Origin of the sequence: Amycolatopsis sp. CB00013 (assembly GCF_001905755.1) — a bacterium.
GTDB classification, from domain to species: Bacteria; Actinomycetota; Actinomycetes; order Mycobacteriales; family Pseudonocardiaceae; genus Amycolatopsis; species Amycolatopsis japonica.
Window position 1 is genome coordinate 514,960 of sequence record NZ_LIWC01000001.1, and the last position, 230,686, is coordinate 745,645.

The window sequence follows — 230,686 nt, forward strand, 5'->3', positions numbered from 1 at the left end:
GCACAACTTCCCGCTCAGCTCACCCGGTCTGCTCGGCGCGCTGCACGCGGGCGCGGCCACGGTGTTCGCGCCGCGCCCCGACGCCGACACCGCGTTCCGGCTCATCGAGGCCGAAGGTGTGACGATCACCGGGCTCGTGCCGCCGCTGGCCGCCGCGTGGGCGCAAGCGGCCGGGCGGACCACCCGCGATCTGTCCTCTTTGGACGTCCTGCTGGTCGGCGGCGCGAAATGCGCCCGTGAACTGGCCGAGAAGATCGGGCCCGCGCTCGGTTGTCGTCTGCAGCAGGTGTTCGGCATGGCCGAGGGACTGGTCTGCTACACCCGGCTCGACGACCCGGACGAGTACGTCCTCGCAACGCAGGGAAGGCCGATCTCGCCGGACGACGAGATCCGCGTCGTGAACCCGGACGACCCACTGTCCACTTCGGACGATGTGGTCGCGCAGGGGGAGATCGGTGCCCTGCTGACCCGGGGGCCGTACACGATCCGCGGCTATTACCGCGCCGAGGAGCACAACAAGACCGCGTTCACCGAGGACGGTTTCTACCGCACCGGTGATCTCGTGCGGCGGCATCCGTCGGGACATCTGGAAGTGGTCGGCCGGGCCAAGGAACAGATCAACCGCGGCGGCGAGAAGGTGGCCGCGGAAGAGGTCGAGAACCACCTGATGGCCCACCCCGGCGTGCTCGACGCCGCCGTCGTCGCGGTGCCGGACCCGTACCTGGGCGAGCGCACCTGCGCCTACGTCGTCCCCGCGGCCGGCGCCGAACCCGCCGCGGCGGAGCTGCGCCGGTTCGTCCGCGAGCGCGGGGTCGCGGCGTTCAAGGTGCCCGATCTGGTCCAGGTGGTGCCGGAGTTCCCGGTGACCGGCGTCGGCAAGACCAGCAAACGCGAGCTGCGGGCGGCGCTGGCCGCCCTGGCGAAGGAGAAGTGAACGTGTCGCTGCCCAAGATCGAGCCCTACGCCCTGCCGACGGAGGCCGAGCTGCCCGCCGGACGGGTCGGCTGGAAACCCGACGCCGCCCGTGCCGCGCTGCTGGTCCACGACGCGCAGCGGTACTTCCTCGCGCCGTACGCGGGATCCCCGGTCCCGGAGATGGTCGCGAACATCGCCGCGCTGGCCGACGCCGCCCGTGCCGCGGGCGTCCCGGTGTTCTACACCGCGCAGCCCGGTCACCAGGCCGCCGAGGACCGCGGCCTGCTCACCGAGTTCTGGGGCGACGGGATCGGCGCGGTCATCGACGACGATCCGGCCGCGGCCGACGTGGTGGCCGAGCTCGCCCCGAAACCGGGGGACAAGGTCCTGACGAAGTGGCGCTACAGCGCGTTCCAGCGCAGCACGTTCACCGAGCAGCTCGCCGAAGCGGGCCGGGACCAGTTGCTGATCACCGGTGTCTACGCGCATATCGGCTGCCAGGCCACCGCCGTCGAGGCGTTCATGCGCGACATCCAGCCGTTCCTGGTCGGCGACGCGGTCGCGGACTTCTCCCGCGAACGCCACGACCAGGCCTGCGAGTACGTCGCCCAGCGCTGCGGCGCACTGACCACCACGGCCGCCGCGCTCGCCGCGCTGGCCCCCATCCACGCGGGAGCACAGCGATGAGCTTGACCGTCCAGAAGATCCACGCCGACGTCGCCGAACTGCTCGGCTGCGACCCGGCCGAGCTGAAGCCGGAGACCGACCTCACCGATCTCGGCCTCGACTCGATGCGGATCATGGGCCTGGTCGAGCAGTGGCGCACCGAGGGTGCCGACACGCTCGAATTCGCCGACCTCGCCGAGCAGCCGACCCTCGGCCACTGGACGCGGGTCCTCACCGGGAGCGCGACGTGAGCCGCGCCGACCATCGCCACCGGCACTTGGAGCGCATCGCCGAGGTCCGTGCGGGACGGCATGCGGAGAAGGTTCCGTATCCGATCCGCATCCGGCAGGCCGAGGTCGTGCGTACCGAGATGATCGGTTCCGGGCTCCTCCGGGTCACGCTCGGCGGACCGGGGACGGCGGGTTTCGAGGCGCATTCGCCCGACGAACACGTGAAGATCCTGTTCCCCGAACTGGACCCCGAGCCGCGGCTCCCGGTGCAGGACGGTGACATGCTGCGCTGGCCGAAGCCGTCGCCGACGTCGCGCGAGTACACGGTGCGCCGGTACGACCCGGCTTCCGGGGAGCTCGACCTCGACGTCGCGCTGCACGAAGGCGGGCTCGGCTCCGGCTGGGCCGAGAAGGTCACGCCCGGCACGCCGGTGCACGTCGCCGGTCCGCCCGGCGGGCTGATCGTGCCGCACACCTACGACCGCTACCTGCTCGCCGGTGACGTCACCGCGCTGCCCGCGATCGCGCGCTGGCTCGAAGAACTGCCGCGTACCGCCGCGGGCTGGGCGTTCATCGAGGTCACCGGCGCGAGCGAGGAGATCGAGCTCTCCGCGCCCGAAGACGTCGAGGTGCACTGGCTGCATCGAGGCGACATCGCGCCGGGCGCCTCCGATGTCCTCGCCCGTGCGGTCCAGACGATCGAGGTCCCCGCAGGGGAACGGCTCTACGCCTGGGTCGCCGGCGAAGCGGGGCAGATCAAACCGCTGCGCCGCTGGCTCAAGAACGACCTCGGGCTCGGCAAGGACGACCACGACGTGACCGGCTACTGGAAACGCGGCGTCGCGGACTTCGACGACGAGCACGACCACTGATCCCCACCAAGAAGAACGAGGAAATCCATGCGCACCACTAGAACCCGACGCCTCGCCGGAGCGATCGCGCTCGCGCTGACGGTCGCGACCGCGGCCACCGCCTGCGGTGCGGGCGAAGACGGCAAGGCCGCCGACGGCGGTCAGACCCGGGTGTTCGCCGCCGACAACGGCCAGATCACCATCCCGGTCTCGCCGAAGCGGGTCATCGCCACCGGCTACGCCGTGCCCGCCCTGCTCGAAGCGGGCGCGCCGCTGGTCGGGGTGTCCAGCTGGAAGCGCGGGATCCCGCTGTTCAACGAGCAGGAGCGCAAGAAGTACGACGAGCTGGCGAAGGTCGCGGGCGAGTCGGCGTCGGAGACGAACTACGAGGCGATCGCGCAGGCGGATCCGGATCTCATCGTGATCGGCGTGCCGAAGCCGGTGCTCGCCGACATCGACATCAAGCGCCTCGAAGCGATCGCGCCGGTCGTGGCGATCGGCCCGTCGGTTCCGTCGATGTGGCGTGAGCTGTCGCGCAAGCAGGCCGACGCCGCCGGCGCGGCCGCCGGATTCGACGCCCTGAAGACCGCGTACGACACCAAGGCCAAGGCGCTGGCCGAGAAGTACAAGGCCGTGGTGCCGCAGCTGAAGCTGGGCCACGTCGGTGCCTACGGCGAGGTCGCCAAGGGCAACTTCCAGCGTGAGTTCAACGGTTCCTGGGGTACCAACATCGCGCAGGACATCGGTGCCACCTACTACGGCCAGGTCAAGGTCAAGGGCGGCGGCTCGAAGGACGTCAGCGAGTACCCGTCGATCGAGGAACTGTCGACCGCGTTCGCCCAGGCCGACGCGATCACCTACTCGGTCGCCGCCGACGGTTCCGTGCCCGCGCCGGTCAAGTACGTCCTCGATTCGCCGCTGTGGAAGGAACTCCCCGCGGTGAAGGCGGGCAAGGTCTACCCGTTCCGCTTCACCGAGGCCGCCACCTACCGGGCCGCGACGTCCACTTTGGACGCCGTCGACCAGGCGTTCGCGCCGCTGCTCAAGCAGTGACCACCACCGGGCGGTCCGCGCTGCTCGGCGCCGCACTGCTCGGGCTCGTCGTGGTCGCCGTGCTGAGCGTCGGCATCGGCGCGCACGCCATCGCCCCCGGCGAGGTCGTGCGCGCCCTGCTGGGCGAGGGGAATCCGAGTGACCGGGCGGTGGTCCTGGACATCAGGATGCCGAGGGCGGTGCTGGCGATCGGGGTCGGCGCGGCGCTCGCCGTCGGCGGCGTGCTCGTACAAGCCCTGTCGCGCAACGCTTTGGCCGAACCCGGCGTGCTCGGCGTGACCGCCGGGGCCGGGTTCGCCATCGCGGTGGGCTCTTCGTTCGGCCTGGCCGCGTCGGCACCCGCCGAACTGGGTCTGGCGGTGCTGGGCGCGGTCGGCGCTTCGGCGCTGGTGTACGCGGTCGGCAGCAAGTCGCCGTTGCGGCTGGTGCTCGCCGGGACCGCGTTGAGCGCCGTGCTGCTGGGGCTCACCCTCGGCCTGCGGCTGCTGTTCCCGGACACCTTCGACGTCTACCGGTTCTGGTCGGTGGGTTCGCTGGCCGGTCGCGAACAGGCGCCGACGACGGTCCCGCTGATCGTCATCGGCCTGTCCCTGCTGGGTGCGTTCGCGGTGAGCCGTCAGCTGAACGCGATCGCGCTCGGCGAGACGGTCGCGCATACGCTCGGCGCGAACGTCGCGCGCGTCCGGACGGTCACCCTGCTGCTGATCACGCTGATGGCGGGGGCGGCGACCGCGCTGGCCGGGCCGATCCTGTTCGTCGGGCTGATCGTGCCGCATCTGGCCCGGCGGGTGGCGGGCGCGTCGATCCCGTGGCTGATCGCGTTCGCCGCGCTGCTCGGCCCGGTCCTGATGCTGGCCGCGGACGTCGGCTCCCGGGTCCTGCTGCCGACCGGTGAGGTACCGGTGGCGATCGTGACCGCGTTCCTCGGCGGCCCGGTGCTGATCTGGGCCGTCCGCAAATACGGGGCGGCGCCGCTGTGAGCACACTCGTCCTGCGGCGCGGGCGGTTCTCCGCCCGGATGGAACGCCGCACCCTCGTCTTCCTCGTGGTGATGCTGGTGGTCATCGCCGGCCTGACGCTGCTCGGCCTCTGCTACGGCGCGGCGTGGGCGAGCCCCGCCCGCGTGTTCGCCGCGCTCACCGGATCCGGTGGCGGGCCGGGCGTGGTCATCCGCGAATGGCGGTTGCCCCGGGTACTGGCCGGGCTGGTGTTCGGTGCCGCGCTCGGCCTGGCGGGCGCGATCTTCCAGAACGTCACCCGCAACCCGCTCGGCAGCCCGGACGTGATCGGTCTCGACGCCGGTGCGTACACCGGCGCGCTGTTCGCGATCACCGTGCTCTCGGGCACGTCGACGCAGCTGACCATCGGTTCGGTGCTCGGCGGCGTGATCACGGCGGCCATCGTCTACGCGTTGTCGCTCGGTGGCGGGTTGTCCGGGCTGCGGCTGATCGTCATCGGGATCGCGATCAACGCGATGCTGACCGCGTTCAACTCGTGGATCGTGCTGCGCGCGGAACTCGAGATCGCGATCGCGGCCGTCGGCTGGAACGCCGGTTCCCTCAACGGGGTCGGCTGGGACGACGTCGCCATCCCGTTCGCGGTGCTCGCGGTGCTGTTCGTCGTGCTGTTCACCAGGGCGCCGGCGCTGCATCAGGCCGCGCTCGGTGGTGCGCTGGCGGTCACGACCGGGGTCCGCTGGGACCGGCTGCGGCTGGTCCTGGTGCTGATCGGGGTCGGCTGCACGGCCACCGTCACCGCCGTGGCGGGCCCGATCGCGTTCATCGCGCTGGCCGCACCGCAGATCGGACGGCGGCTGGCCCGCACGCCCGGTATCGCCCTGCTGCCCGCCGCCCTCACCGGCGCCGTGCTGCTCACCAGTGCCGACCTGGCCGCTCAGATGTTGCTCGCGCCGGAATCGCTGCCGGTCGGTGTGGTCAGCACCGTGATCGGCGGCGGCTACCTGATCTGGCTGCTCACCAAGGAGGTTCGGCGCACATGAGTGCCCGCTTGACCGCTCGGGACCTGACCCTGCGCTACGGCGACCGGGTCGTGTCGACCCGGCTGAGCCTCGACGTGCCCGACCGCGCGTTCACCGCCGTCGTCGGACCGAACGCGTGCGGCAAGTCCACCCTGCTGCGCGCGTTCGTCCGGCTGCTGCGCCCGTCGGACGGCGAGGTCCTTCTCGACGGCAAGGACGTGGGTTCCTTTCCCGGCAAGGGTTTGGCGCGGGAGCTCGGGTTCCTGCCGCAGGATCCGGTCGCGCCGGAGGACGTCCGCGTCCGCCAGCTGATCGCGCGTGGCCGGTTCCCGCATCAGTCGCTGTTCGCCACCTGGTCCGAAGAGGACGAACGCGCGGTGCTCGACGCGATGACCGCGGCCGGGGTGGCGGGACTGGCCGACCGGCCGGTGCAGGAGCTCTCCGGCGGGCAGCGTCAACGCGTGTGGGTGGCGCTGGTGCTGGCGCAGAAGACGCCGTACCTGTTGCTCGACGAACCGACGTCCTTTTTGGACATCGCGCACCAGTACCAGTTGCTGAGCCTGCTGGCACGCCTGCGCGACGAGGGCCGCACGGTGATCGCCGTCCTGCACGACATCAACCAGGCCTGCCGGTACGCCGATCACCTCGTCGCCCTGCGGGACGGCCGGATCGTCGCCGAGGGCGCGCCGTCCGACATCGTCGACGCGGAGCTGATGAAGGAGGTCTTCGATCTCCCCAGCGTCGTCGTGCCCGACCCGGTGACCGGAACCCCGATGGTGGTGCCTTCATGCTGAATCTGACCGGTGCCCAGCTGGGGATCTGGACCGCGCAGCGCCTCGAACCCGACTCGCCGTATTACGTCGTCGGCGATGTCATCGAAATCGTCGGCGACAAGGCGGTCGACGTCGTCGCGCTGACCGGAGCGATCCGGGCGACCGCCGAGGAGGCGGACAGCCTGCGGCTGCGGGTTTTCGAGACGCCGGACGGTCCGCGCCAGGTCGTGTCGGAAGACGTGCAGCCACTGCCGGACGTGGTGGATCTGCGCGGTGAGGCCGATCCGGTCGCCGCCGCGCACGAGCGGGTGGACGCCGAACGCCGCCGGGTAGCCGAAGCGTGCCGCGGGATGGTGGACCGGCCGCTGTTCGCCCATCTCGTGCTGCGGCTGTCCGACTCGCACGTGTGGTTCACCCAACTCGGGCACCACCTGGTGTTCGACGGCTACACCGCGGCGATGCTCGCCCGCCGGACGGCGGCCCGGTACACCGCTTCGGTGCAGGGCAAGGACGTCCCGGCTTCGACGTTCGCCCGGTTCGCCGACCTCGTCGAGGCCGATCGCGCTTACCGCGAGAGCGAACGGTTCGTCCAGGACCGCGAGTACTGGCGGGAGCGGTTCACGCCGTTGCCGGATCTCGACGACGCGGACAGCGCGTCCGGCCCGCCCGAGCATACGGTCACCGCCCGGTCGGTCCTGCCGCATTCGGATGTCGCCCGGCTTCGTGAACTGGGCAAACGCGCCGGGACGACGTGGGGTGACGCGCTGATCGCCTGCTACGCCGCGTTCCTGCACCGCGTGCTCGGCTGGACCGACGTCGTGTTCGCGATGCCGTTGATGTGCCGTGAGGGCGCGGCGCTGCGGACCCCGGCGATGGCGGTCAACGTGCTGCCGCTGCGGGTCGGCGTGCTGCCGCAGGACACGGGAACCGAGCTGACCGCACGGGTCGCGGGCGCGCTGAAGGAAATGCGCACGCATCAGCGGTATCGCGGGGAAGACCTGCCGCAGGATCTCGCGGTGCCCGGCGCCGGGGCGCTGCTGCACGGCCGCGGCATCAACCTCAAGGCGTTCGACCTGAAGCTCGACTTCGCGGGCTCGCACGGCACGATGCGCAACGTCGCGGGCGGGCCGCCGGAGGACATGGGACTGTCGGTGCTGCCGACCGCGGACGGCGGGCTGCTGCTCGGGTTCGAGGTCGACGCGCGGACACACGACCAGGCCGCCGTCGACGCCAAGCTGACCGCGTTGCGCTGCCTGATCACCGCGCTGACCGAGCCGGACGGCCCGGCGGTCGCGGGTGCGGACCTGATCCCGGCGGGGGAGCGGGACACGGTGCTGGAGGCGTGGTCGACGCCCGCGCCCGAGAGTGAACTCCTTGGCGTACCTGAACTTCTCGACCGGCTGGATCCCGAACACACCGCACTGGTCTTCGGTGACGAACGGCTGACCGCGGGCGAACTCGTCACGCGGGTCCACCGCCTTGCCCGGGCGCTGCGGGCTCGCGGCGTCGGAGCGGACGACGTCGTCGCGCTGGCCCTGCCGCGGTCCGCGGATCTCGTCGTCGCCCTGCTGGCGGTGCTCGACGCCGGAGCCGCCTTCCTCCCGTTGGACCTGGCGCATCCCGTCGAACGCCTGCGGGAACTCGCCGCCGAAGCCGGCGCGGTGCTCACGGTGGCCCACGACCCGGGAATCGTGCCAGGGCCTCAACTCCTGCTCGGCGAAACCGATCTGTCCACTCTAGACTCTTCACCGCTGGGGATTCCGCGCCATCCGGAACATCTTGCGTACGTCATCTTCACCTCCGGCTCGACCGGACGGCCCAAGGGCGTCCTCGGCCGGGTCGGCGGACTCGCGACGCTGCTGCGCCACCACCGCGCGACCACGGTCGCCGAGACCGAACGCGCCGCGGGCAGGCGGCTGCGCGTCGCACACACCTACTCGTTCGCCTTCGACTCCGCGCTCGACCAGCTGATGTGGCTGCTGTTCGGACACGAACTCCATGTCTACGGCACCGATGTCGCGCGGGACGCCGACGAACTGCTGGCCGCGTTCGCCCGCGACCGGATCGACGTCGTCGACACCACGCCCTCGATGGCCGCGCCGCTGGTCGACGCCGGACTGCTCGATGGCCCCGACGCACCCGCACTGCTCGTCCTCGGCGGCGAGGCGACTCCGCCCGCGCTGTGGCGACGCGTCGCCGAGTCCGGTGTCCGCGCCCGCAACATGTACGGCCCGACCGAGGCCACTGTGGACGGTGCCGGATCCTGGCTGGACGACGGGGAACCGACCATCGGTACCGCGGTTCCGGGCACGGCGGTCCGGGTGCTCGATGCCGCGTTGCGTCCCTCTCCCGTCGGAACGCCGGGAGAGCTGTACCTGGCGGGACCTCATCTGGCGCGTGGTTATCTCGGACGTCCCGGCGCGACCGCCGAACGATTCGTCGCCGATCCGTTCGGCGCGCCCGGCGATCGGATGTACCGCACCGGGGACCTCGTCCGCTGGGTGCCCGGCCGTGGACTGGAGTATCTGGGCCGTCGCGACGGCCAAGTGAAGGTGCGCGGTCACCGCGTCGAACTCGGTGAGGTCGAGGCCGCACTCGCTGCGGTTCCCGGAGTGCGTGCGGCCGCCGCGGCGGTGCGCGGGCCCAGGCTCGTCGGTTACGTCGTCGGCGTGGTCGTGCCGGACGAGGTCCGCGCGGCGCTCGCCGGGCGGGTGCCGGAACACCTCGTGCCCGCCGCGGTCGTCGTGCTCGACACGCTTCCGTTGACCCCCAACGGGAAGATCGATCGTCCGGCGCTGCCCGCCCCACGCGCGGCGGCCGGACGCGTCGCGGCCACCGACCGCGAACGGCTGCTGTGCGCCGCCATCGCCGAAGTGATCGGTGTCGACGAGGTCGCCGTCGACGACGACTTCTTCGCGCTGGGCGGCGACAGCATCACCGCGATCAGCGTCAGCAGCAGGCTGCGCGCGCACGGTCTCGATCTGCGTCCGCGTGACCTGCTGGCCCGCCGCAGCTTCGAGGCGCTGGCGGCGGCGAGCGCGGAGATCGGCGCCCCGGCCGGCCCGCCGGACGAGCCGGTCGGCGTGGTGCCCGCACCGCCGATCGTCCGCGCGCTGCTCGATTCGCATCCAGACGTCACGACGATCGCCGGGTACACCCAGTGGACCGCCGTCCGGCTCGACGAGGACCTTCCACCCGCCCTGCTGACCGAAGGCGTGCAAACACTCCTGGACCACCACGACGTCCTCCGTCTGCATTCAGAGGACGAAATGCGGGTCCGGGAACGCGGGGCGGTGAAGGCGTCGGACGTGGTCATCGAGACGACCGGCGAACCGGCCGAGGTCGCGGCGCGACTCGCGGAGTCCCTGGACCTCCGGGCCGGGGTGCTCAAGGTGGCGTTGCTGCCGGATCACCTCGTCATCGTGCTGCACCATTTGGCGGTCGACGGTGTCTCGTGGCGGGTTTTGCTGCCGGATCTGCGTTCGGCCTGTGCCGGTGAACCGCTCGACCCGGTGGGGACGTCGTGGCGGCGGCACGCGCTTCTCCTTGCCGAGCAAGGCACTTCCGGTGCCCGGCGAGGCGAACTCGACCACTGGCGTGGCGCGCTCGACGGTCCGCGCCTCGGCCACCGTCCGCTCGACCGCGGCGTCGACACGGTCGCGACCGCGCGGCGATCGGTCACCCTCGCCACCCCGGAGCAGACCGAAGCGGTGCTCACCGCGCTGCCCGCGGCTTATCGCGCCGGACCGGACGACGTCCTGCTCGCCGCGCTCGTGCTGGCTCTGCGGTCTTGGCGCGATGCCCCGGTCGAGGCCGAGACGGTGTCGCTCGAAGGGCACGGCCGCGACCATGACGGCCTGGACCTTTCGCGCACCGTCGGCTGGTTCACCGCCGAGTATCCCGTGCGCGTTCCCGCCGGTGTGGCGGCGGCCGGAGAGCTGCTGCGGGCCGCCAAAGAGGCCAAACGCGCGGTTCCCGACAACGGTGTCGGCTTCGGGGTCCTGCGGTACCTCGACCCGCTCACCCGGGACGAACTCGCCGCCGTCCCGCCGCCGGACGTCGTCCTCAACTACCTCGGCCGGTTCGCGGCCCTGCCCGGTACCGGCTGGCACCTGCCGGAGGAGGACCCGTTCGCGGTCACCGAACCGGACGCCAAGTCGCTGGAACAGGTGCTGGCGCTGAACTGTTTCGTCCGTGAGGACGGCCGTCCGCACCTCGCCGTCGAATGGACCGCGGCCGGTGCCGTTCTTTCTGAGGAAAGCGTTGCCGCGCTTCAAGAAGCGTGGTCACTCGCGCTGGAAGCGATGGCCGCGCACGCCGCCCGGATCGGTCCGGACGGCGGTGGGCTCACCCCGTCCGATCTCCCGCTGGTCGGCCTCGACCAGGCCGACATCGACGCGCTCGAACGCCTCGGCCGCGTCGAGGACGTCCTGCCCGCGACCCCGCTGCAGACCGGGCTTTCGTTCCACACCCTGGCGCGGGGCACCGAGGACACCGACGTCTACGTGGTCCAGGCCGTCACCCTGCTCAGCGGGGCGCTCGACGCGGACCGCATGCGCGAGGCCGCGACGGAAGTGCTGCGGCGACACCCGGCGCTGCGTGTCCACCTGCACACCACCGACGCGGGCGAGGTCGTCCAGGTGGTGCCCGCCGACGTCATACTGGACTGGCGGTTCGCGCACGCCTCGCCGGACCAGGTCGACGCCGAATGCCGCACCGAACTCGCCCGCCCCTTCGACCCGGCGACCCCGCCGCTGATCCGGTTCCTGCTGCTGACGCTCGGCCCGGACGAGCACCGCCTGGTGCTCACGAATCACCACGCGCTGCTCGACGGCTGGTCGATGCCGCTGGTCGGCCGCACCCTGCTGGCCACCTACGCCGAACTCGGCGGCGGCCCGGCGGCCCCGGTCGCGCCCCCGCTTTCGGAGTACCACCGGGTGCTCGGCGAACGCGACTCGGACGCCGCGCTGGAAGCATGGCGCGAGGCACTGTCCGGATTGGACGAAGGAACACGGCTCGCTCCGGCGAGCGTCGAGTCCACTGTGGAGCGTCCGGAACGCGTCACCGTGGAACTGGGCGGCGAGTTCAGCGAGCGGCTGCGCGCCTTCGCTCGCGAACGCGGCATCACCCCGACGACGGTGTTCCAGACCGCCTGGGGAGTGCTGCTCGCCAGGCTGACCGGCCGTCGCGACGTGGTCTTCGGCTGCCCGGTCTCCGGCCGCCCGGCCGACGTCCCGGGCGTCGAGTGCATGATCGGTCAGCTGGGCAGCACGATCCCGGTGCGCGTGCGGTTCGACGCCGCCGACACCGCGGCCGCCGTGCTGGAACGCGTGCACACCGAAAGCATCCGGCTCACCGATCACCATCACGCCGGGCTGCCGGGCATCCAGCGCGCGGCCGGCGTCGGCGACCTGTTCGACACGATGCTGGTGATGGAGAACTTCCCGCTCTCCAGCCGCGCCCGCACCACGCTGGCACCCGGGCTCGACCTCGTCGGCGTCGACATCACCGACGCGACGCACTACCCGCTCACGGTGATCGTGCTGCCCGGCGACGAGTTCACCGTCGGCCTCGGGTACCAGCCCCAGGCGTTCACCCGCGAGGAGGCCGAGTCCTACGGCCGCTGGCTGCGGGTGATGCTGCACGAGATCGTCGCGGACCCGGCGCGGCCGGTCTCCCGGCTGCGCGCACTCGACGCGGAGGAAGAACGCGCGATGCTGCGTCTCGGTGAGGGACCGGCACCGAAGCGCGAACGCGGCGGCATGCTGGAGGAGTTCGGCCGCTGGGTCCGGGAGACGCCGGACGCCGAAGCCGTCGTGTGCCGCGACAAGAGCCTGACCTACGCCGAACTGGACCGCCGCGCCAACCGGCTCGCGAACACCCTGATCGACGCCGGGGTGAAACCGCAGGACCCGGTCGCGGTCCTGTTGCGCCGCGACGTCGACCTCGTGGTCGCGCTGTTCGGCGTGATCAAGGCCGGTGCGGTGCATGTGCCGATGGACCCGGACTACCCGGCCGACCGGCTCGCCTACATGCTGGGCGACATCCGGCCCGCCGCCGTCGTGTCCACTTCGGACGTCGAAGGTCTTCCGGTGATCGACCCGGCCGAACTGTCCACTGAGGACTCGGATCCGGCCGTGCCCTCGAGTGCGGACGCGATCGCCTACGTCATTTACACCTCGGGCACCACCGGCAAACCCAAGGGTGTGGCGGTGCCGCATCGCGGTGTGCCGAGCCTGATCGCGTTGCAGGAGGACATCGTCGGGATCGGGACCGCCGAGCGGTATCTGCATTTCGCCTCGACGAGTTTCGACGTCGCGTTCTGGCAGTTCATGCTGCCGCTGCTGTCCGGCGGCACGTCGGTGATCGCGCCGGAGGAGGTGCGGGTCTCCGGCGACGACCTCCTTGCGTACGCCGCCGAACATCACGTCACCGGGCTCAACCTGTTGCCGTCGTTCCTGTCGGCGATGCCCGACGACGCGACCGTCGACCCGGACGTGTTCTTCGTCGTCGGCGCCGAGCGGCTCGACCCGGAACTGGCGCGGCGCTGGGGGAACCGGCGGGCGCTGTTCAACGCCTACGGGCCGACCGAGGTCACCATCAACTCGGTCACCTGGCACTACGACCCGGCCGACCCCGGCCCGCTGCCGATCGGCCGTCCGGACCCGGAGGTCCGCGCGTACGTGCTGGACGGTGGTCTGCTCCCGGTCGGCACGAACGTCACCGGCGAGTTGTACCTGGCGGGGCCGAAGCTCGCGCAGGGCTACGTCGGCCGGGCGGCGCTGACCGCGGAACGGTTCGTCGCCGATCCGTTCGGGCCGCCGGGGGAGCGGATGTACCGCACCGGCGACCTGGTCCGCTGGCGCCCGGACGGGCAGATCGTGTTCCTCGGCCGCGCCGACCACCAGGTCAAACTGCGCGGGTTCCGGATCGAACTCGGCGAGATCGAGACCGCGCTGACCGCGCACGACGACGTGCGGGCGGCCGCGGTGATCGTCCGCGAGGACCGGCTGGTCGCCTACGTCGTCCCCGTGGACGGCGCCGAACCCGATCCCGCCGCACTGCGCGAATACCTCGCCGCCGAACTGCCCGCGTACATGGTGCCGACCGCGTTCGTGTCGCTGGACCGGCTCCCGCTCGGCCCGAGCGGCAAACTGGACCGGGCTGCGCTGCCCGCGCCGGAAGCCCGCTCCGACGGCGGCCGGGAACCCGCGACCCCGGCGGAAGCCGTGCTGCTGCGGGTGGTCCGCGAGCTGCTCGGCTCCGACGTCGGCCTCGACGACGGATTCCTCGACGCGGGCGGCGACAGTATCGCCTCGCTGCGGGTGGTCTCCCGCGCCCGCCGTGAAGGGCTGCACTTGACCGCGCGCGACGTCCTCGAAGGCGGCACGGTCGCCGGGATCGCCGCACGCTGCGGTGAACCCGAACGGGCCGAGGAAGCCCCCGCGGTCGGCGACGCCCCGCTCACGCCGATCATGCGGGATCTGCTGCGGCGCGCGGGAAAGGCGGCCGACGGGTTCTGCCAGTGGGTCGAGATCTGCGTGCCTTCGGCGGACGACGTCCCTCGCTGGACCGCGGTGCTCGACGCCGTTCTCGCCCGCCACGACGTCCTGCGCGCACATCTGGTCGAGGACGCGCTTCGCGTCCCGGACGTCGGGGCCGTGACCGGTGCCGACGTGCTCACCACCGTCCGCGTCTCCGGTGATCCTCGCGCGGCGCTGGACGCGGAGGTCGAGCAGATCGTCGCGCGGATGGACCCGCGCACCGGACCGCTGGTGCGGGCGGTGCTGGCGGACGCCGGGGACCGGCCCGGACGGTTGCTGCTGGTGGCGCACCACCTGGTCGCCGACGCGGTGACCTGGCGCGTCCTGCTCGACGACGTCGAACAGGCCTTCCACGGCAACACCCTGCACCGGCGCGGCCAGTCGTTCCTGGGCTGGGCGCGGTCGCTGCGAGCGGCCGCGCCGCATCGAGAGGACGAAATGCGGCATTGGCAGGAGGTCGCCGCCGCGCCGGTGAGCACGCTCGGCAGGACCAGACTCGATCCGATGCGGGATACCGTGGCGACCGCGCGGCATCACCGGATCGACGTCGGCGAGGTGACGACCCACGCCGTACTCACCGCGCTGCCGACGGCCTATCGCACCGGGCCGGACACTGTGCTGCTGACGGCGCTCGCCCGCGCCGTCGCAGCCTGGCGGGGGACCGGCGCCGATCTGCTCGTCGCCGTCGAAAGCCACGGACGTCCGGGACACACCCCGGATTTCGCGGGCACGGTCGACCTGGCGCAGACCGCCGGCTGGTTCACCGCCGTGCATCCGGCGCGGATCGCACCGCCGTCCGGACCGGTGCCGGACGCGCTGCGCGCGGTGCGTGATCACCTGCGCGCGGCGGGGGACGGGCTCGGGCACGGGATTCTCGAGGTGGACGGCCCGCGTCCCGAGGTGGCCTGGAACTACCTCGGCCGCTTCCCCGCGCCGCCGAGCGAGGAGACCTTGTGGCAGCGTCCGCCGGACGCGGATCCGCTCGGTTCGGGTGGCGGCGCGGAGATGCCGGTGCCGTACGCGCTGACGGTGAACGCGATGGTCCCCGACGGCGGCACGCTCGGCGTCCGCTTCACCTGGCCGTCCGCGCTGTTCACCGAAGACGAGATCGTCGTGCTGGGCGAGCACTTCCGGCGTGAGCTGGACGCTCTCGCCGCCGACGTGCCGGGGCCCGGCGAGATCCTGCCGCTGACTCCGTTGCAGGAGGTGATCCTGCGCGAATCCCGGGCGGCGGACGAAGATCCGTATCGAGTGCAGGCGGCGTTCACACTGTCCGGCGAACTGGACGTCGAGGCACTGCGGTCGGCGGCGGACGCGCTGGTGCGACGGCAGCCGAACCTGGGCGCGGTGTTCCCGCCGTCGCACGAGGTCCAGGTGATCCCCGCCGAGCCGCGGGTCGGTTTCCGTGTGCGTGAAGTGTCCGAAGTGGACGCTGCGTTGGAGGAGGAGCTCGCGGAACCGTTCGACCTGGCGCACGGTCCGCTGTGGCGGGTCACCGTCCTGAGGCACGGCGCTCAGACGCTCGTGCTGACCAGCCACCATTTGCTGTCCGACGGCTGGTCCGCGCCGCGCATCCTCGGCGAACTGTTCGCGTTGTACGCGGGGAAGCCGTTGCCGGAGCCGGTGCCGCCGACGCGGTACACGCGCCTGCTCGCCGCGGCCGATCACTCGGCCGATGTCCGGGCCTGGCGTAAGGAACTCGACGGCCTGCCGGAAGGCGTCCACCTGCCGCGTTCCGGTGGTTCCGCCGATCCTGCTCTGTTCACTGTGGACGGTCGGCTGATCGCGGAACTGACCAAGCTGGGTGCGGCACGGGGGCTCACCGTCAACACCCTGCTGCAGGGTGCGTGGGCGGCCGTGCTCGCGACCCATGCCGGACGTCCCGACGTCAGTTTCGGGGTGATGACCTCGAACCGGACGTCCGATGTGGACGGTGTCGAAGACATCATCGGCCTGCTGGCGAACAGTGTCCCGGTCCGGGCCCGGTTCACCGGAACCGTCGCCGAGGCACTCGCCGATCTGCAGGCACGGCAGCAGGCGATGACCGCGCACCACCGGATGGGACTGCCGGAACTCGCGTCACTGGCCGGGCGCGAGCGGCTGTTCGACAGCCTGCTCGTCTTCGAGAACTACCCGGTCGACCCGGCCAAGCTGCGCGAACCCGTGCCCGGCCTGACCGTCACCGGGACGAGGTTCCGCGAACGCACGCACTACCCGGTGAGCGTCACGGTCGTTCCCGGCGAGCAAGGCTGGGAGGGTGTTCTGTACGCGAGGGAGGCCGACGCCCGGTCGCTCGCCGACGACCTGGTCGGGTATCTCCGGAAGCTGCCGTCCTGGCTCGACGGCGACGCCGCCGGGTTCGTGGGGGAGCGGTGACCGCGCGTCCGATCGACGCCGCGCTGTGGCGCACGGCGGCCGTGCTGGTGCTCGGCACCTTCATGGCCACTTTGGACAGCACGATCGTCTCAGTGGGCGTCGACACCCTTGCCGACGAGTTCGGTGCGCCGGTCACGGGTGTCCACTGGGTGACGACGGCGTATCTGCTGGCCGTGGTCACCGCCGTGCCGGCGTCCGGCTGGCTCGCCGACCGATTCGGCGGCCGTCGCGTCTGGCTCACCGCCGTCGTCGTGTTCCTGCTGGCGTCCCTGCTGTGCGCGCTGGCGACGACACTGCCCGCGCTCATCGCGTTCCGTGTCCTGCAAGGACTCGCGGGCGGTCTGCTCCCGCCGACCGGCCAGGCGCTGCTGGCGCGGGCCGCCGGACGGGACCGCATCGGCCGCGTGATCGCCGTCGTCGGCCTCGTGCCGCTCTTGTCGCCGGTGCTCGGCCCGCTGGCGAGCGGCACGATCCTCGCGGTCGCCGACTGGCCGTGGCTGTTCTACGTCAACCTCCCGATCGGTGTGGTCGCGGTTTTCCTGGCCCGGCGTTGGGTTCCCGAGAGCGAACCCGGGGGCAAGGGCGAGCGTTTCGACTTCCGGGGTGCGCTGCTGCTCTCGCCGGGGCTGGCCGTCCTGGTCTTCGGGCTCACCTGGTTCGACCAGGGGACACCGCTGGTCGCCGGGATCGCCGTCGTGCTCGGCGTCGTGATGCTGGCGGCGTTCGTGCGGCACGGTCTGCGGGTCGAAGCGCCTCTGCTGGATCCGCGGTTGTTCACCAAGCCGCCGTTCGGAGTGGCCGCGCTGGCGCTGGTGCTGCTCGGCGCGTCGGTGTTCGGCACGATGTTCCTGCTCCCGCTCTATCTCCAGCGCGGTCCTGGACTGTCCACTTGGGACACCGGGCTGCTGCTGGTGCCCCAGGGCATCGGCGCGGCGGCCGGTTCGGTACTGGTGAACCGGCTCGTCGACCGGATCGCGCCGCGCACCTTGGTGCTCGGCGGGATCGGGCTGGTCGCCCTCGGCACCGCCCCGTTCACCCAGCTCGGCCCGGGTCTCCCGGACTGGGTGATCGTGGTTTCCTTGCTGCTGCGTGGTTTCGGCGCGGCGCTGATCGGCGCGCCGGTGATGACGATCGTCTACCGCCGGGTCGAACCCGCCCGGCTGCCCCGCGCGGCCGGGGCGCTGAATCTGCTCAACACGCTCGGCGGTTCGATCGGCACCGCGGTGCTGGCCGTGGTGCTGCAGGCCCGGCTCGCCGCGCGCGGCCCGGATGTCGCCGCCGCCTTCGCCGACGCGTTCTGGTGTGTTCTCGGCCTCGCCGTCGTGGCGGTGGCCGGTGCGACGCGGCTGCCCCGGGCCGGGGAAGCCGCCCCCGACAAGGAGAAAGGTCATGCGGATGCTTGACCAGCTGCCCAGCCCGGCCGAGGTGGCCACGAGCGGCTTCGTGCCGGAGGAGATCATCCGGCACCGCGAGACCGTCGCCGACGTCCTCGCGCGGCGCGACTCGCGGCTGCTCGTCGTCGTGGGCCCGTGTTCGGTGCACGACACCGACGGCGCGCTCGAGTACGCGCACCGGCTCGCGGAGGCGTCGCGCCGGTTCGCCGACGACCTCGTCGTGGTCCTGCGTGCCTACCTGGAGAAACCGCGGACGATCGCGGGCTGGACCGGCCTGGTGCCCGACCCCACCCTCGACGGCAAGGGCGATCTCGCGTCCGGCGTCCGGATCGGACGGCGATTCCTGGACGACGCCGCCGCGACCGGGCTGCCGCTGGCGTACGAGTTCGTCGATCCGTTCCTGGCGCCGTACTTCGCGGACACCGTCAGCTGGGGCGCGATCGGCGCGCGGACCGTCGCCAGCCAGCCGCACCGGCAGCTGGCGTCGTGGCTGCCGATGCCGGTGGGTATGAAGAACTGCGTGTCCGGGCGGCTGGACACCGCCGTGGCCGCGGTCCGGTCGGCCGCGCTGCCGCACGTCTTCCCGGGCGCCGCCGCCGACGGACGGCCGCGGATCCAGCGCAGCGCAGGGAACCCGGACGCGCACCTCGTCCTGCGCGGTGGCCCGAAACCCAATCACCACGCGCACGCGGTCGCGGACGCCCTCGACGCGCTGACCGCCGCCGGGCTGCCGCACCGGCTCGTCGTCGACGCCTCGCACGGCAACAGCGGCAAGGACCACAACCGGCAGCCCGTCGTCGTCGCCGACCTGGCGGACCAGATCTCGGCGGGCAACGACGCCCTGGCCGGCGTGATGATCGAGTCGTACCTGTCCGACGGCAGGCAAGACGTCGGCTCCGCCCGCCCCCGGCCCGACCTGAGCATCACGGACGCCTGCCTGGGCTGGGAACGGACGGTCCCGCTCCTGGAGTCCCTCGCCTGTGCGAACGCGGTGCGGCGCCTGAGCGGCCCCGTCGGGTCACCCCGCGCCTAGCCGTTCCGGCGATCACGCGTGCTTGGACGGCGATCACACGTGATTGAAGGCGGAACTCGCGTGATTGAAGGCGGTCCGGCTCCAAACACGCGAGTTACGGCTTCAATCACGAGAGTTTCGGCAATGGACACGGGTCAAAGCGCTTCGAGGGTCGCCTTCATCGCCGGAACCAGGTCGTCGCCCATCTTCTCGAACTGCCGTTTGAGGAAGGGGTCCGCGAGTTTCGCCAGGCCGTGGAACTCGATGGTGGCGTGGTAGCTGACGGTCGTCGTGCCGTCCGCTTCGGAGATCGTCAGGTCGTCGGTGGACGTCGCGGTCTTGTTGCTGCCGACGAAGACGATCCGGTCCGGCTCCAGCCGGTCGAGCCGGTAGGTCAGCTCTGTCTTCTTGCCGCGGAACTCCGACACGTTGTGCCATTGCGAGCCGACGGCGATCGGGCCGGTGTCGGCGCGAGTGCAGGACACGGTGCCGGGGTCCCACGACTCGGCGTGCGCGAAGTCCCGCAGATAGCCGACGACGGTCTGGGCGGGGGTTCGGACGGTGATCGTCCGGTGCACGTGGACCATCACGACAACGCTACGCAGGAGGACCGGCTCCCGCAGCCTCAGCGAAACGCGTGAAGGCCTCCTTCTCTCGGCTCAGCAGAGGGAAGGAGGCCTTCACGCGCGTTGCGGGCTACTTCTTCCAGATGATCGGGTCGTCCTTGTACCCGTCGCCATCGTTGAATTCCGCGCCGCCGACCTCGCCGCCGTCCCTGATGGCCTGGAGCTCACAGGTCTCGTAGGTCGCGCCGGCGGTCTTGAAGTCCTTCTTCGCCGACTCGGACTGGCAAGCGGTGGTCTCACCGGTGATGATCACGCCGGTGCTCTTGTTGTCCGGACCGACCGCGCGCATCCGCACCGTGCTGTAGGTGAGGTCCGTGCCCCCGACGTTCTCCACCGTCATCCGGATGTAGACCGGCGTCATGCCCTTGGCCTTCTCGCCGTAGGAGGCGAGGTCTTCCTTCGGGCCGAGTTCGATCGCCTTGACGGTGATCGCGATCGTGCCGCTCTTGTCCTTGCCGTACTTGAACGGGACGACGGCGCGTTCGCCGACCTTGAGCGCCGTGCCGGGCGCGGTGGCGTCCGCGTTCGAGACCGGGACGGTGCCGCTGGTCGCGGGCGAGGACGCGGGGGCCGACGTCGGCGCGGGCGACGGGGCGGGGGCCGGGCTAGCGCCCTTCTCCTCACCGCCACAGGCGGAAAGCAGCAGCGCGGCGGCGCAGCCGGTGGCGGACAGAGCGATACGGTCGAACTTCATGGATCTCCTCGGACTCCCCGCCGAACCCTGCTCCGGCGTTCTCGCCACGCACCGTAGTTGATGACGGAGTACATCGGTGTGGTCCATTCGCACCAGAGCAGGTAACGAATCGATTACGCTATTCGGCTCAATGGGGGACGCGGTCACTTCTTCCAGGTGATGGGGTCGTCCTGGTAGTCGCCTTCCCGGAAGATCACGCCGCCGACCTCGCCGCCGTCCTTGACGCCTTCGGTCTTGCAGGTTTCGTAGGTCGCGCCCGCGGTGGTGAAGTTCTCCGGCGCCGACTCGCCTTTGCAGGCCGCGGTGCTGTTGGCGAGGATCACCTTGGTGCTCTTGCCGTTCGGGTCCACCGCGCGTACCGACACCGAGGTGTCGGTGAGGTCCGTGCCGCCGACGTTCTCGATCACCATCCGGACGTAGACCGGGAGCATGCCTTCGCCCTTGTTCTTGAACTCGGCGAGGTCTTCCTTCGGGCCGAGGTCGACCGACTTCACAGTGATCGCGATCGTGCCGGACTTGTCCGCGTCCTTGAACGGGACGACGGCGCGTTCGCCGACCTTCAACGTGCTGCCGGGCGCCAGGGTGCCGTCGGCCCTGACGGTCTTGTCACCCTTCTCTTCCCCGCCGCAGGCGGAAAGCAGGAGCGCGGCGGCGCAGCAGGTGGCGATCAGGGCGGACTTCATGGATCTCCTCGGACTCGTGGCTCGTCACGCAACGTAGTCGGTAAAGGAGGAGGCGGGGGTGGTCCGTTCGCACCACAACCGGTCACAAATCGCTTACGCCGATCAGCCCGTCTTGGATCGCCCGCGCGACGAGCGCGGCCTTCGTCGGGGCCTCCCTGCCCATCTGGGCGTACTTGACCCGGATCCGCTCGAGATGCGAGTTGACCGTGTTCGGCGAGATCCCCAGCCGGTGCGCCACGAAGTCCTTCGACTCGGACTGGAACCACTCGATGAGCACCTCGGTCTCGCGCGCCGAGAGGGCGGGGCGCCGTTCGGAGCGGTCCCCGGCCATCGCGCCCGCCATCGACGGCGGCGTGTACGACCGGTCGGCCGCCGCGGTGCGCACGGCTTCGAGGAGATGTTCCGCGCCCTCGGCCTTGGTGAGATAGCTGAGCGCGCCGAGTTCGAGGCACTGCAGCACGGTCTCGTCGTCGGCCCGCATCGAGTAGACGACGACGCGACGGCCCGCCTCGGTGAGCCGCCGCAGATCGCCCATCACCGGGGTGGTGCTGTTGAGGTGCAGGTCGAGGATGACGACGTCGGCCTGTGCGCCCTCGCCGATCCACGCGGCCCGCACGTCCTCGCCTTCGGCCACGACGGTCACCGGCGGGGTGCCGCAGGACAGCCAGTGCACGACCCCGGCCCGTACGGCCGGATGATCGTCGACGACCACCGCGGTCAGTTCGGTCGCGAACGCCATTTCGCCTCCATCCACGATCGTTCTCCCAGTGCGTGCCATTCGACGTCGACGGCGCCCGATCCGTTCGCCGTCACGCCCGTTTCACCGTCCGTGATCACCGCGACACGGATCTCGTCGTCGGCGCGCAGGACGCTGACCCTGGCGTGCGACCGGGCGGCGACCAGCGCGGTCATCAGCGGACCGGTCAGTTCGCGGCGGACGGCGGTCGGGACCGGGGCCGGTTCGCCGCTGACCGCCAGCGTCACCGTCAGTCCCCGCCGCTCGGCGAGATCGACGCAGGCCGAGACCTCGTGCAGCAGCGGGTCGGGGACGTCGTCGTTCTCGGCGAACAGCCGCCGCAATTGCGTGGCCGCGAGCGCGCACCGCCGCCGGACCTCGTCGTCACGCGGATCGAGGGTGCGGTCGGCCAGCCCGGCCAGCAGCGGCAAGGTTGCCCCGAGCTGCCCGGCGAACCGGTTCCGCTGGTCGGCCTCCCGTTCCTCGGCGAGCGCCTTGCGGTGGGCCTGGCGGTCCCGTTCGGCGGAGGCCTCCGCGGCCTCACCCGCCCGCCGGTTGACCACCCTGATCAGCGCCAGCGTCGCGGCCTGGAAGGTGAGCACGCTGAGCGCGACGATCACCACGCTGCCGATCTCGCCGCGATCCGTGAGCTCCACGCCGAACTGCCGGACGACGGCGAGCGTCATCTGGAGGACGAGCGCGGCCATCGCGATCGCGGGGCGGTCCATCAGCAGCACCAGCAGATGCCAGCCGGCGAGACCGGACGCCCAGTTCTCGTCGCCGAAAAGCCGCTCCGGGGGCAGCGTCCAGACCGCGACCGTCGCCGCGGCGAGCACCACCACCGCCCCCGTGAACGCGACCGGCCAGGGGACCGGCTTCCAGCGCAGCACCCACCACGCCGCCACGACGAGCACACCGGCGAGCGCCGCGTAGGCGATCCGGCCGGGGGTGTCGGTCAGCCGGGCCAGGCTCAGCCCGACCTGGATCGCCGCCGTCGCGAGCAGGACCGCGATCCGGCAGCCGCCGAGGACGCGGTCCGCGGTCTCATTCATGCGGCCACACCAGTTCCACCGTGGTCCCCGCGCCGGGCGCGGAGGTCACTTCGGCCCGGCCGCCCGCCGCGGCCATGCGTTCGACGAGCGATTCCCGGACACCTCGCCGCTGCGCCGGGGTCTTCGCCGGATCGAAACCGCGCCCTTCGTCCCGGACGGTCACGCGGACGCCGTCTTCGACCGTCAGCCTGGCCTCGCGGACACCCGCGTGCCGGTCGACGTTCACCAGCGCCTCGCGTACGGCGCGGACCAGCGCGAGCGCCGCCGACGCCGGGATCGGCGCGACCGGCGACCAGTGCGTCTCGACCTTCACCGGGCTTTGCGCGAGCACGCCGCGCAACGACGTTTCGAGGTCGACCACACTGCCGGGACCGGATTCGCCGGTGAGGATCGCGAGATCGCGGCGGGCGTAGCCGGCGACCTCGGCCGGATCCGTCGTTTCCCCGCGCTGGGCGACGGTGAGAAAAGTGGCCGCGGCCGTGTCGTGCAGCACGGCCAGATACTCCCGTTCCTGCAATCGTCGTTCCACGGCAAGGGATTCCTCACGCGTCAGCCGGGCTTGGCGCTCGCGGAGGTGGTCGATCCGGCGCGTGGTCCGCGACAGCAGGAGGAAGGCGCCGCGGGCGAGGGTGGCTTCGATGAGCACTCGCAGGACCACCGAGAAGCCGTCCTCGAAGCCGAGCGGCACCACTTCGATCGCCAGCAGGCAGGCGATGGCGGGCACGGTGATCTTCGGCGGCCATTCCCATTGGAGGGTGATGGCGGTGAGGGTCAGCACGTTCAGCGCCCACTGGTTCAGCTCGCCCGCTTCGGGCGCGGTCAGGAACTGGGTACCGCAGATCGCCCCGGCGCGCACCAAGGTCAGCGCGAACGCCAGCGGCCTGCCCCGGCCCGTCTTCCCCACGACGTACTCGGCAACGGCGGTGACCAAGGCCAGCGCGAGCAGACCGAAGGCCAGTGGGAGCGCGCCCGACGGCGTGGCGAGCACGCCGAAAACGCTGATCACGAGCAGTCCGACGCCCCTGGCCGGACCGGCGAACCGGCCGACCACCCGTGAGAACTCCGCTTCGACGGAGGTCTCACGATCGGACGGCACGGCAGCAGTCAAACAGATGCCTCGAGCGTGCGCAGGTCCAGTACCCGCCAGGTGAGCGCCTCGTTCCCGCCCACCGACCACCACACGTACGGCCCCCGCGCCAGCACGGTGCCGAACTCCGCGGCCAGGTCGGCCATCCGGCCGGTGGCGGTGTCGTAGAGGGCGAGCACACCGCGATCGTCGTCGACCACGACCGCGTACCGGTCGAGCACGACGACGTCGCCGAACGCGGGCCGGATCCCCTTCCCGCCGACCCGTCTCCGGTCGGAGCCGTCGGGTTTCATCAGGTCGAACCGCGCCGTCCCGCTCTGGCGCAGGACCTGGATCCGGCACCAGGACGGCGTGCAGTCGACCAGTTCGACGTTCTGCCCGCCGACCCGCGAGACCCGGCCGTCGCGCAGGTCCACCAGCTCCGACGGTCCCGCCTGCTCGACGGCGGCCGACGTCGCGAACGGCCAGGCGGTGAGCGCGAAGTCGCCGGGCAGCGGGGCGGTGGTCACCGGGCCGCCGGACAACGCGACCGTCCGCACTTCGGTGGCGTCGCCCCGCACGGCGGCCCAGGACGCTCGGCCTTCGTGCACGACGAGGTCGTACTGGGAGTCCAGAAGGACCACCCGCCCGGTGTCGGCGGTGACCAGGACGGGGCTCTCCCCGCGTGGCCCGGAGCGCCACAAGGCGCCCGTCCCGGTGATGTCGGACAGTTCCAGCCACACCAGCGAGTCCGGGGAAGTGGCGAGAACGAAGCGGGGCGAGCCCGATAACGGGACTTCGCGGAGTACCCGTTCTCCCAGCGTCAGCCTGAGCGAATCGCTCGCGCGGGTGATACCGGCGGAGGACCCGGGATCCAGGTACGCCAGGGGCGTGTAGGGCGAACCTGTGACGGTGTTCGCGGCGATCCACGCGCCCGGCCACACATCGGTGACCGACGCGGAGACCGGAGCCTTGACGGCCGGGACCGGTGCGGGCAGGACCACGACCACGACGGCCGCCACCGCCGCCAGCGCCAGGCCGATCGGGGTGCAGTCACGGGGGATCACCGCACCACCGCGGGGGAGGAGGCGTTCGCGCGGAGGAGCGTGGGCGCGCCGGTGCCGTCGGCGGGGACGGAGTAGATCGCCTTGTCCCGCCCGTAGGCCACGGTCTTGTCGTCCAGCCACTGCGCCTGATCGTCGAGATGCGCCGGGTCCGCGAGCGGGACGTCACGTCCGTCCACAAGGGACAGCACGTGCAGCCGCCAGCGGTCGCCGTCACGGAACTTGTAGGCGACGCGCGTGCCGTCCGGCGAGAGGGAGGGGCATTCGACGTTCTGCCGCACCGTGGTCAGCGTGCGGCCGCGGAGGTCGCCGCGGACCAGCCAGGTGCCGCCCGCGGACCGGGCCGTGGCGTAGAAGGTCAGATCGTCGCGGGCGAAGGTCACGCCCCAGTAGTTCAGATCCTTGGCGGGGTAAGGCTTTCCGTCGACGGTGAGCGCGAAGTCCTCCAGTGAGCCGTAATGATTCCCGGTGTCGAGGTCGTAGATCCCGGCGGTGGTGGAGAACGTGCCCACTCCGCCCAGATACGAGTCCCCGGCGCGGAACACAGTCCAGCCCACCAGCCGCCCGGACGGCGACACCCTGACCCGCGACGGCGTTCCCCAGTCGGAGATCCGCCGCGGCTCCGCACCCGGTTTCGTGACGACCAGTTCGGCTTGGTCGGGCACCGCCGTCGCGCGCAGGCACGCCAGGGTGCTCGCGGCGACGTCCACCCGCTGACAGGACGGGCCGACGCGCTCGTCCTGCCGGACGCGGCCCGACTCGTCGACGTACAGCAGCCCGCCGTGCGCGAGGTCCAGCCGCTGTTCCGCCACCGCGTCGCCGGTGCGCAGCCCGACGAACACCGCCCCGGCCACCACCGTGACCACGAGCGCCGCGACGCCAGCCCAGATCCGCCTCATGCCATCCTCGATCCGGCCAGTACCGACACCAGCAGCGCCACGGCGAACACCGCGAACGCGGGCCCCAGCGCCATTCCTGCCGCGAGCACGCCGAACAGCACCGCGCCGGCGGCCCTGGCCAGCGCCTGTCCGGTTTGGACGAACGCGAGACCGGTGGCCCGCAACGATTCCGGCACGTGCGGCGCCGCGTGCGCCATCAGCACGCCGTCCGTGCACGCGTAGAACACGCCGTGTGCCGCCAGGACGACCACCGCGACGAGCCAGCCGGTCGCCGAAGCGGCCAGGACGACATACGCGGCGAGCAACACGACGTGCCCGGCCAGGAACACCTTCCACCGGCCGAGCCGGTCCGCGAGCCGTCCGATCGGCGACGCCAGCGCCATGAACGTCAGCGCCGTCGCCAGCGGCAGCAGGGGCAGCGCCCCGGGCGGCAGCCCCGCGGACCGCTGCACGCCGACGAACAGGAACATGTCGCCGACCGTGCACACACCGAGAAGCGCCGCGGCCAGACAGGTTCCGCGGAGTCCCGGCTCGCCAAGCAGGGCGAACCCGGCGCGCAACCGGACCCGCGACCGCTCGACGGCCCCGGCGGGAGCACGGACGAACACCGCCAGCACGATCACCGCGATCACGGCGAAGCAGAAGCTCACCCCGAACACCGCCGGGTAATCGCCGACGAGCACGGTCAGCAGGCCGAAGGCGGCGAGCGGCCCGAGCAGCGCGCCGGCGGTGTCCATGGCGCGATGGACACCGAACGCGCGGCCCAGGCCGTCGGCAGGGGTGGCGAGGGTGATCATCGCGTCCCGCGGCGCGGTGCGGATACCCTTGCCCGCCCGGTCCGCGCCGATCACCAGGCCGATCGCGCCGAGCGACGACCCGGCGGCAGGGAAGGCGAGTTTGGTCGCCGCCGAGAGGCCGTAACCCACCAGGGCCACGGCCTTCGGACGGCCGAGACGGTCGGCGAAATAGCCGCCCGCCAGCCGCAGCAACGCCGTCGCCCCCGTGTACAGCCCGTCGATCGCGCCCAGCTGCAGGAATCCGACGCCGAGGCCGTACACGAGGTAGAGCGGGAGGACGGCGGTGACCATCTCGGCGGACAGGTCGGTGATCAGGCTGACCACGCCCAGCCCGATGACCGTGCCCGGGACCGCGTGCTTCGAACGGCTCGCGGGCCGGGCGGGGTCGGCGGAGCGGATGGAGGAGACGTACATGGCGGCCTTCCCGGCGCTGCTGTCGTGAGTGGCTGAAGGGACTTTCACCGCAGGAGATCGGGGGTCGTGAGCGACAAAGAGGATTGTTGAGAGGTAAGTCAAGGTGGCGTGATGGAGTCGGCCGTGCGAGTCGGCTCGCCACCGCGACCTAGCACCCTTGAACTGTCCAAAAAGGACGCACTTCGAGATCAAAGCGTCCGATTCGAGCACTTTGCGCAGTGTTGGCCGGGGGTCGTGAGTGGCGATTGTCGTTCTAGCCCTCTTTAGCACTCACGACTGACCACTGTGGACACCAAGGGCCTTGGGCGGCGCAACGCGCCACATTTGCCTTATGCCTCAATAGAACGTCACGACCCCGGGCCGAAGGCTCCCTTGGCCGCGTCGAACGCGGCGAAGGGAGCTTTCACCCCGGCTGAGGCCTCGCTCGCGAACACGCACGACCCGCCTTCGGCACGGCCTTACGGCGCGAGTTGCAGCCGCATGGCCCTACGCGGTGACGCGGACGTCGTCGACCGCGGACTCCCACAGCGACGCGGTGCTCGCGTCGGCGGCTTCGACCAGCAGGCGCACGCTACGGCCGGCGAACGACGACAGGTCCGCCGTCGCGTTCTGCCAGACCCCGGCCACCTCGGTCGCGGACCCGGTCTTCTCGAACACCGTCGTCGGCGTGGTCCCGTCGAGGACGCGGATCCGCAGGTAGTCCGCCGACGTCGCGTTGTCGCCGTGCGCGAAGGTGTAGGAGAACGTCAGTTTCCCGCCCGCGGGCACTGTGAACGCCGGTGAGGCCATCGACGACGCCCCGCCGTCGAGGTCGTTGACGCCGTACTCCGAACCGGCCAGTCGCCCGGTGACCAGGCAGTTCACGCCGCTGGTGGTGTCGCCGCGCTGCTTGATCTGGTTGCTGTAGGTCGAGGTGGTCTGTTCGGGGTCGCCTCGTTCCCACTTGCCCGCCGTCGCGGTGTCGGAGCCGGCCGCGTTGAGCCGCCAGCCCTTGTCGGTCTCGAAGTCGTCGGCGAACGCCTCGCCACCCGCTGTACCGACGCTCACCGTGACCTTCGCTGTCTGCGTCGTGGAACCCGAGGTCCCGGTGACCGTGGCGGCCGCCGATCCGGACGCGGTGGCCGAAGCGGTCAAGGTCAGCGTCGCGGTCGCCGTGCCGTTCGCGGGCGGGGTGACCGACGAGGGGGAGATCGCCCCGGTCACGCCCGAGGGCAGGCCGGAGACCGAAAGCGCGGTCGCCGCGGTGAAGCCGCCGGTGCTGCCGACGTTCACCGTCACCGACGCCGTCCCGCCCGGTTTCACCGACACCGACGACGGGGTGGTGCCCACGGAGAAGGCGGGGGAGGAGACCGCCTTCTTGCATTTGCCGGTCGCGGTGTCGGTGAAGGTGCGGCCCGACACCGGCACGAAGTCGCTGCGGTAGTCGGTCGCGCTCAACGTCAGCTTCCCGACGCCGAAGGTGTTGGTGTTACCCGCCTCCTGCACGGCGGCCGAGGACTGGTCGAAGTTGTAGTAACCCCGGCCACCGGTTCCGATCAGCAGTTCGCGGACGCCGTTCGCGTCGTCGCGGGTGCCGTCCGGCCGGGACGGTGCGTAGCGCTGATAGTTGTGGTCGTGGCCGACGACGATGAGATCGGCCTTCGCGTTGTAGAGCGCCTGGAAGAACGGCGTGACCGACGAGTCGTCGCCGTGTGTGCCGCGGCTGAAGCGCGGGTGGTGGAAGAACGCGGCCGTGCAGGGTTTGGTGCTCGCCGCCAGGTCGTTCTTCAGCCAGGTCTCCTGCGCCGAACCGGTGCTGCGGGTGATGTTGGAGTTGAGTGCCACGAAATGCCAGTCCCCGACGTCGAAGCTGTAGTAGCCCTTGCCGCGTTCACCGGCTCGCGCGCCGAAGTAATCGAAGTACCCGGAGGCGCCGGACGTGTTGTATTCGTGGTTGCCCGGCGTCGGATAGGTGATCGCTTTGAACTGCCCGTAGTAGGGGTCGTAGTTGTTCTTGTATTCCGACAGCGTGCCCGAACTGTAGGCGTTGTCCCCGGCCAGGATCAGCGCCTGCGGGTTCATGTTCTTGATCAGCGGCGCGGTCTGGTTGCACGAAGACCCGCAGACGTCGCCGACGGCGGCCACCGTGGTCGTCGCCGCGGCGAGCGGCCGGTCGCCCGCCTGGTAGGCGTCGATGGCGAAGCGGCTGGCGGGATCGGACAGTGCCGCCGACACCCGCACACAGTCGCCTTCGAACGCGCGGGTGTGGAAAGCCTTGCCCGGCCAGTGTCGCGAAGTGAGCGTGTACGAGCCCGCACTGCTGCCGGTCAGGGTCACGGAGTCGTTGCCACGCAACGAAAGCTCCGTGAACCGGACGCGTAGCCAGTGTGCGCCGGGCGCGCAGACGGACCGGTCGGCCGAAGTGGACGTGCCGCCGCCGGATACCGACGCGGGGCCGCCGGTCACGCCCGCTTCGGTCAGTTGTGGAACCTGATCGGCCACTTCGGGCACGGCGGGCGGAGCGGCCCCGCCTGCCTGGGGATGCGCGGCGACCAGGAAGGCCCCGGCCGCCAGCGTGGAGGTCGCGACGGCGAGCGTGCGACGGCGCCATCGTTTCGTGGTTGAGCGCATGCGAAATCATCCTCTTCGGTCATCGGCGGGAGGACGTGCGAGTCGTCGGGGATTCGGGGGATTCTTCCGACGATTCCGACCCTAATCGCGGCCCGGGGAGCGTCAACGAAAAGTCGTGGCGAGGCTGGATAACTCTGAACGGCGCCCGTTCACCCGACGAAAGTCGGGCGTTTCGGACGGTACGCTGCGCCTTCATGACGAGTCTCGCTCCGGCTGAATTCGGTGCCGCACTGCGCGCCGCGATCGAACGCAGCGGACTGAGTCTCAGTGAGATCAGCCGCCGGTTGCGCGATCACGAGACGCCGGTCAGCGTCAGCGCGCTGAGCTATTGGCAGAATGGCGAGAATCGGCCGGAGCGGGCGAGTTCCCTCGCCGCGGTGACCGCGCTGGAGGTCATTCTCGGTCAGTCGCCGGAAACGCTGACCGGATTGCTCGGCCCGCGTCGTCCTCGTGGGCGCTGGACCGTCCGCACCGGACACGCCCTGAGCTACGACCAGGTGTGGCGGCGGCCGGAGGAGGTGGTGCGCGCACTGTCCAAAATGGACGTGACACCGGACGAGCTCGACACCCCGCACCGGCTTTCCCAGTACCTCACCTACCGCGTCGACGGCGACGGCAACCAGGAATCGGTCCGGGTCCGGCGGCTGATCCGCGCCGATCGGGACGGCACCTCGCGGTTCGTCTTCGTGAACCGGTGTACCAGCATCACCCAGCCGCCGTCCGTGCTGTTCACCGACGGCTGCCGGCCGGCGCGGTTCCGCGCGGACGTCCCGTCGTCCACCTGTGTGTTCGAGTTCGCCCTCGACCGCACCTTGGCGGCAGGCGAGCTCGCCGTCGTCGAGTTCGGCGTGCGCTATCCGCCGGGCCAGGGCAAACGGCATGTGCAGGTCGCGCTCTACCGGCCGGCGCGGGACGTCGCGGTGCAGGTCAGCTTCGATCCCGGCCGGTTGCCGCGGCGCTGCGCCGGTTTCTTCCGGCCGCGCGGTGTCCTGCCACCCGAGGAACGGTCCGAGGCGACGTTCGACCGGGACACCAGCACCTTCCAGTTCATCACCCTCGATCCGCAGCCCGGCCAGTACGGCATCCAGTGGAGCTGGACCTGACTATTCGTAAGGCCGTTCGGGCGCGGGGACCGGCGTGGCGCTTTCGACCTTCAGGAACGGGATGCGTTCGCCGTTGACCTCGTCCACCACGGACCCCGGCCGGAACGTGCCGGTGACCTCGATCCAGGTGTCGGGTTCGCTCGGGACGCGACCGTCCAGCACGACCTTGACCGGTCGTCCGTCGGCGGCGCAGCAGGTCAGGATCATCCGGACGAGCAGTGACGCGCCGTCCGCGCCGGTGGCGGTGAAGCCGGTGAGCACGACCCGCCTCGCACCGAGGGAACGGCCCTCGTCGAACACCGCGCGCGACGCGTAGTCCAGGACGGTCACCTTCACCGGGTCGCCATCGGGCAAGGGCGGGTACTCGTCGGAGCGTGTCAGCGCCATGCCCGCGTTGCCCGCCGCGTAACTGCCGAGCGGCTGCGGGGCGACCAGCAGCAGGGCGAGGACCGGAAGCGGGAGCAGCCATCCCACTTTCGGGTGGCGATGGCGGTTCGTGGCCGCGAGCACCAGGACCACGAGGCCCGACGCGAGCAGGAACGGCCAGAGCCCTTCCTTGACGTAGCGGAGGTACTGGCCGGTCAGGCAGACCTTGAGCACCGCCGCGCCCAGCAGGAGCAGCACGACGGTCGCGGCGGTCCGGTTCACCAGAGCACCGTCCCGGTCACGGCCGCGCAGGCGAGCGCGACCACGAACGTGGCGGGCGCGAACCGCGCGGCGAACCGCCTGCCGAAGGTGCCGGCCTGCATGGCGAACAGTTTCAGGTCGACCATCGGCCCGACCACCAGGAACGTCAGACGGGCGGTGAGGGAGAACTGGGTCAGCGAGGTGGCGACGAAGGCGTCCGCCTCACTGCAGATCGACAACAGGACCGCCAGCAGCGACAGTGCGAGGACACCGAGCACCGGATCGTCCGCGACGGCCTGGAGCCAGCGGCCCGGGATCAGGACGTCGAGTGTCGCGGCCGCCATGGCCCCGACGACGAGGAAGCCGCCCGCGTGCACCAGGTCGTGGCCCGCGGCGCCCGCGAACGCCCGCCAGCGCGTGTCACCGTGGGCGTGTTCGGGCAGTTTGATCCATTCCGTCCGGCCGAGGCCGAGCCACAGCCAGCCCATCACGACCGAAGCGGCGAGCCCGGCCGCCGCCCTGGCGAAGACCATCGACGGCCGATCAGGGAACGCGATCGCCGTCGCGGCCAGCACGACCGGGTTGAGGGCGGGAGCCGCGAGCAGGAACGCGAGCGCCGCGGCCGGGGTGACCCCTTTGCGCACCAGGGCGCCGGCGACCGGGACCGAACCGCATTCGCAGCCCGGCAGCACCATTCCGGTCGCCGCGGCGGCCGGTACCGCGAGGGCCGGATGTTTCGGCAGGGCTTTCGCGAAGAATTCCCGCGGCACGAAGACCGCGATGGCGGCGGAAAGGGTCACGCCGAAGACGAGGAACGGAACGGCCTGGAGCACGATCGAAACGAAGACCGTCGTCCAGGTCTGCACGATCGGCGCCCCGAGGACGTCGCCGAGCAGACCCCGCGCGAGCAGAATCAGCACGAGAAAGCCCGCGAGCACTTCCACCGAACCGATGCGCGAGCGCACTCCGGTGTCCGTCATGTGGCGAACCTCCCATCGACGCTCAGGACTTTAGGGATTTCGCGGTCCACCTGGAATTTCGTTGTCTGGATAACGCTGGACGGCCACGAATGGGCCGGGTCACCCGCCTCGCCCGGTCGGGGGTATTTCCGGATTCCGATTGTGTTCACCCGGCCGGTGGGCACAAGAATCGCCGCATGCGTGCAAGGCGATTCGCCTCTCTTTCCGCCGGTGCCGCCGCTGCGGTGTGCGTGGCGGCTCTCGTGGTCACCGACGGCGCGGCCGCCGCCCCTTTGCCGGGCGGGCTGGGACCGTGCGTCGGTCCGGCCTGCCCGGGTAAATACCCGCCGGTGAACAACAAGGACTACGCGGGCCGGGACAACGGCATCAACGTCTATGTCGGCGGCGAATTCCAGGTACGGGAAGCGGCGGCCGAAGCCGAAGGACGGGTCGTCGTCCTCGGCGATTTCGACATGGCGAAACGAGCGGGCGCGTCGTCCGTCTACAACGTCGGCATCGCCGGTGTCGGATCACGTGTTCCGCCGCCCGACGGCGCAGACTTCCTGACCACCGGCGGAAACGTCAGCGTCGCGGCCGACCAGCGGCTGCTCGCCGACGGCGGGGTCGTCCGGCACGCGGGAACCGTCACCGGGACGGTGACCGGGAAACTCGAAAAGGACCCCGACGCGGCGAAGCCTTATTTGAGCCTGCGCGAGGATCTGCGAGTGGCGAGCAAGTGCTACGCGCGGGACGGCGCCACACCGCGGCCGGCCACCGGCACGGCGGTCAACCAGGGCTATCGCACCCTGTTCACCGGGGACGGTAAATCCGCGCTGCAGGTGTTCACCGTGGACTTCGACCTGACCGGCGCCACCGGCGGCATGCAGGGAATCGAGTTCGAGGGCATCCCGGCCGGGGCGACGATCCTGGTCAACATGGTGGGAGCGGCCCGCACGATCAACACCTACACCGGTGACCTGAACGATCAGGACCCGCTCAACAAACTGCGCGAGCGGCTGCTGTGGAACTTCCCGGACGCCACCCAGGTGAAGATCGCCGGTGGCGCCCAGTTCCAGGGAAGCGTGCTGATCGGCGAACCCGGGAGTACCGCGACCGTCACCGCGTCCGGGATGAACGGCCGGTTCTTCACCACGGGCTCGCTGGTGCACAGCTCCGAAGCGACCGGTGGTGGCGGACAGGAGTTCCACGCCTACCCGTTCGACGGTGATCTGCCGGAATGCGGCAGCACGCCGACCACTACGCCGAGCAGCTCGTCCTCGTCTTCGTCTTCGTCGAGCTCGGCCACGACGAGCAGCAGCTCCACCTCGACGAGCCCGACTTCGACGACGACCACGACCAGCTCGCCGACCTCGACCACGTCCACCTCGACGTCCAGCTCCTCGACGTCGGCCACGTCCACTTCGACCACACCGACGTCGACCACCTCGTCGAGTCAGACGAGCAGCACGTCGACCAGCCCGACGTCGAGCAGCTCTTCGTCCAGCGCGACTTCATCGAGCCCGACGTCATCCAGTGCCACGTCGTCGAGCGCTACTTCGAGCAGCGCCACCAGTTCGTCCAGTGCCACTTCGAGTAGCAGTTCGCCGACCACCACCAGCAGCTCCTCGAGCACGTCCCCGGCTCCCGGGGTGACCACTTCCGCGACACCGGGGCAGCCGGGAGCGACCACGCCGGGCGGCGGACCGTCCGACAGCGGCCCGCTGGCCTCGACCGGCAGCGAGATCCGAGGTCTGCTGGTGTCGGGCCTCTTCCTGCTGCTGGTCGGTGGCGCGCTGGTGGCGCTCACGATCCGGTCGAGGCGCCGCGAGTCCTGATACTCCGGCCACTCGGAAGGCTCGATCCACTGCGGACCTGTGCCATCGTGGGCCCGCAGGAAATCGAGGAGGAGCCGTTGCCCGATGAAGCCCGACGAGAACGAGTGCGCCGGCCGGCCTCGGTGCATTCACGCCCCGGGACGTCTCCCAGAGAACTCGTGCGCACCCACCTGGCCGAGGCCGGAATCGAGGACGTGACCGGATCATTGCGGGCCGCCCAGGAAGCGGGCGACATCGCCGCGAACCGTGATCCGGCACGGGAGGCGCATCTCCTGTGGAGCATGGTGAATCTCCTGCGCGCACCGGCCGGTGTGGACGAGCGGCAGGCAGCCGAGGTGCTGGCCACCGTCGACTACCACCTCGACCTCTTGTTCCGGCCACGCCCGAAACTCGCCGTCGTCGTGGTGGACTGCCCCGATCCACAGGCCCTGGCTCCGTTCTACGAAGCCCTGTTGGGTGTGCCCCGGACCGGGAGCGGCCCCGATCACGTCAGGATCACGCTGGGCGGTGACCAGCCCGAGCTCGCCTTGCACCGCACCGATCACTTCGTCCGGCCGGACTGGAAGAGGGGCGACCCCGCGCAGCAACTGCACCTGGATCTGCTCGTCACCGACCTGGACGAAGCGGAGCGGGAGGTACTCGCCCTCGGCGGGCACCTCCTCGACGGCTCGGACAAACCCATCGGCTACCGCGTGTACGCCGATCGGATCGGACATCCGTTCTGCCTGGTCACCCCTGAGGGACTCGGCTGACCTTCATCGCGGTGTCGATGACGTCGCGGCGGTCCACCAGCAGGGCCTCCGCGGCGGTCCGGCCGGTCGCGGCCAGGTAGGCGTCGACGAGCCGGTTGCCGACCGCGTATCCGGCGCCGGTCGGCAGGCCGACGGGAGTGCCGCCGTAGCGGGCGGCCGTCTCGTCGCCGTGCACCCAGGCCGCGAAGTTCTGCATACCGGTGATCTCCAGGCCGGAGACGACCTTCTCGAAGACCGCGTCGTCCCGCAGATGCGGCACGCCGATGCGGGCGTAGCCGAGTTCGTCGCCGTACAACTGGCGGGCGAACGCGTCGGCGAGGCCTTCGGACACGATCTGCTCGCCGACCGTGACGGTCGCCGGATCCCAGATCACCCCGCCGGGGCTGTAGCGCAGGTTGTGGTTGAGCTCGTGGACGGCGGTGGCCTCCAGCCTCGCCAGATTCTCCGGATACGGCCAGAAATTGAGGTAGATGTAGCCGGACACGCTGCCGTTGGCCGACATCCCCAGGTTCGGGCCCATGAAGTGCCGGTCGCCCGGATCACCCAGCACGGTGAGCACGGTGATGTCCGGGATCGCCAGCCCGGGCGTCGCGGCGAGCTGCGCGGTGACGGCGTCGTCGAGCGCTCGTTGGATGCGGTTCCAGGCGTCCGCTTCGTGCAGGGCTTCGAGAGCCTCCAGACAGCGATTCTCGTCGCGGTCGAGCGGGAATCCGGAGCTCATCGCGTGCATCGCCACGAGGTCGACGTCGCCGGGGAAGTAGCGGTACATCCCGGCGGCGGGCTCGACCATCGCCTTGAGCAGTGCCGAGCGGTCCGGCTGAGGTGCGCGCAGGATCTCGCGCATGGCGGGGTAGGTGTCGAGAACGGTGATCGTCATGGGAACGACGGTAAAGGCTCCAGTGGGTGGAGACTCAAGCCTCGTGAGCCGGCCCCTGAGAACGGACCAGGGGAAAGCCCGGATGTCCCCGCCGGCGCCCGCTTCTAACGTCGTGATCATGATCCGACGGATACTCCTGACCGTGCTCGCCGGCGCGGCGGTCTTGCTCGTGCCCTGGACCGTCTACCTCGCGCACACCCTGCCCGACCGGTACGACACAGGGCAGTGGCGCGCGGCCTGGGTCGGATTCGACGTCGCGCTCCTGCTCTGCTTCGCGGCGGGAGCGTGGCTGGGGATGCGCCGACGACGGGCAGCCGTGCCGCTGCTGTCGGCGACGGCCGCGATGTTGTGCTGCGACGCGTGGTTCGACGTCATGCTCGGCTGGACGTCGTCCGAGCGATGGACCAGTGTCACGCTCGCCGTCGTCGTCGAGGTCCCGGCCGCCGTGGTCCTGGCCTTCGCCGCGCGGCGGCTGTTGGGCGACGCGCTGCCGAAGCGATCGGTGAACCTGAACGACATCACGATGCGCGAGGACCCGCGATACCACCTGGTGACGCGCGAGCTCCCCGCCGCCGAGGAGGACGTCGCGCGCCGGACCGGGCTCACGCAAGCCGAAGTCGGCGAATGCCTGAAAAGATTGCAGGACAACGGTTTCGTGCGCCGTGACCGGAAAGGGAACTGGCTCTCGATCCCGCAGGACCTGCGCGAGCCGAAGCCGGACGACTACGACGGCGCGGATCGGGAACGGGTCACCGCGTTCCTCGACGCCAAGTACGCGAACGAGGTCGCTTTGCTGTCCTGGGCGGCGGAGCACCGCGACGAGTTCGGTCCGTGGGCGACGGCGCAGCGGACTTCGGCACGGCTGACCGAGGCGGAATTCCGGGAACTGGACGCGGAATACCGCGAGCTGATCACGCGGTACTGCCATCGCCGTCGCCGCCCTGTGCAGGGCGAGAAGGAACTTTCCGTGCGTTTCTACGCCTTCCCGCCACCGGAGACGGTCCCTGTCTAGGGATGCCGCCAGGCCAGGAAGGTCTCCAAAGTGGTCAACCGGTGCTCGCGCACGGCCAGTTCGATCTCCCCGGCCGGCGCGTTCCGGTCGAACAGGTCGAGGATCTTCTGGTGCTCCTGCACGGATTCGTGCGCGCGGCCGGGGACGAAACTGAACGTCGACGTGCGCAGCCCCGCCAGCCGGTTCCAGCCGCGGTTGACCAGATCGAGCACCTGCGGATTGGGACAGGTGCCGAACAGGACGCGGTGGAAGTCGCGGTTCAGCGCGGTGAACCGCGACGGCTCGAAGTTGTCGAGACACGCCGTCAGCTCCGCGTTGAGTCCCTTGGCCTGGTCGAGCGCCTCATCGGGGAGGGACGGCGCCGCCAGCGCGGCGGCGTAACCCTCGACCAGCGCGAGCGTCTGCATGGTGTGCTGGTAGTCGCTCTCGTCGGCCATCGCGACCTGCGCGCCGATGTTGTGCTCGTAGGTCACCAGCCCCTCGGCCTCCAGCCGCCGCACCGCCTCGCGCACGGGCACGGTGCTGACGCCGAGCTCCTGCGCGATCTGCCCGAACACGAGGCGGTAGCCGGGGGAGAAGGTGCCGTCGTCGATCCTCGCCTTGATCCAGTGGTAGGCGATCTGCGACTTGCTCATCGCGGTCGAGTTCACCGCGTCGCCCGCGGTCACGAGTAGTGCAGCCAGACTGATTTGATCTCGGTGTACGCGTCGATCGCCCACGGCCCCATCTCGCGGCCCCAGCCCGACGCCTTGTACCCGCCCCACGGCGCGGCCATGTCGGGGATCGGCGGCATGTTGACGAACACCGCGCCCGCGCGGATGCCGTTGGCGAATCGCTGCGCGACGCCCAGGTCGCGAGTCCACACGGTGGCCGCGAGCCCGTATTCGGTGTCGTTCGCCCGCGCCAGCAACTCGTCCGGATCGTCGTAGGCGGTCACGGCGAGGACCGGGCCGAAGATCTCCTCGCGCATGATCGTCATGTCGTCGGCCACGCCGGCGAACAGCGTCGGGGTGTAGAAGTAGCCGTCGCGATCGACGGGCTTACCGCCGGTGACCAGCTCCGCGCCCTGCTCGCTGCCGGTGGAGACGAGGAAGTCCACGTGCTCGCGATGCTTGGCGGACACGAGGGGACCGAGCTGCGTCGACTCGTCCAGCCCCGGACCGAGCTTGAGGCCTTCGAGCCCGGCGGCCAGTTTCGCGACGAACTCCTGTTCACGCTTGCGGTCCACGAAGAAGCGGGTGTACGCGGCACAGACCTGACCGCTGTTCAGCGTCGCGCCCGCGAGGTTGCCCGCGACGGCGGCGTCGATGTCGGCGTCGCCCGAGATGATGCTGGGCGCCTTGCCGCCGAGTTCGAGGGTGAGCCGCTTGAGGTTCGACTCGGCGCTGGCCGCCGTGATCAGCTTCCCGACCGCGGTCGATCCGGTGTAGGACAGGTGGTCGACGTCGTCGTGCCTGCTCAGGAGCGCGCCCACCGCGCCGTCGCCGGTGACCAGGTTGACCACGCCCGGCGGGAACCCGGCCTCGTGCACGAGCTCGACCAGCCGGATGCTGGTCAGCGGCGTGACCTCGCTGGGCTTGATCACCACGGTGTTGCCCGTGGCCAGCGCGGGCGCGAGCTTCCACACGAGGATCATCAGCGGGAAGTTCCATGGCGTGATCAGCGCGTTCACGCCGACCGGCTCGCGGCGGGTGTAGTGCAGCGTGTCCGGGAAGGACACCGGGTTCGTGGTGCCCTGGATCTTGGTGACCCAGCCCGCGAAGTACCGCAGGTGCTCGGCCCCGCCGGTGACGCTGACCTGGCGGGAGATCCCGATCGGCTGGCCCTGGTCGCGGGTTTCGAGCGCGGCCAGCTCCTCGTGGTGCTCGTCGACCAGCGACGCCAGCTTGAACAGCAGCGCGGCCCGCTGGACCGGCAGCAGCCCCGCCCAGGCGGGGTCGTTCAGTGCCTTCCGTGCGGCACCGACGGCGGCGTCGACGTCGGCGGCCGACGCGGTGCCGACCTCCTCGATCACCTGGCCGGTGGCCGGATCGTACGTCGGCAGGGACCCGCCTCCCGCGGCGGTCCACTGTCCGTCGATGAACAGGCGTGTGGCCATGGCTAGCTCCTCCTCGACCGGTGTGTGATCGAGTATCGGGCGCCGCGACGTCTCCGGTCTTGCCCGCCAGGGCACGCCGATTGTCGGCCAGCGAACCGAATCCGCCGGACGTCCGCGTGCCTTGCGAGGGTGGGGGACATGGACGTCATCGTGGTGGGAGCGGGTTCGGCCGGTTCGGTGGTCGCCAGGAGACTGGCCGACTCCGGGGCGTGGGTCACCCTGCTCGAAGCGGGCGGGCCGGACACGAATCCGGCCATTCACGATCCTTCGCGGGCCGGTGAGCTGTGGCACGGGCCCGAGGACTGGGATTACTACACCGTGCCGCAGCCGCACGCGGCGAACCGGCGGCTGCATCTGCCGCGCGGCAAGGTGCTCGGCGGGTCGCATTCGCTCAACGCGATGATCTGGGTGCGCGGCGCCCCGGCCGACTACGACGGCTGGGACCTGCCCGGCTGGCGCTGGGACGACGTCCGGCCGGTGTTCGAACGGATCGAGAAGGATCTCCTCGACGTCGTGCCGAACGAGCCACTGCATCCGATCCAGCAGTCCATTGTGGACGCGGCGATGGAGATCGGGCTGCCGTTCAACCCGGACTACAACGGCGACGAACTCGACGGCGTGTCCGTACAGCGGGTCACCACCCGCGACGGCAAACGCCTCAACACCTGGCTCGCCTACGGACAGCCCGCCGCCGAACGGATGACCGTCCACACGGGAGCGCTCGTCCACCGGTTGCTCTTCGAGGGCGACAAGGTGACCGGAGTGCTGGCCGAGGTCGACGGCGAGCTGCGCAAGGTCTTCGCCGACGAGGTCGTGCTCGCCGCCGGCGCGCTCGCGTCACCGGCGATCCTGCTGCGCAGCGGCGTCGGCCCGGTCGACGAACTGGAGGTGCACGGAATCGACGTCGTCGCCGAGCTGCCGGGCGTCGGGAAGAACCTGCACGACCACTTGCTCTCGCCGGTCATCTTCGCGACCGATCGCCGTCAGGTCGACCCACCCGCGCCCGGCCGTTCGGTCACGCAGACGCATCTGTTCTGGCGCAGCCGCCCCGGCCTGCCGGTGCCCGACACCCAGCCGATCCACTTCAGCGTGCCGATGTACGAGTCGTGGATGACGGGCCCGGAGACCGGGTTCTCGCTGATGGCGGGCATGGTCACGCCGCGCAGCCGGGGCAGTCTCCGGCTTTCGGGGCCGAGCCCGCTCGACGAGCCGCTGATCGATCTCGCCGCGCTGGAGGATCCGGCCGACTTCGAGAGCCTGGTCGCGTCGGTCGAGCAGTGCCGGGAGATCGGCCGCGCGTCCGCGCTGGCGGAGGAATGGGGCGCCCGCGAGCTGTATCCGGGGCCGGAGGCCGATGTCCGCGAGTACGTCCGCCGGACCGCGATCACCTACCACCACCAGGTCGGGACCTGCCGGATGGGCACCGACGCGGACTCGGTGGTCGACCCGGAGCTGGCCGTGCACGGGCTGAGCGGGCTCCGGATCGCCGACGCGTCGGTGCTGCCGCGGGTGACCACGGGCAACACCAACGCGCCGGCGGTACTGGTCGGCGAACAGGCCGCCAGGTTCATGCTCGGCCGATAGTGCGGCGAAGCCAGGAGGCCCGGGCGGCGAGCGCGGCCCGGGTCACCTCGCTGTCCGGGGCGATCCGGTCGAAACCGTGGTACGCGCCCGCCCAGACGTGCAGTTCGGTGGGCACACCGGCCTGCCAGAGCCGACGCGCGTAGTCGACGTCCTCGTCACGGAAGATCTCGGCCGCGCCGACCTCGATGAAGGCGGGCGGAAGTCCGGTGAGGTCTTCCGCGGTGGCGGGGACCGCGTATGGCGACGTCTGTCCTTTGAGGAGTGACCGCCAGCCGAACTCGTTGGCCTCGCGTCCCCACACGCCGCGTTCCGCGAATTCCACTGTGGACGCCGAGTCGTTGCGGCTGTCGATCATCGGGCAGAGCAGGAGCTGCCCGGCCAGCGCCGGTCCGCCGCGATCCCTGGCCAGCAGGGCGATTCCGGCGCTGAGCCCGCCTCCCGCACTGCCACCGCCGACGATCAGCCGCCCGGGATCGAAACCGAGTTCGGCCGCGTGCTCGACCATCCAGGTCAGGCCCGCGTAGCAGTCTTCGATCGGCGCCGGATGCGGATGCTCGGGGGCGAGCCGGTAGTCCACGGTCACCGCGACGAAGCCGAATTCCTCGACCAGCGCGACCATCCGGGGCAGGTCGGCGAACCGGTCGTCCAGCACCATGCCGCCGCCGTGGATGTTGTAGAACCCTGGCGCGTTCCGGGCATCGCGCGGTTTGACGACGGTGACGACGACGTCGGTGCCGGGTACCTGGTGGTCTTCCCAGACGAGATCCCGGTCGCCGATCGCCTCGGCGCAGGTCAGGTTGCCCTCGGCCATCGCCTGGCGGATGCCCGCCAGCGAATCGGCGCTCAGCGGCGGCCCGGCGGGCAGACCTTCGAGGGCTCCGGCGAGCTCGGGATCGAAGGCCGTCACGGTCCCTCCGGATCGACGACGCCGCGGTCGGCCCAGTACGGCTCGACCAGTTCACGGAGCTGCTCCGCGCCCACGCGCTCGACCAGGTCGACGGCGCCGAGGTTGTCCTTGAGCTGCTCGGTGCTCGTCGCACCGAAGAGGGTGGTCGTGTTGGCCGGGTGGGTGAGGGTGAAGGCGAGACACAGCTGCGCCGGCGTCGCGTCCAGGTCGCCCGCGATCTTCGCCAGCGCCGGGGCGGAGGCGGCGATGCGTTCGCGGATGTCGCCGGGGTCGCGGCCCACCTGACGCGCCCCGCTGTTCTTGCCCAGCAGGATCCCGCCCTCGAAGATGTCCGAAGACTGGAGTGTGACGCCGAGTTCGCCGAAGACCTTCGCGAACGGTTCACCGTCCGGAATGGACCGTCGCGCGACGCTGTACTTCAGCTGCGCTATGGCGGGGCCGGGTACGTTCTCGGCCGCGGCGAAATCGTGCAAGGCCCGGATCGTGGTGGCGGACCAGTTGTTGACGCCCCAGTGCCGGATGAGCCCGGCCTCGCGGAGTTCGTTCAGATCCAGCACGAGCCGGTGCAGGTCGGTGTCGTCGCGCCGGAGATCGCCCAGTACGACGAGATCGGCGTGCTCGACGCCCGCGCGGAACAACGCGTTGTCCAGCTGGTCGCGGAGGTTGTGCTCGGGGTATCCCTCCAGCCAGAGCTTGGCCGAAAGCAGGTAGTCCTCGCGGCGGAGGCCCGCGGCGCGGACCATCGCGGAGAACAGCACGTCGGTGAAGACCGGTGTGGCGCCGGGGAATCCGTAGACGCCGACGTCGAAGAGCGTGATGCCGGAATCGACCGCGGTGCGGACCAGGTCGACCGCCTCGCGGAAGTCCATCCGGTCGTAGGTGTGCCAGGAGCCGAGCGAGAGGACGCCGGTGAGCGGGCCGTCGCGGCCGATGCGACGCTGGGGAATGGTCATTCGGGTCTCCTAGGGGAGGCGGGGATCGATGACGGCTTTGAGTTCGCCGAGCCGCGACATCGACTCGACACGTTGGGAGGCTTCGGAAAGACCGACCGGTTCGCTGAACAGTTCGTCCCACGGCAGCCGATCGGCGAAGGTGCGGAAGAAGTCCACCGAGCGGTGGTAGTCGGCGATGTCGCCGTTGAGCGAACCGACGACCGTGAGTTCCTTGCCCATCACCGTGCCCAGCGCCACGGGGGAGGGTGCGGGGCCGGTGGAGCCGACGATCGCGATCGTGCCGCGCTGGGCGGCGAAGGCGACGGCCTCCTCGCCGATGGTCGGCCCGCCCGCGAAGTCGAAGACGTGATCGGCGCCCCGGCCGTCGGTGAGTTCCTTGACCCGTTCGATGCGGTCTTCGACGGTGCCGTCGACCGGGATCGTCGCCGTCGCCCCGAAATTCTCGGCGGTCTTCAACCGGTCGCCGGGCCCGCCGATGGTGATCACGTCGCCCGCGCCGGAGATCCGCGCGAACGCGGTGGCGAACACGCCCAGCGCGCCCGCGCCCTGGACCACGACCGTCGCACCGGGACGGATCCCGCCGGCGCGGGAGACGGCGCGCAGCACGGTTTTGCCCGCACAGCCCGACATCGACGCCCAGGTGTCCTTGACGTCGCCGGGAAGCAGGAGTTTGGCCGCACCGGGAGTCACGTAGCAGTACCGCACGAGCCCGCCGGTGGCGTACGGGAAGACGTCGGAGCGCTGGAGGAATCCGTAGCCGCGCTTCTCGCAGGCGACCGGTTCGCGCAAGATCGTGCAGCCGTAACACTTTCCGCAGGTCGACTCGGACCAGCCGATGCGGTCGCCCTCGGCGATCTCACGGCCGAGGGTGTCGGTGGTACCTGGTCCGACGGCCACCACCTCACCGACCATTTCGTGTCCCAGCACCATCGGGAGCATGCCGGGGAAGGTCATCTGGCCGGACCAGAGGTGCACGTCGGTGCCGCACAGCGTGGTGCAGGTGATCCGGACCAGCGCGGCACCCGGTTCCGGCTCCTCGGGCAGCGGTAGTTCCCGCAAGGTGAGCGCGGAGCCGTGTTCGGTGAGCACCGCCGCTTCGGTTCTGTTGACCATCTTTTTAGTCTACAGTCGTAGGAGAAAAAGTCCAGATCCTGGAGGAAACCATGCCGTCGCAACGTATTCGTCCCGCTTCGCTCGTGGTTCGCGGCGGTCCTGTGCTCACCTTCGACCCGGCGGGCACCGTCGTGCGGGCGATGGCCGTGCGAGGAGACCGGATCGTCGCCCTCGGTGACGTCGCGCTGGACCACATCGGTCCGGACACCGAGGTGATCGACCTCGCGGGGAGAACCGTTCTGCCCGGGATCAACGATGCGCACCTGCACGCGACCTGGCTCGGCGCGCGCTGGCCGGACACGCTCATCGGCGGCGCCGGATTCACCGGGGGAGAAGAGAAAACGGTGCGGACCGCGGCCGAACGGCGGGCCGCCATCCTGCGTGCGGGTGAGCTGTGCGCGTCACTGGGCATCACGAGCTACACCGAACCCGGTCTGGGTCCCGGCGAGACGGGCTGTTTCGGCGCCGAAGTGCTGGAGGAGTACGCGACGCTGGCCGAGGAGGGCCTGCTGCGCGCGAGGGTGACGGCGCTGCGCTTGTTCGGCCTGCTCGACGGCGCCAGCTCGCTGGACGATTTCGAGCGAGGGCTGGCGACCCCGTCACCGGCCGCGAATCCGTTGTGGCTCACCGTGCCCGGGGTGAAGATCTTCGCCGACGGCATCCCGCCGATGCGCTCCGCGTGGACACATCATTGCTACGCCGACGGTTCACACGGCGCGCTCCTCGTCGACGGTGACGACGATCCGGGCCGCGCGGGCAATCTGGCCGCGATGATCCGGCTCGCCCATGACGCCGGGATGACGGTCGCCGTGCATGCCACGGGGGATTGCAGCATCGAGGCCGCGCTCGGGTCGCTTCGCCGCGGCGATCATCTGGTGCACGGCGATCTGGTGACCCCGGATCAGCTGGCGCGGATGGCTTCGGCGGGGGTGGGCCTGACCACGCAGCCCGCGATCGCGGTGGCGATGCGGGGAATGCTCACGGACGCGCTCGGTGCCGAGGTCGGCGCCCGCGCCTGGCCGCTGGCGGAAATGCTCGCGTCGGGTGTTCCGCTGACGTTGAGCAGTGACGCGCCCGTGGTCACCCCCGACTGGCGGGTGCACATCGCGGCGGCGGCCGGGATGCTGGCCGCGTCCGAAGTGGACGCCGGGCTGATGGCCCGGTTGCTGCGCTGCTACACGGTCGCGGCCGCCGAACAGGAGGGCGCGGCGGACTGGAAGGGATCGCTGACCGTCGGCCGTGTCGCGGATTTCTGCGTGCTGGCGGCGAATCCGCTCGAGGTCGCGTTCGCGGACCTGCCGGACGTCGGTGTGGAACTCACCGTGTCCGGCGGCCGCGTCGTGTACTCAGGTGAGCAGCTGCCCGCCGTCGACCTGGAGGCTCACCCCGGTGAGATGGCCGGCGCCGGCGGAGGCGAGGAACAGGACTGACGGCACCACGTCGGCGACGGAAGCGATGGTTCCCAAGGGAATCCTCGCTTCCCACGCCGCGCGGGCGGCGGTGTCGGCGGCGAATCCGGCGGTCATCGGCGTGAGCACCGGACCGGGGGCGACGGCGTTGACCCGGATGCCGTGCGGCGCCAGTTCGAGCGCGGCCGAGCGGGTGAGCGCCTCGACGGCGGCCTTGGTGGCCTCGTAGTGGCCGAGCCCCGGGGTCGGCTGCCGGGCGCCGATGGAGGTGATGTTGACGATGGTGCCACGCGTGCCCGTCTCGACCATCCGCGCGCCGACCGCGCGGGTCATCAGGAAGGTGCCGCGGAAGTTCACCCGCATGCACAGATCGAAGACGCCGATGTCCAGTCCCACCAACGGTCCGCCACCGCCGGCGAGACCGGCGTTGTTGACCAGGACCTCGACCGGGCCGAAGCGATCGGTGACGAGCGTCAGCGCCGCGTCGACCGATCCGGGATCGGAGATGTCGAGTTCGACGTGCTCCGCGCCGAGTTCGGCGGCGAGGTCGTGGGCCGCCCGGGTGTCGACGTCGGCGATGACCACGCGGTCGCCCGCGGACTGGAAGGCTTCGGCGACGCCGCGGCCGATGCCACTGGCACCGCCGGTCACCACTACAAGTCTCTTGTTCATTCTACGATCGTAGACTAAAACTTGTTTCCGTTGCCAGCGAAAGGAAAACTCGTGGACGAGAAGCGGAACGGACTGGGCTTCGCCACTTCGGCGCTGAGCCTGGGATCGTGGAACACGTGGGACCGCATGGACTTCGACGACGCGGTACGCCTGATCCGGCACGCCGTCGATTCCGGGGTCACGCTGTTCGACGTGGCCCACTACGACATGGGGCCGCATGCCGAACAGTCGCGCACGGACCTCCTGTTCGGCGAGGCGGTCCGCGCCGCCGGAATCCAGCGTGACGAGTACCAGCTGTGTGGCAAACTCTGGCTGTGGGACTACCCGAACACCGGTTTCGCCGAGCAGCTCGCCACTTCGTTCGACCGCGTCGGTGTCGAGCGCGCGGAAGCCGTCGTGGTCGGTGACTACTTCGAGCGGCCCGACATTCCACGCATCGTCACCGAGGTGGCCGAACAGATCCGCCTCGGCCGCTTCGATGTCTGGGGCGTGAACAACTGGCGTGCCGCGGATCTCGACCTGGCGCTGGAATTCGCCGCGAGTGAAGGGCTTCCGGCGCCTCGTTTCGCTCAGCTGAAGTACAGCATCGCACGTCGGTCGATGGCCGAAGGTTCCTTCTACGGCAAGCATTTTTCGGCCGGAACCTTGACGTTGCAGGCGTCGGACGTGTTCGAGGGCGGCGTGTTGCTCGGGAAGACCCCGTCACGGAAGATCGGGGCGGATCCGGGCGAGATCCGGGACTCCATCCGCGCCGCCGCCGCGCGTGTCGCCGCTGTCGCCGGGGACTTCGGAGTGAGCTCGTCGCAGCTGGCTCTCGCGTTCTGTCTCGCGTACGAGCCGGTGGTGAACGTGTTGTTCGGGGTGAGCCGGATGGCCCAGCTGGAGGACAACCTGGGTGCTGTCGCGTTGGCCGCTTCCCGCGGTGCCGAGGTGCGGGCGGCTCTGGAGGATCTTTGGCTGGACCGCTCGGTCGCCGCCGATGGGACGTTCTGATCTCCCGGTGGTATGTCGCGAGCCGGGCGCGAACGCTATGAAAGGTCCTTTCCTTGCAAAATTTGCAAGGAAAGGACCTTTCATAGCATCGGTCGGGTCGGGGGAAGCGTTGCGAAAGCCACTTTCGCAACGTTGAAGGTTGCGAAAGTGGCTTTCGCAATGCGGCGGAGCCGCAATCCTCAGCCGAGGAAATCGAGCACGGCCGCCTTGAACTCCGCGCTCCGCAAAGCACCGCCGTGATCCCCGGGCACCCGCACGAGATCCGCGCCCGGCACCAGGTCTACCAGAGTCTCGATGCCCTGGCTCACCGGATCCTCCACCCCCGCCACGAACCGGGTGGGCACGGACACCGCTTCGGCGACCGGCGCGAAAGGCTCGGCCCGCAGATCCTCGATGCACCGCGCGAGCGCCGCGGGATTCCGCCCCGGCGCGGTGATCATATGCGCGATCATCCCGGTCAGCGGGTCCGACGGAGCCTTGCCGCCACCGGCGAAGGCCAGCGCGGCCGCCACATCGACGGCGCCGAACGGTTCGAACGGGCTCACCCCGGCGAGCACGAGCCGCCGCACCGGAGCCTGGGCGGGCAGCTCCCAGGACAGCCGCGCGCCCAGCGAGTACCCGACGACGTCCACTTCGGACAGATCCGTGACGAGCCGCGCCAGTTCCGCGGTGATCGCGACGGCACCGAGCGAACCCGAGGGCGCCGGGCTGGAGCCGTGCGCGGGAAGGTCCGGTATCACCACCTCCCGGCCCGCGGCGGTGAGCGCGGCGGGCCATCCGGTGGTGATCCAGTCGGTGTGCCCGTCGGAGGCGAATCCGTGCACCAGGAGCACCGGCGGCCCCGAGACGGTTTCGGGGGCGAATCGGCGCACGGCCAAGGAAGTAGTGGCAGACAACGGGATCCTTTCTCAGCTGCCGGAGGGGCGGCGGGTGCGCAGGCGCTGCATCTCGCTCAGCGTCCGCGCGCGGGCGTCGACGGCGATCCGCAGCGACGATCCGATGAGGTTCAGCAGGAAGACGCACACCATGATCGTCACGCCGGGCACGATCACCAGCCAGGGCGCCTGCACCAGGTACGACCGGCCTTCGGCGATCATGTTGCCCCAGGTCGGGGTCGGGGGAGCGATGCCGAGACCGAGGAAGCTCATCGCCCCGTCGACCAGCATCGCCGCGGCGGACAGGATCACCACCTGCACCAGCGCGAGCGGCAGCACGTTCGGGAACACGTGCACGACGAGGATCTTCCACCGGCTCATCCCCGAAACCCGCGCCGCGCCGATGTAGGCACGGCCGGCGATGCCGAGCACGCGGCTGCGGATCACGCGGGCGGTGAACGGCGTGAAGATCACCGTCAGCGCGATCAGTTCGGTCCAGATGCTCGCACCGAGCGAGATCGCCAGCGCCATCGCGAGGATGATCGCCGGGAACGACATCCAGGCGTCCATCACCCGCATCAGCACCGCGTCGGCCGCCCGGAAGAACCCGCTGATCAGCCCGATCACCAGGCCGGTGAAGGCCGCGCACAGGGTGATCAGAGCGGACAGCCCGAGCGACGCCCGCCCGCCGGAGACCAGGCGGGCGAGCACGTCGCGGCCGAACGAGTCCGTGCCGAGGGGATGCGCGGCCGACGGTGGCAGCAGCCGGTTCACCGGGTCGGTCGCGCTGACGCTCGGCAGGAAGAACGGCAGCACGATCACGGCCAGGACGATCACCGCCAGGATGGCCGTGGTGATCACCAGCATCCTGTTGCGCCGGAACACCTTGGCCGCGCGGCCGGACGACGGCTTCTCGCGCACCGGCGACGTCTTTTCCACGAGAGCGACGCTCACGAGACACGCACCTTCGGGTCGAGCAGCGCGTACGACAGGTCCACCAGCAGGTTGACCAGCACGAACAGCACCGCGACGAACAGCGTCACACCCTGGATCAGCGGGAAGTCGCGGGTGGACACCGCGCCCATCAGCAGATGGCCGAGCCCCGGCACGACGAAGATGGACTCGATGATCACGATGCCGCCGACCAGCATGGCGAAGTTGCTGCCCAGCTGGGTGATCAGCGGCATCAGCGCGTTCGGCAGGACATGTTTGGTCATCACCTGCCGCTCCGACAGTCCCTTGACCCGCGCGGTGCGCAGATACGCCAGCGGCAGTTCGCCGAGCAGGCTTTCCCGCAGGGTGAGCACGAACAACGCGGTCTGCCCGATGACCAGCACGGTCAGCGGCAGCACCAGCGCGGGCACCGCTGTCGCCGGATCGGTGAACAGGTTCTCGTAGCCGCTGGAGGGGAACCAGCGCAGTGTCACCGAGAAGACGAGCACGAGCATCAGCGAGATCCAGAAGTCCGGCATCGCCATGCCGAGCGCGGACAGCCGGTCCAGCGCCCGCGCCACCGGGTTGCGCGGCGACACCGCCTGCCACGAGGTGATCGCGACCGAGAGGAAGAAGCTGATCACCGTCGAGAGCACGGCCAGCGTCAGCGTCGGCAGGATGTGGTCGGCGACCACGCCGAGCACCGGGGCGTGATAGGTGATCGACGTGCCGAAGTCGCCGTGCAGGACATTCCCGGCCCAGCTGAAGTACTGCTCCCAGAGTGTCCCGTTCAGCCCCATGCTCTCCCGCAGGGCGTCCACATCGGACGGTCGTGCGGTCGGGCCGAGGATGGCCTGTGCCGGGTCGCCGGGGATCAGCCGGATGACGAAGAACATCATCGTCCCGACGATCACCAGGATGATCACCAGATCGCGCAGCCTGCGCAGCAGCAGACCGGTCATGACGCCAGCCAGGTGTTCCAGAAGACGCGGTAGAAGTCGCCGTAGCCCTTGAGCTTGGGGGAGTAGGCCGCGTACAGCCTGGACTGGCTCAGGGTGATCACCGAAAGCTGCTTCCAGGTGAACGCCTGCAACTTGTCCACCACCGCCTTCGCCTGCTCAGGGGTGGTCGAAGCGTTGAACTCCGCCATGAGCCCGTCCAGCTCGGGCGAGGTCGAACCGTTCAGCGTGCCCAGGGTGAGCGCGGGCATCTGCGCGGGCGAGGTCAGCGCCGAGTCGAAGAACAGCGTGGTGATGTCCCAGCCGCCCGGCTCCTTGGTCAGCGTGCCGAGCATGGTGGCGAAGTCGAAGGTGTCGATCTTGGTGTTGATGCCGATCTTCGACAGGCTGTCTTGGATCAGCACGGCCCACTTGCCGAACTCCGGGTACGAGTTCGTGGTGACGATGCGGATCGTCGCGCCGGCGGTGATGCCCGCCGCGGCCAGCAGCTGCTTGGCCTTCTCCGGGTCGTGCGCCTTGTAGACCTCTTCGCCCGCGGTGGAATAGAACTGCTTGTTGTCCGGCGAGGCGAAGGCGCCGGTTTCGACGGTGAGATCCTTGCTGCCACCGGTGGCCGCGTTGATCGCGGGCTTGTCCAGCAGCAGGTTCAGCGCTTCGCGGGCACGGGGGTCGGCGAACTTCGAACCGGTGTTGAAGTTCGGGATCACCACGTTGTCGTTGCCGCCGGGCAGGTTGTGCACGACCACGGCCGGGTTGTTGCGCAGCGGTTCGTACTGGTCGTTCGTGGGCATGATGTGGTCCCACTGGCCGGTCTGCAGGCCGTTGATCAGCGCGTCCTGGTCGGAGACCACCTTGTAGGTCACGGTGTCGAGGTACGCGTGCTTGGCGCCCGCCTGCCCGCCCCAGTCCTCTTCGGACCGCGACTTGTAGCCGGTGTACCGCTCCAGCACCAGTTCACGGCCGATGTCCCAGCTCTTCAGCTTGTACGGGCCGGTCCCGATCGCCTTGTCCTGGGCGAACCCGGTCGGCGCGACACCGGTGAGGTTCTTCGCCTCGTAGATCTCCGTGCCCGCGCCGGCGAGTTCGTTGATCAGCGGGTACCGCGGCTGCTTGAGCTTGATGGTCACCGCCGCCGGGTCGGTCGGTGTGATCGCCTCGATGTCCGGCGTGACCAGCTGACCGGTGCGGTGCACCTGCTGCCACCGCTTCAGGCTCGCCACGACGTCCTCGGACGTCAGCGGGTTGCCGTCGTGGAAGGTGACGCCCTGGCGCAGTTTGAAGGTGTAGGTGAGCCTGTCCGGGCTGGTGGTGTAGTCCTCGACCAGCATGGGCCGGGCGGTGAAACTCCGGTCCACCTCGAACAGCTTCTCGTACATCATGTTGCCGATATGCGCGGTCACCTGGCCGGGGTTCGCGACCATGTCGAGGGACTGCGGGTCGGTGGGCACGGCCACGTTGAGGTTGCCGCCGGGCTTCGGAGGCCCGTCGGCGGCGCCACCGCCCGCCTGCCCTCCCATGCACGAGCCGATCAGCAGGACGGTCGCCAGGCCGAGGGCGGCCGAGGTCAGGGTTCGTCTCATGGGTTCCGCACTCCAGTGTGGGGGTGGGCGGGCAGTTCGGGATTCGCCGCGAGGAGACGGCGGGTGTACTCGTGCCTGGCGTGGAGCCGGATCTCGTCCGGTTCGCCGATTTCGATCAGTTCGCCCCGGTACATCACGCCGACCCGGTCGGCGACCGACAGCACCAGGCTGAGGTTGTGTGTGATGAAAAGGAAGCTGAGCGCGCGGGTGCGCCGCAGGTCCAGCAACAGGTTCATCACCTGGCCCTGCACCGAGACGTCGAGCGCGGAAGTGGGCTCGTCGGCGACGATGAGGTCGGGTTCGGCCGCGATCGCGCGGGCGATCGAGACGCGCTGCCGTTGTCCGCCGGAGAGCTGCGATGGCAGCTTCTTCGCGGTGTCCGAGGGAAGCCCGACCTCGTCGATCAGTTCGGTGACGCGGCGGTCGAGTTCCGCGCCGCGGAGGCCGGTGAGCTCCCGCAGCGGCTCGGCGATGATCCTGGCGGCGGTGTGCCGGGGATCGAGCGAGCTCTGCGGATCCTGGAAGATGAGCTGCGCGCGACGACGGAACGCGCGCTCGTCCCCTTCGAGACCGGACGGCGTGCACCGGTGCTCACCGAAGGCGATGGTGCCCTCGGTCGGGGTTTCCAGCGCGCTCACCAGACGGCCGAGCGTGGTCTTGCCCGAACCGGATTCCCCGACCAGGCCGAAGAACTCGCCCGGCGCGATCTCCAGCGAGACGTCCTTGACCGCGTGCACCTCGGGTTCGCGGCTCAGCGAGAACCGGCCGCGCCGTCCGTACACTTTGGACACCGAGTCGATGAGGAGCGCGGTGCCCTCGTCCGTCTCCCTGGACTTCGGGCGGCTCAAGGACCTGGTCTCGGTCGCGACCGACGATTCGCCGTTCATCGCGGCTTCGAGCAGTGCCTCGGAGATGGTGGGGAAGCCGTCGCGTCTGCTCACCCCGAGCTGCGGGACGCAGTCGAGCAACGCCTTGGTGTAGGGATGCTTCGGCGAATGCAGAATGTCCTCTGTGGACCCGAGCTCGACCAGTTCGCCCCGGTACATCACCGCGATCCGGTCCGCGACCTGCGCGGCCACGCCCATGTCGTGCGTGATGAAGACGCACGCGGTGCCGTGGTCACGGCGGACGCGGTCGAACAGGGTGAGGATCTCCGCCTGCGTGGTCACGTCCAGCGCCGTGGTCGGCTCGTCGGCGATCAGCAGGCTCGGGTCGGCCATCAGGGCGAGCGCGATCATCACGCGCTGCTGCATCCCGCCCGACATCTGGTGCGGGTACAGGGAAAGCACGCGATCGGTGTCGGTGAGGCCGACCTCCTTCAAGAGGCCTCGGGCCTTCGCCTCGGCCTCGCGGTGCAACGGCGTTCCCTTGCGCGCGGCTTGACGCGGCAGGGAGCCGGGCTTCCGGTAGGCCTCGATCAGCTGCTTGCCGACCCGTTGACTGGGGTTGAGCGAATCCAATGCCTCCTGGAAGATCATGCCGATCCGCGGGCCCCGGTACGCGCGCATCTCGTCGGCGGACAGCCGCGTGAGATCGACGCCGTCGACGCTGATCTCGCCGCGGGTGAACACCGGCGCGACGAACTCCAGTAACCGGATGATCGACAAGGCCGTCACCGTTTTACCGCTGCCGGATTCGCCGACCACGCAGAGTGTCCGGCCTTGGTCGAGGTCGAACGAAAGTTCGCGGACCAGTTCGCGTTCGGTTTCGTCGGCGATCACGCCGACGGTGAGTTCTCGTAATTCGAGCAGGGTCATGAATCCCCTTTCCCGAGCCCGCCCGGGGCGGACCGCACTGCCGGGGAACGGACCTCCGGCGGGGGTAGTTCTACGCATGTTGACACTGGGGGAGTGCGCTGTCAATGGGTATATTCTACGAATGTAGGAAGTTGATATCCGGCAGGTTTTTCCTGGTGGTGGGCGAAAACTTGCACTGGATTCTTTTGTCTACGTCTGTAGACTCTCGGCGGAAACGAGCTAAGGAGGGCACCCGTGAGCGGGTCGACCAAGACTGCCGGTCCCGAGCGGATCGTGGACATCGCCGTGGGGTACATGGCGGCCAAGCAACTCTTCGCGGCGAGCCGGATCGGCCTGTTCACCGCGCTCGCCGTCGGGCCGCTGACGGCCGCGGAACTGGCGGAGAAGACCGGCAAGCCGGAGAAGATCACCCGCATCCTCGGTGACGCCATGTCATCACTCGGTCTGCTGTCCCGTGTGGACGGACGCTATGCGCTGGCCGCCGATGCCGCGGAGTACCTCGGCGGCGGGGGCCTCGATCTTGCACCCTTCCTCACGTTCCTGGACTCGATCAGCTACCCGCATTGGCTGCAGTTCGGCCACACGGCCGACAGCGGAGAGCCGGGCAAGCTGGAGATGGACGACGCGCGGTGGGGCACGTTCATGGCGGGCGTCATGACGTACAACGCCCTGCACGCCAAGATGCTGGCCGGCGCGTACGATTTCGGCTCCCATCGCAAGGCGCTGGACCTCGGTGGTCTGTCGAGCGCGTTCGCCGTCGAAGCCATGAAGACCAACGACGAACTCCACACGACGTTCGTCTTCGACCCGGGCTTCACCGAGTCGGTCACCACCGCGGCGGCCGAGGCCGGGCTCGCGGATCGCGCGACCGTGATCGGCGCGGAGACGCCCACCGCGCGTCCCGAGGGCGAGTTCGACCTGGTGATGGTCAACCACGTCGTCCACCGTTTCGACGCCGAGCAGAACGCCGGGATCCTGCGCAACGCCCGCGCCGCCGCCGCGCCGGGGGCGACGTTGCTGCTGCTCGACTTCTTCCTCGACGACGACGCCGTCCAGCGGCCGATCGACGCGCTGCACGCGGGGGAGTACCTGGTGATCGACGGGACGGTCGTCTACCCGGAGGCCGAAGTCCGTGGCTGGCTGGACGAGGCGGGCTGGCGGGTCACCGACCGGCTCGCGCTGCCGGGCAGCCCGCGGGTGCTCGTCGCGGAAGCGGTGTGACCGTGACCCTCGATCCCGCGGTCAAGGAACTGCTGGCCCGGAGCGCTCCGGAGGAGGCGCCGGCCGGGCCCATGACGGCTCCCGAGTTGCGCGCCGCCTTTGCCGCTTCGTGGCGACGCCCCGATTCGGTCGAAGAGGTCGCTTCGGTGGCCGACCACGTGCTGCCTTCCGGTGTGCGGGTGCGGATCTATCTGCCGGAGGCCACGGCGCCGGTGCCCGCGTTCGTCTGGATCCATGGTGGTGGGTGGACGATCGGCTCGATCGACGAGAACGAGGTCGCGTCGCGCGCGGTGTGCAACGCGGCCGGGGTCGCCGTCGTCGCGGTCGACTACCGGCTCGCGCCCGAGCACCCGTACCCGGCGGCCCCGGACGACTGCTACGCCGTCGTCGAGTGGCTCGCCGCGGGCGGTGCCGGTCCTTCGGTGGACGGGGCGCGGATCGCGATCGGCGGCGAAAGCGCGGGTGGCAACCTGTCGACGGTGGTGTCGATGATGTCCCGCGACCGGGGCGGGCCGGCGTTGGCCGCGCAGGTGCTGATCTGCCCGGTCTTCGGGCATCCGGACGACGGATTCCGGTCCTATGTGGACTTCGCCGAGGGGTTCGGCATGACCGCCGGGGCGATGCGGTTCTTCTTCGAGCAGTACGTGTCGGATCCGGCGCAGCTGAACGATCCGTACCTGCTGCCGTTGCGGGCCGACGACCTGACCAGGCTCCCGCCGGCGCTGGTGCTCACGGCCGAGTACGACGTCCTGCGGGACGAAGGGGAGGAGTTCGCGCGGCGCCTGACCGATGCCGGGACCCAGGTGGAGATGACGCGCTATTCGGGCCAGATCCACGGCTTCTACGGTCTCTACACGGATCTTCCCGCGTCGCCGCGCTCGCACCGGCACGTGGCGAGCTTCCTGACCCGGACCTTCGACCCCCGCGTTTAGTCCTCTGAATGCGGTCCATCAGCGGCCAAGACGGTGGCCGGAAGCCGATCTCGCGTGCTTGAACACCGCACACCCGTGCTTGGAGACCGAACTCGCGTGATCAGAGGCGGAACTCGCGTGTGCGGTCTCCAAGCACGCGAGATCCGCCTCCAAGCACGCGAGTCACGCCTGGGAGGTCGGCGAACAGGCCAGGCCACGCAGTGAAGAGCGCTTTCCCCGCATCACATGCGGGGAAAGCGCCCTTCACTGCGTGAGATGTGGGGAAAGCGTCCGTCAGGGGCGGGTCAGGCGCGCGAAGAACGACTCCAGGTGTTGCCGCTGCAGGGCGATCGTCGAGAACTCCCCGGCGACCAGGCTCATCACGTTCGCCCCGGCGTTGATCAGCACGACCTCGTCGACGAGCTGCTCGTCGGGCGTTTCGGTGACGATGTCGCCGTCCTCCCGGCCCTCGGTGAGATACCGGTGCAGCAGGCCCCGCCACGAGCGGATGTGCTCGAGGTACTTGTCCTGCAGTTTCGGGTTGGTCAGCGACAGCTGCCAAAAGGTGAGCAGCACGCGCCCCGCGGCGATGCGGTCTTCGTCGATGGGCATCGACGAGACGCACAGCTCGCGGAGCGCGGTCAGCCCACGCAGCTCGTCCAGCTCCACGTACTCGCGCATCATGCCGAGCGCGCGTTCGTAGGTGGCCTGGATGATGTCTTCCTTGCTCGGGAAGTACAGCTTGAGCGCGCCGTTGGCGAAGCCGGCGGCCGCCGCGATCTCGCGCATGGTGGCGGCCTCGATCCCGCCCTGGGTGATCAAATCCCAGGTGACGTCGACGATATGGCTGCGCCGCTCGTCGTGGTCGATGATCTTCGGCATCGGCAGACCTCCCGCACTGGTTCTTCTACCAGTGTAGGAGATCAGGCCTCGTGATACACGCGGTGCCCGGCGAACCACGTTTGCGTCACCTTTGTCTTGACGAGCGCAGACGGATCGGTCTTGAACGGATCGCGGTCCAGTACGACGAAATCCGCCGACTTCCCGGGGACCAGCGAGCCGGTGACGTCGCCCAGCCCCATCGCTCGGGCGGCGGCCAGGGTGAAGACCTCGATCGCCTCGGCGAGGGTGATCGCCTGCTCCGGCCACAGCGCGCCCGGGAACGTGCCGGTCGGATCCTGACGCGTGACCAGGCCGTGGATGCCTTCCCACGCGTTCGGCGACTCGCTGACCGGCCAGTCCGAACCGCCCGCCACCAGCGCGCCCTCGTCCAGCAACGACCGGTTCGGCTGCATCCGCCCGGCACGCTCGCCGGGCAGCACCTCGGCGATCGCCGCCGGAATGACGCCGGGGACCCACAGGAACGGCGAGATGTCCGCGGCGACGCCCAGCGCGGCGAAGCGCGGGAGATCGTCGGGGTGGACGAACTGGCCGTGCGCGACCTGGAACCGCGCGTCGGCGAAGCCCTCGGCACGCACCTTCTCGACGGCGTCGAGCGTCGCGCGCACCGACGCGTCCCCGGTGCAGTGCACCTTCGCCGAGAGCCCCGCCGCGGCCGCCGTGCGCAGCCAGCCCTCGAGTTCGTCACCCGGCATGGTGGTGGCGCCGTGGTGGCAGGCTCCGTGCGCGGCGTCCGGCAGGTACGGCTCCAGGAAGGCCGCGGTCCGCGTCGGCGGGACCCCGTCGAGGAAGATCTTCACGAAGTCCGGCCGGTGATGCTCGCTCCGGTACTGCCCGGCGACTTCCAGCAGCGGTGCCCCGATCGGGTCGAAACCGAAGATCGGGTCGTTGATCAGCAGCGACGAGACGACCCACGCGTGCAGTTCGCCCGCGTCGTCGAGCGACTTCAGCGCCCGCAGGATGTCCGCGGAGACGCCGGCGTCCTGGAAAGCGGTGACTCCGTACGAATGCAGGGTGCCGATCCCGTGCCGCGACGCCGCCACATGCTGCTCCGCGGTGAGCGTCCGGGTCTCGCTGAGCGCCCGCTCGACGGCGACGCCCGCCGCTTCGAGCAGGACGCCGACGGGTTCGCCGGTGGCGGGATCGCGGACGATCTCCCCTCCCGCCGGGGCAGGCGTCGAGGCGGTGACCCCCGCGAGCTCCAAGGCCCGGCTGCTCACCCAGCGGTTGTGCCTGCTGTCGTCCGAAAGCATGACCGGACGCCCGCCGGCGGCCTCGTCGAGCGCGTGCCGGGCCGAAGTCCGCGACAGCGTGCCGACCAGGGTGGACGCCCAGGCGCCGCCGACCACCCACTCGTCGGGTCCGAGCCCCGCGGCGCGCGACCGGACCGCGGCGAGGATGTCGTCCAGGCCCGCGTCGAGGCCGAAGTTCAGCTCGAACAGCGCCGCGCGCCCGGCCAGGGCGTGATGGTTGTGCACGTCGACCAGGCCGGGCATCACGAACGCGCCGTCGAGGTCGACGACCTCGGTGCTCGGCCCGCGTTCGATGTCCTCCAGCGACAGCACCTTGCCGTCCTTGATCGCCAATGACGACGCCCAGGGGCGGTGACCGTCCACTGTGTACACCGTGGCGTTGGTGAGGACGATGTCGGCGGTCAAGGCTCAGCTCCCGGCCGGGTCGTACGCCTCGGGGTGCACGGTGGTGCTCAGCAGCTTGCCGTGCGCGCCGAAGGTGAAATGGGTGGGAGTGCTCCCGCTGGCGTCCAGTCCGAAAAGGACACCATGCGAGCGCAGCCGCTTCGCGTCCCGGTGGTCGGCGACGGTCACCGACGCGCACGGGATCACCTTCTCCCGCCAAGCGAAGACGTAGATGCCCGGCCGCAGCTCGTAGACCGAGTTCTCGTCGGTGTCCGCGAGCCCCCGCTCCGGTCCGGCGAGGCACTGCCACGTGTACCAGTGCGGGCTGAGGTACACGTGCTCGTACGCGTGCTCGGTGCTGTACACCCACAGCACCCGGCGTCCGACCAGCGACGTGGTCGGGGCGAGCGGCTCCCCGGCAGGCTCGACGCCGCCGATCGTGGCGGCCACGAAGGACTGCGTGACACGGGGCGAGGTGTCGCCGATCTTGCTCAGTACCAGCAGCGCCCGGCCGCGGCGCAGGTCGAGCAGCAGGGTGAACGCCTCCTCCTGCCGTGCCCGCGGGTGGAACTGGACGTAGTACAGATCGTCGTCGACCAGGAACGTCTCGCAGCGATCGGTGCCCTTGCCGTGGTAGGCCCAGTCGATCCGGGTGCCGGAGAAGGCGGCGGTGAACGTGGTGCCGTCTTCGCAGGCGAGTTCGAACGAGCGGCCGTGGAGGTCGCCGACAGTGGGCGCCTTGTTCGCGTCGAAGCCGGGGGCGAGTCCGTCCAGCGGCAGCCAGGTGGACGTGTCGGACAGGGTCAGTTCGGGCATTGAAAGAGTCCTAGTGCTCGTGGGCGGAACAGTGCTCGGCGGAGGCGCCGGAAGGCAGGTCGAGGGCCGGGTTTCGGTCCAGGAAGCCATAGGGGCGCAACGAGAAACCGGAGTAGTCGACCGGCATGACCGGCCAGTCCTCCGGACGCGGGATGTGGGTCGGGCCGAATACGTGCCACAGCACGAGATCGGTGTCGGTGAGGTCGCGGTCGGCGGCGGTCCAGGCGGGCAGCCCCGCGCCGCCCGGATGCGCGTTCGGGCGGTCGCCGGCCGGGAAGCGTTCGTCCGCGCGGTACGGCGTCGCCCACAGGTGACGGGTGGCGAACGTCGCCCGCTGGTGGACGGTCGATTCCGGCTGCGCCATCAAGGTCGCGGATGGCCGCGGCACGAGCTGGTACGCCGTGGGGGAGCCGAGGCGGTTGGTCCGCTCCGCGCTGCGGATCTCCCACACGCGTGCCTTGGCCGGATCCGCGAACCGCTGCGCTTCCCGCTCGGTCCGCAGCGGGGTTTCCTTCCAGGTGAACGCGTTCCCGTACGGGTTCTGTTCGCCCATGGGGACCCGTTCGACGTCGACCTCGACGAGCGAGTTGCGTTCGCCGTCGATCGCCACGTCGAGCCGCGCGCAGAACAGGTGCTGGTGCACCGGCGCGAAGAGGCCCGGCGCGATCTCGTTGGCGTGCGGGTGATCCGTGCCGGGATGTGCGGCGCCGGCGAACACGATGCCGGTGGCCTTCGCCTCCAGTTCCACGGTGCCGTCGAGGTAGAGGTACCAGAAGAACCCGTAGTCGTAGTTGCCGATGGTGGAGATCGACGAGATCACCAGCCGCCGGGAGCGGCGGACCTCGGCGCGGCCGTCGAGATCCGTGTGCTTCCAGAGGATCCCGTAGTCCTCCTCGTGCATGCAGATCGCGCGCGGGATCTCGACCGGGTGGCCGTGGTCGTCGGCGACGAACGCGGGGAAGTAGTGGATGACGCCGAGGCAGTCGCAGCCCAGCCGCAGGTCGTTCCCGTTCTTGCCGAGCAGGTACTCGCCCGCGTCGAAGTAGCTGATCCAGAACCGGCCGGGCGCGGTGTCGCCGTAGGGCACCACCATCTCCGGTACCGACGCGCGGTGCAGCACCGACCGGTCCTGGAAGCCGATTTCGTGCAGCGTCAAGCCTTCGCGGGCGTTGAAGCCGACGCGGAGTTTCCAGCCCTCCCAGGTGACCTCGTTGCCGTCGACGGTGAAGCTCGGACCCTCCGGCTGGGTGATCTCGATCGGCTTGAGCGTGGTCCTGGCGCGGACGTCGCCGTAGCGGCCGTGCTCCGGCGGCACGGGCACGTCGCCCTCGTCCTCCACCCGGATGACGTGCTGCTCGGTCAGGTCGATGTGGGCGATCAGACCCTCGACCGGATGCGCCCACGGGCTGTCGGACGCGTCGTCGCGCAGGAACGTCAGCGTGCGGATGACCCGGCCGGTCTCGTCCGGCCTGCCGAAGAACCCGGGCGCCAGTGGAGCGCAGAAGGCGTGCTCGACCCGGTCGGCGAGCCCGCGTCGCTCCATGGCGGCCTGCCATTCCGGCGACGCCTTGGTGATCGACGCGGCGAGGTCGTATTCCTCGAACAGATACGCGGGCTGGCCGGGGCCGCATTCCTCGGTGGAGATCAGTTCGTGTTTCTCCAGCGAGACGACCACGTCGCGCGCCTCGCCGGTCGCGGTGTCCAGCAGCGTGTACCGGACGCGGCGATCGGGGGCGGCGTCGCCCTTCTCGGGCTCCACCGGCAGCACGGCCGGGAACCGTGTGGTGGCGGTGAGCAGGCCTTCGGCGGCCAGGATCGCTCGGCCTTCGGCGAGTTCGTCGGCGGTCAGCGGGTCGAGTGGATGCGGCCTGGTCATACTTCGCAGTCTTGCCGGTCCGTCCGCGGCTGGAAAGACCGTCATGCGGCTGCCGACAAGAAGGATGCACTGACGGCCAAGCTCCGTGAAAGGTCCGGACCGGAGGATGACGTCATGGGACTGGATCTCGCGGGCAAGGCCGTGCTGGTGACCGGCGCGGCATCCGGTATCGGCCTTGCCTGCGTCCAGGCCTTCCTCGCCGAGGGCGCGCGGGTCGGCGCCCTCGACCGGGCACCCGTGCCCACCCTGGCCGACGGTCTCCTGGCGGTGCAGGCCGACGTGACCGACGAGCCGTCGGTGGCCGCCGCGATCGACACCGTGACGAGCCGCTTCGGCGGGCTCGACGTCGTCGTCGGCTGTGCGGGGATCTCCGGTCCGGTCGGGACGCCGGTCACGGAAACCTCCTCGGCGGACTTCGCCGCGCTCTTGGCGGTCAACGTCACCGGCCAGTTCCTGCTGGTCAAACACGCCGCGCCCTGGCTCACCGCGTCGGGTGGCTCGGTCGTGCTGCTGGCCAGCGACTCGGCGTTCACCAGCGCGCCCGGCATGGTCCCGTACTGCGCGTCGAAAGGGGCCGTGGTCGCGATGACCAGGGCGCTGGCGGTCGATCTCCCCGGCGTCCGGGTGAACTGCGTCTGCCCGTCGGTGGTCGACACCCCGATGGCGCGCGGCGATCTCGGCGAGGTGCTCGACGATCCCGCGTTCCCGGTGCAGGCTCCGGAAGAAGTCGCCTGGCAGGTGCTCCATCTCGCGTCCGCGCGTTCGCGGGCGGTCAACGGCCAGGCCGTGCTCGCCGACTTCGGCGTCTCGGCCCGCTCCGGTTTTCCCGCTTAGAAAGGACTCCGCAAGTGAAGAAGGTTGTCGCGATCACGGGTGGCGGTACCGGAATCGGCGCCGCGGTGGCCCGCCGGTACGCCGACGAGGGCGCCCAGGTGGTGGTGCTCGGACGGCGGCTCGAGCCGCTGGAGAAGGTCGCCGCCGAAACCGGCGCGCACGTCATCTCGTGCGACGCCAGCGATCGCGAAGCCGCCGAGAACGCCGTGGCGGAGATCGTCGGCAAGTTCGGCAGGCTGGACGTCGTGGTGGCCAACGCCGGCGGGCACGGGCTGTCCTCAGTGGTCGACACCGGTGACGAGGAATGGGAACTGGCGCTGCGCTCGAACCTCTCGAGTGCTTTCGTGTTCTGCCGGGCCACGCTGCCGTCGCTGATCGAAACCGGCGGCCAGGTCGTCGTCGTGTCGTCGCTGGCCGGGCTGTTCGCCGGGCCGAACGTCGCCGGCTACACCGTCGCGAAGCACGCGCTGATCGGGCTGACGCGTTCGATCGCCCGTGACTACGGGCCGAAGGGCGTCCGCGCGAACGCGGTCTGCCCCGGCTGGGTGCGCACGCCGATGGCGGACGGCGAGATGGACCAGTTCGCGGAGGCCGCGGGCTTCGACGGCGGCCACGCCGAGGGCTACCGCCGCGTCACCGCCGAGGTGCCGCTGCGCCGCCCCGCCGAACCGGAGGAGATCGCGTCGATCGTGCGGTTCCTGGGGTCTTCGGAGTCGTCGTACATCACCGGCGCGGTGATCGTGGCGGACGGTGGCGCGCATGCGGTGGATCTGCCGACGCTGGCTTTCGAACGGGCGGGGATGGGTTCTTAGCGGGGTTTTGCGCGTGAAGGCCTCCTTCCCTCGGCTGAGCCGAGGGAAGGAGGCCTTCACGCGTGTGGGGAGGGTGATCGCCCGGTGCCGGATGTCATGAAAGGGTCGTTCAGGACGAAATGTGTCCTGAACGACCCTTTCATGACATCCGGGCAGCCGCGAAGGCGAGTGCGACTGTCCGTGAAGGCCTCCTTGAGGGACCCAGAGTCCCTCAAGGAGGCCTTCACGGACCGATATTTGTTGATCTACGTCTGAACCGGGAGTGAGCGGGATTCGCTCCGGGTCGAGCGTTGTCGATGAAGGATTTGGGACGTTCACTGTCCCAAATCCTTCGTCAACGAATCCCTGTGCGGAGGAGCCAGGACGTTCAACGTCCCGACCCCCTCTAGCTCGGCCCACACCAGCGGGTAAGCAAAGCGAGTCCCTCAAGGAGGCCTTCACGGACTTCCGAACGGTCAGGATTCCCCGAGGTAAGCCGCGTGCAGGGTGCCGGGGGAGTCCAGCAGTCCCTGAGCCGAACCCGCGTAGGTGACCCGCCCCGAAGACACCACCAAAGCGTCGCTCGCCACGCCGAGGGCCAGATGAGTGAACTGCTCGACCAGCAGGATCGCCGCGCCCTCCTCGGCGAACCGGGTCACCATCGGCAGCAGCCGGGTGAACACCACGGGCGCGAGGCCCAGCGACATCTCGTCGATCAGCAGGAACGACGGCCGCGCGGCGAACGCGCGGGCCAGCACCACCATCTGCTGTTCGCCGCCGCTGAGCAGCGCGGCCGGCGAGTCGCGGCGTTTCTCCAGTTCGGGGAACGCCTCGATCAGTTCGTCCGCCCGTGCGCGGGTGCGCGCGGTCAGCATCAGGTTCTCCAGCACGGTCAGGCCGCCGAACACCGCGCGACCCTGCTCGATATGCGCAAGACCCCGCCGAGCGCGGGCCACTCGGGACTGTTTCGTGATCTCGTCTGATCCGATGTGGACGGTCCCCGACGCGGCGGGCACCACGCCGGAGACGGCCTCCAGGAGGCTGGTCTTCCCGGCACCGTTGGGGCCGACGAGCGCCGTGATCCGGCCCGGCTCCAGGGTCAGGTCGACGTCGCGGATGACCGGCCCCGCGCCGCGGGTGACCGTCAGCCCCGCTATCCGCAAAGCGTTCACAGCATCTCCGTTTCACCCATGTACGCCTTGAGTACGGCGGGATCGGCGAGCACCTCGGCCTGCGGGCCGGAGGCCAGCACCCGGCCGAAGTCGAGGACGGTGATCGTGTCGCAGACCGAGCGCACGAGGTCCAGATCGTGCTCGATGAGCAGGACCGAAACCCCGAACCGCGCGGGAACCTGCCGCAGCCGTTCCCCGAACGCGACGTGCTCCTCGTGCGGAAGGCCCGCGGCGGGCTCGTCGAGCAGCAGGACGCGCGGCCGTGCCAGCAGATGCCCGACGACCTCGACCAGCCTGCGCGCACCGACGTCCACTTGCGACAGTGGGGTGCGGGCGGCGGGGCAGCCGAAGAAGTCCAGCGCGTCGCCGATCTCGTCGGCGGTGAGCCGCCGCCTGGCGAGGAACTTGAGATACGCCCCGACCGTCAGCCCCGGCGGGACGCGGTCCTGCTGGAACGTCCGGCGCAGCCCGGCGCGGGCCCGGTTCGACGGCGATCCGGTCAGCGGACGGCCGCTGAGTTCGACGGCGCCCTCGGCGTTGGGCAGGAATCCGCTGATCGCGTCGACCAGCGTCGACTTGCCCGCACCGTTCGGCCCGATGACGCCGAGCACGCCGTGCTCCGGTACCGATATGTCCACTGAGGACAGTGCGGCGACGTGCCCGAAGTTCACGCTCAGGCCGCGGACGGTCAGCACCGGCGGGCCGGGAGAGGCCGGTTCGACGTCGCCCGCGCCGGCGGCGAGATCGAGTTTCGCCGGTTCCTTCTTGGACCGCCGGTACCAGACCTGCCGCACCGTGGTGCCCAGGTTCCCGCCACTGGCCAGCGCCTGGACCCCGAGCACGCCGAACACCACGAAACCCCAGTCCTGCGGGATTCCCCAGCGTTTGAGCAGTTCCGGCACCCCGACCCACAGGATCGCGCCGAACACGGCCATGTCGATCAGATGCGCTCCCGACATGATCGCCAGCACGTACAGCGCCAGCGACTGGATCGCGGTGAAACTGGCCGGAAAGGCGATGCCGACCTGCCCGGTGAGCAGGCCGCCGCTGATCCCGCCGAGGGTGGCGCTCACGGCGAACGCGGTCAGCTTCGACGTCCGCACGCTCGTCCCGGCGGCCGCCGTGCCGCGTTCGGAGAACGCCACCGCCTGCCAGGCGCTGCCCCAGCGCCCGCGGCGCAGGAAGTACACGACGAGGCAGCACAGCACCAGCACCACGACGGCGAGCTGGAAATACGACCGGTCGTCGGAGAAGGCCTCCGGTCGTTCGACCGAGATCCCGGCGGACACACCCGGGAACTGCAATTGGACGAGCGCGAGGTCCGCCGCCGCGGCGAGCCCCAGCGTGACGACGGCGAGGTTGATCCCGCGCAGCCGCAACGCCGGGAGCCCGACGAGCACCCCGACCGCCCCGGCGGCGAGACCGCCCAGCGCCAACCAGGTGAGGAACCCGCCGGGCGCCTGCGCCTCGTTGAGCGCCGACACCGTCCAGGCGCCGACGGCGCCGAAGGTCAGCTGGCACAGGGAGATCATGCCGGCGCTGCCGGTGACCACACCCAGCCCGAGCAACGAGATCCCGGCGACGACGGCGCTCATGCCGAGATAGACGAAATACCCGTCGAGCCCGACGCTCAGGCCGTACCCGACCGCGATCGCCACGATGGCGACCACGAACGGGATCCCGCGTTCAGCGAGCCGCATCCCACACCTCCTTGCGCTGCGACCACAGCAGCAGCGCGACGATCACTGCGAACGGCAGGAAGTACCGCACCACCGAAAGGCCGTCGACCTGCGCGGCCGCGCCCTGGATCAGGCCGAGGCCGAGCCCGCCCGCGACCGCGAGGTCGAGACGGCGGAATCCGCCGAGCAGGGCCGCCGCGGCCGCGGGGACCACCAGCATCGCCAGCGACGTCGCGTCGTTGGACTGCGACGGCGCCACGATCGAGATGACCAGCGTGCTGACCACCCCGGTGACCGCCCAGACCGCGACGCTGAGCCGTTTCGCCGGGATGCCCAGCAGTTCCGCCGTCGTCGGGCGTTCCGACAGTGCCCTGAGCTGGACACCGGCGGGCGTCCGGCTCAGCACGATCCGGCTGGCCACCGCCACCAGGACCGCCAGCGCGACGGTGACCACGGTGACCTGGCTGATCACCACGCCGCCGACGGTGACCGCCGGACCGTCCAGGATCGGGTGGAACGGCTGCGGTTTGTTGCCGAACAGGATGAACGACAACGAGATCAGCAGGAGCAGCACCGCCACGGTGACCGCCGAGCGGGTGCCGGTGTCCGCTTCGGCGAGCCAGGTGGACACGATCCAGCCCAGCAGCGCGCTGAGCAGCCCGCCGAGCAGGATCCCCGCGACGGTGGCGAGCCACATCGGCAGGCCGAGATCGACGGACAGGAACACCGCCACGTAGCAACCGAACATCCCGGTGGCCGATTGGGCGAAGTTCACCACCCGCACCAGGCGCGACATCAGCGTCAGGCACACCGCCAACACCGCGTACAGTCCGCCGGCGGCCAGGCCTGCCAGCGCTCCCTGCAGCATCGAATCCTCCCGTTACTTCTTCGGAATCCGCAGCCAGTCGTTCGCGACGAGCTCCCATTTGTTGGTGCCGGAGGCGAGCTTGATCGGCCAGCCCGCGGTGTTGTCGTGGTGCGTCTGGCCGGGGCCGAAGACGTACGGCGTGCCGACCATCGGATCGGTGACCGGTTTCATCTCGCGCAGGGCCTTGGTCACCGATTCACGGGTGATGTCGCCCTGGATGCCGCGAACGACGTCGAGGAAGTACTTCGCCGCCAGGTAACCGCCCTGGCTGAACGAGGTCAGCGGGATGTTGTTCTTGGTCATCAGCTCGCGCCAGTCCTTGTTCTGCGGGCTGGTCGCGTCGGTGAACGGGTAGAACTCGGCGGGCACGTACACCCCGGCACCGGCGTTGGTGATGGCCTTGGCGTAGTTCTCGCTGTAGACGCTGGTGAGCAGCAGCCACGTGACGTCGTTCCAGCCCTGCGCCGCGGCGGCCTTCAGCTGCCCGATGGAATCCGGTTCGACCGGGTTCACCGTGATCGCCTTGCAGCCCGCGTTGCGCGCCTTGACGATGTAGGAGGTGTAGTCGGAACCGCCGTAGGGCACGGTCGCGTCGAGGTACTTGAGCTTCTTGCCGGTGATGGCCGACCATTCGTCGATCGCCGCCTGATACGACGGCAGCGTGTTGCCCGCGATCTCCAGCAGCGCGCAGATGTCGTTCAGCTTCAGCGTTTCCGAGCCGTAGAGCAGGGTCAGCGTCATGTCGTGGTACGGGCCGACGTTGACCGGGGCGATGTTCGGGCTGGAGAAACACGCCGGGTCCACGCCGATGCCCTGCATGGACAGGATCTTCTGCTGCTCGTAGTACTTGTTGTTGATCTCGCACTCGATGAGGCTGGACGAGCCGACGAGCGCCACCGCCTCGTCGCGTCCGACGACCTCTCGGGCCGCGGCCGCCGCGGCCGCCGGGTCACCCTTGTCGTCGAGGGCCTTGTACTGGATCTGCCTGCCGTTCACGCCGCCGCTCGCGTTGGCCGCGTCGAAGACCGCCTTGGCCGCCTGCGAAGCCTCGGGGAACGTCGCCGCGCCGCTCAGCGCGTTGACCGAACCGACCACGATCGGCCCGCTCGAACCGCTGTCGGCTCCGGCGCAGCCCGCAGTGGTGAATAGTGCGGCCGCGAGCAGGACGGCTGCGGAGGCGACGAGGCGCCGCGCGGGTTTCACCGGTTCTCCATGGCGTCGACGACGGGCACCGAGTCGACGATCTGCTCGAACGAGGCGAGCTTGCCGCCGTTGAACCGCCACACGTGCGCGACCCGGGCGGTGAACGAACGACCGGTGCCACGGTGCTTGCCGTGATAGGTCCCGAGGCCGATCACCGCGTCACCGGCGTCGAAGAGGTCGCCGAGGGTGAAGGTGTAGTCGTCCCAGTCCTTCGCGATCGGGCCGAAGACGTTGTCCGCGACCTCCTCCGGGCCGGTGTACGTGCCGGCGTAAGGGAAACCGGCCGCCTCCGTCCAGGTGGTCTCCGGAGCGAGCGGGGCCAGCATGCCCGCCAGGTCGCCCCGGTCGCTCGCGGTGTAATGCGCGGCGATGACGTCTAAATTGGACACTGAGACTCCTTAAACCGGTTGCGCGTCGGGATAGGCGACGGCGCCGAGTGGGTAGATGTGCCCGCCCGCGCGGGAGTGTTCCGACCGGCCGTCGCCGGTCAGGCCGAGGAAGACGCCGGTGGTCTTCAGCGCGTAGCCGAGGTCGTGCAGCCACACGCTGGCCACGGCGATGCGGAATTCGCGGAAGCAGAACAGGTAGAGCCCGTCCTGGAACTTCCACACCGTCGACAGGTCCATGTCCCCGTGGCCGCGCTGCACGCCTTCGAGGCATTGCCAGGCATAGCGTTGCGAGGACACGTACACGTGCTCGTAGAGGTGTTCGGGGCTGTAGCGGTAGACGTTGCGCTTGCCGATCAGGTCGCGCGACGGGCCGGGGACCTCGCCGGACGGCGTGCCCGCGTCGGTCGTGCCGGACCAGAACGTCTGGGAGACACGGGGAACGCCTTCGACATCCTCGGCGCCGATGACCGAGCGCACGGCGAGCGCGCGGTGCGTCGTGGTGGAGAAGACGACGGTGAGCGCTTCCCCTTCGACGCTGGTGTGTGGGAGATTGACGAAGAAGACGTCTTCCCGGACGGCGACCGCGTCGTACGGATCCTTGATGCCGTTGCAGGTGACGGTTTCAGCGTCTTCGAACCGCAGCGCGAGCGTCGACCCGTCGTCGAGCGTGACGGTGAGCTCGCGTCCCGACAGGTCCGCGTTCGGCAGGCGGTAGGTGGCTATTCCGGCGGCGAACTCGTCATAGGTACGCCACTGTTCCTCGGGTGCTTCGGGCATGCGGTCATCGTCGAGGCGACCGCCCGGGAAGGGCCAGCTGTCACGCGCTGGGCGGCAACAACCGATCGCTCACGGTCAAGCCGCGCCGCAGTTCGCTCGGCGAGCAGCCGAATTCCGTCTTGAACACCCGGCTGAAATGCGGCGCGTCGACGAAACCCCACTTCGCCGCGATGGCCGCGACGGGTCGCGAAGTGTGCACGGGGTCGAGCAATTCGCGGCGGCAGTGTTCGAGGCGGCGGGTGCGGATCCAGCCCGAGACGGTCGTGCCCTGCTCGTGGAAGAGGCCGTGCAGATGCCGGGTGGAGATGTAGTGCTCGGCGGCGATCTGTGCCGGTCCCAGGTCGGTGGAGGAGAGGTTCGCGTCGATGTAGGCGAGGACCCGGCGCATCAGTTCGTGATGCGGCCCGGCGCTCGTGCGGGCGAGGTCGAGCTCGCTGGCGAACAGGGTGGCGAGCAGATCGACCGCGGTATGCGCGAGCCGGACGCCCGCCGGCCCGCCGAGCTGGTCGAGGTTGCTGCCGAGCTGCGCGAGGAAGGGCACCACCACGTTGCCCATGCCCCGCTTGCCCGACATCGGCACCGCGGTCAGCTGGCCGACCAGGTCGCGGGGGAGATCGATGAGCCGCTGCGGGAACATCACCACGAGCGTGCGGAAATCCTCTTCGAACGCGAGGGTGTACGGCCGGTGCGTGTCGTACAACGCCACGTCGCCGGGACGCAGCATCGCCTCACGGTTGTCCTGCACGAGCAGGCCGGTGCCGGCCAGGATCAGGCTCAGCTTGTAGTAATGCCTGTCCGCCCTGGCGATCAGTTCGGGTGTCCGCTCGACCACGTGCGCCGACGCGGTCACCTCGGTCAGCTGCACGTCGTCGGCTCCGCACGAGCGGATGCGGCCGCGGAAGTGGTCCCGGTGCTCGCTCGTCACGTGCAGCGGCACGAAGGATTGTGACACCACCGTGCGGAAATCGGTGAAATCTCGCGCGACCGTGGTGGTGGTCGGGTCGGCGGTGGCGGTGGTCACGGGGGTCACCTCGCAGCATCGGGGGGTGAATTTCATATACGATAAGCGATACGATGCTGCCGGGCAATGATCGCGGCGAGGTCAGTCGGCGAGGCGGAACAGGAGGGTCCCCGGGTCCACGTCGACGGGTACCACCGTGCCCGTTTCGTAGCGGCCGACGTCCTCGGTGAGCACTCGCGCGCTGAACGGAGCCACGCCAGGGCCGGTGACGACGAGGTCGACGTCGTCCGCGGGCGTGCTCACCTCGCCGACCCAGATCCGCTTGCTGGAAACGACTTCGGCGGTCGCGCGGACACCTTTCCGGTCCAGTCCGCGATGGGCCTCCCTGGCCTTGGCGTTCTGCCAGAGGTGCGAGCCGACGGTGCCGGCCCCGCCGAGCGTGAACACGGCGCCCATGGCGACGACGACCAGGCCGTCGTCGTCGCCGGGATCGAAGCGGGTGCTGATCCAGAGCAGGGCCGGGCCGATCAGGACCAATACCGTCATGAAGAAGCCGAGGAGGCACCCGATGACCGTGACGGTAGGGAGCTCGGGGGCTTCCTTGCCTTCGCGGTCCGTCTTCACCGGCGTGAGGTTACTGGCCGGTTTCCCGTGCCGGTTCGGTAAAAATGCCCGCTTGCCCGGTCGTGAGCCGTCCGGTGAGCACGGCGTCGGAGCGCTTCGCCATTCCGGCGTCTTTTGTCCTTTGTGGACGAATTGCGGCGGAGGCCTTCACGGACCTGCGATCAACTGCCGCCACAGCCAGGAAATCCCCGAGTCAGATGAGCGCGGCCGGAAGCGTTTCGAAGCCGCGCAGGATCCGGGTCTCCCGCCGCCGGCCGCCACCCAGCAGCCGCAGGTCGGGGAAGCGCTCGAAGATCGACCGCAGCCCGATCTCGCCTTCCATCCTCGCCAGCGAGGCGCCGAGACAGTAGTGCCGCCCGGCGCCGAACGACACGTGATCCCGCGCGTTCGCTCGAGCGACGTCGAAGGCGGCCGGGTCGTCGAAGATCTCCGGGTCCCGGTTCGCGCCCGCGAGCACGGTGCTGACGATCGCCCCGCGGGCGATGGGGGTCCCGCCGATCTCGGTGTCCTTCGCGGCCAGCCTGCCGGTGAGCAGGACCGGCGGGTCGTAGCGGAGGACCTCGTCGACCGCGTTGCTCCACAGGTCCGGATCCGCCCGCAGCTTCGCGAGTTCGTCCGGATGCCGGGTGAGCAGCGCGATGCCGTTGCCGAGGAGGTTGACGGTCGTTTCGAAGCCGGCCGCCAGCACCAGCCCCGCGGTGGCCTTGAGTTCCCGCTCGGTCAGGCCGACGCCGTCCTCGCGTGCGGCGATCAGCTTGCTGAGCAGGTTGTCACCGGGGTTCGCCCGCAGCTTCTCCAGGTGCACGGTGAGCCACGAGTCGAACTCCGCCAGCGTCGCCTCCACCGTCCGGAACGTCCGCCACGGCAGGCCGAGGTCGAGGCTCGGCGCCGCGGCCCCGCCCAGCGCGAGCACCTTGTCGCGCTCCTCCGGCGGGACGCCGAGGATCTGGCTGATCACGGTGACCGGCAGGAGCCCGCAGTATTGCTCGATGAGATCGACCGGGCTCGTCGGGTCGAGACCGTCGAGCAGTTCGTCGGTGATCGCCTGCGTGCGTTCGCGCAGTTGCTCCACCGCGCGGGCGGTGAAGACGCGGGTGACCAGCTTCCGGTAGCGCGTGTGGTCGGGCGGTTCGCTGGCGAGCAGCGACGGGGGCTCGATCGGATGGATCAGACCGGACGACGACCAGGCCACGAGCCGGTTGAGCAGCGGGTTGTCCGGGACGAACCGCACGGTCTTGAACGCGTCGCTGCCCAGGATCTCCTTGCACGCCGAATGCCGGGTGGTGACGTGCCCGACCCGGGTGGTGGCGATGGCGCCGTGCGAGCGGATCTCGTCGAACAGGCCGGTCAGGTCCGCTCCGCCGCTCGCCTCGACGGACAGCCTGCCCTGGAGGTCGCCCCGCCGCGCCGCGGCCCGCAGGGCGACCCGGGGGATGGCGTGGCCGATGCTCCAGCGGGTGACCGGTTTGGCGATCGCCTCCGCCTTGTGCCGGAAGGTCCGGGCGGGAGCGGTCTTGAGTGCGAACATCAGGACTCCGTCCGTGCGGGTTCCCTTCGAAGGTAGCGGAACGACGTGTCAGTAGCGAGCAGTCGCGATATCTGCGGACCTGCCTTCCGCTCGGTAATGTTCTGCACTTCCGGCGGGCCGGGGAGTGCTTGTGGGCGGCTACGGGTTCGACATCGCGCTGGTCGCGGTGCTGGTGGTGCTCAACGCGGTGTTCGCGGGCAGCGAGATGGCGCTGATCTCGTTGCGCGAAGGACAGCTGCGGGCGTTGGAACGCGACGGCCGCGCGGCCGCCCGCACCCTGGTGCGCCTGGCGCGTGACCCGAATCGGTTCCTGGCGACGATCCAGATCGGCATCACGCTCGCCGGGTTCCTGGCCTCGGCAACGGCGGCGGTGTCCCTCGCCCAACCCCTGGTGCCACTGCTGGGTTTCCTCGGCAACGCCGCCGGCGCGGTGGCCGTCGCGCTGGTGACGATGGTCCTCACGTTCCTGACCCTGGTGCTCGGCGAACTGGCCCCGAAGCGGCTGGCCATGCAGAACGCGCTGCGGTGGGCGCTGCTGGTGGCGCGGCCGCTGAACCTGCTGTCGGCGATCTCGCGGCCCGTGGTGTGGGCGCTGAGCGTGTCGACGAACTTCGTCGTACGGGCGCTGGGCGGCCGGGCGGAAGCCGATCCGGACCAGATGTCGCCCGAGGAGCTCCGCGAGTTGGTGTCCGCGCAGCGAGGCCTGAACGCGGAACAGCGCATGATCATCAACGGCGCCTTGGAGATCCACGAACGACGGCTGCGGGAAGTGCTCGTCCCTCGCCGGGCGGTACTGACCCTGGCCGCCGAGCAGGATCTGCTCTCGGCGCGCAGGCAGCTGGCCGAATCCGGCCATTCCCGGGCGCCGGTCGCCCGCGGTGGCCATCTGGACGATGTCCTCGGTGTCGTGCGGTTGCGCGACCTGCTCGGCGACCACGAAGACCTCGCGGAGGTCGTCCGGCCGGCGGTGGTGTTCCCCGATTCGTTGCGGGTGTCGGACGCGATCCGGAGTTTCAAGGCCGAACGGGAGCAGATGGCGCTGGTGGTCGACGAGCACGGCGCCGTCGCGGGCATGGTCACGCTGGAGGATCTGCTGGAGGAGATCGTCGGCGAGATCTACGACGAGACCGACCGCGACGTGCTGGCCGTGCGCGACGGCAAGGACGGTTCCCTGGTCCTGCCCGGCACCTTCCCGGTGCACGACCTCGTCGACGTCGGGGTCGAACTGCGCGACGCGCCGCCGGGGGAGTACGCGACCATCGCGGGGTTGATCCTCGTGATCCTCGGCCGGATCCCGGAGAAGCCGGGCGACCGCGTGGTGGTCTCCGGCTGGACGGCCGAGGTGCTCGGCGTGGAGCATCACGCGATCACGCGGGTGGCACTGCACCGCGGGCCGTCCACGGAGCGATGAGTTGCGCCGGACGCGCGGGGTTGGCAGCGTGCCCGGTGTCCCGCCACGAAGGAAGGTGCCCCGATGCCGCAAGACCAGCCGGATTTGAAACCTCGTTCGCGCGACGTGACCGACGGCCTGGAGCGCGCGGCGGCCCGCGGGATGCTCCGCGCGGTCGGGATGGGCGACGACGACTTCGCCAAACCGCAGATCGGGGTGGCGTCCTCGTGGAACGAGATCACGCCGTGCAACCTGTCGCTCGACCGGCTGGCCAAGGCGGTCAAGAACGGCGTGCACGCGGCCGGTGGCTACCCGCTGGAGTTCGGCACGATCTCGGTGTCCGACGGAATTTCCATGGGACACGAGGGAATGCACTTCTCGCTGGTGTCCCGAGAGGTGATCGCCGACTCCGTCGAGACGGTGATGATGGCCGAGCGGCTGGACGGCTCCGTGCTGCTGGCGGGCTGCGACAAGTCCTTGCCGGGCATGCTCATGGCCGCGGCCCGGCTCGATCTCGCCTCCGTCTTCCTTTACGCCGGCTCGATCATGCCCGGACAGGTCGACGGACAGGACGTCACGATCATCGACGCGTTCGAAGCCGTCGGCGCCTGCCTGGCGGGAAAGATCAGCCGCGCCGAAGTGGACAAGATCGAGCGCGCGATCTGCCCCGGAGAAGGAGCCTGCGGCGGCATGTACACCGCCAACACGATGGCGTCGGTCGCCGAAGCGCTCGGCATGTCGCTGCCCGGATCGGCCGCCCCTCCCGCGGTCGACCGTCGTCGTGACGGGTTCGCGCACCGTTCGGGGGAGGCCGTCGTCGGCATGCTCCGCCAGGGCATCACCGCGCGGCAGGTCATGACCATGGAAGCGTTCGAGAACGCCATCGCCGTCGTGATGGCGCTGGGCGGTTCGACCAACGCCGTCCTGCACCTGCTCGCGATCGCGCGCGAGGCGGAGGTCGATCTGCGCATCGACGACTTCAACCGGATCGGTGACAAGGTCCCGCACCTCGGCGACCTCAAACCGTTCGGGAAGTACGTGATGAACGACGTCGACAAGGTCGGCGGCATCCCCGTGGTGATGAAGGCGCTGCTCGACGCCGGGCTCATGCACGGCGACGTGCTCACCGTGACCGGGAAGACGATGGCCGAGAACCTCGAAGGCATCGCGCCCGCCGGGGTCGACGGCGAGATCATCCGGCCGCTCGACCGCCCGATCCACAAGACCGGCGGGCTGACCATCCTCAAGGGCTCGCTGGCGCCCGAAGGCGCGGTCGTGAAGTCGGCGGGCTTCGACGAATCGACGTTCACCGGCACCGCTCGGGTCTTCGACGGCGAGCGGGCCGCTCTCGACGCGCTCGCCGAGGGCCGGATCGTCGCCGGGGACGTCGTCGTCATCCGCTACGAAGGCCCCAAGGGCGGCCCGGGGATGCGGGAGATGCTCGCCATCACCGGCGCGATCAAGGGCGCCGGACTCGGCAAGGACGTCCTGCTCATCACCGACGGCCGGTTCAGCGGCGGCACGACCGGGCTGTGCGTCGGCCACATCGCCCCGGAAGCCGTCGACGCCGGGCCGATCGCCTTCGTGCGCGACGGGGACCCGATCACGCTCGACGTCGCGAACCGGACGCTGGAAGTCGAGATCGAAGACATCGAGGCACGCAAGGAGGGCTGGACTCCCAAGGCGCCCGCGTACACGCGCGGGGTGCTCGGCAAGTACGCCAAGGTCGTGCGGAGCGCCGCGCATGGAGCCGTGTGCGAGTAGAGCGGCTGGCGTGGTCGCCCGAAGGTGGGGATTACCGCGGGTGAGGGGTAAGGCAAAGGTGGCGTGATCGAACCCCTGTCGCGCAGGCCGTCTTCGCCGGCTTTGCGATGAGATGACCACCCTGGACGGCAAACCGTGTCGCGTTCGCGGGCGGGGCCAGCGATGGCGTGAAGGCTCCCTTCACCACGTCTAATGCGGCGAAGGGAGCCTTCAGCCCTGGCCAAGCGCTGGTCGTGAGTGGCGTTTCGGGTTAGAACCCGAAACGCCACTCACGACCACCCGCACCGACCACGCCACGTTTGCCCTACCCCTCAAATAACGCGACACGATCGCCGAGGGTCAGGAGTCCTCCACGAACGGGTGATGCGTAGGCCCGCCGGACCCGAGTACGTAATTCACCCGATGTGCCCCGCTACTCCGGAGTAGCAGACTCGGCGGCCCGACGATTCCCGCTGCTCCGGAGGTCGACGATGACCGCGTCCTACGCCCCAGCCCGCTCCGCCGCCCTCGTGATCGCCCGCGTGGTCGTGGACGGGATCCGGCATTCGCTGCCCGAGCACGCGCCGCTGTTCGACGCGCGTGCCACGGAGTTCGTCGCCTCGGTACTCGAGCGCGACGGGATGAACCTCGGCATCGCGGCGGGTGCGGACGCCTTCCGTCAGGTCGGGGTCGCCGAGTACGCGGCGGGCAAGGAACTGGACCGGCTCTCCCGGGCCTACCACTCGGCGGGCCGCGGCGCCCTTCCCGCGCTGGCGTCGTTGTCGCGGCAGCCCGGGGCCGGGTCCGGCCTGATGGACACCGGGGTGGAGGCCCTGCTCCGCTGCTCCGACGTCCTGATCCGGCTGTCCACCGCGGCCTACCGCGCCGCGCACACGCCCTCGATCGCCGAGCTGCGCCGAGACCTGCTGAAGGAGATCTTGAGCGGCCGTCCGCCCGCGAAATGGGCGGGACTCGCGGCCGAGGCTGGCTGGGTGCCGCCCGCGCGGGTGGTTGCCGTCGCCGCCGAGCCCGGCGCCGGCCGCGCGTCGTTCGGTCCGGAGGTGCTGGCCGACCTCGCCGGCGAGTACCCGCTCCTGCTCGTCCCCGACGACGTCGAGATCGGCGGTGTCCTGGCGGGGACGCGGGCGGCGGTCGGGCCCGCGGTGGCGCCCGCCGACGCCGCGATCTCCCTGCGCTGGGCGCGCCGGACGCTGGAACTGGTCCGCCGTGAGGTGATCGAGGACGGCCCGCTCGTGCGCTGGTCGGATCATCTGACCACGCACTGGCTGTTCGCGGACGAGGTGCTCACCACCGCGCTGGTGACCCGCAGCCTGGCGCCGATCGCCGACCTGCCCGCCAACGAGCGCACCAAACTCGCCGAAACCCTCGACGCCATGCTCTCCGCCCGCGGCGGGGCGCCCGAGATCGCGAACAACCTCGGCGTGCACCCGCAGACGGTCCGGAACCGCATGCGCCGCCTGCGGGTCCTGTTCGGTGCCCGGCTCGACGACCCGCAGTCCCGTCTGGACCTGCGGATCGCCCTGCGCGCGGACCTGCTCACGACCGAACCGGCCCGGCAGGCCGCCCCGATGAAGGTGGCGTGAGCGTCAGGCGGGATCCGCGGACCGGGTCACCCAGGTGGCGACCTGGACGCGGTTCGAGTAGCCGAGCTTGGTGAGGATGTGGTCGATATGGGTGTCCACCGTGCGCCGGGCGATGCCGAGCCGGTCGGCGATCTCCTGATTCGTCAGGCCCTCGGCGATCACGTGCGCGATCTCGGTCTCGCGTTTGGTGAGCACCTGCGCGGTCTGTTTCCGCGGGCCGGGGGTGCGTTCTTCGAGGGCGTAGGCGATGGCGTCGCGGGTGGGCATCGCGGCGCCGTCGGCGAATTCCTTGACCGCGACCTCCCAGCCCAGCGCGGTCGTCACGGTGTCGGTGTCGGCGAGCAGCGGTTCGGTGAACGCCTCGTACCGCGTCGGCCAGGCGCCGACCGTGCGCCAGACGTTCATCGCGGCGCCCTGCAGGATCGCCGCCCGGTTGGGGCGTTTGGTCCGGGCGGCGCAGCCCGCCATGACGGTGAGCGTGAACCCGACGACGACGCGGTCGTCCACCCGCTCGTGCAGGCGGAGGACCTGCTCGCAGCAGCGTTCGGCGACGGCGAGATCGCCTTGCAGGTACTCGGCGGCGGCACGCGACCACAGGGCCCAGCCACGCCAGAAGACCTCACCGCGCCGCTCGCAGCGCTCGACGGCTTCCGCGAGCACCGCCCGGCCGCGGTCGATGTCGCCGTTCAGCCAGACGGCGAGCCCGTGGTTGTAACTCGCCCAGAGGTCCCCGCCCTCGTCGCCGTGGGCGCGGAACAGGTCGATGGCCGTGCCGAACAGACGTGAGGCCTCGGCCATGTCGTTGCCGATCAGCGCGGCGTAGGCGCGGACGTGGAGCACGTACGCGGCGGCGAGTTCGTCGCCGCTCGCCTCGGCTTCGGCGGCCGCGCGCTCCAGCATGCACCGATGGGCGGACATGTCGCCCTGCACCACCGCCAGGAAACCGGAGAGCCACAGCCCGTGCGCCCGCTCCGGGACGTCCGGTGCCGCGGCCTCGTCGAGGCGGCGGACCCACATCCGGCCTTCGGTGTTCAGCCCGCGGACGATCCAGAACTCCTTGACGTCGCGCAGCATCCGCAGCCCGACGACCGCGTCCTCGGGGGTGCCCGTGCAGTAGTCGAGGGCGACGCGCAAGTTCGCGTGTTCGCGCCGCAGCCGTCCGATCCAGCCGAGCTGATCGGTCTCCAGCCATTCGGTGGCGTACCGGCCGGCGAGTTCGGCGAACCAGTCGCGGTGCCGTTTCCGGAACTCCGCCGTCCCGCCCGTCTCGCTGAGCCGGTCGACGCCGTACTCGCGCACCGATTCCAGCATGCGGTACCGCACCCCGCCGGGGTATTCCTCGCGCAGCAGGATGGACTTGTCGAGCAGCCCGTCGACGACTTCGAGGACTTGGTCGCGCGGCAGTTCGCCACCGCTGCAGACCTGCTCGGCGGCGTCGAGGTCGAAGCTGCCGGAGAACACCGACGCGCGGGCCCACAGCAGCCGTTCGGGCCCGGTGCACAGGTCGTGGCTCCAGTCGATCAGGGCCCGCATGGTCTCGTGCCGCTCCGGCCGCCCCCGCCGGTCCTTCGTGAGCACGGAGAACTGCCGGTCGAGGCGGTCGGCCAGCTGGCGCACGGACAACGCCCGCGCGCGGACGGCGGCCAGTTCGATGGCCAGCGGCAGGCCGTCGAGCCTGCGGCACAGCCGGATCAGCGGCTCGATGTCCTCCTCGGCGAGGCGGAACGACGGCGCGACCGCGGTCGCGCGATCGACGAACAGGCGCACGGAATCGTCGTTCATCACGCGTTCGAAGGAGTCGCCCTGTTCCGGGATCGCCAGCGGCGGAACCGGCAGGACACGCTCGCCAGCCACGCCGAGCGACTGCCTGCTCGTGGCCAGCACGGTCACCTGGGGACAGGCCCTGACCACGGTGTCGGCGAACCAGGCGCAGCTGTCGACCAGATGCTCGCAGTTGTCGAGCACGAGCAGCAGACGGCTCGCCTGCAGCGCTTCGACGACGACGTCGATGGCCGGTTTCGCCGAGCGGTCACCGAAGCCGAGGACGTTCGCCACCGTCGGCACCAGCAACGCGGGTTCCCGCAGTTCGGCCAGCGAGACGAACGCGACCTCGTCGGCGGTGGCCTCCCGGTGGGCCGCCGCGATGCGCCAGGCCAGCCTCGTCTTGCCCACCCCGCCCGGCCCCGTCAGCGTGACCAGCGACGATGCCTCCAGCAGGCGCCTCGCCTCGCCGGTCTCGGCGTCCCGGCCCACGTAGCTGGTCACTTCGGTGGGATCGGCCGACCACCCCGCAAGCGAGCCAACTCCGTCCGCCATGCACTCTCCCGCGATCGACCAGCCCCGCGTTCCGTCCGATGTAGACGGAAAACGCCCGGCTGCGGATACTAGCGGAACGGCGCCGGCCTAGCGGTCCGCTCGCTTGGCGCGATCATGCGCCCAGCCCGCCAGCACCGTTCCGGTGGCCGCGAGCAGCAGGAACACGATCAACCTGCCGCCCCACTCACCGGGTACCCAATCGAACGCGCCCCACAACTGGGTCGCGGAATGATCGAAAAGGCTGCGGATGGCGGCCTGCGCGAAGACGGCGACGGCCACCATCCCGAAGATCTGCAGCCCCAGATAGCCGCCCTTGGTCATGCTTCCCACCTCCTGGTTCCACGGTCGGACCCCAGGATCGCCCGCGCGGAACCCGGCGCACATCGGCGGCGCGTCGCACGTCGTATCCGACCAAAGTCGATCCCCGTCGCGACCGAGGTCGGGGCCGGGATCGTCCCGTGTCCGGCTGCGCCGCCGCGGGCCGGTCGACCATGATGGGCCGGTGATCACCGACGCCGGCGCCCAGCCGCCCCTCCGGCCGTGGGGAGAGGCCTGGCGTCTGCTCGCCGCGGCGGCGCTGGGTGTGCTGCTCTGGGTCATCACGGCGGCGCAACTGCCGGTGGGCGCGTCGGGGCCGAGGGTCGAATGGATGATCACCGGCGATCCGCTGATCGCGCTCGTCTGCCTGATCGCGCTGTTGTGGCGCCGCCGTTTCCCGGTGGTGATCGCCATCGCGGTCATCCTCGCTTCGACGGCGTCGGTGCTGGCCGGTGGCGCGTCGCTGCTGGCGCTCTGTTCGCTGGCCACCCGGCGGCGACCGGCCGAAACGGCGGTCGCGGCGGTGTTGTCCGTGGTCACGGCGGTCCTGGTCGTCGACCTGTACCCGGCGCGCGAGACGCCGGGGCCGCTGTGGCTGATGATCAGCCTCCCCACCTTGCTGGTGGGCATCGTGGTGGCCGTGGGGGCCGCGATCGGGGCGCGCCGGGAGGAGGTGCGCTCCCTGCGGGAACGGGTCGAGAGCGCGGAACGCGAGCAGGCCGCGCGGGCGGCCGAGGCCCGGATCGTGGAGCGCCACCGGATCGCCCGCGAGATGCACGACGTCCTCGCGCACCGCGTCTCGCTGGTCGCGATGCAGGCCGGGGTGCTGGGGCATCGTCCGGATCTGCCCGCCGAGCAGGTCGCGGAACTGGCGCGCGGCATCGCCGACGGCTCGCACCAGGCGCTGGAGGAACTGCGGGACGTCCTCGGCGTGCTGCGGGCGGACCCGGACGAACTGGAACCGCCGCAACCCTCGCTCGCCGACCTTCCCGCCCTCGTCGCGGACGCGCGGGCGCTGGGACTGGCCATCACGATGGAGCTCACGACCGAGGGCGAGCCGCCCGACGCGATCGCGAGGACCGTCTACCGGATCGTGCAGGAAGGGCTGACCAACGCGGGCAAACACGCGCCCGGCGCCGACGTGGTCGTCACCGTCGAAGGAAGGCCGGGCGACGGGCTGCGCGCGACGATCCGGGATTCCGGTGCGGCGCGGGCGATCGCGGGCCCGCCCGCGTCGGGATTCGGCCTGCTGGGCCTCGCCGAACGGGTCGAACTGGCAGGCGGCGAACTGGACCACCACGCGGAACCCGGCGGCGGATTCGTGCTCGCCGCGCGTTTGCCGTGGCCGGTCCGCGAAGGGAGCGAATGAATGGACGCCGAGCGGGTGCGGGTCGTGCTGGTCGACGACGAGCATCTGGTGCGGATGGCGCTGCGGCTCATCGTCGACGGCGAACCGGATCTCGTCGTGGTCGGTGAGGCCGCCGACGGCGACGCCGCGGTCGGGGTGGTGGGGGAGCAGCGGCCCGACGTCGTCCTGATGGACGTCCGGATGCCCGGCCGCGACGGGCTGAGCGCCACCGAGGAGATCCTCGGCCTCCCGGAGCCGCCGCGGGTGCTGGTGCTCACCACGTTCGACTCCGACGAGATGGTGCTGGGCGCGCTGCGCGTCGGCGCGCTCGGATTCCTGCTCAAGGACACCCCGCCGCCGCGGATCCTCGCGGCGATCCGCACGGTCGCGACCGGCGAACCCGCGCTCTCACCCGCCGCCACGGCCCGGCTGATCACCGCGGCCACCGGCCCGCGTTCGTCCGACGCGCGCCGGGCGTCGCGGGAAACCGCCCGCGGGCTGCTGGCCACGCTGACCGACCGCGAACGCGAGACGGCGGGCGCCATCGCCGAAGGGCTTTCCAACACCGACGTCGCGCGAAAGCTGGACATCACCGTCGCGACGGTGAAGGCGCACACGAGCAGCATGCTCGCCAAGCTCGGCGTCGAAAACCGGGTCCAGATCGCCCTGCTGGTCCGCGACGCCGAAGAGTGAGAAATTCTTTTCGCCACGATGTCGAATCCGTCGTTCCCCGGTCGACGCAGTGTCGAAAGCACTTCCGAACCACCAAGGAGAAACCAGATGCGCACCCTGATCGCCACCGCGTTCGTCTCGCTCGACGGCGTCGTCGAGGGGCCCGGCGGAGAGCCCGGCTACCGCAACTCCGGCTGGACCTTCAACGGCATCGAGTTCGACGAAGCGGCCTACGAGCTCAAGGGGCGTGAGCAGGGCGAGGCCACGGCGATGATGATGGGCCGGGTCAGCTACCAGGCGTTTTCGCCGGTGTGGCCCGGTATGACCGAGGAGTTCGCGGAGTACAACGCGATGCCGAAGTACGTCGTGTCGACCACGCTGCGGGACGAGGACCTCGTCGACAACTGGGGCGAGACCACGATCCTGCGCTCGCTCGACGACGTCGCGAAGCTCAAGGAGACCGAGGGCGGGCCGATCATCGTCCACGGCAGCGCGGAACTCGACCGGAACCTCGCCGACGCCGGCCTGATCGACCGCTACCACCTGCTGCTGTTCCCGGTCCTGCTCGGCGCGGGAAAGAAGCTGTTCAGCGACACCGACAAGGACAAGCAGAACCTCAAGCTCGTCGAGAGCGAGTCCTACGGCAACGGGATCCAGAAGCTGGTCTACGACGTCATCCGGTGATTGGACACGTTCCGCCTCCAATCACGCGAGATCCGTCTCCAGTCACGCGAGTCCCGTGTCCGAGCACGCCCGGAGGAGGCCGAAGCCGGTCAGAGGGCGGGGCAGGGCCACGCGAGCCGGACGATGGTCCCGGTGGGTGTGCTCGTCACCGAGGCCTCCGGCGCGAAGGCGCGGATAATCGGCAGGCCGCGTCCGCCGTCCGGGCGGCGGCCGTCGCGCCAGCGGCCTTCGTCGGCGACGCTGATCTTGAGCAGGCCGTCGTCGTGGGCGGCCGTCACCGTCATGACGTTGCCTTCGGTGCCGTCCGGGTAGGCGTGCTTGACGACGTTCGTCATCGCTTCGTAGGCGGTGAGTTTGAGATCCTCGGCCAGTTCGCGGGGGAGACCCCGGTCGAGGGCCCATTTCGCCAGGACGTCCCGCAACGCGGCGGCCTGGGCGGGGACGGCGGCGACCTCGAGGACCAGCTCGTCGGTGTTCTTGCGCACCGGCTCGTCGATCGGCATCACGAAGCTTCTCCTCGTCGTCCGCCGCGGTCCACGACCGCCGGATCCATCGACAAGGCTAAGGCACCGCCCGGATCGGGACACGTGAGCCGCGCGAGCGGGCGCCGTCATCCGATATGTTCGGGGCAGTCGGGTACCGATCGTGAGGGGTGGATGACGGTGACGAGCGGAGACGGCGAACACCGGGAGGTTCCGTTCTCGGTGTCCGTCGCGAGGCCCGATGGCGCCGAGGTCGTCATCGCGGTGGCGGGAGAGATCGATCTGACGACCTCCGAGGACCTCAAGGAGACCTTCGAGGAAGCGCTGGAGCCCGTGCCGGGCAAGCTGGTCGTCGATCTCGAAGGCGTGGAATTCTGCGATTCCACCGGTTTGGCGACCCTGGTCGGGATCAACGACCGGTGCAACACCCAGGGGGTCGCGCTGCGTTTCCTTCCGTCGCCCACGATCCGGCGGCTGGCTTCGAAGACGGGGCTGTCCACGCTCCTGCCGCTCGCCTGACCCTCACTGGTTCGGCAACTCGAGGATCGCGTGGTCGAGGCGCCGGTACACGGGGATCTTGGTCTCGGTGCCGAACAGTTGCAGCAGGCGCAGTACCGGGCGGGAGTCGGCGACGACGCCGGTCGTGCGGCGTTCGGCGCGTGCCCGGGCCGCGGCGGATTCGATGACCCGTAACCCGGCGACGCCGAGGAAGCCGACCTCGCTGAGATCGAGCACGGTCGCGGCGGGCAGGCGGCCGCACAAGGCCTGTTCCAGCCGTCCCGCGGTGGCGAGGTCGATCTCACCCGCCGCGGCGATGACCAGCAGGTCTTCGTTCCAGCGGATCCGCTGGACCCGCAACAGGTTCTCGGCCGACGGGCGCGGTCGCGGAATGGCGGGGTGGAGCACGGTGCGGAAGGCGGGGCCGTCGCGGCTGCTCCGCGTGAAAGGAATGCGTTCGGTCATGAGGGTGTCTCCCGGATAGCCGGGGACGAGACGGACAACGGGTAAGCCTGCACAGCTGCTGCGCAAGTGAACTCGCCTCCGCGTCGCCCTGTGAAGGTGCTGGGCCGCGGACATGCGGGTCGTTCGCGCGGGCTGGTGGACTCAACCTCACGTACTGCTCACCGTACGCCGCTCACCTCTCCTGGCAAGGCCGCGTGCGGTGAACGGTGGGTGACCTCGTCACTCACGCAGCGCCTTTTCCCAGGCGAGGCCCCATTTCTCCAGCGGGTGCAACGCGTCGAGAAGCCGTTCCCCCAGTGGTGTCAGGCGGTAACCTTCGCCGCCGGTCTCGACGATGCGGGCTTCGGTGAGCTCGCCCAGCCTGGTGGCGAGCACGCTCGACGACATGTGCTCGCAGCGCCGCCGGAGTTCCCGGAAGCCGACGTCGCCCTCGCGCAGTTCCCAGATCACCCGCAGGGTCCATCGGCGCCCCAGCAGATCGAGCGCGGCCATGAGCGGTCGGCCGGTTTCGGAGCCGCGGACCGGCCGCCCGGGCCGCGGGATCGGATGGTCGGGCATGGCACCCCCCCCTTGTGCTTCGACTTTCGAAGCAGCATAGTGGTTCTGAAATCGAAGCACCGGAGGTGGTCATGGCCCGCATAGCGCCACTCGCCCCGCCCTACGAGGCGGACGTCGAACAAGCCCTGCGCAAAGGGATGCCGCCCGGCGTGACGGAGGAGCCGCTGGCGCTGTTCCGGTTGCTGCAGCGCCATCCGGAGCTGGCGTCGCGGATGCGCGTCCTGGGGGCCGGTCTGCTCGCGCACGGCGAATTACCCGCGCTGGACCGGGAAATCGTCATCGCGCGGGTGACCGCCCGCTGCGGATGCCGCTACGAATGGGGTGTCCACGCCGCGGTTTTCGCGCCGATGGTCGGCTTGACGCAGGAACGGCTCGAAGCCACCGTAACCGGCGACTCCGGGCATCCCGCTTGGTCGGAGCGGCACCGCGCCCTGATCGCCGCCGTCGACGAACTCCACGACACGGCAACGGTTTCCGACGCCGCCTGGGCCGCGCTCGCCGCGCACTATCCGGCCTCGCAGCTCCTGGAGTTCCTCGTGCTGGCGGGCTGGTACCGGACGATCGCGTACGTCGCCGACGGGGTCGGCCTCGACGAGGAGCCGTGGGCCGCCCCCTATCCCGGTGGCTAGGGCGTGTTTGAGTCGATTTTCCTTGTGTCGTCCCGTTCTCGTTTCGGTGCCCTCCAGGCGGCGAGGACGCACAGCAGCGCCGCCACGAAGCCGACCGCGGTGAGTGTCCCGGCCCAGACGGCGCCGGTGCTGGCGAGAAGGTAGAGCTGGACCACGGCGGTGCACGTGTAGACGACCGCCAGTCCCAGCCACAGCCGTTGCGTCATCATCTCCCGTCTCCGTTCGCCCGGTACGGGAGGTCAATCGCGGCGAGGCGGGATCGGGTTACAGGCTGTTCGAAACCGGTGGTTTCCCACCGGTCCCGTCATGAACCGGCCACCCGGAAGAAGTCCACCAGCCCGTCCCACGACTGGGAATCCCGCCGCCGCTCCCACCACGTCCGGAACGGCGTCGACGCCATCGCGTGCCGCGTGTACGACGTCATCACCGCGCGGTAGACGTTCTCCGCCTGGTCCCACGTCAGCCGTTCCTTGCGCCACGCCAGCACGAGCCGCATCCGCATCGGGTCACCCTTCAACGGCCGGACGACCATGCCGGGCAGTTCCGGCGCGGTGGGTTCCACGAGCTGTACCGCCTGCCCGGCGGCGATCAGATGGCGTCCGCCGCCGTTCGGGCATTCGAAGCGGATCCGCGGCGTGAACCCCGCGCGATGCGTCGCCGCGCGCAGCGACGTCAGCGAGCCGTCCTCGGGGCCGGGCGGTCCGATCCACGCCTCGTCCGCGAGGTCGGCCAGGTCGACCTCGAGCCCGCCGGCGAGCCGGTGCCGTGCCGGAATGCCGACGAAGATGGGCAGCCACGAGAACAGCACCCGGTGCCCGAGATGCTTCGCCAGCGGCACTTCCTGGTCGTCGGACATGGCGATGACGGCGATGTCCAGTGTCGCGCGGGCGAGTGCCTGCGCCAGCACCGCGCTGGAGGGTTCCACGTGGACGGTGACGTCCAGCCCCGGCAGCGCGTCGTCCAGCCGCTCGACGAAGGTGGGCAGACAGTCCATTTGGGACGATCCGAGCCGCACCGGGCCGTCGCCGAGCGCGCCGAGGAGGTCGCTCTCGAACCGGTCGAACTCCACGAGCAGGGTCAGCGCGCGGCGCAACGTCTGCTCGCCGACCGGGGTCGGCGTCACGCCGGTGTGGCTGCGGACGAACAACGGCGCGCCGATCTGCCGTTCGAGCCGCTGGAGCAGCGAGGTCAGCGAGGGCTGGGACATGCCCAGCGCGGCGGCCGCCTGCGAGAGGCTGCCCGCTTCGGCGATGGCGCAGATCGCCCGCAGGTGCCGGATCTCCAGGGCCATAGGCGGAGTCTATCGCCGCCGGTCATTACGGCCGGGTCCGTCGCGGTGCGAGGGTGCGGCCAGGACCATGACTACCTGAAAGGGGTGCCGATGACCGGCGACCGAACCCGGCCGGATCTGCGCGCGCTGCTGGCCGCCAAAGGGTTCCGGAACTGGATCAGCGACGGCTGGGAGCCCGCGGACGACGTGGTGGAGGTGCCGCCGGGCACCGCCGAGGCGGCCGCCGCCCATCGCGGCAGGCTGTCGGCGGAACTGCCCGGTCAGCGCATCGCGCTCGCGGCGGGACGGGCGGTGGTGCGGTCCAACGACACGTTCCACGGCTTCCGCGCCGACAGCGATTTCGTGTGGCTCACCGGTTGCCAGCGCGAGGGCGCGATCCTGGTGATGACCCCGGCGGGGGACAGCCACCACGCCACCTTGTACGTCCCGCGTCCCGCCGAGGCGCACGAGCCGGACTTCGTCGGCGACGCCGACACCAGCCCGCTGTGGGTCGGCTCCGCCGCCGGACCGGCCGCGTACGGGGACGCGCTCGGCATCGAATGCCGCCCACTGGAGGATCTCGCGCACGGTTTGCGCGGGCGGAACCCGAGCTTCCTGGTCGGTGCCGGGGTCGATCCCGCGCTCGACGCGTACCGCTTCGGCCACAGCGAGCGGCTGCGGACGGTCCTCGCCGAGTTGCGCCGGATCAAGGACGACTGGGAGATCGGCCAGCTGCGCGACGCCGTCGACGCGACCGCCCTCGGCTTCGCGGACGTGCTGGCCGCGCTGCCGGAGGCGGTCCGCGGCGGCGGGGAACGCTGGCTGCAGGGCACCTTCGACCGCCGTGCGCGCACCGAGGGCACCGGCCCCGGCTACACCTCCATCGTGGCGGCCGGGCCGCACGCCCCGATCCTGCACTGGACCCGCTGCGACGGGCGGGTGACCGAGGACAGCCTGCTGCTGCTCGACGCCGGCGTCGAGGTGGATTCCCTGTACACGGCCGACATCACCCGGACCTTCCCGGTCGGCGGGGAGTTCACGAAGGCCCAGCGCGACGTCTACGACCTGGTGCACAAGGCGCACGTCGCGGCGCTGGGCGAGGTCCGCCCCGGTCAGGACTACGGCGCTTTCCAGGCGACGGCGCTGCGCGTGCTCGCGGAGGGGTTGCACGATTGGGGTCTCCTCCCGGTGTCGGTGGACGAAGCGCTGTCGCCGGACGGGCAGCAGCACCGGCGGTACATCGTCTGCGGTACCGGCCATTTCCTCGGGCTGGACGTCCACGACTGCGCCGCCGCGCATCCCTCCACCTACCGCGAGGGCACGCTCGCCGAGGGGATGGCGCTGGCGGTCGAGCCGGGTCTGTACTTCCACGCAGGTGACCGCACCGTGCCGCCCGAGCTGCGCGGCCTCGGTGTCCGCATCGAGGACGACGTCGTGGTCACCGGAGCGGGATACGACCTGCTCTCCGGCGGTTTCCCTTCGACCGCCGACGAGATCACCGCCTGGGTCCAGGCAGCCAGGGGCTGAAGGACGCTTTCCCCGCATCCGACGCGGTGAAGGGGACTTTCCCCGCATGCCATGCGGGGAAAGTCCCCTTCGGCCCCCGTCAGTACGAGATGGTGTGCCCGGCGAGGATCCGCTCGGCGGCACCGGTCGTGGGCAGGCCCGCGGTCGGCCGGTCCTCGGTGAAGTACTCGCGGAAGTCCTGGCTGAAGTCGCGGGTCATCAGCGCGATCGTGCGGTTCCAGTTCCCGCCGTCCGGTCCGTTCGCCGCCCACAGATCGAGCAGCGACGAGCCGACCCGCCCCTGCACGGTGTCGCCGTCGTCCCAGCCGGGGGTCGAAGCGTCGTTCTCGAAGCTGTACGAGCTGCCGTTGTCGTAGACGTAACGGTAGTCGCCGAGGGCGTAGGCGGCGACGGCGTCGGCGAAGCCTTCGGTCCACGCGCACGATTCCGAGCTGTGCTTCTCGATGTAGTGCGGGTTGCAGCCGGTGACGACGGGGAAGTCGCGGCCGTAGAGCTGCCACTGCAGCCAATGCCCGGCCTCGTGGAGGATGAGGTGCTTCGAGTCGGGCATGGTGTTGCCGAGGAAGACGTAGTTCGTGTTCGGGTAGTCCCAGTAGCCGCCGTCGGCGACCTTCGGATCCCAGACGAAGGTGATCTGGTCGCAGCGTCCGTCGGACTGCCGGGCCGTCCAGCACGAGGACGACGGGTTGGCGCGCTTCCAGTACAAGACGTTGAGCGTGTCCACGACCTTCCACGCGCGCTGGAGCGTCGAGGGCACCTTCACCGTGCCGAGGTCCTGGGTGCCGGAGACGTTCGTGCGGCGCGCCGAGTCGAACGTGTAGTCGGTGGTGTTGTTCGCGGCCTTGACGACCCGCCACATCGCCGTGCTGCTCGACCGGAAGCGCACGTACGCCTCGGCCAGGGACGCCGTGTGGCAGGCGGTGAAGCGACCGTCGGAGGCGCCGGTGATCCCGGCGGCGAGCCGGGTCGCCGTGCCGGAACCGGTTCGGCCCCACAGTTCCCAGTTCGCGTTCCGGGCGACCTGGGTGCGCAGCGGCTTGCTGGTCCCGGCTTCCGCGTCGAGATGGTCGAAGACGAGCGTGCCGGTGAGACAGGCGTTCGCGGCGGCGGTCGCCGGCGGCGCGACGACGGCCGCGGTCAGCCCGAGGGTGGTGATGAGCACCGCGCCGAACGCCCGAAGTCGTCGGCCTGCGGATCTGCGGATCAGCTGCACGGGAATCTCCTCGCTGGCAGGAACGACGGTGCGCCCGTGACCCTGTGTCGACGGTGACACACCGGTTGGTGAAGGAGTTTCATCGCGGCCCGCGCCGCCCACCATCGCGCCGCCCCATCGGCCGCGGCTATGCCCTCCCCGTCGTGGGGCGTGTCATGATGTCCGCGAACTCGATCGGCAAAGCGAACGAGGTCGTACGGTTTGACGAACGACAGGGGAGAAGCGGTGGAGGACGAGACGCCCTCGATCCGGGACATGCTGGCGGTCAACCTGCGCGCGGCCAGGGCGGCGAGGGGGATTTCGCTGTCGGAGCTCTCGCGGCGGTCGGGAATCGGCAAGGCGACGCTGTCCCAGCTGGAGTCCGGCGGCGGCAATCCGACCATCGAGACCGTGTTCAGCCTGTCCAGGGTGCTGGAGGTGGCGATCTCCGACCTGCTCGACCATCGGGCGGGCGGCGCGCTCACCGTGGTGCGCGGCGCCGACGTCGAGGTGCTCAGCGGCGAGGGGGTGGATCTCCGGCCGCTGCGGCGGATCGAGACCGGTGACGGCGTCTTCGAGGTGTACGACCAGGTGGTGCGCGGGGACGCGCCGCAACGTTCGCAGGGGCACGTCGGGGTCGAGCACACCATCGTGCAGACCGGATCGCTGCTGGTCGAGGTCGCGGGCCGCAGCGTCGAGGTCGGCCCGGGGGATTACGTCGCCTTCGACGCCCGCGAGCCGCATTGCTACACCGCTTCGGCGGGGCCGGTGCACTCGGTCCTGCTGTTGCAGTACCGCGCCGACGAACGGCTCGACGGCAGGCCGCATCCGGTGCTGAAGGGCTGACCGCGCCCGAGGTATTGACACTCGTCGTGGGTGGAACCTACTCTCCGATCGTTCGCTTTACCGAACGCTGGAGGGTCGATGAACCGAACGCGTGTGGTCGTCCTCGGCGCGGGGATCGTCGGCGCCGCGTGTGCCCGTGAGCTGACCCTGGCCGGGTTCGACGTCGTGGTCGTGGATCGCGGCCGTCCCGCCGGAGGGACCACGTCGCACGGCGAGGGCAACATTTTGGTCTCCGACAAGGGACCTGGCGCGGAACTCGACCTCGCGAAGCTTTCGACCGCGTTGTGGCCCCAGGTGGTCGCCGAGATCGCCGACGAGGACGCGCGTGCCGCTTCGTCGATCGAGTACGACCCCAAGGGCGGCATCGTCGTCGCCACCACGGACGACGGGGCCGTCGCGCTCGCCTCGTTCGCCGCCTCGCAAACCGGGGTCCGCGCGGAACCGTTGTCCCACAAGGAACTTGCCGACGCGGAGCCCGCGCTGACCCGTGACGTGACCGCCGCGTTCCACTACCCGGAGGACGCGCAGGTCCAGCCCGCGGGCGCGGCGCTGGCCCTCCTGGGCTCGGCTCTGCGCCATGGCGCCCAGTTGCGCTTCGACACCGAGGTCGTCGGGGCGACCGTCCACAACGGACGGATCACCGGTGTCCGGGTGTTCGGCGATGTGATCGAGGCCGACGTCGTCGTGAACGCCGCGGGCCCGTGGGCCGGTCAGGTGTCGGCGCGCCTCGGTGCCCCGATCGCCGTCCGCCCCCGTCGCGGTGAGGTACTGGTGACCACGCCGATGCCGGGTGTCGTGCGGCACAAGGTCTACGACGCCGATTACGTCGGCGCGGTCGGCGCCGATTCGGGCGAGCTGCAGACGTCCGCCGTCGTCGAGTCGACCTGGGGCGGCACCGTGCTGATCGGTTCCTCACGCCGCCGGGTGGAGTTCGACGACACGATCCGCCCGGAGGTGCTGAGCGCCATCGCGGTGAAGGCGCTGCGGCTGTTCCCGTCGCTCGCCGACGTCGCGATCATGCGCGCGTACGGCGGATTCCGGCCGTACGTCGACGATCATCTCCCCGTCCTCGGCGAAGATCCGCGGCTCGGGAACCTCTGGCACGCCACCGGGCATGAGGGCGCCGGGATCGGGCTGAGCGTCGGCACCGCGCGGTTGCTGCGCGAACTGCTCACCGGGACCGAGCCCGCGATGCCGGTCGGCGAGTTCACCGTGGACCGTTCCGCGGTACTGGCGGAGGCGGCGGCATGAGCGGATGGCTGCTGCCGCGCGATCGCGATCCGGTGGGCCGCACCGACCGGCCGATCCGGATCACCGTCGACGGCGAACCCGTGACCGGGATCGAGGGCCAAAGCGTGGCGGGGATGCTGCTCGCCGCGGGACGGACCTCCTGGCGGACCACGCGTTCCGGGGCTCCGCGCGGGGTGTTCTGCGGGATCGGCGCGTGTTTCGACTGCCTGCTCACGGTGAACGACGTGCCCGACGTCCGCGCGTGCCGCCGTCCGGCCGCCGATGGCGACGAAGTCCGCACCCAGTCACGGGAGGAGACGGCGTGAACGTGGTGATCGTCGGCGCCGGGCCCGCCGGGCTCGCGGCGGCCGAGCACGCGCTGCGGGCCGGTGCCCGGGTCACGGTGCTGGATCAGGCGGAGACCCCCGGCGGCCAGTACCACCGGATGCTTCCCGAGGTCTATGCGGCGAGTCGTCCGGACCGGATCCAGCACGGCCGGGCGGAATTCGACCGGCGCCGCCGGGTCCTCGCGCATCCGCGATGCCGGTGGTGGCCCGGCTCCACCGTCTGGGCGTTCGACCGGGCGGAGAAGCGGGTGCACGTCCTGCGGGGACCGTCCGACGGCTCCGGACGGGAGCGGCTGACCCTCGTCCCGGACGCGCTGATCCTGGCGACCGGAGCGCACGACCGCACCCTGCCGTTCCCCGGCTGGGAACTGCCCGGCGTGTACACCGCGGGCGCGGCCCAGGCACTGGCGAAGGGGGAGCGGGTCGCGATCGGCGGACGGGTCCTCGTCGCCGGTGCCGGGCCGTTCCTGTTGCCGGTAGCGGAATCCTTGCTGGGCGTCGGGGCCGAGGTGGTCGCGGTACTGGAGGCGAACCCGGCCTCGACCGTCCGAAAAGGATGGTCGTCCCGGCCGTGGCGCCTAGCCGCGCACGCCGGGAAGGCGGGTGAACTGGTGCGTTACGCCGCGACACTGGCCAGGCACCGGGTCCCGTACCTGATGGGCCGGGCGGTGATCGAGGCCCGCGGCGCGGACCGCGTCCGCGAGGTCGTGACCGCGAAACTACGCGCGGACTGGTCCGTCGTCCCCGGTACCGAACGCACGTACGAGGTCGATGCTGTCTGCGTGGGTCACGGTTTCAGCCCGCAGCCGGAACTGGCCGTCGCCGCGGGCTGTGCCCTGGACGACGGGTTCGTCCGGGTCGACACCGCCCAACAGACCACAGTGGACGGTGTCTTCGCCGCGGGCGAGATCACCGGCATCGGCGGGGCGATCACCGCCGCGGCCGAGGGTGCGGTCGCCGGCCGCGCCGCCGCGGGTGGAACACCGGACGCGGCACTGCTCCGTGCCCGTGACCGGGCCCGTACCTTCGCCGAACGTCTCGCCGCCGCCCACCCGATCGGCCCGGCCTGGCGAAGCTGGCTGCGCGAAGACACGATCGTCTGCCGTTGCGAGGAAACCACGTACGGCGAACTGACGCGTGCGGCCGAGGACGAGTCCTGTCCCGGACCGCACGCACTGAAACTCGGCACCCGGGCCGGCCTCGGCCCGTGCCAGGGCCGGATCTGCGGCCCGACCGTAGCCGAACTGTGCGGTGGCGCCGAACGGCACCACCGCCCGATCGTCCAGCCGATCCGGCTGGGCGAACTCGCCGCCCGAACCGAAGGAGAACCTGAATGAGCACCCCCGACCTCGGTGGCGTCGTCGTCGCGACCGCCCTCCCGTACCGGGACGACGCGTCGGCGCCCGCCGGGCTGGCCGTGGACTACGACGCCTACGCCGCGCACTGCCGGTGGCTGGTCGACAACGGCTGCCGGGGCGTCGGCCCGAACGGCTCCCTCGGCGAGTACTCGTCGCTGACCGACGAGGAACGCCGCCGCGTCGCCCGCACCGCGATCGAAACCGTGGGCGACGACGGGATCGTCGTCGTCGGCGTGCACGGCCCCGGATCGCACCAGGCCAAGTACTGGGCCGAGGTCGCGGCCGAGGACGGCGCCGACGGCCTGCTGTGCCTCCCGCCCACGATGTACCGGGCGAACCACGGCGAGGTGCTCGCGCATTTCGAGGCGGTGGCGTCGGTCGGCCTGCCGGTGATGGTCTACAACAACCCCATCGACACGAAGGTCGACCTCACGCCCGCGCTGCTCGCGGAGATCGCGCAGATCGACAACGTGGTCGCGGTCAAGGAGTTCTCCGGCGACGTCCGCCGGGTGCTGGAGATCCGCGAGCAGGCACCGGGCCTGGACGTGATCAGCGGGGCCGACGACGTCGTGCTGGAGAGCCTGCTGATGGGCGCGACGGGCTGGTTCGCCGGGTTCCCCAACGTGTTCCCCGCCGAGTCGGTGCGCCTGTTCGACCTGGCGCGGTCCGGCAAGCTCGACGAGGCCAGGGCGCTCTACGAGCCGCTGGTGGCCGCGTTCCGCTGGGACTCGCGTACCGAGTTCGTCCAGGCGATCAAACTCGGGATGGACCTGGTCGGCCGGTACGGCGGGCCGTGCCGTCCCCCGCGGGGCCCGCTGACCGAGGAGCACCGCGAGCAGGTCACCGCCGACATGCGCCGCGCGCTCGCCTCGCTGGGGGTGGCGTAGGTGCGGTCGATCCGGTCGATCACCGCCGTCGACTCGCATACCGAGGGCATGCCGACCCGGGTGGTGACCGGCGGGGTCGGCGTCATCCCCGGCGACACGATGGCCGAACGCCGCCGGTACTTCATGGAACACCTGGACCACCTGCGGCAGTTCCTGATGAACGAGCCGCGCGGTCATTCGGCGATGAGCGGCGCGATCCTGCAGCCGCCGACCAGGCCGGACGCCGACTGGGGTGTGGTGTACATCGAGGTGTCCGGCTGCCTGCCGATGTGCGGGCACGGCACCATCGGCGTCGCGACCGTGCTGGTGGAGACCGGCATGGTCGAGGTGACCGAACCGAAGACCGTGGTCCGGCTGGACACCCCGGCCGGGCTCGTGCACGCCGAGGTCGAGGTCCGGGACGGTCGCGCGGTCCGCGTCAAGCTGCGCAACGTCGCGTCGTTCCTCGCGGAGCGGGACGCCGTCGTCGACGTGCCGGGGCTGGGCGAGGTGCGTTACGACCTGGCCTACGGCGGCAACTTCTACGCCATCCTCGAACTGTCCCAAGTGGACATTCCGTTCGACCGGGCGGAGAAGGACCGGATCCTCGCCGCGGGGCTGGACATCATGGCGGCCATCAACGACCAGCGGCCGCCGGAACATCCGGCCGATCCGCTGATCGGCGGCTGCAAACACGTCCAGTTCCTCGCCCCGGGCTCCGACGCCAAGGCGTCGCGGAACGCGATGGCGATCCACCCCGGCTGGTTCGACCGATCACCTTGCGGCACCGGCACGTCGGCCAGGATGGCCCAGCTCCACGCCCGAGGCGAACTCCCGTTGCACACGCCGTTCGAGAACAGCTCGTTCATCGGCACCACGTTCACCGGTGAGCTGGTCGCCGAGACCGCGGTCGGCGGCGTCCCCGCGGTGGTACCGGAGTTCTCCGGCCGGGCCTGGATCACCGGCAACGCCACCTATCTGCTGGACCCGGACGACCCGTTCCCCGCGGGGTTCGTCCTCTAGTCCCCATACCCACCGCAGACCCGGGCCGCCTCGCGCGGTCCGGAAGGGATTTGTCATGCCCGAATCAACGACGATCCGGCCTCAGCCCAAGCTTTTCTCGCGCTCCGGGCTCTTCCGGCGCAAGTCCTTCGAAGGTCCCGACGAGGCCGGTCCCGGCGGGCTTCCCCGCACGATGGGCCTCTGGCAGCTGGTCTCGCTCAGCCTCGGCGGCCTGGTCGGCGCCGGAGTCTTCTCGCTGGCGGGCGTGGTCGCGAACCAGCAGGCCGGGCCCGGCGTGATGATCTCGTTCCTGATCGCGATCATCGCCAGCTCGGCGGCGGCCCTGTGCTACGCGGAGTTCGCCGGGCTCATCCCACGTGCCGGATCCGCGTACACCTACTCGTACGCGGCGCTGGGGGAGATCGCGGGCTGGCTGATCGGCTGGGATCTGCTGCTGGAGTACACCGCGATCGTCGCGGTGGTGGCGATCGCGGTGTCCGGCTACCTGTCCTACGTCGTGGAGCAGGTCGGCCTTGACCTGCCGTCGTGGATGCTCGGGGCACCGGGAACCGGGCCGGGGCACCGCGTCGACCTGTTCGCCGCGCTGCTGTGCCTGCTGCTGGCGTTCGTCCTTTCCCGTGGCAGCAAGCAATCCGCGCGGTTCGAGACGGCGCTGGTGGTGATCAAGCTGGCGATCGTGGCGCTGGTCGTGGTCGCAGGCGCGTTCCACATCTCGGCGGGGAACTTCAGCCCGTTCCTGCCCTACGGCATCGGTGGCGCGGTCGCGGGCGCGGCGACGACGTTCTTCGCGGTGTACGGCTACGACGCGATGACGGCCGCCGCGGAGGAGAGCGTCGAGGCGAAACGGTTGCTGCCCAAGGCGATCATCGTGTCGCTCGCCATCGCGGCGGTGATCTACCTGCTGGTGTCGATCGTGCTGGTCGGCATGCAGCGCTACGACCAGATCGACGTGCACAGCCCGTTTTCGAGCGCGCTGGCCGCGGTCGGGCTGGCCGGGCTCGGCACGGTCGTCGCGGTCGGCGGCATCCTCGGGATCACCACGTCGGCGTTCGCGAACATGCTGGCGGTGTCGCGGATCTGGTTCGCGATGAGCCGGGACGGCCTGCTGCCGCGGTACTTCGCCCGCACCCACCCCCGGCGCAGGGTGCCGACGCGGGTGATCTGGCCGGTCGGGATCGGCTCGGCGGTCATCGCGGGCTTCCTGCCGATCAAGGAGGCCGCGGATCTGACGAACATCGGGATCCTGGCCGCGTTCATCGTCGTGTCGATCGCGGTGGTGGTGCTACGGCGCACCCGGCCGGACCTACCGAGGTCGTTCCGCACGCCGTGGGTCCCGTTCGTGCCGCTGGTCGGGGTGGCGTTCGCGGTGTGGCTGATCGCGAACCTGGACGCGCTGACCTGGCTGCGGTTCGCGGCCTGGATGGTGCTCGGGCTGGTGGTGTACGCGCTGTTCGGATTCCGGAACTCGGCGGAGAACCCGGAAAGGAAGGAACCATGAAGGAGATCGAGCGGGCGGCGGAGATCGCCGCCGCATGGGCCGCGGTGCCGCCGACGACGCGGGCGGAGGTGATCACCGGTGTCGCCGACGCGCTGGACGCGGCGGGGCCGTCCCTGATCGAGATCGCCGACGCGGAAACCAGGCTGGGAACCGCACGGCTCACCGGCGAACTGGCCAGGACGACGTTCCAGCTGCGGCTGCTCGCGGCCGGGAGCGGCGCGTACTACGACGTCCGGATCGACCGCGCCGACCCGTCGTGGCCACCCGGACCGCGTCCGGAACTGCGTCGCTACCGGACCGCGGTGGGGCCGGTGCTGGTGTTCGCCGCGAGCAACTTCCCGTTCGCGTTCAGCGTGGCGGGTGGCGACACGGCGTCGGCGTGGGTGGCCGGGTGCCCGGTGGTGGTCAAGGCGCATCCCGGACATCCGGAGCTGTCCCGCCGGACGGCGGCGATCATCGACGAGGCTCTCGGCCCCTGGGGTGACATCTTCGGCCTCGTCGAAGGAGAGTCCGTCGGTGTGGAGGCGTTGCGTCATCCGGCGATCGCAGCCGCCGCGTTCACCGGATCGGTGGCGGGCGGCCTCGCCCTGGCGCGGATCGCGGCCGAACGGCCGGTCCCGATCCCGTTCCATGGCGAGCTCGGCAGCGTCAACCCGGTCATCGTCCTGCCGGGTGCCGCGCGGGCTGAGGAACTTGCAGTGGGCTACGCCGGTTCGCTGACGCTGGGCAACGGGCAGTTCTGCACGAATCCGGGTCTGGTGTTCGTGCCGTCGGAGAGCCCGTTCGTGGATCGCGTCGCCGAACGGTTGCGCGGCATCCCGGCCGCGCCGTTCCTGAACGACCGGATCGCGTCCGGCTTCGACGCGGGGGTGGAGCGGCTGACCGGGATCCCGGGGATGCGCGAGGTCGTCGCCGGTCCTGGAGCTCGGCTGCTCGAAATCGACCTGGCCGACTTTGTACCTGAAGCGGCCGAAGAGTGCTTCGGTCCGCTGGGCGTCGTCGTGCGGTACTCGCGGCTTTCCGACGTCCTGCCGGTGCTGTCGGCGTTGCCCGGTCAGCTGACGACGACGGTGCACGCGCTGCCCGAGGAGTCCTCCGAAGTCGAGGCGCTGCGGCCGGTGCTGGCCGACCGCAGCGGGCGGATCCTGTGGGGCGGCTGGCCGACCGGGGTCGCGGTGACCGCCGCGATGCAGCACGGCGGGCCGTTCCCGGCGACGACGTCACCGGCGTCGACCTCGGTCGGGACGGCGGCGGTGGACCGCTTCCTGCGTCCGGTGTCCTATCAGGACTGGCCTTCGCACCTGCTGCCGGAACCGCTGCGGGACGACAACCCTTGGGATGTTCCGCAACACTTCTCGTGAGCTTGCAGTACATGAAGGCCCCCTTCATTGCGCTAGACGCAATGAAGGGGGCCATCACGTACTTAGGGTGGATGACCTTCACGCGCCGCTGTGGCTGCTGGTGCTTGTGGTGCGTATGTGGCGATCGTCGAGTCCCCAATGTGGCATTGGGGACTCTGAACGTCTCCGATGCCACATTGGGCGCACCCGCTCGGATAAACCAGCGGTAAGGAAATGAAGGCCTCCTTGAGGGACCCAGAGTCCCTCAAGGAGGCCTTCACGGACCGGAGTCAGGCGGCCGCGCGAGTCAGGCCGACACGACGGTCCCGCCCTGCACGACGTACCGGAACTTCTCCGGCTCGGCCAGCACGCCGACATCCTCCAGCGGATCCCGGTCGACGACCACCAGATCCGCGTGCGCGCCCGGCGCCAGGGTGCCGATCTCGCCGGTCAGGTTCAGCAGATCCGCCGCCGTCGACGTCGCGGAGCGGATCACCTCCAGCGCGGACTGGACCTCGCCGCGCAACCGGAACTCGTGGTTCTGGTGCCGGTGCATCCCACCGAGGAGATCACTGCCGTACACCAGTTTCACCCCGCCGCGCGCGGCCCGCTCCAAAGCGGCCATGCCCGCGCCGAGCACCTCGTCGACCTTGCGCCAGCTGGATTCCGGCAGCCCGTGCTCGCGCCCTTCCTCTTTCAGCGCCCAGTACGTCACCAGGGTCGGCACGAGGTACGCGTCGTGCCGGAGGAACAGCTCGACACTGAGATCGTCGATCAGGTTGCCGTGCTCGATCGAACGGACGCCCAGTTCCAGCGCGCGGTTCACCGCGCGGGCGGTGTACGCGTGCGCGGCGACGTAGCGGTTGGCCGCCTCCGCCTCCTCGACGATGGCGCGCAGTTCCTCGCCGGAATACTGCGTCGAGTCGATCCGGTCGGTGGGGGAGGCGACGCCGCCGGAGGCCATCACCTTGATGTGGTGCGCTCCCTTGCGCAGTTCGTCGCGGGCCGCCGCGCGGACCGCGTCGACCCCGTCGGCGACCCGGCCGAGACCGGCGCAGCACGGGTGGTCTTCGCTGGTGTTGGCGCCGCGCGTCCGGCTGTCGCCGTGCCCGCCGGTCTGGCTCAGCGCGCGGCCGCAGAACAGCAGCCGCGGGCCGCGGAACAGCCCTTCGGCCTGCGCGTCCGCGAGACCGTAGTCGGCGCCGGAAGCGTCACGGACCGTCGTGAAGCCCCGGTCCAGCATCCGGCTCATGGTGCGGGCGCTGTGCGCGGTCACGTAGGAGGGCGACGACGCGGGCAGCGACCCGAGATCGGCGGTCGAAGCGGTGACGTGCACATGGGCGTCGACGAGACCGGGCAGCACGAACGCCCCGCGCAGCTCTTCGGTCCGCGCGTCGTCCGCGGTGAGACCGGTGCCGATCTCGACGATCCGGCCGTCGGCGCACCGGAGGTCGCCCTCGGTGTACTCGCCGGTGACCGGGTCGAGCAGGCGGGCGTCGCGCAGCAGCAGCGATCCGTTCATCGGGTCTCCTCCAGGAGTTCGCGCAGGGCCGGGACCGCCAACGGTGCCAGAGATCGCGCCACCGCGACGGAATCGTCGTCGTAGTGGCCTTCCGCGTCGAGGAGGTTGAGGACGCCGAGGGTGCGGCCGTCGTCCACCACCGGCACGTTGATCACCGCGCCGCAGCCGAGGCTGTCGATGAGTTCGTGGTCGGCGAAGATCTCCCGCACCGCGGCACTGTCCGGCCCGAAGTACGGCTCCTGTCCGGTGATGCACCGCTCCAGCCAGCCGGCGGCCACCTCGACGGTCTTCTCGCCGCCGACCGGGTATTCGACGGGGTGGCTGCTGTGCACTCGCCGCAGTGCCCGCCGTTCGGGCACCCAGGCCAGCACGGTGAACAGCCGTACGCCGATCGTGGCTCGGGTCTTGTCCTCCACAGTGGACAGTGACACGGTCACTTGGTCATCTCCTTGGCGGTTTTCACGGGCGCGCCGTGTTCGGTCAGTTCTTCCAGGGAACGGCCGGCGGTGGACAGGCCGAACACGACCACGCACACCACCCCGGCCGCCAGGACGGCGGTGGTGAGGCCGAAGACTCCCGCGAAGCCGAGGCTCGCGGCGGAGAGGCCGATGATCGTCGGGGCGAGGATGCTGCCGACCCGGCCGAACGCGCTGGACAGCCCGGTCCCGCTGGCGCGGATCCAGGTCGGGAACACCTCGGGGGTGTAGGAGTACACGCCGGCGTACGTGCCGTTGAGGAAGAACGACAGCACCGCCCCGGCGAGGGTGATCGACCACGGCGCGTCCATCTGGCTCAGCCAGAACGCGCTGACCGCCGAGCCCGCGAGGTACAACGCGATGGTGTGCTTGCGGTCGAGCCGTTCCGACAGCCACGCGGCGGAGAAGTACCCGGGGATCTGCGCCAGGTAGATGATGATCGAGAACTCGAAGCTCTTGGTCACCGTGATGCCGCGCTCGACGAGCAGCGTCGGGATCCAGGAGAAGAAGCCGTAGTACGAGAACGTGATCACGAACCACACGGTCCAGATCACCGCGGTGCGGCGGGCCATCGCCGGGCTCCACAGGAACTTCAACGCGCTGAGGAGATTGACCTTGGGGGTCTCCGTCGCGGGCTGCGCGTCGGCCTCGGCGACCGCCGGAAGTGCTTGCCCTGTCGCCTTTTCTACGTCCCGTTCGAGTTTCGAGACGATCTTCTCGGCCTCGGCATGACGTCCGTTCGCGACCAGGAACCTCGGTGATTCCGGCAGCGAGCGGCGCCACCACAGCAGCATGACGATCGGCAGCGCGGTGATCAGCTGCGCGACCCGCCAGCCCTCCGGCACGGTCGGGACGACGAACCGCCCGATCAGCGCGGCCATGACGAATCCGAACGAGAAGAACCCGGCCAGCGCGCCGACGAACCAGCCGCGTCGTTTGGCGGGGACGAATTCCGACAGGAACGGCGCGATGATCGCGCTTTCGGCGCCCGCGCCCGCTCCGGCCAGCACCCGCGCGCCCAGGAAGACCTCGTAGTTGGGGGAGAAGGCCGCGACCACCGAGAACACCGCGTAGAAGGCCAGCGCGTACATCATGACCTTCTTGCGGCCGATGCGGTCGCCCAGCAGGCCGGCGGCGATCGCGCCGAAGAGGAAGCCGAACGGCGTCGCCGAACCGATCAGCCCGAGCTGGCCGTTGTCCAGGCCCCAGGCGGCTTTCGCGCTCGGGAGGAGGAAGGCGACGACGGCGGAGTCCATGCCGTCGAAGGTGTAACCGAGTCCGCCGATGAGCAGGAGTTTGTAGTGGGGACGGCTCAGCGGGAGCCGGTCCAGTCGTGCCAGAAGCGTCATGGGGAACGCCTTCCGTGGTTCGGGCGACTAGGAGAGACGAGAGTGCGGACAACGTATACTGCGTTTCGGCAAAACTGCAATGGTTGTTGCAAGTGGTTCGACGGGCACGATGCGTTACCGTGGCGCGGTCGAGGGAGGGCGTGCGTGACAGAGACGGGAACCGACGACGGTTTCGAGGCGTGGCTTCGGGATCGGACACCGGAACGAGGCCTGCGGCCGAAGTCGGCCGCGGTGCTTGAAGTGCTGGTCTCGCAACCGCGCCGGGCGTCGTTCGGCTCGACCGCGGAGCTCGCCCAGCTCGCCGGGGTCAACGTCGCCACCGTCACCCGGACGGCGCAGGCGCTCGGGTTCGCCGGCTGGCCGGCGCTGCAACAGGAGTTGCGGGCGCGGTACATGTCGTCGCTGAGCGCGCCGCAAGTGGCCGAGGAACACCGGGACGTCGATTCGCCGGGTTCGGCTTCGTTGCGCCGGGACCTCGACAGCCTCGCCCTGCTCAACCGGCGGTTCGCCGAGGACGAGATCCGCCAGGTCGCCGAAGCCGTCGCGGGGGCGCGTCGCACGGTCGTCATCGCCGACGGCAGTTACGCCGCGGTCGGGATCGCGTTCGCGCACAACGCCCGGCTCGCCGGGTACGACGTCCACGCGATCACCGCGGGCGACGCCGAACTCGCCAACGCCACGGCGAAGCTCTCGTCCGAAGACGTGCTCATCGCGATCAGTTTCTGGCGCCTGTACGAAAGCACCGTGCTCGCCGCGAACGAAGCGAAGGCCAGGGGAGCGCGTGCGTTCGCCATCACCGACGCAGCGAGTCCGGCGCTGGCGGGCGCCGTCGAGCAGGTGCTGATGGTGCCCGCCGAGGGCGTGACCTTCTTCCCGTCGCTGACCGCGGGGATGAGCTTGGTGCAGGCGATCGTCGCGCAGCTCGCCGCCGTCGACCCGGTCCGCACCGGGGAATCGATCGAGGCGGCCGAGGCCATGTGGTCGCGGTTCGACCTGCTGCACCGCCGCCCGGGATCGGCCGATCGGACAGTGCCGAAAAGGCCGACCGGTGGAGGCGTCTCCGCCGGATGACCGATCCGCCGCCCCCTGCCGGGAGGCGATCCTGGTTCCAGGCCGCCGGAACGGGCGGCACGGGAACGAGGAGGCCGAAATGACCATCATCGCGACTTTGGGTGCCTACGCCGGGTTCGCGCTTCTGGCGTTGATGGCGGCGACGCCGCTGCTGGTCGAACTCGACCAGCGCTTCCCGGTCACCCGCCGGGCGAAGGCGGCCGAACGGGAACGCCGCGTGCCCGCCGGGCTCGCGTCAGCGTGACGCAGAGCACAGAGTCGCTTCCGGACTACCTCACGTGAGTGATTCGCGCTCCGCCAATTCGTAACTTTGTGTCGCGTTATGGAACGCTCTGTGACGTGACCGTGGATTTCTGCACCAACGCCCAGCCCTCCGACACCTTCGCGGAGTTCCGGAGGAACGTCGACGAACTGACCCAGGCGTTCGTCGACGCCTGCCGTCAGGGCCGTACGCCGGGCGATGCTTCCCTCGACCTGCTGCAGCGGGTCCATCGCGAAGACCGCAATTGGGTCGTCGTCCACCTGACCTTCGCCATCGCGGCGCTCGCGCATCAGCGAACGCTGGCGCCCTCCGACACCGTCACCCGGCCAGGTGGCGTGACATGTGCGCCGGAGCGCGCGTTGTTAGCTTCCGCGAGTGACTGATCCGACCATCTCCGCGGTCATCGCGGTGTTCGCGGGTTTCGTGCTCGCGGGCTTCCTGGCCGTCCCGTACATCGCCGCGAGTTACCGGCGCCGCGGCGAACTCGGGCTCTGGCGGGTTCTGCTGGTGTTCGGGTTCCTGGTCTACGCCATGTCGCTGTGGACGTACACGTTGCTCCCCATCCCGGAGACGACGACGGCGTGGTGCGCCGAACACGCGTCCAGCCATCTGCAACTGCGCCCCTTCCAGTTCGTCGCCGACATCCGCCGTGAACAGACCGGCGCGGGGCCGCGGGCGTTCCTGCGCAATCCGGCCGTCCAGCAGGCGGTGTTCAACGTCGCCTTGTTCGTGCCGCTGGGGATGTTCGTGCGGCACCTCTTCCGGCGGGGTTTCCTCACCACCGTCGCCATCGGCTTCGCGGTCTCGCTGTTCATCGAAGGCACCCAGCTGACCGGGGTCTGGTTCCTGTTCGAGTGCCCGTACCGGCTGGCCGACGTCGACGACTTGCTGACCAACACCCTCGGCGCCGCCGTCGGGTTCGGGCTCGCCCCGTTGCTGCGGCTGCTGCCGGGGAACGAACCGTCCGCGCCGCCTGGGACACCGCGGCCGGTCACCGCGCGCCGCCGCTTGCTTGGGATGGCCGTCGACGTCGTGTCCGTCATCCTGCTCGGCACGACGGTCGGGATCGTGACGACCCTGCTCGTGGGTGAACCGACCACCGTGGTCACCGCGCTGATCGGCACCTTCCTGCCCGCGCTGCTCCTGCTGTTCGTCATCCCGGTGGCGGGTAACGGCGCCAGCTTCGGGCAGCGCGTCGTGTTGCTGCGCCCCGCCGGTCCGGACGGTGGGAAACCCGCCCTGTGGCGGATGATCGTGCGATTCCTAGCCGGATCCGGCGGCTACTTCACGCTGCTCACCCTGGCGTCGGTGGTCAACGGAGGCTTCGAGCCGCTCGCGAACCTGCTGTTCTTCGCCAGCGGCATCCTCGCGATCCGGCCCGAAGGCCACCAAGGACTTTCCGGGCTGATCGCCGGCCTGCGCATGGCCGACGTGCGGGCGCTCGACGACCAGGAGGTGCCGAGTCTCGTGAGTGGGAAGGACGGTTAGGACCGTCCTTGCCCTTGTACCGTTCTGGCGATCATGTCGCGAAAGCCACTTTCGCGACGTCTGATGTCCGGGAAGTGGGGCGAAGGCTCCCTTCACCGCATTAGATGCGGCGAAGGGAGCCTTCACCCCACCATCGACCCGTCCGGGACCACGACACCTTTGCCTTACCGCTCAATAGAACCGTCCTTGCCCTATGTCTGTAAGGGCGGTCGGGGCTGTTTCGCGTGACCGGCGGGACGACACACGACAGGACTCGCCCTCGCCGAGTGTCGTCCACGCGCGACCCGCTGTGTGCCGGCGTTGAACGTTGCGAAAGCCACTTTCGCAACGTTGAAGGTTGCGAAAGTGGCTTTCGCAACGTCGGCCGTGGCCTGGCCCGGTACCGCCGCCTCGCCACGCACGAGGATCGCCACTCGATCGGGTCGACCCTGCCGTTCCCGCGAGTCATTCCGCCTGGCAGGAGGCGCGGGCCGGAACACTCGCCCGGTGGACGTGGAGTCGATGGACGACGTGGCCGACTGTCTGCTGTCGGTGGCCTGGAACATCTTCCCGCTGATGGGGAAACCTCCCGCTAGCCCGGGCAACCGGACGGAGGAGATCCGGACCCTGCTCGTCGACGCCTGCCACGACGCCGGGATGCGCGCCCGCGAACGGGCCGCGTCGCACGGAGCGGGAACCGAAGAGGAACGCCGCCCCTTCCTGCGTCTCGCGGAGATCGGGACGGACGCGAACCTGTTCCTGGGCATGGTTTCCGGCACGCTGGTCGCCGATCCCGAGCGGATCCGCCGCCGCTGGGCGGAGATCGAGATGCTCGTCCTCGAAGCGGGGGAGCTCGCCGCGCTGATCGAGGGGCGACCGGAGCACCGGCCGCCCCTCGCCGCGGGAGATCAGTCCTTTTCCAGCGTCAGGTCGTAGCGGTCGAGCACCTCCTTGACGGGCTGGAAGAACGTGGTGCCGCCTTCGCTGCAGTCACCGGAACCGCCCGAGGTCATGCCCTGCGCCTGCACCAGTTTCGTGCCGGAGCCCGACGAAGGACGGCTGACGAACGAGCCGCCGGAGTCACCGGGCTCGGCGCAGGCGTCGGTCTGGGTGAGACCTCGCACGATGTTCCCGTTGCCGTAGTTCACCGTCTGGTCCAGCGCTTCGACGCGTCCGCAGTGCCAGTGGGTGGTGATCCCGGACCGGCAGATCCGGCCGCCGACGCCGACCACGTCGGCCCCCTCGATCCGCACGTCGGAACCGTCCTCGTAGCGGTCGACCCGGGGCGGGGTCGAGACGTCGGAATGCGTCACCTTGACCGTCCCGTAGTCGTTCCCGGGGAAGGACGATTTCGCGACCTTGCCGATCGTGCCGCCGACGCCGCGCACGGTGCCGCCGAGTTCGGTGCAGTGGCCCGCGGTGATCACGTAATGATCGTCATCGTCGTAGGCGTTGAACCCGACCGAGCAGGCGCCACCGCTGAAGTACAGACCCTGCCCGCCGACCACGCTCCACAACGGCCGCGACGCGCTCTTCACCTGCTCCACCCGCACCGGTACGCCGGCGGAGGCGGCCCATGCCCGGCCCGCGGGATCACCGCCCACCACGCTCACCACGACCTCGTTCGCCGGTACATCGACGTACCAGCCGGCGACCGAAGCGGGCAGATCCGCGGTTCTGTTGTCCAATGTGGACTGAATTCGCTTCAATTCGGCGGCGCTGTGCCTGAGTACCTTCGGATTCGCGCCCGCGGCGCGGATCCTGGCCGACTGGCGCGCGTCGGTGGTGCCGACGACGAGTTCGCCGGTCGTCGTGTCCAGCCAGGTGCCGGCGAACGCGGCGCCGAGCGAGGTGCCGAGTTTCTGCTGCGCGGCGGCCAAAGTGACCGGTCCGGCAGCTTCGTTCAGCACCGATGTCGCCGCCGAAGCCGGGGACGCGAAAGCGGTGACTGCCGCCGCGGCGCCGATCAGGACGGTCAGGGTGCGCAGGGGGCGTCGGATCACGAAAACCTCCAGGAAATTCAGTGCGGGAAACCCTCCTCATTCGACGTTACGACAACGGGATGTCGCGCGAATGCCGCCATTTGAGTAGCGCTGTGAATTCGCCTTTCCGGCTCAGTGGAATGGTCATCCCTCACTCTTGTGAGTGGAAACTGCACGATTTGCCGTCCCCGATTCCCTGACCGGCGAACGACTGACAGCGACGTGTGTACGTCCGTTCGGGAAAGACGTGGTCAAGGCCGGAAAACGCGGATCACCTGATGGTGTCCGCGCTGAACCCGTTCGTCCGCATCGGTGACGAACGCGTTTCTTTCACCAGCAGGAAACAAGGCCCGCCGTGAACATCACGCCGACGGTGAGCACGGGCGGGGCGAACAGGGCCAGTGTTCCGCCCGCGACGGCCCGCACCCGTTCCGGAAAACGCGACGGCCCGCTCGGGTGCCGCGCCAGCCAGCGCAGCCGGAGCGCGGTGTCGCCGTCGGCGGCCTGGATGGACAACAGCGCCGAGCGCACGGTGTCCGGTCCATGCCCGGCCGCGGCCGCCCGGTCGGCCGCGAGTTCGACCAGCAGCCGGACCGCGCCGGGGAGTTCTCGCATGAGCGGCACGAACCGCAACGTGCGGCCGAGCGTTTCGGCGCAGCCGGCCAGGAAGTGATGCCTGCCGCGCAGATGGGCGCGTTCGTGGGCCAGCACCGCGGCCAGTTCACGGGACGACAGCCTTCCGGCCAGGCCCTGACTGGCGACGATCAGGCCGTCGCGGCCACCGAGGCTGTAGGCGATCGGACGATCGTCGGGCAGCCACAGGGTCGGCCCCGGTCGCGATCCGGACAGGCGGAGCACGTCGAGATGGCGCCGGTGCAGCAGTGTGCTGCGTTTCCGCCGCCGCGCGGTGGACAGCGCGAGCCGGGCCGCCGCGATCGCGAGCGCGATGGCGGCGAAGGTCCCGGCGACCGGATCGAGGCCCGGAAGGCCGCTGTGGCCGACGGCCGCCCAGCATTCGTGGAGGATCCGGGTGATGGCCCCGGCGGGACCGTGGTCCGGCAGGACGAGGAGCAGAACTGCACCAAGCGTGCCGGCGAGGACGCCCACCGCGGTCAGCAGCCACCACGCGAGCGCCGTGCCGGGGCTGATTCCGCCGGCGGTCAGCCTGCCCAGCAGCCGGGGTGAGAACCAGCCGGTCACCACCACGCCGAACAGGAGCACCGCCGCCAGGATCATCGCTTGCCGGGCTTCCGTCGCAAGGCCCGCCGCAGGATGTCCGACTCCTCTTCGGTGACCGAGCGCGCGAAATGCAGCAGCACGGATTCCCGGTCTTCCGAAGCGTCGAGGAGTTCTCGGAGGCTTTGCGCGGTGGCCTCCTCGCGGGTCGCCACGGCGCGGTAGCGATACGCGCGATTCTCCATTTCGCGTTCGACCCATTCCTTGCGGTGCAGGTTGTCGAGCACGGTCATCACCGTGGTGTAGGCGAGGTCGCGATTCCGGTTGATCGCCTCGAGGACCTGGCGCACCCGCAAGGGTTCCGCCGCGTCCCAGAGCACGTCCATCACCGACGCTTCGAGCTCGCCCAGCCGTTGCATGACACCTCCGCCGGGAAGGATACTGTGCCGCCCCCGCTCAGCCGACGACGCGCCGCGCGCCCATCAGGTGCCCGTCGCCCTTGACCGAGCGGACGTCGACGAGCTGGCCCTCGGTCGGCGCGTCGACCATCTTGCCGCTGCCGACGTACATGCCGACGTGGTGGATGGCGCCGGGATTGCCCGTGCCGTCGTCGTAGAAGACGAGGTCGCCGGGCACGAGCGCGTCCAGCGGGACGGGCTTCCCCACGGTGTACTGCTGACGGCTGGTGCGCGGAAGCGAGATGCCCGCCTGCTTGTACGCCCACGACGTCAGGCCGGAGCAGTCGAATTCGCTCGGGCCGGTGGCGCCCCATTCGTATTGCGAGCCCCGCTTGGACAGCGCCGCCTGCAGCGCGTCGTTCGCGGCGCCGGGCGGGCCGAGATAGGAGCCCTTGTCCTGGACCTTGCCGAGTTTCGCCTTGTCCGCGGCCGGCAGTTCGCCGAGTGCCTGCCGCACCTTGGCGATCTGGTCGTCGAGGTCCTTCTTGCGGGTGCGGACCTGCTCCAGCGCCACCGTCGCGTCGTTCGCCGCGAGCTGGGCCGTTTCCCGCGCGTCCGCCGCCGTGGCGCGTGCCGCCTGGGCCTTCCCGAGCGCGTCACGCAGGCCGTTCAACGCCTTGGCCTTCTCGTCGGCCAGGACCGACAGCGCCGAAGAACGGTCGAGGAACTCCTGCCTGCTGCCGCTGTCGAGCAGCAGGACGGCGTTGCCGAGCCGTTCGCCGCTCATCGCGGACCGCGCGATCACCTCGACCTGGGGCCGGAAGCGATCGATCGCCGACTGGGCAAGCGTGAGGTCTCCGTCGGCCCGGCCGAGGGCCGCCGTCGCCTGGTCACGCTCGGTTTCACGGGTCTTCAACCGGTCCTGGGATTCCTGCAGGTCCTCGTCGGCCTTGGCCGCTTGGGCGCCGAGTTCCTGATAGCGCCGCATCGGATCCTGGCCGTCCGGGGCCGGTTGCGCGCTCGCGGGGAGCGCGCCGAAGCCGAGGAGCATGAGGGCGGCGGTGGCGGCGAGGGGATGCCGCGACGAGCGCCGATAGGGGGTCACGGGTACCGAATCTCCTGTCGAGCAGGGTTCAACTATCGCGCTTAGTAGTACGGGGACGGTTGTGAGTGCCCGGTGAAGTCCTACTAAGACTGCTAGTACTAGGTCTCATGGGAGTTTGCTACGGTGGGAACCGTGAGTGTCTCTTCGGCTACTCTTCGTCGACTCGTGGTGGCCTTGCTGCTGCTGGTCGCGGCGGGTTCGGGAACCGTCGCCTGCCTGGACGGGCACGGCGAGGCCGTCGCCGTCACATCGGCTGCCCATGACTTCTCGTGCCCGCCGCGCGAGGGACACGTGCACGCCCGCTCGCTCACCGCCCTCGCCGTACGCAGCGAGGAATCTCCGTCCACGCCGGACCTCCCTTCCCCGGCGGCGCGTGTGCTTTCGCCCGTGCCGCAAGGGAAGACACGTCTGCTTTCCGCTGGCCGGAGTGGACACCGGACACTCGTCGAGCTGTGCGTTTGGCGGACGTGACGGACCTCGCGCCGTCTTGTTCCCGTCCGCACAGCACAGAAAGACGAATCCTCGATGAACGCTGTCCTGCCCCGGCGCGCGGCGCCGGCCGTCGGCAACACACCCGTGCTCTGGATCGACGAACGACTCACCGGCTCCGGTAAGGGTTTCTGGGCCAAACTGGAGGGCTTCAACCCCGGCGGCATGAAGGACCGCCCCGCGCTGCACATGGTGGCGGCGGCCAAGGCCCGCGGTGACCTGGCCGACGGCGCGACGATCGTCGAGTCGACCAGCGGGACACTCGGGCTCGGGCTCGCGCTGGCCGGGATCGTCCACGGGCATCCGGTCACCCTCGTCACCGATCCCGGGATGGAACCGATCGTGCGACGGATGCTCACCGCGCATGGCACCCGCGTCGACCTCGTCACCGAGCCCCATCCGGTGGGCGGCTGGCAGCAGGCACGCCGCGACCGGGTCCAGCGGGTATTGGCGGAACAGCCCGGTTCCTGGTGTCCCGACCAGTACCACAACCCGGACAACGTCGACGCGTACGCGGGTTTGGCCGAGGAACTGGCCGCGCAGCTGGGCCGGATCGACGTGCTGGTGTGCTCGGTCGGCACCGGCGGGCATTCGGCCGGGACCTTCCGCGCGCTGCGGCGGTATTCCCCGCATCTGCGCCTGATCGGCGTGGACACCGTGGGCTCGACGATCTTCGGGCAGCCCGCCACCTCACGGCTGATGCGGGGGCTCGGGTCGAGCATCCATCCGCGCAACGTCGATTACGACGCGTTCGAGGAGGTTCACTGGGTCGCCCCGGCCGAAGCGGTGTGGACCTGCCGCCGCCTCGCCGCGGCGCAGTACGCGACCGGCGGCTGGAGCGTCGGCGCGGTCGCCCTCGTGGCCGCCTGGCTGGCCCGCACACACGATCCGGACGTGCGGATCGCCGCGATCTTCCCGGACGGCCCCCAGCGTTACTTCGACACCGTCTACAACGACGAGTACTGCGCGGGACACGGGCTGCTCGACGTGGTCCCGGCGAGGGAACCGGACGTCATCGGCCACCCCGGCGACCGCGTGGTGGAACGCTGGACCCGGTGCCGCACGATCGTGGATCCCGCGCTGTGAAGGGGTTCGCCGAGCGGTTCAGGTCGTTCGACCGGCCCAGCAAGGTGTTGATGGTCAACCAGTTCACCATCAACGTCGGGTTCTACATGCTGATGCCGTACCTGGCGGGCTATCTTTCCGGCCCGCTGGGGCTGGCGGGCTGGGCCGTCGGCCTGGTGCTGGGCATCCGGAACTTCTCGCAGCAGGGCATGTTCCTGGTCGGGGGCACACTGGCCGACCGGTTCGGCTACAAACCGCTGATCGTCGCGGGATGCGTGCTGAGGACGGCGGGGTTCGCGTTGTTGAGTGTGACATCGTCGTTGCCGTCGCTGATCGTCGCGTCCGCGGCCACCGGATTCGCCGGGGCGCTGTTCAATCCGGCGGTCCGCGCCTATCTGGCCGCGGACGCGGGGGAGCGGCGGCTCGAGGCCTTCTCGGTGTTCAACGTGTTCTACCAGGGCGGGATCCTGGCCGGGCCGGTGGTCGGGCTCGCGCTGACCGCCGTCGACTTCCGGTTGACCTGCCTGGTCGCCGCCGCCGTCTTCGGCGTCCTGACCGTGGTGCAGATACGGGCGCTGCCCGCGCACGAGAACGAACGCGACCGCTCGTCGGTCTGGTCGGACTGGCGCGTCGTCATGGCGAATCGCTCCTTCCTGCTTTTCGCGCTGGTCATGATCGGCTCGTACGTGCTGTCCTTCCAGACCTATCTGGCGCTTCCGATGGAGGCCCGCCGGATCACCGGATCGGAGACGTCGGCGACCGTGCTCATCGCCGGGCTGTTCGTGATCTCGGGCGGGCTCGCGATCGCCGGGCAGCTCAAGATCACGGCCTGGGCCAAGGATCGGTGGCCGCCCGGCACCTGCCTGGCCGTGGGCATGACGTTCATGGCCGCGGCCTTCGTCGCGCCGCTGACCGTCGCCAGGGCGGGTCCGGTCGTCGCGGGAGCCGGCTTGCTCGTCTCCGCGGCCCTGCTGGCGGTGGGGACGGTCGTCGTCTTCCCGTTCGAAATGGACACCGTGGTGCGGCTTTCCGGCGATCGGCTCGTCGCCACGCATTACGGCTTCCACAACACGATCGTCGGCGTGGGCATCCTCCTCGGGAACCTGTTCACCGGCACCGTTTTCGACCTCGCACGCCGGGCCGGTTTCCCGGAGTTCCCCTGGCTCGCCCTGACGGTGATCGGGGCCGTCTGCGCCTTCGGGTTGCGTGGTCTCGACCGGAGCCGGCTTCAGACGAGCGTCGTCCAGTAACTCCAGAAGGCCTGCAGGACCGCGACGGTGATGGCGGCGTACCAGACCACGAGCACCACGCTGTGGTACCGGATCGCCGCCCTCACCTCCGGTCCTTTGTGGAGGTTGTGCAGGGTCGTGTACCAGAAGACGGCGATGGTGACCGCCCACACGACCATGCAGTAGGGGCACAACGCGCCGATGACGTACAGGCTCTGGATCATCAGCCAGTGCACGAATACGACACCGAGCGCCGAACCGATCTGGAGGCCCAGCCAGTACCACCGCGGGAGCCGCGCCCCGCCGAGCAGGACGACCCCGGTCGTGACGACGACGCCGAATCCGGCGATCCCCAGCAACGGGTTCGGGAAGCCGAACAGTTCCGCCTGCGGCGTCTTCATGATCGAGCCGCAGCTGAGGACCGGATTGATACTGCAGGTCGGGATGTAGGAGAAATCCTTGAGCAGACGGAACTTCTCGATGGTGAGGACGAACGAGGCCAGCAGCCCGATCGCGCCGCCGGCGAGCAGGACCCACGGCGTCGCCCGGACGGCGAACGGCTTCACTTGGCCAGTTCCCGGTCGATGGCCGCCTTGAGGCCCTGATAGGACGGCGAGCCCGAGAACCTCACGCCGTTGACGAAGAACGTCGGTGTGCCCTCGACGCCGATGTTCGCGCCGTCGGTGCGGTCGGCCAGCACCCGGCCGAGGATGACCTGGTCGTCCAACGCGGTCTCGAACGCTTTCAGATCGAGGCCCAGCTGCCGCGCGAAGCCGAGGAAGGTCTCGCGATGGGAGACTTGCTGGTCGCCCCACTCCGGCTGCTTCTCGAACATCAGGCGGTACATCGGTTCGAGCTTGCCCTGTTCACCCGCCGCCTCCACGGCCCGGGCGGCGAGCTCGGCGTTCCGGTGACTGGGGATGGGGAAATAGCGCATGACGAACGTGACCCGGTCGCCGTACTCGGCTCGGAGCCGCTCGACGTCCGGGAAGGCGGCGCCGCACGCCTCGCATTCGAGGTCGAGGAACTCCACGACGGTCACCTTGCTGCCCGGCGGATCGGAGAGCCGGTGGCTGTCGGGCCGGACGAGGATCGACGCGGGCACCACCGGAGGCGCGTCCGCTTGGGCGGTCGGGGTGTCTTCACCGAGATTGGTGAAGACGAGCAACGCGGCCACGACTGCGATCACGACGGCCACGACCGTCAGGGAAACCTTGGTGTTCTTGGTCATTCTGTTGTGTCCTTGGCTGGGTTCCGGCAACTGAAAACGGCAGGGCTACGCCGGATCAGGTACGGGAAACGCACAGTCGGACAAGGGGTGGAGTGCTCGAAGAAGACCTCGCCGGTGAGGTCGGCGGCACTCCCGTTTCACGGCGTCGATGCTGCCGGACGAGGAGGAAAAGCACGGCGAGCAGCGCCACGCCGATTCCCGTCAGGTCGTCGAGGTGGTTGTCCGGAACGGGCTGCTCAGCCGGGCTGAGCAGGGACGTCGCCGAATCGCATTCGTCGGCCATGCCGGGGACGTGCGTCGCTTCGGCGGCGAAGAGGGGAGCGCAGGGTGAGCCGGCCGCCGCGGCGCCGTCACTGCACAACGCGCCCTGCAGGAGGGCGACGGCGGTGAGCACGGCCAGCACGGCGAAAAGCCGCGCGGTCATCCTCACTGTCGTCGTTCCGCCGGTCACGGGAGCAGGGTAAAGGCGACCTTGTAAAGCCGACGCGAACTCGGACAAAACGGCCTACAGTGGTCGGCGATCCCGAGTGGAAGGACGACGTGCTGTGCCGAGGTTCAAGGATGTCTACGCTGTTCTGCCGGTCTCTGACCATGCCGCCGCGGTCGCCTGGTACGAGCGGTGGATCGGGCGGCGACCCGACACCGAACCCATGGAAGGCGTCGCGGAATGGCTGATCGCCGGGAGCGCGGGCATCCAGGTCGCCCACGACCCGGGACCCGCGGGCAAGAGCACCGTGGTCATCGGCGTCGAAGACATCGACGAGACCGTCGGCGACCTCGCGGAGCGCGGCGTGGAATGCGGCCCGGTCCAGGACTTCGGCTTCGTCAAAGTGACGGAGATCGTGGATCCGGCGGGCAACAAGGTCACCTTCGTCTGGGAGAACCCGTCGCCGGAGTGATCGGGTCAATTCTTTCCGGAAGATGACGGCAGCGCGCTTGCCGTTGCCCGTGGCGGGCGGCCGATGGTCCGATTCCCTCCGTCATCGACACTGGAGGGAATTCCATGAAGCATTCGAGGCGCAAGGCTTTCGCGCTGGCCCTGCTCGTACCGCTCGCCACGCTCGTCGCGGTGCCCAGCGCTGAGGCCGCGACCGAACGCACGATCAAGGTCGTCACCTACAACGTGGGCGACGCGGGCGGGCTCAAGGCCGACCTCGTCCGTCTCATCGAGACCGAACGTCCCGCCGTCCTGGGACTGCAGGAGGTCGCCGACCGCGAGGACGTCGTGCGGGAGGCCGCGGCGGCGACGGGCTATGTCGCCATCTACGAGACCGACCGCCGCGCGATCAAGCACAACGCCATCCTGGTGCGCGGCAACATGACCATCACCGGCCATGGCGCGGGCGAGATCTCACCAGCGTCCAAAGTGGACCCGTCCACGCCCGGTACCGGCCCCGCCGAACCCGGTGACTGCGGCTGCTGGGTGCCGCCCAAGTACGTCAACTGGGTGCGGGTGGGAGGCGCGGGCTTCGAGTGGGTCGTCGGCGTCGTGCACCTGACCCCGTCCGCGCAACGGTTCGAGCTCAACCGCGAACTGCACAACCTGCAGGTCCGCAACACCGCGGACTGGTTCTCCTCGCGGGCGGCCGAGCCGATCGTCATGGGGGACTTCAACGCCGAGCCGGGTTCGGATCTGATGACCGGGCTGCGGCGCGTGGCCGACTCCTACAGCGCGCCGAGCCACGACGGCAGGTCCATCGACCACGTGTGGGCGAAAAAGGACTCGACCGGGTCCGCTGTGGACGCCCTCGGCGGCTACGGGAGCGACCACCGGCCGGTGCGTGCCCGCGTGACGGTGACCCGATGATGCGGCGTGCCCTGATCGCCGTCCTGTGCGGCGTCAGCCTCCTGACGGCCGGGCCGAGCGCCACCGCCGAAACCGGGCCACGCGACGAGTCGCTGGACTTCCGCTTCCCGGCGGCGGATCTGATGCGGATTCCGGAGACGAACACCTACGTCGCGGTCGGTGCGAGCGTCCCCGGCAAGAAGCTTCCGTACACGAAGGTCGAGTTCGGCGGCGGAACCTTCCAGCGCCGAGGCGCCGTCGACGGCGACGCCTGGGACGGCGTCACGTTCCCCGCGGGCTATTGGGCGAGACCGGACTCTCCACTGTGGACACCGGCGTTGTTCGCGCATCAGGAGGACGGCCGTGTCGTCTACTACGTCTTCTACAGCGCGGCGCTGCCCGGTTCCGAGCCTGCCGGGCAGGCCAAACACTGTATCGGCTACGCGACCTCGTTGCGGGCCACGGGCGGGTTCGTCGCCAACGCGGATCCGCTGTTCTGCCCGGATCGCGGGTGGGCGATCGACGCCGACGTGAGCAGGGGACAGGGCGAGGTCTGGCTGACCCTGCGCAACGGCGCCTGGACGCAAGACCGCGTCACCGCCCTCGGTGCGGCCAAACTGGACTTCGACCGGTCCCGCCACGTGCGGCGGATACCGGAAGCCGACGCGAAGAAGCTCATCGACAACGCGAACCTCGAGTGGACGCACCACAACAGCCCGTCCGACGACGTCCTCACGATCGAGAATCCCAACGCCGTCCGTATCGACGGGGACTGGTACCTCTTCTACTCGGGGAACAACTGGTACGCGAACCGGTACTCCACGGGCGTCGCCTACTGCGGAACCGCGCTGACGGACAACCGGTGCACCCCGATGGCCGAGCAGCGCGCGTACTTCTCCTACGAGCCCGACCCGGAGGGAGAGCCGCGGTTCCGGCCGGGACTGCCGGACAAGTTCCGCAAGAAGAACCTGCCGGGCAACAAACGAGGCCCTGGCGCGTTCAACGCTTTCCAGGCACCCGACGGATCGTGGTGGGCTTCGTGGAACTACATCACCGACGCGAGCCCGTTGCCGCAGGAGGATCCTTCTCCGGAACGGCGGAGCCGGATCGGCCGATTGACGAAAACCGGCAGCGGGGCCACGGCCGAGTTCAGCGTGAGCTGGTGAGTCTGTGAGGAAGCGGGTCTCCGTGTCCGCGGAGACCCGCTTCGTCGCTCAGTCGCGGGCGGCGTCCTGCAGCCGCTCGATGGTTTCGTCGATCCAGGCGACCCAGGTCTGCGCCATCATCTCGCCGGCTCGGCGGACCGAGTCCCAGACGAGCGGGTCGAGTTCGTTGCCGCCGGGGAGGGCGGTGGCCGCGGCGATCTGTTGCGGCATTTCGACGGCGAGCCGCTCGTGGTCCTTCACGTGGAGGTCGCGCATGACCCGGAGCTGGGTCACGGTGTCTTCCGGCGAACGGGAGCCGGCGAAGAAGAAGCGGACCATGAAGGGCACGCGGACGGGGTCGAGTTCGGTGACCAGTTCGCTCTGCCAGGAATCGAACGCCGCCCGCCCGGCGTCGGTGATCGTGTACACGCGGCGGTCCGGCCTGCTCTGCTGTGGCTCCACTTCGGACACGACCAGGCCGTTGTCCTCGAGCTGGCTCAGCGTGCGGTAGATCTGGCTGAGCTGGGCGGGCCAGACGAAGTGGATGCTGGAGCGGATCGCGGTGGCCAGGTCGTAGCCGGTCATCGGTTGCCGGAGCAGGAAGCCCAGCAGGGCGAATCTGAGCATCGGGCTCCTCTCGGCGGGAAACCCGGAGGATAGCAATCGGTCAGACCCGCTCGGCGTGCCGTGCGAACCAGGCGGAGAGGAGTTCGGTGACGTGCCGGGGCTGTTCGCGGTGCGGCCAATGCCTGGTGTCGAGCCAGTGCAGCTCGGCCTGCTCGCACCGCGCCGCACTGGGTTCGGCGAGATGCTTGCCGAGCGCGCCGTCACGGCGGCCCCAGATGATCTGCGTCGGCACGCGCACCGTCGCGGGATCCTTGGCGCGAAACGACGTCAGCATCGACCGGAACATCGCGCGGTACCAGAAGAGCGGGCGTTGGATCGTGCCGGGATGGCGCCAGACGGCGCGGTGCCGGTCGAGGTCGGCGTCGTCGAGGTGGGCGCCGTGTTCGAGCATCGCCGCCAGCAGCGCGCCTTTGCGGGCGCCGAGGATCGCCTCGGCGAGTCCGGGGATTTGGAACGCCACCATGTACCAGCTCCGCAGCAGCTGGGAAGGCTTGCGTCGCAACGAATCGGCGAACACCTGCGGGTGGGGGCAGTTGACGATGGTCAGCGAGCGGACCAGATCCGGTCGTTCGATCGCCACCGCCCAGGCGACGGCCCCGCCCCAGTCGTGCCCGACCAGATGCACCGGCGCCGCGTCTTGCCGCTCGATGAGCAGGACGATGTCCTCGACCAGTTCGGGCATCTCGTAGTCGGCGACGGTGGCGGGCTTGGACGACAGGCCGTAGCCGCGCTGGTCCGGCGCGAGTACCCGGTAGCCCTGCTCGGCGAGCGCGGTCATCTGCGGCTCGAAGGTGAACCACAGATCGGGCCAGCCGTGGAGGAACAGTGCGGCAGGGCCGCCGTCGGGGCCGTCGGTCTCGACGTGGAGCAAGACGTCGTCGACGTCGACGAACTGTGGCCGGAACATGGGCGGGCTCCTCGTCGGACGGGTTCAACCGGCGCCGAGGACGGCGGCGACGGTCGCGGACAGGGGACCGGGATCGCGGTCGCGCAACGGCCTCAGCACCCGCCGGACGATCCGCGGGGAGCCGAGCGACGACAACGGCCGGTGGAGATTGAGCACGTCGTTGAAGGCCGCCGCCACTTCGGGATCCAGCGCCGCCGCTCGTTCCAGGCGGTTGCGATAGCCCTCGCCGAATCTGGCCGTCCAGGGCGACCGGACTCCTTCGGTGCGGCATCCGTAGCGGATGTCCTCTCCGAGCGCGAGGCGCCAGGCTTCGGCGGAGGTGGCGGCGATGGCCCGTGCCGCCCGCCTTTCCAGCCCTGCGTCGTCCCCGGCGGCGAGCGCCCGGCCGAGTGCGGCCGCGGACAGCGCCGCCACGCTCATTCCCTGGCCGTAGATGGGGTTGGCCGCGCTGGCGGCGTCGCCGAGCGCGATGACGCCGCCGGGCAGTTCGCGAGCCCGGTCGTAGTGGCGCCGGGTGTTGCTGCGGACGCGGAAGGCGCGGATCGGGCCTGCCGGTGCCGACCGGCGAAGTGCCTCGGCCACCACCGGCGCGGTGAAGCGATCGGCGAAGTCCCGCAACCCGGCGAGATCCGACGGCACGGGTTCGTCGCGGGCGATCGATCCGAACGAGATGTGCAGCAGGCCGTGCTCGATACGCAGGACGACACCGCCGACGGAGGAGCCGGATTCGGCCTGGCCGCCCAGGATGGCCAGCCACTCGGGATCGAAGGACGGATCGGGTTCGGTGACGACGCTGACATAGCGGACGTCGGAGTGGACGATCGATTCCGGCGGAGGCCGGTACCCGATCCGTTCGAGCCACTCCGGCAGCGGTGAGCCGCGGCCCGAGGCGTCGACGACCAGGTCGGCGCCCAGATCCTCGTCGGGTGTCCGGACACCGGTGACCCGTCGGCGGGCCCCGTCGGTCGTCAGCCCGGTGGCGGGTGTCCGGTCCAGGATCGTCACGTTCGCCAAGGCCCGGACGTGGTCGCGGATCGCGTGCTCGATCAGGACCCGGCTCGCGCCGAAGCCACCGCTCCACCAGGCGGGTATCCGGATGGTCGTCCCGCCGCGGACGAGGAAGAGCGAACGATCGCCCATCGCGGGGTCGCCGGACCCGGGGGTGAGCGCGCCACGGGCGGCCAGCTCCGCGGACAGACCGGGGAACAGCCCGACCAGAACCCGGCGGCCGGAGCCCAGCAGGCCGTGCGCGTGATGCGACTGCGGGACGAAGCGCCGATGCTCCGGCCGGTCCGGGAGTTCGTCACGCTCGACCACGACCACCTCGTCGTAGTGCTCGGACAGGATCCGTGCAGCCACGAGACCGGCGACCCCCGCCCCGAGCACCAGCGCCCGGTCCCGCCGAAGGTATGACATGAGTCATATATAACTTGTTGAATAGCGGAGGTCAATGGCCGGCGGCGAGGCCGTGATGACCGCTCAGTCGAGCTCCAGCGTCGGGAGTTCGGTGCGCGAGGTGATGCCGAGCTTGGGAAACGCCTTGTACAAGTGATATCCCACTGTCCGGGCGCTGAGGAACAGTTGTGCCGCGATGTCCCGATTGGACAGTCCGCGCGCCGCGAGCCGGACGATCTTCCGTTCCTGCGGGGTGAGTGCCGCGAGCGCGCCCGCCACGGGTTCCGCCACGACTTCACCGGTCGCGTCGAGTTCGGCGCGGGCGCGTTCGGCCCAGGGGACGGCGTCGAGCCGCCGGAAGGTTTCGAAGGCCTCACGCAGGTGAGTCCGCGCCGCGGACTTGCGACGCATGCGGCGGAGCCATTCCCCGTATAGCAACGCGGTTCGCGCGCGTTCGAACGGCCGGTCGCCGGGATGGCCGCGCAAGGCCTCCTCGTACAGTTCCGCCGCGGCGGAATCGGGGGCGAGCAGGGCGCGGCACCGGTGCACGTGGGCGGAGATCCACGGCTGGTCCGCGCGAGCCGCCCAGCCCACGAGCCGCTCGACCGGTTCGGCGGCCAGATCCGGCTGGCCGAGACGGGCCGCGGCCTCGACCAGATCCGGGACACCGCGCAGACCGGGCAACTGGTGGCGCATCGGACCGGTGCGCAGGGCGGTGAGCCGGGTGAGCGCGGATTCCCAGCGGGCGAGCCCGAGATCGAGCAGCGCCAACGCCCAGTGCGCCCACGACAGGCCCGGTGCCGGGGTCCCGGGTTCCGGCGTGGCGAGGGCCTCGTCGGCGTAGGCGTGGCAGCGGTCCTCGTCGCCGGCCGCCGCGGCCAGGTAGGCCAGCACGCCGTTGGCCTCGGCGATCCATTGCCGATGGCCGAGCTCTCGCGCCAGCTGCAGCGCTTCGGCCGCCTGGTCGCCCGCCTCGGCATGACGGCCGAAGAAGACCGCGGCTCGGGCCGCGCAGAGCAGCACCGGCGGGGTGCGCCCGAGCTGTCCGTTCTTCCGGCATTGGGCGAGCAGTTCGTCGGCGACCTGATGCGCTTCGGCGTCGTGCCCTGCCGATTGCAGGCTGGTGGCACCGACCAGGATCGTGTCGTGCGGACCGCCGAAGCCGGTGCGGCGCGCGTCGGCGATCCGGTCGGCGAGCGGACGCCGCAGCGGGAGGCCGATCGCGGCACGGGCGACTTCGGACAGCAGCCCGGCGACGTGGGCGATCGGTTCGGGGGCGGCGGGCGCCGCCGAGTCCAGCCGCTCGACGGTGTCCGCGATCTCGCGTTCGCCGAGGTACCAGGCCGCGTGTACCGCGTCGAGCAGCAGGTGGACGGCGGTTTCCGGTTCGGCGGACGGGGCGGCTTCGGTGAGCAGGCGCCGCGCGGTGGTGAGGGCGCCACGATGGAACGCCGCGGTCGCGCGGACCCGGTCGGCGCGGACGGTCAGGGCGGGATCGGCGGAGACCAGCGCACCGGCGAGGGCCTCCATGCGGTCGAGATCGCCTTCTTCGGCCGCGGCTTCGGCGGCGAGAACCAGCCGTCGCGCGGAGTCCGGACCGGGCCCTGTCAGTTCCGCGGCGCGTTGGTACGCCGCCGAAGCGGCCGCGTAACCGCTGCGGGCGGCGGCGCGCAGGGCGGTGCTCTCCAGTTCCCCGGCGACCTGCTCGTCCGGGCCGTCGGCGACGACCGCGTGGTGCCAGGCGCGACGGTCGGCGTCGGCGGGCTGGTCGAGCGCTTCCGCCAGCGCCGTGTGCACGACGAAGCGCAGGCTGACCGGTGCCGCTTGGTAGACCGCGGACCGGACGAGCGGATGACGGAAGCGAATACTGCGGTTGTCGACTTGAAGTAGCCCCGCGGTTTCGGCGGGGACGAGATCCGCGGGCCGGCAGCCGAGAGCGGTCGCGGCGCGCAGGACTACGCCGCGATCGCCGGTGTCCTCGGCGGCGGCGACGAGCACCAGCCGCCGGGTCGGTTCCGGCAGCAGCCGGACCTGGTCGAGGAACGCCGCTTGGACGGTGTCCGGGAGCGGCAGAGCCTCTCCGGCGGCGGGACGACCGGCGGCGAAGGCGGCGGGTAGTTCGAGGAGGGCGAGCGGATTGCCTTGCGCTTCGGCCAGGACCCGATACCGGTCCGCGGGGGACAGTGGCGTGGCGTGATCGGCCAGCAGCTCGGCGGCGGCGAGTGCGGTGAGCCCGGACAGCGGCAACGTGGCCACTCCGGGCGCGAGAAAGCCGTCACGGGCGGCGATGATCAGCGCGATGCCTTCGGCGTCCAGCCTCCGGGCGGCGAACAGCAGCGCTTCGGCGGAGGCTCGGTCCAGCCATTGCGCGTCGTCCACCAGGCACAGCACCGATCCGCCGTCGGCGAACTCGGCGAGGAGCGAGAGAACGGCGAGGCCGACGAGCATCCGGTCGCCCGGTTCGGCCGCCGCGAGACCGAACGCCCCGCGCAGGGCCCGTGCTTGCGGCGCCGGGAGCGCGTCGGCCCGGTCCAGCGCGGCGCGCAGTACGAGATGCAGGCCGGCGAACGGGAGATGGGCTTCGGACTCGATCCCGGTTCCACGGAGGATCCGCAGGTCCCCGGCTTGCGCGGCGGCGTACTCCAGCAGTGCGGTCTTGCCGATCCCGGGTTCGCCGGTGAGGAGCAGGCTGCCGCTGCGCCCGGCCCGGCAGTCGGCCAGTAGCCGGTCGACGACCGATGTCTCGTCCTCCCGTCCGCGCAACACGTCGCGACAGTACTTAATGCGCGAGGGAAACCGCCGCGAGACTGCCGGGTTGTGACAGATTCCGCAGGCCCGGCGAAGCCCTAGCGTCCTCGGTGAAGGAGGTGGCCATGTCTGGCATGGATGAGCTGGCCCGGCGGTATCTGGCGAGCTGGAACGAAACCGATCCGGTCCGGCGTCGCGCGCTCGTGGCCGAACTGTGGACGCTCGACGCCCGTTACGTCGACCCGATCGTGGTCGCGGAAGGCCACGCGGGCATCGACGAGGCGATGGCGACCGCGCAACGACGGTTCCCCGGTCTGCGTTATCGGGCGGCGGGCCCCGTCGACGCCCACCACGACGTGGCGCGGCTGACCTGGGAGCTCGGCCCGGACGGTGGTCCGGCCGTGATCATCGGCAGCACCGTGCTGGTCGCCGGGCGGTCCCGGCTGAGCCGCGGCTACGGCTTCCTCGACCCTGTCCCCACAACTGGAGCCGACAAGTGAACCCTGATCCGACGACGCTTCACCCGCTGCCCGCGCACGAGCGGGTGATCTTCCTGAAACCGCTGATCCGCTCGCCGAAGATCGTGGTCGGCGACTACACCTATTTCGACGATCCGGACGGAGCGACGGAGTTCGAGCAGCGCAACGTCCTCTACGGCTACGGGCCGGAACGACTGGTCATCGGCAAGTACTGCGCGCTCGCCAGCGGTACCCGGTTCCTGATGGCCGGTGCCGACCACCCGACTTTGGGGCCGTCCACCTTCCCGTTCACCATGTTCGGCGGCGACTGGACGGAGAAGACGCTCGACCTCGTCACCGGCATGCCGAGCCGGGGCGACACGGTGGTCGGCAACGATGTCTGGATCGGCCACCAGGCCACCGTCATGCCAGGGGTGACCATCGGCGACGGGGCCATCGTGGCGGCGGGCGCGGTGGTGACCGCGGACGTGCCGCCGTACACCATCGTCGGCGGCAATCCGGCCCGGCCGATCCGGCAGCGGTTCGGCGACGCCGAGGTTTCCGCGCTGCGCCGCGCGGCCTGGTGGGACTGGCCGGTGGACCTGGTCACCGAGCACGTCCGGACGATCATGGCCGGCGACCCGGCCGAAATTCTCCGTATCGCCGCCGAGCACGGATTGGCGGCTGCCGAATGAGCCGCATCGGCATCGAAGAATTCCCCGTCCCCGGCGAAGGCCCGTACGCGATCGCCCTCGGACCGGACGGCGCCCTCTGGTACACGTTGGTCCGAAGTGGACACATCGGGCGGCTGGTTCCGGGAGGATCGCCGGAGAACTGGCCGCTCGCTCCGGACAGCGGCCCGACAGTGATCGCGGCAGGCCCGGACGGCGCGTTGTGGTTCACCGAGTACCAGGCGCACCGTATCGGGCGTATCACCACGGCCGGTGCGATCAGCGAGTTTCCCTTGCCCACGCCGGAATGCGGCCCCTACGGACTCGCCGCAGGCCCCGACGGAGCGCTGTGGTTCACCGAGATCGCCGCCGACCGGATCGGCCGGATCACGATGTCCGGTGACGTCACGGAGTTCGCGCTGCCGGGCACCGGAACGTTCCCGTCGGCGATCGTCGCGGGACCGGACGGCGCGCTGTGGTTCACGATGAACCAAGCCGACGCCATCGGCCGGATCACCACCGGCGGAGAGATCACCGTGCACCGGCTGCCGGCCCAGGCCGCCGGACCGGTCGGAATCGCCGCCGGTCCCGACGGGGCCCTGTGGTTCACCGAGATCACCGCCGGGCAGATCGGCCGGATCACCGTCCACGGGGACGTGACCGAATTCCCGCTACCCGACCGTTCCGCGCGGCCGCACGCCATCGCCGGCGGCGACAACGAGTTGTGGTTCACCGAATGGGGTGGCAACCGGGTCGGCTCGATCACCCCGGACGGTGTCATCGAGACACACGACCTGCCCACACCGGGTTCCGAACCGCACGGCCTCGCGTTCGGCCCGGACCGAGCAGTGTGGACGGCGTTGGAACTTGGGGCACTTGCCCGAATCGACGATGAAGGAGAGGTTCGATGAGCACCACGATCGACGCGGAGTTCGAGATCGACAGCTGGGACGAGAAGCCCTACGCCGAGCCGCCGGAGGGCCCGAAGCTGACCCGGATCGTGATCCGCAAGACCTACCGCGGAGCAGTGGCCGGAACCGGGGTCGCCGAGGTGCTCACCGCACAGGGAGAGGGCGGCGCCGGGTACGTCGCGTCCGAACGCATCGAAGGCACCCTCGACGGCAGGCCGGGCTCGTTCGTGATCCAGCACGGCGGACTGGCGGCCGGGGACGAACAGAGCACTTTCGGCGCGGTGGTCCCGAAATCCGGTACGGGGGAGCTGGCCGGGTTGTCCGGGCGGGCGGTTGAAGCGCGGCACGGGGTGCTGACGCTGGAGGTCTCGTTCGGTGCCGGGGTGGGGGCGGAGTACGGCTAAGAGCGACGGCGCTCTGTGGTGCGCCAGCCTTTCCGATCTGGGCGATCCCTCTGGCCGCAGGAAACGGATCTCCGCAGCTCTGAGCTGCGGAGACCTGCTTAGTCGTCCGGTCGAGCCGAAAGGCTTCGAGCTTGCGACGCCTTGCTCCCAGGTGTCCAGGCAGTTGTAGACGCGTATTCGGCGACGTCTGCGGCCTGACTGGCAATGCGTGCTGACGTCCGTACATGTGTGGGCATGTCCGGCCAATTCTTGAGGCAAGAGAGCTTGGTCGGAGACTGGCTTCTCTTGGCCTTGGTCGGAACTGCAGTGAGGTTCGAACTCGCCTGTAACGGTAGCTCGTGGCGGATCGACTTAGTGAGCAAACTAAGATCGAGATGGGAGCGCCGATGGCCACTAAGCAGGACGATGACACCTTGCGGCGCGGTTTGACTAATTATCTAGATACGGTCGAGTCCTTGCGCGAGTTGGCCTATTTCTCAGAGAGTCATGCAGAACATCTTGATGATCTAAATTCATTTATTGCAAAAAAACTTTCCGGCCTAGTTGAAATTAGTCCGGAAACGGTCAAGAAGGCGCGCGGGATCTTTGATGACTATCTTGGGGATGTCGTGAAACTCCTTGAATCGACAAACAATACCTCTACTGACGCGAATTCCAAAGAAAAGAGAAGAGAATTTCAAGAGGAGGTAAAGCGTCTAACTAATGATATGGGAGGGAAGTTTAAGACGGTCGCAGGCGCCGATATTGATGGCTCGTTCTTGATGCCTTTGGTAGTTTCTGCCTTAACGAACACCTATCCCAGGTCTAATCTTTTGGCGGCTTCCCTTTTGACTATGTGTGTCGGCAGCTTCGAAGTCTTGGTGGGAGCAATTGTTCGGGCGTTCTTCCGTCTTCGTCCGGATGCGCTGAAGCAAGATGAGCCTAAGATAACGTGGTCAGAGTTGCAAGACTACAAAACTATCGATGACTTTCGCGACCACTATATTGAGCGACATGCGACTGAAATTATGAGGGGTGGCTTAAAGGATTGGTTTGCGTGGCTTGATAAGCGCCTGAAGGTAAATTTGGGCGACTTGTGTGCTAATCCGGCAGCGTTGCAGGAAATATTTCAGCGTCGACACTTATTGGTTCATGCGGATGGAATCGTGAACAAGCAGTACCTGAATAGTGTATCCGACGCGGACCCAATGCCGGAGTTGGGTGACAAGGTCGTTGTAAGCTACGAGTATCTCTATGATGCGATTGAGTCGCTTACGGCGGTGGGAGTGTTGTTAACATATAAGGTGCGACGTCGGCTAACTCCGCCGGTTGAATTTGAGAAAGACGAGCACTATTTCGAAAAACGAATCTCTGCCCTTTTGATTGGTCGTCAATATCCGGCTGTTGAGAAAATCGCCGAGGTGCTTGTAGGGCAACTATGTAACGATGACGTGCGTTTAAGGCTTCAGGTTGATCTGTGGACCGCGCGGCGTGCGCTGTATGGTGCGGAATCAATCAAGTCTGAGGTTGAATTATGGCGGGTAGGCTCGTTGAGTGACAAGTTCATTCTTGCAAAGCATGTTCTTCTCGGCGAGGTCACGCACGCTAAAGAGCTTGCTCGAAAAATGTTAGACAGTGGTGAAATTACTTATTCTTGGGGTGCGCAGTGGCCGTTAATGGGGGAGCTGCTAAATGATATGCGAAACGAGGTTTTGATCACTGATGTCTCAAGTCTTCCTGAGTAGCTGTATTAGTTGAATTTGGTAATGGCTGCTCCGAAGGTTCAAGATCTTGTATGTCCGCGGGAGCAGGCAGGAGCGGAACTGAAGCGGCCGAGAATTCCTCGCCGCACGTATACATCGTGCTATCGCCGCTGGTCGGGTGCGAGAGCGGAAGAGATGCGGGCGCTAACGTGGGACCAAGCCGACCTCGACGTCAACGCCTCTATTTGTGTCTGGCAGTCCGTGCGGCCTGTGGCTGCGACGCAAAGACTAGAAGGTCGTGACGGGGCTTGGCGGTGTCGCTCCGCTGCGTCCTCGCGCTCCGGCAGTATCGCATCCGCCAGTCCGGCGTCGGGATGCAAGCAGAGGCAAGACATCGCACAGGCGGGAAGAGCGGGCGGACCTCGGTCTTGTGTTCGCGTCCGAAATGGTGACACAGTTGGCCCGCCGCGACGTGCTGCGCATGTTCCGGCGGGTGGTCAACGGGGCTGGCCTTGAGTCAGGCGAGTGGACACCGCAGGAGATGTGGGACAGCTTCATGTGGTTGCTCCCGGACGCAAAGGTGTCGATCGAGGACATCGCGCGTCTCTGCGGACACATCGGGACTGCGGTCACCGAACGGGTCTGTCGGCACCAGATCCGGCCGGTCATGGTCGAGGCCGCCACTGCGATGGACACCATCGTGGGCCGCCGCGTCCGGGAATCGTAGTCAGGCGTGTCCCCAGATGGTCCCCAAGGAGGATCACCGGCTTGACATTGCCTGCGCACGGAGAAGGCCCGTGAGCAGCGGTTATGCTGCTCACGGGCCTTTCGTCTTCCGGTCGGGCTGACAGGATTCGAACCTGCGACCCCTTGACCCCCAGTCAAGTGCGCTACCAAACTGCGCCACAGCCCGGACCCGCGCTCCGTGGAGTGCGATGTGAGTACTTTAGCGGGTCCCGAACCGGGGCTTGCAACCAGGGGTCACTGTGTGTCTGAGCTGGGAAAACGGTCCGTGAGGGCCGCCCTGCCGCATTCGGGCGGCCCCCACGGGGTCACTGAGGGTTGCCGGCGTGTGTGAGGGTCTGCCAGGCGACGAACAGACTGTTGGTACCCGCCGGGCGCTGGCGCAGGGTGAGGGCCTCCGTGTTGCTCATGGTGTGCCCGAGGCGGGTGTGGAGGTGGTTGTACCCGACTTCGGTGATCGGGCCGAGACCGAGCTTCAGGCTGCCGCCGCACAGCCACGACGGGACCGCGGCGCCCATCTGGTACTTCGCGTGGAAGCCGAGGCCTTCGCGGAGGCGGTCGGCGATCTCGGGGTAGAGGTCCTGGCCCTGGATACGGGTGGTCTCGGCGAAGTCCGCGATGGCGGCGAGGCCGTAGCCGGTGTGCGTGAAGTCCCGGCAGGTCTCCTGGGAGAGGCCGTTGACGAACGTCGTCTGGCCTTGCCAGTACTTCACGATCTTGTCGCGCGTGTCCAGCCCGCTGCCGGGCGCGGTCTTCGGGAGCGCGCCGTCGCTGGTCAGGTAGAGATAGGCGGGGACGCGGGTGCGGAATTTCGCGACGGCCTTGTCGTAGACCGTCTTGTCGTCGAGGAACACGGCGATGCCGATCGCGGCCTCGGTCATGCTGAGTTCCCAGTTCCCGTTGCTGTGACTGCCGTTGATCACCTCGGGCAGGTACACGTTCCGGAGCATGGTGCCGAAGCGGCCGGAGTTCGGCCAGCTCGTGTAGGTGTGCTTGATGATCTCCGCGGCGCGCGGCCAGGAGGAGGCCGACCAGGCCGACTGCAGGGGAGCGTTGCTGTTCGTGTGATCCTTCAGTACCGCGGACCAAGCGTCCATGATCTCGATCGCCTTGGTCGCGTATTTCGCGTCGCGCGTGATGTACCACGCCAATGAAAGAGAATACGCGGCGATCGCGTCTTGCCGTTCATCGGTACAGCCGATGTTCGGATTCGAATAGGAACCGCATTCGACGATGGCGCGTGGTTTCGGTGACCGGGACAACGAGGCGTACGAACTCGACATCATCGCGTCGTAGGCCTGTTTCCACGGTTGCGCGCCGGCCTGGACCTTGGCGCGGACGAAGTCCAGTTGCGGGCGGCTGACCAGCACGCCGGGATGGGTGAAGGTGGCGGGCGCGGCCTGGGTGGGAGCGCTGAAAAGGCCTAGCGCCAACGGGACGAGCGTGGCCAGGGCGAGCAGTTTCCTCGGTAGGGACATGGTTCTCCTCGGGCGGGTGTGAGCCAGGTCACCGGCGGCGTGCGTTCAGTGTCATGGTCTGAACCAGTTGCGTCAAGACCTTTATTCGCCTCGAAAAGAAAGAAAGCCCGCCCGTTCAGCGGGCTGAACGAATCAATGCGGCCAAAGGCCGACGAAGGCCGGGCTGCCGATCGGATAAGTGCCGATCAGGCGCCAGGTCGCGCGTTCGTGGACCTGGATCGCGTCACTGCTCTGCGCGGCGATATAAACGTGCTCGCCGACGATGGAGAAGTGCCGGGGCCATTCGCCGGTGCCGTGGTCGGCCACGGCCACACCGTCGGAAGTGAATTCCGTGATCTTCTCGGGGCCACGGTTCGACAGGAACAGCCGGTCGCCGTGCAGGACGAGCTGCGCCGGGAGGTTCTCGCCGCCCGGTTCGAGCGTCGCCGGAACGGAGTTCTCCACGGCGAACGTGCCCGGCGGCTCTTCGCGCACCGTCACGAGCGACGCGGCCAGTTCGCCGACGACGTACGCGTGACTCGTGCCCGGACGCCGGACCAGTTGCCGCGGGCCGGTCCCGGCGGGCAGCGTCGACACCGACACGGGGATCAGTTCGCCTTCCTCGCCGAGGCGATAGCTCCGGATCTCGTCGGTGCCCAGGTCGACCGCGCTGACCAGCGTGCCCGTTTCGTCGACGACGGCCATGTGGACGTGCGCGGCTTCCTGCCGTTCGGCGTTCGGGCCGCTGCCTTCGTGCCGGACCAGCGCCGTCCGCACGGTGGGCACCCCGTCCGGGCCCAGCGCGAACGCGGCCAGGCTGCCACCGCTGTAGTTGGCGCACAGCAGGAACCGGCCGTCCGGCGTGACCGACAGATGGCACGGATCCGCCCCGCCGGTCGGCAGCGAGTTCAAGGCCGACAGCGTCCCGTCTTCGGCGACCGACACGGCGGTGATCGCGCCCTCGGCCGTCTCGTTCACCGCGTAGAGCACCGGAAGTGTGGGATGCGGGGTCAGCCAGCTCGGCGAATCCAGGGCGAGAGAGCCCACCGGGGTCAGCTCCCCGGTCCGCGCGTCGCGCCGGAACGTGCCGATGCCTTCGCCGCGGCCGTCGCTCGCGGCGGTGTAGGAGCCGACGATGAGCAGAGTCCGGTCGTCGTTCGCAGAAGTCACGAGGCACACTGTGCAGCAAGCCGAGGTGGAGGTGAATCCCTTTTGACCACATCCTGCGCGATCGTTTCGGGAGCGGCGTCCGGTATCGGCGCGGCGACCGTCGCCCGGCTGGCCGAAGCCGGCCACACCGTTGTCGGCATCGACATCACCGAGCAGCCCGGGATCCGGCACAGCGTCGTCGGCGACGTTTCCGATGAAGACACGTGGCGCCGGGCCGTCGAGCTGGCGGAGGAGACGTGCGGCGGGGTTGACGTGCTGGTCAGCAACGCGTTCACCGCGGTGATGGCGCCGCTGCACGAACTCGGCAGGAAGGACTGGGACCGTCAGCTGGACGTCAATCTGGCGGGCGCGTATCTCGGCGCCAAGGCCTGCCTGCCGTCGTTGCGGGAGCGGCGGGGCTCGATCGTCCTCGTGTCCTCGGTGCACGCCATGGTCGGCCTGCCCGGGCGGCCCGCCTATGCCGCGAGCAAGGGGGCTTTGGTGGCGCTCGGCCGTCAGCTGGCCGTGGAGTACGCGCCCGACGTCCGCGTGAACTCCGTCCTGCCCGGCCCGATCCTCACGCCGATCTGGGACGCGGTGGCCGAGGCCGATCACGCCCGCGCGGTCAAGGCCACCCCGGCGGGGAGACTCGGGGATCCCGCCGAGGTGGCCGAGGTGATCGCGTTCCTCGCCTCGTCCGCGGCCTCGTACGTCACGGGGACGCAACTGGTGGTCGACGGCGGCTGGTCCGCGACCAAGGATTCGGTCTAGCCCGGGGTGCCGGTGACCGGCACCCCGGGGGAGGCGTCACTTCAGCGAGTTGTCCACTGTGGTCATGAGGGATCCGGTGTCACCGGACATCTCCCAGGCCATGACCCCGAGCAGCCCTCGCGTCTTGAGCCAGGCGACCTTCTGCTGGATGGACCAGGCGTCGTCGAAGGTCCACCATTGCCCGCCGTTGCCGGTGTAGCACGACGTGGCCACGGCCGCGGTGTCGTGCTGGACGGCGCAGTTGGGGACACTGGCCAAGAGATTCGCGTAGCCACGAGTACCTGCTTCCTCGGCGAACTGGCCGGGCGCGGCTCCGGTCGCGCTCTGCCATTCGCCCTTCTTCCCGCCTTCCGCGACCCCTTGCCAGCCTCTCCCGTAGAAGGCGAGCCCGAGGGTCAGTTTCCGTGGATTGGCACCGGCTTCGGTGTAGGCGTTGATCGCCGATTCCACACTGAACTTGAAGTTGTACGGATCGTCCGCGTCGGCGTAGAGGTTCCCCTGATGGCCGGTGCGGTTCGGCTCCCACGAGTTGTCGCTGCCCGAGCCGTGGAAGTCGTAGCCCTGCACGTTCGCGACGTCGAGGTAGTCGAAGATCTTCGGGATCTCCCAGCCGCCCTTCACCTTCGCCGGGTCGGCGGGAGTGAACGCCTGCAGTTCGTACCGCTTGCCGGTGGTCGCGCCGTAGGCGTCCATCTGCGTGCGGAACTCGGCCAGCAGCGCGGTCAGGTTCGTCTTGTCGTTGGCGCTCCAGTGGTTCCCGGGGTGCCCGTCGGGGCTGCCGGGCCACTCCCAGTCGATGTCGATGCCGTCGAAGATGCCCGCGGCCGTGCCTGGACCGCCGGCGCCGCCGTACGCCTTCACGTTCCCCTTCAGGTACGTGTCGATGCACGACGCGACGAACTTCTGCCGCGACGCGGGCGTGGCCGCGACGTCGGAGAAGTACTTCGAGTAGGTCCAGCCACCCAAGGAGATGAGCACCTTCAGGTTGGGGTACTTGGCCTTGAGCTTCTTCAGCTGGTTGAAGTTGCCGCGCAGCGTCTCCCAGCCGGTGTCGCCGACCCCGTCGACGGACTGGGACGCGGACATCGGCCGCGAGTAGTCGGCTTCCGCGTCGCCCGCGCCGTCGCCCTGGTTCGGGTCCTGCGGATTGGACGTCGTTCCCTTGGTGACGCCCGAAAGACAGGTGTGGTTGACGGGGTCGATGTTCCCGAAGGCGTACAGCAGATGGGTCAGCTTCGCGGCCGAGCCGTTGGTCACCAGGTTCTTGACGAAGAACTGGCGGCCGTAGATGCCCCACTGGACGAAGTAGCCGACCCGGGCGTACCCGTTCACGATGTCGCCGGTGCGAGCGCTGACGGCCGCGCTCGCCGCGGAGACGTTGTCGTACCCGTCACGGGCTTTGACCGTGAAAGAGTACGAAGTGGACGGTGAAAGCCCGGTCACCGTCGCGGTCGTGCCGGTGACGGTGGTGGCGAGGGTCGTGCCGCGGTAGACGTCGTAGGAGACGACGCCGGTGTTGTCCGTGGACGCGTTCCACGCCAGCGAGATGGAGCCCGAGGTGACCGCGGTCGAGCGAAGGTTCGACGGCACGGTCGGCGCCTGGGTGTCGTCGCTCGGGTTGTTGGTGGTCACCGCCAGCGCCGGGGTGGGCGGGGATTTGGCGTCCTTGCGGTCTTTGGCGACGACGGTGAAGCTGTAGGCCGTGTTCGGCGTCAGCCCGGTGATCCTCGCTTCGGTGCCGGTGACCGACGCCGCCAGCGTGGTGCCTTGGTAGACGTCGTAGCCGACGACGGGCAGCGAGCCGGGGGCCGCGGCGTTCCACGCCAGCGCGGCGGTCGTGGTCGTCTTCGCCACGAGACGCAGGTTGGCCGGGGTCGACGGCGGCGCGTCGCCCGAGCCGTCACAGTTGGCGTCGTCGATCCGGCACGTGGTCGGGTTGACCGCGGAACTGAGCTGGAACGACGGGCTGTAGGGATAGGTCGAACGGCCCGGCGCGAGCGACTTGATGTAGAACGCCGGGGTGAGGGTGACCTGGTTGCCCGACTGGGAAACCGTGGCGTGCGAGCCGCTCGTGGCGGTCACGCCGGCGGGCACGGTGAAGGTGATGGACCAGTCGGCGACGGTTTCGCTGCTGGGGTTGGTGACGGTGTACTCACCGGTGGTTCCGGCCAAGGTGAAGGCGGCGCGGAGGCGGCCCGCCGCCAACGCCGGATTACCTGCGGCCACGAGGAGCCCGGCGGCGAGGAGTGTCACGGTGAGTGCGCTGAGTAGTCTTCTTCTGGTGCGTCTCATGGCGGTTCTCTCCAAAAGAGGCGGCGAGACTGACCTGCTCGGAAAATGGCGCGTGTGGTCTAGACCACAGATGAATGTAGCGCGGCACGCATAAAAGGTCTAGACCGATTCGTCGGTCGTGAACCCGTTCGGCGCCGGATGCGGACAACAAGTGACACCGACGAACGGCGAAAGGCGGTCCATGAGCTCATCCGAGGCGGATCCGGGCGATCCGGAGGACGCGGAAGTGATCGCGAGGTCGGTGACCAGCCCGGACCGGTTCTCCGCGATCTTCGACCGGCACGCCGCGCACATCCACCGCTACCTGGTCAGACGTATCGGGCCCGCGGCCGCGGAAGACGCGCTGGGGGAGACGTTCCTGATCGCCTTCCGCAAACGCGCGGGATACGACACCGAGCGCCGCGACGCCCGGCCGTGGCTCTACGGCATCGCGACCAACCTGGTCGCGCAGCGGCGCCGAGACGAGGTCAGGGAGCTGAAACTGCGGGAAGCCCTCGGCCCGCCACCCGACGAAGAGGGGCATGCCGAACGCGTCGCCGATCAGGTGACCGCCGAGGCGATGGGAAAACTGCTGGACTCCGCGCTCGCGGAACTGGCCGACGGCGACCGCGACACGCTCACGTTGTTCGCCGGGGAAGGCCTGAGCTACGAGGAGATCGCCGCTGCGCTCGACATCCCGCTCGGCACCGTCCGCTCGCGGCTCAACCGTGCCCGCCGGAAGGTCCGCGAGGCGCTCGGGCGCCCGGACACCACGATTGCGAAGGAGATCTCCACCCATGGATGAGCTGCAGCTGATCGCCGAGCGGACCGGATCGGTGCCCCTCGCGGAATCCGGCGCCCTCGGCTCGGCACGCGCGCGATTGATGGCCGAAATCGCCTGCGCCGGAACGGAAAACGTGGCGCCGCTGAACAACCGGCGGCGCTGGGTCCGGACCGGCGCCGGCGCGGTCGGACTCGCCGCGGCGATCACCGCCGTCGTCGCGCTGGCACCGGTCGAGAAGGTCGGCCTGGAGCCGACCGCGGCCGTCGCGGACCCCGTCGTCGTACTCCGCAACGCCGCCGCGGCCGCGCTGAAGGCGCCGGACACTCGGCCGAAACCGGACCAGTTCGTCTACACGAAGACGAAGCAGCCCGACGGCGAACGGGAGGCGTGGCTGTCGGCCGACGGCACCCGTGACGGGCGGATCAAGATGGCCGACGGCTCGCTCTTCCCGCTCCCGGGCTGCCGGGACGGGCGGGGGCAGGTCTACAAGGGTGACCAGCCGCTCAAGGGCGTCACGGAGCCCTGCACGCCGTCACCCGCCTACCGGACGGACCTCCCCGCCGACGCCGAGGCGATGTTCGCCTACCTCAACGCCCATCACAGCGGTGAGACCGGTGACTACAACGCGATGGGCAAGGACATCCTCGCGCTGGCGAACGAGAACCTCCTCCCGCCCGCGGTCCGGGCCGCCCTGTTCGGCGCGGCCGCCAAGGTGCCCGGGCTGCGCGCCGTCGACCACACCGAGGACGCGGCGGGCAGGCCCGGTGTCGGCATCACGTGGCCGCTCGGACCGCATGACGACCCGAAGGTGGCGAAACCGGTGGTGATCGTCTTCGCCGCCGACACCTTCCTTTATCTGGGCACGAATTCGACCGCGGTCACCGGGTCCGGCGTGGTGGACGAAGCCGGACAACGCCCCTAGGCCGATCAGCGGCCGGTGAAGGTCGCCTTGCCGGGACCGTCGGCGAGGAACGACTTCACCGCGCCGCGCAGATCTTCGGTCTCGAAGAGCCCGGCGGCGATGGTCGTGATGTGCTCGTTCGCCTCGGCGACGCCGCCGTGCTCGTAGTGCTCGAGCACCTTCTTGGTGGCGGCGTGCGCCCGCGTCGGGCCCTGCGCGAGATCGGTCGTGAAAGCGCGGACGGCCTCGTCGAAGCCGTCCGCCGGGAACACCCGGTTGACCACGTTCCAGCGTTCGAGTGTCGCGGCGTCGTAGGTCGCGCCCGTCATCACGAACTCCTTGGCGCGGCCGACCCCGGCGCGGGCGGCGAGCCGTTGCGTGCCGCCCATGGTCGGGGTCAGGCCGACGACCCGTTCGACCAGGCCGAACTTGGCCTTCTCGCTCGCGAGGATGATGTCGCAGGCGACCGCGACCTCGAACGCCCAGGTCAGGCACAGGCCGTGGGCGGCGAACACGGTGGGGAACGGGAGTGCGGCGATCCGGTCGGGGATCGCCAGCATCTCGTCGAAGAGCACCTTCGCCTCGGCGGCGTTCGACTGGGCGTCGAACAGGGAGACGTCCACCCCGCCGCTGACGATCTTGCCCTCGGCGCGGATGAGCGCCGCGCGCGGCGGCGTGGTCTCCAGTTCGCCGATCGCCTCGCCCAGTTCGCGCTGCAGGTCCGCCGTGTACAGGTTCAGCGGCGGCGAAGCGATGGTCAGGACGGCGAGGTCGTCTTCACGGTCGAGGCGGATCGAGGTGGCCAAGGCGGATTCCCTCCGGTGGGTCGGTTTCCCGTGACCCTAGCCCGAGGTCGCCGCGAGTTCGTCCCATTGCGCCTGTGCTTCCGGTCGCCATTCGACGTGCTTGCGGTGGAAGAGGTCCGCCGCGCGCACGCCGCTCCAACCGTCGGGGAGGAGTTTTAGCGGAAGGCGTGGATCGAGGAACGGGAAGCTGCGCCATTCGTGTACGAGTTCGGTCTGCGCGCGCAGGACCCCGCGTTCGCCGGAGGGCCGCGCACCGGTGAAGCGGTCGATGAAGTCCTCGTACCGGTCTTTCAGGTCGCTGAGGTCCCAGGACCGCGCGACCATCGTCTCCTGGTCGCCTACGTCACCGTAGGCGGCGGTGAACGACATCGCCTGGGCGTCGAGGCCGAGTTCCTGCACGATCTGCTGGGCTTCCCGCTGGCGGCTGAGATCCGGGCTGACCCAGACCCCGGCGACCGGGGAACCGAACCCGGCCCACGTCAGGCGCGTGCGGAGCCGGTGCCGGAGATCCCGCTTCGCTTCGGGGACCGAGACGATCAGCATCAGCCAGCGTCCGTCCCAGGCCTTTTCCTCGTTGCCGAAGGCGTAGATCCGTTCCGCGCCTTCGGTCAGCAGGCGCCTGCCTGGTGGGGTGAGCGACCAGCGCACTCTTCGTCCGACGCGTTCGGAGACCACCCATCCTTCGGCGGAGGAACGGGCGAGCGCCTGCCGGGCGGACTTCTCCTCGATGTCCAGCACCCGCAGTGCCTCGACCAGTGTCGACGTCCAAATCGCCTGGTCGCGGGGCAGGACGTACTCGCCGAGGATCGTCATCAGCAGCGACCGCGCGCTGGCATGACCGACTTCCCGCCGCCTGCTCAATGTCGGCCTGCGGGTACCGCCTTTCTGCTGGTGGACGACGGGGACCGGGGTGGCGGAGTCCGCCATTTGCTGTCACCGACCTCAATGCTCGGGGGATTCGTTCGGGTCCAGAAGAACAACCAGGTTACCCACGTTCCGTGATCGCTTGGATACTTGCCACTCTTCCGAGGGACCACGAGCTGTTCAATCGGTCCCCGTAGACTTACCGATCTCATGAGCGCCACACTCGTTGCCAAGGATCTCGCCGCCGGCCACGGCGACCGTGTTCTGTTCTCCGGTCTCGACCTGGTCGTCGCGCCGGGCGAAGTGATCGGTCTCGTCGGGGTGAACGGCGCGGGCAAGTCGACCCTGCTGAAGACCCTCGGCGGCCTCGTGCCGCCGGAAGAGGGCAGTGTCCGGCTGAACCCGCCGACGGCCACCGTCGGTCACCTCCCGCAGGAACCGGAACGCCGCGAGGGTGAGTCCGTCCGCGCGTTCCTTTCGCGGCGTACCGGCGTCACCGCCGCCCAGGCCGCGCTCGACGCCGCGACCGAGGCGCTCACCGCGGGCGAACCCGGCGCGGACGACGCCTACGGGTTGGCCCTCGACCGCTGGCTCGCGCTCGGCGGGGCCGATCTGGACGACCGGGCGGGGGAGGTCGTCGCGGATCTCGGCCTCACCGTCAACCTCGACCAGCCGATGCTGTCGCTCTCGGGCGGGCAGGCGGCGCGTGCCGGGATGGCGTCGCTGTTGCTGAGCCGGTACGACATCTTCCTGCTCGACGAGCCGACCAACGACCTCGACCTCGACGGCCTGGAACGCCTCGAGCGGTTCGTGACCGGGCTGCGCGCGGGGACCGTCCTGGTGAGCCACGACCGGGAATTCCTCGCCCGCACCGTCGATCGCGTCGTCGAGCTCGACTACGCGCAGCAGCAGGTGCGGACCTACGGCGGTGGCTACGAGTCGTATCTGGAGGAGCGTGCCGTCGCGCGACGGCACGCCCGGGAGGAGTACGAGGAGTACGCGAACACCAAGGCGTCGCTCGAAGCCCGTGGCGCGATGCAGCGTTCGTGGATGGAGAAGGGCGTCAAGAACGCCCGGCGCAAGGCCACCGACAACGACAAGGTCGGCCGCAAGTTCCGGAGCGAGGCGACCGAGAAGCAGGCGTCGAAGGCACGCCAGACCGACCGCATGATCGAGCGGCTCGACGTCGTCGAAGAACCGCGCAAGGAATGGGAACTGCGGATGGAGATCGCCGCGGCGCCCCGGGCGGGCGCGGTCGTGGCGACCCTGCGCGGCGCGGTGGTGCGGCGGGGCGGGTTCACCCTCGGCCCGGTCGACCTGCAGATCGACTGGGCGGACAAGGTCGCGATCACCGGGGCCAACGGCGCCGGGAAGTCGACGCTGCTCGCGGCGCTGCTCGGGCGGGTCCCGGTCGACGAGGGCGCCGCCTCGCTCGGTTCCGGTGTCGTGGTCGGGGAAGTCGACCAGGCGCGGAAGCTGTTCCTCGGCGACCTTCCGCTCGTCGAGGCCTTCGCCAGGGAGGTACCGGAACTCGCCGACGCCGACGTGCGGACGCTGCTGGCGAAGTACGGGCTCAAGGCCGCGCACGTCCTGCGGTCGGCGGCCACGTTGTCGCCGGGGGAGCGGACGCGGTCGGCGCTGGCACTGCTACAGGCGCGCGGGGTGAACCTCCTGGTGCTCGACGAGCCGACGAACCACCTCGACCTGCCCGCGATCGAACAGCTGGAGTCGGCGCTCGCGGACTACCCGGGGACGCTGCTGCTCGTCACGCACGACCGGCGGATGCTGGACGCCGTGGCGACGACACGGCGGCTGGAAGTGGCCGAAGGGAAGGTCACCGAACTCTGAGCGTTTAGTCCTCTGAATGCGTGCGCATTCAGAGGACTAAACGCGGGGTCAGCCCTTGGTCGCGCCCCCGGTGAGGCCCTTCACGAACTGCTTCTGCAGCGCCAGATAGAAGATGAGCACCGGCAGCGTCGCCAGGAACATGAGCGCGAAGACGCTGCCGAGATCCGCCTGGTACTGGCCGATCGAGCGGTAGATCCCGGTGGTGACCGTGGTCCCCTGACTGGGGCCGAGGATGATCAGCGGATCGATGAAGTCGTTCCAGATCCACACGCCGAGGAAGATCAGCACACTCGCCGTGGCCGGGCGCAGCAACGGGAACACGATCCGCCAGAACACCTGTGCCCGGCTCGCGCCGTCGAGCCGGGCGGCCTCCTCGAGTTCCACCGGCACCCCGCGGATGAACCCGGTGAACACGAAGACCCCGAACGGCACGTAGTAGCCGACGTTGAACAGCACCAGACCCTGGATCGTCGCCATCAACCCGGTCAGCCGCAGCACCTCGGTGACCGGGATGAGGATCACCTGCGGCGGGATCATCAAGCCCGCCAACAGGATCAGCGCGAGCACCCTGGCCCACCGCTTGGCCGACCGCGCCAGGTAGTGCCCGAGCATGGCCGAAAGCACGGTCAGCACGAGGATCGACAGCAGCGTGACGAGCACGCTGTTCGCCAGGCTCACCCAGAACAGGCCGTCGGGCCGGGTGAGCACGGCGTGGATGTTGGCCGGCGTCGGTGGCAGCGGGACCGACGCCGGCGTCCGGGCGATCTGATCGCCGGGTTTGAACACGTTGACGAGCACGTAGTACAGCGGCACGGCGAAGAGCGCGCTCACCAGGATCGCGGCGACCGGCCGGATTTTCGCGGTCACAGGTCGACCTCCCGCCGCCGCAGGAAACGCAGCACGATCGTGGTCAGCGTCGCGACGATCACCAGCATCACCATGGCCATCGCGGACGCGTAGCCGACGTGGTTCGCGTCGAGGCCGGTGGCGAGGACGTCGAACGCGATGGTCGCCGTGGTCCCCGAACCCGGTCCGCCGTTGGTGACGACCTTGACGTAGTCGTAGGTCTTGAACGCCGAGATCAGCAGCACGACGGTGTTGATCGTCAGCGACGGCGCGAGCAGCGGCCACGTCACCGCGCGGAACCGGCGCACCGGCCCGGCGCCGTCGATCTCCGCGGCCTCCAGCAGTTCGGCCGGGACACCCTGCAGGCCGGCGAGGTACACGACCACGCAGAACCCCAGCATCTGCCAGCACACGATCGACGCGACCGAGTACAGCGCCAGATCCGGGTCGGAAAGCCAGCCCGGCGGATGCTCGACGCCGAGGGCGCGGAGCGCGTCGTTGACCGGACCCCGGTCGTCGAGCAGTTTCGTCCAGATGATGCTGACCACGACCGAGCTGAGGATCACGGGCGTGAAGAACACACTCCGCAAAGCGTTGTATAGCCAGCCTTTCCGGTCGAGCAGCACCGCGACGCCGAGCCCGAGCACGTTCGGCACGACCACGACGATCACGGTCAGGATCGTGGTGACGCGGAGCGCGGTCAGGAACTGTTCGTCCTGGAACAGCAGCCGGTAGTTCTCGAGGCCCACGAATTCCGCGGGCGGGCTGAACGGGTTGTGGTTCGTCAGGCTGTAGCCGAAGCTGATGAGGATCGGCGCCATGACGAAGCACAGGTAGATGACGACTCCGGGCGCGCCGAACGAGGCGAAATGCCACACGCGCGGCAGGATCGGTTTTCTCCCCATCGTGGTGTCAGCGCGCCTTCGCCCACTCGGTGTCCAGGAACGCGCACGCGTCGGCCACCGTTCTGCGGCCGGTGATGACGTCCTGCGCGGCCTGGTACACCTTGTCCTTCATTCCCGGCAGGAGCCCGTCGTCCGCGGTTTCCCAGCTGAAGGCGTTCACGACGGCGTTCTTCGCGACGGCTTCCTTGTACAGCTCGTATCCCGCTTTGAAGACCGGTCCGACGTCGGCGGGCGGCGTGTAGCCCTTGATGGCGGGGAACAGGCCGTCGGCCTTGACCGAGGCGTCGATCTGCTGCTTGTCCAGCTGGAACGCGAGCGCGAACTTCCTTGCCGCGTCGAGGTTCCGCGACTTCGCGTTGACGACGATGCCGCCACCGGTGTACGCGGGCACGACGAGTTTCCCGTCTTCGGAGGGAAAGTTGAAGACGCCGATCTCGAACGGCGGCTTCTTGGCGTCGGCGCTCGCGGCGAACCAGTTGCCCATCGGGTACATCGCGCCCTCGCCGTTGAGGAAGGCAGCCTCGGTCGCGGAGTAGTCGCGCGAAACCTGCGTCTTGTCGAGATAGCCCTTGGCCACCAGATCGGCGAACTTGCCGAACGCCTGCTGGAAGGCCGGGTCGGCGAACTTGACCTTGTCGGCCCGCCGCTGGGAAAGCCAGTCCGGTGTCTTGCCGTAGACCTCGACGCTGACCAGGCCGTCCAGCAGCATCGCGGACGGGAACCCTTCCTTGCCGCCGCCGATGGTGAACGGCGTGATGCCCTTCGCCTTCAGTTTCTCCGACGCCGCGAGGAGCTCGTTCCACGTCGACGGCGCCGACGTGATCCCGGCGTCGGCGAAGAGTTTTTTGTTGTAGTAGATCGGCGGGATGGTCTGGGTGTTGGCGGGCAGCTGGTGGTGCCCGCCCTTGATCGGGTTGGCGCCGGGGAACTGGAAGTCCTCGAGTTCCTCGGGTGTCCACGCGTAGAGGTTGCCCGATTCGGCGAACCCGGCCGAATCGACGGCGATCGCGACGTCGGGGAACTGGCCGGACTGCAGGAGTTGTTTGGCGTAGCCGGTGCGGTCGGTCGACGGGGCGACCAGTTTCTTCACGCTCAGACCGGGGTTCTTGTCCGTGACGCGTTTGATGGCGGAGTCCCAATAGGACGGTGGGAGGTTGGGCGTCTCGAACGTCAGGAAGGTGATCTCGCCGCCGGAGGCGTCCGTCCCGCCGCCGACGGTGCAACCGGTGACGCTCGCGGCGAGGAGTAGTGCGGCTCCCAACGCGAAGGACCTTCTCATGCCCCAGTCACCCTTCTCGCGGCGATGCACGACGTCTCATATACGACGGCATTCGATCGGATGTCTAGGGTGATGTCAAGCAGCTCTGGCAGGTCTCGGGGGCGAAAAGTCGCGATACATCTGATCTATCGGCGGGCTTAGGCCTTCGTCAACCGGATCACCGCACTCGCGAAATCGCCGTCCGGAAGGCCGGGGAACAGGCCGTGTGCCAGGAGCGAGGCGCCGTGCCACACCTTTCCGGTGTCTTCGTCGCGGTATCGGGCGGCGGGGTCGAGACCGTCGAGCCGGAGCGGTCGTTCACGAGTGTGGAAATGTGCCGCTTGCCGGAACACGAACACCACCGCGCGTCCGCCATCGGCCGCCACGTACTGCAGCGCGGAGAGGCCGTCGGTGGCAGGCGGCACGAGCCGGTGGAGCCTGCCGTGCTGGACGATCGGCCGGATGTCCTTGTACAGCGCGATCTGTTCGCGCGCGTGGACCAGATCCTCCTCAGGCCATTTCACGATGTCGCCGCCGATGCCGAGCACGCCGGCCATCGCGACGTGGAACCGGAAACTCAGGGGAGTGGACCGCCGGGTGACGAAGTTGGGGTCGTCGGTGACCCACGCAGACATCGCGCGCGCCGGGTACACCTGGCCGTAGCCGTGCTGGATGACGAGCCTGTCGAGCGCGTCGGTGTTGTCGGACGTCCAGACCTGATCGGTCCTGGCCAGCACCCCGAGGTCGATCCGCCCGCCACCGCCGCTGCACGCCTCGATCCGCAGCCCGGGATGGCGGGCGCGGAGGCGGTCCATGATCGCGTAGACCGAGCGGGTGTGCTCCACCCACAGAGTGTCCGGATCGACGGCACCTGGCCAGCCCGCTTCGCTGAAGGGGCGGTTCATGTCCCATTTCAGGAAATCGATCCCGTGCTCGCCGACGAGGGAGTCGAGCGTGCCGAACGCCCATTCGGCGACGTCCGGCCGGGCGAAGTTGAGCACCAGCTGCCGTCGCAGCTCCGACCGGGTCCGATGTGGATGGTGCAGGACCCAGTCCGGGTGGGCGCGGTACAGATCGCTGTCCGGGTTGACCATTTCGGGCTCGACCCAGAGCCCGAACTTCATGCCGAGCCGGTGCACCTCGCGGACGAGCGGTTCGAGACCACCGGGGAACTTGTCGCGGTTGACCTGCCAGTCGCCGAGGCCCGCGTGATCACCGCTGCGGGCGCCGAACCAGCCGTCGTCCATCACGAACAGTTCCACGCCGAGCGCAGCGGCCTTCTCCGCGAGCGCGCGTTGCCCGGCTTCGGTGACGTCGAAACCCGTTGCCTCCCAAGAGTTGTAGAGCACCGGCCGGAGTTCGCCGGGATGCGGGAGGACATGGTCGAGCGTGTATGCGTGCCACGCGCGGCTCGCGGCGCCGAATCCGCCGTCGGTGTACAACCCGGCGAAGACCGGGGTGGTAAGCGTGTCACCGGGTGCGAGCCGGGGGACGACGCCGTCCTGGCCGAAGCCGCCGGTCACGGTGAGCCGGCCGGTGGAGGAGCGCGTGGTGGTGATCCGCCACGAACCGCTCCACGCGAGCGCGGCGCTGTAGACCTCGCCGTGCCGCTCGGTGGCTTCGCCGTCGTCGAGCATCACCCACGGATTGGAGTGATGACTGGTGATGCCGCGCCTGCTGCCGAATGTGGTCTCGCCGTGGGGGACGGGCTCGCGGAGCAACTGGCTCTCGGCGGCCCAGCCGCCGGTGACGTGGCTGATCCGGTAGTCCGGCCGGATCGGCGCGACCCAGGTCGCCGAGTCGGCGCGGATGATCTCGATCGGGCCGTCCGTGCCGTCGTGGGCGAGTTCGGTCCAGCGCTCGATGACGTCCGTGCCCGCCGGGACGCGGTAGCCGAGCGTGATCCGTAGCGGGTAGTGGCGATCGCGGAAGTGGACGCGCAGCCGTTCGTCGTCGATGTCGTGTCCGAGGTAGCGCCATTCGAGGGCGCGGGTCCCGTCGGCGAACCGGACCTGGAGGGCGGGGGTCCAGTAGCGGGTGCCGCCGTCGGCGGCCAGTTCGTCCAGCCCCTCGTTGGGATCGTTGAAGGAATCCCAGCGTTCCTCGGTCCGGTTGAGGACGTCGGCGACCTGATCGGCGGTGAGCGCCGGGCCCCAGTAGACGTGGGACGGCGCGTCGTCGTCGGTCAGCCGGAGCGCGTAGCTCGTGGCTGCCGTGCGGATGAGCCAGGAACGGGTGCTGTCGTCGAAAACGATCTCGGCCACGGGCCCATCCTGACGCCCGGCGCCCGCGGTGACCAGGGGCTCCCGCTCGCCGGTACATGAAGGCCCCCTTCCTGTACCTAGGCGCAAGGAAGGGGGCCTTCATGTACTTGGGGAAGCGGTCAGCCGCCGACCTTCGCGATCGCCACGAAATGCTCAGGCCGCACCCGCACGATCACCTTCCCCGGCGACGTCGCGTACGCCAGCCAGCCGTCGATGACCTCCTGCCCCGCTTCGCCGAGGTACCGCCGGGCGATCAGTTCCGAGCCGAGACGGACGCCGTCCGGATCCGAGACGATCTCCGCGACACCCTCGACACTGACGAACGAGTACGGCGGGGTTGGGTCGTCGGCGACCACCGAAACCCGCGGATTCTCCTTGATCGCCTTGCCTTTGACCGTGTCCGCACCCAGGTTGACCAGGATGTCGTCCCCGTCGAGGGCGAACCAGACCGGCACCGCGTGCGGCCTGCCGTCGGGGCGGACCGTCGCGAAGACGGCGGTGCGGGTGCCTTCGGCGAGGAAGGCGCGGCGCTGGTCGTCGGTCATCTTCTCCGGCATTACTTTCCCTCCAGGATGGCGTCCAGGCCGAAGGCCGGGAACAGGTGACTGTCGAACGTGGTGAACTCGGCTGCCTTGCCGTCGACGACGCGGACGAGGTCGAGCTTGAAGGCGCGGAAGACGGTGTCGCCGGGACGTCGCAGGTACGAAGCGAACGCGGGCATCCGGTTCGCGTCGACGGGGACGGCGCGCCATTCGCCCATCTCTTCGGCGATCCTGCCGTGCCGGGCGAGGTGTTCGAGGCCGATGTAGCAGTGGGGCTCCGGCGGCATGGTCACGCGGACGTCGTCGCGGACCAGATTGCTCAAAGTGCTGAAATCGCCGCTGTCGTGGGCTTCGACGAGCCGCCGGACCAGTGCCCGTTCCTCTTCGGAGGGAGCCGAGACCGACCATTCGCCGCGTTGCTGCGGGAGGCGTTCACGCAGGGTCGCGCGGCCCCGTTGCAGGGCGCTGTTCGCGGCGGGGACCGAGAGATCGAGCAGTTCGGCGGTTTCGGCGGCCTGCCAGCCGAGCACGTCGCGCAGGATCAGCACCGCGCGTTGCCGCGGCGGCAGCATCTGCAGGACCGCGAGGAAGGCGAGTTCGATGGTCTCCCTGGCGATGGCGAGCGCGTGCGGTTCGGCCTCCGACGGCGCGATCTCGTCCAGCAGGCGGTCCGGATACGGCTGGATCCAAGGGACTTCGGCGAACGAGCGGACCGACGGCACCCGGCGGTCCTTCTTGCGGATCGCGTCGAGGCAGGCGTTGGTGGCGATCCGGTACAGCCACGCGCGGAAGTTGCCGCCGTCGAACGTGTCCAGGCCGCGCCACGCGTTGAGCAGCGCCTCCTGGAGGGCGTCTTCCGCCTCGTCGAACGAGCCGAGCATCCGGTAGCAGTGGACGTGCAGTTCCCGGCGGTGTTGTTCGGTGAGCGCGGCGAAGGCGGTTTCGTCTCCCGCCTTCGCCGCGGAGATCGTGTCGGTCATGGCGCCTCCCATCGAGTGTTCTTACCCGATGTAACGGCGCCCTTCACCGGAACTCATCGGTCCCGCGATGACTTTTTCGCGGGACCGCGGAAACCGCAGGTCAGGGACGAGCGGTGAGGTATCCGCCCATCGTGCGGAAGTACTCGGTCGCGGGCAGTTCGGTGCCGTCCTCGGTCCGCACCCGCTCGATGACGAGCCCGTGCGACCGGCCGCGGCGCGACTCGGGGCCGGCGACGATCACGACGCCTTCACCCTCTCGGATGAAGATCCGGCCGGGGGTGCCGCCGTACTGGCCCACCGACACCGAGGAGCGGATCACGCGCAGCTGCTTGCCGCGGTGGTAGGTGAAGGCGTTGGGGTACGGGTCGGACTGGGCGCGCACCAGCCGCTCGATCTCGTCCGCGGGCCACGACCAGTCGATGAGGCTGTCTTGCAGGGCGCGCTTGTGGAAGAAGCTGGCCTTCGACCTGTCCTGTTTGACCGGGGTGAAGTTCCCCTTCGCGATCAGCTCGATGGCTTCGGTGGTGATCGGCGCGATGAGATCGACCGTCCGGTGGAACAAATCGGTCGTCGTGTCCTTCGGTCCGACCGGGACGGAGCGCTGCAGCACGATGTCGCCCGCGTCGAGGTCGGCGTCCATCATGTGGGCGGTGAGGCCGACCTCCTTCTCGCCGTTGATGAGCGCCCAGATCAGCGGCGAGAAGCCGGCGTAGGCGGGCAGCAGCGAGTCGTGGACGTTCAGCGTGCCGTACCGCGGCATCTCGAAGATCTCCGGCGGCAGCCAGGTGCGCCAGTTGTTGGCGACGATCAGGTCGAGATCGGCTTCCTTCAGCTCCGCCAGGAGTTCCGCGTCGTCGGGACGCTGCCGCAGCAGCGCGCGGATCCCGTTCTCCTCGGCGAGGTCCGCGACGGAGTCGGACCAGATCTTCTCGTAGGCGTGGTCACTCTTCGGGTGGGTGACGACGAGGGCGACCTCGTGACCCGCGTCGATCAAGGCCCGCAGGGTGCGGTGTCCCCAGGTCTGGTATCCGAACATGGCGACCCGCATGGGACCGGCCTCCTCCTGGTCGAGGGATGAACATCACCACTGAAAGTACTAGTTGAGCCTCACCTAACTTAGGTTAGGGTTCCCTGGTCTTTGTTGCGAAGTACCGAGATGCGGCTGAGCCGCGCAAGGGGTTCAAGATGGCACGAGCAGTGGTCGGTGAACGGGTTCCGGTCTACGACGTGGTCGGGGTCGGGTTCGGTCCCTCGAACCTCGCGCTCGCCATCGCCGTCACCGAGCACAACGCCGCGCCCGGGGCCGAGACCGTCACGGCCCATTTCCTCGAGCGCCAGGCCCGTTTCGGCTGGCACCGCGGGATGTTGATCGACAACGCGACCATGCAGGTGTCCTTCCTCAAGGACCTCGCGACGATGCGGAACCCGACCAGCTCGTTCAGCTTCCTGTCGTATCTGCATAGCAAGGACCGGTTGGTGGATTTCATCAACCACAAGAACCTGTTCCCGTTGCGGATCGAGTTCCACGACTACTTCGAATGGGCGGCGGAGAAGGTCGACGACCTGGTTTCCTATGGCACGGAGGTCCTTTCCGTCACGCCGGTGTTCGACGGCGACGAGATCGTGTTCTTCGACGTGCACGCTCGTACCGACGGCGAACTGGTGAACCTGCGCGCCCGCAACCTGGTAATGGGGACCGGGCTGCGCCCGAATCTCCCCGATGGTGTGACGCCGGGCACACGGATCTGGCACAACAGCGAACTCCTGCACCGGCTCGAAGGCATGGCCGCCGAGGAGCCGCGCCGGTTCGTCGTCGTCGGCGCCGGCCAGAGCGCGGCGGAGGTCAGCGCGCTGCTGCACGATCGCTTCCCCCGCGCCGAGGTGTGCGCGGTGTTCGCGCGGTACGGCTACAGCCCGGCCGACGACAGCGCGTTCGCCAACCGGATCTTCGACCCCGAGGCGGTCGGCCGGTTCTACGAGGCGCCGGAGGCGGTCAAGGACCGCCTGATGCGCTACCACGGCGCGACCAACTACTCGGCCGTGGACATCGAACTCATCGACGAGCTGTATCGCCGCGTCTACCGCGAGAAGGTGCAGGGGATCGAGCGGCTGAAGCTGATCAACGTCTCCCGGCCCACCGAGGTCACCGACACCGGCTCCGAAGTGCGGGTCACCGTCGAGGCGCTGGAAACCGGGGCGCGGACCAGGCTCGACGCCGACTTCGTCGTGTACGCCACCGGGTACAGCCCGGCGGATCCGACCCCGTTGCTCGGCGAGCTCGCCTCCACCTGCGCGCGCGACGACGAGGGAAGGCTCCGCGTCGAACGCGACTACCGGATCGTCACCGAACCGCCGCTCGACGGCGGGATCTACCTGCAGGGCGGCACCGAGCACACGCACGGCATCACGTCTTCGCTGCTGTCCAACACCGCCGTCCGGGTCGGCGAGATCCTCCAGTCCATTGTGGACCGGCGCGCCGCCGACGCGTCCCGGCCCGAGTACGCGGTTAGCGGGTCCGGGCCCGCCTGAGGCCGGACGATCCCGAGCGTTTCCGAACGGTGGAGGCAAACCCGATGAACCGCGGCTTTCCCCTGACCCCGGCACAACAGGGGATCTGGCTCGCCCAGCAGCTCGACCCGGCCGATCCGGTCTACACGATCGGCTGGGTCGTGGAGCTTCGCGGCGACATCGACCTCACCCGGCTGGGCGACGCCGTTCGGCGGGCGGTCGCGGAGGCTGAGTGCCTTCACGTGACGGTCGGGCTGGACGGCGACACGCCGGTCCAGCGTCCGGTCGCTCCCGGCGAGGTCGCCGTTCTCGACTTCAGCGGCGAGCCGGATCCGGAGCGGGCGGCCGACGAATGGGCACGTGGTGAACTCACTGTGGCGGCCGACCTCGAACGGGGGCCGCTCACCGCGCATACGCTGCTGATCCTGGCCGGGGACCGGGTCCGCTGGTTCCAGCGCTACCACCATCTGGTGATGGACGCGCACGGGCAAGCCGTCCTGACCCGCCGCGCGGCGACACTCTATTCGGGCCCCGCCGAGGAGGTCTCCTGGCCGCTGTCGGGATTGGCCGAGGCCGGCTATGACGGGAAAGCCGACCGGGAGCACTGGCTGGGTGAACTCGCCGGCAGGCCGAACCCGGTGCGGCTGCTCGGTCGTGCGTCGGCGGGCCGGGTCCGGCTGCGACGGCATTCGTGGGAACTGCCCGCCGCCGAGGCGGGCCGCCTGCGGAAGTTCGCGCTGGACGCGGGGACGCGGCTGTCCCGGGTCGCGATCGCCGCCGTCGCGGCGTACGCCCATCGCGTGACCGGTGCCGAAGACCTCGTCCTCGGCCTCCCGGTCACCGCGCGCACCACCCGCGCCCTGCGTGAACAGCCGGGCATGGTCTCCAACGTCCTGCCGCTGCGGCTGACCGTGCGACCGGAGACGACGCCGTCGCGACTCGTCGCCCAGGTCGCGGAGAAGGTCTCCGCGCTGCTGGAACACAGCCGGTACCGCGGGGAGGACCTGGCCCGCGAACTCGGCGCGAGCGGCGGGGTGCACGAACTCGTCGGGCTGAGCGTGAACTACATGGCCGTGGACGACGCGCTCGCGTTCGGCGATGCGAGCGCGACGGTGCACAACCTCGAACTCGGGCCGATCAGCGACGTCGCCATCGCCGTGTACGACGCCGGCGAAGGCCGGGGCCTCCGCTTCGACTTCGACGCCGACGAGGCCGTCTCGTCCGACGACGAACTGGCCGACCATCGCCGCCGGTTCGCCGCCGTACTGGACGCTCTGCTGGAAGGCCCGGACCTGCCGCTGGCCGCCATCGAGCTGCTTTCAGCGGAAGAGCGGGCCCGGGTCTTGGAGCTCGGGACCGCGGTCGCGGACTCGCCCGAGGTGTCCTGGCCCGAGGCGTTCGCGCGGGTCGTGGCACGGAAACCGGACGCCGAGGCCGTCGTCTGCGAGGACGTCCGGATGACCTACGCCGAGGTCGACGCCGCCGCCAACCGGCTCGCGCGGCTGCTGCGCCGGCGCGGGGTCGGTGACGAGGACGTCGTCGGCGTGGCCATGCCGCGTTCGGCCGATCTCGTGGTCGCCCTGCTCGGTGTCATGAAGGCGGGGGCCGCGTATCTCCCGCTCGACCTGGACCATCCCGAGGACCGCCTCGCGTACATGCTCGCGCACGCGGGCGCGGGGGTCGTGGTGTCCACTGTGGAGGAATCCGCTCAGCTCCCGTCCGGTGTGGACGTCGAGCGGATCCTGCTCGACGACCCGGCGATCACCGCCGAGCTGGCGGATCTCGATCAGTCCACTATGGACGTTAGCGGGATCGCGCTGAGCCAGGCCGCGTACGTCATCTACACCTCGGGCTCGACGGGTAAGCCGAAGGGTGTGGTCCTGTCCCACGATGGGATCGGCAGCCTGATCAGCACGGCGACCGAGCGGATCGGCATCGGCGAGGACAGCCGGGTGGTGCAGTTCGCCTCCACCGGATTCGACGTGACGGTCTGGGACCTGGTCATGTCTTTGTGCGTCGGCGGGACACTGATCGTCGTGCCGTCGCACCGGCGCGTCGCGGGCGTCGAGCTGACGGGGTACATCGCCGCCAACGCGGCGACGCATATGATCCTGCCGCCGTCGCTGGTCGCTGCCCTCCCGGCGGACTGCGAGCTGCCGAAGGGCGCGGTGCTGATCGTCGGCACCGAGACCGTCCCGCCGGAACTGATCGCGCGCTGGGCCGAAGACCTGAACGTCGTCGCCGCGTACGGGCTGACCGAGGCGACGGTGAACTCGACGCTGTGGGCGGCCGAGCCCGGCTGGAGCGGGCCGATCCCGATCGGTGTCCCGGATCCGAACACCCGCTGCTATGTCCTCGACACCGCGCTGCGGCCGGTCCCGGTCGGCGTCGAAGGGGAGCTGTACGTCGGCGGACGCGGTCTCGCCCGGGGTTACGCGGGGCGCCCGGGCCTGTCGGCGGAACGCTTCGTCGCCGACCCGTTCACCGGTGGCGGCGAGCGGATGTATCGAACTGGCGACCGCGTCCGCTGGCGCGCGGACGGGAACCTCGACTTCCTCGGCCGTACCGATCACCAGGTCAAGATCCGCGGCTTCCGGATCGAACCAGGGGAGGTCGAGTCCGCGCTCGCCGCGTACACCGGGGTCGAGCGGATCGCCGTCGTGCCGCGCGAGGTCAAGCCGGGGGATCGGCGCCTGGTGGCGTACGTCGTGCCGCAGGCCGACGGCTCGCCTTCGTTGCTGAAGGAACTGCGCGCCCACGCTGAATCGGCGTTGCCGCACTACATGGTGCCCTCGGCGTTCGTGGAACTCGACCGGCTGCCGATCATGCCGAACGGCAAACTGGATCGCACCTCGCTGCCCTTGCCCGATTTCGGCGCCGCCGCGACCGGCCGTGCACCGGGCACCGAGCGGGAACGGATCCTCTGCGACGTCGCCGCACGTGTCCTCGGCTTGGCCACGATCGGCGCGGACGACGACTTCTTCTCCCTCGGCGGCGACAGCATCCTGTCCATCCGGCTGGTGCTGGGTGCGGCGGAACACGGTCTCGCCATCACCCCGCGCCAGGTGTTCCAGCACCGGACTCCCGAAGCGCTGGCCGTCTGTGCGGAAACAGTGAGCGCCGCGTCCACTGTGGACGACAGGCCGCTGCTGGAGCTGACCGACGCCGAACGTGCGTCGCTCGCCGAATACGCCGAAGTCCTGCCAGTGACGCCGTTGCAGGAAGGCTTCTTCTTCCACGCGGAATTCGAAGGCGGTTCGGCCGCCGACATCTACACGGTCCAGGAGGTGCTGGACCTCGAAGGTGACGTCGACGCCGACGCGTTGCGACGGTCGGTGCAGGTGCTGCTGGACCGGTATTCGTCGCTGCGGTCCGGCTTCCGGCAGCTCGACGGCGGCCGGGTCGTCCAGACGGTGGCACGGCACGCCGAACTGCCTTGGCGCGAGGTGGCCGCCGAAGACGCCGACGTGGCCTTCGAGGCCGATCGTGCACGCCGGTTCGACTTCGCCCGGCCGCCGCTGCTGCGGGCGACCTTCACCCGGCTCGGCGAAGATCGCGCCAAGCTGGCGCTCACGTTCCATCACATCATCGCCGACGGCTGGTCGGTCGTGGTGCTGCTGCGCGAACTGCTCGCGGCGTACGGGGGAGCATCCGTACTGCCGGAAGCGGGGACCCGTGCCGACCACCTGCGGCGGCTCGCGTCACGCGATCACGAGGTTTCGCGCGAAGCCTGGCGGACAGCACTGTCCGAAGTGGACGAACCCACCCGGCTGATCGACGAACGAGCCGGAGCGGAGAGACGGCCGTCGCGACTGCACCTGAACCTCGGCGAGCAAGCGACGACGGCGTTGTCCGCGATGGCCCGCGAACACGGGCTCACCCTCGGCACCGTCCTGCACGGCGCGTGGGGGCTGCTGCTCGGCGGGCTCACCGGACGGGACGACGTGCTGTTCGGGAGCACGGTCTCCGGCCGCGACACCGGCGCCGCCGGCCTCGAATCGGCGGTCGGCCTCTACATCAACACCGTGCCGGTGCGGCTGCGCTGGTCGGGCGCCGAGACCGTCGCCGCCGTGCTGCGCCGACTGCAGGACGAGCAAGCGGCTCTGCTGGACCACCAGCACCTCGGCCTCGGCGAACTGCAGCGCCTCGCGGGCGCGGGGCAGGAAGAACTGTTCGACACCCTGGTCGTCGTCGAGAACTTCCCGCGCGACGACGAGCGCGCCTCCGGAACCCTCCGCCTCGCGGGCGTCGAGGTCACCGACGCGGTGCACTTCCCGGTCGCGGTGATCGCGACCCCGGGCGACGACCTGGCGTTCAGCCTCAAATTCGACGCCGCCCGCATCGACGCGGTCGCGGCCGGGCAACTCGCGGAACGGTTCGCGCGGCTGCTGGAGACGCTGACCGCGAACCCCGGCCTGCCGGTCGCCGCGCTCGACCTCCTGTCGCCCGCCGAACGCGGCCGCCTGGCCGAACTCAACGCGACCGCGCACCCCCTGCCGGAGCGCACGCTGGCCGAGGCCTTCGCCGCGCAGGTCGCCAAGACGCCTTCCGCCACGGCGGTGATGTTCAAGGACATCGAACTGTCCTATGCGGACCTCGACGCCCGCGCGGAGAACGTGGCGCGCCGCCTGCGTTCCCTGGGAGCCGGTCCCGAAGAGGTCGTGGCCGTCGCCGTGCCGAGGTCGGCCGAGCTGATGGTCGCGTTGCTGGGTGTCCTCAAGGCCGGGGCCGCCTACCTGCCGATCGACCTCGACTATCCGGCCGACCGGCTCGAATACATGCTGGCCGATTCCGGCGCGCGTCTCGTGCTCTCCGAACCCGGGACGGCCGCGCGGATCCCGGATGTCGCCGGGCTGACTCGGGTCCCCGTGACCGGCGAGCCCGTCGACGACGTCGAGGGTGCGACAGCCGGACCGGACAACACCGCCTACCTCATCTACACGTCGGGTTCGACCGGGCGGCCGAAGGGCGTGGCCGTGACGCATCGCGCGATCGTCAACCGGCTCGCGTGGATGCAGCACGAATACCGGCTCACGGCCTCCGACCGCGTGCTGCAGAAGACGCCGTCGAGCTTCGACGTGTCCGTGTGGGAATTCTTCTGGGCGCTGTGCGAAGGCGCCACGGTGGTGCTGGCCGAACCGGACGGTCACCGCGATCCCGCCTATCTCTCGCGAGTGATCCGGGACCGGCGGATCACCACCCTGCACTTCGTGCCGTCGATGCTCGCCGCCTTCCTCGGCAGCGACGAGGCCACCGGCGATCTCGGATCGCTGCGTCGGGTGTTCTCCAGCGGTGAGGCGCTGCCCGGCGAGACCGCCGCCCGGTGGCGCTCGCTCACCGGTGTCCCGCTGCACAACCTTTACGGCCCCACCGAGGCGGCCGTGGACGTGACCTTCTTCGCCTGCACCGGCGCCGACGGCGCCACCGTCCCCATCGGACGTCCGGTGTGGAACACGCGGCTGCACGTCCTCGACGGCTGCCTCCGCCCGGTGCCCGACGGCGTGGCGGGTGAGCTGTACCTCGCCGGTGTCCAGTTGGCCCGCGGCTACCACGGACGGCCCGGCCTGACCGCCGAACGCTTCGTCGCCGACCCGTTCGGCGAGCCGGGCCAGCGGTTGTACCGGACCGGCGACCTGGTTCGCCGCCGCGCCGACGGCGAGATCGAGTACCTCGGCCGCACCGACCGGCAGGTGAAGATCCGCGGCAACCGGATCGAGCTCGGCGAGATCGAAGCCGTTCTCGTCGCGCAGCCGGAGGTCACGGCCGCGACGGTCGTGGCGAAGGACGGCGCGCTCGTCGGGTACGTCGCCGGGAACGCGGATCCGGAGAGTCTGCGGACCGCCCTCGGCGAGGCGCTGCCCGCCCCGATGGTCCCGCAGGCGTTCGTCGTCCTCGACGAATTCCCCTTGACCCCCAGTGGAAAGCTCGACGTCCGGGCCCTGCCCGCGCCAGAGACCGGTCGCACCGAAGCCGCGCCCGGGAACGATCAGGAGCGCGCGCTCGCGCGGATCTTCGCCGACGTCCTCGGCCTGGAGACCGTCGGCGCCGACGGCGACTTCTTCTCCCTCGGCGGCGACAGTATCTCGTCGATCGCCGTGTCGAGCCGTGCCCGGCGGGCAGGATTCGAGCTGAGCCCCAAGGACGTGTTCGAACTCAGGACCCCGGCCGCGCTCGCCGCGTCCGCCACGCCGGCCGAGCCGGTGGCCGACGCCGACGGCATCGGGGCCGTCCCCCTGCTGCCGGAAATGCTCCGGCTGCGTGAGCTGGGTGACGCGGTCCAGCCGGAGTCCGTGCTGCTGACCGTGCCCTCCGGGGCCGACCTCGAGACGCTCGCCGCGGCCCTGCAGCTCGTCCTCGACCACCACGACGGCCTGCGGCTCCGGCTGTCGCGGGTCGCCTCGGTGCTGTGGTCGCTCGAAGTCCGTCCACAAGGGACCCTCCAGGCCGCGGACCTGCTCCGTCACGCGACCGGTTCCCTCGAAGACGAGTACCGGGACGCCGCGGACAGGCTGACCGACAATCTGCTGCAGGCCGTCTGGTTCGGCGAACCGAGCAGGCTGCTCCTGCTCGCGCATCCGGTCCTGCTCGACGCGCGGAGCCTGACGACGCTGTCCGCCGATCTCGCGATCGCCTGGCAGGCCGTGACCGAGGGGCACCCGCCTGTCTTCACTTCGGCGCGGACGTCTTTGCGGACCATCGCCCGCCGAATCACCGACGCGGCTCAGGATCCCGCGCTCCTCGGCGAGATCGAGCACTGGGCCGAGACGCTGACGCCAGTCTCCTTCGAGGCCGGCGGCGATGTCACCGAACGCCGGATCACGCTGTCCGTCGAGGACACCCGGACGCTCGTCGGCGCGCTGCCGTCCGCCGTGCACGGCGACGTGACCGACGTCCTCCTGACCGCGCTGAAGATCGCCGTCGGCGGCGACCTGCTCGTCGATCTGCACGGCAGGGTCGACCCGTCGGACACGATCGGCGCGCTGACCTCGGTTCGCCCGGTGCGGATCACCGCGTCCGGCGAACCGCTCGCGATGCTCAAGGCCGTCAAGGAAACCGTCCGGAAGACGCCCGAGGGCTACGGCCCGCTGCGCTACCTCAACGCCCAGACCGGACCGTTGCTCGCCGGGCTCGCGAAGCCGCGGATCGCCCTGCGGTACGACGGCCGCGTCCCGGCCGGGCCGGGGGAGTGGCAGGTCGCCGGGTACGCCGCTGTGCCGCCGTCCGGAGACCATGCCGTGCGGATCGGGGTCGCCTGCGAGGAGACCGAGGAAGGTCCGAGGCTGACGGCGACGTTCGCGGGCGGTGACCTGGCCGAACGCTGGGCCGCCGCGCTCGTCGACCTCGCGGCCGTGGACACGACGGCACCGGTGGGACTCACCCCGTCCGACCTCGAACTGGTGTCGCTGACGCAGGAGGAGATCGACCGCGTCGATCGTTCCAGCCCGGTGCCGGTCGCCGACGTCTGGCCGTTGTCGCCGCTGCAGGAAGGCCTGTTCTTCCACTCCAGCTACAACTCCGACCGGGTGGACATCTACACGATCCAGGAGGCGATCGACTTCGATCACCGCCTGGACGCCGACAAGCTGCGGACGGCGGTGGCCGCGCTGCTGCGGCGGATCCCGAGTCTCGGTGCCGGTTTCACCAGCGAAGGGCTGCGCGGACCGGTCCAGTTCGTGGCGGCCGAGGTCGCCCCGCCCGTGTCCGAAGTGGATCTTTCGGCGCTGCCCGGAGACGAGCAGTCTGAACGGCTCGAAGAACTGATGGCCGAGGACCGCGCGACGCGGTTCGACCTCGGCGCCCCGCCGCTGTTCCGGCTGAAACTGGTGCGGCTCGGCGACGGCCGCGACCGCGTGGTGCTGAACCGGCATCTGCTGCTCTGGGACGGCTGGTCGGCCTGGCTGTTCATCGAGCAGTTGTTCGCGCTGTACGACCTCGGCGGCGACGACCGGACGCTGCCCGCGGCCGGGTCCTATGTGGACTTCCTGCGCTGGCTGGACCGGCAGGACATCGAGGCCGCCACGAACGCGTGGCGTGAGGCGCTGTCCGGCCTGGCGGAGCCGACCGTCGTCGGCCCCGAAGGCCGTGACCTGGCCCCGGCGACCCCGGTCAACCTCGACACCGTGCTGCCCGCCGGCCTCAGCCGTGCGTTGCGCGAGCAGGCGCGCAGGCACGGCCTCACGGTGAACTCGGTGCTCAACGCCGCCTGGGGTCTGGTCCTGTCGACCATGACCGGACGGCAGGACGTGGTGTTCGGAGCCGCGGTCGCGGGCAGGCCCGCCGCCGTGCCCGAGATCGAGAACACCATCGGCCTGTTCCTCAACACCGTGCCCGCCCGGGTGCGGCTGGACGCGGCCGAATCCGTGCTGGACCTGGTGCGGCGCCTGCAGTCCGAGCGGATGGACCTGACCCCGTACGAGTTCATGAGCCTCGGGGTGCTGCAACGCGAGGCCGGGCATCGTGTCCTCTTCGACACGCTGTTCGTGCTGCGCAACGCCGACGGTGACGAACGGCGCGACGGCCTCCGTCACCGGCACGGCATCACCGACCTGTTGAACATCGATGCCACGCACTACCCGCTGACGCTGGTGGTCACCCCGGGCGAGGAAACGCGGGTCACGCTGTCCTATCGGGACGACGTCATCGACACCGCCGAAGCGGCGTCGGTGCTCGACCGATTCACGTCACTGGTCGCGCAGATCGTCGACGATCCGGCGAAACCGGTCGCCGCGCTGGCCACGGTGTCCACTGAGGACCGTGCGGCGTTGGAAGCGGGCTGGGCCGAGGCCGAGCATCCCGTCATCGAGGACACGATCGCGGATCTGCTCGCCGTCCAAGCGGAGCGGACCCCCGACGAGACCGCCCTGGTCTTCGGCGAAGAACAGCTGACCTACGCCGAACTCGACGCGCGCATCAACCGGATGGCCCGGCTGCTGCTGGCCAAGGGCGCCGCGCCGGAACAGGTGATCGCACTCGGCCTGCCGCGCTCGATCGACATGGTCGTCGCGCTGTTCGCCGTGCTGCGGACAGGGGCGGCGTACCTGCCGCTGGAACTCGACTACCCGGTCGAGCGGCTCGCGGTGATGCTGGAAGACGCCGGGCCGCTCTGCCTGGTGTCCACAAAGGACGTATCGGCGACGCTGCCCGGTGCCACGCCCCGGGTGCTCGTCGACGACCACGAGGACAGGGCGTTCGGCGGCGGCCCGATCTCCGACGCCGAACGCCCGCGGTTCGCGCGGAGCCGCGCGGACCGCATGGAACACCCGGCGTACGTCATCTACACCTCGGGCTCGACCGGCAAACCCAAGGGCGTCGTCACGCCGTACCGCGGCCTGACGAACATGCAGCTCAACCACCAGGGCGCGATCTTCGCCCCGGCCATCGCATCGGCGGGCGGACGGCGGCTGCGGATCGCGCACACCGTGTCGTTCGCCTTCGACATGTCCTGGGAAGAACTGCTGTGGCTCGTGGAGGGGCACGAGGTCCACGTCTGCGACGAGGAACTGCGCAGGGACGCGCGAGCGCTCGTGGCGTATTGCGACGAGCACGAAGTCGACGTCGTGAACGTGACGCCGACGTACGCCCACCTGCTGATCGAGGAAGGCCTGCTGGACGGGCACCGGCCCGCGCTGGTCCTGCTCGGCGGCGAGGCGGTGTCGGAGTCGGTGTGGAACCGGCTGCGCGACACCGACGGGACCTACGGCTACAACCTGTACGGCCCCACCGAGTACACGATCAACACGCTCGGCGGCGGTACGACCGACAGCGACACCCCGACCGTCGGCAAGCCGATCTGGAACACCCGCGCCTACATCGTCGACGCCTGGCTCCGGCCGGTCCGCGACGGTGTCGCGGGTGAGCTCTACATCGCGGGCGAGGGCCTGGCCCGCGGTTACCTCGGCCGTCCCGGCCTGACGGCGGAACGGTTCGTCGCCGATCCCTTCGTGCCCGGGGGCGGGCGCATGTACCGCACCGGTGACCTGGTGCGCCGCCGTCCCGACGGGAACCTCGATTTCCTCGGCCGCACCGACGATCAGGTGAAGATCCGCGGTTACCGCGTCGAACTCGGCGAGATCGAGACCGCGCTCAGCCGCTACCCGGAGGTCGCGCAGGCCGCCGTCATCGCGCGGCCGGACCCGTCGGCGCCCGGCCTGCAGCGGCTCATCGGGTACGTCGTCCCAGCCGAGCTGAGCGGAGACGCGCGCGCCGAAGCGGAAGCCGACCAGGTCGGCGAATGGCAGCAGATCTACTCCGACGAGTACACCGAGATCCCGACGGCGTTGTTCACCGAGGACTTCGCGGGCTGGGACTCCAGCTACGACGGCGACCCGATCCCGCTGGAGCACATGCGGGAATGGCGGCGCGCGACCGTCGACCGGATCACCGAACTGAAGCCGGAACGGGTGCTGGAGATCGGCGTCGGCACCGGCCTGCTGATGGGGCAGATCGCGCCGCTGGTCCAGGAGTACTGGGGGACCGACCTCGCCGCACCGGTGATCGCGAAGCTGAACCGCGAGCTGGAACAGGACCCGGCGCTGGCGGCCAAGGTGAACCTGCGCGCCCAGCCGGCGCACGTGTTCGACGGCCTGCCCACCGGCCGGTTCGACACGATCGTGATCAACTCCGTCATCCAGTACTTCCCGAGCGTCGACTACCTGACCGACGTCATCACCCAGGCGATCGGCCTGCTCGCCCCCGGCGGCGCGCTGTTCGTCGGCGACGTCCGGAACCTGCGGCTCGCCCGCGCCTTCCACACCGCGATCCAGCTCACCCGCGCCGACGCCACCTCCGACGTCGCCCAGGTGCGCCGCGCGATCGAACGCGGTGCCGCGCTGGAGAAGGAACTGCTGATCGATCCGGACTACTTCACCGCGCTCGCACGTCGGCTCCCGGACGTCGCCGCGCAGGTCCGGATCAAGCGGGCCCGGCTGCACAACGAGCTGAGCCGGTACCGGTACGACGCGGTCCTGGTGAAGGAGCCCGCCGAGACCTTCTCGGTCGCGCAAGCTCCGCGCTTGTCTTGGGACGAGGTCGGTTCCCTCGCCGCGTTGGAGGACCGCCTCGGCGGCGAGGAAACCTTGCGGGTGAGCCGGATCCCGGACGCCCGCCAGACGCCCGAGGTCGAAGCGACGCGTGCGCTGGACGCCGGTGCGCCGCTCATCGACGTCCTGGACCTCTTCCGTGCCCCGGCCGGGATCGAGCCGGAGGACGTGCACGAACTCGGCGACCGGCTCGGGTTCCGGGTGTACTGCACCTGGTCGGCCGACGGCGCGTTCGAGGCCGTGTTCGTCCACAAGGGACAAGCGGACGCGCTGGTCACCGGTGTGCATCAGCCGGTTTCGGTGGGCACGAGCCTGGCCAAGTACGCGACGAGCCCGACGGCGGCGCGTGGCGGCGGCGAACTCGTGCAACGCCTGCGGGACCGGCTCAAGACGGAACTGCCGGACTACATGGTCCCGGCCGCGTTCGTCACGCTGGGCGCCTTGCCGCTGACCGACAACGGCAAGCTCAACACCCGCGCGCTCCCGGACGCCGAACAGACGGTGCGGCTCGCCGAAAGCCGTCCGGCCGAGACCGCCGAGGAGGAGACGCTGTGCGTGCTCTTCGGCGAGGTCCTCGGCGTGGAGGGGGTCGGTGTCGAGGACAACTTCTTCGACCTCGGCGGCCATTCCCTGCTCGCCACCCGGCTCATCAGCCGGGCCCGCACCGAACTCGGTGCCGAACTGGCCATCCGTGATCTGTTCGAGGCACCGACGGTCGCGGAGCTGGCCGCTCGTGCGGGTGGCGGCGAACCGGCGCGGCCAGCCGTTGTCCGCGCCGAGCGCCCCGACCGGATCCCGGTTTCCGCCGCCCAGCGCAGCCTCTGGCTTGTGGATCGGATGGAAGCGAACGCGGTCGCCTACAATTTCCCGCTGACCTTCCGCCTGCGCGGCGACCTGGATCTCGACGCGCTGCGGGCCGCGCTCGGCGACGTGCTCGGCAGGCACGAAGTCCTGCGGACCGTTTTCGAGGAGCACGACGGAGAGCCCTACCAGCGGGTTCTCGACGCGCCGGAGATCCCGTTCGCCGTCGAGGACTGCGACGAGGGCGGGCTGGATGCCCGGATCGCCGAGCTCTCGCGGACGCCGTTCGACCTGGCGCGCGAGATCCCGGTCCGGCTGCGGGTACTGCGGATCGGCGATGGCGACCAGGTGATCTCGCTGGTCCTGCACCACAGCGCGACCGACGAATGGTCCGACCGGCCGTTCCTGGGCGACCTGACCTCGGCCTATCAGGCGCGACTCACCGGTGACAGTCCCGTGTGGACGGATCTCCCGGTGCAGTACGCCGACTTCGCGTTGTGGCAGAAGGACTTCCTCGACCACCACGGTGCCGCCCAGGTCGCCTATTGGACCGAGTCACTGCGTGGGGCGCCGGACGAGCTGACCCTGCCAATGGATCGTCCGCGGCCGCTCCAGCCGACGGGCAAGGGTGGCAAGGTGAAATCCCCGCTCTCCGAGGAACTGTCGGCCGCGGTGCGCGACCTGGCGGCGAAGGCGGGAGCGAGCCCGTTCATGGTGCTCCAGGCGGCGGTGGCCGCACTGCTGCACCGGACCGGCGCCGGGGACGACATCCCGCTGGGGGCCCCGATCGCCGGACGGACCGATGCGGCGCTCGACGACCTCGTCGGGTTCTTCGTGAACACGCTGGTGCTGCGGACCGATCTGTCCGGCGAACCGACGTTCGCCGCCCTGCTCGAAAGGGTGCGCGAGGCCGATCTGGCCGCGTTCTCGCACGGCGACCTGCCGTTCGAAAGTGTCGTCGAACGGCTGAACCCGCCCCGCGTACCGGGGCGCAATCCGCTGTTCCAGGTGATGGTGGGGTACCACCGGCAGAGCGACGCGCACGACGTGCTCGGGCTGCCCGCCGAGTGGTTCGAGATGGACACCGGGATGGCGAAGTTCGACCTGCACTTCACGATGGTCGACGACGGCACGACCGCGACGTTGATGCTGGAGTACGCCGAAGACCTCGCCGGCGAGACGACGGCCGTGCGCCTGCTGGACCGGCTCACGTCCCTGCTGGAGCAGGTCACCGCCGAGCCTGAACGGCCGGTCGCCGCGCTCGACATCCTCGTCGGGGACGAACTCGCGCAACTCAGCGGCTGGAACCGCACTTCGCACGATGTCCCGGCGAGCACGTTGCCGGAGTTGTTCGAGGCGCAGGTGGCCCGGACGCCGGATGCTCCGGCTGTGGTGTTCGAGGGCGTCGCGCTGTCGTATGCCGAGTTCGACGCGCGGGCGAACCGGCTCGCGCGATGGCTGGCAGACCAGGGTGTGGGTGCGGAGTCGGTGGTGGCGGTGTCGCTGCCGAGGTCGATCGATCTCGTCGTCGCGTTGTACGCGGTGCACAAGGCCGGTGGCGCTTACCTTCCGGTCGACCGTGACTATCCGGCCGATCGCATCGCGTTCATGCTCGAAGACGCCGCCCCAGCGGTCGTGCTCGAAGAGCTGCCCGTTCTCGACGGGTACTCCACCGAGAGCCTGGGCCGGATCGTCGACCCGTCGTCCCCGGCGTACGTGATCTACACGTCGGGCTCGACCGGTCGTCCGAAGGGTGTCGTGGTGCCGCATGCGGGCATCGTGAACCGGTTGCTGTGGATGCAGGACGAGTACGGTCTGACGGCTGATGATCGGGTGTTGCAGAAGACGCCGTCGAGTTTCGATGTGTCGGTGTGGGAGTTCTTCTGGCCGTTGATCACCGGCGCCACGCTGGTGGTCGCCAAACCGGAGGGGCACAAGGACCCGGCGTATCTCGCCGAGCTGATCCGCACGGCCGGGATCACCACCGTCCACTTCGTACCGTCGATGCTCGCGCTTTTCCTGGAGACAGCGGAGTGCACCGGCCTCCGCCGCGTGATCTGCAGTGGTGAGGCACTGCCGTCGGACCTGGCGGCCCGCGTGGACGTCCCGCTGTACAACCTGTACGGCCCGACCGAAGCGTCCGTCGACGTGACCGCTTGGCGGGTCGGTGCCGAAACGACGCCGTCCGTCCCGATCGGACGTCCGGTGTGGAACACGCGGACGTACGTGCTGGACGCGCGGCTGAACCCGGTTCCGCCGGGTGTCCCCGGTGAGCTCTACCTCGCCGGGGTGCAGCTCGCCCGCGGGTACCTCGCCCGGCCCGGGCTGACCGCGGAACGGTTCGTGGCGAACCCGTTCGTCGCGGGGGAGCGCATGTACCGCACCGGGGACCTCGCGCGCTGGTCGGACGATGGCGTGCTGGAGTTCCTGGGCCGCGTGGACGACCAGGTCAAGATCCGCGGTTTCCGGGTCGAACTCGGCGAGGTCGAGGCGGCCTTGACCGCGTCCGGGTCCGTCGCGCGCGCGGTGGTCGTCGCGCGTGAAGACCGGCTGGTGGCGTACGTCGTCGGTTCGGTCGACGGGCTGCGGGAAGCGGTGGCCGCGAAGCTGCCGGACCACATGGTGCCGTCGGCGTTCGTCGTGCTCGACGAGATCCCGCTGACCCCGAACGGCAAACTCGACCGCAAAGCCCTGCCCGCCCCCGAGTTCGCGACCACCGAAGGCCGTGAGCCGAGGAACGCGCGGGAAGAGGCGCTGTGCGCGTTGTTCGCCGACGTGCTCGGTGTCGAACGGGTCGGGATCGACGACGGTTTCTTCGCCCTCGGTGGGCATTCGCTGCTCGTGATGCGCCTGGTCAGCCGGATCTCGGCGAGTCTGGACGCCACGGTGTCGGTCCGGGATGTCTTCGACGCTCCCACGGTCGCGGCTCTGGCCGAGCGCCTCGCGGACCCGTCCGACCGGCCGGTCCTGAGGGCGGGGAACCGGCCGGAGCAGCTGCCGCTTTCGCCCGCGCAGCAACGGTTGTGGTTCCTGTACCGGCTCGAAGGGGTCACACCCACCTACAACATCCCGCTTGCCTGGCGGCTGCACGGCGAGCTGGACGCGGAGGCGCTGCGTGCGGCGATCGGCGACCTCGTCGAGCGGCACGAACCACTCCGGACGGTGTTCGTCGAGGAAGGCGGCGTCGCGGCGCAGCGCATCCTGACCGACGCGCGTCCGGAGGTCCGTTTCGAGGAAGCGGGCGATCTTCCCGCGCAGTTGGCCGCCGAAGCCGGTCGCGGATTCGCCCTCGACGAGGAACTCCCGATCCGGACCACGGTCTTCGCCGTGTCACCGCGGGAATATGTCCTGCTGCTGGTGATCCACCACGTCGCGACGGACGAGTGGTCGCAGGGACCGCTCATGGCCGACCTCGCCGCGGCGTACGAGGCACGTCTCGCCGGAGACGCTCCACAGTGGACAGAACTGGCGGTCCAGTACGCGGACTACGCCCTGTGGCAACGCGAACTGCTCGATTCGACGGCCTCCGGGCACCTCCGATTCTGGCGGGAAGCGCTGGCGGATCTTCCGGACGACCTGCCGCTGCCCGCGGACCGGCGGCGTCCGGCCGAATCGAGCCATCGCGGTGGTCTCGTCACCTTCCCGATCGACGCCGCGCTCACCGCCCGGCTGCGCGTGGTGGCCCAGCGGCACGACGTCAGCATGTTCATGCTCGCGCAGGCCGCGGTCGCGGCACTGCTGCACCGGCTCGGCGCCGGGGACGACATCCCGCTCGGCGCCCCGAGTTCCGGCCGCGTCGACGAACGGCTGGAGCCGCTGATCGGCTTCTTCGTGAACTCGCTCGTGCTGCGCACCGACCTGTCCGGCGAGCCGGCGTTCGGCGAACTGCTCTCGCGGGTGCGCGCTACCGATCTCGCGGCTTTCGAACATCAGGAGCTGCCGTTCGAGCGCCTGGTCGACGCCGTCAACCCGGAACGTTCGCTGGCCCGGCACCCGCTGTTCCAGGTGATGGTGGTGTACCTGCCCGAAGCCGAGGAAGGGCTGAAGCTGCCCGGGCTTCGTGCGGAGCAGGAGGACTTCGCGCAGGGTGTCGCCAAGTTCGACCTCGAGTTCGGTTTCCTGGAGAACGGCGACGGGATCTCCGGCGCGATCGAGTACAGCGCCGACCTGTTCGACCACGCCACCGCCGAATCTGTCGCGCGGCGTCTGGTGGCCGTCCTGGAGCAGGTGGCGGCCAATCCCGCGATCCCCGTCGGCGAACTCGACGTGCTTGCCGAAGACGAGCGCACGCTGCTCGGGCACTGGAACGACACCTCGCACGACGTCCCGGCGAGCACGTTGCCCGAGTTGTTCGAGGCGCAGATGGCGCGGACGCCGGATGCTCCCGCTGTGGTGTTCGAGGGCGTCGAGCTGTCGTATGCGGAGTTCGACGCGCGGGCGAATCGGCTGGCGCGGTGGCTGGTCGAGCAGGGTGTGGGTGCGGAGTCGGTGGTGGCGGTATCGCTGCCGCGGTCGATCGAACTCGTCGTCGCGCTGTACGCGGTGCACAAGGCGGGCGCGGCCTACCTGCCGCTCGACACGGACTACCCGGCCGATCGCATCGCGTTCATGCTCGAAGATGCCGTGCCGGCGGTCGTTCTGGACGAGCTGCCGGTGCTGGACGGCTATTCGGGAGAGAGCCTGCGGCGGGTCGTGGATCCCGCGTCTCCGGCGTACGTGATCTACACGTCCGGATCGACCGGTCGCCCGAAGGGTGTCGTGGTGCCGCACGAGGGCATCGTGAACCGTCTACTGTGGATGCAGGACGAGTACGGTCTGGCGGCCGACGATCGCGTGCTGCAGAAGACGCCGTCGAGTTTCGATGTGTCGGTGTGGGAGTTCTTCTGGCCGTTGATCACCGGCGCGACGCTGGTGGTCGCCAAACCGGACGGGCACCGGGATCCGCGGTATCTCGCGGAGCTGATCCGCGACCAGCGGATCACGACCCTGCACTTCGTCCCGTCGATGCTGGAGGCGTTCCTCGCCGAAGAGCCGGAGTGGCATGGCGTCCGCCGCGTCCTGTGCAGTGGCGAGGTGCTGCCGCCGGAGCTGGCCGCTCGCGTGACCGTCCCGCTGCACAATCTCTACGGGCCGACAGAGGCTTCGGTGGACGTGACGTCGTGGGAGGTCGTCGATGACACCGTCCCCATTGGACGTCCGGTGTGGAACACGCAGGTCCACGTGCTCGACTCCCGGCTGCGGCCGGTTCCGCCGGGTGTGGCAGGCGAGCTGTACCTGGCTGGCAAGCAGCTAGCGCGTGGCTATCTCGGCCGGGCCGGGCTCACCGCGGAACGGTTCGTGGCGAACCCGTTCGCGGCGGGGGAGCGGATGTACCGCACGGGCGACCTCGCGCGGTGGCGGGCCGACGGCGCGCTCGACTATCTCGGCCGGGCCGACGACCAGGTCAAATTGCGCGGCTTCCGGATCGAGCTGGGCGAGATTGAGTCCGTGCTCTCCGCCCGGGTGGTCCTGCGCGAGGGCAGGCTCGTCGCGTACCTGACCGGGGAGGCCGACGTTGACGAGGCCCGGCGGTTGGCGGAGGCCACCCTGCCGGAGTACATGGTGCCGTCCGCGTTCGTCGTGCTGGACGCGTTCCCGTTGACGCCCAACGGGAAGCTCGACCGCAAGGCGTTGCCCGCGCCGGACTTCTCCGGCGAGGTCACCGACGACGCCCCGCGCACGCCTCGCGAGGAACTGCTCGCGTCGCTCGTCGCGGGGGTGCTCGGGTTGGAGAAGGTCGGTGTCCACGACGACTTCTTCCGCCTCGGTGGGGACAGCATCGTCGCGATGCAGCTGGTCGGCCGCGTGCGGAGTGCCGGGTTGCTGTTGAGCCCGCGTGACGTCTTCCGGCACCGGACCGTCGCCGCCCTGGCCGAAGTCAGTGCGGTGCGGCTCGACGCGTCCGCCCCCGAGAGCGGGAAACCGTTGGTGGAGCTCGACGCGGGGGAGCGCGCGGAGATCCTCGACGTCGCACCGGACACGGCCGAGGTGTGGCCGCTGACGCCGTTGCAGGCCGGGTTGCTCTTCCACGCGACGATGGACGGCGACGGGCCCGACGTCTACACCGTCCAGGTGTCCTTCGATCTCGACGGGCCGCTGGATCCGGCTCGGTTGCGCGACGCCGCTCAGGCGCTCATCGACCGGAACGCCGTCCTGCGTACCGGCTACCGCTACCTCGCGTCCGGGCGCCCTGTCGCGCTGGTGGCCCGTTCGGTCACGGTTCCCTGGCGTTTCGTGGATTCGCCGGACGCCGTCGAAGCGGAGATGGCCCACGACAGGCGTCGCTTCGATCCGGCTGCCGCGCCGGTGCTGCGGTTCCTGCTGCTCGCCCTGCCGGACGGACGGCACAGGCTGGTGTTCACCCACCAGCACGTGCTACTCGACGGTTGGTCGGTTCCGCAGCTTTTCGCGGAGCTGTCGCAGCTCTACTCCGGAGCCGACGTGGCGCCGGCCCGCCCGTATCGCGACCATCTCGGCTGGCTCGGGAGCCAGGACCGGGAGGCGGCGGAGGCGGCTTGGCGGCAGGCGCTCGACGGCCTGACCGAGCCGACACATCTCGTCCCGCACGACCCGCAGCGCGTCCCGGCCCTGCCGGAGCGGCTGTCGCTGGAGTTGCCGGAGCAGGCGACCGGGGCGCTCACCGCATTGGCCCGCTCACGCGGCCTGACCCTGAACACGCTGGTCCAGACGGCGTGGAGCATCGTGCTCGGTAGGCTCACCGGCCGATCGGACGTCGTCTTCGGCGCGACGGTCGCCGGGCGCCCGCCCGAACTGGCCGGGGTCGAGCGGATGATCGGCCTGTTCATCAACACCATCCCGGTGCGGATCGTGCTCGACCCGGCCGAGAAGCTGGGCGACCTGCTCGACCGGGTCCAGGACGAGCAGTCCGGATTGCTCGCGCACCAGCACTTCGGGCTCGCCGACATCCAGCGCGGCGCCGGGCTGGGAGAGCTGTTCGACACGCTGATGGTGTTCGAGAGCTACCCGGGCGCGGACGAGGACGAGACGGGTGCCGGGTTGCGCGGGGAGATCGTGCGCCACGACGACTCCACGCACTATCCGCTCACCTGGGCGGTGGAGCCGGGAGCACGGCTGAAGCTCACCGCGGAGTACCGCTCCGACCTGTTCGACGCAGGTCTGCCGGAACGGCTCCTCCCCGCGATGGTGCGCGTGCTCGCGACGATGGTGTCCGATGTGGACGCTCCCGTCGGCCGGACCGACATCCTGGGCGATGCGGACCTGGACCTGTTCGTGCGCGAGTGGAACGGGACGGCACTCGCCGTCGAACCGTCCACCGTGGCCGGTCTGTTCGAAGAGCAGGTCCGGCGCTCGCCCGACGCGACAGCGGTGGTGTCCGGTGCGGTCGCCCTGACCTTCACCGAACTCAACGAGCACGCCAACCGCCTGGCCAGGGCGCTGGTCGCCCACGGAGTGGGGCCCGAGGACTTCGTCGCCTTGGCGCTGCCGCGTTCGGCCGACGTGCTGCTGGCGATTCTCGCGGTCCACAAGGCGGGGGCGGCGTACCTGCCGCTCGACCCGGACTATCCGGCCGAGCGGCTGGCCGCGATGCTCGCCGACGCGCGACCCAAGGTGATCCTGACCGAGCCCGAGCTGCTGGAGTCGTTGCCTCGGACGGAGATCGAGACGCTGGCGCTCTGCGCGCTCGTCACCGAGGACCGGCAGGCACACGACCTGACCGACCGGGACCGCGTCCGTCCGCTCGGCCCGGAGCATCCGGCGTACGTGATCTACACGTCCGGCTCGACCGGGACGCCCAAGGGGGTCGTGGTCCCGCATCGCGGCGTGGTGAACCTGTTCCACAGCCACCGCGCCACGTTGCACCGGCCCGCGGTGGAGGCCACCGGCAAACCGCATCTGCGGGTCGGGCACGCGTGGTCGTTCTCCTTCGACGCCTCCTGGCAGCCGCAACTGTGGCTGCTCGACGGGCATGCCGTGCACATCGTGGACGAGGAGACGCGGCGCGACCCCGGGCTGCTGGCCGCGATGATCGAGCGGGAGGGCTTCGACTTCATCGAGGTCACGCCGTCGTTCTTCGCGCAGATGGCGGACGTGGGCCTGCTCGACGGCGACCGGTGTCCCCTCGCGATGATCGGTGTCGGCGGTGAGGCGGTTCCCGAGAGCCTGTGGCGTCGCCTGGCCACTTTGGACGGCACGGAGGCCTTCAACCTGTACGGGCCGACAGAGTCCACAGTGGACGCCCTGGTGGCGCGGATCGGCGACAGCGAGAAGCCCCTGGTGGGCCGTCCGGTCGCGAACACCCGCGCCTACGTGCTGGACGCGGCGCTGCGGCCGGTACCACCCGGCGTCACCGGCGAGCTGTACCTCGCCGGGGCCGGGCTCGCCCGCGGCTACCTCGGGCGGACGGCGCTGACGTCGGAGCGGTTCGTGGCGGATCCGTTCGGGCCGGCGGGCGCCCGGATGTACCGCACCGGCGACCTCGCGCGCTGGACCGCGGGCGGACGTCTGGACTTCGGCGGGCGCGCCGACGACCAGGCGAAGATCCGCGGGTTCCGGGTCGAGCCGGGCGAGATCGAAGCCGTGCTCGAACGGCACGGCGGCGTCGCTCAGGCCGTCGTCCTGGTGCGTGAGGATCGCCCTCGGGTCAAGCAACTCGTGGCGTATGTGGTGTCCACTGTGGAGCGGGACGAGCTGCGGCGGTTCGCGGCCGAGACGTTGCCGGACTACATGGTCCCGGCGGCGTTCGTCACGCTCGACGCGCTTCCCACGCTGTCGAACGGGAAACTGGACCGCAAGGCGCTGCCGGCGCCGGACTACTCGGAGCTGGCCGGTGGCCGCGCGCCCGAGACCGCGCTGGAGAAGACGTTGTGCGCGCTCTTCGCGGAAGTGCTCGACGTGCCGGAGCTGGGTGCCGACGACGACTTCTTCGCCCTCGGTGGAGACAGCATCGTCGCGATGCGGCTGGTCGGCCGGGCACGCGCGGCCGGGCTGAAGATCACGCCGCACGACGTGTTCGCGGGCCGGACGGTCGCGGCGCTGGCCGAGGTCGCGGAACGGATCGAGGACGACGGAGCGATCGCGCTCACGCCGATCATGCACGTGCTCCGCGAACTCGGCGGTCCGATCGACGGTTACCATCAGGCCGCGTTGGTGCGGACACCCGCCGGGATGACCGGCGGGCAGCTGAAGACCGTGCTCGACGCGCTCGTGGCGAGGCACGACATGCTGCGTGCGCGGCTCGACCGGTCGGTCGACGGCTGGGTGCTGCGGGTGGCCGAATCAGCCGAGGCGCGCATCGAGCGTGTCGACGCCGAGGACGGCGATCTGTTCACGCTGATCGAGCAGCACGCGGTGCCGACTCGTTCCCGGCTGGACCCGGACGCCGGCGTGATGCTGAGCGCGACGTGGTTCGACGCGGGCTCGTCGGGCCCCGGCCGGTTGTTGCTGATGATCCATCACCTGGCCGTCGACGGCGTCTCGTGGCGGATCCTGCTGCCGGACCTCGCTTCCGCCTGGGAATCGGTCGCGCGCGGCGAGACGCCCGAGCTGTCCTCTGTGGACACGTCGTTCCGGCGATGGGCGCGGTCACTGTCCACACAGGACCGTGTGGGTGAGCTGGAGCGGTGGATGTCGGTGCTGGGCGGTGGGGATCCGATCCCGCTGGAACGGCCGCTCGACCCCGCTCGGGACGTGCAGGCGACCGTGCGGAAGGTGTCGCTGCGGCTGCCCACCGAGCGGACGGCCCCGCTGCTGTCCCGGGCGACGATCAACGACGTCCTGCTCACCGGTCTTGCCCTCGCCGTCGCCCGCTGGCGCCGGGACGGGGGACGGGCGGTGCTGGTCGACGTCGAGGGGCACGGCCGCGAAGAGGAACTGGCGGACCTTTCACGGACGGTCGGCTGGTTCACCAGCGTCGTCCCGGTGTGCCTGGACCTGGGCGACGTCGATCTGGACGACGCGTTCGCGGGCGGGCCCGCCGCCGACGACGCGTTGAAGCGGGTCCAGGCTCATCTCGATGGGCTGTCGGACGGAGGTATCGGGCACGGCGTGCTCCGCTACCTGAACCCGCACACCGGGCCTGAACTCGCGAAGTTCGCGAAGCCGCAGATCGAGTTCAACTACCTGGGCCGGATCGGCGTCCCCGAAGCGACCGACTGGTCGTACGCGGCGGAGGCCGAGGCGGCCGAACTCGGTGCCGACGACGGGATGCCGGTCTCGCACGCGCTGACGGTCAACGTCGTGGCCGAGGACCGCCCCGGCGGTCCTGAACTGAGCGCGCACTGGTCGTGGCCGGAGGCCGTGCTCACCGAAGACTCGGTGCGGGAACTCGCGGAAGGCTGGTTCCTCGCGCTGGACGCGCTCACTCGCCGGGCTGATTCACCGGCCGTACAGAAGGAGAACAAGGAATGACGAACCCGTTCGAGAACCCCGACGGCACGTACCTGGTGCTCGTCAACGACGAGGGACAGCACAGCCTGTGGCCCGAGTTCGTCGAGGTCCCGGCGGGCTGGACCACGAAGTTCGGCCCGGCCGCGCGTCCGGAGTGCCTCGAGTACGTCGAGACCAACTGGACCGACCTGCGGCCCGCTTCGCTCGTCAAGGCCATGGAGTCCTGACCCGCTTCTGTCCGTGAAGGCCTCCTTGAGGGACTCCTGGTCCCTCAAGGAGGCCTTCACGGACTTGCGTTGTTCAGAAGCGCGACCGATTTCGGCCATAAAACGTGACTAGCGTTCGGGTTATGGATCGAAGAGCGTTCATGGTGGCCGCCGGCGGTGCGGCCGCAGGAGTGACGATGCTGCCGGGACAGGCCGAGGCGCAAGGGAAGTGGGGCCCGCGCGGGCCGGTCGTCCGCTTCAACATCCTCAGCGACATCCAGGGCGATCTCACCGACTTCGGCAAGGCGCTCGACGACCTGCACGCGATCAACCCGGGCAGCGCGGGGCTCGGTATCGCGGGTGACCTCACCCCGCGCGGTTACGACTTCGAGTACGCCCAGCTCAGCTCGACCTTCGACAAGCACCCGCATCCGCGCGAGGTCGCGTGGGCCATCGGCAACCACGAGTTCTACGTCCCGAAATGGCGCGATCCCGACACCCTCGCCCAGGAGACCTGGCCCAACGGGACGACCGAGGACTCGCTGTTCCGCAGCTTCTACCGGTTCGCGGGCCGCAACACCGTCTACAGCGAGACGTCGTTCGGCGGGGTTCCGGTGCTCTGCCTCGGGACCGAGCGGTACGCGAAGTACCACGACCCCAAGCTGTGGGACGAGGTCTGGATGAGCGACGGCCAGTTCACCTGGCTGGAGCAACGGCTTCGATACTGGTCGAACCGGCGCAGCCCGGTGATGGTGCTGACCCATCATCCGTTGCCCAACACGGTTTCCGGTACGCACAACAAGCTCTACCGGTCCGACTACCTGCAGCCCGACAGGCTGCTTTCGATCCTCGGCCGATACCGGGACGTGTTCCTGTTCTCCGGGCACACGCATTGGGATCTCAACCTGTCGGACTGGGTGGTCCGCCGGGTGGTCCCGGGTACCGGCAACCTCGAAGGGTTCACCGTGGTCAACACCGCGGCCGTGCAGACCGGGTGGACGGACGACGGCAAGGGCGGGGAAGTGTCCCTCGGCGGTGCTTTCAACCAGGGGCTACAGGTCGAGGTGTCGTCGGGCTCGGTCGTCATCAAGGCCCGCGACTTCACCACGAAGACCTGGCTGAAGCAGATCACCGTTCCCCTGCACAACTCGCGGCCTCGTGAGTGGTAAGGACGGTGGGAACCGTCGGACTCGCGTGACCGGAGGGACGACACGCGTGTTCGGACGGACGACACGCGTGACTGGACGGACGGCTCGCGGCGGCCTCGCGTGTCGTCCATCTGATCACGTGTGTCGTCCGGTCAGACACGCGAAAGCGCCGGTTCGAACCTTGATCAACGGAGGATTGGGGACACTCAACGTCCCCGATCCTCCGTTGATCAAGGTTCGGGCCGAGCGGGGAAGATTCCGGACGCTCAACGTCCCAAATCCTCCCCGCTCGCTCAGACACGCGAAAGCGCCGGTTCGGCCCGAGCACGCGCTATCGGCCAAAGGCTCAGCTGGCCGGCTTGACCTCGGTCTTCGGGTCACCGTCGACCGCCGCGGAAAGCTGCGGGACGATCCGGTCGATCACGTACGGCAGGCTCAGCACGGTCACGAAGGACACCGCGCTGCCGTAGTTGCCTTCGTTCTCGATGAAGACCTCGCGCTTTTCCTTCGCCACCTTGAGGCCGGTGTAGAGCGCGTCCTTGCCGAGGATCTCCTGCGCCTTGGCCGGGGTGTCGATGAGCCACACGAGCGCGTCGCGGTCGAGGAGGTCGGTCCGTTCGGCGCTGAGGCTCTTGCCGAACTTGTCACCGATGACGGCGTCGAGGTCGGCGGGCAGCTTGAAACCGAGCGATTCGAGGATGTGCGAGCGGCCGTCCTGGCTGCCGTAGACGAAGTAGCCCTCGTAGGTCGACGCCATCAGTGCCGACTTGCCCGCGAACTCCGGGTGCTCCTTGCGAGCCTGGGCGAACTTGTCCTCGACGGCCTTGACCAGTTCGTTCGCCTTGGTGGCGCGCCCGACGGCCTGGCCGACCTTCTTGGTCGCCTCGTTCCACGGGATGCCGTAGTCGTTGTACTCCTTGGGCTGCGCGACGACCGGGACGCCGATCTGGCTCAGCTTGTCGTACTGCTCCTTGGTGAGCCCGGAGTACAGCGCGATGATCAGATCCGGCTTCAGCGCGGCGATCTTCTCGTACTGCGGCCCGTCCACGTCCTTGAGCACCTCGGGCAGCGCGGCGCCGCCGAGCTTGTCGGTCGCCCACGGGCCGATCGTGCCGGGGAACTTGCCGAGCCATTCGGTGACCCCGACCGGGACCACGCCGAGGGCGAGCAACGCGTCCTGTTCGGTCAGGCCGACCGTGACGACGCGTTTGGGCTCCTGGGTGATGGTGGTGCTGCCGTACTTGTGCTCGATGGTGGTCGGGAACGCGTTCGCGTCGACCGCGGAGCCGGCGGAGTTCTGCGCGGCCGGGGTGGCCGACTCGCCGCCTCCTCCGCACGCGGTGAGCGAGGCGGCCAGCACCAGGGCGGACGCCAGTACACCGGCGGTCTTCAGGCGCCCTCGCACGGCGGAGAGGGTGGGGATTCGGGCCATCATCCGTCCTTCGTGATCGGAGGTCCGGCGGGACGCCGGATTAATCGAGAATCAGGTTTGGCTAACCTAAGACGCCGACGGGCCGATTGCAACCGGTGACGCTGCGTCCCGGATCACGTCTGTGAACGGTTGTCCGACCAGGCCGCCCAAAGTGTTGCGTATTGACCACCCGTGGCCACGAGTTCGTCGTGTGTCCCGCTTTCGACGATCACGCCCGCGTCGAGCACGACGACGCGGTCCGAGGCCGCCGCCTGCGTCAGCCGATGCGCGACGACGAGACCGGTCCGTCCCTCCAGGGCGGCGGCCGCGGCGGCTTCGAGGGTCTTCGCGCCCGCGCTTCCGGCTTCCGCGGTCGCCTCGTCGAGGATCGCGATCGGCGGATCCGCGAGCACCAGCCGCGCCAACGCCAGCTGCTGAGCTTGGGTCACCGTCAACTGATGCCCGCCCTCGCCGACGACGGTCGCGAGACCCAGCGCCTCCGCCCAGCCCCGTGCGCCGACCTTTTCCAGTGCTGCCACCAGGTCCGCGTCGGACGCGTCCGGACGGGCCAGGCGGAGGTCGTCCGCCAGCGAACCGGCGAAGACGTGCACTTCTTGACTGATCAGCGCGACCGCCCGCCGGGTGGCGGAGGGCCCGAGTTCGTCGAGCGGGACCCCGCCGACGGAGATCGTTCCCGCGGCCGGGGTGTGGATCCCGGCGATCAGCTTGGCCAGCGTCGTCTTCCCGGCCCCGCTCGCCCCGACCAGCGCGACCCGCTCGCCGGGGGAGAGGTCGAGGGCGACGTCCCGCAGCACCGGATGTCCGTCCACATAGGAATGAGAGATCCCGGCCGCCTTCACCGACGCGTCGACGGGCCTCGCCGGCCGCTCGGGTTCGCGCGGCGCGGGCAGGTCGGCGACTCCGATCAGCCGGGCGAGACTCGCGGCGGCCGCTTGCGCGTCGTCCACCAGTGCGAGCGCGGTGTTGATCGGGCCGAACAGGCTGTGGAAGTACAACGCCGCCGCCGTCGCCGCGCCGACGGTCACCGCGTCCGCGCCCACCAACAGGAAACCGGCCGCGAGCACGGCCGAGAGCCCGATGAACTCGGCGAGGTTGAGCCGGGCGAAGAACTTCGTCATCAGCCGCACACCGCGCAGCATCAGGTCCATCGCGCCCTCGGACCGCTGCCGCACACGCTCCACATGGGCGTCGGCGAGCCGGAACGCGCGGACGGTTTTCGCGCCGCCGATCGTGTCGAGTAGTTGCTGCTGCTGCGAACCCGTCGCGATCCGCTGCTTCGCGTACAACGGGACAGCGTTGCGGACATACCAGCGCACGGTGTGCAGCTGGATCGGCGCCGCCAGCAGCGCGGCGAGCAGAAACCGCCAGTCTAGGACCGCGAGCGCACCGAGCGTCAGCACGATGGTGAGCACCGAGCGGCCCAGTTCGGGCAGGGCTTCGCGGACCGCCCTCGCGACCACCGTGACGTCGTTGGTGACACGGGCGGTCAGGTCGCCGGAGCCCGCGCGTTCGATCTGCTCCAGCGGGAGCCCCAGCGCGCGGTCGACGAACCGTTCGCGCAGTTCCGCCAGCAGTGTTTCGCCGAGTTTCGCGGTGAGCGAGACACCCAGCGCCGTCGCGATCGCCTGCGCGACGGCGACCAGGACCAGCGCCACCACCGGCGTCGCCAGTTCGGTCGCCGGCCGTTTTTCGATGACCAGGTCGACGATGTGGCCGAGCAGGCGGGCGGTGAGCAGCCCGATCGCGGTGGCGCCGACGAGCATCGTGAGCGCGCCCGCGGCACGGGCCTTCGACGTGCGGAGCAGTTCGCCGAGGACCGCCCGGATCCGCTTGCCGTCGGCGGTGGGGAGCAGTTCGCGCGTCATGACAGCACCGCCGCGCGGTAGTCGGCGCGATCGCGGACGAGTTCGGCATGGCCGCCCTCGCCGGTGATCCGGCCGCCGTCGAGCACGACGACGCGGTCCGCCACGGCGAGCAGGGCGGGGCTCGTGGTCACCAGGATCGTGGTCCGTCCTCGTCGTAGCCGGGCGAGCCCGGTGGCGATCTTCGCCTCGGTCACCGTGTCGACCGCCGTCGTCGGGTCGTGCACGACGAGTACCGGCGCGTCGGCGGCGAGCGCGCGGGCGAGCGCGACCCGTTGCCGCTGGCCGCCGGAAAGGGAACGGCCGCGTTCGGTGACCGCGGTCCCGGTGCCGTCCGGCAGCGCCGCGGCGACCTCGTCCGCCGCCGACGCGGCCAGTGCCTCGTCGAGCGGGTGGTCCCCGGCGTGGACGTTCTCCGCGAGCGTCCCTTCGAACAGGTCCGCGTCGTGCGCCGCGACCAGGACGACCTCCCGCACGCGTTCCGGGTCCACAGTGGACAGATCGACGCCGTCGACGTCGACCCTGCCCTCGGCGGGGTCGCCCGCGCGGCCGAGGCAGTCGAGCAGATCGGTCGCGGCGGCCGGATCCGCGGCGACGACGCCGATCAGCTGTCCGGCCGGGATGTCGAGGTCGACACCGCGGAGGCTGCCGTACGAGACCGCGTCGAGCCGGACGTTCCCGGTGGCGGGTGACGGGAGTTCGCCGTCGCCCGACTCGACCGCGGCAGGCGTGGTCAGCAGGTCGGCGACCCGGGACGCGGAGGCACGGCCCTGCGCGAGTTCGCCGTTGACCCACGAGAAGATCAGGAACGGCGTGAGCAGGAATTGGGCGAGCCCGACGGCCGCGACGAGGTCGCCGACGCTGATCGACCCCGACGCCGCGAGATGCCCGCCGACGAGGGCGACGATCGCGATGAAGACGCCGGTCAGTGCGAGCACGGCGCCGTCGTGCCAGGCCTTGGCCCGCGCGGCGCGCAGCGTCGCCTTGAGCGAGTCCTGGCTCGTGTCGCGGTAGCGGGCGACGGCGGCCGGCTCGGCGCCGATGCCCTTGAGCACCCGCAACCCGGAGACCAGATCCGTGGCGACCCCCGAGGCGTGCGCGGACCGTTCCTGTTCCGCTTCGCTGCGGCGTTCGAGCGGCTTGCCGATGAGATGCGCGAGGTACAGCAGCGGTGGCGTGCCCAGCAGTACGAGGAGACCCAGCGGAAGCGAGATGCGCAGGAGGGCGACCGCGCTGACCAGCACACCGGCCAGCGCCGCGATCCCGAACGGCAGCACCGCGTTGACGACCCCGACGCGTTGCGCGTCGCTGGTGCCGATGTTGACCAGTTCCCCGGCGAGCTTGCCGTTCTCGGCGCCACCGCCGGGATGCAGGACCCGGCGGCTGATCGCGATGCGGAGGTCGTGCGCGGCCCGCAGCGACGCGCCTTCGGCCGCGCGCGCGGCGAACCGGTAGCTGTAGGACAGTCCCGCGAAGACCACGGCGAGCACGGCGAGCCAGAACACGAGCGTGCCCACGGAACCGCCGTCGACCGCCTGGTCGATCACCACGCCGATGATCACCGGGACGAGTGCTTCGCCGCCCTGATGCCCGGCGGCGAGCACGGACGCGAGCGTGACCTGCCGTCGCTGCCCGGAAATCGCCTGGCGCAGGACGCTTCGGCTGGTGGTGGCCGTTGCGGTCACCGGCGCCTCCTAGTGGGGAGTAGGTAAGGCTAGTCTAAGTAGGTAGCTCGTTGAGGTGAACTCCGGCGTTCGGTTAGCCTCGCCTCACTCGAAGGAGGTCCCGTGGTCGTCACCGAACGCCCGCCCGAAGCGGCGTCCCCGCCCAGCGCGGCGGCACGGACGTTCCGCGCCGGCGGACTGGTGGTCGGGCTCGCGCTGCTGGCGCTCGTCTTCCTGCTCAGCATCTGGGTGGGGTCGAAGAGCATCCCGTTCACCTCCACCTGGTCGGTGCTGTGGCACAACGACGGCTCGACCGACGCGGTGATCATCCACGACCTTCGCATCCCGCGGACCCTGCTGGGCCTGGTCGTCGGGGCGGCACTCGGCCTGGCGGGCGCGGTGATGCAGGCGCTCACCAGGAACCCGCTCGCCGACCCCGGCCTGCTCGGCGTCAACACCGGTGCCTCGGCCGCCGTCGTGTCGGGGATCGCGTTCGCCGGTGTCACCAGCGTGCTCGGCTACATCTGGTTCGCCTTCGCCGGAGCCGCGATCGCTTCGGTCGTGGTGTACGTCCTCGGCTCGGCGGGCCGCAGCGCCACGCCGGACCGGCTGGTGCTCGCCGGTTCGGCCGTGATGGCGGTGCTCCAGGCGTACATCGTCGGCGTGCTGCTGCTGATGCCGGAGACGTTCAACCAGTTCCGGTTCTGGAACGTCGGCTCGCTCAGCGGCCGCAAATGGGACGTGTTCCTGCAGATCTCGCCGTTCGTCGTCCTCGGCGTGATCATCGCGCTGCTGCTCGCCCGCCCGCTCAACGTCCTCGCGCTCGGCGACCAGACCGGCAAGGCGCTCGGCGCCCACGTCGGCCGCACCCGGGTGCTGGGCGCGATCGTGGTGATGCTGCTCTGCGGCGCGGGGACCGCGGCGATCGGCCCTGTCCTGTTCCTCGGACTCGCCGTGCCGCACGCCGCGCGCATGCTGGTCGGCCCGGATCAACGCTGGGTCCTGCCGTACTCGATGCTGCTCGCGCCGATCGCGCTGATCGGCGCCGACGTCGTCGGCCGGGTGCTGAACCCGCCGGAGGAACTGCAGGCGGGGATCGTCGTCGCGTTCCTCGGGGCGCCGGTGTTCATCGCGCTGTGCCGCCGCAGGAAGCTGGCCCGGCTGTGACACCAGGCAAGGGGACCGCGATCAAGGAGCACCCACGGATGAGCACCCGCGTCCTGCGCAGCCCGGGCGGCGGGCTTTCCCTGCGCGTCACCCCGAGGGCGGCGATCGTCGTCACGCTGCTGGCCGTCGCCGTGTTCTTCGTCGGCGCGGTCAGCATGACCACCGGCGACTACCCGCTGTCCGTCGGCGAGGTCATCCAGACGCTGTTCGGTTTCGGCGACCGGGCCACCGAGTTCATCGTGACCACCCTGCGGCTGCCCCGGCTGCTGACCGCGCTGCTGGTCGGCGGCGCGCTCGCGGTCAGCGGCGCGATCCTGCAGAGCCTGTCCGGGAATCCCTTGGGCAGCCCCGATTTCATCGGCTTCACCGAAGGCGCGGCGGCCGGGGCGCTGCTGACGATCATCGTGGTGCACGGCGGCATGCTCCAGGTTTCGCTGGGCGCGCTGGTCGGCGGCGTCGCGACGGCGGCGTTGATCGCGTTGCTCGCGCTGAAGGGCGGCGTGCACGCCTTCCGGCTGATCCTCGTCGGCATCGGCGTGAACGCGATGCTCATCGCGTTCAACTCCTACCTGATCACCAGGGCCGCCTGGCAGGACGGGCTCGCGGCGCAGGCCTGGCTGGTCGGCGGGCTCAACGGACGCGGCTGGGAGCACGTCGTCCCGGTCGCGATCGCCATCGCCGTCCTGCTGCCGCCCGGGTTCGTCTACGGCAGAAGGCTTTCGCTGCTGGAGATGGGCGACGATTCGGCCATGGGGCTCGGCGTGCCGGTCCAGCGGAGCCGGATCGTGCTGCTCGGCGTCAGTGTCGGACTGTGTTCGATCGCGACGGCGGCCGCCGGGCCGATCGCGTTCCTGGCCCTCGCCGCGCCTCAGCTGGCGAAGCGGCTCACCAGGTCTTCGGGCCCGGGGCTCGCCGCCGCCGCGCTGATGGGCATGCTGCTGCTGGTGACGAGTGATCTGGTCACCCAGCAGTTCTTGGCGGGCCTGCCCGTCGGACTGGTGACCGGGGCGATCGGCGGGCTGTACCTGGCCTGGCTGCTGGTTTCCCGGCGCGGGGTCAGCCGGGCTGCGCGCTGACCGGCTCGATCGGCGCGGGCTCGCCGAAGCGGGCCAGCGCGAGCGCCGCCGAGACCGCGAGCGCGAAGCCGACGACCGCCACGGCCGCGAAACCCGGTCGCGTGGTGTCGCCCAGGACGAGCACGCCGATCAGGGACGGTAAGACGGTCTCGCCGATCACCATCATCGCGGTCGAGGTGGTGACACTGCCGCGTTGCAACGCGGTGGCGTAGAACAACATCGCCAGCGCGCCGGCCACACCCAGCGTGTACGTGGCCGGGTCGGTCAGCAGATCCAGCGGGGCGAGGCTGGTGAGCGCGCGGCCGGAAAGCGCGACGACGCCGAAGCAGAGACCGGCGATCAGGCCCAGCGCCGGTGTCCGGATGCGCCGTGCCGCGCGGCCGGCGAACATCCCGGCCGTGCCGAGGACGACCACCGCGCCGATCAGCACGAGCCGGAAACCCAGGCCGGTCGGCTCCGAACCCTCGCTCTCCGCCGACATCCCGAGCAACGCGAGCCCGGCGCAGACGACCGCGACCGCCGTCCACTCGCGACGGCCCAGCCGGACGCCGAGTGTGCGTGCGGCGACCGCGGTCACCGCGAGACTGCCGGCGAGCGCCGCTTGGACCACGAAGAGCGGCAGCACGCGCAGGGCGGCGACCTGGGCGACGAACCCGATGACGTCCAGTGCCAGGCCCGCGACGAACTTCCACTGCCGCAGCACCCGCACGAGCAACCGGGGATCGACTCGGTCTTCGGCGCCCGAAGTCGCCTTCGCGGCGATCGCCTGCATCACCGAAGCGACGCCGTAGGCACAGGCCGCGAAGAACGCGCAGATCAATCCCCACCACATGAAACGAGCCTAGCCCTGTGGCGATCTCGCGTGATCAGGCGCGTAATTCACGTGATTGAAGGCGGATCATCGAGTTCCGCCTTCAATCACGCGAGATCGCCGCTCAATCACGCGAGATCGCCGTCTGATCACGCGAGTTCGCCGTATGTGTACAGTGCCCGTATGTCGAACACGAGTTCGAGACTCGCCGAGCCGGTGGAGCGGGCCTGGCCGGACGGGATCGCGGAGGACGAAACCGGGATCCAGTGGGACTTCCTGCGTTTCCTCCGCGCGACGGCGGTCAACAAGGTCGCCGGGCTGACCAGGGAACAGGCGGCTGCGACACCCTTGCCGTCGTCGCCGCGGATGAGCGCGCTGGGGCTGCTCAAACATCTGACCGCGGTGGAACGCTGGTGGCTTTCGATCGAGGCGGGCGGTGCCGACCTGCCTTCGCTGTGGGAAGGCTCACCGGACCCGAGCTGGGATCTGTCCGAGGACGACGATCCCCGCTCGGTCGTCGAGGCGTACCGCGCCGAGTGGGTGTTGTCGGAGTCGTCGCTGGCGGGTTTCTCGCCGGACGACCGGGCGCGCAGGTCGGCGAAGTTCACCGTGCGCTGGGTGCTCGCCCACGTCCTCCAGGAGACCGCGCGCCACGTCGGGCATCTGGACGTCTTGCGGGAGCTGGCCGACGGAACCACCGGCGAATAGCACCGTAAGGTGTGCGCCATGGCTGACAGGCTGTACTTCCGGCAGTTGCTCGCGGGCCGCGACTTCGCGGTGGGGGATCCCGTCGCGACGCAGATGGTCAACTTCGCCTATCTGATCGGCGACCGGGAGACGAACGAGGCCGTCATCGTCGACCCGGCGTACGCCGTCGGCGATCTGCTGGACCTGCTGGAAGCCGACGGCATGCGGCTGACCGGTGTCCTCGCCACGCATCACCACCCCGACCACGTCGGCGGCGAGATGATGGGGTTCTCGCTGCCGGGCATCGCGGAACTGCTGGAACGCGTCCAGGTGCCGATCCACGTCAACGGCGCGGAAGCCGAGTGGGTCCGCCGCATCACCGGCGTCTCCGGCACGGACCTGCGTTCGCACGAGCACGACGACGTCCTGGAGGTTGGCGCGGTGCCGATCCGGCTGCTGCACACGCCGGGCCACACCCCGGGCAGCCAGTGCTTCCTGGTCGACGGGAAGCTCGTCTCGGGGGACACGTTGTTCCTCGAAGGCTGCGGCCGGACCGATTTCCCGGGCGGTGACGCGGAAGCCATCTACCGGAGCCTGCAATGGCTGGCCGGGCTGGACGGCGATCCGGTCGTCTACCCGGGGCACCAGTACTCCGCCGAGCCGTCGGCGAACCTGTCACGGGTGAAGGACACGAACTTCGTGTTCCAGCCGAAGTCGCTGGAGGAATGGCGGCTGATGTTCGGCGGCTGAGGCGCATTCAGAGGACTAAATGCGTCCAGATCGCGGGACGCGGAGCCCGCCGATTGACCCGGCCCGCCCCGGAAGCCGAAGCTCGGAACCGTGACGCTCAAGCTGCATTGGTTCCTGCCCACCACCGGAGACGGCCGGACGATCGTCGAGCACTTCCACGCCAGCCGCGCCGCCGGAGCGTCCTCCGCGCGTGAGCCGAGCCTGGACTATCTCGCGCAGGTCGCCCGCGCCGCCGAGGCCAACGGTTTCGAAGGCGTACTGACGCCGACCGGTACCTGGTGCGAGGACGCCTGGCTGACGACGGCCGCGCTGATCCGCGAGACGCGCAGCCTCAAGTTCCTCGTCGCGTTCCGGCCAGGGACGATCTCGCCGACACTGGCCGCGCAGATGGCCGGGACGTTCCAGCGGATCTCCCAGGGGCGCGTGCTGCTCAACGTCGTCACCGGCGGCGACGCGGTCGAGCAGCGCCGGTTCGGCGACTGGCACGACCACGACGGGCGCTACGCCCGGACCGGCGAGTTCCTCGAGATCGTGCGCGGAGTGTGGAGTGGCAAGCCGTTCGATTTCGACGGCGAGCATCTCAAGGTCGAGGGTGCGACCACACGCGCGGCGCCGGATCCGGTCCCGCCGATCTACTTCGGCGGGTCGTCCGCGGCGGCGCTGCCGGTCGCGGCGAGCCACGCCGACGTCTACCTGACCTGGGGCGAGCCGCCCGCGCAGGTCGCCGAGAAGATCGCCAAGGTCCGCGAACTGGCCGAGGAGCAGGGCCGGAAGATCCGCTTCGGCATCCGGCTGCACACGCTTTCCCGTGACACGTCGGCGGAAGCCTGGGCGGAGGCGGGAAAACTGCTGGACGCGATCGACCCGGAGCGGATCGCCCACACCCAGAAGCAGTTGTCCGCCAGCGAATCCGTCGGCCAGCGACGAATGGCCGCGCTGCACGGCGGGAAGACCGACGGCGGCGTCCGCGGTCTGGAGGTGTACCCCAACCTGTGGGCCGGGATCGGCCTGGTCCGCGGCGGGGCGGGCACCGCGCTCGTCGGCAGCCACCGCGAGGTGGCCGACCTCATAGAGGAGTACCACGCGCACGGCATCGAGGAGTTCGTCCTTTCCGGATATCCGCATCTGGAAGAGGCGTACTGGTTCGGCGAAGGCGTGCGTCCGGAACTGGTCCGCCGCGGGCTCGTCGCGTAAAGCCCTTAGAGGGTGCGAGAAAGAGCCAAAGCCGCGGTCCGGACGGCCGGTGCGACGCGGTTGGTGTGCATGCGATTCGCCCAGCCGGAGATCGACAACGCCGCCACCGCGACACCGTGCGCGTCGAGCAGCGGGCTCGCGGCGCAGACGACGCCGACGCCGGACTCCTCCCGCTCGAACGCGATCCCCTCGCCGTGGATCTTCGCGAGCTGACGGCGCAGCAGACCGGCGGCGGTGATCGTCCGCACGCTGACGCGGGGCAAGCCGGCGTCGATCACCTGTGTCACCACGGATTCCGGCGAGAAGGCGAGGATCGCCTTGCCGACGCCGGTGGCGTGCGCGGGGAACCGGCCGCCGATCCGGGACGGCAGCGAGGGCGCGTCTGGCCCCCGCAGGATGTCGAGATAGACCACTTCGGTGCCTTCCAGCACGGCGAGGTGCACGGTGTTGCGGGTCGCCTCACGCAGATCCGCGAGATACGGCCGCGCCGCCTCGACCAGTCCCCGCCGCCGGACCGCCAGCTGGCCGATCTCGAACAGCTTGAGCCCGAGCCGCAACGCCGCGCCCTCGCGTTCGAGCAGACCGGTCGCGACCAGATGTCCGGTGAGCCGGTGGACGGTCGACTTCGCCAGCCCGGTCCGCCGTGCCAGCTCGGAGACGCCGAGCGCGTCGTCGCCGGGCCGGAAGGCTGAGAGCAGTGCGGAGATCCGGGCGGCGACGAGGCCGTCCGCTCCGGTTCGTTCGGTGTCGTCGTTCCGCCCAGCGGCACGCATGGGTTGAGTGTGCCCTATCCGGTCGGGGAGCGTCACGTGGCATGGCGCAACGGAAAGCGGTGGCCGCGATCGTCGGTCCCGGGAACATCGGCACCGACCTGCTCGCGAAGCTGAGGCGCAGCGAGCACGTCGAGGTGCGGTACATGGTCGGCGTGGACCCGGATTCGGACGGGCTGGCGAAGGCCGCGGAGCTCGGGTTGGAGACCTCCGCCGGTGGTGTCGACTGGCTGCTTTCGCGGGACGAGCTGCCGGACCTGGTCTTCGAGGCGACCTCGGCGAAAGCGCATCTGGCGAACGCGCCGCGGTACGCCTCCGCCGGGATCCGCGCGATCGACCTGACCCCGGCCGCGGTCGGCCCGTTCACCTGCCCCGCGGTCGGCCTGCCCGAACGGCTCGACGTGCCCAACGTCAACCTCATCACCTGCGGCGGCCAGGCCACGATTCCGATCGTGCACGCGGTGTCGCGGGTGACGCCGGTGCCCTACGCCGAGATCGTCGCGTCCGTCTCGTCGCGCTCGGCCGGGCCGGGCACGCGGGCGAACATCGACGAGTTCACCGCGACGACGGCGCGCGGGATCGAACTCGTCGGGGGAGCGAGCCGCGGCAAGGCGATCATCATCATCAACCCGGTCGAACCGCCGATGATCATGCGCGACACGGTGTTCTGCGCGATCGACCCGGACGCGGACTTCGACGCGGTGAGCGAATCCATCCACCGGATGGTCGAGACCGTCCAGGGTTACGTGCCGGGTTACACGCTCAAAGCGGATCCGCAGTACGACCCACCCCGGCCGGGCTGGAGCGGGCAGGCGCGGGTCGCGGTGTTCCTGGAGGTCGCCGGGAACGGGGACTTCCTGCCGAAATACGCCGGGAATCTCGACATCATGACGGCCGCGGCCGCCCGTGTCGGTGACCTTCTGGCCACTCAGGAGGTGGCGGCATGAGCTGGGACGACGTGAACCGTGAGGTCCGGCTGGTCGACACCAGCCTGCGCGACGGCAGCCACGCGATGGCGCACCAGTTCACCGAGAAGAACGTGCGCGACACCGTCCGGGCGCTCGACGACGCCGGGGTCTCGCTGATCGAGGTCAGCCACGGCGACGGGCTCGGCGGCTCGACGTTCAACTACGGCTTTTCCCTTGTGGACGAACGGAAGCTGATCGAGGCGGCGGTCGACGAGGCACGGCGGGCGAAGATCGCGGTGCTGTTGCTGCCGGGACTCGGCACGGTCGGCGACCTGCGGGTGGCCGCGGACCTCGGCGCCGGCGCGGTCCGGATCGCGACCCATTGCACCGAGGCCGACGTCTCCGTCCAGCATTTCGGGGCGGCGCGCGAGCTCGGCCTGGAAACGGTCGGTTTCCTGATGCTGTCCCATATGTCCACGCCCGAGGCGCTGGCGGAACAGGGCCGGATCATGGTCGACGCCGGGTGCCAGTGCGTGTACGTCGTCGACTCCGCCGGGGCGCTGATCCTGGAGGACGCGGGCGAACGCGTCGCCGCGCTGGTCGCGGAATTCGGGGACGAGGCGCAGGTCGGCTACCACGGGCACCAGAACCTGAGCTTCGGCGTCGCGAACTCGGTGCTCGCCTATCGCGCGGGCGCGCGGCAGATCGACGGTTCGCTCGTGGCGCTCGGAGCGGGCGCGGGCAACTCGCCGACCGAGGTCCTCGCGGCGACCTTCGAGAAGCTCGGGATCCGCACTGGCGTCGACAAGGACGTGCTGATGGACGCGGCCGAGAACGTCGTGAAGCCCTACATCACGCGGCTGCCGGTGATGGACCGGTCATCGATCGTGCAAGGCTTCGCCGGGGTGTACTCGAGTTTCCTTCTGCACGCCGAGCGCGCCGCGGAGCGCTACGACGTCCCGGCGCACGAGATCCTCTACCGCGTCGGCGCCGCGAAGTACGTGGGCGGGCAGGAGGACATGATCATCGACATCGCCCTGCAACTGGTCGCCGAACGCGGTCAGGCTTGACGGTCGGCGCCGAGCACGAGGCGGACGCAATGCTCGATCAGGCGCTCGCGGCTCACCTTGAGCGAGCCGTCGAGGTAGGCGATGAACACGTTGCTCAGCGCGCCCACCAGCCCGATCGAGGTCATCTGCCGCTCGGCCGCGTCGCCGTGGGACAGCTGCCCGCTGACCAGTTCGGCGAACGAGGGGAGGAGTGCGATCCCGCGTGTCGTCAGCGCGGGATCGGTGATCGGCGCGAGCAGGAGCACCCGGCCCTTGCGCGGGTCGTCGAGCATCAACTCGACGAAGGCGCGGACGGCCGCCTTCGCCCGTTCGGCGGGTTCGGCCGTGTCGCTCACCGCGTCGACCAGCGCTTGCCGGGCCTGCTCGCCGATGTGCTCGTAGACCGCGACGACCAGTTCTTCGCGGTCGGTGAAGCTCTCGTAGAAGTACCGCTCGGTCAGCTTGGCGTGGCGGCACACCGCGCGGACGCTCACCCCCGCGCTGCCCTGGGTGCCGAGCAGGTCGAGGCCCGCGTCGACGAGTTGTCCCCGCCTCGCGGCCTTGCGGTCGTCCAGGGTCGTGCCTGCCCAGCTGCGGCCGGCCATGATCGGCTCCTCTTGTTGACTACGGCCGTTGTCAACTTTAACCTGACAACAGTTGTGGTCAATTTAACCAGCTCATTGAGGAGACCGGGGATGACGCAGCCACGGCCGCTGGGACCGGATTCGCTGACCTGGAAGTACTTCGGCGACTGGCGCGGGCTGCTCATCGCGCTCTGGGCCGGATCCATGCAGAACATGCACCCCGAGCTGGGCGCGGGCGTCGAAGAGCACTCGCGGTTCTTCGAGGAGCGCTGGCAGCGGCTGTTCCGCTCGCTCTACCCGATCGGGGGAGTGATCTACGACGGCCCGCGGGCGCGGCAGACCGCGCTGGAGGTGCGGGGTTACCACGATCGGATCAAGGGCGTCGACAAGCACGGGCGGCGCTATCACGCGCTCAACCCGGACACGTTCTACTGGGCGCATTCGACATTCTTCGTGAGCGCGATCCTCATCGCCGACAACTTCTGTGGTGGCATCGGCGAGGCCGAGAAGCGGAAACTGTTCGAAGAGCACGTGCAGTGGTACGAGATGTACGGCATGAGCATGCGCCCGGTGCCGGAGTCGTGGGAGGACTTCCAGCTGTACTGGAAGCGCATGTGCGAGGACGTGCTGGAGGACAACAAGGCCACGCGCGACGTCCTCGAGATCCAGGACATCGCGAAACCGCATTTCCTGCCCTGGCTGCCGGATTTCGCGTGGAACCTCGTGCGCGGGCAGGTGGCGCGGAACTTCGTCTGGCTGACGATCGGCCTGTACGACCCGCCGATCCGTGAGCGGCTCGGCTACACCTGGACCGAACGCGACGAGCGGCGGCACCGGCGGGTGGGGAAGCTGATCAACGCGGCGTTCAAGCTGGTTCCGCGCGATCGCCGCTACCATCCGCGCGCCAGGGCGGGCTGGCGCCGCGAGCGTGGCGAACTGGCCCCGGACGCGCCGTTGGTCGAGACTCCCGCGAGGAACCTTCCGCCGCTTTCGGAGCGGGGCAAACCCGAGCACTACTCACCGAACGTCTGACGAGGAGCCTCGATGAAGCTTGGTTACCACCTCGGTTACTGGTCCTCCGGCCCGCCGGAGGGTGCGCTGGACGCGATCCTGCGGGCCGAAGAACTCGGTTTCGATTCGGTGTGGACCGCCGAGGGTTACGGCTCGGACGCGTTCACCCCGCTCGCCTGGTGGGGCGCGTCGACCAGCCGGATCAAGCTCGGCACCAACATCGTCCAGATGTCCGCGCGCACCCCGACCGCCACTGCCATGCACGCGCTGACGCTGGACCATCTGTCCGGCGGCCGGTTCGTACTCGGGCTCGGCGCGTCCGGGCCGCAGGTGGTCGAAGGCTGGTACGGGCAGCCGTATCCGAAGCCGCTCGCGCGCACCCGTGAGTACGTCGACATCGTGCGGAAGGTCGTGGCGCGTGAGGCGCCGGTGACCCATGACGGGCAGCATTTCCAGTTGCCACTTCAGGGTGGCACCGGGCTCGGCAAACCGCTGAAGTCCACAGTGCACCCTTTCCGCAAGGAGATCCCGATCTTCCTCGCCGCGGAGGGGCCCAAGAACGTGGCGCTGTCGGCGGAGATCTGCGACGGCTGGCTCCCGTTGTTCTTCTCGCCCAAGAGCGATGCCTTCTATCGGACGGCTTTGGAGGAGGGCTTCTCGCGGCCCGGCGCCCGGCGCGGCTTCGACGACTTCGAGGTCGCCGCGTCCGTTCCGGTGCTCGTTCACGACGACGTCGAAGAGGCCGCGAGCTGGATCAAACCGTCGCTCGCGCTCTACATCGGCGGTATGGGCGCGAAATCGGTCAACTTCCACCACGACGTCTTCGCGCGGATGGGATACGAGGACGTCGCCGACAAGGTCCAGGAGCTGTATCTGGCCGGGCGCAAGGACGAGGCGACGGCCGCGATCCCGACTTCGCTGGTCGAGGACACGTCGCTGATCGGGCCGGCGGAGAAGATCCGCGACGAACTCGCGGCGTGGGAGGAGACCGTGGTGACCACGCTGCTGCTGCGCGGGGATGCCGCGACGCTCGCGAAGGTTGCCGAAACCCTCGGGTAGCCGCTCTCGGCCTCGTGAGTGGCAAGGCACCTACTGCTCCGTGGGCTTCTCGGCCGCCGCAGCCGGCCTGGGGCGGGCGGCGGTGCCGCCGCCTCGGGTGCGGTGGCGACCGTGTCGTCGGCGGTCGGGGTGCCGGTGGTGGTATCGGTCAAGCGGTCCTCCGTGCTGGTGTTGAGCGAGGTGAGATGGCCTGCCGGCCCGGTTTCCGCGGTGGGACAGGAAGCAGTCAGGGGGCTGTCCTCGGAATCCGGGCGGGCGGCCGGTCAGGAGGCGTTCGCGCGGCGCGCTTCGTAGGCACGGCGGAACGCGAGGCGGGCGTCCTTGCCGGACAGCCCTTGTGTGGAGTCGGTCCACAGGGCGGCGAACTCGCGTGTGGTGTCCGGGATCACGGGCATGTGGAAGAACGGCTCTGGTTGGCAGCCGCAGCCGTCGTGGCACTCGTCCTCGGTGCCACCTCGAGTACTGGCGGATTCTCGGGATAGGTACACGGCTCCGCGACTGGCGAGCATCGCGCACCACCAACACGGGTCGCCGTCGGTGACCCGCAGCCATCCGCGCGCGGCCGGATCGGCGGCGGTCGCCCGTTCCACGCGGGACCGCCCGGCGGCGAGAGTGTGCCGGACCGAGGCCGCCGCGACTCCTGGACCGGTCTGGTTCAGGATACGGACGAGGTCGAGACCGGCACCGACGAGCCGGGCGACGGTACGAGTACTGGTGACTGGAAGCGAAGTCAGTACCCGTTCGCGCCACCGGTCGTCCTCGACCTCGAGCTCGAACCGGGTGGCCTGGTCGTCGGTGGCGTTGAACAGCGCCTTGATTCGCGCGGCGCGGTAGGACTCGGCGGCCTGGGTGGTCGCGTCGGCGCATTCGACCAGGACGGCGAAGCGTTCCCGGTAGCGGTCTTTCTCCGGAGGTGTAAGCAGGCCGACGCTGCCGGGGATCTGGTCGGAGTTGGTCCTCGGTGTCATTCGGCAGGTTCCCTCTCGGGGTAGGGCTTCGCCAGTGCGGTGACCTGGCGGCGGGTCGAGCGGTTGAGCGGGTAGAGGTAGCGGTGTTTCACCGTGCGCTCGATCACCCGCGTGACGCCGGGGTCGATGGTGCGGCGCACGAAGGCTTCCGCGGTTTCCCCTGCTGGGCGGTGCACGGCCATGTGTCGCAGGGTGGGGCCGTGCACGAGCTGCCCGTGCACGACATAGGAGGCGTTGGTGGGCGCGGTCGTGCCGATGCAGGTCCAGTTACCGGCCTGATAGCCCGCCATGGTGCCCCTGGGCTGTGTCGGCATAGGACACGATCAGCCGAAGGCCAGGACAGGCGGCGCGGAGCTGACGGAGGCTGGCGGCGAGAATCTGCGTGACCGGGTGCTCATGCTGCCGGAGCGCCACCGCCGCCCTGGCAGCGGCGGCGCTGCGGCCGAAGATGATCACGCCGACGAACTCTCCGTGTTCCCAGATCCCGAACGGCGCGAGCTTGCTTCTCGGCATCTTCTGCGATTAGTGCCAGCGCAGGACGGCGTACTGCGCGGCGGACCAGTGGCACGGCGCGACCGGCAGCGGGACGGACGGGGCAGCGTGTGGTCCGCCCGGCGGCGGTCGCGTCACGCTGTCGTCGGGCAACGGTGCGGGCGGAGAGCTGGTCGAGCCGAGGGACGACAGTGCTCGGACGGAAGTCGGGTTCAGGCGCGGCCTTCTTTCGTTGAGTGCAGGACAACAGATTCACTGGGCGGCACCGCCTTCCTTGGCCGTGCACGACCTTCGCGGCAGAGCGTTGCGGCCAGGAGCCGGAGGTCCAAGCGGTCTCACCAGGCACGATCCGTCGTTTCAAGATCACTCGACTGGCGTATCGACCCGAACCGCGTTGGCGATTACCTTGAATTTGGGAGGGTTGGAAAGTTGTTCACAACTTTCTGCCAAGAGGGGTGGATTTCAGATGTCTAGATTGTCGCGATTCTTGCTGCGTACTGGTGTTCTTGCACTCACGCTGGGCGCGGCTGCGGCGTTCACGACCGGCGTCTCAGTCTCGTCGGGAATGCCGAAATTGGACCTGTCTCCTGGTTCTCCAGGAGTTGAACAGACCGGCGTCGATACGTGGGATATCCAATTCAAAAAATCTGGATCGACAGATGAGGCCGGGGTCTGTCATATGACATTTATCCAGCCGTCGATTGTAGCCATTGGCACCGCAACAGCCGTTCATTACGGCTTCAAAGCATTCTGCACAGAGCCGGTCGAGTACACTGTCAGGGCCAAGATTTTCACCACTGACCCCGCAGGATACCTCGATGAGGCGGGTTCGGTCAGTGGAGCTGGGGTGTCTCAGCAGCCGACAGTGCTGGGAAATTCGTTCCTGTGCTCGAATAACAATAACAGTGCGTGGACGCCATACGGCGAAGGCCAACTTCGAGGCGAAGGTTTCTCCCGCTCGGGAACCGCTGTGACAGTGGGCTGCACCTTTATCGGCTAGGTCGACGTTCGTCTCGGCGTCGACTCACCAACCCTCCCAGGCTGGGATTTCAACGGGGTCGACGCCGGATGCGGACCTGACGCGAGCTGGATACCATGAGTTATGACTACATTGAGCCTGGTCCCTGCCGAGACTGTTGCGCGCTCGGAAGGCGTGCACACCTGGCATGGCGGTCTGTCCTCAAGTGAGAACTTTCTTCACATCACGTTGATTGTCGAGAAGCAGCCGAGCAAGGGGCTCGGTAGTCGCCCTCTCGCACTCAATTCCCAGTTTCCTGAGCTATTCAGCGTTTCCGTAGAGGGTCCGCAAGGAACCATCGTCCCGTTGACGTATGGAGTCGCCAGTGGATCAGACCCGCTCATTACGTCCCTAGTAGCAAACGCCGATGCCGTCCCCGGTGATCACGTGCTGAAAATCGAGTCCGCTGAGCTCAACGTGAACTACAGCCGCACGTTCACCATAAAGTGACGTTCCGCCCTCCAGGCCGGGTCAAAGGTTCGTGGCGCGTGCGCCACAACAGGAGGCCCTGCGGCCGGCATCTGGGCGGTGCCGAAATCGCCCGAGTTTCGTACACACCGCGAGGTGCTGTGCCTAACCGGTGTGCGGCGGCCGTGGCGCGGGGGTCACCCCCTCCCAGGGGCAGTACGTGGCGAACGCCGTCCGCGCCGCGCGGAGCTGGCCGCCTCGTCGGCACCGAGCGACGGCGAGCCCGGTGCCGGTTCGGTGTCCGGTCCGAGCTCGTCGACGGGCTCAACGTCGTCAGCAGCGACGGCGAATCCGGCCGAGAGCAGCCATTCCGCGGCGGCGGTGTCTTGGTCGATGATGCTGCCGCCGGGGCGTCCGCCGAGCGGGCGCAACAGCTTCACGCGCATGTGGTCACCTTTCGATCAGACCGGGATGCGGTTCGGGTGGTCGGCGCGCGGACGGGCAGCGCGTCCGCCTTCCCGTCCGCTCTTGCTCGCATGACACGGTGAGCAGATGCCTTGCAGGTTGGTCTCGCGGTGGTCGTCGCCGGGCACGATGTGATCGACCTCGGTTGCCGGCGCGGACCAGCACACGCGGCACGTCGGATCACATCGAAGGACACGGCGCCGGATCGTGGGCCAGGTGCGTGGGAGACGGGCGGCGCGATCGCTGCCAGACCATGCGGACATGAGAAAGCCCCCGTCCTGTCGGTACGGGGGCGAGGCACGACAGAGCCCCGGCTACATGAGGGGGAGGGTGTAACCGGGGCTCTGTCGCTGTCGAGGCGGAACTGTGGCGCAGCCGAGGGACCTTCACGCCTTCCTCAAGTACATGAAGGCCCCCTTCCTTGCGTCTAGCGCAAGGAAGGGGGCCTTCATGTACTTCAAAGCGAGTGCGGCGGTGGCGTGGCGGGTCGCGCCTTTCGTGGGGTTGCGGCAGTGAGGCCCATCACGTAGCGTCCCGGCCACGAACATGAAGTCGGTTCATGTTCGTGGCCGGGAGGTGCGACTCATGACGGTGAGCCGGAGGCGGGTTCTCGCGGGTGCGGCGGCGTTGCCCGTCGCGGCGAGCATGCTCGGCGCCCAGCAGGCGCAAGCGGCGCCGTCGAAGGGTTTCCGCGTCGGCGTCGGCATCTCCGACGTCACCGGCCCGGCCGCCGAGAACGGCATGATGGGCTACTCGATGCCGCAGCAGCAGACCGCCGGCATCCACCTCCGCACCCGGGCGCGGGCCTTCGTGGTCGACGACGGAGCCAAGCGGATCGCCTTCGTCACCGCCGACCTCGGCGCGCTGTTCCAGGCGGTCCACCAGGGCGTGCTGCGCAAGCTCCAGTCCGCGTACGGCGACCTGTACACCGAACAGAACGTGCTGCTCAACGCCACGCACACCCACTCCGCTTGCGGCGGGGATTCCCATTACGCCGCTTATGATCTGGCGATCCTCGGCTTCCAGCAGGAGGTCTACGACGCCGTCGTCGACGGGATCTTCGAGGCGATCAGCCGGGCGCACGCGAACCTCGCGCCCGGGTCGATCCGGCTCGGCCGCGCCGAGCTCACCAAGGCGAGCGTCAACCGTTCCCGCAAGGCCTTCGACCTGAACCCCCAGGCCGACAAGGACCACTTCCCGCAGGCGATCGATCCGGCCGTCACGGTGCTGCGGTTCAGCCAGAACGGCGTCGACGTCGGCGCGATCAGCTGGTTCGCCACGCACGGGACGTCGATGAGCAACGGCAACCACCTGATCAGCGGCGACAACAAGGGATACGCCGCCTACGAGTGGGAGCACGACCACGCCGGCGTGCGCTACCTCGACGGGAACCCGCGGTTCGTCGCCGCGTTCCCGCAGACCAACACCGGCGACATGAGCCCGAACCTGAACCTGGAACCCGGCACGCCCGAAACAGAGTTCGAGAACACCCGCACCATCGGCGACCTCCAGTTCCGCGCGGCGAAGAGCGCCTTCGACGCCGCCGCCGAGGCCGTGACGGGCGGCGTCGACCACCGGATGTGTTACGTGGACATGTCCGACGTGGCCGTCGACGCGAAGTACACGCCGAACGGACGGCTGCAGCGCACCTGCACCGCCGCGATCGGCGTCTCGATGCTGGCGGGCAGCCGTGAGGACGGCCCCGGTCTGCCGCTGCCGGAAGGGGTGAAGAACCCGTTCATCGACTGGCTCGGCGGCATCGACGCGCCGATCCCGCAGGCACTCGCCGACGCGCACGCGCCGAAGGTGATCGCGGTGCCGTTCGGCGCGATGAAGCCGTATCCGTGGACGCCGGAGGTCCTGCCGCTGCAGCTCGTCCGGATCGGGCAGCTGCACCTCGTGGCCGTACCGGCCGAACTGACCATCGTCTCCGGGCTGCGCTTGCGCCGCACCGTCGCCGCCGAACTCGGTGTCCCGCTGGAGAACGTGCTCGTCCAGGGCTACTCCAACGCCTACAGCCAGTACGTCACCACTCCGGAGGAGTACGACTCGCAGCAGTACGAAGGCGCGTCGACCCTCTACGGCCGCTACACACTTCCCGCGTACCAGCAGGAATTCGCCAAACTGGCGGCCGCGATGAAGGCGGGGACCTCGGTTCCGCACGGTCCGACGCCGCGGGATCTGCGCGGCAAGCTGATCAACTTCCAGCCCGGCGTCGTCTTCGACAGCCCGCCCGCGTTCAAGAGCTTCGGTGACGTCCTGGCCGACGCGAAGAGCACGTACGCGCGCGGCGAGCAGGTCGCGGTCGAGTTCGTCACCGGGCATCCGAAGAACGACCCCCGGCGCGGCGGCACGTTCCTGGAGATCCAGCGGCTGGTCGACGGCAAGTGGGTCCGCCACGCCGACGACGGCGACTGGGACACGAAATACCACTGGGCGCGGACGTTCGTCGCCGAATCGAAAGCCGTCGTCCACTGGAAGATCCCCGCGAACGCCCCGATCGGCAAATATCGCGTGGTCCACTTCGGCAACTGGAAGAACGGCTGGAACGGGGCGATCTCCGCGTTCAGCGGGACTTCGCGGACGTTCGTCGTTTCCTGACACCGAAAGGGTCCTTCGTGCGGAAGCTCGCCGTACTCGCGATCGCCGCCGCCTTGCTCGCCGGAACCGCCGTCCCCGCCCAAGCGGCGGTCACGGTGAAGGTCATGGCGTTCAACATCTGGCAGCTGCCCTGGATCGCCAGCCCGAACACCGCGGACAAGCAGGCGCGCGCCCGCGCGGCGGAGGCCGTCATCCGCGCGAACGACGCCGACGTCGTCGTCCTGGACGAGGCTTTCAGCGCCCAGGCGGAGGAAATGCGGAACCGGCTGAAGGACGTCTGGCCGCATCAGACCCCGCTCGTCGGGCAGTACTGCTCCACGTCACCGGGCTGGACCACGGTGAACGGCAACTGCTCGAATTCCCCGATCGTGGTCAACGGCGGGGTCACCGTGCTGAGCAAGGCGCCGGTGACCGAACAGCACCAGCTGGTCTTCCGCAATTCCTACTCCGGCACCGCGGACTACCTGTCGAACAAGGGCGCCGCGCTCGCCCGTCTGGTCGTCGCCGGCAAGCCGGTCTGGATCGCGGGCACCCACATGCAGGCCGACGAGGGACCGGAGACACTGCCGAAGGCGCACGACGTCCGGATGGCGCAGCTCGGCGAGATCCGGGACCTGGTCACGAAATACGCCCCCGCCGGGGAGCCGGTCGTCATCGCGGGCGACCTGAACATCGAGTACTGGGCGGGGCAAGCACGCAAGGATTCCCTCGGCCGGACCCAGGTTCAGCAAGGTGAGGCCTTCCTCGACGGCGTTCTCCGCACGACGGGCGAAGGCGCGTACACCTTCGACGCGGCGACGAACCCCAATGCGGCGAAGTCCGTTCCGGCGACCTACCGCGACTCGCTGGACTACGTCGGCGCCGTACGCGCGGGCGGCCGTCCACTCGCCGCTGTCGGCCCGGTACAGCTCGTGCATTACGACGGTGGCACGATTCCCTCCGACCACTACCCGGTGGTGGCCAAGATCCAATACTGAGGCCTTCATCGGGAGAATCGCCTCGAGGAGGATCATGGCATCGCTGCCAGCACGGACGAGGTACCGCTACTCGCTCGGCTCGTTCGTCACCGGCGCCTTCGGCACGGTTCCCGGCCTGCTCCTCCTGAAGTACCTCACCGACACGATGGGCGTCGCGGCGGGCGTGGCCGGCCTGATCGTCTTCGTTCCCAAAGCGTGGGACGTGCTCTTCAACCCGATCGCGGGACGGCTCTCGGACGCGGACATGGTCCGCACCGGGAGCCGCCGCCGTTTCCTGCTCTACGGCGGCATCGGCGTCGCGATTCTCTTCGCGGCCCTGTTCGCGCACCCCGGCTTCGGTGGCCCTGTGCCCGACGCGATCTACGTCGTCGTCGTGTTCCTGTTGTGCGCCACGGCGTACGCCTTCTTCCAGGTGCCGTTCAACGCGCTGCCCGCCGAGCTGACGGACTCGGCCGAAGAGCGTACGAAGCTGACCAGCGTCCGGATCGGTTTCCTCGCGGTCGCCATCCTGGTGTCCGGTGGCGGCGCGCCCGCGATCACCGACCTGATCGGCGGTGTCGCCGGCTACCGGGTGATGGGCCTGTTCATCGCCGTGGTCATCCTGCTCGCGACGCTCGGCGTGTACTTCGGGCTCAAGGACGCTCCCGTCGGCGCGCTGCGGCCGAACACGGTGAGCCCGCGCGAGCTGCTCCGGACGCTGGCGCAGTGGCGGCCGTTCCGCTGGCTGCTCGGCGTCTACTTCATCCAGGCGCTCGGCATCGGCACGGTGCTGGCCGCCATCCCGTTCTTCGCCGAGCGGATCCTCGGCAGCTCCGGCTACTCGACGGTCCTGTTCGTCGGCTTCGTCGGTCCGGCGCTGCTGACCATGCCGCTGTGGCCGAAACTCGGGGCGAGCGTCGGGAAACTGGCCGGATTCCGGATCGCGACCGCCGCGTTCGGGATCGGGTTGCTCGGTCTTCTCGGCGCGAAGGTGTTCCCGTTCCCCGTCACGATGGTGTTCGTCGCCTTTTGCGGCGTCGGGTACGCGGGGATCTCGGTGTTCCCGCTGGCGATCCTGCCGGACCTGATCAGCGACGAGGAGGAGCGGACCGGCGAGACCAGGGCCGGGGTCGCGGCCGGGGTCTGGACCGCGTCCGAGACGCTGGGGCTCGCGCTCGGGCCGGGGCTCTGGGGGCTGGTGCTGCAGTTCGGCGGCTACCAGTCCAGCCTCGACGCCAAGGCCGCGCAACCGGACAGCGCGCTCACGGCGATCCTGCTCGGCGCGTCGATCCTTCCGGCCGTGCTGATCGTGCTCGGCATCCCGTTGCTGCGCAAGTCGGTGCTGGAGCGCCGGTCGTGACCGCCGAGGACGTCCTGAAGGAGCTTCGGGACCTGCGCGCGGGAGACCTGCCGACCCACGGCGGCCGGACGCTCGCGTACGTCTACGACAGCGGTCTGTCCGAAGTGGACGAACTCGGCGCGGCGGCGCACGCGCTGGCCTCGTCGGCCAACGGTCTCGACCCGACGGCGTTCCCGAGTCTGCTGCGGATGGAGAACGACCTCGTCGGCACGGCCGCCCGGTTGCTGGGCGGTACGGCGGACACGGTCGGCTCGGTGACGTCGGGTGGCACGGAGTCGTGCATGCTCGCGGTCCTGGCCGCCCGCGACGCGCGCCCGGACGTGTCCTCGCCGAGCATCGTGCTGCCCACGACCGCGCACGCCGCGTTCCACAAGGCCGCACATTTCTTCGGTGTGCGCGTGGTTTCGGTGCCGGTCGATCCGGTGAGCTTCCGCGCCGTTCCCGAGGCGATGGCCGCGGCGGTCGACGACAGCACGGTGCTCGTGGTCGCGAGCGCGCCGTCGTACGCCCACGGCGTCCTCGACCCGATCCCGGAGATCGCCGCGTCGCTGGACGGCGTCCGGTTCCACGTCGACGCGTGCATCGGCGGCTGGGTGCTGCCGTATCTGGGGCTCGGCCCGTTCGGGTTCGACGTCCCCGGCGTCACCAGTGTCTCGGTGGATCTGCACAAGTACGCGTACTGCCCGAAAGGCGTGTCGGTCCTCTTGCACGCCGACGCCGGGCTGCGTCGTTCGCAGTACTTCGCCAGTGCGGACTGGCCCGGCTACACGATGCTGAACACCACGCTGCAGAGCACGCGGTCCGGCGGTCCGCTCGCCGCCGCGTGGGCTGTCGTGCGGCATGTCGGCGAAGAGGGTTACCGCGAACTGGCTTCGGCGGCGCGTGAAGCGGCCGTGGAGATCCGCGCCGGGATCGAGGCGCTGGACGGGTTGCGGATCCTCGGCGATCCGGTGTCGACCCTGCTCGCGTTCACCGTGGCGGACGGCGCCGGATTCGACCTGTTCACCGTCGCGGACGAGATGCGCGAGCGCGGCTGGTACGTCCAGCCGCAGTTCGCCCACGAGTCCTCGCCCGCGAACCTTCACCTGACGGTCACGGCCGCGAACCGGGGGAGTGAGAAGGATTTCCTCGCCGATCTCGGCGCTTCGGCCGTGGCCGCCCGAGAGGCCGGACCGGTCGTCGTCGATCCACAGGTGGCCGAGTTCGTCGCCGCGCTGGATCCCGCCACGCTGACGCCGGAGCAGTTCGCCGGGCTGCTCGCCGCGGCGGGCCTCGGCGGCGACGCGGGCCTGCCCACCCGGATGGCGGAGATCAACGCCCTGCTGGCCACGGCACCCGGTCCGCTGCGGGAGCGGCTGCTGCTCGAGTTCCTCGGCGCGTTGTACACGGCTTCCTGAGCCTCCCTTGACGCAATCAATCGGTTGCTATACAAAGTTATAGCAACCGATTGATTGCTACTTGAGGAGGCTGTCGTGGGATTCCCCGACCGGATCGAACGCACCGTCGAGATCGCCCATCCGCCCGCGAAGGTCTGGGCCGCGCTGACCACGGCCGAAGGGCTGGGCACCTGGTTCGGCAACCAGGCCAGCATCGACCTGCGGCCCGGTGGCGACGCCGAGATGAAATGGGACGAGGGGCACAAGGCGGTCATGCGCGTCGAGCGTGTGGAAGAGCCGGAGATCTTCGGCTTCACCTGGAACATCTACGGCCTGCCCGACGACGACCCTCGCCGCACCTACGTCGAGTTCACCCTCGCCCCGAACGGCGGAGGCACGCGGCTCACCGTCGTCGAGACCGGTTTTTCCCAGCTGCCGGACGACGTCCACCAGGTCGCGTTCGAAGGGAACACGAAGGGGTGGGCGGCCGAGCTGGGCGAACTGATCGAATACCTCGATGCCGCCTGACAACGAAGCGATCGCCGAACAGGTCTTCGTCGCCTTGGCCGACCCGAGCAGGCGGAGTATTCTCGCCGTCCTCGCCTCGGGCGGCCCGGCCACGGCGACCGACCTGGCGGACCGGCTGCCGATCACGCGGCAGGCCATCGCCAAGCACCTCGCGCTGCTCACCGACGCCGGCCTCGTGATCCCGGAGCAGGGGGAGCGGCGTCGCGTCCGGTACCGGCTGCACTCGGCGCCGATGCAGGTCGCCCAGCAGTTCCTCGCCGCGCTCGCCCGCGATTGGGACGGGCCGCTCGCGGCGCTGAAAGACCATCTGGAGGGTTCAGCATGAGTTTCACCGAGGAGTCGGCGCGATGAACACAGTGTCCGCCGCGGAATGGGAAGAAGCGCGTCTTCGGATGCTGGTCAAGGAGAAGGAGCTGACCCGCGCCCGCGACGCGCTCGCGGCCGAGCGGCGGCGGATGCCGTGGCTCGCGATCGAGAAACCGTACGAGTTCGAAGGCCCATCCGGGACGGTGAACCTGCTCGACCTGTTCGAGGGACGCCGTCAGCTGATCGTCTACCGGGCGTTCTTCGATCCCGGCGTGGAGGGTTTCCCCGACCACGCCTGCAAAGGCTGCTCGCTGGTCGCCGACCAGGTCGCGCACGTCGCGCATCTGAACGCCCGTGACACCACGCTCGCCTTCGCCTCACGTGGCACCCAGCCGGATATCGCGCGGCTGAAGACGCGGATGGGCTGGACGATGCCGTGGTACACGATCACCGGCGATTTCGACGTCGACTTCGGCGTCGGCGAGTGGCACGGCACCAACGCCTTCATCCGCGAGGGTGACCAGGTGTTCCGGACGTACTTCGTCAACGGTCGCGGCGACGAGGCGCTGGGGGGCACCTGGGGCTACCTCGACATCACGGCGCTGGGGCGGCAGGAGGAATGGGAGGACTCGCCGGAGGGTCATCCGCAGACGCCGCCGTACGAGTGGTGGAACTGGCACGACGCTTACGAGGATTCCGCGTCGTCCGGTGGCGGGTGCTGCTCGGCGTCGTGAGCCTGGGTTAGGGTCCGGCCGGTGGAGAGTCTGTTTCTGACCAGGGTGCTGGACGCGCTGCGTTCGGGTGGCGACGAGGTGCTGTTCGTCCAGGACGGCGTGAAGACCACCTACGGGCAGGCACTCGAACTGGTACGCCGGATGTACGCGGGACTGCCGGACGGCGGCGTGGTCGCCATCGACGCCGGTAACCGGCCCGAAACCGTCCTCCTGCAGATCGCCGCCCAGCTGCGGGGTTCGACGGTCCTGCTCGTCGCCGCGTCGGCGAGTGCGCCGGATCGCCTCGCCGCGGTCGAGGCGGCCGGGGTCACGACCCTGGTGGCCGAGCACGCGGCGGACTGGCCGGACGGGGTGACCACGCTCGGCGAACTGGTGGACCGTGACGGTGCCGGCCCGGCGGAGCTGCCGGGGTCGGTCACCGTCGTCTTTCCCACCGGTGGCACCACCGGAACGCCGAAACTCATCCGGCACAGCGGGATCTACGACGGGATGGCCCATATCTTCGCGCCGGACCCGGCGGGGCCGGGGCGCACCCTGCTGATCGCGCCGATGACGCATATGACCGGCAACGCCACCGTGCTGGGGGCGATCCTGCGGCGGGAAAGCGTGGTGCTGCTGCGAGGCTTCGACGCGGGCGCCGTCCTGGACGCGATCGCGGAACACCGGATCACCACGTTGTCCCTCACGCCCGCGCGGCTGGCCGCGGTGCTCGACCATCCGGCCATGGCCTCGACCGATGTCGGCAGTGTGCGCGGGCTGTCGCTGGGTGCCGCCCCGCTTCCGCCGCGGCGGCTGGCTCAGGCACTCGACGTGTTCGGGCCCGTGGTCGGGCAGGGATACGGGCTCACCGAGGCCCCGATGATCGCGAGCATCTCCGCGGCGGAACTCGACGGACGGCCGGAGCGGCTCGAATCCGTCGGCCGGATCGTCCCCGGCATGGAGGCGCGGATCGACGACGGGGAGGTCCTGGTGCGCGGGCTGTCCATGATGGACGGTTACCACGGGCAGGCGCCGATCGGGGACGGCTGGCTGCGGACCGGTGATCTCGGACGGTTCGACGACGAGGGGTATCTCTACCTGCTGGACCGGGCGAACGACGTCATCATCACCGGCGAACACGGCACCAAGGTGTATTCGACGGTGGTCGAGAACGCGCTCGCGCGGCATCCACTGATCCGTTCCGCGGCCGTTTTCGGTGTTCCGGGCGACGACGGCGAGGGTGAGCGGGTCCACGCCGTGGTGGTGCCGGTCGCTTCGGGAGCGCTGTCGGCCGAAGACGTCCGTGCCCAGGCCAGGGAGTTCTTCGGGCGGGAGCATTTCGTACCGTCCGATGTGGACTTCGCCGAGGCGCTGCCGTTGACGGCGATCGGGAAGGTCGACAAGCGGGCGCTGCGGGCGCCGTTCTGGGCCGGGCACCGCCGCGGCATCGCCTGAGCCGGGGGAACTCGGTCGGGTGAGAGCGCTGCTGGGCGGGTATGCCGGTGCTACGGTCCGCCTGATCAGGCATTTCCGCGCAGGAAGGACCCGATGATGACCGCCGCGCACACCGAACACGCCGGCCACACGCACGCTCACGGCGAAGGCTGCGGCCACGTCGCCGTACCCCACGGAGACCACGTCGACTACGTGCACGACGGGCATCTGCACCGTGCTCACGACGGGCATTTCGACGAATGCGAGACCGGCGAACACATCCCGCACCAGGGCCACGACCACGCCCACGGCGAGGGGTGCGGCCATGTCGCGGTGCCGCACGGAGACCACGTCGACTACCTGCACGACGGCCACCGCCACGCCGCGCACGGGGACCACTACGACGACCACTGACCTCATACGTAGTGAGCGGCGAGGGCGGTTCCGTTGAGGGGGAAGGCAACCGTGTCGTGTTGCGAAAGCCACTTTCACAACCTTCAACGTTGTGAAAGTGGCTTTCGCAACGTTGAAGGAGCCGCTAAGTCGCGGAAGTGCCCATTACCTAGTCCGTGAAGGCCTCCTTGAGGGACCCAGGGTCCCTCAAGGAGGCCTTCACGGACCGTACTTGCCGCAGGCAGTCAGTGGACGTGGACCGCTTCCCACTCCGGAAACGGATCCACGCCGCCCGAACCGACGGCCAGACAGGCCTCGAGCGAGTCCAGCAGCGCGTCCTTCTCCAGCCCTACACCGATGAACACCAGTTCCTGCCGCGGCGCCTCCTCGACGCCCTGCGGCTCGAACCGGGCCACCGAACCGGCCTGCGACCACAGCCCGGTCACCCCGGGCCGCGACGCCAGCGAGAAGAACCCCTTCGACCGCAGGACCGTCCCGAACTCCCCGGTGTCGAGCCGCTCGACGAAGGCCCACAGCCGTTCCGGATCGAAAGCCACCGCGGCGCGGAAGACGACGCTGGAGATCCCGTATTCCTCCGTCTCCGGCACGTGATCACCGTTGAGTTCCGCCACCCACCCGGGTGCTTCCTGCGCCCGCTCGATGTCGTAGCGCCCGGTGCCGAGCACCCGGTCGAGCGGGACGCGGCCGTGGGTCGCGACGACGACCTCGGCAGCCGGGTTGAGCCGCCGCAACACCGCCGTCAGCCGGTCGAGCGAACCGGCCGGGACCAGGTCCGCCTTGTTCAGCAGGAGGACGTCCGCGAACTCGATCTGGTCCATCAGCAGGTCGCTGACCGTCCGCTCGTCCCCGTCGTACTGGTCCAGCCCGCGTTCGGTCAGCGCGTCCCCGGCGGCCAGTTCCCGCTCGAAGTTCACCGCGTCGACCACGGTCACCATCGTGTCGAGCCGCGCGGAATCCAGGAACGAGAACGTCGCCGCCACCGGCATCGGCTCGGAGATGCCGCTCGATTCGATGAGCAGGTAGTCGAACCGCCCGTCCTCGCACAGCCGCGAAACCTCCTCCAGGAGGTCGTCGCGCAAGGTGCAGCAGATGCAGCCGTTGGTCATCTCGACGAGCCGTTCCTCGGTGCGGGACAGGCTGTTCCCGTCCCGCACCAGCGCGGCGTCGATGTTGACCTCGCTCATGTCGTTCACGATCACCGCCACCCGCAGCCCGTCGCGGTTGGCGAGGACGTGGTTGAGCACGGTCGTCTTGCCCGCACCGAGGAAGCCGGACAGCACCGTGACGGGCGTCGTCACGCCCCACCCTGGTGAAAGTGCTTCATCAGCTTGCGCGGCACGAGTTTCGTCTCGCCGTTCACCTTGATCGGCACCAGATCCGGCACGGCCGCCTTCCACTGCGAGCGACGGGACCGGGTGTTGCTGCGCGACATCTTCCGCTTCGGGACGGCCATTACTTCGACCCTCCGCGACGGCCGTAGCGGCGGTGGAACTTCTCGACCTGGCCGGCGCTGTCCATGATCCGCTGGTTGCCGGTCCAGAACGGATGCGACCACGAGCTGATCTCGACGTTCACCAGCGGGTAGGTGTTGCCGTCGCTCCACTCGATGGTCTGCTCCGACGTGGCGGTGGAGCGGGTCAGGAAGGCGTCCCCGGTGGAGAGGTCCTTGAACACCACAGGGTGGTAGTCGGGGTGGATACCCGGTTTCACTGCGTTTCGTCCTTTCGGTTCGACGCGTTCACGTCGTGCTTCTCGGGGTCGGTTTCCGTGTCCTCGCACGGTTCTTCGTGCCACTCGCCGAACGGATCCGGGTAGCGGAGCCATTCCTGTTCCCCGGCGGCGAGCTCTTCCTCGGTCAGCAGGGCCCCGTTCAGGGCGGCTTCGATCTCGTCGGGGGTGGCCTGATCGGTGACGACGACCAGTTCCTGCGCGCGGTCGCCGAAGAGCGGGTCCCAGCGCAGGGACGCGAGGGTGCGCCGTTCGGGGGAGACGGCGGCCCAGTCCGGGCCGTCCGGGGCGGCGAGCCACGGCCCGGCGTGCCCGACGCCGAGACCGCCGCCCGCGGATTCGATCCACAGCGCCATGTCCGGCTGGCTCGCCACCCAGAGCCGTCCCCGGGTGCGGACGACGCCGTCGAGCAGGACGTCGATCGCGTCGTGGAGGCGCTCCGGGTGGAACGGGCGCTGCGAGGTGAAGGTGAGCAGCCCGATCCCGCAGTCGGTGTGCAACGGCGGCTGGCCGCGCAGCAGCGGCCCGTGCATGTCGGTGACCTCGCCGCGCCGGGCGTCGGCGGGGACGGCGTCGAGCACGGTCTTCCCGTCCACTAAGGACAGTTCGACGCGGGGGATCGACGGCGCGACCCGGTCGAGTACGGCCGAGGCCTTCGCCGCGGACCAGGCGTCGGTCGCCGCGCCGGCAAGGACGAGCAGATCGGCGAACTCGACCTGGGACAGCGCGACCTGCGCGACGGTGCGCTCGTCCTCGGGGCTGGCGAGCAGGTTCCGCTCGGCGAGCGTGTCGTCGCCGGTGCTGTCGCCCAGCCAGTCCGCGCAGTCGACGACCGTCAGCACGGCCCGCAGGTCGACGTCCTCGATCACCGGCCGCTCGCCGACGAGGACGTTGTGCAGCGCCCAGCTGACCGGCTCTGGCTCCATCGCCTCGTCGAGCCGCACCACGATCCGCCGCACCTGCGGCATCCGGGAGAGCTTGCGCAGCAACGGCAACAGGTCCTCGCGCAGGGTGCACGAGACGCAGCCGTGCGCCAGTTCGAGAACCGTCAGCCGGTCGCGGTCGCCGAGCCGGATCCGGCGCCGGACCACACCGGAGTGGATCTGCCTCAGGTCGTGGTGCACCACGGCGGTGCCGGGTTCGGCGAGGCGCAGCCGCTCGGCGAGGTCGGCGTTCGGTCCCGGTGCGAGGCCACTGATCAGGACGAGGGGCACACGGGGGTTGTCGGTCACTGAAGCTCCGGGGCGTCGAGGGCGTTCTGGTTCGGCTGTGTAGAGTAAATGAAAACGACAACCGATATCAACTTGGGAGGGTATATGTCCGCCGTGTGCCAGGTCACCGGCCGCAAACCGGGTTACGGGAAGCAGGTGTCGCATTCGCATCGGCGCACGTCCCGGCGCTGGGAGCCGAACCTGCAGGCCAAGCGGTACTTCGTGCCGAGTGAAGGGCGCTGGGTCCGGCTGCGGGTCTCGGTGAAGGGCATGAAGACCATCGACAAGCGGGGGATCGAGGCCGTCGTGGCCGAGCTCCGCGCGAAAGGGGTGAAGCTCTGATGGCCAAGAGCACCGACATCCGGCCGATCATCAAGCTCCGCTCGACCGCCGGCACCGGCTACACGTACGTCACCAAGAAGAACCGCCGGAACGACCCGGATCGGATGGTCCTGCGCAAATACGACCCGATCGCGCGCAAGCACGTCGAGTTCAAGGAGGAGCGCTGATGGCCAAGAAGTCCAAGATCGCCAAGAACGAGCAGCGCAAGGTCGTCGCCGCCCGCTACGTCGAACGGCGCCGTGAGCTGAAGGCCACCATCGCCTCGCCCTCCGCGTCGCCGGAGGAGAAGGCCGCCGCCGTGTCGGCCCTGCAGGCGATGCCGCGCGACGCCAGTGCGACCCGGATCCGCAATCGCGACGCCGCGGACGGCCGCCCGCGCGGTTACCTGCGGAAGTTCGGGCTCTCGCGGGTCCGGATGCGGCAGATGGCGCACAACGGCGAACTGCCCGGCGTCACGAAATCGAGCTGGTGAGCACGATGGCCAAGCCGAACCGCGACCGTCCGTACAAGCGCAAGACGAACCTGTTGCACGCCAACAAGATCACCGAGGTGGACTGGAAGGACGCCGACCTGCTGCGGAAGTTCATCTCCGACCGCGGCAAGATCCGCGCCCGCCGGGTCACCGGGCTGACGCCCCAGCAGCAGAAACAGGTCGCCACGGCGATCAAGAACGCCCGCGAGATGGCGTTGCTGCCCTACCCCAACGCGGGGCGCTGACGCCGCCGGTCCGGGCGGTGCGACGCGCCGCCCGGACCGCGTCGCTGTGGGAGAATCGACCTCATGACGGAGAACCCCGGACAGGCCGAGGAATTCGATCCCGAACTGCTGGAGTTGTGGGCCAAGGTGTTCGGCTTCGCCCGCTCGGGCGCGACGGCCGAGCTCGCCGCGTACGTCGACGCGGGGGTCTCGGCGAACCTCACCAACGACCGGGGCGACACGCTGGTCATGCTCGCCGCCTACCACGGTCACGCGGAGACCGTCGCGGCGCTGATCGAGCGCGGCGCCGATCCGAACCGGGAGAACGACCGCGGCCAGAGCCCGCTCGCCGGCGCGGTCTTCAAGAACGAGCCCGAGGTCGTGAAAGCGCTCCTCAAGGGCGGCGCGGACGCGACGGCGGGGGAGCCGTCGGCGATCGACGCGGCCCGGATGTTCGGCAACACCGAGCTGCTGGCACTGCTCGAGCGCTGAGGCGGTTCTCACTCGGATCGCGGTCCGGGGCGCTGAATCCTTACACTGCCCCGCATGGATGACCCGCATTACCTCTCCGGCCTCGACCTGGCCGGCCGTCGTGTCGTGATGATCGGTGGCGGGACGGTCGCCCAGCGCCGCCTGCCACGGTTGATCAGCGCCGGCGCGCGGGTCGAACTGGTCTCGCCGCACACCACGCCGTCGGTGAGCGCCATGGCCGACGCCGGCGAGATCGTCTGGCACGAACGCCGCTACACCGAGGGCGACCTCACCGACGCCTGGTACGCGCTGGCGTGCACGAACGATCCCGACGTCAACGCCGCCGTCTGTGCCGAGGCCGAACGCGCGCGGGTGTTCTGCGTCCGCGCCGACGACGGGGACTTCGGCAGCGCGGTCACCCCGGCTTCCGGCAGGCACGGCGGGCTCCTGGTCGGCGTGCTCTCCGGCGGTGAGCCGCTGCGTTCGGCCACCGTCCGGGACAGCGTCCTCGACGGCCTCCGGGCCGGTACCGTCGCCGACGGCAGGGTGCCGGACGCCCACGACGACCTCCCCGGCGTCGCCCTCGTGGGCGGCGGCCCCGGAGACCCGGAACTGATCACCGTCCGCGGCCGCCGTCTCCTCGCCAGGGCCGACGTCGTCGTCGCCGACCGGCTGGCCCCGCGCGAACTGCTCGACGAACTCGCGCCTCACGTCGAGATCGTCGACGCCGCGAAGATCCCGTACGGCCGCGCCGCGAGCCAGGACGTGATCAACTCCACCCTGATCGAGCGGGCCAAGGCGGGGAAGTTCGTCGTGCGGCTCAAGGGCGGCGACCCGTACCTGTTCGGCCGCGGCTTCGAAGAGGTCCTCGCCTGCGCCGAAGCGGGTATCCCGGTGACCATGGTCCCCGGTATCACGAGCGCGTTCTCCGTCCCCGCCGCGGCGGACGTCCCGGTGACCCACCGCGGCGTCGCGCACGAGGTCGTCGTGGTGTCCGGCCACGTCGCGCCGGACGACGAGAAGTCGCTGGTGGACTGGGATCAGCTGGCGAAGATGCGCGGCACGATCGTGCTGATGATGGGTGTCGAGCGGCTTCCGTTGTTCGCCAAGGCGCTCCAGGCCGGTCGGCCGGGTGACACGCCGGTGGCGATCGTCGAGGACGGCACCATGCGCACGCAGCGGGTGCTCCGCTCCACTTTGGACAAGGTGGTCGAGGACGCGGCGGCGGCCGGGGTGCGGCCGCCCGCGGTGATCGTCTTCGGCCCGGTGGCGGGGCTGGCTCAGCCCTCGTAGCGCTGGTGTCCGAGACGTAGAACCAGTCGGCCCCGTCGTCGCCGGGTGTGTCGAGGTGCTCCGCGCGGACCAGCCCGGCCCGGAGCGCCACCCGCTGCGACGCGACGTTCTCCGGCCGGACGCGGGCGATCACGAGGTCGTCCGGCCGGTGGACGCGGGCCCAGTCCACCGCCGCGGTGGCGGCCTCACCGGCGTACCCGGAACCCCAGGAAGCGGGGAACAGCCGGTAGAAGAGGTTCAGGACCGGGCGGCGCCGGAAACCGACGACCTTCACCCCGCAGAACCCCAGCGTCTCGGCCGAGTCGTGGGGCCGGATCGTCCAGTAGCCGAAGCCGTACCGGTCCCACTGGTGCGACCAGCGGAGCAACAGCAGCTCCGCGTCTTTGCGTGTCTCCAGCAGATCCGACGGGTTGTGCGCGCAGGCCTCGGGATCGGTGTGAAGGGCGAAGATCGCGTCGAGGTCGCCGGGGCCCGGACGACTCAGGCGCAGACGCCCGGTCCGCAGCTCTTCCGCGCCCACGTCCCGGGTCGGGGCCGGCTCAACGGTCATGACAGCGCGCGGAGAAGTCGGCGATGGTGTCGGTCAGGCGGGTCGGATCGAACCGCAGCTCGACCGGGCTGCGGGCCTGGACGAACTCGGCCGCCGGCATGTCCGCGGCCAGGGTGTCCGCGTCGCCGAAGGGGTGGATCGGGTCGCGTTCGTGCCCGATGACCAGCGCCGGCGTCTCGATCTTGCACCGGATCGACTTGGGCGGCGCGATCCGGCCGAAGAGCACGCCGTGCAGGAGCGCGGCCATCGGCGCGGGCTGCTGGGACAGCGTGTCGGTGACGACGTCGACCCATTGGTTGCCGTGCGGCACGAGTTTCGCCGCCAGCGCCACCCCCTGCACGGTCACCGGCAGGAACCGGGCGGCCATGAGCAGCGGCGCGAACGTGATCAGCCCGGCGACGATCGCGTTGTCCAGCACGGGCATTTCGACGACCAGGCCGAGCGCGCGTTCCGGCGCGGCGACGCCGACTTCGAGCGCGACGTTGGCACCCAGCGACGTCCCGCCGATGACGGCGGCGTCGATCTCCAGGTGGTCGAGCAGCGCGACGGTCTGCTCGGCGAACGCGGGCATCGAGTACAGCCAGGAGTCGGTGGGCCGGTCCGAATCGCCGTGTCCGAGCAGGTCGAGGGTCACCGCCCGGAAACCGGCACGGGCCAGCCGGCGGGCGAGCGGGGCGTGCATCCGCCTCGTCAGCATGATGCCGTGGGTGAGCACGACCACCCGGTCGCCGGAGCCGAACTCGGTGTAGGCGAGCCGGTGACCCTCATGGGTGAAGGATCCCGACAGCTCGATCGGCCGGGAGGATCGTTCCCGTCGCCGTCCGGGCGTCGGCGCGGGCAGGTCGGCGACCGCGGTGGCGCTGCTGGCCGGGCTCATATCCCACCGTCCTTCGTCGATCGTCGGTACTCACCGGTAGTACTCGCTGGTACCAGGAAAGCATCTCAGGCGCGGCCGGGCACAGTGGCCGTTGGCAGCCTGTCAATCACATGAGTCAAGATGACCCCATGACCGCTACAGCTGACAGTCTTCCCGATCTCGTTTCGCTCAAGGTGGAGATCGACGGGCACGTCGCCGAAGTGACGCTGCTCGGTCCGTCCAAGGGCAACGCGATGGGCCCCGATTTCTGGCGCGAGCTGCCGATCGTCTTCCGCGCGCTCGACGCGGACCCCCAGGTCAGGGCGGTCGTGCTGACCGGGAGCGGCAAGCACTTCTCCTACGGGCTCGACCTGCCCGCCATGATGCCCAGCTGGGGCGAAATGCTCGGCGGCGACGCGCTCGCGGGCCCGCGCACCAAGTTCCTCGACGAGGTCCGCACCCTCCAGGCGAGCGTGTCCTCGGTCGCGGAATGCCGCAAACCGGTCATCGCGGCCATTTCCGGCTGGTGCATCGGTGGCGGTGTCGACGTGATCGCGGCCGCGGACATCCGGCTGGCGAGCGCCGACGCGAAGTTCAGCGTGCGCGAGGTCAAGGTCGCGATCGTGGCCGACCTCGGCAGCCTCCAGCGGCTCGCGCCGATCATCGGCGAGGGGCACCTGCGCGAACTGGCCCTGACCGGTAAGGACATCGACGCCGCCCGCGCGGAGAAGATCGGCCTCGTCAACGACGTCCACGCGGATCAGGACACCCTGCTGGCCGAGGCCCGCAAGCTGGCGGCGGAGATCGCCACGAACCCGCCGCTGGTCGTACAGGGCACCAAGAACGTCCTCTCGGCCAACACCGAACGTCAGGTCGCGGACGGCCTGCGTTACGTCTCGGCCTGGAACGCGGCCTTCCTGCCCAGCAAGGACCTGGGCGAGGCCGTGCAGGCCTTCCTCGAGCGCCGCGCGCCCGAGTTCAAGGGAGAGTAGAAAGAACCGGCGGCCCAATCAGCGGACCAGGAGGACGATCGTGAGCGCTTCGGAGGCATACCGCACGTTCCGCGAGGCACGGGACTATCTGCAGGCCCATCGCGAGGACTACGAAACCGCCTATCGGGACTTCACCTGGCCCCGGCCCGCCGAGTTCAACTGGGCGCTCGACTGGTTCGACGTCGTCGCGGCCGATCCGGCCAATCAGGACCGGTACGCGCTGTGGATCGTCGAAGAGGACGGCATCGAGAACCGCTGGACCTATCCGGAGATGGCGCGGAGGTCCAATCAGGTCGCGAACTGGCTCCGCTCGCTCGGCGTGGCGAGGGGCGACCGGCTGATCCTGATGCTGGGCAACCAGGGCGAGCTGTGGCAGACGATCCTCGCCGCGATCAAACTGGGCGCCGTCATCATCCCGGCCTCGACCCTGCTCGGCCCGGCGGACCTCACCGACCGGGTCGAGCGGGGCGCGGCGAAACACGTCGTGATCCGGTCCGTCGACGCGCACAAGTTCGAGAACGTCGAGGGCGAGTACACGCGCATCGCCGTCGGTGAACCGGTCGAGGGCTGGCGGTCCTTCGTGGACGCCTACGAGGAAGCGGACACCTTCACGCCCGACGGCCCGACGGCGGCGGAAGACCCGCTCCTGCTGTACTTCACCTCGGGGACCACCGCGAAGCCGAAACTGGTGCAGCACACCCAGGTCTCGTACCCGATCGGCCATCTGTCCACAATGTACTGGATCGGCCTGGAACCGGGCGACGTCCACCTCAACATCTCCTCGCCCGGCTGGGCGAAACACGCGTGGAGCAACGTCTTCGCGCCGTGGAACGCCGAGGCGACGGTCTTCCTCTACAACTACGCGCGGTTCGACGCGGTCTCGCTGATGGCGCAGATGGAACGGTGCGGTATCACCAGTTTCTGCGCCCCGCCGACGGTGTGGCGGATGCTGATCCAAGCGGACCTGACCGTGCTGAAGACGCCGCCGGGCAAGGTGGTCGGCGCGGGCGAACCGCTCAACCCCGAAGTGATCGACCAGGTCGAAAAGGCTTGGGGCGTCACGATTCGCGACGGTTTCGGGCAGACGGAGAGCAGCGTCCAGATCGCCAACACGCCCGGACAGGACGTGGTGCCGGGGTCGATGGGCCGCCCGCTGCCGGGCTTCACCGTGGCGCTCGTGGACCCTGTGACGGGGGAGCGCGCGCAGGAGGGCGAGATCTGCCTCGACCTCGCCAAGCGGCCGGTCGGGCTGATGGCCGGATACGCCGACGACGAGGAACGCTCCGCCGCGGCGTTCGCGAACGGCTTCTACCACACCGGCGACGTCGGTTCGATCGACGAACGCGGCTACATCACCTACGTGGGCCGGACGGACGACGTCTTCAAGGCGTCGGACTACCGGATCTCGCCGTTCGAACTGGAAAGTGTCCTGCTGGAACACGAGGCGGTCGCCGAAGCGGCGGTCGTCCCGGCGCCGGACCCGATCCGGCTCGCGGTGCCGAAGGCCTACGTCGTCCTGGCGAACGGGCACGCGCCCACGGCCGACACCGCGGTGTCCATCCTGGCCTTCTGCCGGGAACATTTGGCCCCGTACAAGCGAATCCGGCGGCTGGAGTTCACCGAACTGCCGAAGACGATCTCCGGCAAGATCCGGCGCGTCGAACTGCGCGGACGCGAAAACGAAGCCGACGGCCGCCCGGCGGGGGAGTTCCGCGAAGAGGACTTCCCCCAGCTGAAGGGCTGACACAGCCCGGTCCCGAACTCCGAACTCGCGTGATTGGACTCGGAACTCGCGTGATTGAGGGCGGAACTCGCGTGATCCGGCGCGTTCCGCCTCCGATCACGCGAGTCACGGCTCCGATCACGCGAGTTCCGGGTTCGGGCCTGTGGGTCGAACGACCCACAGCGCGGTAACCGGAACCGCGTTAGCATCCTCGGCAGTGAATCGTTGACAACCCGTGGGGGTCACGGGTCTCACCTTCCCTGCTTTGAAAGGTGTTCCTGTCATGCGCATTCGTTTCCTCCTGCCGATGCTCGCCCTGGTGGCCGGGCTCGGTACCGCGGTGGCCACCCCGGCCGCCGCCGATCCAGGCCCGGTGACAGCGGGCGAAGTGTCAGTCGCCGATGCCTGCTACTCCTGGGGACGCACGTTGTCGGAAGGCGCGTCCGGTGAGGACGTCCGGCAGCTGCAGATCCGTGTGGCCGGGTACCCCGGTTACGGTGGCGTGCTCGCCCTCGACGGCCAGTTCGGCGCGGGGACCAAGGCCGCGGTCACCCGCTTCCAGCAGGCGTACGGGCTGGGCGCGGACGGCATCGCCGGTTCGGCCACGTTCTCGAAGCTCTACGCGTTGCAGGACGACGACTGCACGCCGATCAACTTCACCTACGCGGAACTGAACCGGTGCAACTCCGACTGGTCGGGCGGCAACGTCCCACCGGCGACGGCGAAGGCCAACGCGCTGGTCTCGATGTGGAAGCTGCAGGCGATGCGGCACGCCATGGGCGACCGGCCGATCGACGTCAACGGTGGTTTCCGCAGCGTCGCCTGCAACAACGCGGTCGGCGGCGCGACCAACAGCCGTCATCTCTACGGTGACGCCGTCGACCTCGGCGCCGGCTCGCAGGGCTTCTGCGGATTGGCGAAGCAGGCCCGTAACCACGGGTTCGCCGAGATCCTCGGGCCGGGCTACCCCGGCCACAACGATCACACGCACGTGGCACACCGGTCGACGCGCTTCTGGTCGGCGTCCTCCTGCGGGATCTGAGTCACTCCCAGCGCCACAGCGACGGCGGCCGTCCTCCCTTGGGGAGGGCGGCCGCGTGTTCGGTGGTACGCCGCAGACCGGGGACCCGTTCCATCGTCCGGCCGAGATTGGCCGGATAGGGGCGGTCCCCGGTCAGCGCTTCGGTGGCGTCCAGCGCCTGTGCCGTGGTGAAGATCGGTCCCAGCAGCCCGGCGGTGAAGGCGACGTCCCGCCACAGCCGTTCGGCCAGCATCGGACGGCAGTCGGCGACGATCCGGTCGTGGTCGAAGGCCAGCGGCGGGACCTCGTCCAGCGGCGCCCAGACGACGTTCCCCGGGACATCGAGCGCGGGATTCACGGTGGCCCACAACGCGATGGAGAGCGTGGGACCGCGCGGGTCACGGTTCGGCTCGTCGAAGGTGGCGAGCTGTCCCGTCGCCGAGACCGCGTCGGACGGAAGGCCGAGTTTGCCGACCACCGCCCGGCTCGCCGCCTCCCGCAGCCGTTCCCCGAGCCCCAGCAGCACCCCGGGCAGGGCGAGTTCCCCTTCGAACGGCTCGGCCGCCCGCGGCGCGATCCCCAACAGGACGTTCCTGGTGCCGGGGGCGAACCGCACCACGAGCACGTCAACGGACACCGGCGTCGAATCGATCACGCGTTGATTGTCGACCGTGCCTCCGCGACCCGGTAACCGGCCCTGTCCGGGCCGTACCCCACGACGGCCACCGGCAGCCGCGCGCCGAACCACGCCAGCGGATCCGGCAGGTCGACGGCGGGGGAGCCGTCACGGGGCACGACCTTCAGCCCGGTCGCGTCGAGATGGGTCACCGCGAGCGCGTCCACGCCGTCGCAGGCCGCGATCGCGTAGTCCAGCAGGGCCGCGTCGAGATGCCCCGCCCGCCAAGCGCCCTGGAATTCGCCGGTTTCGTTGTGCCGCTCCGGGAACCGGGCGAGTACGGCGGCGGATTCGGTCGGCAACGGTCCCGCGCCGTGCCGGGTGAGGTACGTCCGCGTCACCCCCACGACGGTGTGCGGGCGCCCGCCCAACAGGGTGCGGGCGTTGTGCGGCGTGGTCGTCGACCAGGTCGTGTGCGGATGGAACCCGTGGAACTGGTCGAGAAGAGCCCCCTGCGCTCCCTCGAACACCAGCCGCCCGGAATCCGCCAGCCGCCCCGTCTCGTCCCCGTCGGTGATCCGCACCGCGCCCGCGAAATCGCGGTACAGCGCCACCAGTTCGTCCACGCTGTGCGGCGGCGTGGCCAGCGGCGCGTAGAACCGCGCGAGCGCGTCCAGTTTGCGCCGCAACACCGACGGCCGGGCGCAGTCGGCGACCGTGGGCGCTTCCCCGGGCGTCCCGATCACCTCCTGGCTCTCCACCACGTCCCCCGGCGCGGCCCCGGGCAACAGCGAGTACCAGACGGTCTCGCCGATGCCCTTGCCACACGAACCGTGCCGGTCCACGCCACGGGCCTCCTCCCTGGCCCGGTTGGCGTGGATGTGGAACGGCGTCGTGAGCAGCGCTCGGCCGTCCACACTCAGCAGTGACAGCGGATTCCGGACGCCTTCCGCTTCGAGCCGCCGCGCTTCCGCGGCCAGCGCGAACGGCTCGACGAGCACGAACCGCGACAGATGGGTGGGCACGCCGGCGAACGTGCCCGCCCCGAACTGGCTGAAGGTGTGGTGCCGCCCGTCCACGACGACGTTGTGCGCGGCTTGCGCGCCTCCGTTGAAGCGGACCACCGCGGTGGTGGGCCGGGCGGCGCAGAGCGCGTCGACCACCGCGCCCTTGCCTTCGTCGCCGAAGCCGAGCCCGACCACCACCACGTGACCGTCCAGGAGAGTCATCGCAGCACCACGTCGCTCGGCCCGCCGGCCTCGGGCACCGCCGACGTGACGACCGATTTGGTGCCCAGCTTCGCCAGCGCCTTGCCGACCGCCTTGCTTTCGGCGACCGAACCGACGTCCGCGAGGTCGGCGAGCGCCCGGTCGACGTCGACCACCCGCTCTTCCAGCCCGATGGTGGCGGCGATCAGTTCGCACACCGCGCCCGGGTCGTCCAGCTTCAGGAAGTTCTGGCCGAGCAGCTCGCTCCAGTGCTCGCCGATCTGCGGGTCGTTGTAGTACGAAGACTGGTTCGGCAGCACGAAGTAGACGTGCCACTTGCGCGCCAGCTCCCGGTACACCGAGGCCGGGTCGATATCCTCTCGCACGTCGTCCCCGATCACCCGGCGGATGTGGCGGGCCTCCAGCGCGGGCTTGTTCAGCTCGTCGCCGATGATAAACAGATAGCCCTTGCGGCCGCGGTTCTGCCACGCGTCGGTCACCACGTGCCGCGCCATGAAGTACGCGGCCAGTTCGTAGGACTCGCTCTTCTGCCCGCCGCCACCGCCTTCGAGGAACATCGTGCGCAGCTGCTCGTCCATCCGGTTGTCCGATTCGAACTGCCCGACCTGCAACGGAACCCGGTCGCTGTCGGCGTCGCCGATCGCGCCGAACAACACCTGCGGGTCGGCCAGATAGCCCCGGCGCTTCAGCAGGCCGTGCAGCTTGCCGAGCTTGCCCTGCATGATCCGCGGCACCCGGCGCATCGAACCGGTGACGTCGAACAGCACCGCGATCGGCGTCGAATCGCTGTGGTCGGCCGAATCCCGGCATTCCCGCACGGCGTTCAGCGGGTCCAGCGCGGGCGCGACCTTCCATTCCTTCGCGGGTTTGGAACGGAGATCGGCGGTGTAGCCGAAATCGTCCTCACCCTTGGCCGCGCGGAAGGTCTTCGCGGCGGCGTAGGCGTTGTCGTCCCAGTGTCCGTGTCCCATGGTCAGGCTCCTGTCTCGGGGATGATGAACGGTCGGAAGGTGCGAGGGCCGTACAGGTCGGCGAGCAGTTCGTCGTACTCGTCGAGCAGATCGGCGGCCTCGGGTCGTTGTGCCGGGATCTCCTGGAGACACCACTTGGCGAATTCGCGCTGGCGGGTTTCGCCTGGTGCCAGTAGTTCCAGCATCATGCTGTGGAGCATGTGGACGTCGGTGGCCGCGGTCATCGGCTGTCCTTTGTGGACTTCCGGTGGATAGCGGACGGATTTGTCCGCCGCCAGCGGGAGCGCACCGTCTTCGACGGCGAACGACCAGCCGGCCACGACGATGCCGTGCTGTCCGGGATGGACGAGCACGTTGTCCGCGGTGAGATGGCCGTGGACGACGCCCGCCCGGTGCGCGCCTGCCACGGCACGCAGGAGACGACGGTGCATCCAGGCGTAGTCGCGGCCGTCGAGCCCGTGGGGGAAGGCCTTCCCGACGTCGGCGAGGGTGAGGAAGCCGTCGACGAGCGGATCGAGGACGCTGAACGCGCGATCGCCCCTCGCGACCGGCCCCGACGTGTCGAGCAGTCGCGGGTAGTAGGGGCGGAGCCACCGATGCCGTTCGGTGAAGCCGTCCAGCGCGCGCAACGCCTCCCATTCGGCGTGGATCAACGGGTTGAGCGCCGGATCGCGGACGAGTTTGACCAGATGCGGGCCGGTGGTCCGGTACGTCGTGGCGACACTGCCCACCGCGTGCGGTGCGACGAGGGTGTAGGCCGACGTCGCCGTGGTGACCGTTTGCCGCCGGGCCCGCTTCCACTCGTCGTGGAGGCGGTTGAGCATGGCGGCCGCGCGGTGGACCCGCGCGTCGCCGGGGTTGCGGTCGGGGTGGAGCACGGCCGCCAGTTCGCGGTAGCGATGGCGGGCGAACAGCGCGGCCGGGTCGGCCGCGTCCTCGACCGCCTTCATGGCGTCTTCCCTGGTGAGCATAGTTTGAGTCTAGACGACTCTTACCTCGGTCGGCAAGAGGGTGGGTACAAATCCCGTGCCGCTCCGTCGCTTTGGCGAATAGCCTGGAACGGCCGAGAAGAAGGGACTTTCTTGTCAGGTGAACCGGGGAATTCCAGGGTTCCGTTGCGAGTGCTGCTGGGCGGGATCCCGCTCGTTTTCCTGTTGTGGGTGACCGGGGGAGCCCTCGGTGACCGCGTGCGTGAACTGAACACCGGCGAGGACGTCACGGTCACCGCCGTCTCCGGATGTGTCGAGGAAGGGCCGCCGATGAGCGGCCGGTTTCCCTACTGCGAGGCCGGTTGGCGGTTCGACGACGGGCGCACCGGACAGGGGAAGGTCGACGGTGAAAGGATCGAGGAGGGCGACAGGATCTTCGCCGGTGACGGATTCGCTTACCCATCAAGGGCCAACCGGGTCTTGAGCCTGGTGATGGTCGCGTTGTGCGGCCTGGTCCTGCTGGGAATGCTGATCGGGCTCGGTGTCCTGTACCGGAAGACCCGGACCCGGCGGCGTCGCGGGAAGTGACGCCGCCGGCCGTGCTCAGTTCCGGGTGGCTTCGATCTGCCGCTCGTCCTCGGTCGAACAACTCGTCACCGGGTCGTTCGGCCCGCTGCCGCAGGTCCAGGCCCCGACCACGACCGGACCCGGACCCTGCGGTGACGTCGCTTCGGCGGGGGTCAGCTTGGCGAAGTAGTCCCTGAGCACCTGCGTCGCTTCGGCGCAGTCGGTCTTCCCTCGGACGACGACCTTGTTCTTCGCGCCTTGGTATCCGGCGACCTCTCCGCACGGCGATCCGGCGAGGGCCTGGTCGGCGGCGGGGGAGGACGGGGGCGGTGCGGCCGCGGGCGCGGGATCGGCGCCGCAGCCGCTCAGTAGGACGACGGCGAACGCGGCGGGAAGCACGGCGAGGCTCTTCATGGGCCCTTCTTCTCGGGATGGTTCATTCGACGGGGACGACGGCGGCGAACACGTTCTGCTCGCCCTTGCCGCAACTGGTACCGCCTTGGGCGGCGGGGGCGCCGGAGACGCACAGCCAGCCGTCCACGGTCTCGCTGACCGGCTCGTCCGAGCCCGCGGACTGACGGCCGGCGATCCTCTTGTGGAACGCGTCGACGATCCCGGTCGCCTCCGCGCAGGAGACACCGGGTCCGTTGAGTACCTGCAAGGTCAGCCCGCTCGCCGCGGTCACCGTTCCGCAGGAACCCTGTACCGGTTCAGCGGGTTTCGGTTTGGGGGCGGGAGTCGGGGCGGCGGACGGACTCGGCGCGGTTTGCGACGGGATCGGCGGTACCGAAACGCTGGACGCGCTCGTGGGGACCGCGGGCGATGAGACCGGCGTCGAAGTGACAGGCGGTGGCGGCGCTTCGCCCGAACAGGCGGCGAGCGATCCGGCGACGGCGCAGACCGCGAACAGGCGCCGCCACGTTCCCGTGGTCGTCGAGACGGGCAAGGCGATCCTTTCGTCGGCCGGTCGTGGCCGGCCCATTCTGACCCGGCCGGGCCCGATGCCGTGGCATTGAGCCACGTTCGGTTCGCGGGAGGCTATCGCGGCCCCGCCGCCGCGATACGCGAGGACCGCCCAATCACTGTCCACTGTGGACAATTAATATGCCGTTCACGGCGCGGCAACACCCTGCTGTCGTCGCGAACCGATCGGACGAATCCGGCGCCGAGCCGTTAACGCGCGGCCCCGTTCTGCCGAAAAGACAAGTAGCGCTCCGGCGTGTCCCAGTCCCCGTCACCGAAACCGTGAGAGCGATGAAGACCGACGAACAGACCGACCCCGCGTCACCCCAGGCCACCGCACCGGCGAGCACGGAGCTTCCCCCGACGGCCCCGTGCACCGTCGTCTGGTGTGGCGGCCGCCCGTACGTCCTGGAGAACTCGGCGGGCCACCATCGCTGGATGGGCACCGACCACCGAGGCAGGCCCGTGGCGCTGACCAGCGCGGACCTGCAACGCCGCGGCTGGACGCACACCCGGGCCAGCTGACGCGGGAGGACCTGCCGCCGCTGGCTAGGCTGAGCGGGTGAGTACGCCCCCCGAACCGAGCGTGACCAGCGAAGAGCCTTCCCTGCTGCGGCAGGCCCTGAACGTCCCCAACATGCTTTCCATCCTCCGGCTCGCCGGAGTGCCGGTCTTCCTGTGGCTGCTCCTCGGCCCGAAGGAGGACGGCTGGGCGCTCGCGCTGCTCGTGTTCAGCGCGCTCACCGACTGGCTCGACGGCAAACTGGCCCGCTGGCTCAACCAGATGTCGCGGCTCGGCCAGCTGCTCGACCCCGCCGCCGACCGGCTCTACATCCTCGCGACCCTCATCGCCTTCCTGATCCGCGACATCATCCCGTGGTGGCTGGTGGTCCCGCTGGTCGTCCGGGAGGCCGTCCTCGGCGTCTGCGTCCTGCTGCTGCGGCGCCGGGGGTTCGCCCCGCCGGAGGTCACCTACATCGGCAAGGGCGCCACCTTCGTGCTGATGTACGCCTTCCCGTTCCTGCTGCTCACCCAGGGCGGCTCCGACATCGCCGCGATCGCCCGGCCGATCGGCTACGCCTTCACGGCATGGGGTGCGGTCCTGTACGTCTATTCAGGCGTGCTGTACGTCGTCCAGACCGTTCGGGCGTTGCGCTCGGCCGCTCCCGGCGTGTCGCGGGAGGCGCCGGGCGCGTGACCCGGCGGGATGCGAAACTTCGCGCGTCGGTTTCGAGTGAGGGCATCAGAAAGGGGAGCGGCGTTGTCCACTCCAGAAGAACTGCGGTACACCGAGGAGCACGAGTGGGTCTCCGTGCGCGACGGCGGGCTCGTGCGTGTGGGCATCACGGAGTACGCCCAGGACCAGCTCGGTGACGTGGTGTTCGTCGAACTGCCCGAGGTCGGCAAGCAGGTCGGCTCGGGCGACGCGTTCGGCGAGGTCGAGTCGACCAAGAGCGTCTCGGAGCTGTTCGCCCCGCTCGACGGCGAGGTGGTCGCGGTCAACGACGCGGTGACCGAATCGCCCGAGCTGATCAACAGCGACCCGTACGGCGAAGGCTGGCTGATCGAGCTCCGTCTCGACGACGCGAGTTCGGTGGAATCCCTGCTGGAGGCCGAGGCGTACCAGGCGCTGATCAAGGAATAGCCGCAGGCCGTGGCCCTTCGGGAAGAGTAGGGGGAGCCGCGGGCCGGAGATTCGATCAGGCACGGTACGTTTGACCTCCACACGTTCTTGAGTAGTGGCAACACACATGCGTTAGGAGAGCTCAGGTGAGCACGAACGACGGGCCCGGCGTTCCCCCGGAGCAGTCTCCGGAGCGGACTTCTGTCTTCCGGGCCGACTTCCTGGCCGACGTCGAAGGCACTGAGGCTCCTCCGGCTGCCGAGGCCCCCGTCCAGGGTGTGGACGCGCTGCCCGCGGGTTCCGCGCTGCTGGTCGTCAAGCGGGGCCCGAACGCGGGTTCGCGCTTCCTGCTGGACCGCGACACCACCAGCGCGGGACGGCACCCGGACAGCGACATCTTCCTCGACGACGTCACGGTCTCCCGGCGGCACGCCGAGTTCCGCCGTGAGGGCGGCGAGTTCGTCGTCATCGACGTCGGCAGCCTCAACGGCACCTACGTCAACCGCGAGCCGGTCGACCAGGCCGTCCTCGCCGGTGGCGACGAGGTGCAGATCGGCAAGTTCCGCCTGGTCTTCCTGACCGGCCCGGGTTCCGGGGGCCAGGGGGCACGGTGACGGCGGCCGGGCGGCCTGATCGGGATGCGTCGCAGCGCGATGGGTTGAGCATCGGGGCCGTGCTGGCACAGCTGCGCGGCGACTTCCCCGATGTCACCATCTCCAAGATCCGGTTCCTCGAGGCGGAGGGTCTGGTCCAGCCGGGCCGGACCCCGTCGGGGTACCGGCAGTTCGCTCCGGCGGACGTGGAGCGGTTGCGATTCGTCCTGTCCGCCCAGCGGGATCACTACCTTCCGCTGAAGGTCATCAAGGAACAGCTGGACGCGGCGGATCGGGGCGCCGCGCCGGAAGCGGCGATGCCGAGGCTGCCGCGGAAACTCGTTTCACTCGACGCCCCCGGGGAGAACGGCGGACTGCCGTCCCCCGGGGACTTCGAGACCGATCGCGAGATCAGGCTGACCGAGGAAGATCTGCTCCGCCAGGCCGGCATCGACGCCGCCACCCTGGCTGAGCTGCGGCAATACGGTCTGGTGCGCCCAGGCGCGGCGGGGTTCTTCGACCCCGACGCGGTCCTCGTGGCGAAGACCGTGAAAGCGATGACCGAATTCGGTATAGAGCCGAGACATCTGCGTGCCTTCCGGGCCGCGGCCGACCGCGAGGTCGGCCTGCTGGAGCAGATCGTGACCCCGGTGTATCGGCATCGTGACGAGGACGCCCAGGCGAGGGGCGACGAAGTCGTCCGGGAGCTCGCCGCCTTGACCGTGGCGTTGCACACGCTCTTGGTGAAGGCCGGAATACGGGCTGTCACGGGCGGTTGAACGGTTCCAGGGGACCGGGAGCCGTTGTATGGCCACTTGTCAATGCCTGAATGTTCGGCACCCTATGCCGTACCGTGAGAGTCGGGTTTGCCACGGGCGAACCGAGAATGTCGGAGACAGCGAGCACAGCGCTCGGAAGACGGGTAGCGTCGGGACTACCGTCGCTTGGTCGTCGAGACAAGCGTTGCAGCCCGTGCGCACGAGAGGGAGGCGAAGCCCGATGAGCGAGATGCGCGTCGTCGGCGTGCGGGTGGAGCTACCCGCGAATCAGCCGATCTTGTTGCTGCGGGAAACCGAAGGCGAGCGTTACCTGCCGATCTGGATCGGCTCGGTGGAGGCCACCGCCATCGCCTTGGAGCAGCAGGGAGTCCGCCCGGCCCGTCCGCTGACCCATGACCTGCTCAAGGAGGTCATCGGCGCGCTGGGCCGCGAGCTGGAACAGGTCGTCATCACCGACCTGAAGGAAGGCACGTTCTTCGCGGAACTGGTCTTCGACGGGGACATCCGGGTTTCGGCGCGGCCGAGCGATTCGGTGGCGCTGGCGCTGCGGGTGGGTGTGCCCATCCACGCCGTCGACGCGGTGCTGGAGGAAGCGGGCCTCATCATCCCCGACGAGCAGGAGGACGAGGTCGAGAAGTTCCGCGAGTTCCTCGACTCGGTCTCGCCGGAGGACTTCCGCGGCGCGGACACCTGATCCCGAGAACTCGACGAAGGGGCGGCGCCTGATGGTGCCGCCCCTTCGTCGTATGCGTTTAGTCCTCTGAATGCGGGTCAGGCCGCGGTCGCCTTGAGGAACAGGTCGGCCAGCTCCCGGCCGTACCGCTCCAGGTCCAGCTTCGGATCCGCCGCGAACTTCGCCGCGACGCCGTCGATGGCCTGCGCGATCGACAACGCCATCACGTCCGCCGCGAAGTCACCGAAAGCACCTTCCTGCTGGCCCTGGCGCAGCTGACGTTCGAGCCGCCCGGTCCGGAACTCCTCGACGAGCGGCGCCGACATGAACCAGCCCTCGGCGTCCGAGCCGCTCGAAGCCATCTCGACCATGACCCGCACCAGTTCCGGGTACGAGCCGAGGAAGGCGATCTCCGCCTCGATGTAGCCGCGCAGCAGTCCGGCACGGTCGGTCCTGCCCTCGATGCGCTCCTCGAGGAACTTGTCCTTCATCCCGGTCGCGGTGGTGACCACGGCCTGCATCAGGCCGGCCTTGTTGGTGAAGTGGTAGGAGATGATCCGGGTGCTGGACAGCCCGGCCCGCTCCTTGATCTTCGCGAACGACGTCTTGTGGTAGCCGAAGTCGGCGATCGTCGCGATCGCGGCCCCGACGATCTGGGCCCGCCGGGCCGCCTCGGTGACCGAGAGTCCCAGCTCCGCCTGAACCTCTTGCAGGGCAGTTTGGGTGGAGGGATTTACTTGCATGAGTAAAAATTAACACGACTGAGTAAATCCGGCAAGTGTGCGGCCGAACGGGGGACTGTCCTCGACAAGCCTCAAGAAGAGCTTGAGGCCGACCGCGCGTCGCGTTGACCGGTTTGCCGGACGCGCTTACCTTCAATGAAGGTGAATCGCCAAGGTGTGATTCGGATGTCTGGGGCATTCGTCTTGACGAGGAACTCCGGTGCGGACTCCCGTGGGTCCGCGCGGCTTTGTTCGCCGGCCGCCAGGTCGGGCGAGGGGAGGCATGGCGTGGTCGAGGCTGGTAGCCCTCAAGAGCCGCTCGTTCCGGTCGCTGACGGCGAGCAGGGCGAGCTGTTCCCCGACTCTTCCCTCCCGGACGAACTCGTCGGCTACCGCGGCCCGGCCGCCTGCCAGATCGCCGGGATCACCTACCGGCAGCTCGACTACTGGGCCCGTACGAAGCTGGTCGCGCCGAGCATCCGCACGGCGCACGGTTCCGGTTCGCAGCGGCTCTACTCGTTCAAGGACATCCTCGTCCTGAAGGTGGTCAAGCGGCTGCTGGACACCGGCGTCTCCCTGCAGAACATCCGCGTCGCCGTCGACCACCTGCGCCTGCGTGGCGTCCGCGACCTCGCCAAGGTCACCCTGTTCTCGGACGGCACCACCGTCTACGAGTGCACCTCGCCCGAAGAGATCGTCGATTTACTCCAGGGCGGGCAGGGTGTCTTCGGCATCGCGGTCAGTGGCGCGATGCAGGAGATCAGCGGCACCATCCACGAGTTCCCGGCCGAACGGGCCGACGGCGGCGTGATCGAAACGGTCACGCCGGACGAGCTCACGCAGCGCCGCAACGCCCGTCGCACCGGCTGATCATGAGGCCGCGCGAGCGGCAGGGTAGGCTCACTTCCGCGGTCGACGAATCCGCGCGGGAGAGACCGAGCCGATAACCGTTGAGCTCGGCGCCGAAGGAGCAAGTCCTCCCCGGAACCTCTCAGGCACCCTGGACCGCGCGGAAGAGACGCCTCTGGAAAGTGGTTCGCCAGGTCACAGCCTGGCGGCCCCGCCGACGGTGCAAGCCCGGCTCAACACTCGGGCGAAACTCTCAGGCGCCCCCTCGGGGGTACGGACAGAGTGGGGAGGGCCAGGACAATCCGTCCCGGCCCCACCCCCGCGTCTTGGGAGGTCCCCGATGGAGCCTGTTTCACTGGCCGCTCTCGAATCCGGAACCCCCTTCGCCGACCGGCACATCGGTCCCGGCCCCGAAGAGCTCGCGCGCATCCTCGACGTCGTCGGCGTCGCCTCCCTCGAAGAGCTCGCGGAGCGGGCCGTCCCCGCGTCGCTGCGGGAGTCCGCGACCCCGCCGGATCTGCCGCCGCCCGCCACCGAGACCGGCGCACTCGCCGAACTCCGCGCACTGGCCGGGCGCAACCGGCCGATGGTCCAGATGATCGGCCTCGGCTATCACGACACCGTGACCCCGCCGGTGATCCGCCGCAACGTGCTGGAGAGCCCGGCCTGGTACACCGCGTACACGCCGTATCAGCCGGAGATCTCGCAAGGCCGCCTCGAAGCGCTGCTCAACTTCCAGACCATGGTCGCCGATCTGACCGGGCTGCCGATCGCCAACGCTTCGATGCTGGACGAGGCGACCGCCGCGGCCGAGGCGATGACACTGGTCCGCCGGGCGGGCAAGGCGAAATCGAGCCGGTTCGTGGTCGACGAGGACACCCTCCCGCAGACGGTCGAGGTGCTGCGCACCCGTGCCGAACCGCTCGGCATCGACCTGGTGACTGCGGATCTGTCCCAGGGCATCACCGGGCTCGGGCTCGGCGGCGACTTCTTCGGCGTGCTGCTGTCGTATCCGGGCGCGTCGGGGGTCGTCCGCGAATGGGACCACACCATCGCCGAGGTCAAGGCGCTCGGCGCCGCCGTGGTGATGGCCGCGGATCCGCTCGCGCTGACCCTGCTGCGGTCGCCCGGTGAACTCGGTGCCGACGTCGCGATCGGGTCGACGCAGCGGTTCGGGGTCCCGATGGGCTTCGGCGGACCGCACGCGGCGTACCTCGCCGTCCGGCAGGGTCTCGAACGGCAGTTGCCCGGACGGCTGGTCGGGGTGTCGAAGGACGCCGACGGCGCCCCCGCGTACCGGCTCGCGCTGCAGACCCGTGAACAGCACATCCGCCGCGAAAAGGCCACGAGCAACATCTGCACCGCCCAGGTGCTGCTGGCGGTCATCGCGTCGATGTACGCCGTGTACCACGGTCCCGAAGGGCTGCGCGCGATCGCGAACCGCGCACACCGGATGGCCACGGTGCTCGCGGCGGGCCTCGCCGAAAGCGGTGTCGACGTCGTGCACTGCGAATTCTTCGACACCGTCACGGTTTCGGTCCCGGGTCGCGCGGCGGGGATCGTCGGCACCGCAAGGGAACTCGGGGTCAACCTGAGGCTCGTGGACTCCGACCACGTCGCCGTCGCCTGCGACGAGACGACCACACGTGAGCATCTTTCCTTGGTGTGGAAGGCGTTCGGTGTCGCGGTGTCCGATGTGGACTCGCTCGACGCGGACACCGCGGACGGCTTCCCGCCGGATCTGCGCCGCACCAGCGACTACCTGACCCATCCGGTCTTCCACGCGCACCGTTCGGAAACGGCGCTGCTCCGGTACCTGAGGTCGTTGTCCGACAAGGACGTCGCGCTCGACCGGAGCATGATCCCGCTGGGCTCCTGCACGATGAAGCTCAACGCCACGGCCGAGATGGAGCCGATCACCTGGCCCGAGTTCGCCGGTCTGCATCCGTTCGCACCCGCCGAGGACGCGGCTGGTCTGCTCACCGTCGTGAAGGATCTGGAGCGCTGGCTCGCCGGGATCACCGGCTACGACGCGGTCTCCCTGCAGCCGAACGCCGGAAGCCAGGGCGAGTTCGCCGGACTGCTGGCCATCCGCGCGTACCACCGCGAACGCGGGAACTCCGCACGTGACGTCTGCCTGATCCCGTCCAGCGCGCACGGGACGAACGCCGCCAGCGCCGTGATGGCCGGAATGCGGGTCGTCGTCGTGAAATGCGACGACGAGGGCAACATCGACCTCGCCCATCTCAAGTCCACTGTGGACGAGCACGCGGACGACCTCGCCGCGATCATGATCACCTATCCCTCCACGCACGGCGTGTACGAGGACACCGTCCGCGAGGTCTGCGCGCTGGTGCACGACGCGGGCGGCCAGGTGTACGTCGACGGCGCGAACTTGAACGCGCTGATCGGGGTGGCGCAGTACGGCAGGTTCGGCGCGGACGTCTCGCATCTCAATCTGCACAAGACCTTCTGCATCCCGCACGGTGGCGGCGGGCCGGGGATCGGGCCGATCGGCGTCCGCGCGCACCTGGCGCCGTACCTGCCGAACCACCCGCTGCAGCCGGACGCGGGCCCGGCCACCGGAGTGGGGCCGATCAGTGCCGCGCCATGGGGGAGCGCGTCGATCCTCCCGATCTCCTGGGCCTACGTCCGGATGATGGGCGCTGAAGGCCTGAAGCGGGCGACGTTGACCGCGGTCGCGAACGCCAACTACGTCGCCAAGCGTCTCGCCGCGCACTATCCGGTGCTGTACTCCGGTCACGACGGCCTGGTCGCGCACGAATGCATCCTCGATCTCCGCGCGCTCACCAAACGGACCGGCGTCACCGTCGACGACGTCGCCAAGCGGCTGGCCGACTACGGGCTGCACGCGCCGACGATGTCCTTCCCAGTGGCGGGAACGCTCATGGTCGAGCCCACCGAGAGCGAGGATCTCGGTGAACTCGACCGGTTCTGCGACGCGATGATCGCGATCCGCGGCGAGATCGAGAAGGTCGCCGCGGGGGAGTGGCCGGTGGAGGGAAGCCCGCTGCGGAACGCGCCGCATACCGCGCGCTGTCTCGCGGGGGAGTGGGATCGCCCGTACAGCAGGGAGATCGCGGTCTTCCCGGCCGGCTTCACCGCGTCGAAGATCTGGCCCCCGGTGCGGCGGATCGACGGGGCCGCGGGGGACCGCAACCTCGTCTGCTCCTGTCCGCCGCCGGAGGCCTTCGCCTGATCGTCAGCCGGGCATCTTGTCGAGAAAGCCCAGCACCTGCTTGATCCGGCCGTCCTCGACGGTGATGACGTCGAAACCGATCGCCAGCGGTTCCTCGGCGCCTTCCGGGCCGAGGTACCACTGGAACCGCGCGATGTCGTGATGCGCGTCGGGCGCCGCAGGCAGGCTGAACTTCAGGCCCGCGAACTGGGCCTGCGCGCCGGCGATGAAGCCGTCGACACCGTCGTGGCCGGTCACGGCGCCGAGCGGGTCGGTGTAGGCGGCGTCCTCGGTGAACACTTCGGTGATGAGCGCGCGGCGCTTGTCCGCGTCGGTCTCGTTCCACACGGCGATGTACTGCTCGGCGACGCGCTGGATGTCCGACATGGTGTCTCCTCATTTTCGTTGGGGTCACTGCGTTGTGGGGTAACCGATGCCGCAACTCTGTCGGCCGAGGGTGGGTCCCGTCGATTACGCGGGAGGTAATGGCGGCCCGGCGCCGGTGGCCGTAGGTTCGTGATCGTGACGACCACACTGACCGCGGGCCGCGCGGGCCGCCCCGTCGGGGAACTCCTCCGTGAATGGCGTGACCGCCGCCGGATCAGCCAGCTGGACCTCGCCATCTCGGCGGACATCTCCACCCGGCACCTGAGCTTCGTCGAAACCGGCCGGTCCAAGCCGAGCCGCGAGATGGTGCTGCGGCTCGGCGAACATCTGGAGGTGCCCTTGCGGGAACGCAATCAGCTGCTGCTGGCCGCGGGGTACGCGCCCGCGTACGCCGAAACCGGTCTCGCCGCCCCGGAGCTGGAGGCGGTCCGCAAGGCGGTGCGCCAGCTGATGACCGGCCACGAGCCGTACCCGGCAGCCGTCGTCGACCGCTGGTGGAACCTGGTCGACGCCAACGCGAGCATCTCGCTCATGACCGACCTGGTCTCACCCGCCTTGATGACGCCGCCGGTCAACGTGCTGCGCGTGACGCTGCATCCGGACGGGATGGCGCCGCACGTGCTGAACCTGGGGGAGTGGCGTGCCCATCTGCTCGGCAGGCTGCGGCGTCAGGTGATCCAGACCGCCGACCCGATGCTGACCGAACTGCTGGAGGAACTGCTCACCTATCCGTGCGCGGATCCCGTCCCCGAGGTGGAGGTCCCCGGACCGGGCGACATCTTCGTCCCGCTGAAGCTGCGGCACGAGGACGCCGAACTCACGTTCTTCAGCACGGTCTCGACGTTCGGCACGCCGCTGGACGTCACGGTCGCCGAGCTGGTGATCGAGTCGTTCTTCCCGGCCGACGCGGACACGGCGGAGTATTTGCGCGCGTATGCCGCGCGCGGGGTGGAATGATGCGGGGCAAGAAGCCCTGCCACCGAACCCAGTGAGGATTTCCCTTCCATGGCCGTGCCTTCCGTCGTCCTGAACAACGAGGTAGCCATCCCCCAACTCGGTTTCGGCGTCTGGCAGGTGCCCGCGGGCGATACGGCCAAGGTCGTCCGGACCGCCATCGAGACCGGGTACCGCAGCATCGACACCGCCGCGTCGTACCGGAACGAAGCCGGTGTCGGCGAGGCGATCCGCTCATCGGACGTCCCCCGCGACGAACTGTTCATCACCACGAAACTGCCGAATCCGGGCCACGGTTACGACGAGGCGCTGCGGGCGTTCGACGCGAGCCTCGCGGAGCTTGGGCTGGACCACGTCGACCTCTACCTGATCCACTGGCCGATGCCCGCCCGCGGGAAGTACGTCGAAACCTGGCGGGCGCTGGAAAAGCTCTACGCGGACGGCCGGGTGCGCGCGATCGGGGTGTCGAACTTCCACGTCCCGTATCTGCGGCGGCTGTTCGACGAGACCGGGATCGTGCCCGCGGTCAACCAGGTCGAGCTGCATCCCCGGCTTCAGCAGAAGGCGTTGCGGGAGTTCCACGCCGAGCACGGCATCGTCACCGAGGCGTGGAGCCCGCTGGCGCAAGGCTCTTTGCTCTCGGACGCGACGCTGACCGCCCTCGCCGCCAAATACGGCAAGAGCCCGGCGCAGCTCGTGCTGCGCTGGCATCTGCAGCTCGGCACGGTCGCGATCCCGAAATCCGTGACACCGTCCCGGATCCGCGAGAACTTCGACGTCCTCGACTTCGAACTCGCCGAAGACGATCTCGCCGCGCTCGCCGAGTTCGACGACGGGACGCGCACCGGTCCGGACCCGGACACCTTCTCCTCGTGAGTGTTGGGTTCTAACGGTCCCAACACTCACGAGGCCGAGACCGAATCGGGAGTCTTGCGTGATCAGGTGGACGACACGCGTGTCTGGAGGGACATCACGCGAGTCGTCCGTCTGGGCACATGTGTCGTCCGTTCCGTCACGTGTGTCGTCCGTCGGATCACGCCAAACCGTCGGACACGGTTGGTGCTAATCGTTCTCACCACTCACGAGGACTTGGCCCGCTGGTACTGGCGTCCCAAGTACATGAAGGCCCCCTTCACTGCGTCTAGCGCAGTGAAGGGGGCCTTCATGTACTTGGGAAGGTGTGAAGGTCGAGTTCAGCAGAAGTCCAAGACACCCTTGGCCCTAACCGTCCCCACACTCACGAGGCGGAGGTACGGGAAAGGCCCCTTCCCGAGCGGCGAAGGGGCCTTTCCCGTGGTTCGGGGCCTCAGGTGGCCTTGATACCCGCGGCTGCGAAGTCGGCCTGCTGGGCGGGCTGCTGGAGGTACTGGCGGAACGTCTGCGCGGCGCGCATCTGGACCTCGTCGATGTTCTTGCCGGCGAGCCCGACGAGCGGGTAGTCGGCCGAACGCGCCGTCGCGACGGACTGGGCGGGCGAACCGACCAGCTCGGGCTTGGCGGTGTTCAGCTCGGTCACCCAGTAGGAGGACTCGGGGATCCAGGCGGCGGGAAGGCCGCCGATGGAGTCGAGGTTGGTCCGTCCGACGAGGCCGTCGAGCACCGAAGCGGAGGACAACGCGTCGATCTGGATGATCACGCAGTGGTCGCGGACCACGGTCGCGGCGTTGTTCCACCGCTCGGCCGCCGCACGGACCGGCTTCTCGATGCTGGGGGTGACGATGACCCGCATCGGGGTGTCGCCGGCGCTGCACGCCTTGGCCTGGGCTTCGGCGCGGGTGTTGAGCTCGCCGTCCGCCCAGTTCCAGCCGAACACGCCGATCGCGACCAGGACCACGAGGACCAGGCAGGCGATGGGCCATTTGGCGATCCGCCGCCGCGGGGCCTTCTTCCCGACGATCCGGTGCGAACCGGTCGCCTCACCGCGACCCTGAGGCCGCTTCGGCGGGTCGAGGGGATGCGGCACCGGCTCCTCGGCCACGCTGTGTCGCCCCATCGTTGTCCTTTCGAAACGTGCGCGCTCGCGCTGCGTATGCAATCAAACCGTTATCACTCTAACAGGGGAGGATGTTACGGGGAATGCGACGACTCACAGTTGTTTTCCGCGTGTCGCGGGAACCTTCTTTAACTCGGCCAGGAGCCGTTGGCAATGCGCTATCAGGTGCTCACGCAGCGGCGCGGCCCGGCGGGCGAACCCGGCCTGCGCGCGGGCGTACTCGGCACGGCCTTCCGGGGTCTCGATCCGCACGGGCGAGTACCCGAACGACGCCAGATCGTACGGGCTGGCCCGCATGTCCAGCTCACGGATGTCCGCGGCCAGCTCGAAGCAGTCCCCGACCAGGTCGGCCGGGACGAATGGATCGAGCTTGTACGCCCATTTGAACAAGTCCATGTTGGCGTGCAGGCAGCCCGGCTGCTCGAAGTCGACCTGGTCTTCCCGTGCCGGCCGCAGGGTGTTGAGTGGCCGGGCGGGCTCGGTGAAGAACCGAAACGCGTCGAAATGTCCGCATCGGATCTCGAGCGACTCGACGACGCCGTCGGTCCCGGCCGAGCCGAGCCGGAGCGGAAGTTGTGAGTGGCGAACCTCATTCGCCGATTCCCGGTAAACCATTGCCCATTCGTGAAGCCCGAAACAACTGAGTCTCGGCGAGCGGGACGCGGTCGCGGAAAGCAGCCGGAGAACGAATTCCGCGGTCTTGGCCCGGCCCTCGGTGAAGCCATCCGGGTCGAGCATGACGCCGTCCGGAGTCTCCAGGTAGCCCTTCCGCTCCAGGAACCGGCGCGCGGACGCGCCTTCGAGCACGACACCCGGGCCCGGCTGCCAACGCTCGAGATGCCCTGGCCGGTGCGAGTAGTAGCTGAAGAGGAAGTCGAGCACCGGATGCTTCTCGCCCCGCGAGCGGCGGCGCTGGTGCGGCGTCGTCCAGCGCCGCATCCGCGTGACGTGGTCGTCCTCCCGAGCCCGCCACACGGGCTCGGGAAGGACGATCAGGCCGGTCATGACATGACGTGGGTACCGTCGCGGACAGTTCCCACGTATTCCTCGACGAGGTCCTCCAGCGCGACGACGCCGACCGCGGCCCCGGCCGGGCTCAGCGCCCGCGCCAGGTGGCTGCCTTCCTTGCGCATCGCCGAAAGCGCCTCGTCCAGCCGGGCGTCGGCGTGCAGTTCGGTGAGCGCCCGCGTCTTGTCCGACGGCACCACGGTGGTCGGGTCCTCGCCCACGAGGTCGAGGATGTCCTTGACGTGGATGTAGCCGGTCAGCGTCCCGTCGTCGGTGCACACCGGGAAGCGGGAGAACCCGGTCGAGGACACCGCGCGTTCGACGTCGCCCAACGTGGGCGAGCAGGGCAGCGTGGTCAGCTGGGCCGTCGGGACCAGCACGTCCGCGACCGTCTTCTCCACCGAGGACAGCGTCTTGCTCAGACGCTGGTGCTCGGAATGCTCCAGCAGCCCCTCGCGGCGCGACTCGCTGAGCAGTTCGGCGAGTTCGTCGGAGGTGTAGGCGGTCTCCAGCTCGTCCTTCGGCTCGACCTTGAACACCCGCAGCAGCGAGTTCGCCACGAAGTTCAGCAGCCAGATGAACGGGTTGGCGACCTTCACCCAGGCCACGTGCACCGGCACCAGCCACAGTGCCAGCCGCTCCGGCTCGGCGATCGCGAGGTTCTTCGGCACCATCTCGCCGATGAGGACGTGCAGGATGGTGATGAACGCCAGCGCGATCGCGAACGAGATCGGGTGCAGCAGGACCTCGGGGATCCCGAACAGCTCGAAGAACCCGGCCAGCCGGTGGGCGATGGCGGGCTCGCCGAGCCGTCCCAGCAGCAGCGAGCAGATGGTGATGCCGAGCTGCGCGCCCGCGAGCATCAGCGAGACGTTCCTGCTCGCGTTGATCACGATCCTGGCGCGCGTCTTTCCCTGCTCCAGCAAGGCTTCCAGCCGGTCACGCCGCGACGAGATCAGCGCGAACTCGGCACCGACGAAGAACGCGTTGGCCAGCAACAGGACCACGACGAGGAAGATGTTGAACCAGTCGCTCATCGGGCGGGCTCCTGCTCGGCGGAGGTCGCGGTTTCGCTGACCCGGCGGACTTCGACCTCGGCGATACGGAGACGGTCCATTTTGGTCACCGTGAGCCGCCAGGCGTCGAGTTCGGTGGCGTCGCCGGGGGAGGGGATCCGGCCCAGCCGTTCGAGGATCAACCCGGCGATGGTCTCGTAGTCGCCGTCGGGCATCCGGAACCCGGTCTCGTCGGTGACCTCGTCGGCGCGAAGCTGTCCGGACACGAGCCAGTTGTCGGCGCCGACCTGCTGGGAGGACGGCGCTTCACGCTCGTCGTGCTCGTCGCGGACGTCGCCGATGATCTCCTCGACCACGTCCTCCAGGGTCACCAGGCCCGCGGTGCCGCCGTACTCGTCGACGACGATCGCGAGCTGGAAGCGGGAATCACGCAGCCGGTTGAGCAGCGAGTCGCCAGGCAGCGATTCGGGCACCGTCGGGATCGGCCGCATGACCGAACCGATCCGTACCGTGGCGCGCTGGGCGGCCGGGACGGTGAACGCCTGCTTGATGTGCACCGCACCCTGCACGTCGTCGAGATCCTCGGTGTAGACCGGGAAACGCGAGAAACCGGTGCGACGCGAGATCTCGATGAGGTCGGAGATCGTGTCGTCCACGGTCAGCGATTCGAGCTGGACGCGCGGCGTCATCAGCTCGTCGGCCGTCCGCTCGCCGAAGCGCAGCGACTTGTCCAGCAGTTCGGCCGTCGACGTGTCGAGCGTGCCGCTTTCCGCGCTGGACCGCACGATCGAGCCGAGTTCCTGCGGCGACCGGGCCGACCGCAGTTCTTCCTGCGGTTCCACCCCGAACTTGCGGACGAGGAAGTTGGCGCTGTTGTTCATCAGGGTGATGAGCCAGCGGAACAGCGACGAGAACCGCGAGTGGTACCCCGCGACGGCTCGCGCGGTCTGCAGCGGCCGGGCGATCGCGAGGTTCTTCGGCATCATTTCGCCGAGGATCATCGACAGCGACGTGGCCAGGATCAGCGCGACCGCCAGCGAGACGCCGTTCGCCACGCCTTCGGAGAACCCGACGGCGGTGAACAGCGGGTGCAGCAGATCACCGATCACCGGTTCCGCGAGGTAACCGGTGATCAGGGTGGTGATGGTGATCGCCACCTGCGCGCCGGAGAGCTGGAACGAGAGCGTGCGGTGCGCCTTCTGCACGGTGTGCGCACGTTTGTCGCCGACCTGACGGACGTTCGCGTCGACCGTGCTGCGTTCGAGCGCGGTGAGGGAGAACTCGGCGGCGACGGCGAGGCCGGTGCCGACGGTCAGCAGGAGGAACAGGAGAATGCCGAGAACGGCGAGCAGGATTTCCATCATTTCCTGCCGGCGGGGTCGGCGGGAAGAGCCGCGGAACAGCCGGGTGTGCCACCCGGCTCGATACTGTCACCAGGTGACTGCGCGTCGCGCACGAAAAGAGTCACTCCTCGATCGGAATCCACTGACACCGCCGCTGTACTGCGGCGATGGGACAATCTTAACGTGTTCCCCCGGCCGCGTGGGCACGGTGCCGTCGCACGCTCTCCTCGACCAGGTCGAGGACGGGGCCGAGATCGTCTCCGGGCTGGCCCATCGCGAGGTGGGAGACGAGACCTTCGAGAACGAGTTCGAGGTACGCGGTCAGGACGTCGACGTCGACGTCGTCACGCAGGATCCCGGCGTCGCGCTGGCGCTCCAGGCGGCGGCGGGTCGCGGCGGTCAGCTGGTGGGACCGCTCGGCCCAGCGGGCCCGGAACTCGGGGTCGGTGCGCAGCCGCCGGGAGACCTCCAGCCGCGTCCCCAGCCAGTCGGCGGGGTGCTCGCTGCGGTTCGTCAGCAGCTCGCGCATCACCTGGACGAGACCCTGCTCGGCGACGATGTCGGCCATGCGCACCGCGTCGTCCTCGGCCAAGGCCAGGAAGAGGGACTCCTTGTCGCGGAAATGGTGGAAGATCGCACCGCGGGACAGTCCGGTGGCTTCTTCCAGGCGCCGGACGGTGGCACCCTCGTAGCCGTGGCGTGCGAAGCACACGCGGGAGCCGTCGAGGATCTGGCGCCGGCGTGCGTCGAGGTGATCCTGGCTGACCCGTGGCATCCTGGGATCCTGTCACCGGGAACCCGGTTAATGCAATCCGTACGTACGTACTGTGACCAGTTCGCGGGATGATCCGCCCCACCGGGAACCGGACGGCTCCGAGACACGTCCGACCACTCGGCCGGATCGGCTGACACGCCGTCCGCCGCTTGGCTACTCTTTGTCCATCACCGTGTGTGAGTGCTGAGGGGAAGGTGCGGGTGTGAACATCATCGGCGACGCCGCGAGCGCGATCAAGGCCGTCTGGGGTGACCTCACCACGCCGAAGGAACCGACCGTCTACGGCGGTGGGGGCGGCGGTGGCGGCGGGTTCGAGATGAGCCCCGAGGAACTGAAGACCGTCATCGGGCTCTGGCAGGACGAGCTGAAGAAGGTCTCCGAAGACGGTATGAAGATCGAGGACATCCTCGCCGATCTGAGGCCGCCGGGCCAGGACGAAGCCAGCTCCAGCTACGTCGATTCCGGCGTCGATTCGCTGCTCGCCTTGCAGAAGCAGAACGACTCGATGAAGGAATACATCACGGGCTACATCGCGAAGCTCGAGATCGCCAGGACGAAGACGATGGTCACCGACCAAGCCAACACCATGCGCACGACCTGAGGATGCCGAACGTGTTGAGGAAACGCGCCGCGGTGGCGGCGCTCATGCTCGTATCCGTCGCGGTGGCGGGCTGCACGGGGGAGAACCCCGGGAAACCGTCGCCCAGCAGCGGATCTGCGCCGTCATCGGACTCGTCGGCGGCACCGGAGGATCCGAACGTTCCGAAGGTGGCGAATCCGCTGGACGCCTCGGCGTACGTCGGCGACGCCTGCAAGCTGCTTCCCGCCGCCGCGGCCGCGGAGCTGGGGTTCACCGAGCCGGGCGAGCCCAGGTCCGAGTCGAGCAATCCGAGCTGCGGCTGGTTCATCAGGGGCAAAGGGGAGACGCTGCAGATCATCCTCGGCAGCGGAAACCGCGAAAAGGGCGCGGGCGGCCTGGCCGGAATGTACAAGGCCAAGGAATCCGGGCAGCTGCGGTTTCTGGAGCCCGGCCCCGAGGTCGACGGCTATCCGACCGTCTATTACGGAATCCAGGACCGGCGGGCGCGGGGTAACTGCGATCTCGCGGTGGGCGTCGCGGACGACCTGACGATCAACACCCTGGCCGCCGGCTACGGCGACGAACAGAATTCGTGCGGGACCGCGCGGAAACTCGCGTCGGCCATGATCAAGACACTCAAGGGGGCATGAGAGTGGACGGCAAACAGATCTTCGAGAACTTCACCCAGGGCGACACCCGCAACCTGCGTTCGGCGGCCGATCGCATCGCCGAACTCTCGGACGCCTATGTCGAACGCGGCATGGCCATCAAGTCCCTGCAGACACGGATGACGTCTTCCTGGACCGGTTCCGCCGCCGACGCGGCGAACGCCGGCGCGGGCCCGCTGGAGCAGGCCTTCAAGGAGACCGCGCAGCCGCTGTTCCAGACCAGGGATTCGGTGACGACGCAGGCCGACAGCTTCGACGACTCCGGGCAGACGGTCGTCCCCGTGCCGCCGAAGCCGGACAAGCCCAACCCCTGGACCACCGGCCTGAAGGGCGCGATCCCGATCGCCGGGCCGTTCATGGTCAACAACGACATCAAGAACTACCAAGAGGGCGTCGCGAAGCACGAGGCGGCGAACCAGAACAAC

208 protein-coding genes, 1 tRNA gene, 1 pseudogene and 1 riboswitch (2 of these 211 running past the window's edge) are annotated in these 230,686 nt (G+C 69.6%); of the genes and pseudogenes, 108 read left to right on the forward strand and 102 right to left on the reverse strand.

The genetic code is table 11. From position 1 onward, the window contains the following. The 11 genes in view from AMK34_RS02225 to AMK34_RS02275 are tightly spaced (at most 38 nt apart) and all read left to right on the forward strand, a layout consistent with a single transcriptional unit that may run on beyond the window. Window positions 1-934: the 3' portion of a (2,3-dihydroxybenzoyl)adenylate synthase gene (locus AMK34_RS02225; protein WP_073842579.1), read on the forward strand. Its footprint begins 689 nt before the window's first position; the window shows 934 of its 1,623 coding nt (coding positions 690-1,623); its start codon lies beyond the left edge, outside the window; it ends in the stop codon at window positions 932-934. Continuing rightward, complete coding sequence (locus AMK34_RS02230; RefSeq protein ID WP_038514460.1) at window positions 931-1,602, forward strand: isochorismatase family protein; 672 nt, start codon at window positions 931-933, stop codon at window positions 1,600-1,602. The genes AMK34_RS02225 and AMK34_RS02230 overlap by 4 nt, the downstream gene beginning before the upstream one ends. Further along, window positions 1,599-1,832, forward strand: a complete 234-nt coding sequence (locus AMK34_RS02235) for a phosphopantetheine-binding protein (protein WP_038514458.1) — start codon at window positions 1,599-1,601, stop codon at window positions 1,830-1,832. Before AMK34_RS02230 ends, AMK34_RS02235 begins: the two co-directional genes overlap by 4 nt. Beyond that, a complete protein-coding gene (locus tag AMK34_RS02240; protein ID WP_073842581.1) occupies window positions 1,829-2,683 on the forward strand; it encodes a siderophore-interacting protein in 855 nt (284 codons plus the stop codon). The genes AMK34_RS02235 and AMK34_RS02240 overlap by 4 nt, the downstream gene beginning before the upstream one ends. Window positions 2,684-2,710: 27 nt before the next feature. Next, window positions 2,711-3,715, forward strand: coding sequence for an ABC transporter substrate-binding protein (locus AMK34_RS02245; RefSeq protein ID WP_038514453.1), 1,005 nt, complete (start codon window positions 2,711-2,713; stop codon window positions 3,713-3,715). Then, window positions 3,712-4,695, forward strand: a complete 984-nt coding sequence (locus AMK34_RS02250; RefSeq protein WP_038514450.1) for a FecCD family ABC transporter permease — start codon at window positions 3,712-3,714, stop codon at window positions 4,693-4,695. Before AMK34_RS02245 ends, AMK34_RS02250 begins: the two co-directional genes overlap by 4 nt. 38 nt (window positions 4,696-4,733) lie before the next feature. After that, window positions 4,734-5,714, forward strand: a complete 981-nt coding sequence (locus tag AMK34_RS02255; protein ID WP_073844515.1) for a FecCD family ABC transporter permease — start codon at window positions 4,734-4,736, stop codon at window positions 5,712-5,714. After that, complete coding sequence (locus tag AMK34_RS02260; RefSeq protein ID WP_037336902.1) at window positions 5,711-6,487, forward strand: ABC transporter ATP-binding protein; 777 nt, start codon at window positions 5,711-5,713, stop codon at window positions 6,485-6,487. Before AMK34_RS02255 ends, AMK34_RS02260 begins: the two co-directional genes overlap by 4 nt. Beyond that, window positions 6,481-16,386, forward strand: a complete 9,906-nt coding sequence (locus AMK34_RS02265) for a non-ribosomal peptide synthetase (protein WP_073842583.1) — start codon at window positions 6,481-6,483, stop codon at window positions 16,384-16,386. Before AMK34_RS02260 ends, AMK34_RS02265 begins: the two co-directional genes overlap by 7 nt. Next, window positions 16,383-17,789 carry a DHA2 family efflux MFS transporter permease subunit gene (locus AMK34_RS02270; protein ID WP_073842585.1) on the forward strand — a complete coding sequence of 469 codons (1,407 nt, stop codon included), beginning with the start codon at window positions 16,383-16,385 and terminating at the stop codon, window positions 17,787-17,789. The genes AMK34_RS02265 and AMK34_RS02270 overlap by 4 nt, the downstream gene beginning before the upstream one ends. Beyond that, a complete protein-coding gene (locus AMK34_RS02275; RefSeq protein WP_073842587.1) occupies window positions 17,776-18,813 on the forward strand; it encodes a 3-deoxy-7-phosphoheptulonate synthase in 1,038 nt (345 codons plus the stop codon). Before AMK34_RS02270 ends, AMK34_RS02275 begins: the two co-directional genes overlap by 14 nt. 134 nt (window positions 18,814-18,947) lie before the next feature. On the opposite strand, the gene AMK34_RS02280 is transcribed toward AMK34_RS02275, so the two are convergent. From AMK34_RS02280 to AMK34_RS02325, 10 genes are all read right to left on the reverse strand, one after another. Next, window positions 18,948-19,379 (reverse strand): SRPBCC family protein, encoded by a 432-nt coding sequence (locus AMK34_RS02280; RefSeq protein WP_073842588.1) that lies wholly within the window; start codon window positions 19,377-19,379, stop codon window positions 18,948-18,950. Window positions 19,380-19,488: 109 nt separating this feature from the next. Beyond that, window positions 19,489-20,112, reverse strand: a complete 624-nt coding sequence (locus tag AMK34_RS02285; protein WP_038514437.1) for a hypothetical protein — start codon at window positions 20,110-20,112, stop codon at window positions 19,489-19,491. A 143-nt stretch (window positions 20,113-20,255) separates the two neighbouring features. Next, window positions 20,256-20,795, reverse strand: coding sequence for a hypothetical protein (locus tag AMK34_RS02290; RefSeq protein WP_038514434.1), 540 nt, complete (start codon window positions 20,793-20,795; stop codon window positions 20,256-20,258). A gap of 82 nt (window positions 20,796-20,877) precedes the next feature. Then, a complete protein-coding gene (locus AMK34_RS02295) occupies window positions 20,878-21,534 on the reverse strand; it encodes a response regulator transcription factor (RefSeq protein ID WP_037336921.1) in 657 nt (218 codons plus the stop codon). Next, a complete protein-coding gene (locus tag AMK34_RS02300; protein WP_073842590.1) occupies window positions 21,513-22,583 on the reverse strand; it encodes a histidine kinase in 1,071 nt (356 codons plus the stop codon). Before AMK34_RS02300 ends, AMK34_RS02295 begins: the two co-directional genes overlap by 22 nt. Beyond that, window positions 22,576-23,679 (reverse strand): sensor histidine kinase, encoded by a 1,104-nt coding sequence (locus AMK34_RS02305; protein WP_073842591.1) that lies wholly within the window; start codon window positions 23,677-23,679, stop codon window positions 22,576-22,578. The genes AMK34_RS02300 and AMK34_RS02305 overlap by 8 nt, the downstream gene beginning before the upstream one ends. Window positions 23,680-23,687: 8 nt before the next feature. Beyond that, window positions 23,688-24,716: a hypothetical protein gene (locus tag AMK34_RS02310; protein WP_073842593.1), complete on the reverse strand. Its 1,029-nt coding sequence runs from the start codon at window positions 24,714-24,716 to the stop codon at window positions 23,688-23,690. Beyond that, window positions 24,713-25,612, reverse strand: coding sequence for a TolB family protein (locus AMK34_RS02315; RefSeq protein ID WP_073842595.1), 900 nt, complete (start codon window positions 25,610-25,612; stop codon window positions 24,713-24,715). Before AMK34_RS02315 ends, AMK34_RS02310 begins: the two co-directional genes overlap by 4 nt. Then, window positions 25,609-26,823 carry an MFS transporter gene (locus AMK34_RS02320; RefSeq protein WP_073842597.1) on the reverse strand — a complete coding sequence of 405 codons (1,215 nt, stop codon included), beginning with the start codon at window positions 26,821-26,823 and terminating at the stop codon, window positions 25,609-25,611. The genes AMK34_RS02315 and AMK34_RS02320 overlap by 4 nt, the downstream gene beginning before the upstream one ends. A gap of 486 nt (window positions 26,824-27,309) precedes the next feature. Then, on the reverse strand, window positions 27,310-29,433 hold the full coding sequence (locus tag AMK34_RS02325; protein WP_073842598.1) for a metallophosphoesterase: 2,124 nt from the start codon (window positions 29,431-29,433) through the stop codon (window positions 27,310-27,312). A gap of 194 nt (window positions 29,434-29,627) precedes the next feature. Here AMK34_RS02325 and AMK34_RS02330 point away from each other — a divergent pair, with 194 nt between their 5' ends. Further along, a complete protein-coding gene (locus tag AMK34_RS02330) occupies window positions 29,628-30,536 on the forward strand; it encodes a helix-turn-helix domain-containing protein (RefSeq protein ID WP_038514413.1) in 909 nt (302 codons plus the stop codon). On the opposite strand, the gene AMK34_RS02335 is transcribed toward AMK34_RS02330, so the two are convergent. Together AMK34_RS02335 and AMK34_RS02340 are read right to left on the reverse strand one after the other, a co-directional pair. After that, entirely contained in the window at window positions 30,537-31,184 is a 648-nt protein-coding gene (locus AMK34_RS02335) for a TIGR03943 family putative permease subunit (protein WP_073842600.1), read from the reverse strand. After that, complete coding sequence (locus AMK34_RS02340; RefSeq protein ID WP_073842602.1) at window positions 31,181-32,143, reverse strand: permease; 963 nt, start codon at window positions 32,141-32,143, stop codon at window positions 31,181-31,183. Before AMK34_RS02340 ends, AMK34_RS02335 begins: the two co-directional genes overlap by 4 nt. A 176-nt stretch (window positions 32,144-32,319) precedes the next feature. Between AMK34_RS02340 and AMK34_RS02345 the strand changes: the two genes are divergently transcribed. Further along, window positions 32,320-33,957: a choice-of-anchor A family protein gene (locus AMK34_RS02345; RefSeq protein WP_241832664.1), complete on the forward strand. Its 1,638-nt coding sequence runs from the start codon at window positions 32,320-32,322 to the stop codon at window positions 33,955-33,957. Window positions 33,958-34,115: 158 nt separating this feature from the next. Beyond that, on the forward strand, window positions 34,116-34,709 hold the full coding sequence (locus AMK34_RS43365) for a VOC family protein (protein WP_241832665.1): 594 nt from the start codon (window positions 34,116-34,118) through the stop codon (window positions 34,707-34,709). Here AMK34_RS43365 and AMK34_RS02355 read toward each other — a convergent pair. Next, complete coding sequence (locus AMK34_RS02355) at window positions 34,687-35,586, reverse strand: DUF2268 domain-containing protein (protein WP_073842604.1); 900 nt, start codon at window positions 35,584-35,586, stop codon at window positions 34,687-34,689. The two genes, AMK34_RS43365 and AMK34_RS02355, sit on opposite strands and share 23 nt — an antisense overlap. Window positions 35,587-35,704: 118 nt before the next feature. Here AMK34_RS02355 and AMK34_RS02360 point away from each other — a divergent pair, with 118 nt between their 5' ends. Next, window positions 35,705-36,598: a hypothetical protein gene (locus AMK34_RS02360; protein ID WP_073844519.1), complete on the forward strand. Its 894-nt coding sequence runs from the start codon at window positions 35,705-35,707 to the stop codon at window positions 36,596-36,598. Here the strand turns inward: AMK34_RS02360 and AMK34_RS02365 are convergent. Continuing rightward, window positions 36,595-37,266 carry a GntR family transcriptional regulator gene (locus tag AMK34_RS02365; RefSeq protein ID WP_081975771.1) on the reverse strand — a complete coding sequence of 224 codons (672 nt, stop codon included), beginning with the start codon at window positions 37,264-37,266 and terminating at the stop codon, window positions 36,595-36,597. The two genes, AMK34_RS02360 and AMK34_RS02365, sit on opposite strands and share 4 nt — an antisense overlap. Further along, entirely contained in the window at window positions 37,263-38,696 is a 1,434-nt protein-coding gene (locus AMK34_RS02370; protein ID WP_073842605.1) for an aldehyde dehydrogenase family protein, read from the reverse strand. Before AMK34_RS02370 ends, AMK34_RS02365 begins: the two co-directional genes overlap by 4 nt. A 138-nt stretch (window positions 38,697-38,834) precedes the next feature. Between AMK34_RS02370 and AMK34_RS02375 the strand changes: the two genes are divergently transcribed. Next, window positions 38,835-40,280 (forward strand): GMC family oxidoreductase, encoded by a 1,446-nt coding sequence (locus AMK34_RS02375; protein WP_073842607.1) that lies wholly within the window; start codon window positions 38,835-38,837, stop codon window positions 40,278-40,280. Here the strand turns inward: AMK34_RS02375 and AMK34_RS02380 are convergent. From AMK34_RS02380 to AMK34_RS02390, 3 genes are read right to left on the reverse strand one after another with little or no spacing between them, the layout of a single operon-like run. After that, window positions 40,264-41,187, reverse strand: coding sequence for an alpha/beta hydrolase (locus AMK34_RS02380; protein ID WP_073842609.1), 924 nt, complete (start codon window positions 41,185-41,187; stop codon window positions 40,264-40,266). The two genes, AMK34_RS02375 and AMK34_RS02380, sit on opposite strands and share 17 nt — an antisense overlap. Beyond that, window positions 41,184-42,140 (reverse strand): aldo/keto reductase, encoded by a 957-nt coding sequence (locus AMK34_RS02385; protein ID WP_073842611.1) that lies wholly within the window; start codon window positions 42,138-42,140, stop codon window positions 41,184-41,186. Before AMK34_RS02385 ends, AMK34_RS02380 begins: the two co-directional genes overlap by 4 nt. Window positions 42,141-42,149: 9 nt before the next feature. Next, on the reverse strand, window positions 42,150-43,253 hold the full coding sequence (locus AMK34_RS02390) for a zinc-binding dehydrogenase (protein ID WP_073842613.1): 1,104 nt from the start codon (window positions 43,251-43,253) through the stop codon (window positions 42,150-42,152). Between the two features lie 50 nt (window positions 43,254-43,303). On the opposite strand from AMK34_RS02390, the gene AMK34_RS02395 reads away from it, so the two are divergent. Then, a complete protein-coding gene (locus AMK34_RS02395) occupies window positions 43,304-44,683 on the forward strand; it encodes an amidohydrolase (RefSeq protein WP_198941621.1) in 1,380 nt (459 codons plus the stop codon). Here AMK34_RS02395 and AMK34_RS02400 read toward each other — a convergent pair. Beyond that, window positions 44,600-45,316, reverse strand: a complete 717-nt coding sequence (locus tag AMK34_RS02400) for an SDR family NAD(P)-dependent oxidoreductase (RefSeq protein WP_083649719.1) — start codon at window positions 45,314-45,316, stop codon at window positions 44,600-44,602. The genes AMK34_RS02395 and AMK34_RS02400 overlap by 84 nt on opposite strands. A 69-nt stretch (window positions 45,317-45,385) precedes the next feature. Here AMK34_RS02400 and AMK34_RS02405 point away from each other — a divergent pair, with 69 nt between their 5' ends. After that, a complete protein-coding gene (locus AMK34_RS02405; RefSeq protein ID WP_073842619.1) occupies window positions 45,386-46,327 on the forward strand; it encodes an aldo/keto reductase in 942 nt (313 codons plus the stop codon). A gap of 179 nt (window positions 46,328-46,506) precedes the next feature. On the opposite strand, the gene AMK34_RS02410 is transcribed toward AMK34_RS02405, so the two are convergent. The 5 genes from AMK34_RS02410 to AMK34_RS02430 are packed head-to-tail and all read right to left on the reverse strand — an operon-like array spanning window position 46,507 to window position 52,431. Then, a complete protein-coding gene (locus tag AMK34_RS02410; protein WP_241832666.1) occupies window positions 46,507-47,199 on the reverse strand; it encodes an alpha/beta fold hydrolase in 693 nt (230 codons plus the stop codon). A gap of 36 nt (window positions 47,200-47,235) precedes the next feature. After that, on the reverse strand, window positions 47,236-48,156 hold the full coding sequence (locus tag AMK34_RS02415) for an ABC transporter permease (RefSeq protein ID WP_073842623.1): 921 nt from the start codon (window positions 48,154-48,156) through the stop codon (window positions 47,236-47,238). Beyond that, the gene (locus AMK34_RS02420; protein ID WP_073842625.1) at window positions 48,153-49,097 is read right to left on the reverse strand and encodes an ABC transporter permease; all 945 of its coding nucleotides are present in this window, start codon (window positions 49,095-49,097) and stop codon (window positions 48,153-48,155) included. The genes AMK34_RS02415 and AMK34_RS02420 overlap by 4 nt, the downstream gene beginning before the upstream one ends. After that, entirely contained in the window at window positions 49,094-50,674 is a 1,581-nt protein-coding gene (locus AMK34_RS02425) for an ABC transporter substrate-binding protein (protein WP_073842627.1), read from the reverse strand. Before AMK34_RS02425 ends, AMK34_RS02420 begins: the two co-directional genes overlap by 4 nt. Beyond that, the gene (locus tag AMK34_RS02430; protein WP_073842629.1) at window positions 50,671-52,431 is read right to left on the reverse strand and encodes a dipeptide ABC transporter ATP-binding protein; all 1,761 of its coding nucleotides are present in this window, start codon (window positions 52,429-52,431) and stop codon (window positions 50,671-50,673) included. The genes AMK34_RS02425 and AMK34_RS02430 overlap by 4 nt, the downstream gene beginning before the upstream one ends. Window positions 52,432-52,665: 234 nt before the next feature. Here AMK34_RS02430 and AMK34_RS02435 point away from each other — a divergent pair, with 234 nt between their 5' ends. Continuing rightward, the gene (locus AMK34_RS02435; protein ID WP_073842631.1) at window positions 52,666-53,652 is read left to right on the forward strand and encodes a methyltransferase family protein; all 987 of its coding nucleotides are present in this window, start codon (window positions 52,666-52,668) and stop codon (window positions 53,650-53,652) included. Next, on the forward strand, window positions 53,649-54,584 hold the full coding sequence (locus AMK34_RS02440; RefSeq protein ID WP_073842632.1) for an alpha/beta hydrolase: 936 nt from the start codon (window positions 53,649-53,651) through the stop codon (window positions 54,582-54,584). Before AMK34_RS02435 ends, AMK34_RS02440 begins: the two co-directional genes overlap by 4 nt. A 273-nt stretch (window positions 54,585-54,857) precedes the next feature. On the opposite strand, the gene AMK34_RS02445 is transcribed toward AMK34_RS02440, so the two are convergent. The 4 genes from AMK34_RS02445 to AMK34_RS02460 are packed head-to-tail and all read right to left on the reverse strand — an operon-like array spanning window position 54,858 to window position 59,792. Continuing rightward, a complete protein-coding gene (locus AMK34_RS02445; protein WP_016333932.1) occupies window positions 54,858-55,445 on the reverse strand; it encodes a TetR/AcrR family transcriptional regulator in 588 nt (195 codons plus the stop codon). A gap of 41 nt (window positions 55,446-55,486) precedes the next feature. Then, window positions 55,487-57,121, reverse strand: coding sequence for an amidohydrolase (locus AMK34_RS02450; RefSeq protein ID WP_073842634.1), 1,635 nt, complete (start codon window positions 57,119-57,121; stop codon window positions 55,487-55,489). Between the two features lie 3 nt (window positions 57,122-57,124). Then, a complete protein-coding gene (locus AMK34_RS02455) occupies window positions 57,125-57,916 on the reverse strand; it encodes a molybdenum cofactor biosynthesis F family protein (RefSeq protein WP_038514359.1) in 792 nt (263 codons plus the stop codon). Between the two features lie 10 nt (window positions 57,917-57,926). After that, window positions 57,927-59,792 (reverse strand): primary-amine oxidase, encoded by a 1,866-nt coding sequence (locus tag AMK34_RS02460; RefSeq protein ID WP_073842636.1) that lies wholly within the window; start codon window positions 59,790-59,792, stop codon window positions 57,927-57,929. 114 nt (window positions 59,793-59,906) lie between these two features. Between AMK34_RS02460 and AMK34_RS02465 the strand changes: the two genes are divergently transcribed. Continuing rightward, complete coding sequence (locus tag AMK34_RS02465; protein WP_038514352.1) at window positions 59,907-60,626, forward strand: SDR family NAD(P)-dependent oxidoreductase; 720 nt, start codon at window positions 59,907-59,909, stop codon at window positions 60,624-60,626. Window positions 60,627-60,640: 14 nt separating this feature from the next. Then, a complete protein-coding gene (locus tag AMK34_RS02470) occupies window positions 60,641-61,438 on the forward strand; it encodes an SDR family NAD(P)-dependent oxidoreductase (protein WP_037337000.1) in 798 nt (265 codons plus the stop codon). A 455-nt stretch (window positions 61,439-61,893) separates the two neighbouring features. Here the strand turns inward: AMK34_RS02470 and AMK34_RS02475 are convergent, their stop codons facing one another. From AMK34_RS02475 to AMK34_RS02515, 9 genes are all read right to left on the reverse strand, one after another. Beyond that, complete coding sequence (locus AMK34_RS02475) at window positions 61,894-62,589, reverse strand: ABC transporter ATP-binding protein (RefSeq protein ID WP_073842639.1); 696 nt, start codon at window positions 62,587-62,589, stop codon at window positions 61,894-61,896. Further along, the gene (locus AMK34_RS02480; protein ID WP_073842641.1) at window positions 62,586-64,289 is read right to left on the reverse strand and encodes a branched-chain amino acid ABC transporter ATP-binding protein/permease; all 1,704 of its coding nucleotides are present in this window, start codon (window positions 64,287-64,289) and stop codon (window positions 62,586-62,588) included. Before AMK34_RS02480 ends, AMK34_RS02475 begins: the two co-directional genes overlap by 4 nt. After that, window positions 64,276-65,136: an ABC transporter permease subunit gene (locus tag AMK34_RS02485; protein ID WP_073842643.1), complete on the reverse strand. Its 861-nt coding sequence runs from the start codon at window positions 65,134-65,136 to the stop codon at window positions 64,276-64,278. The genes AMK34_RS02480 and AMK34_RS02485 overlap by 14 nt, the downstream gene beginning before the upstream one ends. A 12-nt stretch (window positions 65,137-65,148) precedes the next feature. Next, entirely contained in the window at window positions 65,149-66,339 is a 1,191-nt protein-coding gene (locus AMK34_RS02490; protein WP_038514334.1) for an ABC transporter substrate-binding protein, read from the reverse strand. Beyond that, window positions 66,336-66,728 (reverse strand): nuclear transport factor 2 family protein, encoded by a 393-nt coding sequence (locus AMK34_RS02495; RefSeq protein WP_038514331.1) that lies wholly within the window; start codon window positions 66,726-66,728, stop codon window positions 66,336-66,338. The genes AMK34_RS02490 and AMK34_RS02495 overlap by 4 nt, the downstream gene beginning before the upstream one ends. Window positions 66,729-66,737: 9 nt before the next feature. Continuing rightward, window positions 66,738-67,505 (reverse strand): MoaF C-terminal domain-containing protein, encoded by a 768-nt coding sequence (locus AMK34_RS02500; RefSeq protein ID WP_073842645.1) that lies wholly within the window; start codon window positions 67,503-67,505, stop codon window positions 66,738-66,740. A 40-nt stretch (window positions 67,506-67,545) separates the two neighbouring features. Continuing rightward, on the reverse strand, window positions 67,546-68,526 hold the full coding sequence (locus AMK34_RS02505) for a helix-turn-helix domain-containing protein (RefSeq protein WP_038514326.1): 981 nt from the start codon (window positions 68,524-68,526) through the stop codon (window positions 67,546-67,548). A gap of 81 nt (window positions 68,527-68,607) precedes the next feature. Beyond that, window positions 68,608-69,090 carry a hypothetical protein gene (locus AMK34_RS02510; protein WP_038514323.1) on the reverse strand — a complete coding sequence of 161 codons (483 nt, stop codon included), beginning with the start codon at window positions 69,088-69,090 and terminating at the stop codon, window positions 68,608-68,610. Window positions 69,091-69,283: 193 nt separating this feature from the next. Further along, a complete protein-coding gene (locus AMK34_RS02515; protein WP_051972535.1) occupies window positions 69,284-70,618 on the reverse strand; it encodes a cytochrome P450 in 1,335 nt (444 codons plus the stop codon). A gap of 130 nt (window positions 70,619-70,748) precedes the next feature. Here AMK34_RS02515 and AMK34_RS02520 point away from each other — a divergent pair, with 130 nt between their 5' ends. The 3 genes from AMK34_RS02520 (at window position 70,749) to AMK34_RS02530 (ending at window position 75,355) form a co-directional block, all read left to right on the forward strand. Then, on the forward strand, window positions 70,749-72,029 hold the full coding sequence (locus tag AMK34_RS02520) for a hemolysin family protein (protein ID WP_073842647.1): 1,281 nt from the start codon (window positions 70,749-70,751) through the stop codon (window positions 72,027-72,029). Window positions 72,030-72,092: 63 nt separating this feature from the next. Next, window positions 72,093-73,772: a dihydroxy-acid dehydratase gene (ilvD, locus tag AMK34_RS02525; RefSeq protein ID WP_073842649.1), complete on the forward strand. Its 1,680-nt coding sequence runs from the start codon at window positions 72,093-72,095 to the stop codon at window positions 73,770-73,772. Window positions 73,773-74,242: 470 nt separating this feature from the next. Beyond that, window positions 74,243-75,355 carry a helix-turn-helix domain-containing protein gene (locus AMK34_RS02530; RefSeq protein WP_073842651.1) on the forward strand — a complete coding sequence of 371 codons (1,113 nt, stop codon included), beginning with the start codon at window positions 74,243-74,245 and terminating at the stop codon, window positions 75,353-75,355. A 3-nt stretch (window positions 75,356-75,358) separates the two neighbouring features. Here the strand turns inward: AMK34_RS02530 and AMK34_RS02535 are convergent, their stop codons facing one another. Further along, window positions 75,359-77,671, reverse strand: coding sequence for a LuxR C-terminal-related transcriptional regulator (locus tag AMK34_RS02535; RefSeq protein WP_073842653.1), 2,313 nt, complete (start codon window positions 77,669-77,671; stop codon window positions 75,359-75,361). An 87-nt stretch (window positions 77,672-77,758) separates the two neighbouring features. Beyond that, window positions 77,759-77,992 carry a hypothetical protein gene (locus tag AMK34_RS02540; protein ID WP_037337039.1) on the reverse strand — a complete coding sequence of 78 codons (234 nt, stop codon included), beginning with the start codon at window positions 77,990-77,992 and terminating at the stop codon, window positions 77,759-77,761. Between the two features lie 181 nt (window positions 77,993-78,173). Between AMK34_RS02540 and AMK34_RS02545 the strand changes: the two genes are divergently transcribed. From AMK34_RS02545 to AMK34_RS02555, 3 genes are all read left to right on the forward strand, one after another. Next, window positions 78,174-79,358, forward strand: a complete 1,185-nt coding sequence (locus tag AMK34_RS02545) for a sensor histidine kinase (RefSeq protein WP_073842655.1) — start codon at window positions 78,174-78,176, stop codon at window positions 79,356-79,358. Then, window positions 79,359-80,030: a response regulator gene (locus AMK34_RS02550; RefSeq protein ID WP_073842657.1), complete on the forward strand. Its 672-nt coding sequence runs from the start codon at window positions 79,359-79,361 to the stop codon at window positions 80,028-80,030. An 87-nt stretch (window positions 80,031-80,117) separates the two neighbouring features. Further along, window positions 80,118-80,693 (forward strand): dihydrofolate reductase family protein, encoded by a 576-nt coding sequence (locus AMK34_RS02555; protein WP_038514304.1) that lies wholly within the window; start codon window positions 80,118-80,120, stop codon window positions 80,691-80,693. A gap of 89 nt (window positions 80,694-80,782) precedes the next feature. On the opposite strand, the gene AMK34_RS02560 is transcribed toward AMK34_RS02555, so the two are convergent. After that, window positions 80,783-81,196 (reverse strand): ATP-binding protein, encoded by a 414-nt coding sequence (locus tag AMK34_RS02560; protein WP_073842659.1) that lies wholly within the window; start codon window positions 81,194-81,196, stop codon window positions 80,783-80,785. 153 nt (window positions 81,197-81,349) lie between these two features. On the opposite strand from AMK34_RS02560, the gene AMK34_RS02565 reads away from it, so the two are divergent. Beyond that, window positions 81,350-81,694: an STAS domain-containing protein gene (locus AMK34_RS02565; RefSeq protein ID WP_038514299.1), complete on the forward strand. Its 345-nt coding sequence runs from the start codon at window positions 81,350-81,352 to the stop codon at window positions 81,692-81,694. Between the two features lie 3 nt (window positions 81,695-81,697). Here AMK34_RS02565 and AMK34_RS02570 read toward each other — a convergent pair whose 3' ends face one another. Both AMK34_RS02570 and AMK34_RS02575 read right to left on the reverse strand, forming a co-directional pair. Next, window positions 81,698-82,138 (reverse strand): STAS domain-containing protein, encoded by a 441-nt coding sequence (locus tag AMK34_RS02570; protein WP_073842661.1) that lies wholly within the window; start codon window positions 82,136-82,138, stop codon window positions 81,698-81,700. Window positions 82,139-82,357: 219 nt separating this feature from the next. After that, window positions 82,358-82,696, reverse strand: a complete 339-nt coding sequence (locus AMK34_RS02575; RefSeq protein WP_037337059.1) for a winged helix-turn-helix transcriptional regulator — start codon at window positions 82,694-82,696, stop codon at window positions 82,358-82,360. 71 nt (window positions 82,697-82,767) lie between these two features. On the opposite strand from AMK34_RS02575, the gene AMK34_RS02580 reads away from it, so the two are divergent. Next, on the forward strand, window positions 82,768-83,325 hold the full coding sequence (locus AMK34_RS02580; RefSeq protein WP_073844521.1) for a carboxymuconolactone decarboxylase family protein: 558 nt from the start codon (window positions 82,768-82,770) through the stop codon (window positions 83,323-83,325). On the opposite strand, the gene AMK34_RS02585 is transcribed toward AMK34_RS02580, so the two are convergent. Both AMK34_RS02585 and AMK34_RS02590 read right to left on the reverse strand, forming a co-directional pair. Further along, entirely contained in the window at window positions 83,322-83,534 is a 213-nt protein-coding gene (locus AMK34_RS02585; RefSeq protein WP_073842663.1) for a hypothetical protein, read from the reverse strand. The two genes, AMK34_RS02580 and AMK34_RS02585, sit on opposite strands and share 4 nt — an antisense overlap. A gap of 95 nt (window positions 83,535-83,629) precedes the next feature. After that, window positions 83,630-84,616: a LysR family transcriptional regulator gene (locus AMK34_RS02590; RefSeq protein ID WP_038514290.1), complete on the reverse strand. Its 987-nt coding sequence runs from the start codon at window positions 84,614-84,616 to the stop codon at window positions 83,630-83,632. Between the two features lie 90 nt (window positions 84,617-84,706). On the opposite strand from AMK34_RS02590, the gene AMK34_RS02595 reads away from it, so the two are divergent. Beyond that, the gene (locus tag AMK34_RS02595) at window positions 84,707-86,122 is read left to right on the forward strand and encodes an aminopeptidase P family protein (protein ID WP_073842665.1); all 1,416 of its coding nucleotides are present in this window, start codon (window positions 84,707-84,709) and stop codon (window positions 86,120-86,122) included. A gap of 79 nt (window positions 86,123-86,201) precedes the next feature. On the opposite strand, the gene AMK34_RS02600 is transcribed toward AMK34_RS02595, so the two are convergent. Then, a complete protein-coding gene (locus tag AMK34_RS02600; RefSeq protein ID WP_073842667.1) occupies window positions 86,202-87,335 on the reverse strand; it encodes a metalloprotease in 1,134 nt (377 codons plus the stop codon). Window positions 87,336-87,560: 225 nt separating this feature from the next. On the opposite strand from AMK34_RS02600, the gene AMK34_RS02605 reads away from it, so the two are divergent. The 8 genes from AMK34_RS02605 to AMK34_RS02640 all read left to right on the forward strand — a co-directional run bounded on the left by AMK34_RS02605 (window position 87,561) and on the right by AMK34_RS02640 (window position 95,843). Next, on the forward strand, window positions 87,561-88,160 hold the full coding sequence (locus AMK34_RS02605; protein ID WP_073842669.1) for an XRE family transcriptional regulator: 600 nt from the start codon (window positions 87,561-87,563) through the stop codon (window positions 88,158-88,160). Window positions 88,161-88,238: 78 nt separating this feature from the next. Further along, window positions 88,239-89,411: an NAD(P)/FAD-dependent oxidoreductase gene (locus tag AMK34_RS02610; RefSeq protein WP_073842671.1), complete on the forward strand. Its 1,173-nt coding sequence runs from the start codon at window positions 88,239-88,241 to the stop codon at window positions 89,409-89,411. Next, window positions 89,408-89,716 carry a (2Fe-2S)-binding protein gene (locus tag AMK34_RS02615; protein WP_051972534.1) on the forward strand — a complete coding sequence of 103 codons (309 nt, stop codon included), beginning with the start codon at window positions 89,408-89,410 and terminating at the stop codon, window positions 89,714-89,716. Before AMK34_RS02610 ends, AMK34_RS02615 begins: the two co-directional genes overlap by 4 nt. Then, window positions 89,713-91,074: an FAD/NAD(P)-dependent oxidoreductase gene (locus tag AMK34_RS02620; RefSeq protein WP_073842673.1), complete on the forward strand. Its 1,362-nt coding sequence runs from the start codon at window positions 89,713-89,715 to the stop codon at window positions 91,072-91,074. The genes AMK34_RS02615 and AMK34_RS02620 overlap by 4 nt, the downstream gene beginning before the upstream one ends. Continuing rightward, window positions 91,071-91,982 carry a dihydrodipicolinate synthase family protein gene (locus AMK34_RS02625; RefSeq protein ID WP_073842675.1) on the forward strand — a complete coding sequence of 304 codons (912 nt, stop codon included), beginning with the start codon at window positions 91,071-91,073 and terminating at the stop codon, window positions 91,980-91,982. Before AMK34_RS02620 ends, AMK34_RS02625 begins: the two co-directional genes overlap by 4 nt. Continuing rightward, complete coding sequence (locus tag AMK34_RS02630) at window positions 91,983-92,984, forward strand: proline racemase family protein (RefSeq protein ID WP_073842677.1); 1,002 nt, start codon at window positions 91,983-91,985, stop codon at window positions 92,982-92,984. 55 nt (window positions 92,985-93,039) lie between these two features. Continuing rightward, window positions 93,040-94,482, forward strand: a complete 1,443-nt coding sequence (locus tag AMK34_RS02635; RefSeq protein ID WP_073842679.1) for an amino acid permease — start codon at window positions 93,040-93,042, stop codon at window positions 94,480-94,482. Beyond that, window positions 94,479-95,843, forward strand: coding sequence for an aldehyde dehydrogenase (NADP(+)) (locus AMK34_RS02640; protein ID WP_073842681.1), 1,365 nt, complete (start codon window positions 94,479-94,481; stop codon window positions 95,841-95,843). Before AMK34_RS02635 ends, AMK34_RS02640 begins: the two co-directional genes overlap by 4 nt. A gap of 286 nt (window positions 95,844-96,129) precedes the next feature. Here the strand turns inward: AMK34_RS02640 and AMK34_RS02645 are convergent, their stop codons facing one another. The 3 genes from AMK34_RS02645 to AMK34_RS02655 are packed head-to-tail and all read right to left on the reverse strand — an operon-like array spanning window position 96,130 to window position 99,169. After that, complete coding sequence (locus tag AMK34_RS02645) at window positions 96,130-97,344, reverse strand: metal-dependent hydrolase family protein (protein ID WP_038514264.1); 1,215 nt, start codon at window positions 97,342-97,344, stop codon at window positions 96,130-96,132. Further along, complete coding sequence (locus AMK34_RS02650; protein ID WP_038514261.1) at window positions 97,341-97,781, reverse strand: GAF domain-containing protein; 441 nt, start codon at window positions 97,779-97,781, stop codon at window positions 97,341-97,343. The genes AMK34_RS02645 and AMK34_RS02650 overlap by 4 nt, the downstream gene beginning before the upstream one ends. Beyond that, window positions 97,778-99,169, reverse strand: a complete 1,392-nt coding sequence (locus tag AMK34_RS02655) for an MFS transporter (RefSeq protein ID WP_037337101.1) — start codon at window positions 99,167-99,169, stop codon at window positions 97,778-97,780. The genes AMK34_RS02650 and AMK34_RS02655 overlap by 4 nt, the downstream gene beginning before the upstream one ends. Before the next feature lie 144 nt (window positions 99,170-99,313). Between AMK34_RS02655 and AMK34_RS02660 the strand changes: the two genes are divergently transcribed. The 5 genes from AMK34_RS02660 to AMK34_RS02680 all read left to right on the forward strand — a co-directional run bounded on the left by AMK34_RS02660 (window position 99,314) and on the right by AMK34_RS02680 (window position 102,905). Beyond that, a complete protein-coding gene (locus tag AMK34_RS02660; RefSeq protein WP_037337104.1) occupies window positions 99,314-100,240 on the forward strand; it encodes a MurR/RpiR family transcriptional regulator in 927 nt (308 codons plus the stop codon). 79 nt (window positions 100,241-100,319) lie between these two features. Next, on the forward strand, window positions 100,320-100,484 hold the full coding sequence (locus AMK34_RS42945) for a hypothetical protein (RefSeq protein ID WP_158073271.1): 165 nt from the start codon (window positions 100,320-100,322) through the stop codon (window positions 100,482-100,484). Window positions 100,485-100,579: 95 nt separating this feature from the next. Further along, a complete protein-coding gene (locus AMK34_RS02670) occupies window positions 100,580-100,885 on the forward strand; it encodes a hypothetical protein (RefSeq protein ID WP_038514259.1) in 306 nt (101 codons plus the stop codon). Continuing rightward, a complete protein-coding gene (locus AMK34_RS02675) occupies window positions 100,878-101,990 on the forward strand; it encodes a VanZ family protein (protein ID WP_073842685.1) in 1,113 nt (370 codons plus the stop codon). Before AMK34_RS02670 ends, AMK34_RS02675 begins: the two co-directional genes overlap by 8 nt. Window positions 101,991-102,476: 486 nt before the next feature. Continuing rightward, window positions 102,477-102,905: a hypothetical protein gene (locus tag AMK34_RS02680; protein WP_073842687.1), complete on the forward strand. Its 429-nt coding sequence runs from the start codon at window positions 102,477-102,479 to the stop codon at window positions 102,903-102,905. On the opposite strand, the gene AMK34_RS02685 is transcribed toward AMK34_RS02680, so the two are convergent. The 4 genes from AMK34_RS02685 to AMK34_RS02700 form a co-directional block, all read right to left on the reverse strand. Beyond that, window positions 102,878-103,972 (reverse strand): S1 family peptidase, encoded by a 1,095-nt coding sequence (locus AMK34_RS02685; RefSeq protein ID WP_073842689.1) that lies wholly within the window; start codon window positions 103,970-103,972, stop codon window positions 102,878-102,880. The two genes, AMK34_RS02680 and AMK34_RS02685, sit on opposite strands and share 28 nt — an antisense overlap. Before the next feature lie 309 nt (window positions 103,973-104,281). Next, window positions 104,282-105,187, reverse strand: a complete 906-nt coding sequence (locus AMK34_RS02690; protein WP_073842691.1) for a M56 family metallopeptidase — start codon at window positions 105,185-105,187, stop codon at window positions 104,282-104,284. After that, entirely contained in the window at window positions 105,184-105,546 is a 363-nt protein-coding gene (locus AMK34_RS02695; RefSeq protein WP_038514248.1) for a BlaI/MecI/CopY family transcriptional regulator, read from the reverse strand. Before AMK34_RS02695 ends, AMK34_RS02690 begins: the two co-directional genes overlap by 4 nt. 37 nt (window positions 105,547-105,583) lie before the next feature. Further along, window positions 105,584-106,630 carry a C40 family peptidase gene (locus AMK34_RS02700; RefSeq protein WP_083649720.1) on the reverse strand — a complete coding sequence of 349 codons (1,047 nt, stop codon included), beginning with the start codon at window positions 106,628-106,630 and terminating at the stop codon, window positions 105,584-105,586. A gap of 132 nt (window positions 106,631-106,762) precedes the next feature. Here AMK34_RS02700 and AMK34_RS02705 point away from each other — a divergent pair, with 132 nt between their 5' ends. From AMK34_RS02705 to AMK34_RS02715, 3 genes are read left to right on the forward strand one after another with little or no spacing between them, the layout of a single operon-like run. Next, window positions 106,763-107,101, forward strand: coding sequence for a hypothetical protein (locus AMK34_RS02705; protein ID WP_241832667.1), 339 nt, complete (start codon window positions 106,763-106,765; stop codon window positions 107,099-107,101). Window positions 107,102-107,155: 54 nt separating this feature from the next. Then, window positions 107,156-108,205, forward strand: coding sequence for a PLP-dependent cysteine synthase family protein (locus AMK34_RS02710; RefSeq protein WP_073842693.1), 1,050 nt, complete (start codon window positions 107,156-107,158; stop codon window positions 108,203-108,205). Then, window positions 108,202-109,434, forward strand: coding sequence for an MDR family MFS transporter (locus tag AMK34_RS02715; protein ID WP_198941622.1), 1,233 nt, complete (start codon window positions 108,202-108,204; stop codon window positions 109,432-109,434). Before AMK34_RS02710 ends, AMK34_RS02715 begins: the two co-directional genes overlap by 4 nt. Here the strand turns inward: AMK34_RS02715 and AMK34_RS02720 are convergent. Genes AMK34_RS02720 through AMK34_RS02730 form a run of 3 tightly spaced genes read right to left on the reverse strand, consistent with a single transcriptional unit; the run spans window position 109,413 to window position 111,095 of the window. Beyond that, the gene (locus AMK34_RS02720) at window positions 109,413-109,979 is read right to left on the reverse strand and encodes a vitamin K epoxide reductase family protein (RefSeq protein WP_073842695.1); all 567 of its coding nucleotides are present in this window, start codon (window positions 109,977-109,979) and stop codon (window positions 109,413-109,415) included. The genes AMK34_RS02715 and AMK34_RS02720 overlap by 22 nt on opposite strands. Further along, window positions 109,976-110,644, reverse strand: coding sequence for a DsbA family protein (locus tag AMK34_RS02725; protein WP_073842697.1), 669 nt, complete (start codon window positions 110,642-110,644; stop codon window positions 109,976-109,978). Before AMK34_RS02725 ends, AMK34_RS02720 begins: the two co-directional genes overlap by 4 nt. Before the next feature lie 55 nt (window positions 110,645-110,699). Beyond that, complete coding sequence (locus AMK34_RS02730) at window positions 110,700-111,095, reverse strand: hypothetical protein (RefSeq protein WP_241832668.1); 396 nt, start codon at window positions 111,093-111,095, stop codon at window positions 110,700-110,702. A 94-nt stretch (window positions 111,096-111,189) separates the two neighbouring features. Between AMK34_RS02730 and AMK34_RS02735 the strand changes: the two genes are divergently transcribed. From AMK34_RS02735 to AMK34_RS02745, 3 genes are all read left to right on the forward strand, one after another. Further along, on the forward strand, window positions 111,190-111,543 hold the full coding sequence (locus tag AMK34_RS02735) for a VOC family protein (RefSeq protein WP_073842701.1): 354 nt from the start codon (window positions 111,190-111,192) through the stop codon (window positions 111,541-111,543). A 104-nt stretch (window positions 111,544-111,647) separates the two neighbouring features. Next, entirely contained in the window at window positions 111,648-112,451 is an 804-nt protein-coding gene (locus AMK34_RS02740) for an endonuclease/exonuclease/phosphatase family protein (protein ID WP_073842702.1), read from the forward strand. After that, entirely contained in the window at window positions 112,448-113,596 is a 1,149-nt protein-coding gene (locus AMK34_RS02745) for a family 43 glycosylhydrolase (RefSeq protein ID WP_083649721.1), read from the forward strand. Before AMK34_RS02740 ends, AMK34_RS02745 begins: the two co-directional genes overlap by 4 nt. Window positions 113,597-113,644: 48 nt before the next feature. Here AMK34_RS02745 and AMK34_RS02750 read toward each other — a convergent pair whose 3' ends face one another. From AMK34_RS02750 to AMK34_RS02765, 4 genes are all read right to left on the reverse strand, one after another. Further along, window positions 113,645-114,202 carry a PadR family transcriptional regulator gene (locus tag AMK34_RS02750; protein ID WP_073842706.1) on the reverse strand — a complete coding sequence of 186 codons (558 nt, stop codon included), beginning with the start codon at window positions 114,200-114,202 and terminating at the stop codon, window positions 113,645-113,647. Between the two features lie 40 nt (window positions 114,203-114,242). After that, window positions 114,243-115,109 carry an alpha/beta fold hydrolase gene (locus AMK34_RS02755; RefSeq protein ID WP_073842708.1) on the reverse strand — a complete coding sequence of 289 codons (867 nt, stop codon included), beginning with the start codon at window positions 115,107-115,109 and terminating at the stop codon, window positions 114,243-114,245. A 24-nt stretch (window positions 115,110-115,133) separates the two neighbouring features. Beyond that, entirely contained in the window at window positions 115,134-116,525 is a 1,392-nt protein-coding gene (locus AMK34_RS02760) for an FAD-dependent monooxygenase (RefSeq protein WP_073842710.1), read from the reverse strand. 63 nt (window positions 116,526-116,588) lie between these two features. Further along, entirely contained in the window at window positions 116,589-119,270 is a 2,682-nt protein-coding gene (locus AMK34_RS02765) for an ATP-binding protein (RefSeq protein WP_073842712.1), read from the reverse strand. A gap of 107 nt (window positions 119,271-119,377) precedes the next feature. On the opposite strand from AMK34_RS02765, the gene AMK34_RS02770 reads away from it, so the two are divergent. The 6 genes from AMK34_RS02770 (at window position 119,378) to AMK34_RS02790 (ending at window position 124,105) form a co-directional block, all read left to right on the forward strand. Next, window positions 119,378-119,752: a nuclear transport factor 2 family protein gene (locus AMK34_RS02770; RefSeq protein WP_073842714.1), complete on the forward strand. Its 375-nt coding sequence runs from the start codon at window positions 119,378-119,380 to the stop codon at window positions 119,750-119,752. Next, window positions 119,749-120,405, forward strand: a complete 657-nt coding sequence (locus AMK34_RS02775; protein ID WP_083649723.1) for a CatB-related O-acetyltransferase — start codon at window positions 119,749-119,751, stop codon at window positions 120,403-120,405. Before AMK34_RS02770 ends, AMK34_RS02775 begins: the two co-directional genes overlap by 4 nt. Further along, window positions 120,402-121,292 (forward strand): Vgb family protein, encoded by an 891-nt coding sequence (locus AMK34_RS02780; RefSeq protein WP_073842716.1) that lies wholly within the window; start codon window positions 120,402-120,404, stop codon window positions 121,290-121,292. Before AMK34_RS02775 ends, AMK34_RS02780 begins: the two co-directional genes overlap by 4 nt. Beyond that, window positions 121,289-121,696, forward strand: a complete 408-nt coding sequence (locus AMK34_RS02785; protein WP_073842718.1) for a DUF3224 domain-containing protein — start codon at window positions 121,289-121,291, stop codon at window positions 121,694-121,696. Before AMK34_RS02780 ends, AMK34_RS02785 begins: the two co-directional genes overlap by 4 nt. A gap of 386 nt (window positions 121,697-122,082) precedes the next feature. Further along, complete coding sequence (locus AMK34_RS42470) at window positions 122,083-123,420, forward strand: hypothetical protein (RefSeq protein ID WP_143202321.1); 1,338 nt, start codon at window positions 122,083-122,085, stop codon at window positions 123,418-123,420. 415 nt (window positions 123,421-123,835) lie between these two features. Next, entirely contained in the window at window positions 123,836-124,105 is a 270-nt protein-coding gene (locus tag AMK34_RS02790) for a hypothetical protein (protein WP_241832669.1), read from the forward strand. A 112-nt stretch (window positions 124,106-124,217) separates the two neighbouring features. On the opposite strand, the gene AMK34_RS02795 is transcribed toward AMK34_RS02790, so the two are convergent. The 3 genes from AMK34_RS02795 to AMK34_RS02805 all read right to left on the reverse strand — a co-directional run bounded on the left by AMK34_RS02795 (window position 124,218) and on the right by AMK34_RS02805 (window position 126,749). After that, a tRNA-Pro gene (locus AMK34_RS02795) sits at window positions 124,218-124,291 on the reverse strand. A gap of 139 nt (window positions 124,292-124,430) precedes the next feature. Beyond that, window positions 124,431-125,600, reverse strand: coding sequence for an alginate lyase family protein (locus tag AMK34_RS02800; protein ID WP_073842720.1), 1,170 nt, complete (start codon window positions 125,598-125,600; stop codon window positions 124,431-124,433). A gap of 132 nt (window positions 125,601-125,732) precedes the next feature. Beyond that, window positions 125,733-126,749 carry a lactonase family protein gene (locus AMK34_RS02805; RefSeq protein WP_073844530.1) on the reverse strand — a complete coding sequence of 339 codons (1,017 nt, stop codon included), beginning with the start codon at window positions 126,747-126,749 and terminating at the stop codon, window positions 125,733-125,735. Between the two features lie 42 nt (window positions 126,750-126,791). Here AMK34_RS02805 and AMK34_RS02810 point away from each other — a divergent pair, with 42 nt between their 5' ends. Next, window positions 126,792-127,499, forward strand: coding sequence for an SDR family NAD(P)-dependent oxidoreductase (locus AMK34_RS02810; RefSeq protein WP_038514210.1), 708 nt, complete (start codon window positions 126,792-126,794; stop codon window positions 127,497-127,499). A 36-nt stretch (window positions 127,500-127,535) separates the two neighbouring features. Here the strand turns inward: AMK34_RS02810 and AMK34_RS02815 are convergent, their stop codons facing one another. Next, entirely contained in the window at window positions 127,536-129,752 is a 2,217-nt protein-coding gene (locus tag AMK34_RS02815) for a glycosyl hydrolase family 18 protein (RefSeq protein WP_073842721.1), read from the reverse strand. A gap of 220 nt (window positions 129,753-129,972) precedes the next feature. On the opposite strand from AMK34_RS02815, the gene AMK34_RS02820 reads away from it, so the two are divergent. Further along, window positions 129,973-130,575: an RNA polymerase sigma factor gene (locus AMK34_RS02820; RefSeq protein ID WP_038514205.1), complete on the forward strand. Its 603-nt coding sequence runs from the start codon at window positions 129,973-129,975 to the stop codon at window positions 130,573-130,575. Beyond that, window positions 130,568-131,476 carry a CU044_5270 family protein gene (locus AMK34_RS02825; RefSeq protein ID WP_073842722.1) on the forward strand — a complete coding sequence of 303 codons (909 nt, stop codon included), beginning with the start codon at window positions 130,568-130,570 and terminating at the stop codon, window positions 131,474-131,476. The genes AMK34_RS02820 and AMK34_RS02825 overlap by 8 nt, the downstream gene beginning before the upstream one ends. A 5-nt stretch (window positions 131,477-131,481) precedes the next feature. Here AMK34_RS02825 and AMK34_RS02830 read toward each other — a convergent pair whose 3' ends face one another. Both AMK34_RS02830 and AMK34_RS02835 read right to left on the reverse strand, forming a co-directional pair. Then, window positions 131,482-132,261: an enoyl-CoA hydratase/isomerase family protein gene (locus AMK34_RS02830; RefSeq protein ID WP_073842723.1), complete on the reverse strand. Its 780-nt coding sequence runs from the start codon at window positions 132,259-132,261 to the stop codon at window positions 131,482-131,484. A gap of 36 nt (window positions 132,262-132,297) precedes the next feature. After that, complete coding sequence (locus AMK34_RS02835; protein ID WP_073842725.1) at window positions 132,298-133,188, reverse strand: PaaX family transcriptional regulator; 891 nt, start codon at window positions 133,186-133,188, stop codon at window positions 132,298-132,300. A 147-nt stretch (window positions 133,189-133,335) separates the two neighbouring features. Between AMK34_RS02835 and AMK34_RS02840 the strand changes: the two genes are divergently transcribed. Further along, a complete protein-coding gene (locus AMK34_RS02840; RefSeq protein ID WP_038514196.1) occupies window positions 133,336-134,973 on the forward strand; it encodes an ABC-F family ATP-binding cassette domain-containing protein in 1,638 nt (545 codons plus the stop codon). A 48-nt stretch (window positions 134,974-135,021) separates the two neighbouring features. Here the strand turns inward: AMK34_RS02840 and AMK34_RS02845 are convergent, their stop codons facing one another. From AMK34_RS02845 to AMK34_RS02875, 7 genes are all read right to left on the reverse strand, one after another. After that, entirely contained in the window at window positions 135,022-135,840 is an 819-nt protein-coding gene (locus AMK34_RS02845) for a carbohydrate ABC transporter permease (RefSeq protein ID WP_073842727.1), read from the reverse strand. Next, on the reverse strand, window positions 135,837-136,724 hold the full coding sequence (locus tag AMK34_RS02850) for a carbohydrate ABC transporter permease (RefSeq protein WP_228694990.1): 888 nt from the start codon (window positions 136,722-136,724) through the stop codon (window positions 135,837-135,839). Before AMK34_RS02850 ends, AMK34_RS02845 begins: the two co-directional genes overlap by 4 nt. A 7-nt stretch (window positions 136,725-136,731) precedes the next feature. Beyond that, the gene (locus AMK34_RS02855) at window positions 136,732-138,003 is read right to left on the reverse strand and encodes an extracellular solute-binding protein (RefSeq protein WP_073844532.1); all 1,272 of its coding nucleotides are present in this window, start codon (window positions 138,001-138,003) and stop codon (window positions 136,732-136,734) included. A 137-nt stretch (window positions 138,004-138,140) separates the two neighbouring features. Next, window positions 138,141-140,246, reverse strand: coding sequence for an alpha-galactosidase (locus tag AMK34_RS02860; protein WP_073842729.1), 2,106 nt, complete (start codon window positions 140,244-140,246; stop codon window positions 138,141-138,143). A 119-nt stretch (window positions 140,247-140,365) separates the two neighbouring features. Beyond that, the gene (locus tag AMK34_RS02865) at window positions 140,366-140,803 is read right to left on the reverse strand and encodes a PPOX class F420-dependent oxidoreductase (protein ID WP_073842731.1); all 438 of its coding nucleotides are present in this window, start codon (window positions 140,801-140,803) and stop codon (window positions 140,366-140,368) included. Next, entirely contained in the window at window positions 140,803-141,768 is a 966-nt protein-coding gene (locus AMK34_RS02870; protein ID WP_073842733.1) for an RNA polymerase subunit sigma-70, read from the reverse strand. The genes AMK34_RS02865 and AMK34_RS02870 overlap by 1 nt, the downstream gene beginning before the upstream one ends. Before the next feature lie 100 nt (window positions 141,769-141,868). Further along, complete coding sequence (locus tag AMK34_RS02875; protein ID WP_038514182.1) at window positions 141,869-142,816, reverse strand: methionyl-tRNA formyltransferase; 948 nt, start codon at window positions 142,814-142,816, stop codon at window positions 141,869-141,871. Between the two features lie 137 nt (window positions 142,817-142,953). Between AMK34_RS02875 and AMK34_RS02880 the strand changes: the two genes are divergently transcribed. From AMK34_RS02880 to AMK34_RS02895, 4 genes are all read left to right on the forward strand, one after another. Then, entirely contained in the window at window positions 142,954-144,297 is a 1,344-nt protein-coding gene (locus AMK34_RS02880; RefSeq protein WP_073842735.1) for a lysine N(6)-hydroxylase/L-ornithine N(5)-oxygenase family protein, read from the forward strand. Beyond that, the gene (locus AMK34_RS02885) at window positions 144,294-166,544 is read left to right on the forward strand and encodes a non-ribosomal peptide synthase/polyketide synthase (protein WP_338020557.1); all 22,251 of its coding nucleotides are present in this window, start codon (window positions 144,294-144,296) and stop codon (window positions 166,542-166,544) included. The genes AMK34_RS02880 and AMK34_RS02885 overlap by 4 nt, the downstream gene beginning before the upstream one ends. After that, complete coding sequence (locus tag AMK34_RS02890) at window positions 166,541-166,750, forward strand: MbtH family protein (protein ID WP_038514173.1); 210 nt, start codon at window positions 166,541-166,543, stop codon at window positions 166,748-166,750. The genes AMK34_RS02885 and AMK34_RS02890 overlap by 4 nt, the downstream gene beginning before the upstream one ends. Window positions 166,751-166,872: 122 nt before the next feature. Next, entirely contained in the window at window positions 166,873-167,898 is a 1,026-nt protein-coding gene (locus AMK34_RS02895) for a metallophosphoesterase family protein (RefSeq protein WP_073842739.1), read from the forward strand. A gap of 325 nt (window positions 167,899-168,223) precedes the next feature. Here AMK34_RS02895 and AMK34_RS02900 read toward each other — a convergent pair whose 3' ends face one another. From AMK34_RS02900 to AMK34_RS02910, 3 genes are all read right to left on the reverse strand, one after another. Continuing rightward, on the reverse strand, window positions 168,224-169,309 hold the full coding sequence (locus tag AMK34_RS02900) for an iron-siderophore ABC transporter substrate-binding protein (protein ID WP_073844534.1): 1,086 nt from the start codon (window positions 169,307-169,309) through the stop codon (window positions 168,224-168,226). Between the two features lie 113 nt (window positions 169,310-169,422). Further along, on the reverse strand, window positions 169,423-171,174 hold the full coding sequence (locus tag AMK34_RS02905; protein WP_073842741.1) for an ABC transporter ATP-binding protein: 1,752 nt from the start codon (window positions 171,172-171,174) through the stop codon (window positions 169,423-169,425). After that, a complete protein-coding gene (locus AMK34_RS02910) occupies window positions 171,171-172,856 on the reverse strand; it encodes an ABC transporter ATP-binding protein (RefSeq protein WP_073842743.1) in 1,686 nt (561 codons plus the stop codon). Before AMK34_RS02910 ends, AMK34_RS02905 begins: the two co-directional genes overlap by 4 nt. Window positions 172,857-172,958: 102 nt before the next feature. Between AMK34_RS02910 and AMK34_RS02915 the strand changes: the two genes are divergently transcribed. Both AMK34_RS02915 and AMK34_RS02920 read left to right on the forward strand, forming a co-directional pair. Further along, complete coding sequence (locus AMK34_RS02915) at window positions 172,959-174,002, forward strand: FecCD family ABC transporter permease (protein WP_073842745.1); 1,044 nt, start codon at window positions 172,959-172,961, stop codon at window positions 174,000-174,002. Between the two features lie 38 nt (window positions 174,003-174,040). After that, entirely contained in the window at window positions 174,041-175,078 is a 1,038-nt protein-coding gene (locus tag AMK34_RS02920; protein ID WP_083649804.1) for a FecCD family ABC transporter permease, read from the forward strand. On the opposite strand, the gene AMK34_RS02925 is transcribed toward AMK34_RS02920, so the two are convergent. After that, window positions 175,059-175,910, reverse strand: a complete 852-nt coding sequence (locus AMK34_RS02925) for a DMT family transporter (protein ID WP_073842749.1) — start codon at window positions 175,908-175,910, stop codon at window positions 175,059-175,061. The genes AMK34_RS02920 and AMK34_RS02925 overlap by 20 nt on opposite strands. 162 nt (window positions 175,911-176,072) lie before the next feature. Here AMK34_RS02925 and AMK34_RS02930 point away from each other — a divergent pair, with 162 nt between their 5' ends. The 3 genes from AMK34_RS02930 (at window position 176,073) to AMK34_RS02940 (ending at window position 178,520) form a co-directional block, all read left to right on the forward strand. Further along, the gene (locus AMK34_RS02930) at window positions 176,073-176,597 is read left to right on the forward strand and encodes a DinB family protein (RefSeq protein ID WP_073842751.1); all 525 of its coding nucleotides are present in this window, start codon (window positions 176,073-176,075) and stop codon (window positions 176,595-176,597) included. 18 nt (window positions 176,598-176,615) lie between these two features. Then, window positions 176,616-177,326: an MBL fold metallo-hydrolase gene (locus tag AMK34_RS02935; protein WP_073842753.1), complete on the forward strand. Its 711-nt coding sequence runs from the start codon at window positions 176,616-176,618 to the stop codon at window positions 177,324-177,326. A 90-nt stretch (window positions 177,327-177,416) separates the two neighbouring features. After that, window positions 177,417-178,520, forward strand: coding sequence for an LLM class flavin-dependent oxidoreductase (locus AMK34_RS02940; RefSeq protein WP_073842755.1), 1,104 nt, complete (start codon window positions 177,417-177,419; stop codon window positions 178,518-178,520). Window positions 178,521-178,525: 5 nt separating this feature from the next. On the opposite strand, the gene AMK34_RS02945 is transcribed toward AMK34_RS02940, so the two are convergent. Then, window positions 178,526-179,293 carry an IclR family transcriptional regulator gene (locus tag AMK34_RS02945; protein ID WP_037337219.1) on the reverse strand — a complete coding sequence of 256 codons (768 nt, stop codon included), beginning with the start codon at window positions 179,291-179,293 and terminating at the stop codon, window positions 178,526-178,528. A gap of 41 nt (window positions 179,294-179,334) precedes the next feature. On the opposite strand from AMK34_RS02945, the gene AMK34_RS02950 reads away from it, so the two are divergent. Further along, entirely contained in the window at window positions 179,335-180,237 is a 903-nt protein-coding gene (locus AMK34_RS02950) for an acetaldehyde dehydrogenase (acetylating) (RefSeq protein WP_073842757.1), read from the forward strand. Continuing rightward, entirely contained in the window at window positions 180,234-181,268 is a 1,035-nt protein-coding gene (gene dmpG / locus AMK34_RS02955) for a 4-hydroxy-2-oxovalerate aldolase (protein ID WP_073842759.1), read from the forward strand. The genes AMK34_RS02950 and dmpG overlap by 4 nt, the downstream gene beginning before the upstream one ends. Here dmpG and AMK34_RS02960 read toward each other — a convergent pair. Beyond that, the gene (locus AMK34_RS02960; RefSeq protein ID WP_073842761.1) at window positions 181,259-181,852 is read right to left on the reverse strand and encodes a TetR/AcrR family transcriptional regulator; all 594 of its coding nucleotides are present in this window, start codon (window positions 181,850-181,852) and stop codon (window positions 181,259-181,261) included. The two genes, dmpG and AMK34_RS02960, sit on opposite strands and share 10 nt — an antisense overlap. A 90-nt stretch (window positions 181,853-181,942) precedes the next feature. Here AMK34_RS02960 and AMK34_RS02965 point away from each other — a divergent pair, with 90 nt between their 5' ends. Beyond that, entirely contained in the window at window positions 181,943-182,863 is a 921-nt protein-coding gene (locus AMK34_RS02965; RefSeq protein ID WP_073842763.1) for an oxygenase MpaB family protein, read from the forward strand. Between the two features lie 12 nt (window positions 182,864-182,875). Continuing rightward, window positions 182,876-183,901, forward strand: a complete 1,026-nt coding sequence (locus AMK34_RS02970) for an LLM class F420-dependent oxidoreductase (RefSeq protein ID WP_073842765.1) — start codon at window positions 182,876-182,878, stop codon at window positions 183,899-183,901. A gap of 263 nt (window positions 183,902-184,164) precedes the next feature. On the opposite strand, the gene AMK34_RS02975 is transcribed toward AMK34_RS02970, so the two are convergent. From AMK34_RS02975 to AMK34_RS02985, 3 genes are read right to left on the reverse strand one after another with little or no spacing between them, the layout of a single operon-like run. Next, window positions 184,165-184,869, reverse strand: a complete 705-nt coding sequence (locus tag AMK34_RS02975; protein WP_051972528.1) for a VG15 protein — start codon at window positions 184,867-184,869, stop codon at window positions 184,165-184,167. After that, on the reverse strand, window positions 184,866-185,159 hold the full coding sequence (locus AMK34_RS02980) for a Mom family adenine methylcarbamoylation protein (protein WP_038514133.1): 294 nt from the start codon (window positions 185,157-185,159) through the stop codon (window positions 184,866-184,868). Before AMK34_RS02980 ends, AMK34_RS02975 begins: the two co-directional genes overlap by 4 nt. After that, a complete protein-coding gene (locus AMK34_RS02985) occupies window positions 185,137-185,382 on the reverse strand; it encodes a Mom family adenine methylcarbamoylation protein (protein WP_073842767.1) in 246 nt (81 codons plus the stop codon). The genes AMK34_RS02980 and AMK34_RS02985 overlap by 23 nt, the downstream gene beginning before the upstream one ends. Before the next feature lie 466 nt (window positions 185,383-185,848). Here AMK34_RS02985 and AMK34_RS42475 point away from each other — a divergent pair, with 466 nt between their 5' ends. Together AMK34_RS42475 and AMK34_RS42950 are read left to right on the forward strand one after the other, a co-directional pair. Then, window positions 185,849-186,361 carry a hypothetical protein gene (locus AMK34_RS42475; RefSeq protein ID WP_143202323.1) on the forward strand — a complete coding sequence of 171 codons (513 nt, stop codon included), beginning with the start codon at window positions 185,849-185,851 and terminating at the stop codon, window positions 186,359-186,361. Window positions 186,362-186,463: 102 nt separating this feature from the next. Further along, window positions 186,464-186,829 (forward strand): hypothetical protein, encoded by a 366-nt coding sequence (locus AMK34_RS42950; protein ID WP_148311535.1) that lies wholly within the window; start codon window positions 186,464-186,466, stop codon window positions 186,827-186,829. A gap of 155 nt (window positions 186,830-186,984) precedes the next feature. Here AMK34_RS42950 and AMK34_RS02990 read toward each other — a convergent pair whose 3' ends face one another. Then, complete coding sequence (locus AMK34_RS02990) at window positions 186,985-187,233, reverse strand: hypothetical protein (RefSeq protein ID WP_073842769.1); 249 nt, start codon at window positions 187,231-187,233, stop codon at window positions 186,985-186,987. A 15-nt stretch (window positions 187,234-187,248) separates the two neighbouring features. Continuing rightward, entirely contained in the window at window positions 187,249-187,515 is a 267-nt protein-coding gene (locus AMK34_RS43900) for an HNH endonuclease (protein WP_073842771.1), read from the reverse strand. Window positions 187,516-187,837: 322 nt separating this feature from the next. Here AMK34_RS43900 and AMK34_RS03000 point away from each other — a divergent pair, with 322 nt between their 5' ends. The 9 genes from AMK34_RS03000 (at window position 187,838) to AMK34_RS03040 (ending at window position 196,940) form a co-directional block, all read left to right on the forward strand. Next, entirely contained in the window at window positions 187,838-189,853 is a 2,016-nt protein-coding gene (locus tag AMK34_RS03000) for a neutral/alkaline ceramidase (RefSeq protein WP_073842773.1), read from the forward strand. A gap of 17 nt (window positions 189,854-189,870) precedes the next feature. Then, complete coding sequence (locus tag AMK34_RS03005; RefSeq protein WP_038514126.1) at window positions 189,871-190,830, forward strand: sphingomyelin phosphodiesterase; 960 nt, start codon at window positions 189,871-189,873, stop codon at window positions 190,828-190,830. Between the two features lie 34 nt (window positions 190,831-190,864). Then, complete coding sequence (locus AMK34_RS03010; RefSeq protein ID WP_038514123.1) at window positions 190,865-192,169, forward strand: MFS transporter; 1,305 nt, start codon at window positions 190,865-190,867, stop codon at window positions 192,167-192,169. After that, window positions 192,166-193,566, forward strand: coding sequence for a pyridoxal phosphate-dependent decarboxylase family protein (locus tag AMK34_RS03015; protein ID WP_073842775.1), 1,401 nt, complete (start codon window positions 192,166-192,168; stop codon window positions 193,564-193,566). Before AMK34_RS03010 ends, AMK34_RS03015 begins: the two co-directional genes overlap by 4 nt. Window positions 193,567-193,641: 75 nt before the next feature. Continuing rightward, window positions 193,642-194,073: an SRPBCC domain-containing protein gene (locus AMK34_RS03020; RefSeq protein WP_038514118.1), complete on the forward strand. Its 432-nt coding sequence runs from the start codon at window positions 193,642-193,644 to the stop codon at window positions 194,071-194,073. After that, window positions 194,063-194,398, forward strand: a complete 336-nt coding sequence (locus tag AMK34_RS03025; protein WP_037337245.1) for an ArsR/SmtB family transcription factor — start codon at window positions 194,063-194,065, stop codon at window positions 194,396-194,398. The genes AMK34_RS03020 and AMK34_RS03025 overlap by 11 nt, the downstream gene beginning before the upstream one ends. Before the next feature lie 22 nt (window positions 194,399-194,420). Further along, window positions 194,421-195,113, forward strand: a complete 693-nt coding sequence (locus tag AMK34_RS03030; RefSeq protein ID WP_073842777.1) for a DUF899 domain-containing protein — start codon at window positions 194,421-194,423, stop codon at window positions 195,111-195,113. Between the two features lie 21 nt (window positions 195,114-195,134). Then, a complete protein-coding gene (locus AMK34_RS03035; RefSeq protein ID WP_073842779.1) occupies window positions 195,135-196,547 on the forward strand; it encodes an AMP-binding protein in 1,413 nt (470 codons plus the stop codon). 96 nt (window positions 196,548-196,643) lie between these two features. Continuing rightward, window positions 196,644-196,940 carry a hypothetical protein gene (locus AMK34_RS03040; protein ID WP_073844536.1) on the forward strand — a complete coding sequence of 99 codons (297 nt, stop codon included), beginning with the start codon at window positions 196,644-196,646 and terminating at the stop codon, window positions 196,938-196,940. Between the two features lie 224 nt (window positions 196,941-197,164). Here the strand turns inward: AMK34_RS03040 and AMK34_RS03045 are convergent, their stop codons facing one another. The 4 genes from AMK34_RS03045 to mrf are packed head-to-tail and all read right to left on the reverse strand — an operon-like array spanning window position 197,165 to window position 199,900. Beyond that, complete coding sequence (locus AMK34_RS03045) at window positions 197,165-198,238, reverse strand: GTP-binding protein (protein ID WP_073842781.1); 1,074 nt, start codon at window positions 198,236-198,238, stop codon at window positions 197,165-197,167. Next, the gene (gene rpmF / locus AMK34_RS03050; RefSeq protein ID WP_038514106.1) at window positions 198,235-198,393 is read right to left on the reverse strand and encodes a 50S ribosomal protein L32; all 159 of its coding nucleotides are present in this window, start codon (window positions 198,391-198,393) and stop codon (window positions 198,235-198,237) included. Before rpmF ends, AMK34_RS03045 begins: the two co-directional genes overlap by 4 nt. After that, complete coding sequence (locus AMK34_RS03055; protein WP_034306403.1) at window positions 198,393-198,650, reverse strand: type B 50S ribosomal protein L31; 258 nt, start codon at window positions 198,648-198,650, stop codon at window positions 198,393-198,395. Before AMK34_RS03055 ends, rpmF begins: the two co-directional genes overlap by 1 nt. Then, window positions 198,647-199,900: a ribosome hibernation factor-recruiting GTPase MRF gene (mrf, locus tag AMK34_RS03060; RefSeq protein ID WP_073842783.1), complete on the reverse strand. Its 1,254-nt coding sequence runs from the start codon at window positions 199,898-199,900 to the stop codon at window positions 198,647-198,649. Before mrf ends, AMK34_RS03055 begins: the two co-directional genes overlap by 4 nt. Before the next feature lie 84 nt (window positions 199,901-199,984). Between mrf and rpmB the strand changes: the two genes are divergently transcribed. The 6 genes from rpmB (at window position 199,985) to cobA (ending at window position 202,681) form a co-directional block, all read left to right on the forward strand. After that, entirely contained in the window at window positions 199,985-200,221 is a 237-nt protein-coding gene (gene rpmB / locus AMK34_RS03065) for a 50S ribosomal protein L28 (RefSeq protein WP_005149951.1), read from the forward strand. Further along, a complete protein-coding gene (rpmG, locus tag AMK34_RS03070; protein WP_016334057.1) occupies window positions 200,221-200,388 on the forward strand; it encodes a 50S ribosomal protein L33 in 168 nt (55 codons plus the stop codon). Before rpmB ends, rpmG begins: the two co-directional genes overlap by 1 nt. After that, entirely contained in the window at window positions 200,388-200,693 is a 306-nt protein-coding gene (rpsN, locus tag AMK34_RS03075; protein WP_016334058.1) for a 30S ribosomal protein S14, read from the forward strand. Before rpmG ends, rpsN begins: the two co-directional genes overlap by 1 nt. After that, window positions 200,690-200,938 (forward strand): 30S ribosomal protein S18, encoded by a 249-nt coding sequence (gene rpsR, locus AMK34_RS03080; protein ID WP_038514098.1) that lies wholly within the window; start codon window positions 200,690-200,692, stop codon window positions 200,936-200,938. The genes rpsN and rpsR overlap by 4 nt, the downstream gene beginning before the upstream one ends. 63 nt (window positions 200,939-201,001) lie before the next feature. Next, complete coding sequence (locus AMK34_RS03085; RefSeq protein WP_038514095.1) at window positions 201,002-201,409, forward strand: ankyrin repeat domain-containing protein; 408 nt, start codon at window positions 201,002-201,004, stop codon at window positions 201,407-201,409. A gap of 54 nt (window positions 201,410-201,463) precedes the next feature. Beyond that, on the forward strand, window positions 201,464-202,681 hold the full coding sequence (gene cobA / locus AMK34_RS03090) for a uroporphyrinogen-III C-methyltransferase (RefSeq protein ID WP_073842785.1): 1,218 nt from the start codon (window positions 201,464-201,466) through the stop codon (window positions 202,679-202,681). Between the two features lie 82 nt (window positions 202,682-202,763). On the opposite strand, the pseudogene AMK34_RS03095 reads toward cobA, so the two are convergent. Both AMK34_RS03095 and AMK34_RS03100 read right to left on the reverse strand, forming a co-directional pair. Then, a pseudogene (locus AMK34_RS03095) lies at window positions 202,764-203,231 on the reverse strand (GNAT family N-acetyltransferase); the annotation flags it as partial. Continuing rightward, the gene (locus AMK34_RS03100) at window positions 203,221-204,108 is read right to left on the reverse strand and encodes an alpha/beta fold hydrolase (protein WP_073842787.1); all 888 of its coding nucleotides are present in this window, start codon (window positions 204,106-204,108) and stop codon (window positions 203,221-203,223) included. The gene AMK34_RS03100 and the pseudogene AMK34_RS03095, both read right to left, overlap by 11 nt. A gap of 128 nt (window positions 204,109-204,236) precedes the next feature. Between AMK34_RS03100 and AMK34_RS03105 the strand changes: the two genes are divergently transcribed. From AMK34_RS03105 to AMK34_RS03115, 3 genes are all read left to right on the forward strand, one after another. After that, window positions 204,237-205,079: a crotonase/enoyl-CoA hydratase family protein gene (locus tag AMK34_RS03105; protein ID WP_038514086.1), complete on the forward strand. Its 843-nt coding sequence runs from the start codon at window positions 204,237-204,239 to the stop codon at window positions 205,077-205,079. Between the two features lie 40 nt (window positions 205,080-205,119). After that, window positions 205,120-206,823, forward strand: coding sequence for an AMP-binding protein (locus AMK34_RS03110; RefSeq protein WP_073842788.1), 1,704 nt, complete (start codon window positions 205,120-205,122; stop codon window positions 206,821-206,823). A gap of 262 nt (window positions 206,824-207,085) precedes the next feature. After that, window positions 207,086-207,844: a D-Ala-D-Ala carboxypeptidase family metallohydrolase gene (locus tag AMK34_RS03115; RefSeq protein ID WP_073842789.1), complete on the forward strand. Its 759-nt coding sequence runs from the start codon at window positions 207,086-207,088 to the stop codon at window positions 207,842-207,844. A 1-nt stretch (window position 207,845) separates the two neighbouring features. Here the strand turns inward: AMK34_RS03115 and AMK34_RS03120 are convergent, their stop codons facing one another. Genes AMK34_RS03120 through AMK34_RS03135 form a run of 4 tightly spaced genes read right to left on the reverse strand, consistent with a single transcriptional unit; the run spans window position 207,846 to window position 211,610 of the window. After that, complete coding sequence (locus tag AMK34_RS03120) at window positions 207,846-208,478, reverse strand: NUDIX hydrolase (RefSeq protein ID WP_073842790.1); 633 nt, start codon at window positions 208,476-208,478, stop codon at window positions 207,846-207,848. Next, window positions 208,475-209,668, reverse strand: coding sequence for an adenylosuccinate synthetase (locus AMK34_RS03125; protein WP_073842791.1), 1,194 nt, complete (start codon window positions 209,666-209,668; stop codon window positions 208,475-208,477). Before AMK34_RS03125 ends, AMK34_RS03120 begins: the two co-directional genes overlap by 4 nt. Beyond that, entirely contained in the window at window positions 209,665-210,639 is a 975-nt protein-coding gene (locus AMK34_RS03130) for a hypothetical protein (RefSeq protein WP_037337299.1), read from the reverse strand. Before AMK34_RS03130 ends, AMK34_RS03125 begins: the two co-directional genes overlap by 4 nt. Window positions 210,640-210,641: 2 nt before the next feature. Continuing rightward, window positions 210,642-211,610 (reverse strand): adenylate cyclase, encoded by a 969-nt coding sequence (locus tag AMK34_RS03135; protein ID WP_073842793.1) that lies wholly within the window; start codon window positions 211,608-211,610, stop codon window positions 210,642-210,644. A gap of 111 nt (window positions 211,611-211,721) precedes the next feature. Here AMK34_RS03135 and AMK34_RS03140 point away from each other — a divergent pair, with 111 nt between their 5' ends. Further along, complete coding sequence (locus AMK34_RS03140; protein WP_241832670.1) at window positions 211,722-212,156, forward strand: hypothetical protein; 435 nt, start codon at window positions 211,722-211,724, stop codon at window positions 212,154-212,156. A gap of 15 nt (window positions 212,157-212,171) precedes the next feature. On the opposite strand, the gene AMK34_RS03145 is transcribed toward AMK34_RS03140, so the two are convergent. Further along, window positions 212,172-212,549 (reverse strand): hypothetical protein, encoded by a 378-nt coding sequence (locus AMK34_RS03145; protein WP_073842797.1) that lies wholly within the window; start codon window positions 212,547-212,549, stop codon window positions 212,172-212,174. A 22-nt stretch (window positions 212,550-212,571) separates the two neighbouring features. Then, window positions 212,572-212,820, reverse strand: coding sequence for a hypothetical protein (locus AMK34_RS03150; RefSeq protein ID WP_073842798.1), 249 nt, complete (start codon window positions 212,818-212,820; stop codon window positions 212,572-212,574). A gap of 40 nt (window positions 212,821-212,860) precedes the next feature. On the opposite strand from AMK34_RS03150, the gene AMK34_RS03155 reads away from it, so the two are divergent. The 7 genes from AMK34_RS03155 to AMK34_RS03185 all read left to right on the forward strand — a co-directional run bounded on the left by AMK34_RS03155 (window position 212,861) and on the right by AMK34_RS03185 (window position 216,788). Beyond that, a complete protein-coding gene (locus AMK34_RS03155; protein WP_241832671.1) occupies window positions 212,861-213,151 on the forward strand; it encodes a hypothetical protein in 291 nt (96 codons plus the stop codon). Between the two features lie 238 nt (window positions 213,152-213,389). Beyond that, entirely contained in the window at window positions 213,390-213,623 is a 234-nt protein-coding gene (locus AMK34_RS03160) for a hypothetical protein (RefSeq protein WP_016334075.1), read from the forward strand. A 37-nt stretch (window positions 213,624-213,660) separates the two neighbouring features. Then, window positions 213,661-214,296 carry a CDP-alcohol phosphatidyltransferase family protein gene (locus AMK34_RS03165; protein ID WP_051972526.1) on the forward strand — a complete coding sequence of 212 codons (636 nt, stop codon included), beginning with the start codon at window positions 213,661-213,663 and terminating at the stop codon, window positions 214,294-214,296. Window positions 214,297-214,359: 63 nt separating this feature from the next. Further along, window positions 214,360-214,743, forward strand: coding sequence for a glycine cleavage system protein GcvH (gene gcvH, locus AMK34_RS03170; protein ID WP_005150021.1), 384 nt, complete (start codon window positions 214,360-214,362; stop codon window positions 214,741-214,743). Between the two features lie 125 nt (window positions 214,744-214,868). Beyond that, on the forward strand, window positions 214,869-215,336 hold the full coding sequence (gene garA, locus AMK34_RS03175; protein ID WP_016334077.1) for a glycogen accumulation regulator GarA: 468 nt from the start codon (window positions 214,869-214,871) through the stop codon (window positions 215,334-215,336). Continuing rightward, window positions 215,333-216,094, forward strand: coding sequence for a transcriptional regulator FtsR (ftsR, locus tag AMK34_RS03180; protein WP_038514056.1), 762 nt, complete (start codon window positions 215,333-215,335; stop codon window positions 216,092-216,094). The genes garA and ftsR overlap by 4 nt, the downstream gene beginning before the upstream one ends. A gap of 220 nt (window positions 216,095-216,314) precedes the next feature. Continuing rightward, the gene (locus AMK34_RS03185; protein ID WP_005150031.1) at window positions 216,315-216,788 is read left to right on the forward strand and encodes a bifunctional nuclease family protein; all 474 of its coding nucleotides are present in this window, start codon (window positions 216,315-216,317) and stop codon (window positions 216,786-216,788) included. Window positions 216,789-216,865: 77 nt separating this feature from the next. Here the strand turns inward: AMK34_RS03185 and AMK34_RS03190 are convergent, their stop codons facing one another. Further along, window positions 216,866-217,510, reverse strand: a complete 645-nt coding sequence (locus AMK34_RS03190) for a TetR/AcrR family transcriptional regulator (RefSeq protein ID WP_051972525.1) — start codon at window positions 217,508-217,510, stop codon at window positions 216,866-216,868. A gap of 267 nt (window positions 217,511-217,777) precedes the next feature. Here AMK34_RS03190 and AMK34_RS03195 point away from each other — a divergent pair, with 267 nt between their 5' ends. Then, window positions 217,778-218,359: a MerR family transcriptional regulator gene (locus AMK34_RS03195; protein ID WP_005150040.1), complete on the forward strand. Its 582-nt coding sequence runs from the start codon at window positions 217,778-217,780 to the stop codon at window positions 218,357-218,359. Window positions 218,360-218,405: 46 nt separating this feature from the next. Further along, window positions 218,406-218,507: riboswitch (glycine riboswitch) on the forward strand. Window positions 218,508-218,678: 171 nt separating this feature from the next. After that, window positions 218,679-221,558, forward strand: coding sequence for an aminomethyl-transferring glycine dehydrogenase (gcvP, locus tag AMK34_RS03200; protein ID WP_073842800.1), 2,880 nt, complete (start codon window positions 218,679-218,681; stop codon window positions 221,556-221,558). 3 nt (window positions 221,559-221,561) lie between these two features. Here the strand turns inward: gcvP and AMK34_RS03205 are convergent, their stop codons facing one another. Continuing rightward, entirely contained in the window at window positions 221,562-221,924 is a 363-nt protein-coding gene (locus AMK34_RS03205; protein WP_038514050.1) for a nuclear transport factor 2 family protein, read from the reverse strand. Between the two features lie 129 nt (window positions 221,925-222,053). Here AMK34_RS03205 and AMK34_RS03210 point away from each other — a divergent pair, with 129 nt between their 5' ends. Together AMK34_RS03210 and AMK34_RS03215 are read left to right on the forward strand one after the other, a co-directional pair. Next, the gene (locus AMK34_RS03210; RefSeq protein ID WP_073842802.1) at window positions 222,054-222,881 is read left to right on the forward strand and encodes a helix-turn-helix domain-containing protein; all 828 of its coding nucleotides are present in this window, start codon (window positions 222,054-222,056) and stop codon (window positions 222,879-222,881) included. Between the two features lie 48 nt (window positions 222,882-222,929). Further along, window positions 222,930-223,754, forward strand: coding sequence for an aldo/keto reductase (locus tag AMK34_RS03215; RefSeq protein ID WP_073842804.1), 825 nt, complete (start codon window positions 222,930-222,932; stop codon window positions 223,752-223,754). A gap of 430 nt (window positions 223,755-224,184) precedes the next feature. Here AMK34_RS03215 and AMK34_RS03220 read toward each other — a convergent pair whose 3' ends face one another. The 5 genes from AMK34_RS03220 to AMK34_RS03240 form a co-directional block, all read right to left on the reverse strand. Further along, window positions 224,185-224,871 (reverse strand): hypothetical protein, encoded by a 687-nt coding sequence (locus tag AMK34_RS03220; protein ID WP_228694986.1) that lies wholly within the window; start codon window positions 224,869-224,871, stop codon window positions 224,185-224,187. A 93-nt stretch (window positions 224,872-224,964) separates the two neighbouring features. Next, window positions 224,965-225,876, reverse strand: coding sequence for a 3-methyladenine DNA glycosylase (locus AMK34_RS03225; protein ID WP_073842806.1), 912 nt, complete (start codon window positions 225,874-225,876; stop codon window positions 224,965-224,967). Next, window positions 225,873-226,916 (reverse strand): hemolysin family protein, encoded by a 1,044-nt coding sequence (locus AMK34_RS03230; RefSeq protein WP_038514040.1) that lies wholly within the window; start codon window positions 226,914-226,916, stop codon window positions 225,873-225,875. The genes AMK34_RS03225 and AMK34_RS03230 overlap by 4 nt, the downstream gene beginning before the upstream one ends. Further along, window positions 226,913-228,259 carry a hemolysin family protein gene (locus AMK34_RS03235; protein ID WP_038514037.1) on the reverse strand — a complete coding sequence of 449 codons (1,347 nt, stop codon included), beginning with the start codon at window positions 228,257-228,259 and terminating at the stop codon, window positions 226,913-226,915. The genes AMK34_RS03230 and AMK34_RS03235 overlap by 4 nt, the downstream gene beginning before the upstream one ends. A gap of 157 nt (window positions 228,260-228,416) precedes the next feature. Further along, window positions 228,417-229,013: a TetR/AcrR family transcriptional regulator gene (locus AMK34_RS03240; RefSeq protein WP_037337340.1), complete on the reverse strand. Its 597-nt coding sequence runs from the start codon at window positions 229,011-229,013 to the stop codon at window positions 228,417-228,419. 202 nt (window positions 229,014-229,215) lie between these two features. Between AMK34_RS03240 and AMK34_RS03245 the strand changes: the two genes are divergently transcribed. The 3 genes in view from AMK34_RS03245 to AMK34_RS03255 are tightly spaced (at most 2 nt apart) and all read left to right on the forward strand, a layout consistent with a single transcriptional unit that may run on beyond the window. Then, complete coding sequence (locus AMK34_RS03245) at window positions 229,216-229,614, forward strand: hypothetical protein (RefSeq protein WP_038514035.1); 399 nt, start codon at window positions 229,216-229,218, stop codon at window positions 229,612-229,614. Window positions 229,615-229,616: 2 nt separating this feature from the next. Beyond that, window positions 229,617-230,243 (forward strand): DUF3558 domain-containing protein, encoded by a 627-nt coding sequence (locus AMK34_RS03250; RefSeq protein ID WP_038514032.1) that lies wholly within the window; start codon window positions 229,617-229,619, stop codon window positions 230,241-230,243. Further along, window positions 230,240-230,686: the beginning of a hypothetical protein gene (locus AMK34_RS03255; RefSeq protein WP_143202324.1), read on the forward strand. The gene runs 879 nt beyond the window's last position; only the first 447 of its 1,326 coding nucleotides appear in the window; its start codon is at window positions 230,240-230,242; its stop codon lies off the right edge, out of view. The genes AMK34_RS03250 and AMK34_RS03255 overlap by 4 nt, the downstream gene beginning before the upstream one ends.

Coding starts and splice junctions, on each gene's coding strand:
- AMK34_RS02235 (WP_038514458.1), top strand. CDS start 1,599: ATGAGCTTGACCGTCCAGAAGATCCACGCCGACGTCGCCGAACTGCTC.
- AMK34_RS03030 (WP_073842777.1), top strand. CDS start 194,421: ATGAACACAGTGTCCGCCGCGGAATGGGAAGAAGCGCGTCTTCGGATG.
- AMK34_RS42470 (WP_143202321.1), top strand. CDS start 122,083: ATGGCCACTAAGCAGGACGATGACACCTTGCGGCGCGGTTTGACTAAT.
- AMK34_RS02950 (WP_073842757.1), top strand. CDS start 179,335: ATGGCGCAACGGAAAGCGGTGGCCGCGATCGTCGGTCCCGGGAACATC.
- AMK34_RS02875 (WP_038514182.1), bottom strand. CDS start 142,816: ATGCGGGTCGCCATGTTCGGATACCAGACCTGGGGACACCGCACCCTG.
- AMK34_RS02275 (WP_073842587.1), top strand. CDS start 17,776: ATGCGGATGCTTGACCAGCTGCCCAGCCCGGCCGAGGTGGCCACGAGC.
- AMK34_RS03000 (WP_073842773.1), top strand. CDS start 187,838: ATGACGGTGAGCCGGAGGCGGGTTCTCGCGGGTGCGGCGGCGTTGCCC.
- AMK34_RS02745 (WP_083649721.1), top strand. CDS start 112,448: ATGATGCGGCGTGCCCTGATCGCCGTCCTGTGCGGCGTCAGCCTCCTG.
- AMK34_RS02985 (WP_073842767.1), bottom strand. CDS start 185,382: ATGCCGAGAAGCAAGCTCGCGCCGTTCGGGATCTGGGAACACGGAGAG.
- AMK34_RS02970 (WP_073842765.1), top strand. CDS start 182,876: ATGAAGCTTGGTTACCACCTCGGTTACTGGTCCTCCGGCCCGCCGGAG.
- AMK34_RS03185 (WP_005150031.1), top strand. CDS start 216,315: ATGAGCGAGATGCGCGTCGTCGGCGTGCGGGTGGAGCTACCCGCGAAT.
- AMK34_RS02465 (WP_038514352.1), top strand. CDS start 59,907: ATGGGACTGGATCTCGCGGGCAAGGCCGTGCTGGTGACCGGCGCGGCA.
- AMK34_RS02245 (WP_038514453.1), top strand. CDS start 2,711: ATGCGCACCACTAGAACCCGACGCCTCGCCGGAGCGATCGCGCTCGCG.
- AMK34_RS02920 (WP_083649804.1), top strand. CDS start 174,041: ATGAGCACCCGCGTCCTGCGCAGCCCGGGCGGCGGGCTTTCCCTGCGC.
- AMK34_RS03040 (WP_073844536.1), top strand. CDS start 196,644: ATGACCGCCGCGCACACCGAACACGCCGGCCACACGCACGCTCACGGC.
- AMK34_RS02695 (WP_038514248.1), bottom strand. CDS start 105,546: ATGCAACGGCTGGGCGAGCTCGAAGCGTCGGTGATGGACGTGCTCTGG.
- AMK34_RS42945 (WP_158073271.1), top strand. CDS start 100,320: ATGACCATCATCGCGACTTTGGGTGCCTACGCCGGGTTCGCGCTTCTG.
- AMK34_RS02295 (WP_037336921.1), bottom strand. CDS start 21,534: ATGGCGTTCGCGACCGAACTGACCGCGGTGGTCGTCGACGATCATCCG.
- AMK34_RS02965 (WP_073842763.1), top strand. CDS start 181,943: ATGACGCAGCCACGGCCGCTGGGACCGGATTCGCTGACCTGGAAGTAC.
- AMK34_RS02635 (WP_073842679.1), top strand. CDS start 93,040: ATGCCCGAATCAACGACGATCCGGCCTCAGCCCAAGCTTTTCTCGCGC.
- AMK34_RS02330 (WP_038514413.1), top strand. CDS start 29,628: ATGACGAGTCTCGCTCCGGCTGAATTCGGTGCCGCACTGCGCGCCGCG.
- AMK34_RS02820 (WP_038514205.1), top strand. CDS start 129,973: ATGAGCTCATCCGAGGCGGATCCGGGCGATCCGGAGGACGCGGAAGTG.
- AMK34_RS02570 (WP_073842661.1), bottom strand. CDS start 82,138: ATGACCGAACGCATTCCTTTCACGCGGAGCAGCCGCGACGGCCCCGCC.
- AMK34_RS02740 (WP_073842702.1), top strand. CDS start 111,648: ATGAAGCATTCGAGGCGCAAGGCTTTCGCGCTGGCCCTGCTCGTACCG.
- AMK34_RS02580 (WP_073844521.1), top strand. CDS start 82,768: ATGGCCCGCATAGCGCCACTCGCCCCGCCCTACGAGGCGGACGTCGAA.
- AMK34_RS02345 (WP_241832664.1), top strand. CDS start 32,320: ATGCGTGCAAGGCGATTCGCCTCTCTTTCCGCCGGTGCCGCCGCTGCG.
- AMK34_RS03125 (WP_073842791.1), bottom strand. CDS start 209,668: ATGACTCTCCTGGACGGTCACGTGGTGGTGGTCGGGCTCGGCTTCGGC.
- AMK34_RS03010 (WP_038514123.1), top strand. CDS start 190,865: ATGGCATCGCTGCCAGCACGGACGAGGTACCGCTACTCGCTCGGCTCG.
- AMK34_RS02575 (WP_037337059.1), bottom strand. CDS start 82,696: ATGCCCGACCATCCGATCCCGCGGCCCGGGCGGCCGGTCCGCGGCTCC.
- AMK34_RS02935 (WP_073842753.1), top strand. CDS start 176,616: ATGGCTGACAGGCTGTACTTCCGGCAGTTGCTCGCGGGCCGCGACTTC.
- AMK34_RS03215 (WP_073842804.1), top strand. CDS start 222,930: ATGGCCGTGCCTTCCGTCGTCCTGAACAACGAGGTAGCCATCCCCCAA.
- AMK34_RS02690 (WP_073842691.1), bottom strand. CDS start 105,187: ATGATCCTGGCGGCGGTGCTCCTGTTCGGCGTGGTGGTGACCGGCTGG.
- AMK34_RS03115 (WP_073842789.1), top strand. CDS start 207,086: ATGCGCATTCGTTTCCTCCTGCCGATGCTCGCCCTGGTGGCCGGGCTC.
- AMK34_RS02595 (WP_073842665.1), top strand. CDS start 84,707: ATGACCGGCGACCGAACCCGGCCGGATCTGCGCGCGCTGCTGGCCGCC.
- AMK34_RS02780 (WP_073842716.1), top strand. CDS start 120,402: ATGAGCCGCATCGGCATCGAAGAATTCCCCGTCCCCGGCGAAGGCCCG.
- AMK34_RS02850 (WP_228694990.1), bottom strand. CDS start 136,724: ATGGGGAGAAAACCGATCCTGCCGCGCGTGTGGCATTTCGCCTCGTTC.
- AMK34_RS02750 (WP_073842706.1), bottom strand. CDS start 114,202: ATGCTCAGATTCGCCCTGCTGGGCTTCCTGCTCCGGCAACCGATGACC.
- AMK34_RS02865 (WP_073842731.1), bottom strand. CDS start 140,803: ATGCCGGAGAAGATGACCGACGACCAGCGCCGCGCCTTCCTCGCCGAA.
- AMK34_RS02285 (WP_038514437.1), bottom strand. CDS start 20,112: ATGAAGTTCGACCGTATCGCTCTGTCCGCCACCGGCTGCGCCGCCGCG.
- AMK34_RS02785 (WP_073842718.1), top strand. CDS start 121,289: ATGAGCACCACGATCGACGCGGAGTTCGAGATCGACAGCTGGGACGAG.
- AMK34_RS02755 (WP_073842708.1), bottom strand. CDS start 115,109: ATGTTCCGGCCACAGTTCGTCGACGTCGACGACGTCTTGCTCCACGTC.
- cobA (WP_073842785.1), top strand. CDS start 201,464: ATGGATGACCCGCATTACCTCTCCGGCCTCGACCTGGCCGGCCGTCGT.
- AMK34_RS02825 (WP_073842722.1), top strand. CDS start 130,568: ATGGATGAGCTGCAGCTGATCGCCGAGCGGACCGGATCGGTGCCCCTC.
- rpmB (WP_005149951.1), top strand. CDS start 199,985: ATGTCCGCCGTGTGCCAGGTCACCGGCCGCAAACCGGGTTACGGGAAG.
- AMK34_RS02945 (WP_037337219.1), bottom strand. CDS start 179,293: ATGCGTGCCGCTGGGCGGAACGACGACACCGAACGAACCGGAGCGGAC.
- AMK34_RS02555 (WP_038514304.1), top strand. CDS start 80,118: ATGCGCACCCTGATCGCCACCGCGTTCGTCTCGCTCGACGGCGTCGTC.
- AMK34_RS02395 (WP_198941621.1), top strand. CDS start 43,304: ATGCCGTCGCAACGTATTCGTCCCGCTTCGCTCGTGGTTCGCGGCGGT.
- AMK34_RS03085 (WP_038514095.1), top strand. CDS start 201,002: ATGACGGAGAACCCCGGACAGGCCGAGGAATTCGATCCCGAACTGCTG.
- rpmF (WP_038514106.1), bottom strand. CDS start 198,393: ATGGCCGTCCCGAAGCGGAAGATGTCGCGCAGCAACACCCGGTCCCGT.
- gcvP (WP_073842800.1), top strand. CDS start 218,679: ATGGAGCCTGTTTCACTGGCCGCTCTCGAATCCGGAACCCCCTTCGCC.
- AMK34_RS02930 (WP_073842751.1), top strand. CDS start 176,073: ATGTCGAACACGAGTTCGAGACTCGCCGAGCCGGTGGAGCGGGCCTGG.
- dmpG (WP_073842759.1), top strand. CDS start 180,234: ATGAGCTGGGACGACGTGAACCGTGAGGTCCGGCTGGTCGACACCAGC.
- AMK34_RS02625 (WP_073842675.1), top strand. CDS start 91,071: ATGAGCACCCCCGACCTCGGTGGCGTCGTCGTCGCGACCGCCCTCCCG.
- AMK34_RS02770 (WP_073842714.1), top strand. CDS start 119,378: ATGTCTGGCATGGATGAGCTGGCCCGGCGGTATCTGGCGAGCTGGAAC.
- AMK34_RS02980 (WP_038514133.1), bottom strand. CDS start 185,159: ATGGCGGGCTATCAGGCCGGTAACTGGACCTGCATCGGCACGACCGCG.
- AMK34_RS02290 (WP_038514434.1), bottom strand. CDS start 20,795: ATGAAGTCCGCCCTGATCGCCACCTGCTGCGCCGCCGCGCTCCTGCTT.
- AMK34_RS03135 (WP_073842793.1), bottom strand. CDS start 211,610: ATGCTCACCAGGGAAGACGCCATGAAGGCGGTCGAGGACGCGGCCGAC.
- AMK34_RS03235 (WP_038514037.1), bottom strand. CDS start 228,259: ATGATGGAAATCCTGCTCGCCGTTCTCGGCATTCTCCTGTTCCTCCTG.
- AMK34_RS02325 (WP_073842598.1), bottom strand. CDS start 29,433: ATGCGCTCAACCACGAAACGATGGCGCCGTCGCACGCTCGCCGTCGCG.
- AMK34_RS02900 (WP_073844534.1), bottom strand. CDS start 169,309: ATGGCCCGAATCCCCACCCTCTCCGCCGTGCGAGGGCGCCTGAAGACC.
- AMK34_RS03025 (WP_037337245.1), top strand. CDS start 194,063: ATGCCGCCTGACAACGAAGCGATCGCCGAACAGGTCTTCGTCGCCTTG.
- AMK34_RS02890 (WP_038514173.1), top strand. CDS start 166,541: ATGACGAACCCGTTCGAGAACCCCGACGGCACGTACCTGGTGCTCGTC.
- AMK34_RS02485 (WP_073842643.1), bottom strand. CDS start 65,136: ATGCTGCAGGGAGCGCTGGCAGGCCTGGCCGCCGGCGGACTGTACGCG.
- AMK34_RS02925 (WP_073842749.1), bottom strand. CDS start 175,910: ATGTGGTGGGGATTGATCTGCGCGTTCTTCGCGGCCTGTGCCTACGGC.
- AMK34_RS02550 (WP_073842657.1), top strand. CDS start 79,359: ATGGACGCCGAGCGGGTGCGGGTCGTGCTGGTCGACGACGAGCATCTG.
- AMK34_RS02370 (WP_073842605.1), bottom strand. CDS start 38,696: ATGGCCACACGCCTGTTCATCGACGGACAGTGGACCGCCGCGGGAGGC.
- AMK34_RS02880 (WP_073842735.1), top strand. CDS start 142,954: ATGGCACGAGCAGTGGTCGGTGAACGGGTTCCGGTCTACGACGTGGTC.
- AMK34_RS43900 (WP_073842771.1), bottom strand. CDS start 187,515: ATGTCCGCATGGTCTGGCAGCGATCGCGCCGCCCGTCTCCCACGCACC.
- AMK34_RS03220 (WP_228694986.1), bottom strand. CDS start 224,871: ATGGGGCGACACAGCGTGGCCGAGGAGCCGGTGCCGCATCCCCTCGAC.
- AMK34_RS03240 (WP_037337340.1), bottom strand. CDS start 229,013: ATGCCACGGGTCAGCCAGGATCACCTCGACGCACGCCGGCGCCAGATC.
- AMK34_RS02640 (WP_073842681.1), top strand. CDS start 94,479: ATGAAGGAGATCGAGCGGGCGGCGGAGATCGCCGCCGCATGGGCCGCG.
- AMK34_RS03100 (WP_073842787.1), bottom strand. CDS start 204,108: ATGAGCCCGGCCAGCAGCGCCACCGCGGTCGCCGACCTGCCCGCGCCG.
- ilvD (WP_073842649.1), top strand. CDS start 72,093: ATGCCGCAAGACCAGCCGGATTTGAAACCTCGTTCGCGCGACGTGACC.
- AMK34_RS02840 (WP_038514196.1), top strand. CDS start 133,336: ATGAGCGCCACACTCGTTGCCAAGGATCTCGCCGCCGGCCACGGCGAC.
- AMK34_RS02480 (WP_073842641.1), bottom strand. CDS start 64,289: ATGCGGCTCGCTGAACGCGGGATCCCGTTCGTGGTCGCCATCGTGGCG.
- AMK34_RS02975 (WP_051972528.1), bottom strand. CDS start 184,869: ATGACACCGAGGACCAACTCCGACCAGATCCCCGGCAGCGTCGGCCTG.
- AMK34_RS03190 (WP_051972525.1), bottom strand. CDS start 217,510: ATGCAAGTAAATCCCTCCACCCAAACTGCCCTGCAAGAGGTTCAGGCG.
- AMK34_RS02800 (WP_073842720.1), bottom strand. CDS start 125,600: ATGTCCCTACCGAGGAAACTGCTCGCCCTGGCCACGCTCGTCCCGTTG.
- AMK34_RS02540 (WP_037337039.1), bottom strand. CDS start 77,992: ATGACCAAGGGCGGCTATCTGGGGCTGCAGATCTTCGGGATGGTGGCC.
- AMK34_RS02645 (WP_038514264.1), bottom strand. CDS start 97,344: ATGAACGGATCGCTGCTGCTGCGCGACGCCCGCCTGCTCGACCCGGTC.
- AMK34_RS02390 (WP_073842613.1), bottom strand. CDS start 43,253: ATGGTCAACAGAACCGAAGCGGCGGTGCTCACCGAACACGGCTCCGCG.
- rpmG (WP_016334057.1), top strand. CDS start 200,221: ATGGCCAAGAGCACCGACATCCGGCCGATCATCAAGCTCCGCTCGACC.
- AMK34_RS02500 (WP_073842645.1), bottom strand. CDS start 67,505: ATGCCCGAAGCACCCGAGGAACAGTGGCGTACCTATGACGAGTTCGCC.
- AMK34_RS02710 (WP_073842693.1), top strand. CDS start 107,156: ATGAACGCTGTCCTGCCCCGGCGCGCGGCGCCGGCCGTCGGCAACACA.
- AMK34_RS02260 (WP_037336902.1), top strand. CDS start 5,711: ATGAGTGCCCGCTTGACCGCTCGGGACCTGACCCTGCGCTACGGCGAC.
- AMK34_RS02895 (WP_073842739.1), top strand. CDS start 166,873: ATGGATCGAAGAGCGTTCATGGTGGCCGCCGGCGGTGCGGCCGCAGGA.
- AMK34_RS02425 (WP_073842627.1), bottom strand. CDS start 50,674: ATGAGACGAACCCTGACCTCGGCCGCCCTCGGCCTGGCGACCGTCCTG.
- AMK34_RS02990 (WP_073842769.1), bottom strand. CDS start 187,233: ATGCGCGTGAAGCTGTTGCGCCCGCTCGGCGGACGCCCCGGCGGCAGC.
- AMK34_RS02610 (WP_073842671.1), top strand. CDS start 88,239: ATGAACCGAACGCGTGTGGTCGTCCTCGGCGCGGGGATCGTCGGCGCC.
- AMK34_RS02340 (WP_073842602.1), bottom strand. CDS start 32,143: ATGACGGACACCGGAGTGCGCTCGCGCATCGGTTCGGTGGAAGTGCTC.
- AMK34_RS02530 (WP_073842651.1), top strand. CDS start 74,243: ATGACCGCGTCCTACGCCCCAGCCCGCTCCGCCGCCCTCGTGATCGCC.
- AMK34_RS02515 (WP_051972535.1), bottom strand. CDS start 70,618: ATGTTCGCACTCAAGACCGCTCCCGCCCGGACCTTCCGGCACAAGGCG.
- AMK34_RS02855 (WP_073844532.1), bottom strand. CDS start 138,003: ATGAGAAGGTCCTTCGCGTTGGGAGCCGCACTACTCCTCGCCGCGAGC.
- AMK34_RS03105 (WP_038514086.1), top strand. CDS start 204,237: ATGACCGCTACAGCTGACAGTCTTCCCGATCTCGTTTCGCTCAAGGTG.
- AMK34_RS42950 (WP_148311535.1), top strand. CDS start 186,464: ATGACTACATTGAGCCTGGTCCCTGCCGAGACTGTTGCGCGCTCGGAA.
- AMK34_RS03250 (WP_038514032.1), top strand. CDS start 229,617: ATGCCGAACGTGTTGAGGAAACGCGCCGCGGTGGCGGCGCTCATGCTC.
- AMK34_RS02355 (WP_073842604.1), bottom strand. CDS start 35,586: ATGACGATCACCGTTCTCGACACCTACCCCGCCATGCGCGAGATCCTG.
- AMK34_RS02375 (WP_073842607.1), top strand. CDS start 38,835: ATGGACGTCATCGTGGTGGGAGCGGGTTCGGCCGGTTCGGTGGTCGCC.
- AMK34_RS02615 (WP_051972534.1), top strand. CDS start 89,408: ATGAGCGGATGGCTGCTGCCGCGCGATCGCGATCCGGTGGGCCGCACC.
- AMK34_RS02265 (WP_073842583.1), top strand. CDS start 6,481: ATGCTGAATCTGACCGGTGCCCAGCTGGGGATCTGGACCGCGCAGCGC.
- AMK34_RS03205 (WP_038514050.1), bottom strand. CDS start 221,924: ATGTCGGACATCCAGCGCGTCGCCGAGCAGTACATCGCCGTGTGGAAC.
- rpsN (WP_016334058.1), top strand. CDS start 200,388: ATGGCCAAGAAGTCCAAGATCGCCAAGAACGAGCAGCGCAAGGTCGTC.
- AMK34_RS03225 (WP_073842806.1), bottom strand. CDS start 225,876: ATGACCGGCCTGATCGTCCTTCCCGAGCCCGTGTGGCGGGCTCGGGAG.
- AMK34_RS02420 (WP_073842625.1), bottom strand. CDS start 49,097: ATGACCGGTCTGCTGCTGCGCAGGCTGCGCGATCTGGTGATCATCCTG.
- AMK34_RS02905 (WP_073842741.1), bottom strand. CDS start 171,174: ATGACGCGCGAACTGCTCCCCACCGCCGACGGCAAGCGGATCCGGGCG.
- AMK34_RS02460 (WP_073842636.1), bottom strand. CDS start 59,792: ATGACCAGGCCGCATCCACTCGACCCGCTGACCGCCGACGAACTCGCC.
- AMK34_RS02835 (WP_073842725.1), bottom strand. CDS start 133,188: ATGGCGGACTCCGCCACCCCGGTCCCCGTCGTCCACCAGCAGAAAGGC.
- AMK34_RS02590 (WP_038514290.1), bottom strand. CDS start 84,616: ATGGCCCTGGAGATCCGGCACCTGCGGGCGATCTGCGCCATCGCCGAA.
- AMK34_RS02560 (WP_073842659.1), bottom strand. CDS start 81,196: ATGCCGATCGACGAGCCGGTGCGCAAGAACACCGACGAGCTGGTCCTC.
- AMK34_RS02870 (WP_073842733.1), bottom strand. CDS start 141,768: ATGACCGACACGATCTCCGCGGCGAAGGCGGGAGACGAAACCGCCTTC.
- AMK34_RS02445 (WP_016333932.1), bottom strand. CDS start 55,445: ATGCCGAAGATCATCGACCACGACGAGCGGCGCAGCCATATCGTCGAC.
- AMK34_RS02655 (WP_037337101.1), bottom strand. CDS start 99,169: ATGACGCTTCTGGCACGACTGGACCGGCTCCCGCTGAGCCGTCCCCAC.
- AMK34_RS02255 (WP_073844515.1), top strand. CDS start 4,734: ATGGAACGCCGCACCCTCGTCTTCCTCGTGGTGATGCTGGTGGTCATC.
- AMK34_RS02585 (WP_073842663.1), bottom strand. CDS start 83,534: ATGATGACGCAACGGCTGTGGCTGGGACTGGCGGTCGTCTACACGTGC.
- AMK34_RS02535 (WP_073842653.1), bottom strand. CDS start 77,671: ATGGCGGACGGAGTTGGCTCGCTTGCGGGGTGGTCGGCCGATCCCACC.
- AMK34_RS02960 (WP_073842761.1), bottom strand. CDS start 181,852: ATGGCCGGCCGCAGCTGGGCAGGCACGACCCTGGACGACCGCAAGGCC.
- AMK34_RS02300 (WP_073842590.1), bottom strand. CDS start 22,583: ATGAATGAGACCGCGGACCGCGTCCTCGGCGGCTGCCGGATCGCGGTC.
- AMK34_RS03160 (WP_016334075.1), top strand. CDS start 213,390: ATGAAGACCGACGAACAGACCGACCCCGCGTCACCCCAGGCCACCGCA.
- AMK34_RS02565 (WP_038514299.1), top strand. CDS start 81,350: ATGACGGTGACGAGCGGAGACGGCGAACACCGGGAGGTTCCGTTCTCG.
- AMK34_RS02385 (WP_073842611.1), bottom strand. CDS start 42,140: ATGACCATTCCCCAGCGTCGCATCGGCCGCGACGGCCCGCTCACCGGC.
- AMK34_RS02725 (WP_073842697.1), bottom strand. CDS start 110,644: ATGACCAAGAACACCAAGGTTTCCCTGACGGTCGTGGCCGTCGTGATC.
- AMK34_RS02315 (WP_073842595.1), bottom strand. CDS start 25,612: ATGAGGCGGATCTGGGCTGGCGTCGCGGCGCTCGTGGTCACGGTGGTG.
- AMK34_RS02760 (WP_073842710.1), bottom strand. CDS start 116,525: ATGTCATACCTTCGGCGGGACCGGGCGCTGGTGCTCGGGGCGGGGGTC.
- AMK34_RS02455 (WP_038514359.1), bottom strand. CDS start 57,916: ATGCCCGAACTGACCCTGTCCGACACGTCCACCTGGCTGCCGCTGGAC.
- AMK34_RS02360 (WP_073844519.1), top strand. CDS start 35,705: ATGATCCGACGGATACTCCTGACCGTGCTCGCCGGCGCGGCGGTCTTG.
- AMK34_RS02430 (WP_073842629.1), bottom strand. CDS start 52,431: ATGACCCTGCTCGAATTACGAGAACTCACCGTCGGCGTGATCGCCGAC.
- AMK34_RS03230 (WP_038514040.1), bottom strand. CDS start 226,916: ATGAGCGACTGGTTCAACATCTTCCTCGTCGTGGTCCTGTTGCTGGCC.
- AMK34_RS03130 (WP_037337299.1), bottom strand. CDS start 210,639: ATGGGACACGGACACTGGGACGACAACGCCTACGCCGCCGCGAAGACC.
- AMK34_RS03145 (WP_073842797.1), bottom strand. CDS start 212,549: ATGAAGAGCCTCGCCGTGCTTCCCGCCGCGTTCGCCGTCGTCCTACTG.
- AMK34_RS02280 (WP_073842588.1), bottom strand. CDS start 19,379: ATGGTCCACGTGCACCGGACGATCACCGTCCGAACCCCCGCCCAGACC.
- AMK34_RS02320 (WP_073842597.1), bottom strand. CDS start 26,823: ATGTACGTCTCCTCCATCCGCTCCGCCGACCCCGCCCGGCCCGCGAGC.